Here is a 172,053-nt window from a genome sequence, read left to right as displayed (position 1 = left end):
AAACTTGGCACACTATTGAGTTCTCAAACAACAGACACTACCGGCACCACCCACACCCACAAGGGTCCAGGATCGCTCCGGAGCAACTTTTCAAACTTACCCGATAAACCAGATCCTGGCAAATCAACGTTTCCGCGATTCCCGATCCAATCTTCGGCCCCACCCTGCACCGGAACGCTCAAAAGCGAACCATTTTTCAGGCTGTTATCAAGGGGGTCGGCCACCGCGGCTCTCAGCTCCAAGCTGTCTCACTCGCGGCGACTTAGAAGACATTACACGCCCACCAGCCCCGGCACAAATCGCCCGCACACCACCCAAAAACCCCGCCCACACAGGCCAAAAGACCCCATCACGGCCCCAAACCAGCAAAATCCGCCACAAACAACCTCAGTGAAGCCCGTCACGCCACCAAGTCCCACCAAACAGCCGTCCCGACACAAGCCAGCAACCGCCGTCGAAAAACCCCCACCCCAAACCCGAGGGACCTGCGAGAGCGTCCACCCCAAACCCGAGGCAAGTGAGAGAGCGTCGGCCTGAAACCCGAGGGACCTGCGAGAGCGACGCCCCCAAACCCGAGGGACCTGCGAGAGCGTCCGCCCCAACCAACGCCCGCCCCCAGCCATGCAGTCTCTGCCACACGCCAGGAATCAGGCTTAAACGCAGAAAAGGCCAGCAACCATGACGGTTGCCGGCCTTTTCAGAGCTTCGTGATTACCAGGAAGACTTGGTGATGCCCGGGAGCTCACCGCGGTGAGCCATGTCGCGGAAGCGAACACGGGAGATACCGAACTTCTGGAGCGTGCCGCGGGGACGGCCGTCGATCTGGTCGCGGTTACGCAGACGGATCGGGGAGGCGTTGCGGGGCAGCTTCTGCAGGCCGAGGCGTGCAGCTTCGCGTGCTTCGTCAGTCGCGTTGGGGTCAACCAGGGTCTTTTTCAGTTCGAGACGCTTGGCAGCGTAACGCTCAACAATGACCTTGCGCTGCTCGTTGCGAGCAATCTTTGACTTCTTTGCCATGTGTTTAGCGCTCCTCTCGGAATTCGACGTGCTGGCGGATCTTGGGGTCGTACTTCTTCAGAACCAGACGGTCCGGGTCGTTACGACGGTTCTTGCGGGTTACGTAGGTGTAACCGGTGCCCGCGGTGGACTTCAGCTTGATGATGGGACGTACGTCCTTGTCCTTTGCCATTAGAGCTTTACTCCTCGTGCCAGGATGTCGGCGACGACTGAGTCGATGCCGCGGACGTCGATTGTCTTGATGCCACGGGCTGACAGGGTCAGCGTGACATTACGGCGCAGGGACGGAACCCAGTAGCGCTTCTTCTGAATGTTCGGGTCGAACCGACGCTTGTTGCGACGGTGCGAGTGCGAAATGCTGTGTCCAAAGCCCGGCTCGGCTCCGGTCACTTGGCAGTGTGCTGCCATGACTCTCCTCCAAAGATTGAATGTAACGGCGTGCAGATGTTCCTGCGTTACCGTGCGACAGGCAGCGTCCGCATCCGATTCCAAACCATTTCGGTAGTTTCCGCAGCAAGTGCGGCGAAGAAGGTTGGCCTCAGGACCGGGCAGTGATGAACACTGGAACAAGTCCTGGGATACCGGGCGAATACAGGAATGTACGCAACTTGAGCCCCTAACTACCGGCCACCGGGATGTCGGAAAAACCGACAGTCACCACCAACCGGAGCAATTGCACACGAACCGCACTACCTAGCGCCTAACTATTCTACGGGCCAGGCCAAATTAAGACCAATCCGGCATCATAAGCCCTCCGCGCCCACCGCCCGGACCACCGCGCCAACACTGGCGGGTCGCCCGCAAGACCGGGCTAGAGCGGCCTGATCAATTCGGGATACTTAGGGCTCAAACCGTCGCCGGAGGAGATACCTCGGACGCGGCGGGCCACCCACGGCGCCGCGGATTCCCGGAACCAGCGTGCATTGGCCTTGAGTGCTTCAACCCGGTTCATCAAACGCGCCGGCGCCAGTTCGGGGACCTCGATGACGTGCTCGTGCTCAAGGACATCAAGCACCCGCTTCGCCATGTTGATGTGGCCGGCGGTGGACATGTGCATCCGGTCCTCGCCCCAAAGCCGCCAATCGTCGTATTCGTCAAAGCGCCAATAGTCCACCAGCAAGGCGCCGTGGTTCTCGGCGATTTCGCGCACCAGTTCGTTGTAGATCGCGGTTCGGCCGCGCATGGCGCTGAAGACTTTAGAGCCCTTTGCGTCAAAGCCGGTGAAGAGGACAACGGTGGCGCCCGCCGCACTTAACTTGGCGATACCGGCGTCGTACTCCTCAAGAAGCGAGTCAATATCGATCTTGGGCCGCAGGATGTCGTTCGCCCCTGCGTACAGCGTCACCAACGTTGGATTCATGGATATGGCGGCGTCCACCTGCTCTGCCATGATCTGGCGGAGCTTCCGGCCTCGGATCGCGAGATTCGCGTAGCCGAAGTCAGCGTTGCTGCTTGCCAACTGCCCGGCTACGATGTCGGCCCACCCTCGAACGCCATTGGGACGGTGGGGATCGTCGTCGCCGACGCCTTCAGTGAAGGAGTCGCCCAGGGCAACGTAGCGGGCAGAAAAATCCATGCCGTCAGTCTGCCACCTCAACGCCCGAGGCCACAAAGCACCCTCACGAGTCCCGAAGGATCCAGTGGTTGTTGTCCAGGCGGGCCACGATTTTCTCACCAATCCGGGCGAGGTCTGCGACGTCGTCCGGGGTCAGCGAATCAAGCATCAGCGTACGCACGGATTCCACGTGTCCCGGGGCGAGGGAAACAATGGTGGACATGCCGGCCTCGGTGAGGTGCGCAACAGTCACGCGGGCATCGCCGGGGTGCGCCTGCCGCTCTACCCAGCCACGCTTCTGCAGCTTGGTCACCACATGCGACAGGCGCGACAAGGAGGCACTCGTTCGCGCAGCAAGCTCGCTCATGGGAAGGTACCGGCCTTCGGTTTCGGAGAGCATCGCCAACACGTTGTAGTCGAAAAGAGACAGTTTGCCGGCCGACTGGAGTTGGGTGTCCAACGCCGAGGGAAGCAGGGTGTTGATGCTCAGAAGGGCCAGCCAGGCACGGCGTTCGTCGGCGTTCAGCCAGCGGGGTTGAGTCATGAACCCATCTTAGGAGAATTCACAGCCTCCTTAGGTCCGGGCAGCGGCCCAACCGATAGGCTGGCGGCATGTTCGTAGTCTCGTTGACCTACAAAGTTCCCGACGAAATCGTCGACTTCCACCGTCCCGGCCACATGGCCTGGCTAAAGGACGCGTTCGACGGCGGCATCTTCCTTGCGTCCGGACGTCGCGTCCCAGCCACGGGCGGCGTGCTGCTGTCCAAAGTGGACCGAGCAACCTTGGACGCCTCCCTGGCAGAGGACCCGTTCTACAGCAATGGTGTGGCGGAGTTCGAGATCATCGAATTCACGGCAACCAGCGTTGCTGAGGGCTACGAAAACCTGCTGGATAACTGAGGCGTCTGCGCCTTCGCAGTGCCCAGCCGCTCGGGCAGCACCACCGGCATGAGTTCCGGCCAGCGCGCTTCCACGTGGTCGCCGCTGGATACACCGCGCAGCCGCCGCGAAAACCAAGGTCCGACGTCGCGCCTCAGCCAAGCGACGTCGTCGGCGATGCTCCCGGTGCGGGTCCGCGGACGGGGAGCTGCGAGCCTGGGCGACTGGAGTGAGTGGCGCGCCCCGAGCACTTCGAGGACCTTTTTGGCCATGTAGCTGTGGCCGGGAGTGGACATATGCAGGCGATCAGGTGCCCACATCCGCGGATCCTGGAATTTCTCGAAGCACCAGTAGTCCACCAGGAGGGCCCGGTATTTCGCGGCGATGCGCCGAATATTGCGGTTGTAGATTGCAGTGCGGACTTTGAGCGGCTCCAGCAGGGGCGACAAAGGGACGTTGTAACCCGTGAACAGCAGCACCGTGGCTCCACTGGCTGTGATCCGTCGAACGGCATCTTCATAGTCCCTGATCAGTTTGGCCATGTTGGGCCGGGCCATCAGGAGGTCATTGCCGCCGGCGTAGAAACTGACCAACGTTGGTTTCATTGCGAGGGCGGGCTGGATCTGTTCGTCGGCGATCCGTTGGAGGCGCCTGCCGCGGACGGCCAGGTTGGCGTATCGCACTGTTTCGTCGTGCCGTGCCAGTTCTTCTGCCACCCTGTCTGCCCAGCCCCGGCAATGGTTGGGAAGCCTGAGGTCGTTGTCGCCAACACCCTCAGTAAATGAATCGCCGAGCGCCACGAACCTGGTTTGTTCTGTCACTGCGTTGCCTTTTCCATGAGCTTCTTCAAACCACCCTTGCGCGGGACCTTCACGGGTTGGGGCCAGCGTGGGCTGAGCGCATCGCCCAGCGTGATGCCACGCAGTTTCCGTCCGAAGAGCGGGACCACCCAGTCATTGACCCAGCGACGTTGCCGGCGTTCCCATTCACGCACGGACAAACGCGTGGGCGGGTCCCAATCCTTGGGCGAGAATTTGTGGGGGACGTTGAGGTGGTCCAAGACCTGCGCGGCGAGGTACTTGTGGCCCGCCTTGGACATGTGGAGCCGGTCCGGGGCCCACATCCGCTGGTCCTTGTAGGCGTCAAAGCACCAGTAGTCCACGAGTACTGCGCCGTATTTGGCGGCGATATCACGGACCCTTTGGTTGTAGAGGGTGTTGCGTTTTTTGAAAGGCTCCAAGACCGCGGAGACTTTCACGTCGAACCCAGTGAACAGCACCAGCGTTGCCCCGGTTTCACTCAGGCGGGCGACCAGCAGCTCATAGTCCTTGAGGAGCGCATCCATGTCAGTACCAAAGTCCAGGATGTCGTTGCCGCCCGCGTAGAGCGTGATGAGCGTCGGCTCCATGGCCACCGCGGGCTCGAGTTGTTCGTCAATGATGTGTCGGAGCCTTTTGCTGCGCACTGCCAGATTGGCGTACTCCCAGCCCGGCTCCGCTTTCGCCAACTTCTCGGCCACCCGGTCCGCCCATCCGCGGACCCCGTTGGGCAAGACCTTGCTCGGGTCCCCCACGCCTTCGGTGAAGGAATCCCCGATGGCGACAAACCGCCGTCGAGCCTTAACTCCGTCCCCGAATTCCTCCCGCACCCCACCGAAGCTACCCGCCCCCGGTTACACCAGAACCAACCCCAAGTGAACAAGCCAACGGGAAGTGAGAGAGCGCCGCCCCCCAAGCACGAGGGAAGTGAGAGAGGATCACCCCCAAACCCGAGGGAAGTGAGAGAGCAACGCCCCCAAACCCGAGGGAAGTGAGAGAGCGCCGGAAGGTGACTCGCGCGCAAGGCTGGTTGGCGGGTATCCGGCAGCGTGCGTCAAAGCGACGAAGGAGCAGCACGCCGAGGATGGCCGTCAACCGGCCGCCCAGCGGCGGACTAAGCGGACCAGCAGGCTTAGCCCTCTGCCTTGCCCCGACGCCAGTAACCCATGAAAGCAACTTGCTTACGGTCAATACCAACGTCCCGCACCAGGTAGCGCCGCATTTCCTTGATGACGAACGCCTCGCCGGCGATCCAGGCGTAGAACGGCAGGGCACCGGCGGGAAGGGTGGGGTTCTTGGTTGCTTCGATGGCTGCAGCGTCCATGCGCTGCGGCGTTTCCCAGAGGATGTCCTGGTCCACGTTGACGTCTTCGGGCTCGGGTCCGGCTGCGGTCCCGGCACCCTTGATGCCTACCCAGCCCGGCACGGGAACGGCCTTGGCGACGGCTTCCTTGAGGAGTTCTCCGTGGGGACGTGCACGTCCGATGGCCGCACCGCGTGCAAGCCACGTGATTTCGATGTCGGCTGCCGTGGTGATGTCCTGGAAGTCACCGGCTTCGGGTACTTCGAGGAAGGCGTGGCCGGTCATGTCCGCGGGGAGGCTCTCGAGGATGGCGCTGATGGCCGGGACCGCGGTTTCGTCGCCGGCCAGGAGCACGCGCTGGGCCATGCCCGGACGCCATTCGATGCCACCATATGCGCCGGCTGTGGTGCACTGCGCTGCGCGGTTGTTGGGGCCGATGATGGTGAGGGCGTCTCCTGGTTTCGCTCCGAGTGCCCAGTTCGCTGCGGGGCCACCGTGGCCGGCGTCGTCGAAGTGCATGACGAAGTCGATGTCGATCTCCGGATACACGGCGTCCAGGCGCTCGGAGCGCACGGTGTAGGTGCGCATGTCGCCGCGGACGGAGGAGTCCATGGCGAGCCATTCCTGGTACCAGCCGGCTTCTTCCATTTTGAAGGGAGGCAGCGGTATGACCTTTCCGGACGCGTCAAAGGACGGGATCATCAGTTTAACGCGGAGATCCAGTGTGTCTCCGGCAACGCCGAAGTCGCGCAGTGAGTAACCGCCGAAGGTGATGCGGCGGAAGTTCGGGCTCAATTCCTGCACTGCCGTCACGGTGACGTCGAAGGCGAGGGTCATGGGCTCCACGGCGGCGCTTGCTTTTGCCTGGGTCGGTTGTGCACTCATGAGGCGATCTCCAGTTCGTTGGTTGAAGCGGGGCGTGCGTGGTGGCGTCCGATGGGGACGATCAGCGGTGTGCCTGAAATGGGGTCAGGAACCACCCGGGATTCCAGGCCGAAGACGTTGTAGACCAGCTCTTCGGTGACAACGACGGGCGCCGGCCCTTCGGCCACGATGCACCCGCCCTTCATGGCGATGACGTGGTCCGCGTACCGTGCTGCGAGGTTGAGGTCATGGAGGACGATTGCCACGGTGGTTCCCCGGCTGCGGTTGAGGTCCGTGATCAAGTCCAGGACTTCCACTTGGTGCGCGAGGTCCAGGTAGGTGGTGGGCTCGTCCAGCAGCAGAACTTCCGTTTCCTGCGCCAGGGCCATGGCGATCCACACGCGTTGACGTTGTCCGCCGGACAGTTCATCGATGCTGCGGTCAGCGAGTTCCAGCGTGGAGGTGGCGTCGAGCGCGCGCTGGACCGCGGCGTCGTCGGCTGCGCTCCAGCTGCGGAAAAAGCCTTGGTGCGGGTAGCGGCCGCGGCCAACGAGGTCCCGGACGGTGATGCCGTCGGGAGCTGTGGGGTGCTGCGGGAGCAGGCCGAGCGTCCGCGCCAGTTCGCGGGCGGGACGGGTGTGGATGTCCTTGCCGTCGAGGGTCACGCTGCCACCGGCTGGCTTGAGGAGTCGTGACAGGCCGCGCAAGAGCGTGGACTTGCCGCAGGCGTTGGCTCCCACGATCATGGTCACTTTGCCCTCGGGGATCTCGGTGCAGAGCCCCTCCACCACTTTGCGTGCCTCGTATTGGAGCGTCAGGTCCTGGGCATTAAGGATGGCCATGTCAGGCCTCCTTTCGGTTCGACGTGACCAGCAGCCACAGCAGGAAGGGAGCACCGAGGGCGCCGGTGATGACGCCGACCGGGAGGACGGTTCCGTCGAGGATGACGGGAGCGATGTTGGAGGCGAAGAAGTCGGCCAGGAGCACGATCAGCGCACCGGTAAGGGCCGACGCCGGGAGGCTCGGTTTGCGGACGATCCGGCGGGCGATCGGACCTGCAAGGAACGCGACGAACGCAACCGGACCGGCGGCGGCAGTTGCGACGGCGGCAAGTCCGACGGCGGTCAACACCAGTCCCAGCCGGGCGGCATTGACCTTGATCCCAAGGCCCGCGGCGGCGTCGTCGCCAAGCTCGAGGATACGCAATGGGCCTGCCAAGGCAATGACCGCGGGGATCAGGACCAGCAAGGAGACCGCCAGGACAGCTGCCCGGTCCCAGGTTGCGGAGTTCAAGGATCCGTTCAGCCAGATGAGGGCATCGGCTGCAGTACGGATGTCAGCCCGGGTCATCAGGAAGTTGACCACTGCGTGCAGGGCTGCGGCGATGCCGACGCCTGCCAGGATGAGACGGTTGCCGGCGGCATTGCCCCGGCTGCCTCCACCTGCGCCCGAACCACCGCGCGAGATTGCGTAGATGATGGCTGCGACCCCCAGCGCTCCGCCGAGCGCAGCCCCTGAAACGACGGCCCCCGAAGCACCGAAAACGACGATGGCCGTCACGGCTGCCGCGCTGGCACCGTAGCTGATGCCGATGATGTCCGGGCTGGCGAGCGGGTTGCGCAGCATCGTTTGGAACAGGGCGCCTGCCAAGCCGAAGGCGACGCCGATCATGGTTCCCACTACTGCTCGCGGCAGTTTGTGTTCCATGACAATGAAACTGGCCCCGGGGATCTTCTCCCCACCGGTCAGGTGGTTGATGACGATCTTAAAGAAGTCCGGAATGGTCACGGTGTAGCTGCCCAGGAGCACATAGACCGCGAACATGACGATAACTGCCAGCCCGAGGAAGAACGTGGGGCTCAGTACGCGCCGAAGTGACAGATGATGCCCATGTTTGTGGGAATTATTGGTGTTAAGTGCCAACTCGGTGGGGAGTTTGTGGACGGTTGTCACAGTCCGGCCCCCTTGCCGCGGCGGATGAGCCAGACGAAGACGGGGGCGCCGATGATGGCGGTCATGATTCCTGCCGGGACTTCACCAGGGAGAAGGATCACGCGGCCGACGATGTCGGCGCTGATCAGCAGGACAGGGGCAGCAATTGCGGAAAATGGCAGGATCCACCGGTAGTCCGGACCTGTGAGCGAACGGACGGCGTGCGGAATGACGAGGCCCAGGAAGGCGATCGGTCCGGCCACAGCAGTAGCGGATCCACAGAGGAGCACGATACCCAGCCCAGTGATGCTGCGGGCCAAGGTGACGTTTTGGCCGAGGCCGCGGGCAATGTCGTCGCCCAGGGCCAGGCTGTTCAGGATGCGACCGCCAGCCAGGACGATCAACGCCCCGGTTGCAAGGAACGGCAGCGCCGGAAGGAGGACGGACCAGTCACGTCCACCGATGGTGCCCACCTGCCAGAAGCGGAAACGGTCGAACGTGTCCTGGCTCGAAACCAGGATGACGTTCATCAGGGAGAACAGGCCTGCGCTCAGGGCAGCACCCGCGAGGGCGAGTTTGACCGGCGTCGCGCCATCACGTCCCAGGGAAGCAACGGCATAAACCACGACGGCGGCCACTGCGGCGCCGATGAAGGCGAACCAGATGTAGCCGGACAGCGAGCCAATGCCGAAAACGTAGATCCCCACGACCACGGCCAAGGCAGCGCCGGCATTGAGTCCCAGGATCCCGGGATCGGCAAGCGGGTTGCGGGCCACACCCTGCATGGCTGCGCCGGCAAGGCCAAGTGCGGCTCCGGCAAGCAGGCCCAGGACAGTGCGGGGAATCCGGGCGATGACTACTGCGTGGTTACCGTCTGCCGGATTGAAGTTAGTGAGGGCTTCCCAGACGGTGGTAAGTGGAAGCCCCCGAGCGCCGATCGCCAAGGATGCGGCGCAGACAGCGACGAGTACGACGACGGCCGCCAACAGCCAAGCGGTGCGCTTGCCTGCGGTGCTGCGGGAACCGGTTCCCCCTCCGGTTCCAGCAGTTTCAGGGGCGATGCCTCCCGGGCCCGCCACCGAAGTGCCGTTGCCCCGCCCCTGGACTGCCGTCGTCGTACTCAGTTTCATTGCAGTTACTTGCCCGCTGCGTCTGCTGCTTTACCCAGCTGCGGCAGGAACGTATCCAGTGCCCACGGCAAGCTCAGCGGCGATGAGGCGGAGATGGAGAGCGTCAGAGTGTTGTCCGAATCGGCAACCAGGGCGCCCTTCTTGATGGCCGGGATCTGTCCGAGCAGTGGATCAGCCTTGATGGCATCTGCCGTGGTGGCGTCCGGAACCCAGGTGACGAAGATGTCGGACTCGAGCTCGTTGGCCTTCTCAGCGGACCACGGGATGAAGAACTCAGTAGTTGACTTGGTGTTCTGCTCAACCACGGGAGCCAGCTTCATGCCGATTTCGGAGAGGAAGCGGGGCCTGTTGTCGATGGCGGTGTAAACGTTGGCGCCGTCGCCCTTGGCGGGCTCGAGGTTGCCGTAGATGAAGGTCTTATCCTTGATCTGCGGGAACTTGGAGACCTTGTCCTTGATGGTGGCCTCGGTGTCTTCGATCAGCTTCTTGGCTTCGGCTTCCTTGCCCAGTGCCTTGCCGATCAAGGTGGTGCTTTCCTGCCATGGGGTGCCGTAGGCAAGCTCCGGCTGCGCCACGACGGGGGCGATTTCGCTGAGCTTCTTGTAGTCGGCTTCTTCCAGGCCCGAGTATGCAGCCAGGATGACGTCCGGGCTGAGCTTGGCGATCTCGGTGAAGTTGATACCGTCTGCCTCGGAGAACTGGACCGGAGCCTTGTCGGTGCCAAAGCCGGCGCCGAGCTTCTCGAGTGCTGCGTCCTTCCAGGGGGTGGAGCCTTGCTCGTTGTTGCCCCATTCGTTCTTCGGCACACCTACGGGAACAACGCCCAGGGCGATGGCGACATCGTCATTGACCCACGAGACGGTGACTACACGCTTGGGCTGCTCTTTGATGGTGGTCTCACCAAAGACGTTCTTGATGGTCACGGGGAAAGCCGTGGACGCTGCCTGCTCAGAAGCCGGAGCGGAAGTTGACGGGCCAGTGGAGCAGCCGGTGAGGGTAAGAGCGACGGCGGCCAAAGCGGCCGTCGCGGTTCCTGCTGTTTTCAGCAGGGCGCGGCGTGGAAGAAGGGAAGCCACGATACTCCTTAAGTAAGTGATGCGAACCTAAGTAAGGCTAGCCTAGCCTGCCGATAATTAAGAAACGTTTGCGTCACCTAATCCGGCGCACTTTCGAAATGAGATGCAGATCACACCCTCTCGCACATCCCGCGCTCTTCAACTGAACGCTCTCGCACATCCCGCGCTCTTCAACCGGACGCTCTCGCACTTCCCGAGCCCTTCAACCGGACGCTCTCGCACATCCCGCGCTCTTAAACTGAACGCTCTCGCACATCCCGCGCTATTCAACTGAACGCTCTCGCAGTGGACAGTTGCCCTGCAGATTTGAAAGTATGGGCGACAGCGGACTACCGCTTCTTACGGATATGAACGAGGGGATGAGCGTGCGCACTGTTTCAGTTGCTGCAGCCACGGTTGGCGAGGTGGCCGCTTTGGCCTGCTTGGCACTCCCCCTCACGTCGGCATCCCTTTAGGCACTCCGCCCAGCACCCATTTTGGGGTCTCTTTGCAGTGCCCTCTTTCTCCGATGACCGACGCCTTCTGCTCATTCCCGCGCGCCCACCAGAAGCGCGCGGACGTCGACCATTTCCGAAAGAAGCATCGCCATGCAGAAAATCTCTGCCCAACAGATCCGTTCATCCTTCATCAACGCCAGCCGATCCGAGGCTGCCAAGGTCAACCTCCCCCGCGACTTCGAGACCATCAACTGGGACAACCTGGAATTCCTCGGCTGGAGGGACGAGAAAATGCCCCAGCGCGGATACCTCGTGGTTCCGCACCGGGGCAAGCTCACCGGCATTTTGCTCCGCGCGCCTGAAGGCGGCTCGGGGAAGAGGCGGGTAGTCCTCTGCGAATTGTGCCGAGACGTGTTTTCCAAAGACGACGTCTACCTGTGGGTTGCCAAGAAGGCCGGACAATCCGGCAAGGACGGGAACACCGTGGGGACACTGATCTGCGCCGAATTCGGCTGTAGCGCCAACGTGCGGAAGGAACCGCCCGTCAACGAGATCAACCCGGACCCGGCCGCCGTCGTTGTTCGACAGATTGCCGGACTGGAACAGCGGACCGAACAGTTCCTGGACCGGGTCCGCGCGAAGTAACTGACTCGTCCCAAGTAGGTAGCAGCAGGTGCCGTTTAGAACCCTCAAAAGGGCATCATCTGCTACTTACTTGGGCCCGCCGGGTGAGAGGTGATGTCAGCGCAGGACGATGTCCACCGGGTTGGCTTCGGACCGCCATGCACCAGGCTCGCCCGGTCCGGAGATCACCGGAGCCGTGAGCACGCCGGAACGGTTGGTGCGCTTGTCGCGGAGGATTTCCGTGACGGATCCAAGGTGCCGGGACAGGTCAATGACATTTTCCGGGGCAGCAAGCAACAACTGGAACCCGAATTCGTGAAGTGCCTTGATGCCTGCACCCGCGAATTCCTCGGAAGCCAACACGAACGCTTCGTCCATCATCACCGTGCCGTAGGTCGTGAAGCCCTGCTCTGCAATGCCCAGCTGGTAACTCAGGGCCGCAGCCATGATGAACGCCGTGAAACGCTGGCGCTCACCGCCGGACATGGAGCCGGTGTCGGCATGCATGAAGACTTCGGTCTTTCGCTTGGCTGCTTTGCCGGTGCCGGCTTTGCCCGATTTCGAAGCAACTTCACGGTGCTCCTTGCACTGGATAAACAGGTGCCCACGAACGTCCAACACCTCGGACCGCCAACGGCGATCCTCCGGGGTTTGTGATCCAAGACGTTTGACCAAGGTTTCCAGTGACTTGTAACGCGCGGTGAGTTCGGCGTCGTCGTCCACTTCTGTGACTGAAGCGGCGCCGCGCGACGGCCGCGTGTGCTTCGCCTTCAGGGCGTTTTGGATGGCGTCCTTGAACTGCTTTGCCGTGGCCGGAAGCGTCTGTTTGATGTCCAGTTCCAGGAAGCTGCCCTCGTGGAAATTGACCTGCGAGAGAATGCCATTAAGGGGCAGGATACGACTGGTGATGCTGCGGCGTTCCTCGTCCAACAGGTGCAGGAGCGTGCTGAACGACTCGTGAGTGCGCTGGTTGAAGAACAGCCGGAACTCGGCCTCCTGCGCGGGCAAGCCATCGCTCACAATCGCGTGATACCGGGATTCGAAGTCCCCTGCAGCACCGATCGACGTACCGTGGTCGGCGCTGATGGCACTTCCCCAGTCGCGCACGAAGGCCTCAAACAGGCGGGTCAACCGCTCGGCCGTCGCTTGGCCGCGCGATTCCGCGGTATGCAGTTCGTCGAGCAGTTTGTTGCGGACACTGTTGGCCAGGTTGTCGAGCTCGTACAGTTCAGAGACCTCACCGACGCCGTCAAAGTACGGTTCCAGCGCGGTGACGGTAGAGGCCGACGGCGGTGCTTGCTCGAGCTTCAGCCTCGCCGCGTCGAGCAGGCCGTCAGCCGTGGTCATCTTGTGGTCCAGCGCTTTGTATTCGCTCTGCAGCACGGCTGCGGCACCTGTGGAGGACTGATGCTTGTCGCGTACGGACTCAATAGTGGCCCGCAACGGTTCAAGGTCCGCCTGCGCGGCCAGTGCATCCGTCAGGCGCTGCTCAATTCTGGCAAGCTCATCCGCTGCGACGGCTGCGGAAACTTGCTCCCACGGCCGCTCATCCTCAGCCACACGGCGGAGCGCCTCGAGCTGCCGGGCCATGCCCTGGTGCGAATCCTCACGGCTCTGCGCAAGTTCTGCGGCTTTCGCGAGCTCGTTCTCCAATTCGCCCACGCGGGCTGCCACAAGCTCCAATTTGGAAGCATTGTCGAAGCCCAGGACGTAATCCTGCCGGCTCGTGAACCTGTCGTCCTTTTCCACCGTGTGCCTGTTGCGCTTGACTACCCCGCCCAGGCTCAAGCCTTTGTCCAGGCGGGCGAGCTCGTCCGGGTCTTCCACGCACGGGTACGCGAAGTCCACGGCGATCCGCTCGCGGATCCACTCTCCGGCGTCCGCGTTGGCGCCCGAGGTGAGGATGCTCAACTTCGTCAAGAGGTCGCCGTCGGACACGTCCTCCACAGCCAGCGCGCCACCGGCAAGCGGCTTGGACACGTCAACGGCGCGCAGGGCTCCGCGGACAGTGTTGTCATTGAGGTACCGTGTCACGGCCGCGAAGTGCTCCCCCGGCACCAACAGCGTGGTGGCCAGGTTACGCAGCGCGCGCTCGGCGGCCGGACGCCATTGGTCCTGACCCTCCGCGAGGTCGATCAACTCGCCGCCAAACGGCATCCGCTCTTCCGGGACACCTGTTGCGGCTGCGATGGCGGCGCGGTTTTCAATGCTCGACGGCGGCAACAAGGACTTGCGCGACCGCAACGACAGGAGTTCCTGCTGGGCCGCTGCGAGTTCTCGCTTTTTGGTGGCGTGCCCGTCGAACGCCTCAAAACGAAGCTCCTTCAGGGCATCCGAATCGTCCTTCAACTCTGCCGATCGAGCTGCTGCCTGCTCGTGCGCCTGGTCCCACCCCTCGGCGGACCACTCGAGGCTCAACCCGGCGTCGGCCAGCGCCTTCCGGGCCGAATCCTCCACCTGCTGACGGAGCTTCAGGCCAACCTTGGCGTTCTCCAACGACTGCTCAATGGCCGAGATCGCGTTGCCGCCACGGTTGTTGTAATCCAGTTCGAGGTTGCGGAGCTCTTTGGCCAAAGCGTCCCGCACGGTGCGCTCGGCGGCGAGTTCCTGGGCCTTGGACTGGGCCAGCTCCTTGAACCGCGCCAGCGTCTTGGCGTGCACGGTGACCGCGAGCTGCTGCTTGTACGCTTCAAACTCCTCGCCGGCCAACTCCCGGAGACGGTTCGCGTCCAGCAACGCCTGCGCGTACTCCTTGTTCAGCCCCGGTACGGGTGCCAGCTGGTCGCGCTGCTGCCGCACATCCTCCAACCGCTGCCGGATGGACATCAGGTTGCTGAATTCTTCCACCACATCATCAGCGGCGGCCAACGTGGCCGGAGCATCGAGCACCTGATCGCGGAAGAACGTATTCACGCTGCCGCCCAAACCCTTACCGGCTTGGATCACGCGCAGCAGGGGAAGCGCCTGGTCCGAGTTGATGCCCAGGAGCCTTCGGAAACGCTCGGCGAACGCCTTGTGGACGTCGAAAACCTGGCCATCCGGGAAGATCGACTCCAGCGCGCCCTTGGTAAACCGCTTCTGCGCGATCCCCTCAATGGCTTCAAGGTCCAACGGCTTGCTGTCGATCACATAGAAACGCCCGACGCTCGACTCCGTGCCGTTCTTTGGAAGATCGAACAGCGCCGAAACCGTCACCTTCGTGCCGGCCGCGTTATCAAACGTCAGCGCGACGGCGGACCAGGTGGCGCCCGGGCGCTGGAAGGCACTGGCCGAGCTGTCGCCCACCGCCTTATCACCCACTTTGCCGCGCATGTAGGTGAACGTGGTCCTCTTGTCCTCCACAGCGCCGCCGGACCGCTGGGCAGCAGCTTCATTCGAGCGCGGACGGGCATCGAAGACCCGGAGCATCGCATCAAAAAGCGTCGACTTACCTACGCCTGAGTTACCCGTCAGGAGGGTACCTTTGCGGTCCACATGCATGGTGTGCGCCCCGTGGAATGTGCCCCAGTTGACCACCTGCACGAGTGCCAAACGCATCTGGCCCGGGTTTGTGAGCTCGCCGAGCGGGAGCATGCTTGCGATGGTCACTTCTGTGTCCCGTCAGTCGTGGTTGCGTCCGCCTGCGCGATGGATACCGGCCCCGCCCCTTCGCCGCGCGGCTGATCTTCGATCAGCTCCACGCGCGGCTTCGACAGGCCCGATGCCACTCCCGGGCCGGCATCCATCGCTCCGGCTCCGGCTTGCACTTCACCCTCGGCGGTGACAGGTGGCGCAGGACGCTCGACGTCGGCGCCCGCCTCAGCGGACCCGTCACCTTCTGGGTCCTCGTCCAGGTCGTCACCTGAGGGCGTGGGTTGGTTGGAGTCGGAGTCCAGGTCCAGGAGGGGCTCTGTTCCGGATTCGTCGGCGGCTACTGCTATCAAGGCCTCGATTTGGGCTGGGATGTCGCCGATGTTTTCGAAGGGCAAAGCCAAGGGCAGGGCGTTGCTGATGGTGTAGCTGTCGTCCAGCGGGGTGGGGAGGATGAGTTGGCGGGCCAGGAGTTTGGTGATGGTGCGGGTGACTACGTCGGAGTCGCGCAGGGCGTCTTGCTGGCCTGCGGGTGTGTAGTTGGCGACGAGGTCCGAAATTTCTTCGCGGGTGATCGTCGGGTCCGTCTGGGCGGTAACGTGGCGGTCCAGCAGGAGGCGCAGGCGGAGCAGAACGATGGTCTCCACGCGGCTCAGGGCACGCTGCTGCCGAAGGATGCTGGACCGGGAGCTCGCGCCGATGATTTCAGGGTCGACTGGTCGGAGGACCGCGATTTTGCGGTCGTGATCGAGCTGGAGGGTAAGGAACAGTTCGGACAGGCGGCTGCGGAGGATCAGCTGATTGTCCAAGAGGGTGGTCCACAATTTCTCGTCGCGACCGCCGTCAATGTACGGGCCTTTGAGGAGCTTCACCAGTGCATGCCGCACCTTCATGGGGAGCACGCCGGTGTCACCCGGGAACAGTGCGGCGCCGTCCACGAAGGAGTCACGCGGAGTCACCCGGAACGGATCCGCATGGCTGATCTCGGCCGCCGGTTCAACCGACTCGGCCACCTCCTCGGTGACCTCGTCCGCTTGGGCGCCATCCGCCGTCGTGATTTCCTCTGTTGCTATTTCCTCAGTCATCAGAATCCTCATTCAGCGTGACGACGGGCAGGTACGCCGTGCGGATGCTGCCGTCGATTTGTTCGAAGTCGATGTGTTCCCAGACGGCCCGGTCGAAGGCAGCGCCGCCCTGTAATGCCATGGACAGCAGGGTGCGCACGGTGTTGATGTGCCGTTCCTCGGCGGGCAGGTTTTCCCAGGCGTCGCCCAAGGTGGCCGCGCCGGCCATGGCTGCCCGGATAACGGCTGGCTTGGCCTTGCCGGTACGCGCAGACCGCACCCGGTCGGAGTCGCTGAACGCGATGGGGTCGGCCAGGCGCGGGGGTGTGGCGAATTCGTCGGGGTCGAAAAGTTTGACCATCGCCAGCGACTCGAACCCGGCGTTGAACAGGACTGGCCCTGGGATCAAGCCGGGTCGGTCCCGTTCGTACGGCATGGAGCGGATGGCTTGCTCGGCTTCGGCCAGCACCTTGCGGAGGCTGACGGATTGCCGGACATCGTCGCTCTGGATATACGTATTCAGGCTCTCGGAAAGCTTGCCGTAGATACGTTGGATCTGGCTGTGCTGTTGCCGCAGTTCAGCCACCAGGTTTTTGAGCGTCTCGCGGTCTTCGTGGGAGAGGTCGTCGGCGAATTGCCTGCTCAACACTTCGCCGATCGCCGAGCGGAAGCGCAATTGCTGCTGCGGGTCCTCCAGGAAAGCCGTGAACGACCGGAAGGTGCGGCCCTCGGGGCTTTGGCGCAGCCGCTTGTCGGCCTCCAAAACCTGGGCCATGGTGGCGCCCTTGCTCAGGGACTCCTCGATGATCTGGTTGCGGAGTTCGCCCACCAATTCCTCGATGCGGTCACGCATCTTCTTGTAATCCGCGGGCAGGCTGGCGGCGAGGTCCAGGATGTTGCCGGCTGCTTCCACAGCGTCTTCGTCGTCCAGAAGGCCGTCGAATTCGCCCGAGCTGATGTCCTCCACCAACTGCTGCCGCTCCTGGATTTCCTCCTCCAGGGCTTCCAACCGCGCGCTCTGGTCCGGATTGGTCTCGTTGGCCAGCTTCTCCACATCTCCCAGAAGCGTGCCGAGCCGCGATCCATTCAGCGTGGAACGCTCGCTGGACAGGCTGTCCAGGAACGCCAGCACGCGGGCGGCGGGTTCTGTGACTTCGTAGACGATCTGGCCGGACTGGTTGCGTCGGGTCAGGAACTGCTTGCGCGTCCATTCGTCGCCGAACAGCTTGCCGTTCTGCTGACCGCCCAAGGTAGGGTCCTGGCGCCGGAGCTGCTCAAGGAAAGCGTCGACGTCGGCATGGAACTCTTCGAGCGGAAGCTGCGGCCGGGTGCGGGTAAAGGATGCTTGCAGCACGGCGATCACCCACGGTGCCGATCGGGTCAAAGTCCACGCAGGGCCTTTGGTCAGCTGTTCGAGGTCACGGAGCCTCGCGCTGATGGCGTCGGCGGAGGACATGGCTGAACGGGACAATTACTCTCCTTCAGCTGCTGCGAAACCTGGCTGGCAGCGGAAACTGCCCCGTACAAGGTTAACGCAGAGCGTCAGAGCCTCCCCACCGCAACCATTTCGTAACCTACCGTGCGGTATGGTTTCGATCCCGTATCAACGGCGTTGCGAGGCGTTTCGGCTCTGGCCGGAAAGCGCGCCCACCCCTAGTGTCAGAACATCGACGCAGCCACGCCGCGCCGACCCACGCACCGTCGCTCCGGGGGGAACCATGGATTTCGATTTCACTGCGCTGGAAACAGGCACCTACGTAGTTATTGGAACGCTGGTATTCGCTGCACTCTTAGTGGCATTCATCGCAGCAGCAGCAATGGCAACAATCATTCTCATTGGCACCATGGGCATGGTCTGGTACGCCGTCAAAGGCATTCTGGGTGGTCTTGTCCATGGCATTAATTTCGCGTGGGACCGACTGGTTCACCACGCAGGACAAGTGGAAATTCCGGCCGAATTCCAGCCACAAATTTCCTCTGGCACGGGTAGCTACCCGCGGGTAGCATTGAGGGACAGCTGAAGGGTTCCCACCCACGGCGGACCCTGGCTCCATCCGGTACAACCGGCTAGAGGAGTTACTCCATGACGTCCGCCACTGACAACAGTCTCGCCGCCGCAAGCGTCAACGCCACAGCAGAAGAAGCCCGCGCCGTCGCCGAGGCTGCCCGGGAAACCGAATGGAACCGGCCCAGCTTCGCCAAGGGCCTCTACCTGGGCAGCTTCGACCTCAGCCTGATCCACCCCTGGCCTCAAGCACGGGCAGACGACGTGGAGCGGGGCGAGGAATTCATGGGCCGCCTCCTCACGTTCGCCAAAACCATGTCCGGACGCGTGATTGAACGCGATGCCAAAATTCCCGACGAATACCTCAGGGGGCTCGCCGACCTGGGCGTTTTTGGCATGAAAATTCCGCGGGAATACGGTGGCTTGGGTTTGTCACTGGTCTATTACGGCCGCGCCCTCGCCCTGCTGGGATCGGTACATCCAAGCCTCGGCGCCCTGATTTCTGCGCACCAGTCCATCGGCGTCCCGGAGCCCGTGAAGGAATTCGGCACACCGGAACAGAAACAGGAATACCTGCCGCGCTGCGCCGCCGGCGCCATTACCGCTTTCCTCCTGACAGAGCCCGACGTCGGCAGCGACCCCGCCCGCATGGGCGCCACAGCAGTGTTGTCCGACGACGGCGGTTCTTACCTTTTGGACGGCGTGAAGCTGTGGACCACCAACGGTGTGATCGCCGAACTGGTGGTGGTCATGGCCCGGGTCCCTTCACACACCGATTCTGACGGGACCGAGCACAAGGGCGGGATCTCTGCGTTCGTTGTGGAAATGGATTCCCCTGGCATCACGGTGGAGAACCGCAACGCCTTCATGGGGCTGCGTGGAATCGAAAACGGCGTGACCCGTTTCCACCAGGTCCGGGTCCCCGCGGCCAACCGGCTCGGCCGCGAAGGCCAAGGACTCAAAATTGCTCTCACCACCCTCAACACAGGACGTCTCTCCATCCCTGGCCTGTGCGTTGCAGCCGGAAAGTGGAGCCTGAAGATTTCCCGCGAATGGTCCAACGCCCGGACCCAATGGGGACGTCCCGTCGGCAAGCACGAAGCTGTGGGCAAAAAGATCGCGTTCATCGCCGCCACCACTTTTGCGCTGGAAGCGGTGTTCGAGTTGTCCGCCGAGATGGCCGACGCCGGCCAGAAGGATGTGCGCATCGAAGCTGCGCTGGCCAAGCTGTGGTCCACTGAATTGAGCTGCAGGATCGCCGATGAACTTGTCCAGATCCGTGGCGGCCGGGGCTTCGAAACCGCCGACTCCCTTGAGGCCCGGGGCGAGCGTGCTGTCGCCGCCGAGCAACAGCTCCGGGACCTCCGCATCAACCGGATTTTCGAAGGCTCCAGCGAGATCATGAAACTCTTGATCGCCCGCGAAGCGGTGGACGCACACCTTGCCGCCGCGGGCGACCTCGCTTCAGCGGATGCAAGCCTGCAGGACAAGGCGAGGGCCGCCGTCGGGGCCTCAGGCTTCTACGCGAAATGGCTGCCGAAACTCGTGGCGGGCGCCGGCATGGATCCCCGGTCCTACGCGGAATTCGGGCGCTTGGCCAAACAGCTGCGGTTCGTTGAGAGATCCTCGCGGCGGCTTGCACGGCAAACCTTCTACGGCATGGGCAGGTGGCAGGCGAAGCTCGAGCACAAGCAGGCGTTCCTGGGCAGGATCGTGGACATCGGCGCTGAGTTGTTCGCCATGGCCGCGTGCTGCTCCCGGGCCGAAATGCTGCTCCGCAAACACCCGGAACAAGGCGCCACCGCTTTTGAACTGGCCGAGGCATTTTGTGAGCAGGCCCGCGTCCGGGTGGACGAATACTTCGACCAGCTGTGGAGGAACACTGACGACGGCGATCACGGACTCTCCCGCAAAGTCCTCGCCGGTGACTACGCCTGGCTGGAGGCCGGAGTCCTGGACCAGTCCGAAGGTACCGGCCCGTGGATCGGCGATGCCTCGCCCGGGGCCTCAACCAAGGAAAACCTGCACCGCAACTATCGGTGACGCGCTAGCGAACGTCACCGTCCACGTAGAACCATCGCTTGCCCTCCCGAACAAAGCGGCTGACTTCCCGCTGGACGCCGCGTTCGCCGTCGAGCCTGTAGTGTGCAGCGAACTCCACGGTGCCCGTAGTGTCCAAGGGGCCTCCACCGGACGTCGAGACAATGTCCAGCCTGCGCCACTGCATATCCGCATCGAGGTCCATGGATTCCGGCCGGGTGGAGGCGTGCCAAGTGCGCAGGAGGTAGCTGGGGTCCAGGACGACGAAGGCCGAATATCGAGAGCGCATGAGTTGGCTGGCAGTGGGCGCGTCGGCGTCACCGCGGTGGAACCGGGCGCAGCAATCGTCGTATTGATCCCCGGAGAGGCAGGGGCAGGTGCCGTTGCGGAGTCTGGCAAGGTCAGGGGTCACGAGGTCCCAATCTGAGGCTGTAAATGAGAGCTGGGCAACATATTTTCCCACGCCGTATAACAGCTTTGAAACAACCCCGCGAGAGTAGGGGGCGGCGCGTGATTCCGTCGGTGTTGGACCTTAGGCTAGATACGCAAGCTGGGTGGGCAATGCGCGCATCACAAAACGACAGCCAGGGGAGGCTACGTGGAGGATCCGACAACACTCGCCATCAACCTGACGTATTTGGGAACACTGGGACTTGCTGTCCTCATGTTCCTGGGTCTCGGGTTGGTCATCATCATCACGTTGGTGGTAGCGGGAGTCGGGCGACTGCTGTCGATTATTCTCCTGGCGATGGTGGGGATTTTCCCGAAGAAGGAGACCACTCCCATCGTCCATTTGCCGCCGCGCCCCGCACGCGTCCCTGATCCTGTGACCGGCGTCGAGTCTCCAGCAGCTGTTGAATCGCCTCTGGATGACCTCGCCTATCTTGAAACTGGATCCACCGCGGCGCAGGCTCCTATGGCGGTTGCTACGGCAAAGGCCTCTGCCCCTGCGCCGGCTTCGAAGGCTGCCGCCGCGCCGGCAGCTCCGCCAGCGGCGAAGCCCGCCGAGCCTTCCGCTCCTGCCCATCCCGCCGCGCCCAAGCGCGACCTCATGGGAGACGTTCGACGGCGGCTCTCGGGTGCGTCGGCCGCTGTCAAGGACGGCGCGTGGAAGGCCAAGGTAGACCCTCGCAACCTTCCCAAGCCAGCGGAGGTCAAGTCGGTGGTGGAAAACCAAGCCGCCCACCATCCGATTCTCGTGGCAGCCACCAAGGAACCGCCGGTCTTGGCGAAGGACTGGGCTGATGCCGTGGCCGAGGCCGATCGTCGTGCAGCCGCCCGCGCTCAGGCTGAGCAGCCGCCCGCCATCAAGGTGACTGTCCGCGACGTCGGCGAGCCCACGCCGTCGTCGTCCAATGGGAAGACGCCAGGCCCCAACACGCCGGATGCTCCGGAAAAACCGGCCGGCAGTGGCAGCGGCAAAAACGGCTCCGGTAACGACGGTGGCGGCTCCACCGGCAGCGGCAATGGCAATGGCGCAAAGAAATCGGGCCCGAACACTTCCAAGAATGGGAAGTCTCCGAGCCCGATCCGAAAAGGTTCGCTCAGCAGCGCCAGCCGCAACTCCTAGCGGCGTCTAGGCAGCCAACTGCCGGAACGATGCGCCATGGTAGATCAGCGGCCTTGACTCCAGGTTGATGGTGGTCGCTTTGACCTCCAGCACCACGATCGCGTGATCACCGGCGGGCGTCTCGGAGACAACTTCGCATTCGAAGCCCAGCACGGCACCGTCGATCAGCACTGCACCTGAGTCGCTCACGCTGGTGTCCAGCCCGGCGAAACGGTCGCGAGTCTTGGAGGCCAATTGGAGGGCCGCCGCTTCTTGTCCCTCGGCGAGCACCGACACGCCCAAACGTTGGGCCTGGCGGAGCTTCGGCCACGTGGTGGAGGAGTTCTGCACGGCAAACATCACCAGCGGCGGTTCCAGTGAAACACCCACGGTGAAGGACGATGCCACCAGGGCTTCCGGCGTGAAGTCCACCATGGCGCTGAACGCCGCAACTCCGGACGGGAACTGCGCAAAGGCAGCCTTGATGGCCGCCGTTTCTTCCACTGTGGTCTGTGTCATTCCGCTGTCCCCTATTCGTGCGTTGCTTGAGTTCCTTTCCCATAATTCACCTGCTTCCGGGAACAGCAATATTTGTTGATTCGAAAGACATTTGTGTTGCCGCGTGTCAAGAAATGTCGCGAAGTAAGGCCTCTTCCATTACTTCGCAAGACGAAAAACGAAGAAGTTCTACCGCTTGCGTTTATGCCTCCGACGGCCGTGTGTAGCCTCGATTGAACATCCCGTCCGTGGCCACCGACTTGCGCCTGGACACCCGCACCGACCATCAGCACCGTCCCACCACAGGAAGCCGACATGAGCCTCAACGAGCTACGAACGCTTGGACGCACTGGCGCCCTGATCAGCCCCCTCACGCTGGGCACCCTGAATTTCGGCACCGGCGCTGCACCCACGGGTCCCGCCGAGAGCATCCGTATCATCAAAGCCGCACTGGACGCCGGCATCACCAGCGTCGACACCGCGGACATCTATTCCCAGGGCGAGGCCGAAACAGTGGTTGGCCAGGCCATCCACAGCAGGCGCGACGACGTTTTCCTCGCCACCAAGTTCCACGGCCAGATGGGTTCCAACCCGGCGCACGCGGGCAATTCGCGCCGTTGGATCGTCCGGGCTGTTGAGGACAGCTTGCGGCGGCTGAACACGGACAGGATTGACCTCTACCAAGCGCACCGCCCGGACTACAACACCGATCTCCTGGAAACCATCACTGCGCTGAACGACCTCATTCGGCAGGGCAAAATCCTCTATTACGGCACGTCCGTGTTCAGCCCCGCCCAGCTTGTTGAGGCCCAGTGGATCGCGAACACCAACCACCTCACGCCGCCCGTGGTTGACCAGGTGCCCTATTCGCTTCTGGTGCGCGCCAACGAACGTGACGTTTTCCCCATCACCCAGCAGTACGGCGTCGGGGTTTTGAGTTACGGACCGCTCGACGGCGGGTGGCTGGCTGGCGGTTACCGGGTGGGTGCGGGCCAGCCAGAAAGTTCGCGCTTCTCCGCCCTTCCCGGCAGATTCGACGTGAACGCACCGTTCAACCAGGGCAAGCTACACGCCGCCGACGCTTTGGCGCAGCTCGCGGCCCGCCATGGTTTAACCCTCATCCAGCTTGCCGTAGCGTTCGCCATGAACCACCCTGCCGTGACCAGCGTGATTATCGGCCCCCGCACCGAAGAACACCTCACCGACTATTTGAAGGCAGCCGACGTGGTGCTGAGCGAGGCCGTTTTGGATGAAATCGACGACATCGTGGCTCCCGCCGTGAACTTCCTTGAACGCGACGCTGGCACCGTTGCACCGCACCTTGAGTACCCGGAACTACGACGCCGGTAGCCGCTTTCAGTTGTGAGGCCCGCTCTGCATGCTTTGGGCTTCCTTTTGTGCGCAGAGCGGGCCTCACAACAGACTCTTGACGGGGTTCGGCCGCGGCGTGATCCTTGTCCTAAGTGCTGCGGCAATCCGCAGCGTTTAGCCTCCAGTAGAACGCCGCCGTCCCATGTCCAAGCACCCCGTCAAGCAAAGAGCAGCGAAAGCCGCCGCCCCAGGGCAGCCGACCGAAGGTCCCCTGACCCACGAAGAACTGCAACTCTCTGGCCGGAACCATTCCATGCCGTTGGAGGCCCTGCACGACGACATCACGCCGGCAGGTCTCCACTACCTGCTCATCCATTTCGACATCCCGCACGTTCCCGCCGACACCTGGCGGTTGCGGCTGGGCGGGGCTGTGGATCACAGCCTCGAACTGAGCCTTGAGGACATCAAGGCCAGACCCGCAGTCACCATGCCAGTGACCATGGAATGTGCAGGGAACGGCCGGTCCCTCTTGGAACCGCGGCCGTTGAGTCAGCCGTGGGTCCTCGGAGCAGTGGGCACCGCCGAGTGGACCGGAACTCCCTTGGCACCCCTGCTGGAGGAGGCAGGTTTGGCGAGTGACGCCGTCGAGCTGGTCTTTACCGGTGCTGACTCCGGCGTCCAGGGCGGCGTCGAAGAGCCGTATGCGCGCAGTCTTTCGATCGCCGAGGCAATGCATCCCGAGGTCATGCTGGTCTACGCCATGAACGGCAGCGCCCTGCCAATCCAACACGGGTTCCCTCTCAGGCTGCTGGTGCCAGGGTGGTATGGCATGGCGAGTGTGAAGTGGTTGACGTCGATCGAGGCTGTGACGTCGCGGTTCATGGGTTTCCAGCAGGCGGTCGCCTACCACTATCTGCAAGGGCCTGATGGGCCTGGGCTGCCCGTCACACACATCCGGGTTCGATCGCTGATGGTGCCTCCCGGGATTCCTGATTTCTTCACGCGGCGCCGCATTGTCGACTCCGGTCCGGTCATGCTGCACGGCCGCGCCTGGTCAGGCCACGGCGAGGTGGAACGGGTGGAGGTAGGGATCGACGGCGAGTGGATGCCCGCTCATGTGGACCCGCCCGTGGGTGATTTCGCGTGGAGGTCGTGGTCCATGGTGTGGGTCGCGAGTCCGGGCGAGCACGTGCTGCGCTGCCGGGCTATGGATACGTCCGGCGCGCTGCAGCCCACCGACCAAGTGTGGAATTACCAGGGCATCGGAAACAACATGGCGCAAGTGGTTGAGGTGACGGTTCGGTAGTTTGTTCCTCTGGGCCCCGCCGAGCGGACCCCGGTTAGACTCGTTCCAATCATGAGTATCCCGTCTTCCTCTCCAGCGAACGTCCGCGTCGACGCCTGGTTGTGGGCGATCCGCGCCTACAAGACCCGCTCGGCCGCCACCGCTGCCTGCCGTGCCGGGCACATCCGCATCAACGGAAACCCGGTCAAAGCGTCGCAAAGCGTGATCATCGGCGACACCATCCGGGTCCGCGAATCCGGCTGGGAACGGATCCTCGAAGTCCGACGACTCATCGCCAAACGCGTCGGAGCCGAAGCTGCCTCACACTGCTTCACCGACCACACTCCCCCGCGCCCAGTCGCTCCCAAACTCGGCCTTCCCCAGCGAGACCGAGGCGCCGGCCGTCCCACCAAGAAGGACCGTAGGGATATGGAGAAGCTGCGGGGGTAGGTGACTCTCGCGGGCCCAGCTGGCACTTATCCACAGGTCGCTCTTTCTGACATGAAACTTTCCCAGCCCGCTGCTTAGACTGACCGGCACACCGCCAAAACAGCTGCTGGGGAGCCTGTCATGCCACGCCTTTCGTCTGCCACTTTTCCGTTAGTCCTGGCCCGGACGGGAGCTATAGCAGTTGGACTGGCGCTGCTCCTCACGGGTTGCCAGGGCGGCACCACACCCAGCGCGCCACCCTCCGAACCGAGTTCGACGACGGCGTCGCCCACCACCAGCGCTTCGGTTCCGGCGGCTTCGGCTACTCCGGAAAGTCCGCCGACATCCGCCGTGTACAAACCCGCGGACGCCAAGGGGAAGGCCGAGAATGTGCCTGTTCCCGTGATGCCGGAGTTGGCGAAGGAGAACTCGAAGGCTGGGTTGGAGGCGTTTATCGGGTACTGGTACGCGGTCAAGAATTACGCAAACCAAACTGGTGAGCTATCGGTTCTCTCTACGCTCAGCTCAACAGGATGCCAACTATGTGGCCACATGCAGAAAGCAGCAGTCGATAGTTACCGAGACGGTCGTTGGATAGCTGGCGGAACCTTACATCTAGCAACCGTTGAAATGGATTGGGATGCTGACACTAGCCCCCACCTGTCAAGGGCCCAAGTGATACAGGATGCGATTAGTTACTACAACGCGGACGGTACAGAAGGGCGGCCCTCAGACGCAGCCACCAACGACACTTTCGTGATCCTTGCTGAATTTGAAACCGCGTGGAAGGTTGTGGACACCGGTGTCATTCGCTGACCGAACGCTCCTGTACGCGTTCTCTTTCGCGCTTACAGCCCTACTCGTTTTGACCATTTCCAGCACGAGTGTTGCCGCGACCAGCGATGAGTGGATTAGCTTGAACGACTCAAATGGCAGCGTCGACTTGGAGGCGAACTGGTCATTTGATCCGGTAACCGGGAAGTCGACTCCAGCTCTCGGGGGTACTTCCGCGGCCGAGGATCCCTACCAGTACAAGCCTGACCTTCGTTGCACCCTTGGCGGTCCGGGTGCTCGGGAGATGGGGTGTCTGGCGCTTGAGTGTCCGCCTACAACACCTGATGGCGAGAAGGGTTCACCAGTCATCTGGATGCAAGCACCGAAGGGCATTACCAACCCGACGTTCACCGATTGGCAGCCTGTCGACGGCAAGCCAGCGTGTCTGTATGACGCCGAGCCCGGGAACGTGCTCGAAGACATCGCCGCCCGCATCCTGACCGACTTCCAACAACTCCCCGTCACCCCAGGGACCCTCGAAGCCCAACCGTTCCCGCACACCCTCAAAGGCGGACCCACCAACTTCTACGCCACCACCGCAGAGCAAGGCTTCGACGTCACCATCCTCGGTCAAGCAGTCCACCTGACCGCAACACCGGCCAACTACACCTACACCTTCGGCGACGGCACCGCGCTCGGACCCACCCCGGTGGCCGGCTACTCCATCCCCGAAACCGACTGGCTCAGCAACGAGACCCGCACCAGCCACACCTACACCGAAACCGGCAACTACCAGGCCAGCCTCACCACCAGCTTCACCGGCACCTACTCCGTCAACAACGGCCCACCCCTACCCATCAACGGAACACTCGACATCACCACACCGGCCAAAACCATCCACGTCTGGAAAACAGAAAGAGCACTCGTCGCCGACACCTGCCAGGAAAACCCCAACTCCTGGGGCTGCCCCGGAGCAACGCGCTAGTCACAGCCAGGCACCGTCCCCAAACGGGACGACGTGTCATGACGCTGTGCCCGAATTCGGGGCATTTCAAAGGTTTGCACGCCGCACTCTCACCCGTCGCCGAGAGTCGCTCAGAACGATATCCACAGGTGCCGGAGCATCGCTTCGACCAGTTCGAACAACCAACCTAGGCTGTTCGAAACACCACCCAATTCACAGGGAGAGCCCAAATGACACGAGTCCTTTTTGCCCGCAAATCAGCCCCCGCCGGTCTACGCGCGGCCATCCTGGCTGTGTCTGGAGTGCTTCTTTTGACAGCTTGCCAAGGTGGAGAGGCGGCGTCCGTCGCAGCCTCAGCGGATGCCTCGTCGGCACTTCCGACCTCTACCATTCCGGAGTTGACGCAGGGATCCATCGTTTCGGCCGACGGGTTGTACGTGCTTATGCCGGACTTCCACTGCCGGGATGATGGCCCCGACTCCGAGGACACAAGATGCCTGACGCTCGAGTGCCCACCCACCGCTGACAGCGCAGCAGAAGGGCGGCCGGTTATCTGGAAGCGAGCCTTGAGAACAATCTCCAATCCTGGATGGCACGACTGGGTTCCCGTGAGCGCCCCGACCTGCTTCTATGATCCCCATGCCTGAGGCCCGCCCCTGCGCAACGACCAAGTAAACCGCCGGGCCATACAGCGGGTTAGGAGAACCAGGTTCCCGGAGGGCCCATGAACAAGAGGAAGCTGAACACTGCGCCCACGGCCACCAGCGTGACAACAACGGCAAGGATCGGGTTCCGCAGAACCCAGGCTTGGGCCTTCTCGAAGCCACCACGCGGCGCTTCACCACCAGCAGCCAGGCGCCATCCACCGGCGAGAAGACCCCGGCGATCGAGGGATTTCTCCATGGGGATGGTGGCGTAGGGGATGACCGCACAAACGATGGCAAGGAGGCCAGTGCGTGTTGACCACTTCTGGTTGATCCAAGTGAAGGCGGCCGTCGCGGCGTAGCAAAGGAAGACGAAGCCGTGAATGCCACCCGCGATGCTCACCCCAACGTCGGTGGTGCGTGTGACGTACTTAAGGAACAACCCGATCAGCAACAGCGTCCAGGTCACTGCCTCGGCAAAAGCGACGGTGCGGAACAAAGTGCGGGGTTGCATGGAAGTCCTCAGGTAGAAAACGGTAGACACGTCCAATTTTACCGGTCGTAGAACTTCCCTCGCGTCACGGCAACGGAAGTGCCTCCCGGTTCCGGATGCGGGAATCGCCAAACTCGATGGCAACGGGAGCGATTTCGACAACCGGTTCGTGCCGCGTGCGGGCCTTCCCGACAGCAATATGCGGAACCCAGCGGGGCGATCTGTAACCGAGAGCAGGTGAGCTCAAGATGAAGTCGTCAATATTGTCGAGCCCCAGGTCATCCAGAAGAAGGTGCAAACCCTGCAGCAGGAGCGCCTGGTAGTCGTGAACTTCTTGTGGAACATCCACTTCCAAGCCGATAACCCGTCCGCCACCCAAGGGAATCAGTCGGTCCGATTTGCCAAGGAATCCGGCCAAACCAGGCAACTCCGTCAACCAACTGGCGATTCCAGGGAGCACATACTCCGGCCTCGCCGTTCCCTTGGTCCACGCCACGATGTCCTGGGCCAAGTCGTCGAGGATCCCGACGTGCAGCAGTGTCAGATGCAACCCCGAAGGTTTACGGAGGGCATCAACGAATCGGGCCAGGCCCTCATAGTCAGAGGCTCCGTCTCCGATGCGGAGAACGGGCACCTCAACTGTGATGCGTGGCCCCTCGGATTTGCTTCCAACTGGCTTGCTGGCCGTCATGGTTGCCATTATGCGCCGAACGCCCAGCGGGCGGGAGGCCGACGGCGGAACTCACCTGCCGCCGTCGAGCCCTGCTCCCTACTTCTTGGAGCGGGCTTGGACGAGGTTGGCGAACGGGAGCCGCCCGAAAGTCGAAACAAAGTCAGAGTGGTAGTCAGCTTCGGCGGCATTGACCTCGGAGGCGGGGAGCTCCTTCCAGGCAACAATGAGGTCCAAGGCATCCCGTAGTTGCCAGATGAGCCGTGCATCCCAGACAACGGTGGGCCGTCCGCGGCCGTAGTCCATGAATTCCTGAATCTGCTTGCGAAGCCCTCGGTTACCTTGGCTGCCGGCACTCGCTTTGCCTATGTACAGTACGGAAGCATCCGCAATCCACTCGGCTTCCAAGGCTTCCCGCTTGATCGCAGGGTCCTTCTTCTTGAACGTGCCGGCAGTGCTCTTGCTGAGGAATACGGGGTCGAAGTCTGCGGGGCACAGGATGGCGAAGATGCCGGGACCTTGGGGGATTCGCATGGGGTCGAGTTCGTCGAGTGGCCGGAATCCGGTGAAACCGTCCTGCGTGAGGGACTTTTTGGTGAATAGCATGGTCCATTGTGTCAAGGGGAAGTCACAAAATCCCCGTGCCGCGGGGTAGGCACATGAAGTCTGACTTGTAGCTTAAAGTGTTCTCGGCTGCCCAACAGCCACCTCATCACTCCATTCGCATCATAGGGGGACTATTTGCGCACCCACATCAAGCTGCCCCACAGCTTTTGTCCACTCAACTTCTCCGTCCCGGGAGGTTCACTCACGTGCGGAAGCTAGCAATTGCTGCGGCCACGTCCGTGGTGCTGGCCGCGACCACTTGGGCAGTCGCCACGGCTGCCAACGCTGACTCTGGAACAGTCGTCAGGGTCATCGACGGCGACACCGTGGTTGTATCGATCAACAACAACGACCAGACGATCCGCCTGTTGAACATCAACACTCCTGAAACCAAAGACCCAAACAAACCCACCGAATGTCTTGGCCCGGAGGCCGCGGACCATCTGAAGGACGTGCTTCCCGTGGGGAGCAAGGTTCGTTTGGAGTTCGACATTGAACGCCACGACAAATACGGCAGAACACTGGCTGGAGTCTTCAACGCCAGCAATCAATTGGTGAATGCAGAGATCGCACGACGAGGTCTAGGGGTTCCCATGGTGGTGGAGCCGAACCGCAAGTTCCTTCCGCCTATCGAGGAGGCTCACCAGGAAGCTCGGGCCGCGAAGGCCGGTCTCTTCTCCGAAACAGTTGAGTGCACGCTGCCAGCACAGGTGGCAGCCGCATCGGCGGCGCTGACCGCGGCAGAGAATGCAGCACCGGCCACGACCTCTTCGGGTGCCGGCGCCAACGCCACGGGTCTGGCCGCTGCTTTGGTTACGGCCAAGGCCGCCCGGGATCTACTGTCGGCCTCCCGGGACACGGAGCACTCCATCGTCTGGGCCGCGTACGAGTCGGCCGAGGCAGCGGGAAAACTGACCGCCCTCACGGCAAGGATCACGCGTGGGGAGAGCGCCTTGTCCAAGGTTAAGGATCAGGAAAAGTCGCTCGCCGCAGCCGAGAAGAAGGCCGAAGAGGAGCGGGTGGCTGCCGCCGCCCGAGCGGAAGCCGAACGAAAAGCTGCCGAGGAAGCTGCAGCCGTAGCTAAGAAGGCCGCCGATGAGGCTGCAGCAGCTGAGCAGGCGCGGGCGGCCGCGGCAGCAGCCGAAGCTGAGCGGATCCGCAACATCCCGGCTGCGCCGCCGGTCCAGCAGTATGTTCCGCCAGCACAGCAGTACGTTCCACCGGCACCCGCAGCCCCGGCGAACCCAGCGCCTGGCTATACGGGTCCCCGGTGCTACGCGCCGGGCGGAAAGTCCTGGCGTCCCTGCTGACCCTTGGAAGCATGCCTGGGACCGCATAAGTGCGGTCCCGGGCTTGCTTCGCCTCAGAATCCATGAGCGCTTGCCCCTGCCACTAAACTCGCATGAGTGATCACAGGTGAAATCAAGTCCCAAGTAGACAAAGTCTGGAATACGTTCTGGAGCGGCGGTATCTCCAATCCTCTGGAAGTCATCGAACAGATCACCTACCTCCTGTTCCTCAAGCGCCTCGACGAGAACCACACACGGGCAGAGGCACAGGCCAACCTCTTGGGCGAGCCGATTGAGAACGCGGTGTTCCCCGAAGGCGTCGATCCTCAGGGCCGCCCCTATTCGGACCTCCGCTGGTCGAACTTCAAGGACTTTGGTCAGATTGAGATGTTCACGGTCTTCCAGCAGAACATCTTCCCGTTCCTCCGCACTGAGCTGACCAAGCAGTCCAACGGCGAAGACTCCACTTATAGCCACCACATGAAGGATGCGCAGTTCAAGATCCCGAACGCGGGTGTCTTGAAGCAGGTGGTGGATGTCATTGACTCCATCAACATGGAGGGTCGCGACACCAAGGGCGATCTCTACGAGTACATGTTGTCGAAGCTGGCGTCGGCGGGTACCAACGGACAGTTCCGAACCCCTCGGCACATCATCGACCTCATGGTCGCGATGACAGCACCCCAGCCGCTCGAAGCCATCTGTGATCCGGCCGCCGGCACCTGCGGCTTCCTGGTTCAGGCCGGCGAATACCTCCGCACGAACAACGCCAACCTCCTCACCAATGACGAGACGAGCAAGTTCTTCCACCACGAGCAGTTCCATGGCTTCGACTTCGACTCCACCATGCTTCGCATCGGTTCCATGAACATGCTCCTCCACGGGGTCGAGAACCCGGACGTCTCCTACCGCGATTCACTTGCCGACCTGCACTCCATCGAGGAAGAGAAGTACAACGTCATCCTCGCCAATCCGCCGTTCGCTGGCAGCTTGGACTACGAGAATGTCTCGAAAGAGTTGCTGAACGTCGTCAAGACGAAGAAGACCGAACTCCTCTTCCTGGCACTTTTCATCAAGCTGCTTAAGCCAGGCGGCCGGGCTGCAGTTATCGTTCCTGACGGCGTTCTCTTCGGCTCAACCGGCGGTCACAAGTCCCTCCGAAAGACACTGGTCGAAGGGCACAAGCTCGACGCCGTCGTCAAACTCCCGTCCGGCGTCTTCAAGCCCTACGCCGGAGTCTCCACTGCCATCCTCTTCTTCACAAAGACGAACTCCGGCGGCACCGACAACGTCTGGTTCTACGATGTAAAGTCCGACGGCTTCAGCCTTGACGACAAGCGCACCCCGCTTGCGTCGTCCGACCTTGAGGACGTTCTCTCGCGTTGGAATGAACGCACGACGGCGGAACTCGAGCGGGCGCGCACGGAACAGTCCTTCTGTGTTCCGCTTTCCGAGATCGTGGCGAACGGCTACGACCTGTCGCTCAACCGGTACAAGGAGATTGAGTACGAAGAGGTCGAGCATGCTGCCCCTGAGGAAATCCTGAAAGCGCTCGATGAGCTCGAAGCCGAGATCGCGGAGGGCATGAACGAGCTGCGGGAGTTGCTGAAGTGAGAAGCCTGTCCTTTCTCGAGGTCTTTAGTGACAAAACCGGTGGAAATACCAAACTTCAGACATCCGAGTACCAGAACCAGGGCCTGCTTCCAATCATCGATCAAGGACGTGATGCCATAGCTGGCTACACGGATAGAGGAGACGCCGTTGCGTCGGTCGACCTACCAGTCATAATTTTTGGTGACCATACACGGGCAATAAAGTACGTCGATCATCCGTTCGTCCTAGGGGCAGATGGCACAAAAGTTTTGTCCCCTCGACGAGACGGAGACGCACGATTCTTCTTTCACTATCTACGATCCATTGAGCTGCCCTCAGCTGGATACAGCCGGCACTATAAGTATCTAAAGGAAGTCACCGTTCCGTTCCCAAGCCTCGAAGAGCAGCAACGGATTGCGGCAATTTTGGACAAGGCCGACGAGCTCCGCGCCAAGCGCCGTCAAGCCATCGCCCACTTGGACGCGCTCACCCAGTCGATCTTCCACTCCATGTTCGGCGACCCTGTTTCGAATTCACAGAATTGGCCACTCGAGCCTTTCGGCCGTGTAACGGTCAGCCGATTAGGCAAGATGTTGGATAAGAAGGCTCAAACCGGCGAGCGTTCGTTCAAGTATCTACGCAACGCCAATGTGCAATGGTTCGAAATTGACACCAGTGATTTGCTCGAGATGGACTTCAGCCCATCAGACCAAGCCGAGTTTGCACTCCGTAGAGGTGACGTTCTGGTCTGCGAAGGTGGGGAACCTGGCCGGGCAGCCATTTGGCGAGATCAGGAGAAGGACTGCTACTTTCAGAAGGCGCTTCATCGAGTGCGCCCAGACCTTGAGGTCATCGATCCACAGTATCTCGTTCATCTTCTATGGTCGTTAGCTAAAGGCGGTGGTCTCAAGGACCACGTAACTGTTTCGACGATTGCGCATCTGACCGGTGAGAAGCTCAAACGGATGCGCATACCGGTCCCCCCGCTCGAACTGCAGCAGACCTTCGCAACCCGGGTTGCCGCCGTCGAGCGCTTGAAGGAAACGCACCGCAAGCACTTAGGGGAATTGGACGCGCTCTTCACGTCGCTCCAAAGCCGTGCATTCAAGGGCGAACTCTGAGTAGTAGCCCGGCGCTGACTCAGATCTGTCGCCGTACGGCAACAAATGCTAAAGTCGGCGTACGGCGACATTTACAGAAGTTGCCGCACGGCGACAGGAGCTTCCATTGCGCACAGTCCGCGAGGCTGGACCCCTTGTACGTGAGCTGCGTGAAGAGCGAGCGTGGTCCCAAGCAGAGTTGGCCCGGCGAGCCAGCGTCTCACGGACCTTTGTCATCGATCTTGAATCCGGTAAAGCGTCGGTGGAGACATCGAAGTTCATGGACGTTTTCCAAGCCCTGGGTTTTGAAATCGCCATACGCGACAACGAAACGGGCGCGGTACGGTGGTAAGTTCGCGGGCTCTTGATGTCTTCATGGACGGGACGTATTGCGGTCGCGTTGAACAGTCGCCGTCGGGAAATCTGACATTCCGATACGACCCCGGTTATCAAGCCGTCGCGAATGCAACCCCGCTTTCACTGTCAATGCCGCTAGCGGCAACGCTCCATAAGAAACGCAGCGTGCTCCCGTTTCTGCAAGGGCTCCTGCCCGACAGTGAAGGTGCCCTCCAGACGATCGCCCGACGGTTCCGAGTGTCCCCCTCGAACCCCTTCGCAATCCTCGAACATATCGGGGCCGACGTCGCGGGCGCGCTGCAATTCATGTCACCCGGCACCGGTTCCTCAGATAGCACCCTCTCCAGAACAGCTGTGCAGCCGGTCTCGGACTCCGACGTGGCGGAAATGCTGGATCATGTGGTGACGGAATACAAGGACGGCACGCCCTACGATGACTCTGCAGGACGTTTTAGCCTTGCCGGGGCACAGCCGAAAATTGCCCTGCATCAACTTCCGAACGGCAAGTGGGCCGTACCCGAAGACGCCACTCCCACGACGCACATCCTCAAACCGGCAGCAGGCAGCTTCAGACGCCTGGATGCGGTGGAACAGCTGACCATGAGGGCAGCAGCTTTTCTGGGGCTCGAAGTGGCCAAATCCGAGCTCACCCGCATTGGTGACTGGGACGTTTTTGTGACGCGGCGCTACGACCGCCAAGAAGTGGACGGAACCTGGCACCGCATCCATCAAGAAGACTTTTGCCAGGCGTTGAGCGTTTCTCCAGCCAAGAAATACCAGCACCGTGACGGCGGGCCGGGCGCGAGCGATATGGCCGCCCTTGTCCGATCGTTTCCTTTTGAAGCGGACCGCCGGCCAGCAGGCGAAGGGCTGTACCGGGCCCTCGTTTTCAACACCGTGGCCGGTTGCACCGACGCGCACGCCAAAAACTACTCCGTGCTCCTCAACGGCAGCAGGGCCCAGCTGTCACCGCTTTATGATCTTGCCACCTATGCCCCCTACTGGGATGAGGAATCAAATATCGACTTGGCCATGAGTGTGAAAGGCGAGTACAGGCTTCAGAAGATCAGCAAGCAGATGCTGGTCTCGACAAGCACCCAGTTTGGCGTTGATGCTGAAGCCGCCCGGGAGATGGTCGAACACTATTGTGGCGGCATTGTGGAAGCATTCGAAGCTGCCAGGGAAGAGCTGAAATCCCAGCTGGGATCCCTGCCGAAAATCGTCGATGACACTCTTACGAAGGTACAACTGCTGCCACTGGTCGAGGCCGCGGGTCTGAAATGAAACCTAAACAGTCGCAGTCTCATGATTGACTAATTTTTAGGACAACGGAGCAACGGATCGGAGACGGCTGCATGGGGGCAGTTACCAGCAACTTTGGGTTCATGCTGGGCGAGTGGCCCGAGTTGGCCCAACAAGCACGCAGGGCAGAGCAATTCGCCCGGGTCGATCCCCGCGCTTCCGTGTTCTATGCCCGCTACACCATTGAACGCATTGTTGAGTGGCTTTATCAGGTAGAGCCGGGGTTGGTGACCCCCTACAAGGATGACCTCAACGCCCTACTGAACGAGCCCACCTTCAAGAACCTTGTGGGCGGCCCCATTGCCAACAAGCTCACCATCATTCGCAAAGCCGGCAACAATGCGGTTCACAACTCCGTCGGCCCCACCGCTCAAGACGCCGAACTGGTGCTTCGCGAACTGCACCACGTTTGCTATTGGCTGGCGAGGAACTACGCCAAAACGGGTAGCCAGCTGCCGCCGTCGTTGGTTTTCGATGCCGCGGTCCTGGCTCCGAAGCCGAAGACGCCGGTCCAGCAGCAATCGCCCGAAGGACTCCAAGCACTCGAGAACCAGCTCAAAGCGAAAAATGAGGCCCTTGCACAGGCAGCTGCCGACTCGGCGGACCTCAAGGCCCAGCTGGAGATTCTGCAAGCCGAAGTCGCCGAGGCCAAAAAACAGAATCAGACCGTCCCCGACCACCACGACTATGACGAGGCCCTGACCCGCAGGCACCTCATCGATCTTGAGCTGAACGAGGCCGGCTGGCCGCTCAGCAACACAGAAGACCGTGAGTTCAAGGTCGACACCATGCCCACGGCAAGCGGCACGCTCAGCGGCGTCGGCTACGTGGACTACGTGTTGTGGGGCGCTGACGGGCTGCCTCTCGCTGTGGTCGAAGCGAAGCGGACCACCAAGGATCCCCATGTAGGGAAGCAACAAGCCAAGCTGTACGCCGACTGCCTGGAACGTCGATACGGCCGGCGCCCCATCATCTACTACACCTCCGGTTACGAGACGTGGATTTGGGACGACGCCATGTACCCCGAGCGGGCGGTGCAGGGTTTCCACACGCGGGATCAACTGCAACTGCTCGTCAACCGCAGGCAAAGCCGAAAGCCGTTGGCTGAACAGGCAATCGACAACTCAATCGTCGAACGTCCCTACCAGCACAATGCCATTCGGGCCGTCACGGAAGCCTTCGAGAAGGACTTCGAACGCAAGGCGCTTGTAGTCATGGCGACCGGCACGGGCAAGACGCGCACCGTCGTCGCACTCGCCAAGCTCCTGCAGGAGGCCAACTGGGCCAAGCGGGTTTTGTTCCTGGCGGACCGCGTTGCGTTGGTCAAGCAGGCGGCCAATGCGTTCAAGGCCCACCTGCCAGGTTCCAGCCCCGTCGTTTTGGGATCTGGCGAAGAATCGGATAGCCGCATCCACGTGGCTACCTACCCGACCATGATGAACCTCATCAACATAACCGAAGGAAAGCTGGGCCAACGGACCTTTGGCATTGGCCACTACGACCTCATCATCGTCGACGAAGCCCACCGCTCGATCTACCAAAAGTACAGGGCCATCTTCCAGTACTTTGATTCACTACTCATCGGGCTGACAGCCACGCCACAGTCAGAAGTGGACCGCAACACCTACAGCCTGTTCGGCATCGAAGACAACGTTCCCACGTTCGCCTATGAGCTCGGCGAGGCCATCGAGGCCGGATACTTAGTGCCGCCCCGAGTTGTGCCGGTTCCGCTGAAGTTTCCCGACCAAGGCATCTCGTACGAGGACCTTTCTGAAGCTGCCAAAGAAGAGTGGGACGAGCTCGAGTGGGATGAAGACGGCGAAATCCCGGATTCGGTGGATGCCACCGCGATCAACACCTGGCTCTTCAACGCAGACACAGTGGATAAGGCGCTGGAAGTCCTCATGACGCGTGGCCACAAGGTTGCCGGCGGGGACCGACTGGGTAAAACCATCATCTTCGCGAAGAACAACCGGCATGCCGAGTACATTGCCGAGCGTTTTGACAAGAACTACCCCGCCTACAAAGGCCAGTTCGCCCGTGTTATCACCTATCAGGTGAACTACGCCCAGAACCTCATCGACCAATTCTCGTCCACCGGGAGCGACCCCCACATCGCCATCTCGGTAGACATGCTGGACACCGGCATCGATGTGCCGGACGTCGTCAACCTTGTCTTCTTCAAGATGGTCAGGTCCAAGACCAAATTCTGGCAGATGGTAGGCCGCGGCACCCGCCTGCGCCCCGAACTGTATGGCCCTGGTGAGGATAAGAAGGACTTCTTCATCTTCGACCTCTGCCGCAATGCCGAATTTTTCAATGCGGGCATGCCCAGCAATGAAGGGTCCTTGGGAAGGTCACTCGCGGAGACCACTTTTGCGGCGCGCGTGCAGCTCCTGCAGACGTTCACCGACCTCCAATGGGATCCTCAAGCGCCTGTGGTTGTCGACCTTCGGCAAACACTGAAGCACACAGTTGACCGGCTTCCGCTCGACAACTTCCTCGTCAAGCCGGCCCGCAAATGGGTGGACCGGTTCGCCGAGGAAGCAACATGGACATCTTTGGCCGCGGAAGACTACCAAGCTTTGCAAACCGAGATCGCCAGGCTCGCGTCCATCGGTGCGCCCACTGACACGGAAGAGGCCAAGCGCTTCGACTACCTCATGCTCCAAACAGAGTTGGCGTTGCTGCAAGGATCGGCGGTCGGGCCGTTCCGGATAAAGATCCAAACAATCGCCTCCGCCCTGCAGGACCAGCAGAGCATCCCAGCCATCGCCGCGCAATTGTCGTTGCTGGAAATCATCCTCCACGACGACGAATGGGAATCCGTTTCGCTGGAATGGCTGGAAGAAATCCGACGCCGGCTCCGTGGATTGGTCCATCTCATCGAGAAGCGGAAACGCAAGGTGGTCTACACAAACTTCCAAGACGAGCTCGGCGTGCTTGAAGAAGTCGAACTGGCGGGGGCAACAAATGGCTTCGTGGACCTCCCTCGTTACAAAGAGAAAATGCGTTCGTACTTGGCGCAGTATGAGGAGCACGCAACCATCCAACGGCTCCGGCGTAACAAGCAACTCACGGCCTTGGACCTCGCCGAGCTTGAACGTATCCTCCTCGAAAGCGGGCTGGGTTCGCTGGAAGATTTGAATCGTGCCGCCAATGATGGGCTCGGTCTCTTTGTCCGTTCCTTGATTGGTTTGGACCGCGAAGCCGTCGAGGAAGCGTTGTCAGAGTTTGTGGCTGGTACTACGCTCACTGCCCAGCAGCTCAACTTCCTCAAAGTTCTGACCAATCACCTGATGGAAAATGGAAAGGTCAGCCCAAAAGCGTTGTTCAAGTCCCCATACAACGAGCTGGCGCCGTCCGGCCCGGATGCGCTGTTCGGTGATGACAAGATCGGGCAGTTGATCAGCATCCTCCGTTCCATAGAGAACCACGCGAAGGTGGGCTGAGCATGGAGCTGGCACTGGATTTCACAAGCTCAGGAGGTGCACCGGCCGTTTCTGCATTCCAACCGAACACGATCCTCTCACTCACACTTGCCCACGTCTTGGCCGGTGTCGGTGCTGAGCAGGAACAGCCGGTTTCTCTCAGAGATGTCCACGTAATACGTCATTCTTTCAGGCCCAATGACGAGACGGCGCTTTGTGGGCCGGAGGACCTGACGCTGGACAAAGTGCTCAGGTACACCCGCGAACAGGACATCTCTCCCCGTCGTTTTCCGGCCGACCCTCCCCGTTTCTGGGTCATCTTCATAGCGGACGGGAAAAACCGCTCAAGGCTTTGGGGAACTTTCAAAAACCACGGGGAGGTCATTGGGGAGCGCACGGCGTCATGCCGATACTTCGAGCTCACGGTGAGTGACTTCCTGTCTCCGCTCCGAGACCGCCTCGTCATCGACTGGGACAATCCACGCAGTTGGCACCGCGGCGGCAGTTCGGCCAGCACTGCCCGAATGCAGGTGGTGGAGATAGCAGACCGTGACAAAGTTCCTTTCCCAGGCTTTGACGGCGTCCTGCTGAGTTACCACCTCCTGCAGGAAATGGTGGAGGACCGGCGCTATGCGGACTGGCAGGCCGCGCTTTCTGAAGTTCAGGGCATCTACCTGATCACTGATTCGAGCAACGGCAAACAGTACGTCGGCAAGGCTGATGGTTCAGAGAGAATTTTAGGTCGTTGGCAGACATATGCCCGTGACGGCCACGGTGGCAATGTGGCACTCAGGGAACTCGCCTTCGATAGTGTCGGCGCTGGGAATCAGAGTGTGCGAACGGACCATGCACGTCATTTTGTTTTCAGTCTTCTCCGGGTCTTCGGACCGAGCACTCCCTCATTCGAGGTAAATGCTGCGGAATCCCACTACAAAGCTGCCCTTATGACCCGGAAATTCGGCCTCAACAGGAACTAGCACCGCTGCACGTGACCGCCAAACCGTGAAGCGGTTCTTTCAGCGTTGACAGCCCCTTGTGACCCGTGCCATATTCAAAGCGTGAACCTGTCAGACAGCCGGACAGCCGGACAGCAAGAGCCCCAGGGCGGGCATATGCCCATTTCCCGCATCTCCGCAGCTGAAGCGGTCTTCGCGGCGCTGAGGCGTGCGATCGAGGGCGGCCAGTTCGATATCGGCACCAAGCTGAGCTCGGAAGCGACCCTGGCGGGCCAGTACGGCGTCAGCCGCTCCGTTATCCGGGAAGCGCTGCGATCCTGCAACACCCTGGGCCTCACCGTGACCAAAACGGGCAAGGGCACGTTCATTGTGGCCAACAAGGTCGCTAATGACCTTACCTTGGGTCAGTACAGTGCGCGTGATCTCAACGAAGCACGCCCGCACATCGAGATCCCGGCGGCCGGGCTCGCCGCACAAAGAAGGACGGACGAGGAACTTGAGCACCTCAAGGAGATCGTCCAGGAAATGCTCAGCGAGAACGACCCCGAAGCCTGGGTAAACCTGGACGCGAGCTTCCACTCTGCAGTGGCCCGCGCCAGCGGAAACAGGGTCTTCGCCAGCGTTGTCTCTGATATCCGCGAGGCTTTGGCCCACCAGTCGGAAACCCTCAACCTCGTCGCCGACCGGCAACACCGCTCGGACGAGGAACACGTCGCCGTCCTTAATGCGATCGAAGCCGGAGACTCCGAAGCCGCGAGCAAAGCGATGGCCGCCCACCTGCAAGCCGTCAGCGTGGCACTGGACACGATCCTCAGCAAATGAATATCCCTAAGGACACCATGCCCGCCCCCGCAGCACCGGCCCACCAAACCGCGGCACAAAACCTCAAAGCGCCGCACCACGTTCCCCTCGTCGAGGTAACCCGCGACGGCCTGGTGGAGAGCATCCACTACGGCTCGCTGGTCGCGCTCCACAAAAACGGCACCACCTCCGTAGAAGCCGGCGAACCGGACGCGCCGATGTACCCCCGTTCAAGCCTGAAGCCACTGCAGGCCGTAGCGCTGCTCAAGGCCGGTTTGGACATCCCCCAAAACCTCCTGGCGCTCACCGCTGCAAGCCACTCCGGTGCACAGATGCACCGCGATGGCGCCGCTGAAATCCTGAAGCTGCACGGTCTGACCGAGGCGGCACTGGCCAACAGCACGGACCTGCCGTACGGCGTCCAGGAGCGTGACGAATGGCTCCGCGCCGGCAACGGTCCCACCCAGATCGCACAGAACTGTTCCGGCAAGCACGCTTCCATGGCCGCCGTCTGCGTCATCAACGGCTGGCCTGTGGAGGGGTACTTGCACCCCGGGCACCCCTTGCAGGTCCTGGTCCGCGACACCATCACGGACCTCACCGGCGAGGAAGCAGCAGCTGTCAGCACCGACGGCTGCGGGACCCCGCTCTTTGCACATTCCTTGCACGGCATGGCCCGCGCGTATGGCCGCCTCGCCGCCGCCGACGAAAGCACTGGCGAAGGCAAAGTCGCCCACGCCATGCGCCGCTTCCCTGAAATGGTGGCCGGCGAAGGCCGCGACGTCACCGCCCTTATGCGGGCCGTACCTGGGCTTCTGGCGAAGGACGGCTTTGAGGGCCTCCAGTTGGTGGGCCTCCCGGACGGCACTGGTGTGGCCGTCAAGATTTCCGACGGCGGCGATCGCGCCCGCATGCCAGTCACCGTTGAGGTTCTTCGCCGGTTGGGCGTCGACGGCGGCAGCTTGGACACGCTTCAGAGCCCACCCGTGCTGGGCGGCGGCCTTCCGGTCGGCGAGCTCCGCGCGGCCCACATTTTCAGTAACTAAACCAAGGACAGCTATGACCACCGTCGATCAGGCGATCCCCCTCCGTTCCGAACACGACCTTTTGGGCGACCGTGATGTACCCGCGGACGCCTACTGGGGCGTCCACACCCTCCGTGCCATGGAGAACTTCCCCATCACAGGGCAGCCCCTCTCCACCAACAAGCACCTGGTCCGCGGCCTGGCCGCAGTGAAGCAGGCTGCGGCCCGCACCAACCAGGAGCTTGGCCTCCTGGACGCCGAGAAGGCGGATGCCATTGTGCAGGCCTGCCAGGACATCATGGACGGCATGCTCCACGAGCAGTTCATGGTGGACGTGATCCAGGGCGGCGCCGGCACCAGCTCCAACATGAACGCCAACGAGGTCATCGCCAACCGTGCACTGGAAATCCTGGGCCACCCCAAGGGCGACTACTCCAAGCTGCACCCGAACGACCACGTGAACCTGAGCCAGTCCACCAACGACGTCTACCCGACGGCGGTCAACCTGGCCACGATCTTCTCAGTCAAGGAACTCCTGGAAGCCCTCGAAGAACTCGAGCTGGCCTTCGCTGAGAAGGGCCGCGAGTTCCGGACTGTCGTCAAGATGGGACGCACCCAGCTGCAGGACGCTGTTCCCATGACCCTCGGACAGGAGTTCGGCGGCTACGCCGTAACCATCGGCGAGGACCGGGCCCGGCTGGACGAGTCCCACATGCTGATCCACGAGATCAACCTTGGCGCCACAGCCATCGGCACGGGGTTGAATGCCCCGGCGGGCTATGCCGAGGCTGCCTGCCGCCACCTGGGCGAAATCACCGGCCTCCCCCTCCTCACAGCTGCAGACCTCATTGAGGCCACGCAGGATGTGGGCGCGTTTGTTCACCTGTCCGGTGTGCTGAAGCGCGTGGCAGTAAAACTTTCCAAGATTTGTAACGACCTCCGCCTGCTGTCTTCCGGACCGCGTGCGGGATTGGGCGAGATCAACCTTCCGGCCGTGCAGTCCGGTTCGTCGATCATGCCCGGCAAGATCAATCCGGTGATCCCGGAAGTGGTCAGCCAAGTGGCATACGAAGTCATCGGCAACGATGTCACCGTCACCATGGCCGCGGAGGCCGGCCAGCTTCAGCTGAACGCCTTCGAACCGATCATTGTGCACAGCCTGCACAAGAGCATCTCCCACCTGGAAGCAGCGTGCCGCACCCTTACGGCGCGCTGTGTCCGGGGCATCACTGCAAACACCGAACGGCTACGGCTTACCGTGGAGCAGTCGATCGGTCTCGTCACGGCATTGAACCCCCATATCGGTTACGCCTCCGCCACCGCTATCGCCCAGGAAGCGCTGGCAACGGGCAAGGGCGTTGCGGAACTCGTGCTGGAGCACGGTCTTCTGACCGCCACCCAGCTGGAGGAACTGCTGAGCCCCGAGCGTCTGGCAAATCTCAGCAAATAGGCCGAAACTGGCCTGTAATCCCTCCAACCAGCCGTCCCGCCCCATGAGGCATACCCCCACGAGGCTTTGTTCTGCGTGCCCGGATCCCCAACCGGACGCGCCCAGGACACCCCCAACAGGACACCCCTAAGGATTCCAATGACCAATCCCATCACGGACCACACGGTCCCGGCCCAAGCGCACGCCAGCGAGAAAGCCCTCCACAAGGAGGACTCCGGCTACCACAAGGACCTCAAGCCCCGCCAGATCCAGATGATCGCGATCGGTGGCGCAATCGGCACCGGACTGTTCCTGGGCGCCGGCGGCCGACTCAACGCAGCTGGTCCCTCCCTCGTCATCGCGTACGCAATCTGCGGCTTCTTCGCTTTCCTGATCCTCCGCGCACTCGGTGAACTGGTTCTGCACCGCCCGTCGTCGGGTTCCTTCGTTTCCTACGCCCGTGAGTTCTACGGCGAGAAGGCAGCCTTCGTTTCGGGCTGGTTCTACTGGATCAACTGGGCCACCACCACCATCGTGGACATCACCGCAGCGGCCCTCTACATGGAGTTCTTCGGCAAGTACGTCGCCTGGATAGGCGCCGTTCCACAGTGGGCGTGGGCGCTTATTGCACTGGTGGTAGTGCTTGGCCTGAACCTGGTCTCCGTGAAGGTCTTCGGTGAGATGGAGTTCTGGTTCGCACTGATCAAGGTGGCAGCGCTGGTGGCGTTCCTCCTGGTGGGCACCTACTTCGTCATCTTCGGCACCCCGGTGGAGGGCCAGGAAGTCGGCTTCAGCCTCATCGCAGACAACGGCGGAGTCTTCCCCAACGGCGTGCTCCCCATGATCATCCTGATGCAGGGTGTGCTGTTCGCTTACGCATCGATTGAACTCATTGGCACTGCAGCCGGCGAAACTGCCAACCCGGAAAAGATCATGCCCAAGGCCATCAACTCCGTGGTCATCCGCATCGCCCTCTTCTACGTTGGCTCCGTGATCCTGCTGGCACTGCTGCTCCCGTACACCTCCTACGAGAAGGGCGTAAGCCCGTTCGTGACGTTCTTCGGTTCCATCGGCGTGGAGGGCGTGGACGTCATCATGAACCTTGTGGTTCTCACCGCAGCACTGTCTTCGTTGAACGCCGGGCTCTACTCCACAGGCCGCATTCTCCGCTCCATGTCGGTGGCCGGCTCTGCCCCGAAGTTCGCCCAGCGCATGAACAAGGCCGGCGTCCCCTACGGTGGCATCGCCATCACGGCCGGCGTTTCCCTCCTCGGTGTTCCCCTGAACTACCTGGTTCCGGCCGACGCTTTCGAGATCGTCCTGAACGTCGCATCCGTGGGCATCATCGTCACCTGGGCCACCATCGTCCTGTGCCAGATGCAGCTCAAGCGCTGGGCCGACAAGGGATGGCTCAAGCGCCCGTCCTTCCGGATGTTTGGCGCCCCTTACACCGGCTGGTTGTCCCTGATCTTCCTGGCGGCCGTGCTGATCATGGTGTTCATCGAGTCCCCGTTGACCATGCTGGTCACCGCGATTGCCTGCGGACTCATGGTCTGGGGCTGGTTCCTGTGCCGCAAGCAAATTCATGAGCTTGCTGCCACCCGCGACGGCTACACCGGCAGCGCGCCGGTCATCGCCAACCGCCCCCTGCCCGGCGGCGACAAGTAACTGCGATAAGAACCAACCGCTAAATCACGACGGCGGCACCACCGGTTCCGTAACGATCGGAACCCGGGTGCCGCCGTCGTGCGTTAACGCCCCCAGCTGGGTAACAGCAACTGTTCCAATTACCGCGCAGTAGAACATGTGCTGTTGCCTAGGTGAGTGGGGACGCGGCGGAGGCAGACATCGGATCATTCGTAGCTACTATTGGTCCATGGCTGTCACAGACGAGGCGATCAGCAAGATCAAAGACATGCTGATCCGCGGGGAACTCAAGGCCGGCGATCGACTTCCGCCGGAAAAGGAACTGAGCGAGCGGCTTGGCCTCTCCAGAAGTTCCCTTCGCGAGGCGGTAAAAGCCCTCGAACTGATCCGCGTGCTGGACGTCCGCCGTGGTGACGGAACGTATGTGACCAGCCTCGACGCCAAACTCCTCAACGAAGCCGTGGCGTTCGTGGTGGACCTGCATCAGGACAGGTCAATCCTGGAACTCTTCGAGGTCAGACGAATCCTGGAACCGGCCACCGCGCACTTGGCAGCGGGCAAAATGACGCCCGACCAATTGCTGGCCCTCCGGAGCACCATGAACGGCATCGACGAGAACACCGACGTCGAGGAACTGGTGGCCCATGACCTCGAATTCCACAGCATCATCACCGAAGCCGCGGGAAACGACTACCTCGGCAGTCTCTTGGAGGCCCTGTCCAGCAGCACAGTCCGGGCACGGATCTGGCGCGGCCTGACACAGGAGAAAGCTGTAGCCCACACCTTGGCCGAGCACTGGGCGATCGCGGACGCGCTGGAACGCGGGGACGCTGAACTGGTGCGGGCCCTGGTTACTGTGCACATCAGCGGCGTGGAGAACTGGCTGCGGCAGGCGCTCTAACCTTCGGCGATAGGGGTCACTGCCAAGCCGTAGGTCCGGATCGCGGTCTCTTCGAGCACGGCGTCCTGTTCGGACGGGCTCAGTGATGACACCAGTTCCAACAACACATCCAGCGTCCTGCCATAGGGTGCCCCGAGGGTACTGACCGGCCAGTCGCCGCCGATCATCATGCGCTCTGGCCCGAAGGCCTCCACAGCTGATTCGAACAGCGGCCGCAGTATCTCCGGCGCATACTCAACGCCGGGCAGGTGGAGTCCGGAGAGTTTGGCCACGGCATTGGGCTCCCGGCCCAGGGCACGGAAATCGGCGCGCCACAGCTTCATAAGATCAGGATCGGCCAACGGCGGCTTGCCCAGATGATCCAGCACAACGGTAAGTTCCGGCATTTCGCGGGCTAACCGCACCGCAGAACCCAGATGCCGCGGAAACGCGTCCGGAACATCAAAGGTGAGACCATGCTGAGCCACCAACGCGAGGGAATCCCGAACAGCCGGAAGGTCCAGGAAGTCACGTCTCGGATCATCGTGGATCAGGTGCCGTACACCCCTGAAAACCGGATGAGCCGTGAAGCGGTGCAACTGCTCAGCCGCTTCCGCCGGCGCGTCCAGCCGAATCCACCCCACCACTCCAAACACCCAAGGATTCCGGTCGGCAACGGCCAGCATGTTCTCCGTATCGGCAACGGAATCGTCGGCCTGCACCAGCACGGCTCCCCTGACTCCGGCAGCGTCCAACGTCTCGCGGGCCTCATCTTCGCCAAAACTGCGGAAGAGAGCACCATGCTGCGGACCAAGCCACGAATAGTGCTGCACACCACCGGTAACGAAGGTGTCCAGGGTCCACACATGCAGGTGCGAATCAATCACCGCCCCACACCCTCCAAAGCCTCCCACAGCTCTTCGGGCACTGGCGTCTGCATCCGTGCCGCATTCGTGGCCACCTGTTCAGGAGACGTTGCCCCGGCTGTCACATTCACCACGGCCGGATGCCGCAGCGGGAACTGGAGGGCCGCCGTCGGAAGTTCCACGCCATACCCGCGGCAAACGGCCGCGAGCGCCCGCGCACGTTCCAGGACGTCAGGCGGCGCCTGATCGTAGTTGTAGTGCGCATTGTCCGGAACTTCGGCTTGGGCCAGGAGCCCGGAGTTGTAAGCGCCAACACTGACGACGCCGGTGCGGCGCTCCACACAGCGGTCAAGCAGCGGAACGCCGGGCTGCTCAAGCAAGGTGTATCGGCCGGCGAGCATTACGAGATCGAGATCGGCCGCTTCGACACATTCCAAGGCTGCCTCGGCTGAATTGATACCCACACCGATTGCCCGGACCACCCCCTCGGAGCGCAGCTTCTCGAGAGCCGGGAGGCCTTGGGAGATTCCGGCCGCAAGATCGTGGACATCGGGATCGTGGAGATAGGCAATGTCCACATGGTCCAGGCCAAGCCGTTCCAGCGAGTCCTCGATGCTGCGCCGGATTCCCTTCTCGGAGAAGTCCCACACACGACGTGTAGTAGCGGGAACATCGAACCCTTCAGGGTCCTGCCCGCCGTCGGAGCTCGGTTCCAGCAGCCGGCCCACCTTGGTAGAGATGACAAATTCGTCACGTGGTTTGTCCCGAAGGACCGCGCCCAGCCGCTGTTCGGAGAGGCCAAGCCCGTAGTGCGGGGCGGTATCGAAGTAGCGGATACCGGCGTCCCAAGCGGCCAGAACGGTGGCGAGCGCTTCCCCGTCCGGAATGGCGCGGTACAGGTTCCCGATGCCCGCACCGCCGAAGCCAAGCTTGCCCGCTTTTCCGAGGTCAAGAGAGTTCATGGCAGTTCCCATACCTTCTGGATACCCTCATCCTCCCCCGAATAATCATCCTGTACCGCTAAAAGTTCAGCCATCCGTGCCTGCCACGGAACGTTGTCGGGGTGATCGGCGAGCGCGTGCCGCATGGCTTGGTAGTTTTCGACGTCCACCACGTGAAAGAGATCGAGGCCGCTGCGCCAGATCCGCCAGTTCTTAACCCCGGCCTCCTTGAGAGCCGCCACCAGTTCGGGCGGGATGTGCGCGTGGGCGTCGGCGTATCTATCCTCGGTTCCCGGCTTGAGCCGGGTGTGGAGGGCGATGGTCTCAGCCATGGACGGACTCTTTCGGGAGGGCTGACGGTTTCAGGAAAAGTTCCAGCACCGGCACCGCCACATCGGGTTTTTGAACGGGCAGCTTGATGGTGAGCGTTCCGGGTGGCTGGCCGCCCGGAGTCATGTTCATGGCTTGCTGGGCGGGGTCCAGTTCCCGCAGGAACACCTCCGAGGCGTCGTTCAGCAACTGGGCGTATTCCACTTTGCCGGCGAGGTCCGGCAGGTGGATGTACTCGAAGGGCCACGCGAAGAGATGGACGTACAGCCTGTCTTCACGCTGCGTGTAGCGGGCATCCGTCGGCGCGGGAAAGGACGAAGCTCCGGCCCCGTAGATGGCGCGCGAGTGCAGCTTCATCCATTCGCCAATGCCCTCCAGCGAATCCAGCGCCCGCGGATCCAGGCTGCCCCTTCCTGTGGGGCCCACGTTGAGCAACAGGTTGCCGCCCTTGGACACGCCATCCACCAGCATGCGGATGAGCAGGTCAACGGGCTTGTAATTCAGGTTGTCCCTGTCATAGCCCCAGCTGCCATTCAACGTCTGGCAGGCCTCCCAGGTGACCGGTTCGCCGTCGACCATCATGGGGCCAGCTGGCTGGTACTGCTCCGGTGTGACCAGGTCTCCCGGGATTTCCAGCCGGTCGTTGACCACAATGGCTGGCTGCAGCTCCCGAACCATGGCGAGCAAGGCATCTGAGTCCCAGTCTTTCCGGCCTTTGCCGCCCCAGTATTCCTCTTGGTGTCCGCCTGTGTAGGAGAAGTCGAAGAAGAGGTAGTCGATGGTGCCGTAGTTGGTGAGGAGCTCACGCACCTGGCCGTGCAGGTACTGGCGGTATCGGTCCATGTCGCGCCCGGCGTTCAAGCTTTCGACGTCGGCCGCGTTGCGTTGGGGATGTACCCCGTCCACAGTGAAATCGGGGTGGTGCCAGTCGATGAGTGAGTGGTAGAAACCGACCTTCAATCCCTCGGCCCGGAGCGCTTCCACATAAGGACCGATCAAGTCGCGGCCAGCGGGGGTGTTGGTGGCTTTGTAGTCCGTCAGTGCGGAGTCCCACAGGCAGAAGCCGTCGTGGTGCTTGGTGGTGAGGACCACGTACTTCATCCCGGCGTTGCGGGCAGCCCGGGCCCACTCGCTGGGATCGTAGAGGTCCGGGTCGAAGCGGCGGAAGTACTTGGAGTACTCCTCCACCGTTGTTTCCTCTTGGTTCATCACCCACTCGTGGCGTGCTGGAAGGGCATAGAGGCCCCAATGCACGAACATGCCAAAGCGTGCTTCCTCGAACCAAGGTGCGTGCTGGATCAACGGGATTCCTTCCATACGGGGCCGTTCGGAAAGCTGTACGCGGCCAGTGTTTCACGGAGCATTTCGTTTCCCGCGCCAGGGTTCGACGGCGGCCAGTAGGCGCCGCTGTGGACGTCCACGGGAGTGGTGAAGTGTTCATGGAGATGATCCACGAACTCAATGGTCCTGCCTTCCTTGGTGCCGGACACGGCAACGAAGTCCACCATGGACAGGTGCTGCACAGCCTCACACAAACCAACGCCACCGGCATGCGGACACACCCTCACGCCGAACTTGGCAGCGAGCAGGAGGATGGCGATGTTCTCGTTGACCCCTGCCACCCGGGCGGCATCGATCTGCAGGACCTGCAGTGAGCCGGCCTGCAGCATCTGCTTGAACACCACCCGGTTCTGCACATGTTCGCCTGTTGCCACGGGAATCGGGGCTACCCCGAGGGCGATGGCGGCGTGGCCCAGGATGTCGTCCGGGCTGGTGGGCTCCTCAATCCAGGCAATGTCATAAGGGGCAAGGTGGCCCATCCAGTCGATGGCTTCCTGCACATCCCATCGCTGGTTGGCATCCACGGCGATCTTGATGTGGGGACCCACGGCCTCTCGGGCAGTCCGTACACGGCGGATGTCTTCCTCCAGGGAGGCCCCCACCTTCAACTTGATCTGGGTGAAACCATTGGCAACGGCTTCCTTGGCCAGCCGCGCCAGTTTCTCGTCGCTGTACCCCAGCCAGCCCGGCGTCGTGGTGTACGCGGGGTAGCCTTCAGCACGAAGTGCCGCCTTCCGCGCTTCCCTGCCGGGTTCGGCGGCCCGAAGAATGCCCAGTGCTTCCTCCGGGGTGAGGGCGTCCGTGAGGTAGCGGAAGTCCACCAGTGCCACGAGCTCTTCCGGCGTCATTCCCGAAAGCAATTCCCAGAGCGGCAGCCCGGCACGTTTGGCTTTCAAATCCCACAGCGCATTGACCACCGCGCCTATGGCCATGTGCATGACACCCTTTTCAGGACCCAGCCAACGGAGCTGCGAATCATGGGCCAGCAACTTCCATGTGGCCCCCATGTCAGCCAGCAGATCCTCAACGCTGCGGCCAAGAACGTGTTCACGGAGCGCGTTAATCGCCGCCGTTTCCACCTCATTCCCCCGGCCGATGGTAAACACAAAGCCGTGGCCCTCGTGTCCATCCCCGGCGTCAGTGCGGATGATCAGGTATGCCGCGGAGTAGTCCGGGTCCGGATTCATGGCGTCAGAGCCATCCAGCTCAAGGGATGTTGGAAAGCGGATATCGAACGTATCCATTGCGGTGATGATGCTCATGCGGCTCCTGTAGTGATTCTTCACCGAGCCTAAACATCAGATGTCTCGCTTGTCAATGGGTCACATTTCCGTATTATGAGGGAGAACACCACACTAGAGCTCGGATGTTAGTCCCGAACACGGAGGAAGCCATGACCTTGAAATTCGCCAGGCTGGGTACGGCCGGAAACGAACAACCGGCCGTCATCGCCCAGGACGCCGACGGCACCGAGAAATACTTCAGCCTGACGCCCTTGACCCAGGATATCGACGGCGGATTTCTCGCCTCGGATGGCATCGAGCGCACCCGGGAAGCCCTGAACGGCGGGGAACTTCCCGAAATCTCCCCCGAGGGCCAGCGCATCGGTGCGCCGGTTGCCCGCCCGGGCGCAGTAGTGGCCATTGGTCTCAACTACACCGCCCATGCCGCCGAATCCGGTGCCACACCGCCCGAGGTTCCCGTAGTCTTCCTCAAGCCCACCAACACCATCGCCGGCCCGTTCGACGCCGCTCCTATCCCGCCGTCGTCGGACAAGTACGACTGGGAAGTGGAACTGGCCATCGTGATCGGCCGGGAAGCGTCATACCTTTCCTCAGTCTCGGAAGCGGAAGCATGCATCGCCGGTTTTGCCGTGGCGAACGACCTCTCCGAGCGGGCCTACCAAATTCCCGGCGCTGCGGGACAGTGGACCAAGGGCAAGTCCCTCCCCGGCTCCACGCCGCTGGGCCCGTGGCTGGTCCCGGCCTCCGAGATCGACGCAAGCAACCTGCGCCTCCAAACCTTGGTCAATGGTGAGGCCCGCCAGGATTCCAGCACGTCGGACATGATCTTTGACCCGGCCACCATCGTGCACCACCTGAGCCAATATATGGTTCTGGAGCCGGGAGATGTGATCATCACCGGGACCCCCGAGGGCGTTGCAATGTCCGGTCGCTTCCCCTTTATCCAGCCCGGCGACATCGTGGAGTTGGACATCGAAGGACTGGGACGCCAGCGCCAGGAGTACTTCAGGGCACAGACCGGTTCCGCGACTGGCGATCAGTCCAGCACAGCCGCTCCCGCCCACGTCAACGCCTGATGGCAGCCGCAGCGCCCTCGGTGAGCAACGACTTTGAGGGCCTCACGGCCCTGGTTACCGGCGGTGCGTCCGGCATCGGGGCGGCCATCGCGGACCGCCTCGCTGCCGGAGGCGCGCAGGTCGCCGTCCTGGACCTCACCCCGGAAACCAGCCCGCACTTTGGTGTCCAGTGCGATGTGGCGGATGACGCCTCGGTGCGTGCCGCCGTCGACGCCGTCGTGGAGCAATTTGGCCGGCTGGACATCGTGATCAACAACGCCGGAATCGGCGCCCAGGGCGACATTGCCGCAAACGGCGACGACGAGTGGCTGCGCGTCCTCAACGTCAACGTGGTGGGCATCGCCCGTGTCAGTCGCGCAGCCTTGCCGTACCTGCGCCAGTCACAAGCCGCGGCGATCGTCAATACCTGCTCCATCGCAGCAACCGCGGGATTGCCGCAGCGTGCGCTGTACTCGGCGTCGAAAGGTGCAGTGCTGTCCCTGACGCTCGCCATGGCAGCAGACCACGTCCGTGAGGGGATCCGCGTCAACTGCGTCAATCCCGGCACCGCTGACACTCCCTGGGTGGAACGCCTGTTGAATTCGGCTGCCGACCCCGCCGGCGAGCGCGCCGCCCTCAATGCCCGGCAGCCCCACGGCCGGCTGGTTGACGCCGCAGAGGTGGCCGGCGCCGTCGCGTACCTTGCGAGTCCGCTGTCAGGCTCGACGTCGGGAACCTCGCTGGCGGTCGACGGCGGCATGCAGGGTTTGCGGTTGCGTCCGGTTCAATAGGAGTTTCGTAACGCTACGGGCCTGCAACGTCCGGCACCGGTGGTTCGCCTATGCTCAACCTCAAGGAATCAACGGCGACTCACTTAGCAAACTCAGGAGCATTACCCATGAGCAACTGGCGTATCAGGGACTTCCACTCATCCGACCTCGATGGCATCCTCCACCTCTGGGAGTCGCTCAAGGCCGACGGCGTGGAGCCGGTGTACGCATTGTCCGAGGTCCTGGCGTCGTGCGAAAAGGACCACGCGGTGGTGGCGGTGCAGGGCGACCAAGTGGTGGGCGCCGCCGTCGGACGCGCCGCACACGACCAAGGCTGGATCGTCTTCCTGGCCACGCTCACGGAGTTCCGCGGCCGCGGCATCGGCACCTCGCTGCTGTCCGCTGTCGAGAACCGCATGGCCCCGCACGGCCTCAACAAGCTGTCTGCACTCATGCCGGAAACCGAAACCCGCGTGGAAGCCTTCCTCGGGCGAGGCTTCGTGGTCAAGAAGAACCTGCGCTATTTCGAGCGAACCATTCCTGTGCAGCGGCAGGAATTGGAGCCATTGAGCCTACTCGGTGGCCGCATCCTTGCGCGGGATCTGTGGGAGAACGTGGCCGGAATGCGCCGCGAGAAGGAACTGCTGGAACGCCGTCTGGTGCTTCCCCTGGCTGAGGCAGACCTCGCCGACGAATACGGCGTGGTGCCGCCCCGGGCTGTTGTGCTGTTCGGTCCGCCGGGTACGGGAAAGACCACTTTCGCCAAGGCCATTGCGTCGCGGCTTGAGTGGCCGTTTGTGGAGGTCTTCCCGTCGCGCCTGGCCGCTGATCCCAAGGGCCTGGCGGGCGCCCTGCGCGAGACCTTCCTGGAGATCGCAGAGCTGGAGCACGCTGTGGTCTTCATCGACGAGGTGGAGGAGATCGCATCCCAGCGTGCCGGCGATCCGCCGTCGCCATTGCAGGGCGTCACCAACGAGCTCCTCAAAATCATCCCGGCTTTCCGCGAACAACCCGGCCGCCTCTTGGTGTGCGCCACCAACTTCATCCGCGCCCTGGACACCGCCTTCCTCCGCCACGGCCGGTTCGACTACGTCATCCCCATCGGCCTCCCGGATGTCCACGCCCGCGAAGCCATGTGGCAGCGCTTCATCCCCGCCACGGTGGTGGACTCCGTGGACATCGCCCAGCTGGTGGAACGGACGGAAGGCTTCTCGCCCGCCGACATCGAGTTCGCGGCCCGCAGCGCCTCCCAGCGTGCCCTGGAAAAGGCAGTGTACGACGACGGCGCTTCTCCAGGCGGTTCAGCCGGCGCTGCGTCCGGGGCCGGGTCCAACGGGCGCAAGGGACCCGTGACGCAGGACTACCTCGACGCAATTGGTGACACCCGCACCACCGTGAGCCCCGAGGTGCATCAGGACTTCCTCGAGGACATCGACGTGCTGGGGCGGGTGTAACCCCTTCCCGCGAGACCGCCGGAACGCTGCGGGTTCGCTGGAACATTCCGGACGATCCCGACGCATTCCGGCGATCTCGGCGTGAGGGCAGGGGCAGCGGTAATCTTTGAGCCATGTCCTCGAATCCCCTTCGCCATGCGCTGTCCCGCATGGGCGGCCGTGATCCCCATGAAAAGCACCGCACAGCAACCCCGCTGGAGCTGTTCTTCGACCTGACTTTTGTTATCGCTTTCGGTGTTGCCGGGAACCAGTTTGCCCATGCTGTGGCGGAGGCGCATTTCTGGCCGGGGCTCCTGGCGTTTTCGTTTGCCATGTTCGCCGTGATCTGGGCCTGGATCAATTTCACGTGGTTCGCCAGCGCCTACGACACCGACGATTGGGTGTTCCGTGTGGTCACCATGGTCCAGATGGTGGGCGTGCTCATCCTGGCCATGGGCATCGAGCCGGTGTTCCACTCCATCATCGACGGCAAGCACGTGGACAACTTCACCATGGTGCTCGGCTACATCGTCATGCGGGTGGCCCTGATCTTCCAATGGTTGCGCGCAGCCCGCCAGGATCCGGCTCGCAGGGAAACCTGTTTGCGCTACGCGAAGTACGTGGCAATCGTCCAGATCGGCTGGGTTGTTGTGCTGTTGGTGGACGCGAGCGTCCTTACCACTTTCCTCATGGCGGCTCCCCTGTTCGTCATGGAGATGGCGGCACCGTACTTCGCGGAACGGAAGATCCGTACCCCGTGGCACGCCCATCACATCGCGGAAAGGTATGGGCTTCTGGCCATCATTGCCCTGGGCGAATGCTTGATTGGCGCCATTGAAACCCTGCGAGCCATTGTGGCCACGCACCAGTGGTCCATGGATGCAGCACTGGTTGGGCTGAGTGGCACCGGACTGGCCTTCGCCATGTGGTGGATCTACTTCATCCTGCCCTCAGGCCCGGCATTGCACGTCCAGCGGCATCGTTCGTGGGTGTTTGGCTATGGGCACATGCCGGTCTTTGCAGCAATTGCCGCTACCGGCGCGGGCTTGCACGTTGCCGCATACTTCATTGATCATGAAGCACACATTCCCGCGGCCGCTGCCGTAGCTTCCATCGCCATCCCCATCATTGTGTTCAAGGTTTCGCTCAGTACCCTGTACGGGATCATGCTTGGCATGGATCGGGAACACTTCTGGAGCACCACGCTGGTGGTTCTGGGTTTGGCTGGAAGCATAGCCTTGGCTGCCGCCGGAGCATCAGTCCCGGTGTGCATGCTGGAGATGATGCTGGTTCTGGGCTTGTCGATCGCCTACGACGAACGACGCGGCCACAAGGGCCGGGCTGCGGCACTCCGTCGCCTGGAAGCCGCAGCGGGCTAAGGAGTACCCCAGCGTTACCAAACCCCTGCGTTGCGGGGCCCGCTATGCGTCCCAAATCCCCCGCCAGGCACGCAGAGCAGGCCCCACAACGGGAGCGCAGGGGTTACTCGGGAGCGATCTCGTCCAGTTCCTGGAGCAGGTATGGGTTGATCCGCTCCAGGATCATCCGGACCTCTTCCCGGGGAACGGCCGTGTAGAGCACCGGGCGGGCATCGGCGTAGCGGGTGACCGGCGGCTTGTCCGGCCACTTCTCGGCAAGGGCCTGAACCCGTTCCGGGAGTGAGTTGTGGGCGTTGTCCGCGATCTTCACCAACGTGGCGTCGTGGTCCTCCGCAACAAAACGGATGCCGGCGTCGTAATCATCAGGGTCGTCGTGGAAGCGCCTGGTGACGCGCTCAATGATGCCTACCGCACGCTCGGAAACGCCCATTTCCAGCAGTGCCTGCCGGGTGATGGGAGTGTCCTCGGCGATGTCATGAAGGTAGCCGGCGATCTGGATGTCCTCGTCAAAGTCGGCCAGAGCATCGCCCACTGCCAGGACGTGCTCACGGTAGGGTCGCTTGAGCTTGTCCTTCTGCCGGTTGTGGGCCACCTCCGCCAGGACCTGGGCTGTCTCTACAGTGAAGTGTGGTTCGGTCATGCTGGCCTCCGGGTTGAACATGGGACCAACGGCGATCGATCCCATGTTCAGGCTATCGGTTGTTCCGGTGCGGCAAGCGCCGTGGGCGGGATCTACCAGTCCTGGACTGCGCGCGCTGCAATGGCTACGGTCACAGCCCTTGGCAAACGCTGGGCAACTCCGGCAGTGACCCGGTTGAGCCAACCGGAAACAACGCTACCGGGAGTGTCCTTGCGGTCCAGGGCCTTAATCGCTGTTCCAACAACCTGTTCGGAGGTCTGCATTTTGCCCACTGCTGCGGCCTCACCGCCGAGGACGTCGAAGAACTCAGTGCGCGTCGCACCGGGACAAAGGGCCAGGACGTTCAGTCCTGAGTTCTTGGTTTCGTGGGCCACGGCTTCAGTGAAGCTCAGGACGAAGGCCTTGGTGGCGCCGTAAACGGCCATTCCGGGAATCGGTTGGAAAGCGGCGGTACTGGCCACATTCACCAGGGCACCTTTCCCTGAGGCGAGCAGTTCCGGCAGGAAAGCCCGGGTGATGTCCACCAAGGCGGCCACGTTCAAGGAAATCTCAGACGCAATGGTCTCCGGATCTTCCTCAACCAAAGGCCCATGGGTGCCGAAGCCCGCGTTGTTGATCAACGTGTCCACGGTCATCCCGCGGCCAGCCAGTGAGTCGAAGAGCTCGCGCCCCACTCCTGCGCGGCCCAGGTCCATGGGGAGCACGGTTACGGTGACCCCGTGGCGGGAGCGCAGGGCCTGGGCCAACTCCTCCAGACGGTCTGCGCGCCTGGCCACCAGGACGAGGTTGGAGCCCCGGGCAGCAAATTGTCCGGCGAACTCGGCGCCGAGGCCGGAGCTGGCACCGGTGATGAGGGCAGTGGTCCCTGCATAGGTCATGGTCATGGCGGAATCCCATCGGTTGAGTCGGAGACTAATGTAGTCGCTGTCTACATGGTAGGCAGTGTCTACTTTGTTGTCAATGACTACATTGGCTTAGACTTGAGTCATGACTGACCAGCCCTACCACCACGGCAAACTCCGGGAGGCGCTCCTGGAGCGCGCCATGGAGACCATTGAAGAAGCCGGCGTGGAAGGACTTTCCCTGCGGCAGCTGGCCCGGGATGTCAACGTCAGCCACGGTGCCCCGGCCAAGCACTTCCGTGACAAGCAGGCCCTGATCGACGCCGTAGCGCTGGCAGGCTTTGAGTCGATGAACCGCCTCATACGGGATGCCACCCAGTCCAGCGATGACCTCCGCGCCCGCTTCGTCCGCGTCGGGAAGGCATACGTCGACTTTGCTGTTAAGCACCCCGCCCTGCTGACGGTGATGTACTCCACCAAACACCACCCCGATTCCAGCGAGGAACTGCGGAACACTGGCGCGCAAGGAATACACGTTGCCCAAGCCATGATCGCCGAGGCTCAGGAAGCCGGCGTCCTGGCCGACGGCGACCCGGGGACACTGGCCACGGTCTGTTTCGTCAGCCTTCACGGGACTGCCCTTCTCGCGGCCGGGGGACACTTGGACGGTACTTCAGTGGAGGACGTAGTCACCGCTACCACCGACACACTGTGGGCAGGCATGGCGGCTGGAGTCCCGGCTGCCCAGCCCAGCGAAACAGCCCAGCGCCGCTAAACAACTCAGCAGCAGTGCGGCTAAGCCGTGAGCCCAGCGATCACTTGACGCACCGCCGAGCTCAGTTGGAAGTTGCGGCAGCCCACTCCCCCGGGCTCCGCCTGCTGCGGCACGTACCCAAAGCCGAGTTCATACACAGGGTCCGCGAACCCCAAAGATGCGCTGGCGCCGTCGTGCCCGAATGCGCGGTAGCTGCCGAACGGCATCCGTGTGTGGGACTTCATGAAAACGGTGCCGAAGCAACCTGTCTCGCCAAAGACGCGGTCGATCCCGAAGACCTGCTCGCGGGTAACCCCACTGATGGTCTCCTCCGTCAGTAGAGGAGGAATAGCGGGTTCGCCGTCCAGCCCGGTCAGTGCCGCCGCGTAGATCCTTGCCACCCCTTCCGCACTGGCAACACCCGCCACAGAGCTCATACCGGCCGCCCGGACCTCGCGGATGTTGGGCAGATCCAGGATGTCGCCCACAGCTGCGTTTGCGGCCAGGCCGAAGTGGCTGGCCGGATCCACCCAAGGCCACGAGGGATCGGCCGCCCAGCGGAAGGGAGCGAAGCGGGCCTCTTCGGCGTCGGGCAGGCCAAGGTAGAAGTGTGCTCCAGTCACGGCCCTGATCCGCTGCTCAAAGACGTCCTGGAGGGTGGCACCGGTGATCCGGCGGCACAGCTCCTCCATGAAGATACCGATGGTCAGTGCGTGGTAGCCGAAAGCAGCGCCGGGTTTCCATACCGGCGGCAGTTTGGCCAGCTTGGCGGCTGCGAGCCCGGAGTTGTTGACCTCGTGGAGGGTCAGGCCGCCTTCAATTCCAAGGAGCCCGGCCTGATGCGAGAGAAGCTGGGCAACGGTGATCGAGGCTTTCCCTTCGACACCAAACTCCGGCCAATACTTGGTCACCTCGGCATCAAGGTCCAAGGTGCCGTCCTGAACCAGCAACGCCATCACCAGGCCCGCCATGCCTTTGGAGCAGGAGAAGACGCCCGTGACCGAATCCGGGCGGATATGCGGTCCGCCGCTGAGGTCCAGCACTTTGACGCCGCGGTGGTAGGCCGCGACTTGCGCCGAGTAATCCGGATCCTGATCAAGGAAACTGCCGAAGAGCTCGGCGACGGGTTCGAAACCTGGGGCGATCACCTGTGCATGCATCCAGACAGCCTACGTGGTTGGCGTTTCAGGGCCGGGGAGTTTTCCACACCCACGGCTCCCTGGGGAGGCTTTTGGGGTAGAAATGCGGCAGCGCCTCCTCCAGGGTTCCGGCGGGCAGGCCCAGAGATTCAAGGATCAGGTCACGGACCCGCTCAACAGGAATTCCGACGGCGGCGAGGTCGCCCAGCGTGACCGCACCGTCGCGCTTAGCCAGCCTGGCGCCGTCGTGGTTTACCACCAGCGGCACGTGGGCATATTCAGGAACGGGCAGGCCCAGCAGCGTCGCCAGGTAGGCCTGCCGTGGGGTGGAAGGGAGGAGGTCGTCGCCGCGCACCACCTGGTCGATTCCTTGGGCGGCGTCGTCCACCACCACTGCCAGATTGTAGGCGGTGACTCCGTCATTCCGGCGCAGCACAAAGTCGTCCACCAGGCCCGCATGGATGCCGGACAGCTGGTCCTCAACAGCCCACTCGACAACGTCCGCTTGGAGGCGGATCGACGCCGGACGTGACGCGCGCCGGATCTCCCGTTCAGCGTGGGACAACCGCCGGCAGGTTCCCGGATACGCGCCCTGCGGCGCGTGCGGCGCCGACGCTGCTTCCTGGATTTCCCGGCGGGTACAGAAGCATTCATAGGTGCGACCATCAGCGGTGAGGCGCGCAATCGCTTCGTCGTAGAGCGCCGCGCGCTCAGTCTGGCGTACGACGGCGGCGTCCCACCTGACGCCGATGGCCTGCAGGTCGCGGAGCTGCTCCGCCTCGGCGCCGGACCGGGCACGGTCCAGGTCCTCGACGCGCAGCAGGAAGTCCCTGCCGCTGGACTTCGCGAAGAGCCAGGCCAGGATGGCCGTGCGGAGGTTGCCGACGTGTAGTTCGCCGGAAGGGCTCGGGGCGAAACGGCCAGCTGAAGTCATGGTCCAAGCCTATGTGGCTGCGCTGCGCGGCGTCCGCCGGGAACCGGGCAACGCAAGAGCCCCTCAGCTACCGCAACGATCCGGTGGCTCAGGGGCTCTTACTGTGCTGCCCGCACGATACGGGCGAGTGCAGAATGACAATGCTGTGAACAAGAGTCAATCAGCGGCTGCTTCCTTGCGGGAAACCTGTGCAGGGATCCGGGTGGTGTTCCGGATGCCTGGTGCCTGCGGGGTCCGGCGGTAGCCTTGCCCTGCTTCGTTGTCACCATTTGAGCAGGAGACGTACAGTTGGTGCAACGGACTCCTCTATGATTGGTCGATTTGACCAGTCTGCTCGGAAAACTTGGACAGGAAGTGGTCACTTTGCAGGAACTCGACGCAACGGACCGGCGAATCCTGGCCGCCCTCGATGACGATCCCAGGGTGCCCATCATGGTGCTGGCGCAGAAGCTGCACCTTGCTCGCGGAACAGTTCAGTCGCGCCTGGAACGAATGACGGCATCCGGAGCACTGCGTCCCAACAGCAGCCGGGTCCTGCCCTCCGCTTTGGGACGAGGTGTAGCCGCCGCCGTCAGTGCCGAACTGGACCAAAGCCACCTGAACGAAGCCATCGCCGCACTCCGGGATATCCCCGAAGTCCTCGAGTGCCACGCACCCGCCGGCGATACCGACCTCATCATCAGGGTGGTGGCCAAGAGCCCGGACGATCTGTACCGGGTGTCCGAAGAAATCCGCCTGTGCCCCGGAATTGTGCGCACATCCACCAGCATGTTCCTCAGGGAAGTGATTCCGTACCGGACAACCGGGCTGTTGGCGGAGTAGGGCCTTACACGGGTGGCCCGATGTTGGTCTTCAGGTTCTTCATCACCAGGGTTGACGTGAGACGTTCGACGGCGGGAAGCGCCGCCAGTTCCTCGTCATAGAAGCGCTGATACGCGGGCAGGTCCGCCGCGATGACCTTGAGCAGGTAGTCCGGAGATCCGAAAAGCCGCTGGGCTTCGACGATGTTGGGGCTGGCGGTGACGCGCTCTTCGAACTCCGCCATGATGGTGCGCTCCACCTGCTTGAGGGTGACAAACACTATCGCTTCGAATCCCAGCCCCAGTGCGGCAGGATCGATGTCCGCGCGGTAACCACGAATCACCCCTGAGGTTTCCAAATCGCGGAGCCGCCGGTGGCATGGAGCAACGGTCAAACCTACCTTCGAAGCGAGGGCCGTGGCGGTCATTCGGCCGTCTTCTTTGAGATGGCGCAAAATACTTCTGTCTATACCGTCAATCACGCAATAATATTACCAATTCAGCAGCTTCAAGAGCTAAATAAGGGAACACTTATGGGCCATTTTTCCCTAGAGTTTTCCTACCAACTAGCCTTGGAGAGAAAACGTGAACCCCCAGCTGTTCCTGGCCTTCATGATCGTCGCCGTGAGTTTGGCGTGCACGCCCGGCGTCGACTGGGCCTATTCAATTTCGGCCGGGCTGAAGCAACGCAGCTTCGTGCCTGCTGTCGCCGGCCTATGCAGCGGTTACGTCCTTCACACGCTGCTGATGGTGGCAGGACTGGCGGCCCTCTTGGCAGGAGTTCCCGGGCTTCTGGGGTGGCTGACTATCGCCGGGGCGGCCTATCTGCTGTGGCTGGGCGTGGCAACCATCCGCTCGTGGCGAGGTGCGAGCTTCAGTGCGGAAGGCGGCGTCGTACAGTCCGGCAACCAGCTCCGCACGTTCCTCCAAGGCATGGGCACCAGCGGCATCAACCCCAAGGGCCTGCTCTTTTTCATCGCGCTGGTGCCACAGTTCGTCAGCCCCGAGGCAGCACTGCCTGTTCCCATCCAATCGGGCTTGCTGGGCCTGACCTTCGTGGCCCTTGCCGGGGTGGTGTACACGGCGGTGGCGTTGACCTCCAGGAAGCTCCTTGCTTCCCGGCCCGGCGCCGCCCGTACGGTGACCCTGGTCAGCGGGATCATCATGATCGGACTGGGGACAGTGCTGTTGTCGGAGCAACTCCTACCGCTTCTGCCGCAGATTCACGCGGTAAGCAGCTAGCCGGCCAGCAGTTCATCCAGCCGCTCATATCCTTCGATCACGCCATAGTCCATACCCGTAGCCAAGGCCATGTCGCGCGCTTCAACGGACGGGTAGACCTCGTGGGCCGACATCCGCGTCCGGCCATCAATTTCCTCGAAGGTGGTGGTGCTGATGACCACCTGGTTGGGCGCACCCTCGAATTCGACGGTCTGGATAATCAAGGCGTCGGATTCAACGGTGTGAAAAACGCCGCGGAACCCGTACATGCCGTTCTCATCCCCGCTTTCGTAGCGCCAGCTGCCTCCAGTGGTGGCGTTGTACTCGGTAATTTTGGTCACCGTGCTGCGCGGGCCAAGCCATTTAGCCAGAAGGTCCGGATCAACGTGGGCTTTGAAGACCGCACTGACCGGGGCTTCAAATTCGCGGACCGTGTCCACGAACGGGACGCCGTTATCAGCGGTGATGGTTGTTGGATTGCTCATTTCAGTTCCTCTTTCCTTTTTGTTCCTGATGTGGGGCGCCGGCGGCCGGGGAGCCGCCTGCCAGCAGCTGATCCAGCTGCCGGAAGCGGGACTCGGCAATCAGCCGATATTGGTCGATCCAGGCGGTCAGTTGCTCCAAGGCTGCCGCATCCAAATGGACCGGCCTGCGCTGGGCGTCGCGGGAACGGGTTACCAGGCCTGCGTGTTCCAAAACCTGAATGTGCTTTGAGACCGCCTGCTTGGTGATGGCGAATGGTTCCGCGAGCTCGTTAACAGTGGCGTCTCCCCTGGACAGCCGGGCCACCATGGCCCGCCGCACCGGATCCGCCAAGGCCATGAAGGCCCTGTCCAGAGCTTCTTCTTCCATTGCCGCATCAACCTCTCGTATCGACCATTATCAACCAAATCATTGATCAACTCTTTGGTTGATTAAGAGACTACGCCTCTGCACCCAGGGTCGCAAGAGCTTTTTTACTCGCCGCCCAGCTGCCTGAAGTCGTTCTCCCACAGGCGCCGCATTTCGGCATCCTTCCGGATGACCTCCAATGTCTCCAGCTCGGCAGGCGGGGCCGGGCGCTTGGAGCGTGGAGTCAATGTACGCCGGCCTTGGTCAAGTGCCAGCAAAGCCCGGTCAGTCAGGGCATCGTTCTTCAGCGCCAGGTTGGTCTTCCGACGTCGAAGGACTTCCTTCAACGCCACCTGGGCGGATTCAAAGTCGCCCCTGGCCCGCTGCGATCGTGCCCGAATCAACAGCAGCGCCGCCGAGAGGTCGTCAGTATTCAGCAAACCTTCGGTCCACAGCACCACATCGCGGTGCCGCTCCAGCGAATACGCCGCCGTGCAGCGCGCCAGGGCCGAAGGTAACGACGGCGGCAATCCCACCACTGCTTCCAACGCCGACTCGGTCATCCCCATCTCCCGGAGGCAATGGGCCAGCGCCAGGAACACGGATTCCTCGCTGAACAGAACCGGAACCTCAATGCGTTCCGCTACCTCGACTTTGGTGACCACCTGCCCCAGGTACATAGCCGAGAACTGGCTGGCGTCGTCGTCGATCCTTGTTGTTAAACCACGCTGCAGCAACTCCGAAGCCCTCAGGAACCCGCCGTGCTTGTACGCGAGCAAGCCCGCCATCACATGGCATAAGCCGGCCCACCCGGGGTTCATGCGACCGAAAGCGAGAAGCCCATCAGGCTCCGTGGAGCTGAACACCGCGTCGTGCATCGCCTTGGCAGTCTTGGAGGAGAGCATCTTCAGCCTGGGGACATTACCCACCACGGACAACCTCGCGTGGTCACGGCCGCTCAGGACCCCGGAAAGCACGTCATTGACGCCGTCGGCCAGGCCACGGACCGAGGTGCGGACGTAGCCCTCGCGGAAAGGCGTGAGATCTCGGGTGTCGTGGAAGATCGTGTGCACACGTCCGTTCGGAGCTTGGCTCATGAATCCATGCTAACCGCCGCTGAACTGGGCACATCCCCTGCTATCGGAGGCATTTCAGGAGTATTATGGCGGCGTCGGCAAGGTTTTGCGACACCCCTTGCCGCAGGTCGGCTCTCCATGAGAAGAGCCGCTTCACCGCGTGAAAGGGAGGACTGATGACCACCGCTTCGCACCCCGCCGAACACCACCACATGATGGGGTTGACGCTTCGCAACACCGCCATGGGCGTTGGCATAGTATTTCTGCTGGTAGGTGTCCTGGGCTTCATCCCGGGAATCACCACCAATTTCGGCGCCATGACCTTTGCGGGACATGAATCCGGCGCCATGCTGCTTGGAGTCTTCCAAGTGTCCATACTCCACAACATCGTTCACCTGCTGTTTGGCGTGGCCGGCTTGGCCATGGCAAGGAACCCACGCATGGCCCGCCTGTTCCTCCTGGGCGGCGGCGCCGTGTACATCGTTCTTTGGATCTACGGCCTGGTCATCAACCAGGAAACCGGCGCCAACTTTGTCCCGTTCAACACCGCTGACAACTGGCTGCACCTGATCCTTGGCGTTGCCATGATCGGTTTGGGTGCCTGGCTGGGCAGGGATGCCATGGACGAAACAACAACAGCCCGACGGAAGATGTAAACCTTCCCGCACGCGTTGTGAACAAACGACGGCGACCGCTCCCCTTGAGGGGACGGCCGCCGTTTTCTTTCACATCCAGGCCATTTTCGTCCCTCTATCACATCCCTAGCCCATCACCCCCACGCTCTCTCACTTGGCTGAAGATGGCCGCCCACCGTTAGGCAACCCAACAAGTGCCAATGCCGCAGCCAGGGGCGGCTGGCGTCGCACCCAAGCACGCGGGATGTGAGAGAGGGACCCGCCCAAGCACGCGGGATGTGAGAGAGGGACCCGCCCAAGCACGCGGGATGTGAGAGAGGGACCCGCCCAAGCACGCGGGATGTGAGAGAGGGTCAGAGGACCTTGCGGATGGTCTCTTCGAAGCTGACTACGTGGTGCAGGGCGAGCTCGGCAGCGCGTTCTTCGTCGCCGTCGGCGATGGCCGTGAGGAGGTCGGCGTGTTCGGAGATATGACCGGACACGGAGGGCATCTTCTCAAGCATGTGGCACCAGATGCGGGTGGCGAGGTTGTCGTACCGGATCAGGACGTCTTCGAGGTGCGCGTTGGCGGAGGCTTTGTAGATGAGCCGGTGCACCTGGATGTCGTAGCGCATGAGTTCCTGGGAAGAATTGTCCTGGCCTTCAAGATCACGGATGGCGGCAGCGACACCGCGGAGCTCTGAACGCATGGCGGGGCTGGCCATGCGGGCAGCCTTCCTGGAGGCGAGCGGTTCCAGCAGCTCGCGGATCTCGGAGACTTCGGCGAGCTGGGTGATGTCCACGCCGGTCGCGAAGGTGCCGCGCCGCGGGTACGACACCACGAGGTGGTCGCTCTCAAGGCGTTTGATGGCTTCACGGACGGGGGTGCGCCCGATTCCCAGTTCGGCAGCAATCTGGCCGTCGTTAATGGGGTCGCCGGGCTTGATGTCCAGCATGATGAGCCGGTCGCGCAGCAGCAAATAGGCGTTCTCCGCCAAGGACGTACCCTGCGGAACTGATTCCAGTGCTTCCAGTGCTGCGCTCATTAGTCTCTCCCGTTAGTCGCATTCCCAGTCTGCTGGATGAGTTACCGCTGACCTGTTGACGACTATGTGATCTCCAACATACTATGGCAATAGTTCTAATATATCAGTTGCCTAACAGTCGGCCGCTAGAACAAGCCTTTGAAGGAGAACACCATGGTTGAACCGCTGATCCGCCCGCTTGCACAAGCGGACCCGGAGGTCGATCAGGCGATCGCCCAGGAACTCATCCGCCAGCAGTCCACGCTGGAAATGATCGCCTCTGAGAACTTCGCTCCCACGGCCGTCATGGAGGCCCAAGGATCGGTACTGACCAACAAGTACGCCGAGGGCTACCCGGGCAAGCGCTACTACGGCGGCTGCGAGCACGTCGATGTGATCGAACAGCTGGCCATCGACCGCCTGAAGTCCTTGTTTGGTGCAGAGTTCGCCAATGTACAGCCCCACTCCGGAGCCCAGGCCAACGCCTCAGCCATGCACGCGCTGATCACCCCGGGCGACACCATCATGGGACTGAACCTGGCACACGGCGGCCACCTGACCCACGGCATGCGCATCAACTTCTCCGGCAAGCTGTACAACGTGGTCCCCTACGGCGTACGCGAGGACACCCACACCGTGGACATGGCTGAAGTTGAGCGCCTGGCGCTGGAGAACAAGCCGCAGCTCATTGTCGCCGGCTGGTCCGCGTACTCCCGCCAGTTGGACTTCGCAGAATTCCGCCGCATTGCAGACCTGGTGGGCGCCTACCTCATGGTGGACATGGCCCACTTCGCAGGTCTTGTGGCCGCAGGGCTGCACCCCAGCCCGGTGCCCCACGCCCACATCGTCACCAGCACCACGCACAAGACCCTCGGCGGTCCCCGCGGTGGCGTGATCCTGACCAACGACGCCGACATCGCCAAGAAGGTCAACTCGGCTGTGTTCCCGGGCCAGCAGGGCGGTCCGCTGGAGCACGTCATCGCCGCCAAGGCTGTTGCCTTCAAGATGGCCGCCGAGCCGGAGTTCCAGGAACGGCAGGTCCGCGTCCTTGAAGGTTCCAAGATCCTGGCCCAGCGCCTCCTCCAGGACGACGTAGCTGCAGCCGGCATCTCCGTTGTCAGCGGCGGCACCGACGTGCACCTGGTCCTCGCCGACCTCCGCCACTCGGTCCTGAACGGCCAGCAGGCCGAAGACACGCTGCACCGCATCGGCATCACCGTCAACCGCAACGCCGTCCCGTTCGACCCCCGCCCTCCTATGGTTTCGTCGGGCCTGCGCATCGGTACGCCGGCCCTCGCCGCCCGCGGCTTCAAGGCCGAGGACTTCACCGAAGTCTCGGACATCATTGCGACGGCGTTGATCGCCGCTGCGAACAGCGGCGCCGCGACAGCCGATACAGAATCAGGCACCGAAGGTGACGTGACCCTGGACGAGGCCACCGCCGTCGAACTCCGCCGCCGCGTGACCGCACTGGCAGAGAAGTTCCCGCTTTACCCGCACCTGAACAACAACGGCAATGGCGCCGCAACCGAAGCAGAACTGATTGGAGCAGCCCAGTGAGTGCAGACCACCTCCCCGAGCACCCGGACTTCCTCTGGCGCAACCCGGAGCCGAAGAAGAGCTACGACGCTGTGATTGTTGGTGGCGGCGGGCACGGCCTGGCCACAGCGTACTTCCTGGCGAAGAACCACGGGATGACCAACATCGCCATCCTGGAAAAGGGCTGGCTGGCCGGTGGAAACATGGCCCGCAACACCACCATCATCCGTTCCAACTACCTCTGGGACGAGAGCGCTGCCATCTACGAGCACGCCCTCAAGCTCTGGGAAATCCTCCCGGAAGAGCTCGAGTACGACTTCCTGTTCAGCCAGCGCGGCGTCATGAACCTGGCCCACACCTTGGGCGATGTCCGCGAAAGCGTACGCCGTGTTGGTGCCAACCGGCTCAACGGCGTGGACGCTGAATGGCTGGACCCGGAGCAGGTCAAAGAACTCTGCCCCATCCTGAACATCAGCGACAACATCCGCTACCCCGTGATGGGTGCTACGTACCAGCCGCGTGCAGGCATCGCCAAGCATGACCACGTGGCATGGGCCTTCGCCCGCAAGTGCGACGAACTGGGCGTGGACATCATCCAGAACTGTGAAGTCACCGGCTTCATCAAGGATGGCAACCGCGTCACCGGCGTCAAGACCACCCGCGGCACCATCAACACCGGGAAGGTTGGCCTTTGCGCCGCCGGGCACAGCTCAGTCCTGGCAGAAATGGCCGGCTTCCGGCTGCCGATCCAGTCCCACCCGCTCCAGGCCCTGGTCTCCGAACTGCACGAACCCGTCCACCCCACGGTGGTCATGTCCAACCACGTACACGTATACGTCTCCCAAGCCCACAAGGGCGAACTGGTGATGGGCGCCGGCGTTGACTCCTACAACGGCTACGGCCAGCGCGGCTCGTTCCACGTGATTGAAGAGCAGATGGCAGCAGCCGTGGAGCTCTTCCCAATCTTCGCCCGGGCCCACGTCCTCCGTACCTGGGGCGGCATTGTGGACACCACCTTGGACGCCTCGCCGATCGTGGGCCTGTCCCCGGTGGAGAACATGTTCGTCAACTGTGGTTGGGGAACCGGTGGCTTCAAGGGCACTCCTGCGGCAGGCCTGACCTTCGCACACACCATTGCCACGGGAGCACCGCACAAGCTGAACAAGCCGTTCGCGTTGGAACGCTTCGAGACCGGCGCCTTGATCGACGAACACGGCGCCGCAGCCGTAGCCCACTAGCCAGGACAGGACTGGAAAGACATGCTCCTCATTTCATGCCCCAACTGCGGGCCACGCGACGAAACCGAATTCCACTACGGCGGCCAGGCACACATCGCCTACCCGGAGAGCCCCAACGACCTCACGGACCGCGAGTGGGCTGAATACCTGTTCTACCGCGAGAACACCAAGGGCACCTTCGCTGAGCGCTGGGTCCACAGCACAGGCTGCCGCCAGTGGTTCAACATGCTCCGCGACACCGTGAGCTACGAAATCCACTCCATCTACGGGATGGGCCAGCCCCGCCCGGACCTACCGGCGAACTCCGGGAGAACGAAGAGCGACCCCACGCAGCCAGGCGAGTTCAGCCAGGCCGGGGACTTCGGCCAGGCAGGCGAACCCGGGCTCGCCCCCGGCGCCACAGCCCCCACGGCCACCACCCCCATCTCCTCGGAAGGAGTCTAGAAGTGACCAACAAGAACGCACGCCTCGCCACCGGCGGACGCATCGATCGCAGCATCTCCTGGCGCTTCACCGTGGACGGCCAGGAATTCACCGGCCACCCCGGCGACACCATCGCTTCGGCGCTGCTGGCCAACGGCCACATCAACGCCGGCAACTCCCTCTACGAGGACCGCCCCCGCGGCATCATGGCCGCCGGCGTGGAAGAGTCCAACGCCCTGGTCAAGATCGCTCCCCGCTTCCGCGGACACGTTGCCGAGTCCATGCTTCCCGCCACCGCAGTGTCCTTGGTGGACGGCATGAACATTGAGCTCCTCTCCGGCCTTGGCAAGCTGGATCCCAACGAGGACAAAGCTGAGTACGACAAGAAGTACGTCCACACAGATGTCCTGGTGGTTGGCGGAGGTATTGCCGGACTGGCAGCAGCCCGCGAAGCTGTCCGCACCGGTGCCCGCGTCATCCTCATTGACGACCAGCCCGAGCTCGGAGGCTCGCTGCTCTCCGGTTCCACCACCCCGGAACTGGCCGATCAGATCGAAGGCAAGCCAGCCCTGGAATGGGTTGCTGATGTTGAAGCCGAACTGGTTTCCGCCGGCGAATGCACAGTGCTGAACCGCACCACGGCTTTTGGCTCCTACGATTCCAACTACTTCATCGCAGCCCAGAACCGCACGGACCATTTGAGCGTTCCGGCAGCATCGGGTGTCTCCCGCCAGCGTATTTGGCACATCCGTGCCAAGCAGGTTGTCCTGGCCCCCGGCGCACATGAGCGTCCGCTGGTGTTCGAGAACAACGATCGCCCCGGCATCATGCTCGCCTCCGCTGCCCGCACCTACCTGAACCGATACGCCGTGGCAGCCGGTTCACGCGTGGTCATCACCACCACCAACGATTCGGCTTACGCACTTGCCGCGGACCTGAAGGCGGCAGGCGTTGCGGTTGCCGCCGTCGTCGATGCCCGTCCGCAGATCAGCGCGAAGGCCGCTGCCGCCGTCGAGTCCGGTGTCCGGGTCCTGATCGGCAGCGCCGTGGCTGACACGTCGGCGGACGAGAATGGCCGCCTGAATGGCGTCACCGTCCGCAGCATTAACGACGACGGCGAACTCACCTCGGGCGTCGAACAGCTCGGTGCCGATTTGCTCGCCGTTTCAGGTGGCTGGAGTCCCGTGGTCCACCTCCACAGCCAGCGCCAGGGCAAGCTGCGTTGGGATGACGAGCTCGCAGCATTCATTCCCACCGCTCCCGTAAGGGACCAGCACGTGGTGGGCGCAGGCCGTGGCAGCTTCGAACTCCAGGATTGCCTGGCAGAGGGCATCTCGGCAGGAGCAGCAGCGTCCATTGCCGCTGGCTTCGAATCAGCCACCACCCCAGTGGAACTGCAGGCACCTGTGGCCAGCGCTCCGAGCCGCCAGCTCTGGCTGGTCCCCGGCCAAACCGGTGAGCCCGGCGAATGGCACCACCACTTCGTCGACTTCCAGCGCGACCAGTCCGTGGCCGACGTCCTCCGCTCCACCGGGGCGGGCATGCGCTCCGTGGAACACGTCAAGCGATACACCTCCATCAGCACGGCCAACGATCAGGGCAAGACGTCCGGCGTCAACGCAATCGGCGTCATCGCCGCGGCGCTGAAGTTCGGCGGAGCTGAGAACATTCCGGGCGTCGGCGAGATTGGCACCACCGCTTACCGTGCGCCGTTCACGCCCGTGGCCTTCGCCGCCCTGGCAGGCCGCCAGCGTGGCGAACTGTTCGACCCCGCCCGCGTCACCTCCATCCACCCGTGGCACGTTGCCCAAGGCGCACTGTTCGAAGATGTTGGACAGTGGAAGCGCCCCTGGTACTACCCGCAGGCCGGGGAAGACATGGACACGGCAGTCCTGCGTGAATGCGCAGCGGTCCGCGACTCCGTGGGCTTCATGGATGCCACCACTTTGGGCAAAATCGAGATTCGTGGCAAGGACGCGGGCGAATTCCTGAACCGCGTGTACACCAACGCGTTCAAGAAGCTCGCCCCGGGATCCGCCCGCTACGGTGTCATGTGCACCCTGGACGGCATGATCTTCGACGATGGCGTGACTCTCCGTTTGGACGATGACCGCTACTTCATGACCACCACCACCGGCGGCGCAGCCAAGGTGCTGGACTGGCTGGAAGAGTGGCACCAGACCGAGTGGCCGGAACTCGACGTGGTCTGCACGTCCGTGACGGAGCAGTGGAGCACCATCGCCGTGGTTGGCCCGAAGTCCCGCGCAGTGATCGCCAAGGTCGCTCCCCAGCTCGCCGAGAATGGTGGCCTGGATGCTGAAGCCTTCCCGTTCATGACGTTCCGCGAGACCACGCTGGCCTCCGGAGTGCAGGCCCGCGTTTGCCGCATTTCCTTCTCCGGTGAACTGGCCTACGAAATCAACATCCCCTCCTGGTACGGGCTCAACACCTGGGAAGCTGTTGCTGCCGCGGGTGCCGAGTTCAACATCACCCCGTACGGCACCGAAACCATGCACGTACTTCGTGCCGAGAAGGGCTACCCGATCGTGGGGCAGGACACCGATGGCACGGTCACCCCGCAGGATGCCGGAATGGACTGGATTGTTTCCAAGGCCAAGGACTTCATCGGCAAACGCTCCTACCTTCGGCAGGACGCAAGCCGCGAGGACCGCAAGCACCTGGTGAGCGTCCTCCCCGTGGACCACTCGCTCCGTTTGCCCGAAGGCACGCAGCTGGTGGAAAAGGGCATCCCGGTCAACCCGGCCAACGGACCCGTCCCCATGGAGGGTTTTGTGACCTCCAGCTACCACAGCGCCGCGCTGGGCCGTTCCTTCGCCCTGGCACTGATTCAAAACGGCCGCAACCGCATAGGCGAGACCCTGGTGGCCTCACTGGGAGACCAATTGGTGGACGTGGTTGTTGGCGAAACCGTACTTTTCGATGCTGAAGGGACCCGCAAAGATGGCTGAAACAGCAACACCAGCAGAAACCGCACACGTCGACCGCGTCCGGAGCGCCCGCCGCAGCCCGGCCGAGCACCTGGCTGACGCCTTCGCCTCCGGCTCCGTGCCGGGCACGGTGACGCTCACCGAAATCCCGTACCAGGCCATGGTTGGTCTTCGGGTTCACGCGGCGTCCGACGCCGGTGCCCGCGTTGCGTCCGTGACCGGCGGCTTGCCTGCCGCTTGCGGTGAAGTGACGGGGACCGGTTCCGTGAACACCCTCTGGCTTGGCCCCACGGAGTTCATGGTGGTCGCACCGGAGGAAGCCCACGATTCCCTGGGCGGCACCTTGGTCAGCGATCTGACCAACGCCTTGGGCAACGACGCGGGCCAGGTGGTGGACCTGTCCGCCAACCGCACCACGTTTGAGCTCTCCGGCAGCCACGCCCGCGCAGTGCTGGAGAAGACCTGCGCCTTGGACCTGCATCCGCGGGTCTTCAAGGCCGGCACAGCTGTCTCCACTGAGCTCGCGCACATTCCGGTGATGCTCTGGAAGACTTCGGAGGAGTCCTACCGGATCTTTCCCCGGGCCTCGTTTGCCGACTTCCTGGGACGCTGGCTCCTCGACGCCATGCGGGAGTACGCCTCCCCAGAGGTCCCCTAATGGCACTGAGTGTGCTTGATCTGTTTTCTGTTGGCATCGGACCGTCGTCATCACACACGGTAGGCCCGATGCGCGCGGCAAAGCAGTTCACGGACGGTCTTGAATCGTCCGGCCAGCTTCCGGCCACGGTGCGCGTCCAGGCAGAGCTTTTCGGCTCCCTGGGCGCCACCGGCCGGGGCCACGGCTCAGACAAGGCCGTGGTGCTGGGGCTGCAAGGCCACTCCCCTGAAACCGTTAATACCCACACAGCCGATGACCAAGTTGCGGCCGCGGCACTCGACGCGGAATTGCGCCTGGCCGGCAACCACCGGGTGGACTTCAACTGGGACGAGGACGTAGTCCTGCACCGCCGCAAGTCGTTGCCCGCCCACCCCAACGGGATGACCTTCCGGGCGCTGGACCACACGGGCACCGTACTCCGGGAACGCAGCTACTACTCCATCGGGGGCGGCTTCGTTGTGGACGGCGACGTCTCCGGAGCCGACAAAGTGGTAGCCGATGACACTGTCCTGCCCTACCCTTTCACCACTGCAGACGAGTTGCTGGCCATCTGCCTTCGCGAAGGCAAGTCAATCTCGGACATCATGCTGGCCAACGAACTCGTGTGGCGCTCCGAGCAGGAACTCCGTGAGAAGTTGCTGGGCATCTGGGCTGTCATGCAGGAGTGCGTGGACAACGGTTGCTCTGCCGAGGGTATCCTGCCGGGCGGCTTGAAAGTCAGGCGACGGGCGCCGTCGTTGTTTAAGAGGCTTTCCGAAACTGACGCTGGCCTCAACGGAGCAAAATCTGCGGACCCGCTCCTCGCCATGGAATGGGTCAACCTGTTCGCCTTGGCCGTGAACGAGGAAAACGCTGCGGGCGGCAGGATTGTCACCGCGCCCACCAATGGTGCCGCCGGAATTGTCCCGGCCGTGCTGCACTATTACACCAAGTTTGTTCCGGGAGCCAACGACGACGGTGTCGTGCGGTTCCTGCTGGCGGCGGCCGCCGTCGGAATCCTGTTCAAAATCAACGCGTCCATCTCCGGTGCCGAAGTGGGCTGCCAAGGTGAGGTGGGCTCTGCCTGCTCCATGGCAGCTGCCGGGCTTTGCGAAGTCCTGGGAGGAACTCCTGAGCAAGTGGAAAATGCCGCCGAAGTGGGCATCGAACATAACCTGGGCCTCACCTGCGATCCCGTGGGCGGGCTGGTGCAGATCCCCTGCATCGAACGCAACGCGATCGCCAGCGTCAAAGCCATCAACGCCGCCCGCCTTGCCCTGCACGGCGACGGCAGCCACAAAGTGTCCTTGGACAAAGCCATCAAGACCATGCGCGAGACAGGCGCAGACATGAAATCCAAATACAAGGAGACCTCCCGTGGAGGCCTCGCCGTCAACGTAGTGGAGTGCTAGCAATGACTGCCATCCAAACTGAAACTACTGCTGCCGCCTCCCCGGAGACGACCGTGGAACACGTCCTCACCCTCGACTGCCCCGAAGGTCCCGGCATCGTGCACGCTGTATCCGGCTTCCTCTTGGAACACGGCTGCGACATCATCGACAACAAGCAGTTCGGTGACCGCGCCGAGGGCCACTTCTTCATGCGCGTGCATTTCGCGTCCGACGGCGATGCCTCCACGGTTGATGCCTTGCGGGAGGCCTTCGCACCGGTGGGTGATAAGTACAGCATGAACTGGCAACTGCAGCCCCAAGGGTACAAGCGACGCGTGCTGATCATGGTGTCCAAGTTTGGGCACTGCCTGAACGACCTCCTGTTCCGGGCACGGATCGGTGAACTGCCCATCGACGTGGTGGGCGTTGTGTCCAACCACACCGACCACCAGGGTTTGGCGGAGTGGCACGGGATCCCGTTCTTCCACATCCCTGTCACTGCAGCCACCAAGCCCGCAGCGGAGGGGCGCTTGCTGGAGATCATTGACGAGCTGGACGTGGAACTCATTGTGTTGGCCCGTTACATGCAGGTTCTTAGCGACGATCTTGCCCGCAAGCTGGATGGCCGTGCGATCAACATCCACCACTCGTTCCTGCCTAGCTTCAAGGGCGCAAAGCCCTACCATCAGGCCTACGCGCGTGGTGTGAAAACTGTGGGCGCCACCGCCCACTACGTCAACGGCGAATTGGATGAAGGTCCCATCATCGCCCAGCAGGTAGTGGAAGTGGACCACACGTTCGGGCCGGACGATCTCGTAGCCGCCGGCCGGGACACCGAATGCAAAGCCCTCAGCAACGCCGTTCGCTGGCACTGCGAGGGGCGGATCATCCTGAATGGGAACAGGACGATCGTGTTGAAGTAGGGCTCTGCAAGCAACCATTTCGATGGTTCCCTGCGCATACGCTGTTGCGAACGGCACTGTGTGCAGGGAACCATCGAATTGGCGGTTAAGGGCCTAACCGTTCACCGCGTTGATCCACACGCCGATGATCCACGTGCTCGCCGCGGCACACGCCAACCCGAACTCCACCAGGATTCCGATGCCCGTCGCCTTGAGCGCGGCACCACTGGAACGGACGGCTGTACGGAAGTCCCGCGTCCGTTGGACTTCGCTGAGCAGCAGCCCGACGGCGAACCCCACAAAGAGCCCCACCACGGGAATGACGAACATGCCCACCACGCCCAGCACCACGCCGATGAGCACCGACCGGTTGGGAATGCCGTGCTGCTTGAGCTTTCGTCCGGTGAGCACGGCGCTGGCTGCCATACCGGCCACCACGAACACCATGCCGACGGCGAAGATCACCCAGCCGAGCGGACCGGCGCCTCCCCAAATAGCCCAGGCCAGCAGGCTTGCACCGATGAGGATACTGCCCGGGAGTACGGGAATGATGGTGCCGGCGACACCTACCGCAATGGCCAGGCCGCACAGGATGGTCACGATCAGTTCGGCGTTCATGGCCCCAAGTCTATGCACAGCAACGCTGGCTCACTTATGGCCCCTTCAGCGCGCCATGGTACTTAGGGGACCCCACGGTGCCCCTGAACCAAGAACGACGGCGACGCTCCCCAGCACGGGAGGCGTCGCCGTCGTCGGTCTTGCGTAAGTAACCGCTATTCAGCCACGGCGGCAGCAACTGCCGCGGTGACGGCCGGCGCCACGCGGGCATCCAGCGGGCTCGGCACGATGTAGTCCGCGGAGAGGTCTTCAGCGGCCAGCTCAGCGATGGCGTTGGCTGCGGCGATCTTCATGGCGGGCGTGATGCGGCGGGCCTTGGCGTCCAACGCGCCGCGGAAAATACCGGGGAAGGCCAGCACGTTGTTGATCTGGTTCGGGAAGTCGCTGCGACCGGTGGCAACAACGGCCGCGTACTTCTGGGCAACCTCGGGGAGAACCTCCGGGTCCGGGTTGGACAGCGCGAACACGATCGACTGGTCGTTCATGAGCTTCAAGTGCTCTTCGTCCAACTTGGACGAGGAGACGCCCACAAAGACGTCTGCACCCGTCAGTCCTTCTCCCGGGCCGCCGGTGATGCCGCGGGGGTTGGTGCGCTGGGCCATGCGGGCCTTGACGCTGCCGGGGTCTGCCACAAGATCGGCACGGTCAGCGTTGACCACGCCCTTGGAATCGAGCAGGATGACGTCCTTGATGCCAACAGCAAGAAGAATTTCGGCAATCGCAATGCCAGCGGCGCCTGCGCCGGAGACAACAACCTTGAGCCCGGCCAGTTCGCGCTGGGTCACCTTGGCAGCGTTGGTCAGGGCTGCAAGAACCACCACGGCGGTGCCGTGCTGGTCGTCATGCATGACCGGGCAGTCCAGGGCTTCAATGAGTCGCTCTTCGAGTTCGAAGCAGCGGGGAGCGGAGATGTCTTCGAGGTTCACGGCGCCGAAGCTGGGGCGCAAGCGGACCAGGGTCTCGATGATCTCGTCCACGTTGGTGGTGTTGAGGACCAGCGGGATGGAATCGAGGTCCCCGAAGGACTTGAACAGGGCGGACTTGCCTTCCATCACCGGGAGGGAAGCGCTGGGGCCGATGTTGCCGAGGCCAAGGACCGCGGTGCCGTCGCTGACCACAACAACCAGGCGTTCGGCCCAGGTGTGGGTGCGGGCGAGCTCGGGGTTTGCGTGGATTGCGCGGCTGACCTGCGCAACTCCGGGGGTGTAGGCGATGGAAAGGTCGCGCTTGTTGTTCAGCGGCACGGTGCTGGAAATGGTCAGCTTGCCGCCTTCGTGGGCTGCGAAGATCTCTTCTTCGGTCAGTACCAGGGCGTCATTATCTGTAGCGATTGTCTCGATGGACACGTCTTTGTCTCCTCAGGCTAGCCGTGGACCCACGGCATGGTTCGGGCAGGAACAGAACTGCTGTAGCGGACCAAGGATGGCTGGTCCGGCGTTGCTTCTGCAGATAGGGGGGCTGCTAGCCGCTTCGGTATTTCCAGCCTAAGGAGCCTGCGGAGGTACAAGATTCAATACCAAGAGAGACGATTCGAGAGTAAAACGTTCAACCAGCTCTAATTGTGATCCACGTCATGCAAAAAACCGCATTCAGAAGCCTTGCTGGTCTAGACCAGAGTGCACAATCCGTCATTCTCCGGTTAGCAGTGAGCAGGCTTTCTTCAGATCTTTCTCCGCCTCAAACAGGGACAACCGTCGGCATCGAACGGCTTGGACAAGCCCACTGACGAGGTGAAGCAGGATCCTGGCACGCACGGAATCCTTGCCGGTGTCCTTGCTGAGCGAACCCACCACTTCCTCGGACAACGCATCGATCTCGCGCAGCAACTGTGCGGTGTCGTCGTCCTTGCCTGCTGGACGGATCAAGCAGTGCTCCACCCCCGGCTGCATGACCCTCAGATGGAAGATTTCCATCATCAAACCCGCGAGCGCGTGCCCTTTACCTTCGCGGCGACGGACGCCATCCCGGAGCTCCCGCAGCTGCTGCCTGTACACGGCCAGCATCAGGTGGGCTGTTGAGGGAAAGTAGCGGTACAGCGTGCCGAGCGGGATGTCAGCCCTGGCCGCGACGTCGGAAAGGCTCAACGTATCGAACTGCCTCTGGGCAAAACCCGCAGCCGTCTTCAGGATGCGGGCATAGCGCAACTGCTGCCGCGGGGTGGTTGGCGCGGCAGCCATACGGGGCAACCCCGTAGTCAGGTCAAGGGAATACGGTTCCAGTGAGTTTGAGGCGGGCATTTCCGGCGATCTCTTGGCAGGCTGACAAGGAAGCGGCCGGCTGGGGTCAAGGACCCGCGGCTGGCCGATCGCATCAATGATACGGGAGCTATATGACCGTTTCCTGAGAGCTCACCAGACAAGAAAGCGCGCATGCCGCTCCCTGCCATTGGCGTTCCGCGCACATACACTGCAGGCAGGTCTGGATCACGGGAGGAACGCGCATGGGGACATTTCGACGACGGATGGCAGCGGCGCTGCTGACCGCCGCTGTGGCGGCCATGGCACTGAGTCCGCTCCCGGCGTCGGCCGCGCAAAGCAGCGGACCCGATCCCGTCCTCAGTGGAGAGGCGTTCGTCGGCGGCAAGCTCACCGTAGACATCGGCCCGTACACGTTCTATGGCTGCGGCGGCGGCAAGGGACCGGACTTCACCATCTACTGGACCAGGGACGGATTCCTGGTGGCCGGCGAGACCGCCCGGACTTACGCGCTGCAGCCCGACGACACCGGGGCCCGGATGGCCGCCCATGTCACCGCCAGCAAGACGGCCTGCAGCGGCGAATCCCTGCACAGCGACGAAACCAAACCCGTGGGCGCCGCCAACCGGGAGGCCGGGTTCACGGGCAGGAGCTACGAGTTGCTGGCCCGCGGCACCGACGGCGCGTTGCAACTCTACGGCCGAAAGGGAAGCGCGTGGGAAGCAGCACGGACGGTGGGTTGGGGTTGGAACATCTTCAACCTGACCTTCTCGCCGGGCGACTTCAACGGCGACGGCAAGGGCGATGTGATCGCCAAGGACTCTTCAGGAACCCTGTATCTCTATGCCGGCGACGGAACCGGTGGCTGGAAACCGGCACAGACCATTGGCAAGGGCTGGAACGTCTTCGACACGATCGTGAGCCCCGGAGACTTCAACGGCGATGGCCACAACGACGTCCTCGCCCGCGAACCCGGCGGCGCTCTTTACCTGTACCCGGGCAATGGTTCCGGGGGTTGGTTGGCGAGGACCGCCGTCGGGCAGGGCTGGCAGATGATGGATGCGCTGCTGACGCCGGGGGACTTCAACGGCGACGGCAACGTGGACGTACTGGCCCGGGACCGCAGCGGCTATCTCTATTTCTACGGTGGCAACGGTGCCGGCGGATGGACGAGGTCATGGTTGATCGGGGTCGGCTGGAACGCTCTGAAAGCAGCGGGCGCCGCCGGGGACTTCGACAATGACGGTTTCAACGATGTCTATGGCGTCGACCAGCAGGGTCGATTGGTGATCTACTACGGCAACGGGCGCACCGGATGGCGCGGGTCTGAGATCGCCGGTCATGGTTGGAATGGATTCACAGCGATCTTCTAGGGAAAACCCCCGCGCGGTAGAATTAGCCCCATAAAGTCTGGGGAGGACATCATGAACGCACCAACGCGCCCTACGTCAGGTGTGCGCCGGGTGGTGGCTGGCATTGCAGCGGCGGTCGTCGCCGCACTGGCCTTCGCGCCGGCACCCGCCATGGCAACCATGGATCCCTCGAATCCCGTGATTCACGGTGCGCCGTTTGTTGGCTCAACACTCACGCTTGAGATCGATCCTGCTTCCTACCGTGGCTGCGGCGCCGCTGCCGGCCCTGACTACGGCATTTATTGGACCCGCGACGGCGTTCGGGCCGAGGACCACTGGGCGTGGTGGACCTACACGCTCGACGAGTCAGATCGTGGCAAGACCATCGCAGCCCATGTCGTGGCCAGCCAGAACGGGTGCGAGCCGCTGGAAGTCTCCAGCGAAGAGACCGCCCCGATCTCCGCCTCCAACAGGGCGAACGGCTTCACCGGGCGCGGAGCTTTTGAGATGCTCGCCCGCCGCGCAGACGGCACCCTCATGATGTATCCGCGCATCAACAACGCCTGGGAATCCGCCAGGACAGTTGGGCCGGGTTGGAATGGCTTCGGATCTGTGGTGTCCCCCGGCGATTTCAACGGCGATGGCGCCAACGACATCCTGGCCAAGGATTCGGCCGGCAACCTCTTCCTTTACGCGGGAACGGGCAACGGCGGTTTCCTCGCCGGGCGCCAGGTCGGCAGCGGATGGAACGCGTTCAACTCGATCGTTTCCCCCGGCGACTTCAACGGCGACGGCACCAACGACATCCTGGCCCGCGATGCCGGCGGCCTCCTCTACCTCTACCCGGGCAACGGAAACGGCGGCTGGCTCACCCGCTCCGTGGTGGGCAGCGGATGGAACGTGGTCAACAAGATCATCACCCCCGGCGATTTCAACGGCGATCACAGTGTGGACATCCTGGCACGAGACGCCGCTGGAGCCTTGCGCCTGTATAAGGGCAACGGCGCCGGCGGCTGGGCCGGCATGACGGTGGTCGGCCAAGGGTGGGGCGGCATGGCTACCATTGGAGCGGCCGGCGACATTGACGGCAACGGCAACGTGGACGTCTACGCGGTGGACGGCTCCGGCCAACTGCTCGCCTACTACGGCGACGGCGACGGCGGCTGGAACGGCGCCGGTGCCATCGGTTGGGGCTGGGGCGGTTTCAACGCAGTCTTCTAAGACTTGGGGGATTCCATGACATTTCAATCTTCCGCTCTGACTTCCCGACGTCCGCTGCGGTTGGGTTTCCATCTCCTTCTGGCCATTCTCCTGTGCACCGCCCTCGCCATCGCGGTTCCGCCGCCGGGCGCCAACGCAGCAGGACCGGCGCCGCTGCCTACCGTGGTGACGCGGACTTCACCCGCCACCGTGGTCCCCGGCAATACCATCGCCCTCTCCTTCACCCTGAGCGGGCCGGCCCGGGAAGTGGGATTCGCCTACGTCAACGAGGACACACTGGAGCAGGCCATTCTCTACGGCCCCACCAGCGCGGCTCCGGGACCCTACAGTGCGCAGGCCAAGGTGCCGGTCAACGGAAGCGCGTTCAAACGCACGGGCCGGTACAAACTCCTCAGCGTCAACATTGTGCTTCCTGCCGGGCAGGGATCCGTTCGCTACGGCCGTGACGGCAACATCCTCTTCCTGAGCCAAGGCCTGGAAGCGCCAACGCAACGGCCCGGCGCCCTGGACGGCGTCGACTTCGCCGTCAACAACCCCAATTTCCCGCTGATCGACAACCCCAATACCAAAACACCAGTCGTGTCCGGAGTGGCCCGCTACGACCAAGTACTGACCACTGACAACGGCACCTGGACCTACCCGCCCACCGGCTTCGCCTACCAGTGGCTGCGGAACGGCCAACCCATCGCCGGCGCTACCGTGAACAGCTACCGGGTAGCCGAAGCCGACCTGGACCAGACCCTGTCCGTCCGCGTCACGGCCACCCGGGCAGGGTACCGGGCTGTGTCGGCATCCTCCCTGCCGCTCACCCCCACCTCCCCCATTACCGCAACTGCCCCTACGCTCCAAGGCAAGCTGACCGTTGGAGAAAAACTCACGGGTGTCTTCAACGAAGGAAGCGTCTCCACCGGGACTCCCGGCGGCGCCGTCAGCGTGCGGTACGAATGGGTGCGGAACGGTACCCCGATCAACGGGGCCACCGCCAAAACCTACACCCTGACCGCTGCCGACCGTGGCGCCGTCGTCGGCTTCCGCGCAATAGTCCAGGCCGGCAATCCGGCCACAGCCACGCGCCCGTTCACGGTCTACAGCCGTACCGTGGTGCGGAACAAGGCCCACACAGCAGGGTTCGACGCCGGAACCTCCTTGGACCTGTTCGCCCGGAACACCGCGGCGAACCTTCTCCTCTACCCAACGGATGGCGCCGGACGATGGCAAGCGGCGAAGACCATCGGGTATGGCTGGGATGTTTTCGACCTCGTGTTAAACGCCGGCGACTTCAACGGCGACGGGTTCAACGACGTCCTAGCACGCGACGACGCCGGCACCCTGTTCCTCTACCCAGGCAACGGGACAGGAGGCTGGATGCCGCGTAAGGAAGTCGGCTGGGGTTGGGACGTCTTTGACTCCGTCATCGCAGCTGGCGACTTCTCAGGGGACGGCGCCAACGACCTCCTGGCCCGCACCCCTGCAGGAGCGCTGGTCCTCTACCCCGGGAACGGCGTGGGCGGTTTCCGCTCCCCGGGCGCAGTCGGCCAGGGCTGGGATGCCCTCAGCCAGATCTTCTCCCCCGGCGATTTCGACGGTGACGGCAACCCCGACGTCATGGGCCGCGACAATGCCGGGAACCTCCGCCTCTACGGCGGCAACGGCACCGGCGGCTGGACCACTGCACGGCCCATCGGCACCGGCTGGAACGTCATGTCGCGTATCGGCGGCGCAGGAGACTTCAACGGCGATGGCTTCAACGATGTCTGGGCCATCGACTCCGCCGGGCAGCTGAACATGTACTACGGCAGTGGCAGCGTCGGCTGGAAGGGCGCTGGCGTTGTCGGTTGGGGCTGGGGCGGGTTCAGTGCGGTGTTCTAAGCCGATTTTGGTTGAGTTTTGGGTTTGACGCGCGACACATTTAGACGAATATCGATAATCCAATCCCAATAGCTGTCCCCGGTGGGGCCGGGCTGTATTCTCATCTCAATTGGCCTCGACAGGCCGCTCTGGTCTGCACCATTTTGGGGGAATCTTGGGGTCTCATTCTGCTCTGCGCTTTCGCGCCGCGTCCGCTGTGGTTCGCGCGCTTCTGATGGCCTTGGCCTTTACGTTGGCATTTGTGGTCTTGGCCCCCATTTCACCCGCTGTGGCGGCCGCGCCTGTCCTCTCGACTTTTGCGCGGACCTCCCCTGCAACAGTCGACGCCGGCGCTCCAGTCAGCTTTTCCTTCACCACCTCCGTTGCAGTCAAGCGTGTTGAGGTTGGGCTGCGGAGTGCTGCGGGAACGCATATTCTGGCCTGGACCTCCGCCGGAGCCAAGGCCGGGACTGTGGCCGGCGTTGCCTCCCCGTCCTCGTGGCCGAACGGCTCGATCGAGGTCAGCTACGTCCAGGTGATTAGCACGGTGGGCGCCTCGCAGGTTTACTACCGTGGCGGCGGTGTGTACCCGCCGGGCACGGGCACCTCGCCTTTTGGCGATCCCGCGGCGCAAGACTTCAAGATCAAGAACCCGTTGCTGCCCTACGCTGCGCCTGTCCCTACGTCGCTTGTGCCGGCCAAAGCCACCTTCGCTCCCGGGCAGACCGCCGGAGTCCAAATCAAGCTCTCCCAGCTTGCCCAGTCAGTCCGGCTGATCTACCGCGACGCTTCCGAGGTCACCACTTTCGAGCTGGCATGGACAGGCACTCCCGCGCCGGGACCCCAAACCGTCACGGCAACGGGGGCGGTCACTGCAGCACAAGCTTCCGGTGCGTACACCTTGGAGCGCATCGAAGTCACGTACTTCGACGGTCTGGCCAAGGACTCTTACCTTCGCGATGGCACGTTGGAGCGGACCTCACCTGTTCCTTTGGGTACCGCCGTGCGGGTCGGTCTTGCTAGCGGCGATTTCGCGGTCAGCAACCCTGCGAAGGTGCTGCAGAAGCTCGTCCCAACGGTAGCGCCGAGTATCACCGGTGCCATGGTCTACAACACCGTCCTCGAAATCCAGCGCGGGACGTGGCCCGTCGAGCCAGAATTTGCCGGTTTCCAGTGGTATCGGAACGGCTCCCCCATCGACTACGCGGTCAAGGACGAGTACCAGTCCAATATGTCCTCCGACCCGGGAAACATGATCTGGGTGAAGATGACTGCCCGGGCAGCCGGGTATCTGCCCGCCAGCGTTTCCACGCTCGCTGTGGGCCCAATGCCACGCCGCGTCTGGGTGGGCAACCTGAACATCACCGGTGACGCATCCGTGGGAGGCCAGCTTCGGCTGGAACACGGTCCGGCCGGCGTCGATCCGGTGGGCGGGCAGCCCAGCTACACCTATGTATGGAAGCGCAACGGCACTCCTATTCCAGGGGCAACATCCCGGGACTACCGGCCAACAATTGCCGACAAGGGTGTCGTTATCACAGCGGGAGTAACGGCCCGCTTCGACGCAGGCTCGGCTGTCACCGAAGTAGTGGATCTCAGGGGTCCCATCTCAGACAAATCCCGGGGCAAGGGCTTCAACGCGGACGGCACAGGGGACATCTTCGCCCGGGACACCGGCGGCAACCTGTGGCTGTACCCCAGCAACGGCAGCGGCGGCTGGTTGCCCGCCCAGAAGATCGGCCAAGGCTGGAACGGCTTCAACTCCCTCTTCTCACCCGGCGACTTCGACGGCGACGGAAACGTGGACGTCATGGCCCGCGACGGCGCGGGCAGGCTCTTCCTCTACCAAGGCAACGGCCAGGGTGGGTGGCTTCGGTCGTTCCAGATCGGGCAGGGCTGGGGGTCCGTCAAGGACATCGTGGCACCGGGCGACTTCAACGGTGACGGCACCGCAGACCTGATTGCCCGGGATGCTTCGAACACGATGGTGATGTATCCCGGGAATGGCCGTGGCGGCTTCCTGACCCCTTACACCCTCAGTGGTGGTTGGGGCGATTTCAATGCTTTCATCTCTCCATCGTCGCGTTCCATCTTCGCCCGTGACAGCTCAGGTAATCTACGGTCCTACTCCGGCTCCGGCAATGGATATTTCCACGAAAACGCATGGACCCCCAACGCCTTCGGCGCTTATGCAGGCTACGGTTGGGCAGGTTTCAGCAGGATCGGTGCACCTGGAGATTTTGATAGTGACGGGGTTCCAGAGGTATACGGGATCCACCCCGATGGACGGCTGACCATGTTCTACGGATTGGGTCACATCGCCCTGAAACGCCAAGCCACCATCGGTTGGGGCTGGAACGCCTTCAACACTGTCTTCTAGGCCATGCTCACACCCACTTCACACCATTCGGGGGAAGACTTCATGACGACTCGGACCGCTGCAGGGCTTGGCCCCACCACGCTTCGGCTCTTTGCTGCCCTACTGGGACTCGTCCTGGGCGCAGCGTTGCTGGTAGGGTCCGCGATCCCGCCTGCGGCGGCGGCTGAAGACCTTGTGCCGCGGCTGACTTCCGTCCAACGTGTATCCGCCTCGACGGTTGCCGCCGGAGCCACAGTGAAGATCTCCTTCACTCTGGCGCAGCGCGCCCAGCGCGTCGAGTTCCGCTACACCGACGAATCACTGGTCACCCAGCTGCCTGTCGTTTGGTCGGGAACACCAGCGGCCGGGGCGCTCACCGCGACGGCTTCAGCTACGGTGGCGCCTAACGTTTTCTACAATGGCCTCCACAAGTTGCAAAGCGTGATCATCACCTACGGTCAACAAACACTGACCTACCACCGTGGCTCGACCTCCGGAGAAGCACTCCCTGTTGCGTGGGAAGCACTGGACTTCACGGTGAACAATCCCACGAAAGCCCTTGTTCCCAACGAAAACCTGACCATGCCGGCGCTCGGGATCCGGAAGGAAGCGGGCTACTCCAATCTTTCCTTCAGCGTCAGCCACGGAACGTGGGCCGCGACGCCGTCGGGATACAGCTACGAGTGGTTCCGGGACGGAACCCGACAGTCTGCGGACGCCAGTTGGTTCCATGTTCCAGACAACCTCGCTGGCACGGGGTCCGGTCTGACCTTGAAACTCACCGCATTGGCGCCGGGTCGCCTCCCGGAAACGGTAGAAACCGCTCCCTTCTACCTGGTGGACGCGGTTGATCCGCATCTGCCACCCAACGTCTCAGTGCGCAGCCCTGTCAATGCCGGGTTCGACCCCTCAACCATCAAAGGGCTCCCGGCAGGAGCCAAGCCGACTGTCAGCTACCAATGGCTGGTGGACGTCGCAGTGGCTATTCCCGGAGCAACCGGCGCCACCTACAGCCCCAAGCCAGGTGAGGCAGGAAAGCAGATCGGTGTGGCTGCAGTTGTCAGCTACGCCGGAAGTGTGGTGGGTATCTTCCGCAGCTCCAGCGACCCAAGGGTCAAGATGCACTCGCTCCTGCGTGACTTCGACGGCGACAGCAGGCCGGACGTGATCACCAGCAAGCCGAACGGCACACTGACCCTGTTCTCCGGAGGCGACAGCGGAGAGTTCAAGAGCGGGAGTAAAGACATCGGCTGGGGCTGGGCTAACTTCACGTCCTTGTCATCTCCGGGCGACTTCGATGGCGACGGGGGCATGGACGTTCTGGCCCGTGATGCATCGGGACGGCTGTGGCTTTACCGGGGCGACGGACGCGGCAGCTGGCTGGGTTCTTCGGTCATTGGTACCGGGTGGGGTGGTTTCAGCGAGATCATTCCCGCCAGCGACTTCAACGGCGACGGAACAAGCGACGTCCTGGCCCGCGATGCTCAGGGCCGGCTGTTCCTCTACCCCGGCAACGGCCGCGGCGGATGGCTCGCAGCATCGCAGGTCGGGCAGGGATGGAACGTCTTCAACAAAGTGTTCACACCAGGCGACTTCAGCGGAGATGGCGTCTCCGACATTCTGGCCAGGGGAACGGACGGAAGACTGCATGCCTATTATCCCGATGGCAAGGGTGGCTGGTCTTCCTCACGGGTATTGCTGGGAAATTACGCGTCAAGCCGCTATATGGGTGCCCTCGGTGGTTTCAATTTGTGGGAGGAGTACAACTACTTCTTCAATGTGACGGACCAAGGTGCTTTCCGCGGCGAGGAGATGAGTCCTGACGGCTACTACTACCGACAATCGCATGAGATCGGCACCGGCTGGGCTTACCTCACCGCCGTTTTCTAAGCCTATTTTGGTTGAGTTTGGGGTTTGACTTGTCTTTTCCCTGAACTTTTGCGAGTAAATTCCCAGACTGTCGTTCCGCCGTTGTACTCTCAATTCACTTATACCCGCCGGCCATCTGGGACCGGCTTGATTTGGGGGAACAATGGGGATCACTCCTTTGCGCCGCATGCGCAGTTGGTTGGCCGCGATGACGGGCGGAATCATTTTGGTTGGCGGGCTGGGCTTGGCACCTGCAGCACAGGCCGACGACGCCTTCGCACCGGTCCCGGTGGCTGTCTCTACGACGCCGGACTCGATCGCTTCCGGAGGACAAGCAACATCCAGGGTTACCCTCCAAGCTTCGGGTCCCATCACTGACGTTTACGTGCTCTTCCGCAACACAGCCACTGGCAAGCTCCATACGCAGATGACCCAGGGCTCCTACAGCGCTGCCGACTCAACCTACTCGTTCGACGTGTTCTTCGCTCAAGGGACTCCGCCGGGAACGTATGTTGCGCAGTATCTGCAGATCCTCACCGCTGCCGGTCATGAGTTGGGCTACTGGCGCGACGGTTCACTGATTCATAACCCAGGCAATCTTCCGGGCTCCGGCACTGCTGCTGTGGCTCTGGATGCTTTGGACTTCAATTACGTAACACCCGTGGACATAGACCGCCCCCACACCTCAGGCTCGTACCGCACAGAGTACTGGGATCCGTACACCATGAGCCTTTTCATCCGTGACTCCGGGGGCCGTCTTGGCCTCTTTCCCACCGGCGGCAACGGTACGTGGAAGCAGGCCTATGAAGTTGGCTCCGGGTGGAACATCTTCAACCTGATGTTCTCCGCCGGAGACTTCAACAATGACGGAGAGAACGACGTCATTGCCCGCGACGGTGCAGGTTCCCTCTTCCTCTACCCCGCGGACGGTCAGGGCGGCTGGTATCCCCGCCAGCAGATCGGCTGGGGCTGGGGTATCTTCACGTCTGTTTTCCCAGCCGGCGATTTCAGCGGAGATGGCAACAACGACCTCTTGGCCCGCAAGTCTTCCGGGGAGCTCGTCCTGTACCCGGGTAACGGATACGGCGGCTTCCTCGGTGCGTCAACAGTTGGCTGGGGTTGGAGCGGCATGACGTCCGTCTTCTCACCCGGGGACTTCAACGGTGATCACAAGCCTGATGTCCTGGCCCGCGACGCGGTAGGTAATCTTCGCTTCTATGGCGGCAATGGCTATGGAGGATGGACAACCAGCGCCGTGATCGGCCAAGGCTGGAACGCGATCACAAAGCTGGGCGGCGCAGGAGACTTCGACGGCGACGGCGCCAACGACGTCTGGGGCATCGACACCTCCGGCCAGATGCGCATGTACTACGGCAACGGCTCCGGTGGTTGGAAGACCTCGGGGGTTGTGGGATGGGGCTGGGGCGGCTTCAACGCTGTCTTCTAGACCATCCTCAGGGCTGTTGGTTGAAGGCCTCTTCCGGATTCGTCCGGGTGCGGCCTCCTTCACAAAATAGTCGTTTTCCCGGAACCATTTACCGGGTGTACGCGAATATGTAGTGTCGTCTCAATTGATCTCTGCTGGTCCCTCGGGCCAGTCATTTCTTGGGGGAATCCTTGGACCTTGTTTCTGCCGCGCGGTCGGCCGCGCCCAACCGTCCCCGCCGCCTCCTCGCGATGCTGACGACTTCCGTGTTGATGGGGACCCTGGCTGCTCCCTTGATCGCGACTCCTGCCACCGCAGCGCCGCACTGGGAGGCCCCCGTCCGAGCAGATACGTTGCTGCCGGCCGCGGCCCGTCCGGTGTACATGGGCCAACCCCAGCTCAACGGGGACCCCACTGTAGGGGGCATCCTCAAGGCAGAACTGGGCGGATACGCTCCGTTCGTCATTCCCGAGGGTGGCACGCCCTCCTTCACCTATAAGTGGACCCGGGACGGCCAGGCCATACCGGGTGCCACAGGCTCGACGTATCGGGCCACGTCTGCAGACCGCGGCAGGGTAGTCGCCGTCTTTGTCACCGTTTCCTACGACGCCGAATCACGGCTCACCCTGCAGGCGGACTATCCGCTGAGGATCGCTGCCAAACCCCGCGCCCGGGGGTTCAACGGCGATGACACCCTGGACATCTTTGCCCGCGATGCCGCCGGCCGCCTGCTGCTCTACCCCACTGACGGCCGGGGCAACTGGCGTGCAGCCCAGGTACTGGGGACCGGATGGAATGTGTTCAATACTCTGTTCTCTCCGGGAGACTTTGACGGTGACGGGACAGTGGACGTAATTGGCCGTGACGCGCAAGGGCGGTTGTTCCTCTACCAGGGCAACGGCACTGGGGGCTGGAAGAACGCGTTCCAGATTGGCCAGGGCTGGCAGGATTTTCGGACCGTCTCTTCGGCTGGTGACTTCAACGGCGATGGAAGCAACGATCTGATTGTTGTGGACCGTTGGTACCAAGCCATCCTCTATCCCGGCAACGGCCGGGGCGGATTCCTCCCGCCCTATGGCGTTGATACCTATTGGGTCAACAACGATCCCATTTTCACCGTGGGCCACTTCGGCGGCAAGAACAGTCTTGGAATCGTGTCCCGCATTTATGGACGCCTCACGCTGCGTGAGGCCAGCCGGAGCGGCCGGCTGGACGGCGGCAGTTCGGATATCGGCTGGGGGTTCGATGGCTTCCCGTTCGTGGGTTCGGCGGGCGATTTCAATGGCGATGGCACCGTGGACATCTTCAGCGTTGATACGGCCGGACGGCTCACCATGTACTACAACAAGGGGAGCGACTTTATGACCAGTGGCCAACCTGGCATCCGCTGGTCCGGCCAATCGGTCGTCGGCTGGGGCTGGGGTGGCTTCACCGCCGTTTTCTAGGCCTAATCGACGCTCTTGATCTTTACCACGAACACAGCTCCCAGCAGGCCGATGACGGCGGCGGCCACGTATAGGGAGACGTAGCCGCCCCAGTACAGGACAAACGGAGAGGCGATCAACGGGGCGATCACCTGCGGTAGTGAGTTGGCAATGTTGATCACACCCAAGTCCCGGCCGCGGTTTATTCCCGTAGGAAGGACCTGCGTGATGAGGGCGAAGTCGACGGCGAGGTAGGCTCCAAACCCGATCCCCAACACCACCGCACCGGCAAGCCCGCCGATCCACGTTGGTGCGAAGGCGAGTATCAGCGAGGCCAGGGCAATGATGGCCGACGACGCGATTACCAATGGCTTCCGCTTGCCCATCTTGTCGCTCAGCCGGCCCCCAAGCACGCTGGTGATAATGACCGAGACCGCATACAGCCCGGTAAGAATGAGGACACCAAACGAGGGATCGATTCCCTCTGTTTCCTTGAGACGCACAGCATCACTAAGGAAAAACAACAAATACAACGTGACCATGTGGTTGCCTGTACTTACCAGCAGACGGGTCAGCCAAGCCCACGCGAAATCCGGATAGCGTTTGGGCGAGACCCAGAAGCCCTTGAGGAAGTCTGCCAGGTTGAAGGGCGGGCGCTCAGTTGGCGGAAGCTGCTGATCGTCATTCTTGAAAAGGTAAAGCACGACGCCGGCCAGCAACGCCGCAGCGCAGAGCCAGTATCCGGCGGCAAAGTTTCCAACGACGACCGCAGCAATCACCGCGCCGATCAAGATGCCTACTGTCTGTCCCATGGCGGCGAGCCCGCCTACAGTTCCGCGCTGTGGAACCGGGACGCGGTCAGGTACGGCTGCCGTAATAGCGGCGTACATGGCGTTGGCTCCGGCCTGCACAAGGCACCAAAGCAAAGTCATGGCTGCAACGTTGGGAGCACCGGCCAAAGCAACGAGCGCAACAGCTCCCAGGATGGCGCCCATCAGGACCCAAGGAACACGGCGACCAAACCGGGACGTCGTGCGGTCGCTGAACGCCCCGAAGAGTGGGTTTGCCACCATGGAAACGGCCGCTCCACAGCCAGTGACCAAGGCAAGGATCGCTTCTTTCTGGCCTTCATCAAAGTGGGCTGCCTGCAGGCCCAGGAGCACTTGGAGGGGGCCGAAGAACGCTGCGTTGATGCCCAGGTTGACCAGCACAACGCCGGTAACCCAGATCGGCCTTACCCTGGCAACGGGTTCGGCAAGCGCCGTGGTGTTTCCACCGCGGACGATCGCAGGATCCGGCACAGGACCCGGCAGGTCGGACAAGCTCATGGCAGGTTCCCCCTCATTGAATGTGTGGATTCAGCCTAGCGCGGCGAAGCGACGCTGAACCGCCGTTGAGCCCTTTATCCACATAGGCCGCTGCCAGCGCTGCTTTAGCCCCTCGCGAGCGTTAGTGTGGCCTCAAAGCAATCGAGGAGAAGCACTGTGAGCGAGCAAATAAATACGGCCGATCTCTACGACGAGCGTGGCGAGGAACTGGAGTCCATAGCCGTTCAGTTCCTCAACCTGGGAGGCCACACCCACTTCAGTGGGCCGGTCCGCACTATCCGGTGCTTTGAGGACAATGCGCTGGTGAAAACGGTCCTCAACACGCCCGGTGAAGGTGCCGTGCTGGTCATTGATGGCCAGGCATCTCTGCGGACGGCACTCATGGGAGACCTCATTGCCGCGAGCGCTGTGGCCAACGGCTGGTCCGGTGTGGTGATCAATGGAGCCATCAGGGACCGGGAGGCCATCGCCGGTCTGCCCCTTGGAGTCAAGGCCCTTGGGAGCAACCCGAAGAAGAGCGCCAAGACGGGAATTGGCGAAGTGGACGTAGAGCTGGTGATCGATCGAGTCCGCATCCAACCTGGCGTGATGATCTACTGCGACCCGGACGGCATTCTTATCGAGCGCTGACTCTTCCGTGGGCCCGACTTAGAGGGAAAGTGGAAGAAATATTCTCCCGGCGGGAATCAACCTGGCCGTAAGATAGTTACTGAAAGCAACTATCCTGCTTAATCCACTTTTCTGCCACCTCTGGAGAAGATATGTCCAAAACCACGCCCGTCCGGGCCGCCGGCGAGGTTCTGACCCACCGTCAGACACTCACCGTCATGGTGGGACTCATGCTCGGCATGTTCCTGTCGTCGTTGGACCAGACCATTGTGTCCACGTCCATCTACACCATCGCGAACGATCTCGATGGCCTCTCACTTCAGGCCTGGGCCACCACTGCGTACCTCATCACTTCAACCGTGAGCACCCCGCTTTATGGCAAGCTGAGCGATATCTTCGGTCGCCGCCCGCTCTACCTCGTGGCCATCGTGATCTTCCTGGTGGGGTCTCTTTACGCGGGATCCGTCCACTCCATGACGGAGCTCGCCATCGCCCGCGGCATCCAAGGCCTTGGAGCCGGTGGCCTGCTGGCCTTGGCGCTGACCATCATCGGCGACATCGTGGCTCTGAAGGACAGGGCCAAATACCAGGGCTATTTCATGTCCGTCTTCGGCATTTCTTCCGTGCTCGGTCCGGTGATTGGCGGGGCCTTCGCGGGCTCGGCCAACATCCTGGGTTTCGAAGGCTGGCGCTGGGTCTTCTTCATCAATCTCCCCATCGGGCTGGCCGCTCTTGTAGTGGTCTTCATGTACCTGCATCTGCCGGCGAGGCACGTAAAGCAGAAGATCGATTACTGGGGCGCCGCAGCCATCACCCTGGCCATTGTGCCCCTGCTGCTCGTAGCAGAACAGGGCCGAGTGTGGGGTTGGGCGTCAGGTGCGTCCTGGCTCTGCTACGGCCTTGGCGTCCTCGGCATCGTGGCGTTCCTGCTCGCCGAGAAGCGGGCCGGTGACTACGCGTTGATTCCTCTGCGTCTCTTCAAGAACATGACGTTCGGTCTGTCATCGCTGCTGAACTTCATCATTGGTATCGGCATGTTCGGTGCCATCGCCATGCTGCCGATGTACTTGCAGTTGGTAAAGGGTCTCACCCCCACCGAGGCTGGCCTGATGATGATCACCTTCACGGTCGGCATCCTGTTCGGTTCCATTTCTGCTGGCCGCACCATCTCATCGTCCGGCGTCTACAGGATCTTCCCGATCACGGGGACGGCCATCCTGGCCGGCGCTGCCACCGTGATGGGTTTGGTACTCGGCGTCGATACCGGGTTGTGGGTACCCGGCCTGATCGCCGTGTTCTTCGGTGTGGGACTGGGCTTCTGCATGCAGCCGCTCACCCTCGCCATGCAGGTGTCCGTTCCGCCCAAGGACATGGGCGTGGGCACGTCTACGGCCGCCTTCTTCCGTTCGATGGGTGGCGCAGTAGGCACTGCCGTGTTCATCTCCATGTTGTTCAGCGTCGCGGCCGACAAGATCGCCGACGGCATGAAGACCGCTGCTTCCAGCCCGGACTACCAAGCAGTCATGAAGGACCCTGCCGTGGCGTCCGACCCCGCCAACGCCAAGCTGTTCGACTTCTTCAAGAACGGCGCCAACAACGAGTCCTTGAACGACACCAGTTGGCTCCACTCTGCCAACAGCACGCTGACCAGGCCCATCACCGAGGGCTTTGCCCAGGCAATCGATATCGTCATGCTCACGGCAGCCGGACTCATGCTCATCGCGTTCCTGATCAGCTTCGCGTTGCCGAACAAGAAACTCACCGACCCGAAGGCTGCAGCCAAGGAATCGGTGCCCGCACACTAATCGCCGGGTCATCACGCGTTGGTTCCTCACGCGCTGGTCGGTCGCGCGTTGGTACGTCAAAAAACGGCAGGCAGTCCTCGGACTGCCTGCCGTTTTCCTCAAGCTGCCGGATTCGTGTATTTCGGTCGACTCCTTCTAGTGCGAAGCTCTCACGAGCTCGATGGCCTGCTCCAGATCCCCGCGGAGGTCGCGGTCCCCCACGTCGGACGGCAGGGTGAAACCTGCCCGCATCATGGCGCGCAGCCGGTCGCTGGCAAACTCTTCGGGCTGCCGCCTCTGCAGGCGAAGCGCCCGTGAAGCACACACAAGCTCGACGGCGGCGACAGTGGCGAGTGCGTCCGCCGTCGACTCCAACTGGGCGGTTGCCACGCTTGCGAAGCTGGCATCCTCCTCAGCCCCAAGCGACAGCACCACTGTCTGCAGACTTGCCGGCTGGGCGTTGGCCCGAATTCGACCGACGGCGGCGGCAGCCACATATTCAAGCATCATGACCCCTGACTGGCCCGAACCGTCTTCAGCCAGGAAGGGATGCAGACCCGTGTATTTCGGGTCGCAAAGGAGGTCGATCCTCCGCAGATGGGTGGCGCATGCCGCGCCGATTGCCAGCTGCAACGTATCCAGTCGGCGGGCCAGGTTTGTCAGCTGGAAGAGCCCGTGGTGGGAGACATCGTTGCTGCCGTCGGACTGCGAGCCGTGAACAAGCGGATTCTCATTCCCTGCTGTGACAAGACGACTCAGCAGAGCGTGCAAGCACGCAAGTTCCTCTGCTTGGGAACCAAAAATCTGGGGCAAGGTCCGCAAGCAGTAGGGATCCTGGATTCGGGCGGGATCGCCGATTCCGTGAACCATGCCATGGAACATCGTTGCGGCCGAGGCCACCGCGGAAGTGTCCGCAACTGCCGCTACTGCTGGGCTCAGCGCCTCGGAGTTGCCCGACATCGCAACGAAGGACAGAGCCGCCACTGATGCTGCATTGTCCAGAAGCCTCGACAGCTCTTGATGCGCCAAGACGGCTTGACCAATAGTCAACGCACTTGAGCTGATGAAGGGCAGGGCATCAGCCGTGGCCCAACCCTTAAGGCGAAGCGGAAGCTCGCCGCCGTCCATTGGCGGACGTTCGCCCAGCATCGTGAGCGCCGTACCGGCAAGTGCCTGCAGGTCCGCAGTTCCGATTCCACCGAACTCCCTTACCTCAGGAACTACGTCGGCATTGATGAGTTCCACCAACGCTTCGGCAATCGCGGGGTTGATTCCAGATCCCCCAGCAGCGAGTTGGCTGAGCCTGACAACCAACATCGCACGGACGGTCCTGCGATCAAGCGGCTTGCCCGCATCCACAGCGTGGCTGCGCAGGAGCTTCAGCCCGTGAGTGTCCCCGCCGTTGGCCTCCGTCAAGGAAACTGTGCGGTTGGCGCCGACCCCGGTCGATCGGCCATAGACCGGACGTCGTAATGCCGTAGCCTCCGCAGCCTTTCGCGATTCGTCCATTCGAACCAGGGCTTCCGGAGCCAACAACACATGTTCGCCGTCGGCTACTGCGGTGACACCGGACAAGTCCAGCGACAAGCCATCAATAACCACCATAAACCGGTCCTTTCTAGTCAGTTTCCGGTGCAGTGCAGTAGAAGCAGTCCTCCGGACAAGACAACTGGTTCTGTTCTACGGCTGCAGTTACTCGATATGAATATTCATCCGGGTCCAGAGCATGGGTCCGGGTATCAGCCTGGCGGGCCATTGGTATGAGTTGTGCTGTCATCGTTCACCAGGGGTCAGCTGAAACCCGTCCTCAGTGTGAAAGAGCTTTCGAATCCCTGTCCTTGAGAGGATCCAGAGAATTGCTCCATCCGCGGTTCTATCATCCACAGTCCCTCGAAACGGGTTGTGGCCGTCTTTTGTCATAGTCACCCGCGTTCCGATAGCGACTGATGCCCACGTTCCCGGGCTCTCCCTGTCCATTGTGCGTTTCCTCGATCTCAGAAGGGTGGGAGTTCTCATACGAATCCGATCCTTGGGTTGTCCCAGGACGGCTACACAAAATCGCATCTGCATAGCCGTCCCGGGATTCCCGTCGCGATGCCGCTACCGCGTGCTGTCAGCCTCGTTCATGGGGATGCGGACGCCGCGTTCGTTGGCGACTTCGATGGCGCGGTCGTAGCCGGCGTCGACGTGGCGGATGACGCCCATGCCGGGGTCGTTGGTCAGGAGCCGTTCGAGCTTCTGGGCTGCCAGTTCAGTGCCGTCAGCCACGGAAACCTGGCCGGTGTGGATGGACCGGCCAATACCAACACCACCACCGTGGTGGATCGATACCCAGGTAGCGCCCGAGGACGCAGCAGTCAGCGCGTTCAGCAGCGGCCAGTCAGCGACCGCGTCCGAGCCATCCTTCATCGACTCCGTCTCCCGGTACGGGGACGCAACCGAACCCGAATCCAGATGATCGCGGCCGATCACGATCGGAGCCTTGACCTTGCCCTCGGCAACGAGCTGATTGAACAACAGACCAGCCTTATGGCGTTCGCCGTACCCAAGCCAGCAAATACGCGCCGGCAACCCCTCGAACTCCACCCGCTCGGCCGCGGCATCAATCCACTTGTGCAGGTGCTTGTTCTCCGGGAACAACTCCTTGATCGCTTCATCAGTGACCCGGATGTCCTCTGGATCCCCGGACAGGGCAACCCAACGGAACGGTCCCAAGCCCTCACAGAACAACGGACGAATATACGCAGGGACGAAGCCCGGGAACTCGAACGCCCGGTCATACCCACCGTTGCGGGCCTCATCACGGATGGAGTTACCGTAATCGAAGACCTCAGCACCGGCGTCCTGGAACTCCACCATCGCCTGGACCTGCCGGGCCATCGAGGCCTGGGCCTTCTTCGTGAACCCTTCCGGATCCGCCTCAGCCTCAGCATGCCACTCAGCCACCGTGATGCCCTCGGGCAGGTACGACAACGGGTCATGGGCACTGGTCTGGTCGGTGACTACATCAAACGTCACCTCGCCGGCCTTGTGGCGGCGCAGCAGCTCGGGGAAGACCTCCGCGGCGTTGCCCACGTAACCGACGGACCAGCCGCGGCGCTCATCCTTCGCGGCCTGGACCTTCGCGATCGCGGTGTCCAGATCGGTTTCGACCTCGTCCAAGTACCGTTTCCCCACACGCCGACGCAGGCGGGACTCGTCCACATCAACAATCAAGCACGCCCCATCATTCAGGGTCACTGCCAACGGCTGCGCCCCGCCCATGCCACCACAACCACCAGTCAGCGTCAGGGTCCCAGCCAACGGACCCTCGGTGGAACCGGCTGCCCCCGGTGCCGGGTGACGGCCCGTGTTCTGCCTGGCGGCAGCGAGCTTATTTCCGACGGCGGCGAACGTTTCGTACGTGCCCTGCAGGATGCCCTGGGTACCAATGTAGATCCAGGAACCGGCCGTCATCTGGCCGTACATCATCAGGCCCTCGGCCTCGAGGCGGCGGAACTCGGGCCACGTTGCCCAGTCGCCCACAAGGTTGGAGTTGGCCAGAAGTACGCGCGGCGCCCACTCATTCGTGCGGAACACACCCACCGGCTTCCCCGACTGCACCAGAAGGGTTTCGTCCTTCTCCATGGTTTCCAGGGTTCGGGTAATCGCATCGAACGCGGCCCAAGACCGCGCTGCGCGGCCGGTGCCGCCGTAGACGACCAGGTCGTCCGGACGCTCGGCAACCTCAGGATCGAGGTTGTTCATCAGCATGCGCAGGGGTGCTTCCGTCTGCCACGACTTGGCAGTAAGTTCAGTACCCCGGGCAGCCATGACCGGGCGGGCACCAGTAGTGAAATCGGCAGTCATTTTTTACTCCTCTAAAGCAACCAGCAACACGAACCAGGAGGGCTTAGCCCAGGTTCTTGGTCTGGAGCCATTCCTTGGCGATTTCGCCAATGTCCTCGAACTTGGCCACGCGGCCGTTCATCTTGATGAGATCTTCGGTGGTCAAGGCAGCGGAGACCTTGTCCAGGGTTTCCTTGACAGTGTCCGTGGCCTTCTTCTCGTTGATGACCGGCACGATGTTCTCGGAGAGGAAGAGGTTCTTGTTGTCCTCAAGTGCCACAAGGTTGTTTTCCGCAAGTGCCGGATCGGTGCTGAAGAGGTCAGCTACCTGTACCTGGCCGGAAAGGAGGGCGTTCAGCGTGAGCGGCCCACCGGCGTCGAGCGCTGAAAATTCCTTGAACTCCAGGTTGTAGACCGACTTAAGGCCGGCTACGCCGTTGAGGCGCGTCTTCCACTCCGGCGGGCCGCCCAGGACGAGATCCTTGGCAACCGGCTGGAGGTCCTCGATGGTCTTCAGCTTGTACTGATCGGCAATTTCTTTCTTGACCGTGAGGACGTCCTTGTCCTCCGCTTCAGAAGCGGTCAGGACGGTGAGGCCAGAGGGGATCTTCGTGGTCAGTTCCTTGGCGACGTCCTCAGAAGACACCGCTTTGGTAGAGGAGTCGAGGTACTGCAGGAGCGCTCCGCCGTACTCTGGCATGAGGTCGATGGAGCCGTCCTTGAGGGCGGGGATGGTGACCTCGCGGCTGCCAATGCTTGGCTTCTCGGTGACCTCGACGCCCTTGGCCTTCAGGGCTTCGGCGTAGATCTTGGCGATCAGCTGGCTTTCCGGGAAGTCCGCGGAACCGACGATGATGCTGTCGCCCGAGGCACCTGCTGCGGCGGTGTTGGACGAGCTCATGGGGTCCCCGCCGCCACAGGCGCTCAGGGTGATGGCAGCAACGGCTGCCAGGGTGAATCCGGTGAGGTACTTTTTCATGTCAACTCTCCTGGGATGGGTGCTGCAGGGCATGCAGCGGCCAGATGGGGGTGGGGTGGAGGTGAATCTTGCGCGCGAAACCACAGGCGCGGGTGTTGATTAGACCGTGACGGGGGTCTTCACGGGCTCGGCCACAGCGGCCGACTTGATGGTGCGCCGGGTCAATCCGGGTGAGACAACGCGGCGGGTGATGAAAGCGAGAAGTTGGTCGAAGAACAGTGCCAGCAAGGCGACCAGGACGGCGCCGGCGACCATTTGGCCGTAATCGTTCTGGGCCTTGCCGTCGATCAGGAGGCGCCCCAGGCCGCCAAGCGAAATGTACGCGGCGATGGTTGCCGTTGAGATGATTTGCAACAGCGCGCTGCGGACACCGGACAAAACCAGCGGAAGGGAACACGGCAACTGGACATCCGTGAGGATCTTCATGGTGCGGAAGCCCATGCCTTTTGCGGCGTCGACGGCGGCAGCATCCACTGCGCGCACGCCGGCATAGGTGTTGGTCAGGATGGGTGGAACCGCCAGAAGTACCAGCACGATGAGGCTGGGGAGGACGTAGCCCATGCGGGAGGGGAAAGCGGGCGAAATGAGCAGGACCAACAGGATCAGCAGGCCCACACTTGGAAGTGCCCGGAGGGCGTTGGCAAGGCCGGCGATCATGAACACGCCCTTGCCTGTCACTCCAATGTAGATACCCAGGGGCACCGCGATGATGGCCGCAATGGCCAAGGCAATAAGCGAGTACAGGAGGTGCTCAGCGATCAACGTTGGGATGCCGTCTGCGCCGCTCCAATGCGCGGGGTCGAACAAATAGTTCACGATGCCACCACCTTGGGGGTCCACGGTGTCAGCCACCGGTTGATAAGGATGATCAGCCCGTCCAGGATCATGGCCAGGACCACGCAAAGCACAATGCCGGCGATGATCGGGGTGTAGAAACGGAGCTGGAAGCCCTGAGTAAAGAGCGAACCGAGCTGCGGAATGCCCAACAGCGCAGCCACGGAGACGAGACTGACATTGGAGACGGCGGCGACGCGCAATCCTGCGCAGATCACCGGGACACCCACAGGAAGTTCAACCTTCAGGAGGCTCTGATAGCCCCGGTAGCCCATGGCTTTGGCCGCCTGGACGGTGTCTTCGGGAACGGAGTCGAGGGCATCGGCAACTACGCGAACCAGCAGTGCCACAGTGTAGATGGTCAGTGCCGCCACAATGTTGAGCGGGTCCAGGATCTTGGTACCCAGTACCAGCGGAAGAAGTACGAAGAGCGCAAGGGACGGGACGGTGTAGAGCAGTCCCGCAACACCTACCAGCAATGGGTAGATGCGGCGGCTCCGGTGAGCCCACCAGCCCAAGGGAAGTGCGATGAGCAGCCCCAGGATCAGCGGGGTGACGGCCAGCAGGACATGCCAGCCGAGCAGGAAGACGATGTTGTCGAACTGGCGGCCCAGCCATTCGAAGTTCATCGGGCCGTCTCCAGGTGTGGTTCTGCCTCGATGGCTTTGACCACGTCCGTTGCAGTCACGGTGCCGATCAGTTCGCCGTGCTCGTTGACCACAACGCCGCGGCGGCTGGGCGAGGAGAGGGCGGCATCCAGCAGTTGGCGCATGGTGCCCGATGCTGCTGCCGGGATCCCGCTGAGATTCAGGTTCTCGCGCTTCACCTCACCGTTGAGAAGCTGCGACTGAGCCCAACCGAGGGGCTTCCGGCCGCCGTCGACTACCAACACCCAAGCGCCGGACGCCTTGGCGCGGGCCTCGTCAGCGGAGGCGCCCAGCTGAACCACAGCTTCTTCGCCGATAGCTACGGCTCCGGCGGTCTTGGTGAAGCCAAGTGATCGGTAACCGCGGTCACGGCCCACGAAGTCGGCCACAAACTCGTCGGAGGGGGCAGTCAGCAGCTCGGAAGGTGAAGCCATCTGCGCAAGCTTGCCACCCACGCGCATCACAGCGACCTGGTCCCCGAGTTTGAGGGCTTCGTCGATGTCGTGGGTCACCATGATGATGGTCTTGCCGATCTCGCGCTGCAGCCGGAGGAACTCCTCCTGGAGCTGGGTGCGCACTACAGGGTCAACTGCACTGAAGGGCTCGTCCATCAGCATGAACGCAGGGTCAGAGGCGAGCGCCCGGGCAACACCGACGCGCTGCTGCTGTCCACCGGAGAGCTGCCAGGGATATCGTTTGGCGAAGCTCGCAGGCAGTCCAACGCGCTCCATCAATTCGAGCGCCTTGGTCCGGGCCTTTTGGCGGCTTTCCCCTAGCAGGAGCGGCATGGTGGACACATTGTCAACGATGGTCTTGTGCGGGAAGAGTCCTGCGTGCTGGATGACGTAACCGATCCTGCGGCGGAGCAACGCTGCGTCCATGCCGGAGGTAGGCTCATCATCCAGGTAGATGGTGCCGCTGGTGGGTTCGATGAGGCGGTTGATCATCCTCAGGGAAGTGGTCTTGCCGCATCCGGAAGGACCAACAAGAATGGTCAACTTTCCGGTAGGAGCCTCCAGGTTGAGGCCGTCGACTGCCACCGTACCGTCAGGGTACGCCTTGGTGACATTTTCAAATTTGATCATTTCTTTTCCATGCTTTCCTGGGGCACTTCATGGTTTCCGTCGGGTTCCACGAGGAGGTTGTCGGCAACCTTCACCAGTTCCTCGCCGAATGTCTGGGCCTTCGCCTCGTCCAAGCGGTAGCTGGGCACCACAATGCTGAGGGCTGCCACTGTTCGGCCGCCGATCACAATGGGTGCGGCGACGGCCGTGATGTCGTCTTCAACGCCGCTCCGCACAATGGCGTAGCCGCGGCCGTTCTGCCCGCCGGTCAGCACCTTGCCGGCCGCGGAGCCCTCCAGCGGGATGCTCCTGCCGACCCAACTGGTATGCCGAACAGAGCGGGTACCTTCGACGATGGCGATGTAGATTCCGGTGTCCCCAGCACCGGGAATGCTCAAGTAGCAGGACTCTCCGGTATCAGCCACAAGCCGCTTCATGTGCGGCGTGCAGAGCGACACCAGGGACTCCTGCCCCAAAGCCAGCGCTCCCAACTGAATGACGCTGGCTCCCGGGCGGAAATTGCCCCCGGGATCCCGCGTCACGAATCCGCTGCCTTCGAGGGTTCGGAGGAGGCGGAGTGCGGTACTGGCTGACAGATCAACCACACGCGCTGCGTCACTCAGGCTGATGGAGCCGTCAGTGCAGACCGCACTGAGGAGGGCCAATGCCCTCTCGACTGTTCGGGTGGAAGAGTCCGCTGCCACTGCCTGACCTGCTTTCAAGTGGTCTACATCACCATGTCTTGCCACTTAGTAAAAATCAATTTTCATCAAATGGCAAGAGTTTTTTGAAAAATGCAGGATAGGCCCCGCTACGTGACGCCGCATGCCCCGCTGAAGAGCAGGCATGTTTCCGCAGTGTAAATACTCCGCGGGAACCCTTGCCATTGGTTGGCATCTGGTTTTTACTTGGTGGCAGTCTTCAATCGGAGGAAAACGTGGAAACCGTCAATCAACTCCTGTCCTCAATTCAGGATGTGGGCCGCGACGCGGTCCGCGGAGGATACTCAAGGGCTGTCTACACGACGCCCGAGCTCGACCTCAGGCAGTGGTTTGTCGAGCAAGCCCAACACCGCGGCCTCGACGTCGAGACGGACCGCAACGGGATAATGTGGGCTTGGTGGGGCAAACCCCAAGAGGGCGCACTCGTCACTGGGAGCCATCTCGATTCCGTGCCTGGTGGCGGCGCATTCGACGGACCTCTCGGTGTCGCCTCTGCATTGGCCGCCGTCGACATCCTCAAAGCCCGGGGATTCCAGCCCCCAAGGTCGCTGGCGGTCACCGTTTTTCCTGAGGAAGAAGGGTCGCGCTTTGGCGTCGCCTGCCTGGGGTCCCGGCTCCTCACGGGTGCAATAGACACCGAAAAGGCGATGAACCTGCGGGACGTCAACGGTGACACCTTTGCCGACGTCGCCAGTGCCAACGGCTTGGATCCCCGTCACATAGGCCCGGATCCGGAAGCCATGGCGCGTATCGGCGACTTCGTCGAGCTCCACGTTGAACAAGGAAAGGGGCTGGGGGCGGATGGCCCCGCCATCGCTGTAGGGAGTTCGATCCTGGGGCACGGTCGCTGGAAAATCAGTGTCAGCGGCCAGGGAAACCATGCCGGCACCACGCTTATGATGGACCGCGCCGACCCGATGGTCGCGGCCGCGAAGATCGTCCTCGCCGTTCGTGAAACGGCAGCCAGGCAGCCGGACGCCCGAGCCACCGTAGGCCGCTTGACGCCGGTTCCGGGCGGAACCAACGTCATCGCTTCCCGCGTTGATCTTTGGCTGGACGCACGTCATCCCGACGACGCCGTGACAGCTCAACTCATCGAGGGGATCTACCGTGCAGCCCAGGATGCCGCGGCCGGAGAAGGTTGCGCCGTAGCGCTCACGGAAGAGTCGTACAGCGACACTGTCCACTTTGATGCCGGGCTAAGCCGTCGCATCACCGAGCTACTGCCAGGCGCTCCCGTCCTGGCAACCGGCGCGGGGCATGACGCTGGTGTACTGGCCGGCTACGTTCCCTCCGCCATGGTTTTTGTCCGCAATCCCAGCGGCATTTCGCACTCACCGGAGGAATACGTGGCCGATGAGGACGCCTCAGCCGGAGCCGTTGCGCTCGCTGATGTTTTGGAGGGACTTCTGTGAACGCCTTCTGGTGCGAGACGGCCATCATCGCAAGCGACGACGGCGACGGCGGCCGTAGACTTCCAGAGGTTGCCACCGGCGTACGCGTGGAAACCAGCAACGGCCGCATCTCCGCCATCCACACCGGCATTCAGCCCCTGCCCGGTGACACAACACTGGCGGGCGTCGCCTTCCCCGCAGCTGCGAACGCACACTCCCACGCCTTCCACAGGATCCTTCGTGGAAGAACCCATGACGGACATGGAGATTTCTGGGTGTGGCGGGAGCAAATGTACCGGAGTGCGTCCGAGCTGACTCCGGAGAAGTACCAGAAGCTCGCCACTGCCGTCTTCGCCGAAATGGTAGTCAGCGGATTCAGCAGCGTGGCCGAATTCCATTATGTCCATCACCAACCCGAAGGCGCACCCTATGCGGAGCCACATGCCATGGAGCTGGCCCTTGCCCGGGCAGCCGTGTCTGCCGGGATCCGCCTCACACTTCTGGACACGCTGTATCTGACGGGCGGAATTGGCACCCCCCTGAGCCCCGGCCAAGCCAGGTTCGGGGACGCGGATGCACTGGCCTGGCTGGACCGGCTGGCCTCCCTTCGGGCTGCGATAGCAGAGGAGTTTGCACCCGAGGTGGTGGGCGTCGGAGCTGCCCTGCATTCCGTCCGCGCCGTGCCGGAAGAGGCCCTGAAGATCGTTGCCAAGCAGCTGCCCAAGGACATTCCGCTTCACATCCACCTGAGCGAACAACCCGCTGAAAATAGCGCATGCATGGAGGCTTACGGCACCACTCCAACCGGACTCTTGGAACGCCACGGCCTCTTGTCCTCCAGGCTTTCAGCCGTCCATTCCACGCACTTGACCCCGGAAGACATCGCTTTGCTCGGCGGAGCATCCACCACCGTGGTGATGTGTCCGAGCACGGAAGCCGATCTAGCAGACGGGATCGGCCCTGCCCGGGAACTCTGCGACGCCGGAGCCACCATCGCACTGGGCACTGACCAGCACGCGGTGATCGACCCTTGGATTGAAATGCGCACCTTGGAACATGGAGAACGGCTGGGCAGCGGACAACGCGGAAGATTCTCGCCCGGGGAACTGCTGGGCGCGGCCACTGAAGGAGCCACGCGTTCCATGGCCACCCCCATAGCCCCACAAGCCCTCCAGGTGGGCGGGGTTTGCGACATCATGGTCATCAATCCCGCCTCCACCCGGACCGCGGGATCCCGGCCCATGCAGCTGGCTTTCAGTGCGACGGCGAGTGATATCACCCAGGTGGTCATCGGTGGCGAACTGATTTCCTCGAACGGGGAGCACGCTCGTCTTGGTGTTCCAGGGGTCCTACTGACCGAAGCGCTCAAGGAGTTCTCCTAACGCCGCCGCTAGGTCCGGAAGGTAAGGATGGCGGGGCGTCATTTGGCTCCAAAAGGGACGGCCCGTCGTCGCGCCTTGCGTTCAAGTAGTTCCGCCAGTAGCCACTTTTTGCGCTACAGGGCACGCGAAGACGCCACTCAGCGAACACACAGCCGCTAAACAGACAGCCATACGTTAACAACCTGAATGCATGTCACGTCGGTCACTTGACTGGAACTGGAGCGATATGACGTGCCACACTGTGTAGCGCGAGTGCACCGGCGTCCCCGTCGGATCAGCCGACGACGTCCCGCACCTCGCTCCCACAACACCATTCCCCAAGGGAGACCCATGTCCAGTTCCAGCACCGAAGGCGCGCCCCCCGTTTCGCGGAAGGTGATCGGCCTGGCCGTCGCCGGCGCGGTGGGCGGTTTCCTCTTCGGCTTCGATTCTTCCGTGGTCAACGGCGCCGTGGACGCGATGGCGGACGAGTTCGTCATGAGCGAGGCATTGACCGGCTTCGCCGTTGCTGTTGCGTTGCTGGGGTGCGCCGCCGGCGCCTATTTTGCCGGCAAGATTGCCGACCGCTACGGACGCATCCCGGCCATGAAGATCGGCGCCCTGCTGTTCCTGGTGAGCGCCGTCGGCACAGGCCTTGCCTTTAGCGCATGGGACCTGATTTTCTGGCGGCTCGTTGGCGGTTTGGGCATCGGTCTTGCCTCGGTCATTGCTCCCGCCTACATCTCCGAGATTTCGCCCCGCCACGTGCGTGGGCGCCTGGCTTCGCTCCAGCAGCTCGCGATCACCACAGGCATCTTCGCCGCGCTGCTCTCTGACGCAGTTCTTGCCAACTCAGCAGGCGGCGCCGGCGGCACGTTGTGGCTTGGTATCGAGGCGTGGCGTTGGATGTTTATCGCCTGCGCCGTTCCGGCAGCCGTGTACGGCTGGATCGCTTACCGTTTGCCCGAAAGCCCGCACTTCCTGGTACTCAACGGCAAGGAAGACCAGGCCCGCACCATCTTCAACAAGCTCATCCCCGGCGACGACATCGAGCGGCACATCCGTGAGATCCGCGAATCCATCCAGCAGGAAAAGCTGTCCACCAAGAAGGGCTCCCTGCGCGGCAACAGGTTCGGCCTGCTGCCAGTAGTGTGGATCGGCATCATCCTGTCCGTGCTGCAGCAGTTCGTCGGCATCAACGTCATCTTCTACTACTCCACCACGCTGTGGAAGGCCGTCGGGTTCCAGGAAAAGGACTCCCTCACGATCTCCGTCGCCACGTCCGTAACCAACATCCTGGTAACCCTCGTGGCTATCGCTTTGGTGGACCGCATTGGACGGCGACCCATTCTGCTCACCGGTTCCATCGGCATGGCCGTATCCCTGGGCGTCATGGCGCTGGCCTTCTCTTCGGCAACCGGGTCCGGCTCAGAGATCACTCTCCCTGGCGCTTGGGGCCCTGTTGCCCTGGTTGCCGCCAACGTGTTCGTGATCAGCTTCGGCGCATCGTGGGGTCCACTCGTGTGGGTGCTGTTGGGTGAGATCTTCCCGTCCCGCATCCGTGCCCGCGCCCTCGGCCTGGCTGCCGCCGCGCAGTGGATCGCGAACTTCGCCATTACGCTCAGCTTCCCCATCATGGCTGCAGGTTCGCTCCCGCTGACGTACGCCATGTACGCGGCGTTCGCTGCAGCGTCGTTCTTCTTTGTGATGGTCAAGGTCCCTGAGACGAACGGCATGTCCCTGGAGCAGGCCGAAACGTTGTTCGTTCCCAAGGGAGCGCCGGTGGCGCCGTTGCCGGTCGCTTCAGACGAACCCAAGTAGCCGCGAAAGAGGCCCGGCGGATTGATTCCGCCGGGCCTTTTATGTGTCTAAGAGTTCGCTTAGGCGCAGGCCACTACACGAGGTGCGGCTCGTGTGACTTCAGGTAGCTACGCCCCCCGAAAGCAATGAGGATCGCTATCACCATGGCAACCGCGCCGGCAAAGAACGGAACCTGCGGGCCGAAATGCTCGCCGAGCTGGGCCGCTGCGAAGGGAGCCAAGGCACCGCCCATCCAGCGCACGAAGTTGTAACCAGCGGAAGCGACAGGACGCGGCGAATCAGAAACGCCCATGGCCAGTTCGGTATAGACCGTGTTGTTGATGCCCAGCAGGGCACCTGCCACGATGACAAGCACGACGACGGCAGTCACCGAGTGCCCCGCAGCCAGGCCGAGCCCCACCAAGTCAAGCATGAGGACAGCCAGCGTCCCCGTCAGGACCTTCACTGCGCCAAAGCGCTTCTGCAGGACGGGAGCAACGAATACCGAGAAGACGGCGACTGCGACACCCCATCCGAAGAACACTCCCCCAATTCCGTAGGCGTCCATGCCCAAGATGAAGGGCGTGAAGGCAAGGATGGTGAAGAAGCCGTAGTTGTAGAACAGCGCACTGGCTGCAGTGGTGCGGAGTCCCTTGTGGCCAAGGGCCAGCAACGGATCCCTCAAACGGGACTTCTTAGCCGGAGCGGGTGTTTTGGGCAACAAGGCCAGCAGTGCGATGAAGGCCGCAGCCATGAGGACGGCGGTGCCGAAGAACGGAGCCCGCCACTGCCAGCCGCCCAAGAGGGCACCCAGCAGTGGGCCGAGCGAGATACCCAAACCAAGGGCTGCTTCGTAAAGAATGATGGCCGTGCCGGTTCCACCACTGGCCACGCCTACGATCACTGCCAGAGCGGTGGCCACAAACAACGCGTTGCCGAGGCCCCAGCCTGCCCTGAACCCCACGAGCTGCTCAACGCTGCCCGAAACACCAGACAACGATGCGAACACCACGATGATAGCCAGGCCGATCAGCAGCGTCTTCTTGCCACCGATCCTTGACGACACGAAGCCACTGATCAACATTGCGATGGCCGTCACCAGGAAGTAGCTGGTGAACAGCAGCGACACTTCGCTGGTGGACGCCTCAAGGTTTTTGGCAATTGCCGGCAGGATGGGGTCGACCAGGCCGATCCCCATGAAGGCAAAAACGGCGGCGAGGGCGGTGGCCCACACGGCCTTTGGCTGCTTGAGGAAGGAAGCTTTTTCAGCCTCCAGCGTGGTTTCGAGGGTTGTTTCGGCGCTTGCTGAAGCGTCAGCCAACTGGCGTGACATTCAATGGCTCCTTGTCGGTGCTGATTTTCTGGTTGTGCTGGGATTTCTTAGTTCTGGAACGAGCTGTTGAGCTTGGCGATCACGGGCAGTGCCGCGGCGAGATGCTCGATTTCATCGCCGCTGAGGTCCTGAAGCAGTTCGGCCACCATGGCGTTGCGCCGCTGATTGGCAGACTCGACGGCGGACGCACCGGCTTCGGTGATGACCACCTGGACTGCTCGGGAATCGTCCGGGTCCTGCTGGCGGGTTACCAAGCCGGTGCGCTCAAGCTTGATGATTTGCTCGGTGGCGCTGGGGACTTTGATACCCAGGTTCTTGGCGATGTCGCCCACGCGAAGGCCCCCGTCGGAGATCATGGACAGCAAGCTGAGCTGCGCGGCGGTAAGGTCGCCTTCAGGATCGAGGCGGCGGAACATGTACACACCGAGTCGTAGTGACTCGCGAAATTCCTGCGCAAGATCAAGTAACCGGGGATCAAATGGACTCATATTTAGGTATCCTAATAGTTAGGGAGCCTAAGAGTCAATAAGTAGGTCTGCCTGGGCCGAACTCTCCTGCCCAGCCCCGGATTCAAAGTCCGGCAATTTCACTGCTCGACCATGCCCGGGAAGGGGCGGCGCGGACGATCGGTAGCTATGCCCTGTTGGGGTGCTGATTTCCAGCGTGTGAACGTCGTCGGACAACTGCCGTGCCGCCCAGCCAGGATTTTCCTTAGTGTGGTTGCACGCTTCGCAGAGTCCTGCACTGTTGGTCACGGTAGTGGCGCCACCTGCATGCCACGGGACGACGTGATCGATGTGCTTAATGGGCGCGTCGCAGTAGGGCGTGCGGCAGGTGTCGTCCCGGACTTCGATGAAACGCCTCAACCTCGGCGGGAAGAATCGCGCCTTGGAGTCCATGGTGATGAGCTCGCCCGTGGTCGGCGCTGTATAGAGGCGGCGAAGCCACACAGTGAACTCTGGATCCGGCGTTGGCGCCGGACTTCCGCCCGTCGCGGCCGGCCTCGTCTCACGGGGCTCGCCCAAGGCAACCCTTCCTGCACCAACCAGCGCTCTCGCCCATTCCGCTGGGACTATCCCGTAGCCCTTCAGCCGCGCCGGCTCACTGTCCCCTTGCAACAGGGTGCGATCCGTCATGATGACCTCGAGGTCGACTCCACTGATTCCGCCGCGCCTGCCGGTGATACGTTCGACGAGGGTGTCCGCCATGACTTGGCCCCTGTTCCGCGATTCACCAGAGGAACGCACAGAGTCTGCCTTCCGGTTGAGTGCGGCATAGACGGCAACCCCATGGGCGACAGGAAGCAGGGCGGTCAAATACGTCATGGCGTCCGGCGCAGGACGCAGGCTGACCGTCCGTTCGGTGGCGGCGTCACGGGCGCGCTGGGCAACAGTGCGGGGATCGCGACGATAGGCGGCGGCTTTCGCTGCAGCGACGATGGCTTTGTCACCGACGCCATCGAAGGTGCCTGCGTCAGGCGCGAGTTCTTCGTCCACGGCGCGCCGATCTTCCAAGGAGAGGCATGCCGTCTCCTTCACGAGCAAGGTGGCGCGCCATTCATTGAGCTGGCCGGATTCCAGTGCAGCCATGGTGCGCGGCATCTCCGTCACCAACGCCTTCCCCAGCCCAAGGAAACGCGAGCCGCGACTCGGTGATTCGCGACGCGCCAATGCCACCTGCGCCCCCACGCCCTGCCCTTGCTCGGAGACGGGAATGCCGGCCGCCGCTTGCTCGCGGCGCTGCGCGAGGTCGAAGGCCACGGTCGCCCTCGCCTGGACGCTTGCGATAGCGGACTTCACATCCTCCAAACCACGCAGTTGATCAATCAGCTCACCACTGGTCGACCCAAGGCGAAGAGCCCTCAAGGTCCCCATGAGAGCGGAGATACTGGGCACGGAGCCGTCCGATTGAGGCCCCATCAGGAGGGCATGTGAGTCCATGTCAATCGCTTGCCGCTCCCGAATCTTCTCCATGGCCCAACTCTTCCAGTGGCCTACGGGCGCCATAAGGCAGGAATCTCCCTATGTGGAAAACAACCGGATCCCGGGCCCAGGGAACGTCCGCAGGCCCGCGTCCCCTGCTCAGAGCGTCAGTTTCATGCCTTCATGGCTTGCTACAAAGCCGAGCCGCTCGTAGAAACGGTGCGCTGCCGTACGGGATTTGTCGGTGGTGAGCTGCACCAGGGAGCAACCCCGCTCCCGGGCCTGCTCAAGTGCCCACTCGATCATCAGCGCCCCAACACCCTGGCCACGCAGCACGTCGGACACCCGAACCGCCTCGATCTGGGCACGCCAGGAACCTTTACGGGACAAGCCGGGCAGGTAGCTGAGCTGGAACGTTGCCACCACATCGCCCGCGAGTTCGCCCACCACCAGAAGGTGGGTCGGGTCGGCGTCGATCGCGTCAAAAGCCTGCTGGTACGGCGCTATATCGCCGGCATCTTCGCGGGTGGCACCCAGCTGGTCATCTGCGAGCAGCGCGAGGATTCGCGGCAGGTCGGCTTTGGTGGCGCGTCGAAGGCTGAAGGTTCCAAGCCCGACGTCGGCGGTCATCAAAGTGGGCGCGGTACCAAATTCTGCAGTCACCACCCCAGCATGCCATTCAGGCCAGAACTAAGTATTGCTAAGTACCGGTACTTAGCTCTACTATGTAGTGGTAGCTAGTAATACTGAGTACTGAAGGAGGTGTCCAATGGGCAAGCAGATGACGGAGATGCTCAAAGGCACACTGGAGGGCATTGTGCTGGCCCTCCTGACCGGAAAGGCAGCGTATGGATACGAGATCACTACGTTGCTACGGGAACAGGGCTTCACCGAGATTGCTGAGGGCACCGTGTATGCGCTGCTCGTCAGGATCGAACAAAAGGGGCTGGTGGACGTTGAAAAGCGGCCTTCTGAAAAAGGACCACCCCGCAAGGTGTACACACTCAACCCCCAGGGCCAAAAAGAACTGAACGAATTCTGGAACACCTGGAGCTTCTTGTCCGAACGGCTTGAGCAGCTCCGCAAGGAAGGAAATTAACATGGCAGCAAAATGGATCGAACTGGTCACCGGATCACTCGAGCAGAAGAAGCAGTACAAGCAAGCCAAGGCGCGGCTGGATTCATTGCCCGAGCCATACCTGGCCGTGGCCGCCGCCTTCAACCGGTACTTGATGTACTACGGCGGCGTCACTGAGGGCGACACCATGGTTCAGATGTTCACGGACCTCGCAGACCTTTGGGAACGCGCCGCAATCGACGGCACGCCAGTGAGCGAGATCGTGGGCGAAGACCCCATCGAATTCGCTGAAAGCTTCGCGCAGGCCTATGGCGGTAAGCGCTGGATCGACAAGGAACGCGAGCGCCTCACCAAGGCAATCGACAAAGCGAAGGAGGCGGGATTATGACCGCCGCAGCAATCCGGGTGGAGGGCATTGAGAAGTCTTACAAGGATCTCCACGTCCTGCGCGGCGTGGACTTCGAGGTAGCCTCGGGCAGCATTTTTGCCCTCCTCGGCTCCAACGGCGCCGGCAAGACCACCATGGTGAAAATCCTCTCCACGCTGCTCAAAGCGGATGGCGGGCAGGCCGCTGTCGAGGGCTTTGATGTTGCCACCGCGTCGCTCCAGGTGAGGCAGTCCATCAGTCTGACCGGACAGTTCGCCGCAGTGGATGAGGTCCTGTCCGGCAAGGAGAACCTGATCCTGGTGGCGAAGCTGCGCCACCTGAAGGACCCGGGACAGATCGCGGATGGGCTGCTGGCCCGGTTCAGCCTCACCGACGCCGGCGCACGCAAGGTAGCGAGCTACTCAGGCGGCATGCGTCGCCGGCTGGACATCGCCATGAGCCTGATCGGCAGCCCCAAGGTGATCTTCCTGGATGAGCCGACCACTGGCCTCGATCCGGAGGCGCGGCTTGAGGTGTGGCAGATCGTCAAGAACCTCGCCCAACAGGGAACCACGGTCCTGCTGACGACGCAATACCTCGATGAGGCCGAGCAACTGGCAGACCGGATCGCCATCCTTCATGAGGGCCGCATCATCGCCAACGGCACGCTGGCAGAGCTCAAGCAACTCCTGCCGCCGGCCAAGATCGAATATGTCGAGAAGCAGCAGCCGAGCCTGGAGGACATTTTCCTGGCACTGGTTGGCACCGGCACCGGCTCCCACGAGGCTGGTAACGAGGCTGGAAACGAGTCAGTAAAGGACAAGTCATGAATACCCATTTCTTCGCAGACACGTCCGTGCTGCTGGGCCGTTCAATGCGGCATATCTTCCGCAGCGTGGACACCATCATCACCACGGCCATCACACCGATCGCCCTCATGCTGCTGTTCGTCTACGTTTTCGGCGGCGCCATCAAGACAGGCACTGAAAACTACGTTAACTACCTGCTGCCCGGCATCATGCTGATCGCCATCGCTTCCGGCATCGCCTACACGGCAGTCCGGTTGTTCACGGATATGCAGAGTGGCATCTTCGAGCGGTTCCAGTCCATGCCGATTGCGCGCTCCTCGGTTCTCTGGGCACATGTACTGACGTCCTTGGCGGCCAACGGACTGTCATTGGTGATCATTGTGCTGGTGGCGCTCCTCATGGGGTTCCGGACGTCGGCCAATCTGCTTGATTGGCTGGCCGTCGCGGGAATCCTGGCGCTGTTCACGCTGGCACTGACGTGGATCGCCATCATTGCGGGCCTCTCGGCAAAGTCCGTGGATGGTGCCGGCGGGTTCTCCTACCCGCTGATCTTCCTGCCGTTCATCAGCTCTGCCTTTGTTCCGACGGAGACCATGCCGGGTCCTGTCCGTTGGTTCGCAGAGAACCAGCCGGTCACCTCCATTGTGAACACCATCCAGGACCTGTTCGCGCAGCGTCCGGTAGGCAGCGATATCTGGGTAGCCCTCGCATGGTGCTTGGGGATCCTGGTTGTCTCCTACGCCTTTGCCACTGCCGCCTACAAGCGCCAGATCGCCTAGTTCACCGCGGCATAAGAAACAGCGCCAAACAAAGGCTTAAGCTCCCCCTTCATCAGAGAGGGAGCTTTCGCCATTCAGACCGATTCGCCATTCGTCAGACATTAGCTATAGCTTTATCGAACAGATTTGTAACGGCCGTCACTATTATGGCGGATCCTTCGAAGGGTTCTTGATCTCATGTCCGACCAGACAACACAGGGGCAGCTCCGCGCCTCCAGCAGGGACAGCGAGCCCCACCTGTCACGCTCGCTCAGCAACCGCCACATCCAACTCCTGGCCATCGGCGGCGCCATCGGAACCGGCCTCTTCATGGGCTCTGGAAAAACCATTTCCGTCGCCGGCCCCTCCGTGATCTTCGTGTACATGATCATCGGCTTCATGCTCTTCTTCGTCATGCGGGCCATGGGCCAATTGCTGCTTTCCAACCTGAACTACAAGTCCTTCAGCGACTTCGCAGGCGACCTCCTCGGCCCCTGGGCCGGCTTCTTCACCGGCTGGACCTACTGGTTCTGCTGGGTAGTCACCGGCGTGGCGGATGTGATCGCGATTGCGGGCTACGCCAACGAACTCTGGCCGGGAATCCAACTCTGGATCCCGGGCATCGCCACCATCATCATCCTGCTCCTCCTGAACCTGCCCACCGTTAAGGCGTTCGGTGAGACCGAATTCTGGTTCGCCCTCATCAAGATCGTCGCCATCGTGGCGCTGATCGTGGTTGGCCTGGTAATGATCTTCACCGGCTTCCAGTCCAACGCAGGAACGGCGAGCTTCACCAATCTCTGGAGCCATGGCGGATTCTTCCCCAAGGAATTCATGGGCTTCGTGGCCGGTTTCCAGATCGCAGTCTTCGCCTTCGTCGGCATCGAGCTTGTTGGCACCGCAGCAGCCGAGACCAAGAACCCGGAGCATAACCTCCCCCGCGCCATCAACGCCATCCCCCTGCGCGTCATGCTGTTCTACGTAGGTGCCCTCATCATCCTCATGTCCGTCACCCCGTGGACCGAGTTCAAGGCAGGCCAGAGCCCGTTCATTGCCATGTTCTCCTTGGCCGGTTTGGGCATGGCGGCCACCGTGGTCAACCTCGTCGTGCTCACCTCGGCCATGTCATCGGCCAACTCGGGCATCTACTCGACGTCCCGCATGGTCTACGGCCTGGCCAACGACGGCGATGCACCCAAGCTCTTTGGCCGGCTCTCCAGCCGCAAAGTACCCCAGAACGCACTGTTCCTCTCCTGCGTCCTGCTGCTGGCCGGCGTCGCACTTCTCTACGCGGGCAAGGATGTGGGCGTGGCGTTCGACATGGTGACCACCGTGTCCGCCGTCTGCTTCATGTTCGTCTGGTCCATCATCCTGGCCAGCTACCTCGTGTACCGGAAACGCCGCCCAGAGCAGCACGCGGCCTCGCCGTTCAAAATGCCCGGCGGCATTCCCATGGTGTGGGTGGTGTTCGCGTTCTTTGCTTTCCTCGTCTGGGCGCTCACCACGCAGCCGGACACGCTCACCGCCCTGTTGGTGACGCCCATCTGGTTCGCCATCCTCGGCGTCGCCTACGCGGTGGTCCGCAGGACGCCCCTCCACCAGGCCCGCGTGGCCGAATGGAAAGCCATGTCCGAGGCCGAAACCGCAGCAGCGCGCTAACTCTGAACAAACAGAGCCCGACGTCGGCACCCAGCTTGGGTGCCGACGTCGGGCTCTTCTTGGTGCAGGGACAGCAAAGCGTCAGGCGAAGTACACGCCGATCCGGTTGCCGTCGATTTCCTCGATGCGGATGTCGATGTCGTAAACGTCCTGCAGCATCCCGGCGCGCATGATCTCCGAGGGCGTGCCCTGATGGATGAGCCGGCCGTCCTTCATGGCCAGGATGGTGTCCGAGTAGCAGGACGCGAAGTTGATGTCGTGCACCACCAGGACGATGGTCTTTCCGAGCTCGTCGGCCAGTCGTCGCAGCAGGCGCATCATTTCCACGGAGTGCTTCATGTCCAGGTTGTTCAGCGGTTCATCCAGCAATAGGTATTCCGTGTCCTGCGCCAGGACCATCGCGATATAGGCCCGCTGGCGCTGGCCGCCGGAGAGCTCATCCACGAACTTGTCCGCCATGGACGTGAGGTCCAACTGCCGGATGGCCTCGTCCACATGCTCCAGGTCCTCAACGGTCGGCCGCCCACCGCTGTGCGGGAAGCGGCCAAAAGCCACGAGGTCGCGGACCGTGAGCCGCATGGTCAGGTGGTTTTCCTGCCGCAGGATGGCCATGGTCTTGGCCAGTTCCTTGCTGGGCGTCGCTGTGACATCCAAGCCAGCCACCGACACTCCCCCGCCGTCCATGGGCTGGAGGCGGCTGATCAGGGAGAGCAAAGTGGACTTGCCCGCGCCGTTGGGGCCGATGATGGACGTGATGCCGCCACGCGGGATCTCGCAGGTGACGTCGTCCAGCACGGTGGTGCTGCCGTATCGCTTGGTCACGTTCCGGACGGTAATCATGGGCAGATCCCAATCATTTCAATGAGCCTTTCAGCAACAGGTAAAGGAAGAGGATGCCGCCGGTGAACTCGATGATCACGCTGAGGGCAGTGGCGAAACCAAACACGCGTTCCAACAGCAACTGGCCACCCACCAAGGCGATGGCACCAATCAGGACCACTATCGGGAGCAGCCAAGCGTGCCGGAAACCGCGGCAGAGCTGGTAGCCGAGGCTGACCACCAGCAGCCCGAAGAACGTCACCGGACCCACCAGTGCGGTGGAAACCGCCACCAGCAGCGAGCACGCGAGCAGCACCCGCATCACCACCCGTTTGTGGTCGACGCCCACGTTGATGGCCACTTCCCGGCCCAGCGCCAGCACGTCCAACGTGTGCCGCATCCGCCACACACCAATGCACACCAGGGCGATCAGCGCCGCAGAAACACCCAGCAGGCCGGGATCCACATTGTTGAAACTCGCGAAGAACAGGTCCTGGAGGATGATGAATTCGCTGGGTTCCATCAGCCGCTGCAACAGCGAGGAAAAGCCACGGAACAACGTACCCAGCACGATTCCCACCAACAACAGCAAATGGAGCGATCGCGTGGCTCCGGTGAACATCCACCGATACAGGAACGCGCTGAACCCCACCATCAGGAGGATCTCCAGCCCAAACTTAAGTGTGGAAGGCGCAGTGGCCAGCGTCGCAGCCCCGGCCACGAACGCCAGCGCGGTTTGCACCAGGATGTACAGCGAATCGAAGCCCATGATGGAGGGCGTCAGGATCCGGTTGGCCGTGACGGTCTGGAACAGCAGCGTGGAAACGCCCACCGCCACAGCCACCAGGAGCATCGCCGATACCTTGATGGCCCGCCGCGGCAGGACGTAGGCGATGTTGCCCTTGAGGTCGACGGTCAGGAAAACGGCAACAAGTACGACGGCGGCAATCGCCAAGACGGCGATCACCAGTCCCGGCGGGGTGCTTCGGATGGCGTCGCGCCAATGCGGGCGGGCAGGAACGGAAGAGACACCGGGTGCCATCGTCACAGAAGTTTCAGGCATTGCGTTTCCTCAAGAGCAGGAAGAGGAACATGATGGCGCCCAGCACTGACATGACCATGCCGACGGGCACTTCGTAGGGGAACCGGATGGTACGGCCGATGATGTCGCAGACCAGCACGAACGCTGCTCCGAACAACGCCGTCCACGGAACAGCCCGGCGAAGATTATCGCCGAAGAGCAGGGACACAATGTTGGGTACTACCAAGCCGAGGAACGGCACGGCGCCCACGGTGGTGACCACCACGGCGGAGATCAACGAGACGATCATCAGCCCCAGCCGCATGGTGCGCGCGTAGTTCAGGCCCAGGTTGGTGGTGAAGTCCTGCCCCATGCCGGCCACGGTGAAGCGATCGGCAGCAAAGAGGCCCACCAAGACCAGGACAGCCACGATCCACAGCAGTTCATACCGCCCACGGAGCACGCCGGAGAAGTCGCCGATCATCCAGTTGCTCAGGGTCTGGAGGAGATCGAAGCGGTAGGCGAAGAACGTGGTAACGGCAGCGATGATGCCACCCAGCATGATGCCTACCAGCGGAATCAGCAGGGTGTTGCGGGCGGGAAGCCTGCGGAGGATGGCCAAGAACAGGGCTGTGCCCAGCACGGCGAAAACCGACGCCACTAGCATTTTGGTGAGAATCGGAGAGTCCGGAGCCAGCACCGTGACCACCAGGATTCCGAGGGTGGCTGACTCCACGGTGCCCACGGTGGACGGCTCGACAAAACGGTTCCGGGCCATGAGCTGCATGATCAACCCGGCCACGGCGACCGCCATTCCGGCCAGGACCACAGCCACGGTGCGTGGCACCCGGGAGACCCAGAAGATTTCCCAGGCACCGGCGTCGTTCGCCACCAAGGCGGGCAGCGAAACGTCGCTGACACCCACGAAGATGCTGCCCACGGCGATCACCAGAACCACGGCGGAAGCCGCAACCAGGCGGGCAGTTTCGCCAGTCCGGTTGCGGCTTGCTGGCACCGTGGGGCGCACGGCTGTAGTTGTCACGTCAGGATTTCAGGTGGAGCGGGTTGTCAGGCAACCGAGTCGGCCACTGCCGTGACCATGGCCTGGACGTTGTTCAGTCCGTAACCCACGATGTACCAGCCGGCGGGATCGAGGTTGACGATCTTGTTGTTCTTGGCGGCGTTGGTGGACTTCACGAGCTCATTGTCCAGAATGGGGTTGGCGGTGGATCCTGCGGTGCCGATCGCGGTGTCGCGGTTGATGACGTAAAGGATGTCCGGGTTGGTTTCCTTGATGTATTCAAAGGAAACAGCCTCGCCGTGGGACCCCTCGGCTTTGACGTCGGCGGCGGTGGGAACGCCCAGGACGTCATGGATGATGCCGAAGCGGGAGCCCGCACCGTACGCGGTAACTTCACCGCCTGAGGTGAGGACTATCAGGCCCTTGCCAGCCGAGGCGGCCTTGGTCTTGGTGTCCGCGACGGTCTTGTCCACCTCTGCAAGCTTGGAAGAAACTTCGTCTTCCTTCTTGAAGATCTTGCCGAGTTTCTCGGCCTGGGCCTTGAAGCTCTCCATGGGTTTGGCCGCATCAACGGAGAGGTCGATGGTGGGGGCGATCTTGCTCAGTTCCTCGTAGGCGCCGGCGGTGCGTCCGGAGACGATGATGAGGTCCGGAGCTGCGGAGCTGACGGCTTCGAAGTCGGGTTCCTTGAGCGAACCCACCTTGGCGTACCTGGCCTCGGAGAACTTCTTGAGGGCCTCCGGGTAGCTGGCCTCGGGAACACCGGTGGGCTCCACGCCGAGCGCGTTCATGGTGTCGAGGACGCCGAGATCGAAGGTGACGACCTTCTCCGGGTTCACGGGAACGTTGGATGTTGAACCCTGGGCGTGCTCAATGGTGATGGTGCTGGATTCCTCAGGCTGCGAAGAGGCAGTTGCCCCGCCCCCACACGCCGTAACGGTCAGCAAGGCTGCGCCTGCAGCCAGTGCCCCAAGGTAGCTCGACAGCCTCTTTTTCACGCCAGTACTCCACTCACTAATAAGTCATAGATGTGTTGCCTAATTGCTTTTTGACTCTATTAGTAAGGTGAGGCTAACTTCAAAAACGAAAGGCCCTCCAGCGGGTATTTGTGACTGAAGTCACGCTTTTTTCTCCCGCTGGAGAGCCTTTGTTACTTTTGGGTGGCGCTTACACCTCGGCCTGCCGATCCTCCACCAGCTTCTGGAGCGCCGGGAAGAGCGGGTGCGACGGCGTCAGTTCCGTGATGCGCTCGACGGCGGCAGCCGCGTCCAGCTCGGACAGCAGGTTTGCGAGCTCCACGGCTTCGTCGTCATTGCCGTCATCGAAACGCAATGCTGCCGACATTGCCTCAAGCAACGCCACCGGAGTAACTCCACGCTCGGCCAACTCGGCGGCAGGACCAACAAAACGTTCGTGCCGGCCGAGCTTCCGCAAGGGTGCACGGCCCACACGATTCACGGTGTCCGGCAGGTGCGGGTTGGTGAAGCGGGACAGGATCTTCTGCACGTACGCTTCCTGCTCGGCCTCCACAAACCCATGCTTGGCCACCAACAGTTCCTTGGTTTCTTCCAGCACTGCGCGGACCTTTGCTGCAACAGAGGGATCGGCCATGGATTCGGAGATCTTCTCAATCCCGGCCTGGTATCCGAAATACGCAGCCGACGCATGGCCGGTATTGACCGTGAACAGCTTGCGCTCAATATACGGGCCCAGCTCGTCCACGAACGTGGCTCCGGGGATGGTGGGCACCTTGTCACCGAACGGCGTGCGGTCAATGACCCACTCGTAGAAGGTCTCCACCGTGACATCCAGGCCCTGGCCCGGAGCCTGGTTGGGGACAATGCGGTCCACAGCCGTGTTGGCAAAAACCGCGATGGCGTCCAAATCACCTGCGGAATTGTCCCAAGCCGACTGGATCGCCGTGTGCAGGAGGTCCGTGGCGTTGATGGCGTTCTCGCAGGCCATCACGTGGAGAGGCGGCAGGTCTGTGGGACGGGCCGCCAGCCCTCGGGCGATCACCGGTGCCACGAACTTCAGGATGTGCGGCCCCACAGCAGTGGTGACCACATCCGCCGTCGAGATTTCCTCCACAACAGCGGCTTCCTGCGACGCGGAGTTGAAAGCGCGGAAACCAGTGACGGTCTTGACCGCTGGATTCTCGCCAACCTCGTGGACGTCGTAGCTGCCGGCCGCTGCGAGCTGGCTGATCAGCGCGTCCGCGACATCCGCGAACACCACCTCATAGCCGGCTTCGTGAAGCAGCAGCCCCACGAAGCCGCGCCCGATGTTTCCTGCCCCAAAATGGACTGCCTTCACTATGCATTGACCTTTCTGAACAGCTCCAGGACCTCGTCAACCGTGGTGGCCTCCTCCAGCTGGGCAACTTGTGCCTTGTTGGTGAAGATCTTGGCTATGGAAGACAGGATGTGGAGGTGCTCATTGTTGAGGCCGGCGACACCGACCACGAACTTCACTTGCTTGCCGCCCCAGTCGATGCCCTCGGGGTAGCGGATGATGGACACGGCCGAGTGGTTGATGTGCTCCTTGGCATCGTTGGTACCGTGCGGGATGGCCAGGAAGCTGCCCATGTAGGTGGACACGGATTCCTCGCGCTCGTGCATCGCGTGGACGTAGCTGACATCCACGGCACCGCGGTCCAGCAGGAGCTTTCCGGCCTCGTCGATCGCCGCGTCACGGTCACGGGATGTGCCGTTCAGGATCACGCTTTCGCGGAGCAGGACGCCTTTGCCTTCGGCAGCCTGACCTTCGACGGCGGCAGTCTGCTGAGCGACATGCGCGCCGTGGCCGGCGGCTGCTGAAGTGGCGGCGGCGGTGGGCTGGGCGTCTCCGCCAGGGGCCGCCGTCGTGCCTGTTTCAGCTGCAGCGCCTTCACTGTTGCTGCTCCGCACCAGTTCAACGATCTCTTCGTACTTGGGACTGTTCATGAAGTTGTCCACCGAGTAGTGCACTGCGCTGGACGTCCGCGGCTGGGCGCGTTCAGTCAGGTCCTGGTGCGTGACCACCACATCGTAGGTGTCGTTGAGGTTGGCGATGGCCGAGTTGGTGACCTTGACGTCCGGGAAGCCGGCCGCCTTGATCTTGTTGCGCAGGACCGAGGCGCCCATGGCACTGGAACCCATGCCGGCGTCGCAAGCGAACACGATGTTCTGGACCGGGCGGGTGAGCAAGGTACCGGGCTGGGAGCCTGCCGGTTCGCCGGCGCGGTCACCAACAAGCGCGGAGGAGACGGAGCTCTTCTTGCCCTTCATGGCTTCCATGCGGGATGTCGCTGCCGAGAGATCATCCTCGCCCTTGTTCTTGGACGTGCGCAGGATGACCGCGGCAATCAGGAAGGAAACGGCAGTGGCCAAGACAACCGCCAGGATGACGCCAAGGTAGCTGTCGCGGGCAGTCTGTGCCAGCACGGCGATGATGGAACCCGGTGCGGCCGGAGCCACCAGGCCGGAGTTGGTGATGGCCAGGGTAGCGATGCCGGTCATGCCGCCACCGATGGCAGCCAGGATGAGGATGGGCTTCATCAGGACGTACGGGAAGTAAATCTCGTGGATGCCACCGAGGAAGTGGATGATCGCTGCACCGGGGGCCGAAGCCCTGGCCGCACCGCGTCCGAAGAACATGTACGCCAGCAGGATGCCCATACCCGGGCCCGGGTTGGCTTCCAGCAGGAACAGGATGGACTTGCCCTGTTCCAGGGACTGCTGAATACCCAGCGGAGTCAGCACGCCGTGGTTGATGGCGTTGTTGAGGAAGAGGACCTTGGCCGGCTCAATGAAGATGCTGGTCAGAGGCAGCAGGCCGTTGTTGACCAGGAACCCGACCACGGCCCCGGCGCCGTCAGTGAAGCGCTGAACCACCCAGGAAAGGCCGTAGAAGCCACCCAAAGCCAACAGCGCACCCCAGATACCCGCGGAGAAGTTGTTGACCAGCATTTCGAAACCGGGGCGGATCTTGCCGTCCCACAGGGCGTCGATCTTCTTCATGGTCCAGGCACCCAGCGGGCCCATGATCATGGCGCCGATGAACATTGGCGCATCCGTACCTGCGATGACGCCCATGGTTGCGATGGCACCGACCACGCCGCCGCGGACGTCATAGACCATGCGGCCGCCCGTGTAGGCAATCAGGATTGGAAGGAGGTACGTGACCATGGGGCCAACGATGCCGACGTTGGGATCACCCTCGGCGTTGGTGCCGAACCCGCCCAGTTCAGCGACTGGAATCCAGCCCTTCTCGATGAAGAGGGCCGTGATGAGGCCCCAGGCGATGAAGGCGCCGATGTTGGGCATAATCATGCCGGACAGGAAGGTGCCGAACTTCTGAACACCAACGCGCACGCTGGTGCGGGGCTTCGCAACTGTCTCTGTTGCCATGTGAATTCCTAACGTGTGTCCCGCGGCGGCGCGGGGTCAGTCGATAAAGATCGAGAGAACGCAGCCTTAGGAGCTGCTGGAAATGCGGTGAAGCCATTCAAGGAAGAGCTTCAGTTCAGAGCTGGAAAGTTGGTCCGAATGTGAGGCCTGCAGTGCCGCATTCAGGGCGATTGCCGCAACAACCACGGACGACTTACCGGAGTCGTCCGCTGCGGCGCCACGGGCGGTGTCCGTGGAGACGGCAAAAATCATGGAATCCCGGGTCATCGTTGAGAGCTCGAGGTTCCTTTCTTCCACCGGTTCTGCGATCAGCATGAGCGTGACACCCACGTTGGCCGCCAGGATGCTACGGGCCGCTTCGCGGGGCGGCACGTTGATCTGACCGGAAATTGCGGCCTTGTTCAGCATTTCCTCCAGAAGCGCTTCAGCATCGGCCACGATTGCAGGACGGCTTTCCGGCCTGATGTTGCCGAACATCACCAGGTACAGATGCGGCTGGCTCAGCCCGAACTGGACATGGTTATCCCACATCCGCCGGACGTCTTCCAAAGGCTCCCCGGACGGCGCAAAATCCCGCTCCCCCGCCACATACTCTTCAAATCCGGCTGAAACGACGGCATCGAACAAGCCTTCTTTGTCGCCAAAGTGGTGGTAAAGCGTTGGTGCGGTGACCCCGGCCAGCTTGGTGATCTGGCGCGTTGAGACCGCTGACCCCTCCGAATTCGCCAGCAACTCGGCAGCTGCGCGAAGCAACCGAATTTTAGGCGGAAGCTGGTCATCGAAACTCATAACCGCTACCCTAGCACCTATAGCGTTGCTATATGAAGTGGCTCACAAAGGAATTTTGTAGGCTAGTTTTCGAGGCTCCCGGTGCCGTCGCCGGCGGGTCTGAACCAACAAGCAGGAACAGAGGATTCAGTGCAGAATTTCCAAGGAGTAGGGGTAAGCCCTGGCCGCATCATTGGTTCCGTCCGCCAGATGCCCAAGCCGGTGAGCGAACCGCCATCGGGAGAACGGTTGGCTGCGGACGTTGCCCCGGAAGACGCCGTCGCGGGCTTGAAGGCTGCCGCGCAGTCCGTCCATGACGAACTCAAGGGACGTGCGGAGAGCGCTTCGGGCGACGGCAAGGCCGTCCTCGAAGCCACCGCCCTCATGGCCAAGGACACCATGCTCCTGAAGTCGGCGGCCAAGCTGATCAACGCAGGCTCCTCCGCAGAACGTGCCATCTGGGAAGCCGGCGCCTCCGTCTCCGAAATGCTGCACAATCTGGGCGGCTACATGGCCGAACGCGCAACTGACGTCCTGGATGTGCGCGCCCGCATCGTGGCTGAACTTCGCGGGGTGCCCGCACCCGGCATTCCCGCTTCGGACACGCCCTTCATCCTGGTGGCCGAGGACCTCGCGCCGGCAGACACCGCAACACTGAATCCCGCGGTGGTGCAGGCGCTGGTGACCTCAGGTGGAGGACCGCAGTCCCACACGGCCATCATCGCGCGCTCGCTCGGCCTGCCTGCAGTGGTCGCGGCTCACGGCGTAGACGACATTGCCGACGGAACCGAGATCTACGTCGATGGTGCGGCCGGATTCGTGGCGGCTTCGCCCTCTGACGAGCACCGCGCTTCTGCCATCGCGTGGGCTGAAACGTCAGCCACCCTGGCCGAATTCGACGGAAACGGCACGACGGCGGACGGGCACTTGGTGCCGCTCCTCGCCAACGTCGGTGGAGCCAAGGACGCCGTGGCGGCCGCCGCTTTGGGCGCCCAGGGTGTTGGCCTGTTCCGCACCGAGTTCTGCTTCCTGGAACGTGACACCGAACCCTCCGTGGACGAGCAAGCCGCAGCGTACAAGGCCGTGTTTGACGCGTTCCCAGGCAAGAAAGTTGTCCTGCGCACCCTGGACGCCGGCGCCGACAAGCCCCTGCCGTTCCTCACGGACGCCACCGAACCCAACCCTGCGCTGGGTGTCCGCGGCTACCGCACCGATTTCACCACACCGGGGGTCCTGGAGCGCCAGCTTGAAGCCATCGCCCGGGCAGCCTCCGAGTCCGAGGCCGATGTGTGGGTCATGGCACCCATGATCTCCACCGCCGCCGAAGCCGGACGCTTCGCTTCATTGTGTGCAGCTGCCGGAATCCAGACGCCCGGCGTCATGGTGGAGGTTCCCTCTGCCGCCCTGACCGCTGCCACCGTGCTGCGCGAGGTGGGGTTTGCTTCCCTGGGCACCAACGACCTCACCCAGTACGCCATGGCCGCCGACCGCCAGCTCGGCCCCCTCGCCGAACTTAATACCCCTTGGCAGCCCGCCGTGCTTCGGCTCGTGCAGCTCACCGTGGAAGGCGCGGCGCAGGAAAGCTCGGGCCGTGAAGGTGACGCCAAACCCGTGGGTGTTTGTGGTGAGGCAGCCGCCGACCCGGCCCTCGCCGTCGTCCTCACCGGTCTGGGTGTCACCACACTGTCCATGACCGCCCGGTCGCTGGCCGCCGTCGGGACTGTCCTGAAGACTGTGACCCTGGAGCAAGCCCAGGAACTCGCGCGCCTGGCCCTTTCAGCGCCCAGCGCCACCGAGGCCCGCGACTGGGTCCGCGCCAAGCTCCCCGTGCTCGAAGAACTCGGCCTCTAGCCTCTGCCTGTTTCTGTCAAAGGAGAAACCATGCCCGAACGCACAGCCACCATCGCCAGCCGCTCCGGCCTGCACGCCCGCCCCGCCGCACTTTTCGCCGAGGCCGCGGGTGAACAGCCGGTGGAAGTCACTATTGCCATGCAGGGCGAACCTGCCGATGACGCGCTCGACGCCGCCAGCATCCTTTCGCTCATGACCCTCGGTGCCGCCAAGGGCGACGTCGTGGTGCTGCGGGCCGAGGGGGACGGTGCCGACGCTGCGCTGGACGCACTGGTGAAGCTGCTGGAGACGGACCTGGACGCGGAGTAGCTTTTCGCTGGGCTGTCCCGAGGCCTGCAAACGCATGGCTCACGCTAGGCTTCTGCCATGGCACTGATAGCTCCCCGCGTCACAGCAGGACTCCCCGCCGACGACGCCCGGAATCTGGCGCGCTCCCTCAAGGAAAGCGACGACATCACCGTATTCGTGGACGGCACAGTCCACCGCCTGCCGGATGAGGCGAGGGACGCCGTCGTCGACCTCCTCGCGAGGCTGGGCCGCGGCGAAACCGTGACGGTCAGCAGCGTGGAGGAAATGCTCACCACCTCGCAGGCCGCGGAGCTTGCGGGCATTTCCCACACCTATCTGCGCAACATGACCGACCGCGGCGAAATCCCCGTGGAATACCGCGGAACGCATCGTCGGATCCGGCAAGCTGCCATCATCGCGTGGCTGGAATCCCAGAAGAAGAAACGGGCTGAAAGCGCCGCGGACCAACCCGACGGAAATGACGACAACGCCGGCCAATAGTGTCGACAGTGATAAGGATCAAGCAACGATCCCAGCCAACAGGCGGGCACCCCTTAAAGCCGGGGTTACGCTTGATCGGTGGGCAATTTCAAAGGGTGGCATATCGTGGCCGGGTTGGCCGCAATGGCCCTTGCCGCACCCTTGGGCTCTGCCATGGGATTGAACTTTGTGGCAACCTTCATGTTCGCGTGCACGGTGTTCGTGGCCGTGGCAATGTGGACGGAATCAAAAATCGCACGACGCCGGGACGCGGCTGCGGCGTCCGCCGCTGAATCGTCACACCCGGCAGGCGACCCCAACGAATCCGATGACGCCACAAGGTCCGACGACGCCACCAGGGAGTAGGCATGGGGTTCAATAGCGGTATGGCTTCGACTTCCCCCTCCGTTGTGTGGCCCGTGGTGCATGAGGAACGTCGCGCCCTGATCCGGGACCTTGAACCACTTCACCCGTTCCAATGGAGGACGCCGTCACTGTGCCCGGGCTGGGACGTCCATGATGTCCTGGCGCACGTGATCGATTCTGCCAAGACCACACGCCTCGGCTTCATTCGACGCATGATTGCCTCCCGAATGGATTTTGACCGCGACAATGCCGTGGGTGTTGAGCGCGAAAGGACCACTGATCCGGGGAAGACCCTGGTCCAGTTGCAGGCCGTGCTTTCCCGGACATCCGGGCCGCCTGCAGGCCTGGGGACGCGGTTGGTTGAAGCCTTTGTGCACGGCGAGGACATCCGCCGCCCGCTGGGGATGCGCCGCGATTACCCCGCAGCGCACGTAGCCACCGCCCTGCACTATCAGGTGCGGACCAGCACCAAGTTGGGCGGGGGCCGGGAAATCGCGGAGGGCTGGCGTTTGGTGGCCACTGACACATCCTTCGATCACGGGGATGGGCCAGCCGTTGAAGGGCCAGCCATTGCGCTGCTGCTGGCGGTGTCCGGCCGACCAATAGCGGAGGACGAGCTGAGTGGCCCCGGAGCTCCGGTGTTCTTGCGGCGGGAACCATAATGAGGGCGCGGGGCATGCCGGCACCATTGCTGTCTGCGGACGTAGAAGTTCTTGGGTTGAAGGGGCGGATCCTGTGGGCTGAGGGCAGCCCTGAGCCTGCCGCTGTGCCCTTTACCGGGTCTGAGGCCGATCCCGCCGGGCCTGTCTATGTCCTGATCCACGGCATCGGGGTCTCGCATCGTTATTTGGCCCGGTTGCACACAGTCCTCGCAGCGAGCGCACCCACCTACTCCCTGGACCTCCCGGGGTTTGGAGGGACTCCAAAGCCTGATCGCCAGCTCTCGGTGGAGGACTACGGCGCCTTCATTGCGGAGGCCCTCGCTTCCCGCGGCATCGGTTCCTACGTTTTGGTGGGCCATTCCATGGGGGCGCAGTTTGTTATCGAGGCGGCTTTGCATGCGCCGGATCGGGTCCGGCAGGTGGTGCTGATGGGGCCAGTTGTTGATTCACGGCACAAGAATGTGAGGCGCCAGTCCGTGGCTCTTCTCCTTGACGGGATGCTCCGCGAAAGCCCCTCCTCCAATTGGATCGTCACGTCGGACTATTTCCGCTGCGGTCCGCGCTGGTACCTCACTGAACTGCCGGTGATGATGACGTACCCCACTGAAAAACGCTTGGCCGGCATCAGGGTCCCCGTGCTGGTCCTGAGGGGAAGCCGCGACAACGTGGCTGGCCCGGACTGGGCCCTCCGGCTGTCGAGGGCGGTTGACCAGGGGCGCTTGGTGGAGATCCCCGGCGTCGGGCATGTAGCGCAACACATGCGGCCCCAGGCCGTGGCGGACGCCATCCGGAGTTTCGTTGCCGCGACAGCGCTTCGCGGCCAGGCACCTTGAGGAGTCCGCGCGTCCCGGCTAGGCTGGCGGAGCCATCGCATTAGTAAGTTTGCTTACGAAAGGGCTGACCGTGACCACTGGAGATAGCAAGGACGAGCAAGGCTTCGGCGCAACAGGCGCCACCGGCCCATACGGCGCCGCAACGCCCCCGGCCACCGAGAAGGACGACGTCAACGCCGACCCCGAATTGCGCCAGGACGAAGACGAAGACCCTGCGGCATCCGCCAATCCCGATCCCCTCGACGGAAACGTCACGGGCTTGGAACCCGGGGGCGGAGTGCCCCCGGGAGAAACCCCTCCGGCCGAGGGCAGCATGAGCAGCGACCAAGGACACGAAGAGTAAGGAACTGCGGGCGCCACGTTACGGCAGCCTCAGGATCTCCCCAAGATCGTAATCCGCCGGCTCCTCCAACTGGGAGTAAGTGCAGCTCTCCGGTGTGCGGTCCGGCCGCCAGCGCCTGAACTGCGTGGTGTGCCGGAACCGCTCGCCCTCCATGTAGTCGTAGGCCACCTCGATCACCAACTCGGGACGCAGGGGCACAAACGAAAAATCCTTGCCCGCGCTCCACCGGCTTTGGGCGCCGGGCATCCTGGAACCCCCGGCCCCTTCTCCTTGGCTGGCCCACTCGCCCCAGGGGTGCTCGCCGAGTTCCACCTGGTACGGCTCAAGCTCGGCTACCAGGCTTTCCCTGCGGGCCATGGGGAATGAGGCCACCACCCCCACATGCTGGAGCCGACCGGCGTCGTTGTAAAGACCCAACAGCATGGACCCCACAACTTTCGCGGTCTTGTGCCAGCGGAAGCCGGCCACCACGCAGTCCGCGGTGCGTTCGTGCTTGGTCTTGAACATCACGCGCTTGTTGGGTAGATACGTCCCGTCCAAGGGCTTGGACAGCACCCCATCCAGGCCTGCGCCTTCCAACTGCACGAACCATTCCTGCGCACGCTCCAGGTCAGTGACCGCGGGAGTGACGTAAACGGGAGGCTCAGCCTCGGCGAGCGCACGTTCCAGGATGGCGCGGCGTTCCGCGAATGGCCTGCCCATGAGGTCGTCGTCGCCGAGCGCAAGGATGTCGAACGCGATCATGGATGCCGGGGTCTTCTCGGCGAGCATCCGAACCCGGCTGTCCGCGGGGTGGATCCGCTGCTGCAGCACCTCGAACTCCAGCCGGTTGTCCGCGATCAGGACAATCTCGCCGTCGATCACGCACTTGTCCGGAAGGTTCTTCCGCAGCGCCTCCACCAGTTCGGGAAAGTAGCGGGTCATGGGCTTCTCGTTGCGGCTGCCCAGGATGACCTCGTCTCCGTCCTTGAAGACAATGGTCCGGAATCCGTCCCACTTGGGCTCGTAGTGCCCAACATCGGGGATGGCGGGGACGGACTTGGCGAGCATGGGCGAGACGGGTGGCATCACAGGCAGGTCCATAGACAATGTCTACCTGCCGGTGCAGCGCGAAGCTAGTGTTGGGCATGGATATCTTGTCCGTGTTGGCTGCCGTACCACGAACTCCCGGCGCCGGCCCCGAAGCCTAAGCGCTAGGGCTCTCTCATCCGGGGAGGCCTACCGCCCGTTACATTAATGTGACTTTACTTTCCGGCTCATGTACCGTCGTAGGGCGACCCGTATCTCCGCTGGGCCGCTTCCGGAATGACGCCGAGCTCTGCCGCATTCCGGAATCCGCCAGACCCGCGGCAGAGGCGGGGGACCCAAAAGTTCCCGGACTTTCCCAAGTCCTTGGGGTGAAGCCGCTACGGCGGCCGGACGGCCTCGTCCGAACCCGACAGCTAACCTCGAAGGCGTTGAGAGGCAACCACCATGTCCCCAACCATGGATCAGCCGCGCCGCGCCGAGACTGAACGCGAGCGCACCAAGCCAACCGGACGCCGTCGGGCCCAACCCAGCGGATCCCTCTTCAGCGTGCAGGCAGACACTGTTGCCGCACCCGAAACTACAAGCACGACGCCGGAGCCCGCCACTGCGGCCCTTCCCACCGTCGCGACACCCACCACGCGAGCGGCCGCCCGCGCGGCCGAGCGGGAGCGGGCAGCCCAGGCTGTGATCGCGCCTGCCGGGCCGGCGTCGTCCGAGGCCGAGCCGGCAACCGCGGCCATTCCCGTTGTGGAGGCCGCACGGGCTGCAGCTCCGGCCTCCACCACGCCAGGGCCTCCCACCTCGGCCATTCCGATCGTTCAGGCGTCACGTCCTGAGCAGGAGGAAAGCCCCGAGCAGCCGGGAACTCCTCAGCCTGCCGCGTCCGGACCCGCCACCGCTGCCTCCAGATCAGGCAGGGGCGGATCGTCGCTTGGCCGGGAACCCCAGGCGGTCCTGCGGAAAGCTGCATCGGTCAAACACATGAGCCAGCGCATGGCCGTGGTGGCTGGTGCCCTCGGCCTGGTCCTGACAGCCGGTACCTTGGGGCAGGCCCTCGAGCTGCCATTCTTCGGCCAGGAGACCCCTTCCCAGGAAGCCAGCGGCGCCGACCGGAATTCGGGCTCCGCGGCTCCCGCACCCAGCGCCTCCTACTCGAGGGCCTCATCGCCCTCAGCTTCAGCTGCTGCGACGTCGGCAGCCGGCCAACCGGCCACGGTTCCGGAGGCACCAACACCAGTGTCGCCGTCGTCGGTTCCCACCCCGAAAGTTTCCTTGGCGGACCCCGTGTGGGTCCCGTCCGCAGTGCCGTCGACCATCGCCGCGGACCCGGCCACCACCGCCCCCGTCCCCACCCAGCCGGCGCCGGCACCCAGCGAGGTGCCGTCGGACACGATCACCACGCCACCCACAACGCCGACGCCCACAACCACACCGACGGTCACGCCCACGCCGACTCCTACCCCAACGCCGACAGGGACTCCCACGCAGACCACCAAACCCAAGCCCACGGGCAAGCCCAGCGCGGCCACCGCGCCGCAGCCCACCGAGACGGCACTTGAAGAGATCCTGAACGCGGCAAAGGATGCCCTCAAATGAGCACCCGTTTGCCGCGCACCACCACACATGCGGGTTGGCACAGCCGGTACTGCAGCAGCAGTCGAACTGCCACGTTCCGCCGCCGGTTGGGCCGGTGGAGCTGCCAGCGCTTGAAGCGGTCCTAGGGCACCACAGCACAGGAGGCAGGCACCCAATGGGTGCCTGCCTCCTGTGCACTCAAGCTCAGATCCGTGGCCGACCGGCCCAGCGACGGGCTTTCAAGGCAGCATGCAGTTCGACGCGGATCGCTCCACTCAACGGGTCGGCGCCGATGAGCTGGCGGATCCGGCCGAGGCGGTTGTAGATGCTGCTCCTGTGGAGATGAAGTTTGGCGGCGACGTCCTGCACTGAACCATCACTGTCATAGAGGAGCTCCAGGATGGGCAGGAGTTCGCCGTTCTTGTCCTGGTCCTCCAGGGTACGGAAGTGGACGGAACCGGTGTCGTCCCAGCCGCCGGGTGCCAGCAAGCGGTCGAAGAGCTGGTAGACCCCCACGGACCGGCTGTCCACGAGTTCTCCGAGGGGCCGGTCGACGGCCGCAGCCTGCGCCGCAACCTTGGATTGCCGGTACGCCCCCGCGAGCTGCCGGATCACCTGGAACGGCTCACTGATGCCCAGGATCACCCGGTCCACCGCTCTGCCGGAGCGCTTGGCGAGTTCCAGTTGATAGTGGACCAGCACCTGGGCGTGGTCCGCACGGCCACCGGACTCACGGAACAGCACCACCGAATGTGTCTCCGTTCCGGCGCTGAACAACGCAGCGTTGACGCCGATAGTGGACTGCAACGCGGCTGAACGGTGCGTCAGGGTTGCGGCAAGGGGATCGACGTCGGACCTCGCGCCGTCCGCGTCCAGGATGGTCACCAGCTGCCATGGACCCCGGCCTTGGATTTCCTTCCACCCGGCCACGGCCGCCACGGCATTGGATTCGCCGCTGCAGGCCGAGAGGAACTCCTGCTCACGCCTGCGCCGGAACTCCGATTCTGCGGTGTTGGAATCCAGGAGCAACCCCGCCAACAGGTCCAACTCGTCGCGCACGCCGGGCAACTCGGCGAGTATCGCCGTCGCACTTTGCTCTTCAACGTCCAGCTGGACCCACAAGTAGCCCACGCGGAAACCGCGCACCAGGAGCGGCACGCAGACGCGGCCCAACATTCCGAGTTCCTCGTTGGCAGGAACGACGACGGGGCGCACCGCCGTGGCGATGCCGTGGGACAGTTGCCACACGCTGACATCGCTGGGGACACGCTTGCTGAGGAGGAAGTTCACGCGGACGCGGTCGGCGTGCGACTGGTTGGAACTGTAGGCCAGGAGGACGCCGTCGAGGTCTTCCAGGGACAGGCCGCGGCCCAGCTTCAACGCCACGCGTTCAACGATCTGTTCCACGTCCTGCTGCATCAGGAAAGCGTACCAACAGAAGGCGACACCTGACGCTCCATGGCTCGACAAATGTCGAGCTACGGTGGAGAAGATCCTTGATTTTCCGGGGCGGCCCCGTCTGCACGCAGCAAAAACCATGTCGCCTGCCTCACAGCCGGATTTATTCTGGAATCACAGCCCGCAACACATTTTTCGGCCGAAGAGGCCGCTAACGATGGAGCCCACAGATGATCATCGGCGTCCCCAAAGAAATCAAGAACAACGAGTTCCGCGTAGCCATCACGGCCGCCGGTGTCCACGAGTTCCGTACCCACGGACACACCGTTCTGGTTGAGCGTGGCGCAGGCCTCGGCTCGGGCATCACCGACGAGGAATACTCGATCGCCGGCGCCGAAATCGTCAACGAAGCTGACGATGTCTGGGGCCGTGCGGACATGGTCATGAAGGTCAAGGAACCCATCGCGGCTGAGTACCACCGCTTCCGCAAGGGCCTCATCCTCTTCACCTACCTGCACCTCGCCGCGGAGCCCGAGCTCACCGCCGAGCTCATCAACTCCGGCGTCACGGCCATCGCTTACGAAACCGTGCAGGAAGGCCGCACGCTTCCGCTGCTCGCCCCGATGTCCGAGGTCGCGGGCCGCCTGTCCGTCGTGGTCGGCGCTTCCTCGCTCATGGCCCCGGCCGGCGGCAAGGGCGTCCTCCTGGGCGGCGTACCGGGCGTCCGCCCGGCCAAGGTCGTTGTCCTCGGCGCCGGCGTTGCCGGAACCAATGCCGCTGCCATGGCGCTGGGCCTCGGTGCAGATGTCACCATCATGGACATCAACATCAACCGGCTGCGTGAACTGGACGCCCTCTACCAGGGCCGCCTGAAGACCGTTGCCTCCAACGCCTACGAGATCGAGAAGTCAGTCATCGATGCAGATCTCGTGATCGGCTCCGTCCTGATCCCGGGCGCCAAGGCTCCCAAGCTGGTCACCAACGAGCTCGTTGCCCGCATGAAGCCGGGCTCGGTTCTGGTGGACATCGCTGTTGACCAGGGCGGCTGCTTCGAGGACACGCACCCCACCACCCACCAGGAACCGACGTACAAGGTCCACAACTCGATCTTCTACTGCGTTGCCAACATGCCTGGCGCTGTTCCGAACACCTCCACGTACGCACTGACGAACGTCACCCTGCGTTACGCCGTGGCACTGGCCAACCTGGGCGTCAAGGCCGCCTTCGACCGCGACCCCGCTCTCGCTGCCGGCCTCAACATCGCCGCAGGCCACGTGGCACACCACTCCGTTTCCGAGGCGCACAACCTGCCCCTCGTCAACGACTGGCACAGCCTGGTTTCCGCTTAGGACCCCAAACACGACGGCGGGGTGCAGCTTCCACACGAAGCCGCACCCCGCCGTCGCGGTTTAACCCGCGCCGGGGTTGGCTGGCGGTGAGGGAACCACGTGGGTGGGAACAGGCACGGGGATGTCCGACGGGCGAAGCTTGGCCGGATCAATCCCCGAGGGGTCGATCGCTGGCTGCGTCGCAGGAACCACCGGCGTGGGGATGCCGCCGTTCACAGGTTCGTGGGGCAAGGGGCTCTTTGGATTTCGAGGCGACGCTCCTCCGCCGGGCTGCGGAGGGGACCCTGGGGCGGGATTGCCGGTTGGATGTGGGGCAGCAGGTGCCGGGGCGGGCTGGCTCCGATCGGGAACTGCGGGCGTCTCCTCAACAGTCGGCGCCGGGGTAGAACCGGCGGGGCCGCCCTGCTGCGGAGCGTTGCCGGAACCAGGAGTGAGCTGCGAGACCACTGAGCCGATGGCTGCTCCAAGATGCTGGAATACACCAGGGATTCCGCCGTCGGACGCGACCGCAGCAGTAGCACCGCCGGCCAACGACCCCACGACGGCGAGGCCGGCAATGGCCATGCGACGCTTTGTCCGCCGCCGCGCAGCAAGTTCGTCGGCAGGGAGGGCACCCTCCCGGGGCGGGTCAACAGTCGACACCGGGTCAATCGCACGTGCCGGGTCTCCGACCGATGCGAGTACCGCTGTCGGCGCGCCCGACGACGCGGCGGGAGCATCCGTCGTCGTGATCTGCTGGGTTGCTGCAGCCTGGCCGCTGACCATGAGCGCGCGAACGGCCTCGGACGGCACGGGGGCAGCGTCGGCCAGCGAACGAAGCTCCAGCAGTTCTGTGCGGAGTTGGGCCTCGCCCTCCAGACCGGAGTCAGCCAGGAAACGGTCGACTGCCTGCTGGTGGCTGCGTCCGCGGGACGGGATGTGGTTGCTCATGTTGTGCCGTTCGTTCGTTGTGCACGCTTCTTCAGTGCGCCCAAGGCCCGGCGCTGCAACTGCTTCACGGCGCCTTGGGATTTGCCCATGATGCCGGCTGTTTCTTCCACGGAGAGGTCGGCAACGACGCGTAGTGCCAGGACCTCCCGGTAGTCGTCTGCGAGGTCGTTCAAGAGTTCAGTGACGCCCAAACCGGAGGCCCGGCCGAACGCTTGGTCTTCCGCCGACGGGGCACGTCGCGAATCCAGTTCTGACTCGTAAGGAGTGGAGTCAGGCGCGCGTCCGCGTTTGCGGTAGTGGTCCACCATCCGCGCGTGGGCGATGGAGAAGAGTAGTGTTTTGGCGCCCTGGAGGCCGCCGTGGAGGGTTCCAAGCTTTGGATACAGGGCCAGGAACACGTCCTGGGTGACGGCTTCGGGGTCGTCCACACCGCGGGCACGTAGGTAGCCAAAGACCGGCCCGGAGAAGCTGGTGTAGGCAGCCGTGAAGAGCAGCGCGGGGTCATCCTGGTCCGCCTGCACGTATTCGTCAGCTAAAGGGTCAAGCACCCGTGGACGCCTCCATTCCACGTTACGAGGGCGGGGTTCCTTGCCCTAAGCCAAGGAACCCCGCCGTTAAACCGTAGCCGCTGCGTGGTTAGCGGACAGAATCGAGGGCTGCGCCAGGTCCCGCCGGGACGTCCACCGGAACGTCGCTCGGAACCTGCGACGGGAGGGCCGGAGCGGCAGGCGTCGCCGGGACTGCGGGGGTGGCAGGCACGGCAGGCTTGGCGGGGACGGCCGGGACCGCCGGCTTCGCCGGAAGTTCAGACGTCACGGAAGTATCGGCGTCGGCGTCTACCTGGGCCGAACCGTTCGCCTTCGCCTCGGCGGCCTTGCCCGCGTCAACCACTGCCTCGCAGTGCGCTTCCACCTTCGCTTCGCCACCGGCGGCAATGATCAGGGACTCAAAGCCCGGGACCTTGGCATCAGCGCCCAGGCCGCCGTTGAGGAACGCAGTGCACAGGCCGAAAGCCTCCGGGGACGTGGCGTCGTTGGCTGTGGCCTTCGCATCAGAAACAGCGTCGGCAGCCTTGGCCTGACCGGTTTCGGCGGCTTCGGCCGCCTTTGCCGGCGCGGTCCCGACGGCGCCGGCCGCCTTGGTGGTGGCAGTCCGGGCGGCGTCGGCTGCTTCGGCGGCCGTACCGTCAACCGGAGCAGGTGCTCCAACGAGGTCATGCGCGGCCTGCTGGATCCCGGTGGGAAGCGCACCGTTGAAGGCAGCTACACCGGTTCCACCGGCAGCTACAGCTCCGGCGGCCAGGACGCCCGCGGCGACTTTGCTGGTGGCGAGGACAGTGAACAAGGACATAAAACCCTCCGACAAAATTCTTGGGATTGCCCCGGCAGCGGTTGGGTCGCTGCCGGATGATCAGCGCGCGGACGTGGCCCGCACTCCCCTTACATCGTTTGCGGCGGCGGTGAGGTTACGCCTTGTCCAAAAATGATTGTCAGCGCGCCGCATGCCGCTCAGTTGTCCACACTGGCTAGATGTCCCCATGGCCGGGTCGGCTGCAGCCAACTATGCTCAGGAAAACGCCTGCGCCGTTGGTTGCCTGGCTTTGTATGTCACTACGTTCAGGGGATACGTGATGGGACTGGGTACCTAATGGGACAAGGATTAGTCGGCGCGGACGTCGGAGATCTCCGGCGCTTATCGGCTGTGATGGATACTGAAGCCGAGAAGATCACGGGTCTTCAGCGGGAACTGACCGCGATGATTCAGAACGGAACGTATTGGCGCGGAAATGACGCCGACCAGTTCCGTAGCAGGTGGCAAAGCGATCTCCACGGACGGCTGAGCGCGGCCGCGACTTGCCTTCGGAACAATGCCCGCGCATTGAAGCTCAACGCGGAGCAGCAGGAGCAGGCATCCGTGGGTGGCGCGGGAGGATCCAAGGGAGGACCCTCTGCCGGGTCCTTCAGGGGTATCCCAGGGGAACTTGGGTTCACTTTTGATCCCACCACCTACGGGCCCTTCACCATTGAAGGTGAAGGCTCCTTTGATAGTGAGGCAACGGGTGAAACCCACGGTTCAGTTGGTCCTGGAGGCATCGACGTCGGAGGTTCAGGAGAGGCTTCCTCTGGAGGGGGCATGACCTGGAAGGCGGAATCCGATGTGGGGCCCGTCAAGACGACTGTCACCAACGAAACCTTTGTCGGCGCCCGCGCCGAAGGCGAGTACGGGGCCAGCGTGCCGTTCGGGCTGGGACTTCCCAGCGCCCACGCCACCGGCGAAGCATTCGCAGGCGCAGAGAACGTGACCACCACACGATCCGACTTCTTCGACGGCTGGGTCACCAATACCTCCACGACGCGCTTGATGACCGGAGTGGAGGCCAGCGCACACACAGAAGCGACCAGCCCGTTCCTGTTTTCCGCGGGCGGTGAAGGCTTTGCCGGCCAGAAGCTCACCATGGATAACAAGACCGAGTTCGCCGGCGGTCTGTTCTCCTTGGGGCAGGGCGGAGAACTGCGCGCCGGGGCTTGGGCAAGTGCCGGGGAAGGCGAGCTGAGCGTCAAGGGCCGCGAGACAACCGGTACAGCGTTCAGCGCAGGTGCCGGAGCGGAACTGACCGGAAGCCGGTACGTCGAAGTTTTGGGCCAGACGTTGACCCTCAACGCAACAGTTGCCGCTGGAGCCGGTGAGGGTCACTTCTTTACGGCTTCCATGGACGAAGACGGACTGACCCTCGGCGCGGGTGCCAAGATCACTGCGGAGCTGGGACTGGGAGCAGGTGGCCAGATCACCATCAGCCCGTCCGGGTTGGTTGATTCCGTGACCGGGTTCGTCGACTTCCTCAGCAAATAGTTTCCTGTACTGACTGCGCTCCGAAAGGGCTCCCATGACATCGCACCAGGTTTTCCCGTCCACCGGGTTTCCCGCCTACCCCACCATCAAACTCAACGCACCCGAGGGATGGTCCCAGCAAGTGGTCCCCGACGCGGTTGGCGCCCTGATGGCCCCCACTGCGGAAGGACGCTACACAGCGAATGTGGTGATTTCCGTGTCGCGCCGCTTGCCTGGCTACCAGCTCCAGGACATCGCGGCGTCCGTGGACTCGTTCCTGGATGCCTTGCCGGATGCAGTTCTGCTGGGCACGGAGCCGGTGGTGATTAATGGCCGGGATTGGCACGTACGCGAAGCACGCTACACGCATCCGCAGGCCGGTTCCCTGGCCCAGTTCACGGCCGTCACGGTGGTTCACCACGAGACCGCTGCGGATATCGTCCAGCTGACGGGCAGTTGCCAGCCCACTGAAGGCAGCGACGACCTCAAGGCCATCTACTCGTTGGTTGCCAGCGCGGACGTTACGCCAGCGACCTAGCCTGCTCAATCAGTTTGAGCACCGCAACGGAGCCGGCCGGATCCACAGGTAAGGGAAGCGCGGAGGCTGTGCCGCCGTCGTCGAGCTTGTCCGCCAGAATCCGGTAGAACTCGGGGTAGGCGCCGCGCTCCGTAGGGACCTCGATGCGCTGCCCGTTCAGTTCCAGCGTGCCATGGTTTTCGGCGGGTTCGACGCCGTACCGCGCATCCGTAGGCAGCCCGCCTCCCAGCACATAGGGCTCCTGGGGGTCGGCGCCGAACTTCACGAAGCCGCCCTCCGTGCCGAGGATGCGGAAACGCGGGCCGTGCAGGTGGCTGGTCAGGTTGATGGTGACATGGCTGACCACGCCGGATTGGTGCCGGAGTGCCAGGAAGACATCGTCATCGACGCTTTCCTGGGGACGGCGCGCCTGGATTTCCGCGTAAGTGACGGTGGCTGGGCCAAAGAACTGCAGACAAAGGTCCAGAACGTGGGTGCCGAGGTCGAACAAGACACCGCCGCCGTCTTCCGCCGTAGCACTGGCCTTCCAGGCTTTGGCGATCTCCGGCGCCCAACGCTCCATGCCCACCTCAAACCTGGTCACTGTCCCCAGCGTTCCGGCGTCGAGCAGTTTCCTGACGGTGAGCGAGTCGCCGTCCCAGCGCCTGTTTTGGTACACGGTGAGGACGCGGCCCAGCTGTGCCGCCAGACCGATCAGCTCTTCGCCCTCAGCGCTGCGGACGGTGAACGGTTTGTCCACGACGACGTCGAGCCCGGCTTCCAGCGCGGCTTTCGCGAGCGGGAAATGGGTTGCGGGCGGTGTCCCCAGGACGATGAGGTCCAGCTGGTCAGCCAGTGCCAGGATGTCCTCCGGCGTGCTGACAATGGCGGCCTGCGGATAGCGGTCCTTGGCCTTGGCTTGGCGTGACTCGTCCGAGGTGGAGATGACGGCAAGCTCATAGGCAGGGTTGCTGGCGATGAAGGGCGCGTGAAAGACGCTACCCGAGAGGCCAAAACCTGCGACGGCGGTACGGATCGGCTGGGAAGTCATGACCCTAGGCTAGATCAGTAAACCTCACGACGGTGGGCGGCACGGAAGATGATGATTACAAGTTCACCATCGTGGATTTCGTATAGAACCCGATAGTCACCGAGACGAATTCTCCACGAATTCGACTGGGCGGACAGCTTCCGGACTCCGTCAGGACGTGGGTTCTGTTCCAACTCGGCAATAGCGAGAAGAATCTTGCGTCGGACCGGGGCATCAAGCTTTCGAATCTCTTTGGCCGCCGCCGAACTGAACATCACCCTGTACCGGCTCACCGGATGATGCCATTTTCCTCCAGAAGATCATTCAGACTGACCCTGGCACCATCATCCTCCGCTTTCGCGGCATGAAGCGCTTTAAGGTCTGCCTCATCTTCGAGACGTTCAAGCCGTTCGAGGTCCTCCGCGCTGATGAGCACGGCCGCGACTTTACCGCGCCGCGTGATGCTGATCCGCTCGTGGCCGTAGGCTGCGCGGTTGATGGTGTCTGAAAGGTGTACGCGGAGGTCAGCCACACTCATCACGTAGTCTGCGGTTCCCATGTGGCTACTTTAGTCGTTTATGTACTTGATGTACATTCCGTACATAAAGTACATTCCGCGGTGGTTGTGCAGTCTTGCGGCGCGGGATAGGAGACCGCACCCGGCTCAAGAACGCGGGACGTGAGAGAGCGTGGGGACGGCGAAGGCCGGGAACCTCCCGAACCCAGCAAGCGGTTCAAGGACGTTCCCGGCCTTCAGGAAATTACTGCGAGGGGGCTACTTCTTGGCGCCCTTTTCCCAGCCGAGGGTGGTCCAGTCCGGAACGTTGGAGAGGCTCTGGAACAGGGACGGGCCGTAGTTGGCCAGACCCTTGCGCACGAACTGGATCTCCGGGCCGTTCATCACGACGCCCATGGAGAAGTACTTCTCCATGTGCTTCTTCTCGACGTCCATGGCGGCCTTGTTGCGCTCGGCATCATCCGAGATCGTGGAAAGGCGCTTGATCTCGGCGTCGAGTTCAGCATCGCCCAGGCCGTTTTCGTTAGTCGTGGAATCGTAGTACTGCTTCACAGCGTCGGTAGCATCCGGGCCCACGGTGTAACCCGAGATGGTCATATCGAACTCACGGGAGCCAACAACCTTGCCGAAGTCAGCGTCGCCGCGCTGGTCGATGGACACGTCCATGCCGGCAGCCTGAAGCTGCTTCTGCAGGGTCTGCGAGGTGGCAGCGGTGGTGGGGTCGTCACCGAAGTTGGTGATCTTGAAGGCAACAGGGACACCGTCCTTCGCCATGATGCCCTTGTCATTGGCCGTGTAACCAGCATCCGTCAGGACCTTCTTGGCAGCATCCGCACCAGTGTCCTTGACGGGGTAGTTGTCCTGGTAGTACTCGGAGAACGGCATGAGCATCATGGAGCCAGAGCTCTCTTCGGACCAGTTCAGGCCATTGAAGCGCACGTCGCGGATAGCCTTGCGGTCGACGGCGGTGAAGATCGCCTTACGCACGGCGACGTCGGTGAGGGCAGGGCGCTTGGCGTTCAGGTTCAGGCCACCGGCGAACAGGCGCTGGCCACGACGGATCTCGGAGTTGGTGGTCCCTTCGAGCTGCTTGTAGCGGCCAAGGGTACGGCCGTTGGCTGCGTCGATTTCGCCGTTCTTGAAAGCGGCGATGGTTGCACTGGGCTCCATCTGGCGCCAGATAACTTTCTCAAGGACCGGCTTCTGGCCCCACCACTTCTCGTTCGGAACCATGGTGACGGTCTTGGCGGTGGTGTCGTAGTTTTCCACCTTGAACGGGCCGGCCATCCACTCGGGGTGCATGTTGCCCGCGAAACCGGTGTTGAAGGTCTCCGCCGTGTTGTTGGCGGGGTGGATCAATCCGAAGAACAGCGAGTCCAGCGGGTAGACCGGCTGGGTGGTGGTGACAATGACTTCCTTGTCATTGGCGCCGGCCTCGACCGAGTCAACGAAGGCGTAGTTGCCTGCCGTGACGATGTCGATGGCCTTGTCTTCGCCCTTCAACATGTTCCAGGTGTTTTGGAACGTCTTGACATCGATGGGCGTGCCATCGTTCCAGGTGGCCTTCTCGTTGACCTTGATGGTGATGGTCTGCTTGCCATCCTTGACTTCGCTCTTGACCTCTTCGCAGAAGTCCTTGTTGGGCTCGGCCTTGCCGCTGAAGTCCAACTTCCAGCAGCCACCGATGCCACCGCTGCTGATGGCAGCCGTGTTGACCGGTGTCAGCAGTGCCGAAGTATCCGCACTGTTACCGACGTTCGAGAAGCCGTTGAAGTCCGGCCCAATGCTGCCCACGCCCAGGGTGACAGTGCCGCCCTGCTCAAGATCTTTTGCTTCCTTGGCGTTGACGCTGATCAGCTTGCTGATGTCGCCGCCACTTTCTTCTGCCTTCTGTGAGGCCGGACCCGACGGCGTTCCCCCGCCGCAAGCGGTCAGCATGAGCGTTGCTACGAGCGCTACGCCGCCAATCGTCGTGTACTTCTTCATGGTTTGCCCTTCGTGTTTACGACTGAAATATCTTTGCGAGTTGAGACCAGGGATGTATTCAATGCTTCATATGTCGTCAGGCATGCACCACCAGCATGTCGGCATCCAGCTCTCCGTCCGGGAAGAAGCATGCGAAGTCCTGCGCGCCTTCCTTCTCAGAAGCCAGTGGCGGCTCCAGAGTAAGGCACTTCTCTTGCTTTGCGGCAGGTAGTGCGGCGAACACGGGACAACGGGTGGCGAAATTGCATCCCTTCGGCGCATCCAACGGGCTGGGAAGGTCACCCTGCAGGATGATGCGTTCACGGGTGCGTTCCAGTTGGGGGTCCGGCACGGGGATCGCCGACAGCAACGCCCTGGTGTAAGGGTGGCGCGGGTTGTCGAAGACATCGTCTACGTCACCGGTTTCCACGATTTTGCCGAGGTACATGACTGCCACGCGGTCCGAGATGTGTCGGACCACCGAGAGGTCGTGGGCCACCATGAGGTAACTGAGGCCCAGTTCGGCGCGGAGTTGGTCCAGCAGGTTGATGACGCCGGCTTGGACGGACACGTCCAAGGCAGACACCGGCTCATCCAGGACCACCAGCTTCGGATTGACCGCCAGTGCCCGGGCGATGCCGATGCGCTGGCGCTGGCCGCCGGAGAACTGGTTGGGGAAGCGGTTCACGTGGTCAGGCTGCAGGCCCACCAGCTTCATGAGCTCCATGATGCGTTTCTTGATGGCGGCCTTGGGCATCCCCAGGTTTTCCAGCGGTTCGGCCAGGACTTCGTACACGGTGAAACGCGGATCCAGGGCGCCCGTGGGGTCCTGGAAGACCATCTGCATTTCCTTGCGCATGGCCATCTTGGTCTTGTGGTCGGTGGCCACCTTGTTGCTGACGCCGCCGATGACCACTTCGCCCACCTGATCCGGGTGGAACTCCATGATTTCCAGGAGCGTGGTGGTCTTGCCGCAGCCTGACTCACCCACAATGGAGACGCACTCGCCTTCGCGGATATCGAAGCTCAGTCCGTCAACGGCTTTCACCGTGCCGATCCGTCGCTTGATCAAAGCACCCTTGAGCAGCGGGAAGTGCTTTTTCACGTCTTTGAGTTCCAGGACCTTTTGGCGCTCGCGGCGAGCAACGCCGTCGAACTTTGAAACAGGCTTGGGCGGCGCATGGAAAATCTTGTGGGCGTCGGCGTCGTTGGACAGCTCGTTCGCCTTGATGCAGGCCGCCTTGTGACCCAACGTCTGACCCTCAACACCGGGCACCGGGAACAGCTCCGGCTCACCGTGCAGGCAGGCGTCACTGACCAGTGGGCAGCGAGCGGCGAAGGAGCATCCAGTGACGGGCAACGCCAGGTTGGGCGGGGTCCCTTCGATGGGCACCAGCGACTGCTTGGTGGCGGTGTCAATGCGGGGAACCGCACCAAGGAGGCCCAGCGTGTACGGCATCCGCGGGTTGTAGTAGATGTCCTCCACAGTGCCGGTCTCCACGGGCTTGCCCGCGTACATGACCATGATGTCGTCGGCCATGCCCGCGACGACGCCGAGGTCGTGAGTGATCATGACGACGGCGGCGCCGGTCTCCTCCTGCGCGGTGTGCAGGACTTCCAGCACCTGCGCCTGGATGGTGACGTCCAACGCCGTCGTGGGTTCATCAGCGATGAGTACCCGCGGATCGTTGGCAATCGCGATGGCGATCATGACGCGCTGGCGCATGCCGCCGGAGAATTCATGCGGGAAGGCCTTCAGCCGATCCTTGGGGCTCGGGATGCCCACCATGCGCAAAAGGTCGACGGCGCGGGCTTCTTTGGCCTGCTTGCTCATGGTGGGGTTGTGGACCGTCAGTGCCTCGATGATCTGGGTGCCCACCGTGTAGACGGGGGTGAGCGAGGACAGCGGGTCCTGGAACACCATGGCGATGTCACTGCCGCGGTGCTTGCACATGGCTTTATCGCTGAGGCCCAGGAGTTCCTTGCCCTTGAAGCGCACGGAGCCGGTGATGTCCGCAGTTTCGGGGAGGAGCCCCATGACGGCCATGGACGTGACGGACTTGCCGGAGCCGGACTCGCCCACGATGCCCAGGGTTTTGCCGGGCATGAGGTCGAAATCCACTCCGCGGACTGCGTGGACCACACCGTTTTCGGAGTTGAAGCGGACGTTGAGGTCCCGGACGCTCAGGACGGCGTCCCCGGGTGCGTAGAGTCCGGCGTCGCGGAGGCGCTCGGCGGGTGTGTGGGAGATGTTGGTGCTCATTTGTTGACCTTCTTTGCGGTCTTGGTCTTCGCCCGGCCAATGGAACTGGAGCTGGGGTCGAAGGCGTCGCGGAGGCCGTCGTTCATCATGGCCAACGAACCGGTCAGCAGGAACATGACAGTCAGCGGTACCCAGAACATCCACGGGAAGGACGACACCTGGCCCGTGGCCTGCCCAATGAGGACACCGAGGCTGACGTCCGGGAGCTTGATGCCGATGCCGATGAAGGAGAACGCCACTTCGGCCAGGATGGCGCCGGTGATGCCGCGGGTGAAGTCCAGTACCAGCAACGAGCCGATATTCGGAACGAGGTGGCGCCATACGATCCGGCGGGACGGAACGCCCATGTACTTGGCGGCTTTGACGTAGTCACGCTGCATGAGGGACATGGACAGCGAGCGCACCAGGCGGGCAGTGCCCATCCAGCTGAAGAACAGCAAGACGACGACGAGCAGGAGCCAGCTGGGAAGGTCCTTCAGGCCACCGCTGCCGCTGGTTGCCACGGCCACCACCAGGATGGCGGGCATCATGATGAGTGCTTCGAGGATGAACAGCATGGTGGCGTCCACCTTGCCGCCGAAGAATGCCATGGTGCAGCCGTACACGGCGGAGATCAGCACGGACACGCCGCCCACAATGAGGCCGATGAGAATGGAGGTTCGCGTGCCGTCCACAATCAGCGCCATGAGGTCGATGCCGGCCTGCGTGGTTCCCAGCAAGTGGTCAGGTGACGGCGGCATGCCAATGTTCAACGGATCCAGGGTGTCCTTGTCCCACGACGTCAGGAACCCGCCGAAAATCGAGAAGAGGAACAACGCGAGGAAGATGAACAAACCGGCGACGGCGGTACGGTTCCGCATGAAGCGACGGAAGATGATGCGGGACTTGCCGATGACGACGTCCTGGTCGCCGACCCGGGATTCGTCGATTTCCGCAATGGGATCGATGATGTTGGTCATTACTGGACCCTCACTCGTGGATCGACCAGCGTGGTGGCGAAGTCGGCAAGGATGGCCCCGATCGCGAAGATCACGGAGCCGTAGGCCAGCGTGGCGGTGGCGACGTTGACATCCTGCAGGCTGATGGCCTGGATGCTCCAGAGGCCGATGCCCGGCCACGCGAAGATGGCCTCGGCGAAGAAGCCGCCGGTGAAGATCGCCGGGATGGTGAAAGCGATGCTCTGGGCGACCGGGATGAAGGAGACGCGCAGGGCGTGCTTTCGGATGGCCTGGTTGCGGGTGAGCCCCTTGGCCCGTGCTGTGCGGACAAAGTCGGCATTGACGTTGTCCAGGAGGTACTGCCGCTGGGCGATCTGGTAACCGGCCCAACCAAAGATGGTCATCGCGAAGGTGGGCACGGCGTAGTGGGCAACCAAGTCCACGAAAGCCGGCCAGCCAGGGTCGATTCCCGGCGTCGAAATTCCCGTCACGAAGAAGATGCGCTCCCCAACGGCCTCGTTGATGCTGATGGCGCCGAGCTGCACCAGGAAGTAGGCGATGGGCGCTGGGAGGATGTGGACCAAGTAGCTGTAGGACGTGATGACCCGGTCTTGGAACTTGTACTGGCGTGCGGCGGAATAGACACCGAGTGCGACGCCGATGACCAGGGTCAGGATGATGGAGGCGATGAACAGCCGGGTGGAGACCATCACGCGGTCCGCGAACTCGGCGTTGACGAACGCGCCGTTCGGGCTGCGTCCCCAGTCCCAGCGGGTGAGAATGCCACCGAGCCAGTCGACATACCGTTCCCAGGCATTCTTTTCCGGGTCCAGGCCGAGTCCCCGGAAGGAAGCGTTGACCTGTTCAGGGGTTGGCCGCGGGATTTTCTCTTGCTCAAGAACTGCGGGCTTGAGTGATGAGACCGCCAGGAAGTAGCCGGCGCTTGTGGTCAGGAAGATCATGATCAGGTAGATGCCCGACCGCTTCATCAGATATTTCAGCATGTCGGGCGGCTGCCCCGAATCGTGGCAAAACTCAATGCTCGTCCTTCCGCGGTTCCCGGCTGTGGCCGGCGTCAGCTACGAATTGGCGCAGCGGGCCTTGGGTCCCCCGCACCCCTTCAGTGATCACCAGCCTTGTATGGCATGCGTCACATTCAAGAGGAAACTACCACAATAACTGCTTCACGTTTTGCTTCATCGAGTCCAGTTTCGCGCCTGCAGCCAGATTGTTATGTGCAGGCTGCGTCATGTTTACGACGCCAATGGCACTTGTGCGCCTGCAGTGGCGGCATTGGGGGCGCTAACAGGGGCGGGAGACTTGCGCCGGCGCGCAATTAGGCGGGCCGCAGTCAGGAGGCAGGCAGCAGCCGCGTGATCAGTTCGCGCCAGGAGTCCGCGAGGCGCGTGGGTGAAATGCCTCGCACGCGGACGTCGTCCACAATGCGCTCAGGGTCCAAGGCGTAGGTCAGGGACATCGCCATGACCCAGGGATCCGCAATCCCCGCCTCTCGGAGCAAGATCTCCATGTGGCGGTGGGAGAGCTTGGTTGCGGGGACGTCGAACCTGTTTCGGGTGGCGGCACCCGCCGCCTTCAGGAGTTCGCCGTTTTCCAGGACGAAGTAGATCCGCCCTTCGCCGAACGCAATCAGCCGTTCTTTAGCGGCGGCGCCTGGACCCAGCGGTGGCGGCCCGAACATGAAGCCGTGCTGGAACTCGGATTCAGAATCGCTCAAGAGGGTCATCATGAGCCCCGCCCTGCTGCCGAACCGGCGGAAGACGGTGCCCTTGCCCACATGGGCCTTGCAGGCGAGCGCGTCCATGGTCAGCGCTTCGGCGCCAAACTCTGCCACCAGGTCCCGGGCAGCGTTGAGAAGGCGCTCGCGATTCCTCGCTGCGTCACTGCGCTCGTGGGGCGCACCTAGGGGCACGTCCGGCCTCATGGGGATCGAGCTCACAGAAATATTCTAGACCCCGGGAATAGAAACCGGACCATAGTCCGTTTAGTATCGGTGAAGGCCCCAAAGCCAAGACAACGCAGGTCGGATCCGTGAGGTACCCGGCCAGACACAAGGAGACACCATGTCCAAGAGCACAGTTCTTACCCTCGTCGGCAGCCTGCGCGCCGATTCCCACAACAAGAAGCTCGCCGAAGCCATCCAGCTGAACGCACCCGAGAACGTTGACGTGCAGATCCACGGCTCGCTGGGCACCATCCCCTTCTACAACGAGGACATCGACGTCGAAGGCCAGGTTCCCGCCGAAGCCGCAGCCCTCCGCGCTGCCGCAGCCAACGCCGACACCATTCTGCTGGTCACCCCCGAGCACAACGGCACCATGCCCGCATCGCTGAAGAACGCCATCGACTGGCTGTCCCGCCCGTTCGGCGCCGGCGCTCTCTCCGGCAAGCCGACCGCCGTCGTCGGAACCGCTTTTGGCCAGTTCGGTGGCGTGTGGGCCCAGGACGAAGCCCGCAAGGCCGCTGGCATCGCCGGCGCCAAGGTCCTGGAAGACGTCAAGCTGGCCGTCCCGGGTTCCATGATCCGCTTCGCTGAACTGCACCCGAAGGACGACGCGGAAGTTGTAGAGCAGATCAAGGGCATCTTCGAGCCGCTGACCGCAGTCCAGGACGAAGAAGCAGCAGCTTAGTCTTTCGCCTTATGTGCCCCCGTTCCGCTTTGTGCGGGGCGGGGGCATTCGCGTTCCTGCTGTTTGCTGGGGCCTGCGTGACCAACTCTTATCCGAACCGTCACCGTAGCGGCATGTTGTGTTCCGTCCACCCGGCCTAACGTTGGAGATACAGGTGGACAGGAGCGCGGGGCTGTCATGCATGCCGGACGGGGACTAAAAAGTACGACGGCGATCACGGCTGCCTGCCTCTTCTTCAGCCTGGGAGTGGCTGGCTGCACCACCGCACCTGGCGGTCCTGCAGGAGCCGCACCTGGAAGCGCGGCACCTTTACCCACGGTTTCCGTCAGTTCACCTGCCGCTTCGCCCAGTGCCGCGCCGGTGGCGTCGAGCCCTTCCGCGCCAAACACACCGTCGGTTACTGGGTCCGCGTCGCTGATCCCAACCCCGGCCTCGTCCTTCCCGGATTCCTCTTCTCCGGGGCCTGCGGTGCCCACTCCAAGCGCGGCCGCCTCCACCATCCCCGCTCCGTCCGCAGCCGCACCCACCCAACCGCGTACCGCCGTCGAGCCCTCACCTGAAGCGGGCACCAGCGCTCCTGAGCCTGCAGAAACCGGCACGGTAATGACCGTGGATGCCTCCGGCCCGGCGGTCTACTACGTAGCAATCGACGACGGCGGCTCCCGCGGCGTGCGGTTCGGCTGCAACGACAGCCTTGTTCCCGTCCGCGGCATGGCCATTCCCGGGGATCCGCTGACTGTGGCCCTCGGCCGGCTGCTGGAGGCAGGAATGCCGGTGGACAGCGATGCCGCCCTCTACGACGCACTGGCTGGTTCATCGCTGCGCTATCTATCCGGCTACATGAGCGGGGCCACCGTGGTGGTGAACCTCAGCGGATCACTGCGGCCCGGGGGTGTGTGCGACATTCCACGCATCCAGGCGCAACTGACTCAGACCATCGTGGCAGCCAGCGGTGCGTCGCGGGCGGAGATCTATGTGAACGGCAGGACCTTGACGGAGGCCCTCAGCGTACGGTGAGCAGCGGTACGGTGAATTGAGGCTTGTCGTTGTTGCTTGGCGACGAGATTCGCGGCACCAAAGTACCGCGATTTGGGGAGCAACTCTTTGGGGGAACGCTTTGATGACATGTCCTGACGAGCAGGACTGGCCCAGTGCTGCGACGGGCTACCGCCGCTCGGAGATCACTTCGTTCATTGTGCATCGTAGTGGGGACAAAGTAAGCCTGACGATCCGTTCGCTGACAGGGCCAGCGCCGCAGCAACCATGGCGACTGCTGTACCCGGCCCTCCTCCTGCTGCAGAAGGGCGTGCGGCGACGATACCTCCGGGCGCTGCGCTAGGACATCGCTTCAGCCACCTTCATCACGCAGTAGCGATCGCCAACACCCTCCGGAGGGCCCAGGCCACGCGCAACAAAGCCAAGGCAGAAGCGAACGCCAGCACGAACACCACGGCTTCGGGAATCCACAAACCAGTGGGCGCGCCTCCTTCCAGCACCATGGTGAGCAGCGCAGCGACCAGCAGCAGGCCGAGCCCGGGGATGGCGAACAGGAACACCTCACCGATCTGGCGACGATGGGTTGCCGATAATCTCTCCAAGGGAAGTTCCCGCTGGCCCGGCGCGGCTTTTTTGCCCAGCACGTTGATGAGCATGGAAACACTGGTCAGTGTCAGCCCGGCCGTGGCGCCGGCCAAGGTGGCGAGCGTCTGGAAGAGGGTTCGCCGGGTTCCGGCATCAACCCCTTCCAGCATCAACGGCTGACGCGCCAACAATGCGATGCCCCACCAGATCAGGACAGCCAGAACCGCCCACAGGTAGTCGGCAGTGGGATGCAGCAGGAACCACCGCCACAGGGTCCGTCGCTGTCCGGAGCGTTCGATCTCAACCTCGAACAAGCTCATGGTCCGCACCGCCTGCCGCGGCTTCATCAGCGAGTGCCGCGGCGGCGATAGCCGCGCGCACAGCAGTCATTCCGCCCGCAACGACGTCCGGCACAAGGCTCGAGTCAGCAGAGCCCTTGACGTCCGGCAGGGTCCTGGCAAAGAAGGCCTCGTTGTCCCTGGCTTGTTTGTTGAGGATTGCAATGGCTTCGGCCACTGACTTCTGGGGATCGTTGAACACGTCCGGGTCAACCTCGATGTGCGAGACGAACCGCTCCTTCAGGAGATCCACCACTTCACGGTCGCCCGTCAGGGAGTCCTTGCCCTCCGCCACAACGTAGTCAAAGTGCTCCACGGACCCGGCCCTGCGGAAGAGGTCGATGAGTTGTTGAATACGATCCCGGATCCGCTGCTTCTCCTCCGCTTTCCCGGACCGGCCCACGCTCAGGGAAATGCGGAACGTTCCTTCGTTCATGAGGCGCGAGGCGCTCTCCAGGACGTCGGCCCATTCACCTTCCATCAGCTTCCCTGAGAGGCGCTCTGCGGGAAGCGCGAATTCGAAACGGCTCACTTCAAGCCGGGTGAGGATCTCCTCGATGTCCTCCCTCACCACAGGAACCAGGGTGGGTTCCAGTCCCAGCATCCCTCCGAGGTACTCCCCCATCCGGGATGCCCGAGGGCCGTTGCCGCTGGTGAGCACAGCTATGACGTTTCTTTTCAGGAACGCGAAATAGGTGGTCTCCAGGAGGTGGTCGCCGGGAGCCAGCGGGAGTGGTTTGCGCCGGCCAAGGGCGTCTCCGACACTCGGTAGGTTGGTGTCCCGGACACGGTCCAGCAAAAGCACAGGATGAGGCGAGGATGCCACCGCCTGCGCGAGCAACACAGTCCCGTCCACGCTGGTGAAATGCCGGTCCGTCGCGGAATCCTGGGCTTTCTTTAGGACCTCCGCCACCCGGCGCGCCGGAAAGGGACGGCTGAGCCCCTCACCGTTCAGCTGTTCGATCCGCCAAAACTGCACACTGCGTCGTGCCATCCGTACTCCCCTGCCGTGGTGGCCTTTGCTACAGATCCCAAGCTATCGGTGCGGTCCGACATTTAAAGGCGGGCTCCGCCGTCGTGCGTTGCATCAGTTCACAAGCTGTACTTGGGCCCCTCCGCAAAGAGTGCATCCATCTCGTCGTGGCTGCGCGTGCCGGCGAGGCCGGCCCAGTTGCCGTCTCCCAGGATCTCCTTCGCAACCCGGGCCACCTTGGCATAGGCAGCTTTGGCCGTGTTGCCGCCGATGCTGACACGACGGACGCCGGCGTCGTGCAGTTCCAGCGGTGACGGGGCACCCACCCCCGCCAAGGCGTTCAGCGGTGCCGGAATACGGCTGGACAATTCGTGGAGGACATGGAGATTCACGACGCCGGGCACGAAGACGCCGTCGGCACCGGCAGTGAGGTAGGCCTCGGCACGCCGCAGCGTCTCGTCGAAAGCCGTATCCGGGAACTGTCCGGACAGATAAGTGTCCGTGCGGGCATTGATGAACAGTGGGATCCCGCGGTCGTCGGCCGCGGCGCGGATGAGGGCTATGCGACGCGATTGCTCGGCGATATCGGTGAGCGGTTCCGTGGCGGAGTCCTCGATGTTGATCCCCACTGCGCCCTCGTCCAGGACGGCGTGGACGGTCGCCCTCAGTTCATCATCGGTGCGTCCGTAGCCCGTCTCGATGTCCGCGGTCACCGGCAGCGTGGTGGCGCCAACCACCCGTCCCAACGCGGCCATGGCCAGCCCCCACGGCACATGGTCACCGTCCCGGAACCCCAAGCTCCAGGACACGGCCGAGCTCGAGGTGGCAATCGCCGTCGCCCCTGCTTCCTGGACAACGCGGGCGGAGGCGGCGTCCCACACGTTCACCAGCACCAGCGGCGCAGGTCCTGCATCATGAAGTTTGTGGAACTGTTCGGCCTTGGTCACGGATCCCCGGTGCGCTGTCATAGCTACATTCCAGCCCTTCCCGATCGAGACGTAAAGCGCGGACTGCCGAACTGGGAGGCGTATGAAAACAACTGTTGCCTCATCAGCAACATCGAGGAGTATCCTGTCACTGTGACCCACGAAACATTGGATGCCGGCGCAACGCTGCCCGCTGAAGCCATCGACGCCATTGAGCGGGCCGCCACGGCCGCCCACCCGCACGAGGAACTGTTCTCCGCGCGGGCCGCAAACATCAAGCAATCTGCTGTCCGGGACGTCTTCGACATCTCCATGCGGCCGGGCCTTGTCTCGCTCGCCGGAGGAAATCCGTACCTGCAGTCGCTGCCATTGGAGAAGCTCGGCCACACTGCAGCCCGCATCATCGCCGAAGAGGGGATGACAGCCCTCCAGTACGGCGGCGGCCAAGGCACTGAAGAGCTCCGCCGACAGATCTGCGACATCATGGCGGCAGAGGGCATTACCGACGCTGATCCCAGTAATGTCGTGATCACTGCGGGCTCCCAGTCGGCACAGGACGTGGCCACCAAAGTTTTCTGCAACCCCGGCGATGTTGTCCTGGTGGAAAACCCCACCTACGTGGGCGCCTTGAACACGTTCGAGGCGTACCAAGTGGAGGTGGCACCGATCGACATGGACGACGACGGCCTGGTGCCTGAGCTTCTTGAGGCCAGGATCGCGGCGCTTCAGTCGGAGGGCAAGAACATCAAGTTCCTCTACACGATCCCCAACTTCAACAATCCCTCCGGAATCACCTTGGCCGAGAACCGCAGGCAGCGGATTGTCGATATATGCCGCGACGCGAATATTATCGTCCTTGAAGACAATCCCTACGGACTGCTGCGATTTGACGGCCACCCCATCGCTCCGATGCGAGCGGCCAACCCGGACGATGTCATCTATCTCGGCTCCTTCTCCAAGATCTTCGCTCCCGGCCTTCGGATTGGCTGGGCACTGGTGCCTGCGCACCTGCAGCGTCGCTTCTACCTTGCGTCGGAAGCCGTGACGCTCTGCCCGCCGCCCCTGAATCAGATGCTTGTCTCGGCATATCTCCGCGAGTATGACTGGGAGGGCCAGATCGACACATACCGCAAGCTCTACGCAGAGCGGTGCGAGGCATTGCTCTCCGCCCTCGACGAGTACATGCCGGAAGGCCTCACGTGGACACAACCGGCCGGCGGATTCTTCGTGTGGGTCACCCTGCCCGAAGGGGTGGACACGTATCCGCTGCTCGCCAAGGCCATCGACGCCGGCGTGGTGTTCATTCCCGGCGCAGCCTTCTCCCCCGCCGACGGACCCTCCAACAAGCTCCGCCTGGCGTTCAGCGCGGTGCCGCCCGATACGATTGCCGAAGGCGTCCGCCGCCTGGCCCCAGTTTTGGCAGAAGCCATCACAGCCACCAATGAAGGAGCAGCACAATGACCGGAGTTGTGATTGTCGGAGTAGACGGCAGCGAGACGGCAATGAGGGCAGCACGGGCCGCCCAGCAGCTGGCCATCGGCCTCGGAGCCAGCCTGCGGGTCGTCAGTGCTTTCGACAGCAACCGAACTGAGGTGGTCGAAATCGGCACCGACAAATGGATCGTGTCCGACGCCGCCGAAGCGGAAACCGTAGCCCGCACCGTGGCGGAGCAACTGGCCCACGAGGGTCTCGAGGTCACCTACTCCGCTGCCCGCGGCAAGCCCGGCGAAGCCCTGGTGAAGGAAGCCGAAATGCAGGAAGCCCGCCTGATCGTGGTGGGCAACCGGCGCATGCAGGGCTTGGGCCGGGTGCTGGGCAGCGTGGCCAACACCGTGGCCCACACTGCACCGTGCGACGTCTACATCGCCAAGACCGACCAACCGTAAAGCGAGCTGAATCACGCCGCCGGGTGGGGAGCCTCACCCGGCGTTTGGCCTCTTTCAAGCCATTCCCCTGAAGTCATCGTTATAAAATCGAGATGCCCCCAATGGCGCGTGCCACCTCCACTATCCGACTTCAGGGGATCATTTTCTTGCTTACTTTGCAGCCGCGCCAGCGCGTGGGACACGACATCCTGCTTGCCCGCCACGGCAACAACATCAGCACCATGCGCTACGACCGCAGCAACGATCGCATCATCGCGATGCTCGACGACGGCTCCTGGGACAGCGCCCCCAACATGATCGCCCCGGGGCTTGATATGCCCGAGACTGTCGGCAGCGTGTTCCGCAAGGACTGGCGCTTCCTGTCCGTGGCATGCATTGCCATGGTCACCGTCGCCGCCGTCGCCATGGGCATCAGCGTGGAGATGGCCAACCACATGTCCACCACCGAACTCCAGGCACTGCTGGTCAGCTACCCTGCGTTTTAGCTGAAACGGAATGCGGCTCCTCGAGGGGGGCCGCGTCGCCGAAATTCAGGGCGACATTGCCTCCTTCCCTCCTCCGGCGCGCCACATAGATGGTTGCGCCCACCGCAAGCCACGCCGCTCCCAGCAGATACGTGAACCAGGCGAGGGACGTCCACAACCACGCGATGAAGGCGAACCCCACCAGCGGCATGACCAGGTTCCGCAGCACGCTTTGGGGGCCGCGCTTGCGCAAGTCAAAGAACAGCACCTTGATGGTGGCCAGGTTGACCGCGGCGAAGGCGATCAAAGCCCCGAAGTTGATCATGTAGACGGCTTGTTCCAAGGTGATGAACAAAGCTGTCAGTGAGACTGCCGATACCAGCAGCGCCGCCACATGCGGCGTGCGAAAGCGCGGGTTCAGGGTGGCGAGGGCGCCGGGCAGGATCCTGTCCCGCCCCATGGCATAGATGACCCGGCTGACACTCATCTGGGCCGCCGTGCCGCAGAGAACAAGTCCACCCAGGTTCACCACCACGAAGACCACCATCAGGACATCTCCGCCGGCACGTTGCATGAGCTCCGTTCCTGCTGCGTCAAGGTTCTCGATGGCCCTCCACTCAGGAGCGATGAGGCTGCCGGCTACGGAAAACAGCGCGTAGCCAACGCCTGCGAACAGCGTGGACAAGATAATGCCGCGCGGCACGTCCCTCTTGGGGTTGCGCGCTTCCTCAGACAGCGTGGAGACGCCGTCGAACCCCAGGAACGCGAAGGACACAATTGCTGCGGCGGCCATGACAGGCGCCAGCCCACCCTCCCCAAAAGTGAGGGGCCGGGTGACGTTCTCCACAGTCAGGTCCGGGGCGTTGAGGACTGCCAGCACCAGGAAGACAAGAATGACCACGACGGACGCCGCCACCACTACGAAGTTCATCTTCTTGATCCAAGCAACACCGATCACACTGAAGACGCCCACCACCAGAAGGCATACCAGGACTGCGAGCTGTGACGGGATGGCAGGCAGCATGCTGTTGAGATAGAGGCCGAAGAGAAGGAAGTTAACCATGGGCAGGAACAGGTAATCCAGCATCATGGCCCAACCCACCATGAAGCCCACCGGCTTTCCAAAAGCCCTTGCTGCATAGGCATACGCGCCACCGGTGACAGGAACGTTGCGCGCCATTTGTCCATAGCTATGGGCTGTAAAGAGCATGGCCACCAAGGCAGCTAAGTAGGCTGCAGGAAGATGCCCATCGCTGATCTCCGTGCCGGGGCCATAGACCGCCACCACGGACAAGATACCCATGGACGTTAATCCGAAGGCGACCAGTGACGGCAAGCCAAGGACCCTTTTGAGCGTTGGACCGGAGGGCGGGGACTTGGTAGCACTTGCTGGGGTGGTGTACATGGGCTTCTCCTCGATGGGATTCACATCACATAAATGAATGGTGATCATTAGAGTAGGCGCTTGATCGACTTCTGCATAGATTTGGTATCCCAAAATATCTGCCGGCTGTCCATGCGGCGGGGATTTTAGGCATATTCTGCTTGAGCACTATTACCATTAGACCCTTTGGTATACCGTTGATTCATCACTTGGGAGGCCTGATGACAACACATTCACCTACGCACGAGGTAGGCCAGGGCCGTTGTTTCGGCGGTCCGTCTCTCCTCACGACGCGGGGCTTCGTGGACGCACATATTCACCCGGATAAGACCACGTTGGGTTCTGCATGGTTGCCGCGGCGGTCCGCGCGCACCTTGGCCGACCTCATCGAAAACGACCTCCACGCACAGTTGTCGTTTCAAGACAGCGTGGAGGAACGCTCCTTCGCGCTGATGAGGCAAGCTGTCCTCCATGGGACCATGGCGATGCGGGCGCACGTTGACGTCGGTACCCAGATCGGCCTCAGGAACATTCACGGCGTCAAGGCGGCCGCGGAACGACTTGCGCCCTTCCTGGACGTCCAAATCGTCGCTTTCCCGCAGTTCGGCCTCCTCAGTAATCCGGGGACGCTCAACCTCATGGAAGCGTCATTGTCTGAGGGGGCAGACTTGGTAGGCGGCCTTGACCCTGCTTCGCTGGACGGCGATCTTGATGGCCATCTGAAGGCTGTCTTTGGACTGGCGAACAAGCATGGCAGGGATGTGGACATCCACCTCCACGACGCCGGACCGGAGGGGCTGGCGCAATTGCGGGACATCGCCCGGCGCACGCGGGCGGAAAGCATGCAGGGCCGCGTCACCATCGGACACGCTTTTGCTCTTTGCGACCCGTCGCAACCCGGGCTCGAAGCCACTCTTGATGCCATGGCCGAGGCCGGAATGTGGATGGCGACGTGTGCCCTTGGCGCCGATCCGGTCCCTGCTCTGGATGTCATGGAAAGGCACGGGGTCAAGGTTGCGCTCGGCTCCGACGGTGTTCGGGACGCGTGGTCACCCTTTGGCACTGGGAGCATGATGGACCGCGCGCATCTGCTCGGATACCGCACTGGCGCTTCCACCGATGCCGAGCTGGAACGTTGCTTCAGGATCGCTACGGCTGCAGGCGCAGAGCTTGTGGGATCGGCGGCCGTGCGCGATTTTGCCGGTGCGGAATCAGATGACCGTCTCGTTTTCGCAGCAAACTCAATCCCCGAACTGGTGGTCGACCGGCCGTCACCGCTGCGGGTTATCCGGGGTGGGCGACAGGTGGTGATTCAGGAGGCAAGCCAGCAGTGCTAGAGCATCATTTCCTGCAACAACCACCACAGGCCGGCAATCACCACACCACCAAACAGCGAGCCAACGATGACCTGGCCCAGGGTGTGGGCACGCAGGACCAGCCGCGACCAGCCCACTGCTGGCACCAGGAGCAGCACAGGCAGCCATGCCGGTCCAAACATCGCGACCACAATGACAGCCGCCGCGGCAAGGGCAGAAGCATGCCCGCTCATCTTCCAGAAGGCGCTGACCACCGCCAGGATCCCGATACCACCGATGAGCGCGATGATCATGACCAAGACACTGACCGGTCCATTCATCACTTGCAGCACCACCAGGCCAACCACTACCGACACCAAGGCCATCAGCAGCAGGGCCGGCCGTTGGCGTCGGTCGCTGACATGGTGGTCCGTGATCCTGCCCAGTTTGACCATCACCAGCACATAGGCCAGCGGCAGGACACAAACGAACAACGCGGCCAGAAGCCCGTACCAGATGGTTCCCGGAAATCCGGGCTCGATCGCGGGGCTGATCAATAACAGCCCAAACACCACGACCGGCGGCTGGAATACCTCCGTCAGGACACGGGCAACTGTGCGCCACGGCCCCGACACCAGTTGAGGGGGCACGTGGCCTGAGACGCTGGCGGACACCTCAGCGACGGGCACGGCGTCCGGGTAGGACGCTGTACCGTCCGGTTGGGACGCTGTACCCGGACGTGGCGAGGCGTCCCTGTCAGTCAAGCAGCAGCGCCGGTTCTTCGAGAATGGCTGCAACATCGGCCATGAACCGTGCCGACAGGTCGCCGTCCACCACGCGGTGGTCGAACGAACCGCCCAGCGTGGTGATCCAGCGGGGAATGACTTCGCCGTCCAGGACCCATGGCTTCTGCTTGATGGTTCCAAACGCGATGATGGCAACCTCGCCCGGGTTGATGATGGGCGTTCCGGTATCAATGCCCAGTGCACCGATGTTGGTGATGGTCAGGCTTCCGCCCTGCATCTCCGCAGGCTGGGTCTTGCCCGCACGTGCCTTGGTGGCCAACTCGTTGAGTGCCAGGGCCAATTCCTTGAGCGAGAGGTCCTGGGCGTCCTTGATGTTGGGGACCATGAGGCCTCGCGGGGTGGCTGCGGCAATGCCCAGGTTCATGTAATGCTTCACCTGGATCTCGGCATTTCCGTTCCCGTCAGCATTATCCACCCATGTGGCGTTGACGCTGGGGTTGCGGGCAGCGGCCCAGATGACCGCTTTAGCCAGGATGAGCAGCGGCGAGACCTTGATGCCTTCAAAGTCTCGCGAGACCTTGAGCCGCTTGACGAACTCCATGGTGCGGCTGGCATCCACGTCCACAAAAATGCTGACGTGGGGAGCTGAGAACGCTGACTCCACCATGGCCTTGGCGGTCGCCTTGCGCACACCCTTGACGGGCAGACGCTCAACGCGCTGGTCCTGCGGCTTCTTGGACGCACCCCAGAACGAGTCAGCCTGATCGTGTTCGGCATCGCGTTGCGCCTGGTAGCTCACCAAGTCCTCACGGGTCACCTCGCCACGTTGGCCCGTGGCAACGACGTCGGCGAGATCGATGCCCAGATCCCGGGCAAACTTGCGGACAGGAGGCTTGGCAAGGACCTTGTTGACCAGGCCACTGATGGTGCCGCCGATGGCCGCGCCCCGGAAAGCGGCCGTCGGCGTGCTCGCGGGCTGGGCTGCTTGGGTAACCGGCGCCTGGGCGCCAGGGGCTTCGGTGACAGGCGCGACGGCGGTGCGTGCCGGCGTCGCGCGGTGGGAAGCCGGCACTTCGGCCGCCTGGGCTACAAGAACTGCCTGGTGGTCCTGAACGGTACCTTCGGCGTTCTCGGCGACCGTGGCTGCCTCTACCGAACCTGCCGGACGCTTACGCGCGCGGCGCTTGACGGCGTCGGCCTTCGGTCCCGAACCTACCAGCGGACCACCGGCTGGACGGTTGTCATCGTGGTCGTCATCGGCGGGCAATTTGCCGTACAACGGCATCTCGACGGCGGGAGCTGTCGGCGCGGCATCGCCCCCCACGCCGTCCGTGCCTTCCGCGACAGCGATGATTGCTGTGCCGACCTCCACCGTTATGCCCTCTTCCACCAGCAACTCAGTAACTGTGCCGGCGAAGGGCGAGGGCAGCTCGACGAGGGACTTGGCGGTCTCGATCTCGCACAGGACATCGTTGATCGCCACGACGTCGCCCGGCTTGACTTTCCAAGCCACTACCTCGGCCTCGGTCAGGCCCTCGCCTACGTCCGGCAAGTTGAATTTCTTTACAGTCACAGTGGTCCTCGGTTTCCGGTTACCTGGCCGCGAAGCCGGGCAGGATCAGGGGGTTTGATATAGGCCAGGGGGCGCTCGTAGGCCTCTGGGCTTTAGTAGGCCAGTGAGCGGTCGAGCGCTTCGAGGATCTTGTCGATATCCGGCAAGTAGTCCTCTTCCACCTTGGCAACGGGATAGGGCATGTGGAATCCACCCACCCGGATCACGGGAGCTTCAAGGTGCAGGAACGCCCGCTCGCTGATACGTGCCGCGATCTCGCCTCCGATGCCGCCGAAGGTGGGGGCCTCATGGGCCACGATCAGCCGGCCGGTTTTCTTGACCGAGGCTTCCACGGTGTCGAAGTCCAGGGGCGAGATGGAGCGGAGGTCGATCACCTCGATGCTCCGTCCATCCTCGGTGGCAGCGTTGGCGGCCGCCAAGGCCACAGGCACCAGAGGTCCGTAGGCCACGATGGTGGCGTCGGTGCCCTCGCGCACAACGTGCGCCTTGAAAGGATCCTCCGAAAGGCCGGCATTCTCGACGTCCACTTCACCCTTGAGCCAGTAGCGGCGCTTGGGTTCGAAGAAGATGACAGGATCCTGGCACTCAATGGCTTTCTGGATCATCCAGTAAGCATCGTGGGCGTTGGACGGCGAGATGATGCGCAGGCCGGCGGTGTGTGCGAACAGCGCTTCCGGAGATTCGGAGTGGTGCTCGATCGAGCCGATGCCGCCGCCGTACGGAATGCGGATGACAACAGGAACGGTGAGTTTGCCAAGGCTGCGGGCATGGATCTTGGCCAGCTGCGTGGTGATCTGGTTGAAGGCAGGGTAGACAAAACCATCAAACTGGATCTCGCACACCGGCGAGTAGCCACGCAGGGCCAAGCCGATTGCCGTGCCCACGATGCCCGATTCGGCCAGCGGCGTGTCCAGGACGCGTTCGTCGCCGAATTCCTTGATGAGGCCATCTGTCACGCGGTAGACGCCGCCAAGGTGACCGATGTCCTCGCCCATGAGCAGGGACTTGGGATTACTCGTCAGCGATACGCGGAGACCTTCGTTGATGGCCTTCGCAATGGTCATGGTTACCATCAGTGAGCTGTCTCCTCATCGCTTTCGAAGCCGGCCGAGTATTCCTCGAACCAAGCCAGTTCCTCCGCAATCAGAGGGTGTTGTTCGGCGTAGACGCTGGCGAACGCATCCCGGATGTCCGGGACTTCAAGGCCATGCGTCGTGCTGCGGACATACTTGGCCAGTTCATCGCCGTCGGCTTTGACCTGATCAAAGAAAGCTTCGTCCGCAAGCCCTTCGGCACGCAGGTATTTCTCCAGGCGGTCCAGGGGATCCTTCTCGCGCCAGGCAGCTTCCTCGGCGGATTCGCGGTACTTGGTGGGGTCATCAGCGGTGGTGTGTGCGCCCACCCGGTAGGTGTACGCCTCGATCAGCACCGGGCCGCGGCCCTCACGGGCATGCTCCAAGGCCCACTCGGTGACGGCGTGGACCGCAATGACGTCATTGCCGTCCACACGGATTCCCGGGAAGCCGTAGCCCTTGGCTCGATTGGCCAGCGGAACCTTGGTCTGGACTTCGGTGGGCACCGAAATGGCCCAGTGGTTGTTCTGGCAGAAGAACACCACCGGTGCGTCGTAGGACGCAGCAAAGACCATGGACTCGTGGACGTCGCCTTCTGAGCTGGCTCCGTCACCGAAGTAAGCGATGACTGCGGCTTTGGGGTCTGTGGAGTCAGTTGCTGCGGCGAGCTTCTGGTCCCTCTGGATGCCCATGGCATAGCCAACTGCGTGCAGCGTCTGGGCTGCAAGAACCAGAGTGTACAGGTGGAAGTTGTTCTCACGGGGATCCCAGCCACCGTTGGACACACCGCGGAACTGCTTGAGCAGTTCGGCGAGGTCTACGTTGCGGACCAGCGCGACACCGTGCTCGCGGTAGGTGGGGAAGATGTAGTCCTGGGGCTGGCTGGCGTGGCCGGAACCGATCTGCGCGGCCTCCTGACCTGTCAGCGGCACCCACAGCGCCAACTCACCCTGGCGCTGCAAGGCGGTGGCTTCCTGGTCGAAACGACGGATCCTGGCCATATCCGTGTAGAACACACGCAACTTCTCGGGATCGATGCGCTTGGCGTAATCCGAGAACACTGGATCTGAACCCAGTTTTCCGTCAGGGCCTAGCAACTGAACCATTTCCACCGGTTCGCCTGGCGCGGCTGCTGCCGCGGAGGTTGCCGCGAGAGTGTCTTCCGTCCCGGGGGGCAGTTGTGTCGAGCCCATTCCGTCTCCTTGCTTGCCACGGCGGGTGCCGGGCAATGTCTGTCGCTGGGATATATGCCCGTTCCGGTATGTATTCCGGAACGGGCATATTATTGGCTTTCGTCCCTTACTTTATCGGCAGTAAGTTGGGTTGGCGCATTTGTTAACCGCTAGGAACCCAGCGGCGCCTTTGTATAACCTGCACAGAGTTCCAAGAATCGGGTGTTGGCCTCGACCTCACCGATGCTTACCCGTACGCCCTCATTGGCGAAGGCACGCACGGACAATGCTCGCTCTGCCGCCAAGGCCGCAAACTCGCCGCTGTGCTCCCCAAGATTCAGCCAAATGAAGTTGCCTTGGGCCTCAGGAACAAACCACCCAAGGTCCCGGAGGCCGGCTGTGACGCGGTCCCGCTCGTCCACCAGGCTTTGTACCCTTTCCACAACCTGATCGAAATTCTCGATGGAGGTAACAGCGGCGCGTTCTGCGATTTGGGAAACTGCAAAAGGAGTGGCGGTGACGCGGAGGTGTTGCGTGAGCAAGGGGCCCGAGACGCTGTATCCAACCCTTAGTCCGGCCAGTCCGTGCGCCTTGGAAAAGGTCCTCAGCACCACTACGTTGGGGTAGTTGCGGTACAACTTGATGCCGTCAACCGCCTCTGAATCCCGAACGAACTCCTGATACGCCTCATCGATGACCACCACCACATGTGGGGGTACAGACTGGATGAAGCGCTCAGTTTCTTCTGCCGTGAGGATGGGACCTGTGGGGTTGTTCGGGGTGCACAGGAGGATCACCTTGGTACGGACAGTGACAGCCGAGGCCATGGTCTCGAGGTCGTGCCGTCCGTCAGCCAGCAATGGGATCTGGACACTGGCGGCACCTGCGAGGCCGACACAGATGGGATATGCCTCGAAAGAACGCCAGGCATAGATGACCTCGTCCTGCTTGCCGTCGTCGTTCTGCCCGGCAAACGTTGCGAGAATCTGGTTCAGCGCTCCAAGGCTGCCCGCACCAGTGACGACATCGTCGGCGGGGACATCGAGGAAGCCGGCAAGTGCGGTTCGCAGCTTGGTGGCGAGTGGATCCGGGTAGCGGTTGATATCGGACTGGTCAGCAATTGCCTGCAACACTGCAGGAATCGGAGGCAGCGGGTTTTCGTTGGACGACAATTTGTAGCTGGTGAGGCCCTCAATCGCAGCGGGGGGTTTACCTGCCGCGTACTTCGGTAGCCTGTCCACGACCGGTCGAGGGAGTACGCCCTCCGGTGCGTTGTCAGTAGTAGTCATGGCTTCAAGCCTACTTGGCTGCTTATAGCTAATGCGGAGCTGATTAACAGCTCCGTGTGAAAGCATGGGCCCATGGGTTCATTCATCATTCGCGTCCTCATTAACGGGCTTGCCCTGTGGGTGGCCACCTGGCTCCTGCAAGGCATGGATATCACCACAAGCGCCACCGAGAAAGCCGCCACCAATGCAGGACTCACCCAAGGTGCAGACACCGCCGGCATCATCCTGGCGTATTTGTTCATAGGACTGATCTTTGGTGTAGTGAACGCGGTCGTCCGCCCTCTGGTCAGGCTGCTGTCCCTCCCGGTAACCATCATCACGCTTGGCCTGTTCACCATCGTTATCAACGCAGCGATGCTGTACCTCACTGCCTGGCTGAGCTCTTTCACGCCAGTACACCTCACCCTCGACTCGTTCTTCTGGACAGCCATTCTGGCCTCGCTCATCATCAGCATCATCTCGATGGTGGCGGGCCTGATACCTGGAGCCCGAAAGCGATAGGAGCAACACACCTACCGCGTTCCAACCCCCTTCTTCGTGTCCTGGACGGTCGGCGGCGAATCCGGCTTCACCGCCGACGGCGAAACTGCCAACCGCGAAACCGGCATCGGTGCCCTTTCCATCCTGAACCGCGTCACTCTTGCTACCCCACCGGCACCCACAACCCCCGCGAATACGGCGGTCGAAGCGACCAGGGACTCGTCGTGGCTCGCGGCAACCAACTCTGCTCCTGCTGCGTAATTCTCCTGATCGTGTCCCGGGCCAAGCCCAGCGTCCTGGCCTTCGGGCGCCCTGACCTCGTCCGTCAGCGACACCGTCACCCTGTCTTTCGTGTCGGCGTTTACTTGGCCGTCTATTCCCGGGACCCAGTCCTGCACATGTTCCAAGTGGAGTGAGGTGATGCCTGGCTCGGGCGTGATGCCGCCAACAGGGGCTCCGGCTGTCAACACATATTTGAGGTCGAACTCGCTGAGAAAGGCCTGGTTCCGGCTGAGGTTCATGGCGTGTATACCGCCCTGGCTGTGCCCCACCGCCACGACGTGGTCTCCGGCTTCTGCTCCGGCTTCGCGGAGGGCCTGGCCAACAGCCGGGATCACTTCCTCCGAATCGTAGGCAACGGCCTCGCCGATGCCTTGAATATCGAGCGGGTTCGTATTGGGTGAGTTGGGTTGAGTTCCAGGTATCAGCACCATCCAGGACGACGAGCCGTCCTGTTCGAACTGGATGACTTCGATCCCGCCGTCATTCCGGGCATGAAGCCTCTCGAGTCGGCGAAGGCTTTCTGCCATTGAAGGCTCAACATGTTCTACTGCTTGCTCAACTTTCTCGACCCTGACGTCTCTGGGTTGAAGGGCTTCAAGGAGCGGCGACTCCAGAATTCCGTGAAGGGTATCCCTCGTGCTGGTCCAAGGTGGAACCACAACTCCCCTGAGGACGTTGTGCGTCATGTCGCGGCCAGGGAACCAGCCTATTCCCGAGACCCTTAGCTCATCGAGACGCAGTTGCTGCCGGAAGCCGTTGCCGGCTTCTACTACCTCGTAATCCCGGTGGCTGGCCCGAACACTCGCGCCGACCTCAACCAACTCCTGACGCACTTGCGCCACGTCCCTCCTGCTCCCGGCAATAGCGTCGGCGGCACTGCGGCCGGTTTCCAGGGACTCGTACAGGTACGGTTCCAAATCGTCCTGGACCCGACGTGCCTCGTCTTCGATACCAAGGAGCTGTTGGACAACGTCATCGAGCTGGGTTGCGCCCCGCAGGAGTTCCTCCAACTGGAAAGACACCCCTCCTACCCCGCCCCTTATGGTGAGAATTCCGTCAGGCGCCGGCGGTAAGGGTCGTGGCGCTTCACCGGCTCCCACTGGAGCTGAATCGGCCACTACCGTCCCCTCTCACCGGAAACTGAAACGTTCTGGGAATGCCGCAACACCAAGGCAGCGGCGGTGTCCATGGCTTCACGGGCACGCATCAGCGCTGAAGCATGCAGGGCAATGGTTGTCCGGTAGGCGCGTCCGGCGGGAGACTGCCAATCCTCCATTTGAGTTCTTCGCAGGGACGTCAGAACAGCGTCCACTTGGTCTACGCACGTCTTGATGCGCCACGCGAGCCGTTGGACTTCGTGGCTTCGGGAGGAACACTCCAGGGGGTCGAAAGTGGGCGGGTTGGCTGCAGGCATCAAGCCGACGCTCATGTCCGTATACTCCATTGATTGTTCTGCTGATCGGTAGGTTCGACGCTACGGAGCGCAGGAACCCAACGGAAGCGACGACGTCGCGTATGTGGATAACCACGGAGCCATCCACATAGCGGCGTCACCGACTCGGGCGCCGTTGCGGAACATGAAAGAATAGGCACCATGGCTGAATCCCCTCGCGTGTCCCTCGCTTCCGAACCTCTCGCCCTTGGCGCCCTTGACGGCCGCTACCGTGCCGCCGTCGCGCCCCTCGTGGATTACTTGTCCGAGGCTGCGCTTAACCGCGATCGCGTTCACGTCGAAGTCGAGTGGCTCATCCACCTGACCAGCCAGTCCGTGCTGCCGGGCGCCGGTCCACTGTCCGACGAGCAAATCGCGCAGTTGCGTGCCATCGTCACCGATTTCGACGCCGCTTCGGTCAACGAACTCGCCGAGATCGAGGCTGTTACCGTCCACGACGTCAAGGCCGTGGAGTACTACATCGGCCGCCGCCTGCCCGCCATTGGCATCGAGAATCTCACCGCTATGGTGCACTTTGGCTGCACCTCGGAAGACATCAACAACCTCTCCTACGCCGTTGGCATCAAGGGCGCCGTGGAGAACGTGTGGCTCCCGAACGCCGCCGCCCTCGTCCAGCAGATCGAGGCCATGGCGGAAGAGAACCGCGCTGTGCCCATGCTGTCCCGCACCCATGGCCAGCCCGCCACCCCCACCACGCTTGGCAAGGAACTGGCGGTCATCGCCCACCGCCTGAACCGCCAGCTGGCGCGCATAGCCAAGACCGAGTTCTTGGGCAAGATCAACGGCGCCACCGGCACCTACGCCGCCCACGTCGCGTCGGTCCCGAGCGCTGACTGGGAAGCCGTCGCCAGGACGTTCGTTGAAAGCCTTGGCCTCACGTGGAACCCGCTCACCACGCAGATCGAGAGCCATGACTGGCAGGCCGAGCTCTACGCCGACATCGCGCGCTTCAACCGCATCCTGCACAACGTTTGCACTGACATTTGGAGCTACATCTCAATCGGCTACTTCCGTCAGATCCCGGTTGCCGGCGCCACGGGTTCCTCCACGATGCCGCACAAGGTCAACCCGATCCGTTTTGAAAACGCGGAAGCCAACCTTGAGATCTCCAACGGCCTCCTGGACACACTGGGCGCCACGCTGGTGACCTCCCGCTGGCAGCGCGACCTGACGGATTCCTCGTCGCAGCGCAACATCGGTGTCGCCTTCGGCCACTCGCTGCTGGCCATCTCCAACGTGGCCAAGGGCCTCAAAGCCCTCGACGTCGCCGAGGAAGTCCTCGCAGGCGACCTCGACACCAACTGGGAAGTCCTGGGTGAGGCCATCCAGATGGTCATGCGCGCCGAGGCCATCGCAGGCGTTGAAGGCATGGAGAACCCGTACGAACGGCTGAAGGACCTCACCCGCGGCCAGCGCGTGGACGGCGCCCGGATGCAGGAATTCGTGCAGGGACTTGGCCTCTCCGCCGACGCTGAGGCACGCCTGCTCGCCCTGACTCCGGGCAAGTACACGGGCATCGCCGACAAGTTGGTGGACCACCTGCAGTAAGACCAAACGCGCGCCGACGGCGGGCCGGGGCTGGGTGCCTCGGCCCGCCGTCGACGTTAATCGTGTTTTCTGCCTGCGTCTCTCCCGGCTTCCCTCCCGGGACCGAGCGTGAGTTCTGGGCCACGGCGTGTCGGGTCCTTCTGGTGCTTGAGTGGCTGATTGGCTGGGAATACATAAGGAAGATGGCGGTGCGGCCAGTGGAGTCCAGCACAGCCGGCGCGGCCATTGCGGCGGTGCATGTGACCGCGCGACCCTCTGTGAAAACGGATCAGTTACGACGTAAGGAGCGGAGCACCCATGAAGCTCCTGTTGATCAGGCACGGACAAACGCCCGGAAATGTTGCCGGCCAACTGGACACCGCCTTTCCCGGACCGGGACTGACAAAACTCGGTGAGCGCCAAGCAGCGGCCCTCCCGGATGCGCTGGCGGACGAAGCCATCGAAGCGCTCTACACCTCCACACTGCTGCGCACCCAGCGGACTGTCGCTCCCTTGGCGAAGGCCACAGGCATGGAGCCAGCCGTTCTGGAGGGGGTCCACGAGATTGAAGCGGGCGCCTTGGAGAAGAAGACAGACCATGAGTCGCACCTCCGCTACATGAGCACAGTCTTTGCCTGGACGGACGGCGACTTGGACGTCCGGATGCCGGGTGCTTTCGACGGGCACGACTTCTTCGCCCGGTTCGATGCGTCCGTGGAGGAAGTTGCGGCCGCTGGACACTCGACTGCCGCGATCGTCAGCCATGGTGCCGCGATCCGTTGCTGGGCGGGACGTCGGGCGACGGACATCGACACTGTTTTCGCTGAAACCCATCAACTCCCGAACACTGGAATCGTGGCTCTCGAAGGCGACCCCCGGAATGGATGGAAGGTGCTGCACTGGGACCAGGTACCTGTGGGCGGAATGGCCTTGGTCGACCGAACCGCGGAGGACCCCACGGGCGAGGCCCGTCAGCCCTGATCGACGCGGTCCTGATGCGAGCAGTCCTGATTCTTGGCGTTGCGAGGCCTGCTCTGCGCCCCACAACGCCTCCGGAGGGCGCAGAGCGGGCCTCACAACGCAGGAAAGGCCAGCAATTCTCCCGACGCTTACGCGCAGGAAACACCGCGGTAACCACAGCTCCCTAGGCTTAAGACGCATAGACACCTCCCCGAAACCCGGCGAAAAGAGGCAAGATGCAGACCAATCCACGGCTCAACATCCGGCAGGTCACATGGGCCAACCCCGTGGGTGCTGACCTCCGGGCCGCACAGCAGGCTGAACTCGATGCGCGGTTCGGCAGCACGGACCATGAGCCCGGACCTCCGCCGTCGGAAGCAGATACCGCCGTATTCGTAGTGGCGTACGAGAAATGCTCAGGTCAACCGCTGGGGTGCGGCGGGCTCAGGATGCTCGACGAGAAGACTGCGGAGATCAAGAGGCTGTACGTGGTTCCCTATGCCCGTGGTTCGGGAGTTGCGAGCTCCATCCTTGCCGCGCTTGAAGCCCAGGCGCATTCCCATGGGTTCAGCGTCATCGCAGCCGAGGCGGGGTCGGCCCAATCCGACGGTCGAAGCTTCTACGAGAGCGCCGGTTTTGCTGCGGTACCGAATTTTGGTCCGTATGTTGGCATCACCGAATCGTATTGCTACTCCAAGAGGATCGACTCCCACAGCGCATCGCACACAGCCATGGCGTAGCTGGGCGGGCGTGACTGGAACGGGTGTATGGGATTGCGGGTGCCCCACCGGGATGCCTCCAATGGGCATTGTGGACACGGCAATGTCGGGGCCGGGCTGCTGTTCGGCGGCGCAACATCAAGCGGCCGCCGCCGCAGTTCGATAATCTCGGATTATGGAAAAAGCAGACATCACCTTTCGCACCCGCAAATGGGTGCGGCCCGAGGACCTCAACGCCAACGGCACGCTTTTTGGTGGCAGCCTGCTGAAGTGGATAGATGAAGAGGCCGCGATTTACGCCATCCTTCAACTGGGCAATGGCCGGGCGGTCACCAAGTACATCTCCGAGATCAACTTCGTGAGCTCGGCCGTGCAGGGCGACCTGATCGAGATGGGGCTGACGGCCAAGCGTTTCGGCCGAACCTCCCTGACCATGCGCGCCGAAGTCCGCAACATGATCACCCGCCAGCCCATCCTGACCATCGAGGAAATCGTCTTCGTCAACCTGGGCACCGACGGACGTCCGCAGCCACACGGCTACACGGAAATCACGTACGACCGGGATCGTATCCCCACGCACCACCTGACTGAAACGCTGGACGAAGACTGACGCGATCGGAGTCCACCGGGAGCAGATCACTGACCGGCCTCACCCCGGACCACATCTCCGCCGCGCAGCGGGTGGCATTCTCCGGAGGGAGCAGGATTGCTGGCTGCCCACCCCGTTGAACCCGGCCCAGCAGCAGGGTAGAACGGAGGGATGAGCGATGTGAACTCTTGGATGGACCAGTACGAACGCGCGTGGACCTCGAATGACCCTGAAGAGATCAGGGCACTTTTCACCGAGGACGCCGTCTACAACGACCGCCCCAACACGGCGAAACCGTGGAACGGCCACGAGGAAATCGTCAAGGCGTGGGCCGACGCCGGTGACAAGCCGGAGGACTGGACCTTCGAATGGACGCTCCTGGGCAAGGACGGTGACACAGCGTTCGTCCAAGGCCTGACCACGTACCTGAACGGTGACCCCACCTACGACAACCTGTGGGTCATCCGGTTTGCTGAGGACGGCCGTGCCCGCGAATTCACGGAGTGGTACATGGCCCGCGCATAGCTAGCGGGGGTTGTACAGGACGTTGGGATGGATCTGCGTCCAGCCGTCGTATTTCGGCTGGCCGGCGTCCACGCCATCGTTGATCAGCGTCGCTTGAGAATCGTCAAAACCAGTCAGAGTGACGATTTCCTCGTCTGTCGCTACCGCTGCGCAACCAGCTCTCCACCGCTCCGGGAGTCCTACAGGAACCGAAATCAAACAGGCGGACCCGCCGGTGGAACTCTTGGCCGCGAAGTACTCCACATCGTCGTAAGTTGTCAGCAACCGGGCTGACCCCGCTTTGATGTCCGTATCCGCACTGATAAGGCTCACGGTCTCCGGAAGCACGTCCTCCCTCAGGCTCTCGTTCCGTCGAGCCTAGCCCACGGCGATACGTCAGTAGCTTTCGCGGTCAGCCGTTTCGGACACGGGAATGAACGTTGACGCGAACCCTTCCGACGCGCGGGCCAGTACAGCAACATCGGCGCCGACCAGCACAAAGGAGGCACCGGCGTCGAGATACGCCCGCGCGGTTGACTCGTTGAAGGCGTTCACACCAGCCGGTTTACCGGCCGCCTTCGCGGCTTCGAGGCAATGCTCGACGACGGCCCTCACCAAGGGATTTTCCTGCTGTCCCAGCAGGCCCATGGAGGCGGCGAGGTCCGAGGGGCCAAGGAAGATGCCGTCCACACCGTCGACGGCCAGGATCTCCTCCACAGCCGACGCCGCAGCCTCGGATTCGATTTGCACCGTGAGGCTGATGGATTCCGAGGCCGACGCCAAATAGTCGGGGACGCGGTTCCAGCGGGAGGCCCGGGCCAACGCCGAGCCGACCCCCCGGACCCCATGTGGCGGATACCGGACAGCAGCCACCGCGGAGGCGGCCTCAAACGCCGAGTTCACCATGGGAATGAGCAGGTTTTGCACACCCAGGTCAAGATATTGCTTGATGACCACGGTGTCGTTGACCGGTGGACGGACCATGGCCTGTACCGGGTAGCCGCTCACCGCATGAAGCTGGGCCAGGATGGACTCCAGGCCATTGGGGCTGTGCTCGGCGTCGATCAGGACCCAGTCCAGGCCGGAACCGGCGCAGATTTCCGCAACCAAGGGGCTACCGGAACACACCCACATGCCGGCGAGCGGCCGGCCCGCCTCAGTGAGTGCCGAGAAGAAAGTGGGGCCTAGCTGAAGCGGCATGTCACAACTCCCAACGGTCCGTAGTCAGCGTGCACGGTATCACCTTTGTACACCCACAGGGGGCGGGTAAACGAGCCCGCCAGGATGATATCTCCGGCCTTCATCGAGTCCCCGTGGGCAGCGATCTTGTTGGCCAGCCAGTGCACCCCGTTGGCCGGATGATCCAGCACTCCGGCGGCCACTCCGGTCTCTTCCACGGTCTGGTTCTTGTACAGGATTGCGGACACCCACCGGAGGTCGACGGCGTCCGGCCGCACCGGGCGACCACCCACCACCATGGCGCCCATCGCGGCATTGTCCGAGATGGTGTCCACGATGGTCCGGCCCTCCATTTCGATCCTGGAGTCCAGGATCTCGAGGGCCGGAACCACGTAGTCGGTGGCGTTGAGGACATCGAAGATGGTGCAGCCGGGCCCCTTGAGGCCGGACTTCAACACGAAGGCCAGTTCCACCTCCACCCGGGGATGGGTGTACTTGTCCCACTCCACGGAGCAACCGGTTTCCAGGACCATGTCATCGAAAATGGCACCGTAATCCGGCTCCGTGATGCCCGTGGCGGCCTGCATGGCCTTGGACGTGAGGCCGATCTTGCGCCCCACCAACGTGCGTCCGGCTTCCTCGTTCCGCCGCCTCCACAACTGCTGCACGGCGTAGGAATCCTCCACCGTCATCTCGGGGTAGCGGGCGGTCAGGCGCGGGACCGGCTGGCGGTTCCGGCCGGCTTCGAGGAGCTCGTCGGCAATGGCTTCGATCGTCTTCGCGTCCAACATGGTTTAGACCTGCGCCCCCAGCTTGAAGCCCTCTGCAGCTTCGCCGGATGCGCCTTCGGGACGGGTGTAGGAGAAGCCGTCGGCGCCCACGGTGACAGCCATCTCTGAAGCATCGGTGCGTTCGATGATGGGCTGCGGATTGCCGTCAAGGTCCAGGACCAAGGAGGCCTCGGTGTACCAGGACGGGACCACGGGATTGCCCCACCAGTCGCGGCGCTGGTTGTCGTGGACATCCCAGGTGACCGTGGGGTTGTCCGGATCGCCGGTGTAGTAGTCCTGGGTGTAGATCTCCACGCGGTGGCCGTCCGGGTCCAGGATGTAAAGGTAGAAGGCGTTGGACACACCGTGGCGTCCGGGGCCGCGTTCAATCCTATCTGAGATGCGCAGGGCGCCCATCTTGTCGCAGATCTGGATGATGTTGTGCTTCTCGTGCGTGGAGAAGGCGATGTGGTGCAGGCGGGGTCCGTTGCCACCGGTCAGGGCGGTATCGTGCACGGTCTGCTTGCGGTGCATCCACGCCGCGTACGTGACGCCGTCGGAATCCTTGATGTCCTCGGAGACGCGGAAGCCGAGGTCCTCCAGGTACTTGCGGCCGCGCGGGACGTCAGGGGTGACCTGGTTGAAGTGGTCCAGGCGAACCAGTTCACCCGCGGAGTAGAGGTCGTAGCGCTGGGTGAGGCGTTCGACGTGCTCTACGTCGTAGAAGAACTCATACGGGAAGCCCAGCGGGTCTTCGACGCGGACGGAGTCGCCCACCCCCTTGGTAAAGCCTTCCTTGCGGCGCTCCACACGGCAGCCCAGTTCGCGGTAGTAGGCCTCGGCGGCGTCCACCTCTGCCGGGGACTTCACCCGGTACGCGAAGGCGGCTGCGGCAGCGACCGGGCCTTTGCGGAGGACCAGGTTGTGGTGGATGAACTCCTCGAAGGAGCGCAGGTAGATGGTGTTCTCGTCCTCTTCGGTGACGTGCAGGCCGAGGAGGTCCACGTAGAACGCGCGGGACTTGGCCAGGTCCGTGACCACCAGTTCCAGGTAGGCGCAGCGGACGATGTCCGGTGCCGGGACTGTGGGGGTGGGGATGGGGCCGGTGAAGTTGCTCATGGGATTCTCTCTTCGTTGAAAGGGGTCATTTGGATGGAGTTTTTGTACAGATACGGCCCTTTAGAACGGGTTTTAGGGGCGTTATCTGTACAAAAACTCCAGGTTTAGGCGCCGAATTTGGGTGTGTGAACGGAGCCGAGCGTGATGTGCACGGCCTGCTGGTCGGTGTAGAAGTCGATGGAACGGTAGCCGCCCTCGTGGCCCAGGCCGGAGGCCTTGACGCCGCCGAACGGGGTGCGGAGATCGCGGACGTTGTGGCTGTTGAGCCACACCATGCCGGCCTCCACGTTCTGGGAGAAGTTGTGCGCCCGGGTGAGGTTTTGGGTCCAGATGTAGGCCGCCAGGCCGTACTTGGTGTTGTTCGCCAAGGCGAGGGCTTCGTCGTCGTTCTCGAAAGGCGTGATGGCCACGACGGGACCGAAGATTTCCTCCTGGAAGATCCGCGCGTCAGGCGCGACGTCGGCAAACACCGTGGGTGCGATGTAGTTGCCTTCGGGCAGGTGGTCGGGCCTGCCGCCGCCGGCCAGGAGCCGACCCTCCGACTTGCCGATCTCCACGTAGGACGCCACCTTGTCGTAGTGCTCAGGGTGAACCAAGGCACCCACCTGGGTCTTGGGATCGTGGGGATCACCCACCACGATGTTCTTGGCCCGGGCGGCGTATTTTTCGCAGAATTCGTCGTAAACGGCCCGCTCCACCAGGATGCGGGAACCGGCGGTGCAGCGTTCGCCGTTGAGGGAGAACACCCCGAACAGAGCCGAATCGATCGCGGCGTCCAGGTCCGCATCGGCGAACACGACGCACGGGGACTTGCCGCCGAGCTCCATGGACAGGCCCTTGAGGTTGGCTGCGGCGTTACGGAAGATGGTCTGGCCCGTGGTGGTCTCGCCCGTGAAGGAGATCAGCGGTACGTCCGGGTGCTTGACCAGGGCATCGCCGGCTTCTTCGCCCAGTCCGTTGACCAGGTTGAACACGCCATCAGGCAAGCCTGCGTCCTTGAAGATCTGAGCCCAGAGGGACGCGGACAAAGGCGTGAACTCGGCTGGCTTCAGCACCACAGTGTTGCCGGTGGCCAGCGCCGGGGCGAGCTTCCAGGACTCGAGCATGAACGGGGTGTTCCACGGGGTGATGAGGCCGGCGACACCAATCGGCTTCCGGTTCACGTAGTTGATCTGTGAGCCTGGGACCTTCATGGCGTCGTCGAACTGCGCCACGATCAGGTCGGCAAAAAACCGGAAGTTCTCGGCCGCGCGCAGCGCCTGGCCCTTGGCCTGGGTGATCGGCAGGCCGGTATCGAAGGTCTCGAGCTCGGCGAGGCGGGCTTCCTGGGCCTCGACGGCATCGGCGATCTTGTTCAGGACCCGGGCGCGTTCGCGCGGCTTCATCTTCGGCCACGGGCCATTAACGAATGCTTCACGGGCCGCGGCAACGGCGAGGTCGATATCTTCTTTCTGGCCCGCAGCAGCCGTGGCGTAGTTGCCGTTGGATACCGGGTCCAGGACGTCGAAGGTCTTACCTGAAATGGAGTCAACGAACTCGCCGTTAATGAAGTGCTGGATATGGGACGGCAGGTTCTCGGGGATGTAGTGCTTGGCGGTCTCTACTGAGGTCGTCATCGTTGAAGTCCTAACTAGCGATCAGTGGTTGGTAGTTATTGCTTGGCTTGGGCCAGGTACGCGTCCAGGGTGGAAGCACGGTGTTGGCGGGCGGCCTTTTCGATGGTGTCGGCGTCTGCACCGCTCTCTATGAGCTGCAGCAAAGCTTCGTGTTCGCGTACCGATTCCCGCGCGCGGCCGGGGACGAAACGGAAGGTCGAGGACCGGATGGAGGCCAGCCGGTTCCAGCCCCGGTGGACCAGGTCAAGAATGTGCGGGTTGGGGCAGTGCTCAAACAGGACACTGTGGAAGTCCTGGTTCAGGGCGGTGAATCGGACGGGATCAAAGTGCTCCAGGCACTCCCGCATCTCCTCGTTCACCGCACGCGCCCGGGCAATGGAGACCGAGTCGATCAGCGGTGCGGACAACGCCGTGGCCGCACCTTCCACGATGCTCAGGGTCTGCATCGTGTAGAGGTACTCGGTGGGGTCGATCCCGGACACCGTTGCGCCGACGTTCCGCTCGAACTTCACCAGCCCTTCGGCCTCCAGACGGCGGATCGCTTCGCGGACCGGGACCACGCTGAAACCCAAATCCTCGGCAATCTTGGCAAGTACCAAACGGTAACCCGGCGTATATGCGCCCTCAACGATTCTCGCCTTCACGGCGGCATACGCCTGCTGCGACTTGCTTTGGGCTCCGGCGTTTTCGACGGCGGTACTTCCGACGGCGGTTTCAGTCACTCTGGGCTCCTTGCCGGCTCTGCCATTCCTGGAAGCGCGCCTGCCAGTCCTTGTTCATCGGGTACAGCCCGTCCACGCTGTTGCCTTCCTGGACCATCTGGAAAATGAAGGTCTCTTCCTTTTCCTGCTGGATGCAGTCGTCCACCAGTTCCTCGGCGATGGCCGGGGGAATCACCAGGATGCCGTCGGAGTCGGCCACGATGATGTCGCCGGGCTGGACAGTTGCACCGCCGCAGGCGATGGTGATGTCCGTGTCCCACGGGATGTGCCGGCGTCCGAGGACTGCCGGGTGCGGATTGGCGAAGTAGGTAGGCATCTCCAGGTCAGCCACCGCCGAGTAGTCGCGGACGCCGCCGTCGGTAATAATCGCGGCCGCTCCGCGGACTTGGGCTCGCAGCGCCAGGATGTCCCCTACGGTGCCGGTGCCCTTCTCGCCGCGGGCCTCCATGACCAGGATTTCGCCCTCGTTCACGGAGTCAATGGCCCGCTTCTGGGCATTGAACCCGCCGCCGTAGGCCTTGAACAGGTCTTCGCGGTTGGGCACATAGCGCAGGGTCCGGGCGAGGCCCACCACTTTGCGGTCCGGGCGGGTGGCCTGCAGGCCGTCGATGCTCACATTGTTCAGCCCCCGCTTGCGGAGCTGGGAGGACAGGGTGGCGGTGGCGACGGACTCGAGCTTCGCCTTCAGCTCCGGAGTCAGCACACTCCCGGCAGCCGCCGGCTCCGAAGCCTCCAGCCCTGCGGCTTCCCGCGATCCGTACGCCTCCTCGCGCTGGGTGTCATCAGTCTTGGGCCGGGCACCAAAGTCCGCGAACGGCGTCGTGCCTTCCGTAACTTTGGTGACCAGGCGGCGGCTGCTGAAGTCACCGCCGGTGACCTCAATTTCGACGACGTCTCCGGGCTTGGCCACCGAGGCGCCGGCGGGGGTGCCGGTGAGGATGATGTCGCCCTCTTCGAGCGTGAGCAACTGCGAAAGGTCCGCAACGAGCTGCGCGAAAGGGAAGAGCAGGTCCTCAGTGGTGTCGTCCTGGACGAGGTCGCCGTTGTGCCAGGTGCGGATCCTTAGAGCAGCGGGATCAACGGCGTCGGCCGGGATCAACGCCGGGCCAATGGGGGTGAAGCCGTCTCCGCCCTTGGACCGGACATTGGAGCCCTTGTCTGCATAGCGGAGGTCGTAGACGCCGAGGTCGTTGGACGCGGTGACCCACTCGACGTGGCTCCACGCGTCGTCCAGCCCCACGCGACGGGCGGCCTTCCCAATGACCAGCGCGATCTCGCCCTCATAGCCCAGCAGTTCACAGCCGGCGGGGCGTTCAACCGTTCCGGGAGCCTCACTGGAGCCGAGCGCCAGGGA

General features: G+C 62.7%; 165 protein-coding genes, 1 pseudogene and 1 riboswitch (1 of these 167 only partly in view). Of the genes and pseudogenes, 77 read left to right on the top strand and 89 right to left on the bottom strand.

Features of this window, described 5'->3' with window-relative positions; all coding sequences use genetic code 11:
• Nucleotides 1-711: 711 nt before the first annotated feature.
• The 5 genes from rpsN to ABIE35_RS16505 all read right to left on the bottom strand — a co-directional run bounded on the left by rpsN (nt 712) and on the right by ABIE35_RS16505 (nt 3,116).
• Entirely contained in the window at nt 712-1,017 is a 306-nt protein-coding gene (gene rpsN, locus ABIE35_RS16525) for a 30S ribosomal protein S14 (RefSeq protein ID WP_011776360.1), read from the bottom strand.
• A gap of 4 nt (nt 1,018-1,021) precedes the next feature.
• Complete coding sequence (gene rpmG / locus ABIE35_RS16520; RefSeq protein ID WP_003798558.1) at nt 1,022-1,189, bottom strand: 50S ribosomal protein L33; 168 nt, start codon at nt 1,187-1,189, stop codon at nt 1,022-1,024.
• Entirely contained in the window at nt 1,189-1,425 is a 237-nt protein-coding gene (rpmB, locus tag ABIE35_RS16515) for a 50S ribosomal protein L28 (RefSeq protein ID WP_011776361.1), read from the bottom strand. The genes rpmG and rpmB overlap by 1 nt, the downstream gene beginning before the upstream one ends.
• A gap of 403 nt (nt 1,426-1,828) precedes the next feature.
• A complete protein-coding gene (locus tag ABIE35_RS16510; RefSeq protein ID WP_354516566.1) occupies nt 1,829-2,593 on the bottom strand; it encodes an SGNH/GDSL hydrolase family protein in 765 nt (254 codons plus the stop codon).
• 43 nt (nt 2,594-2,636) lie between these two features.
• Nucleotides 2,637-3,116: a MarR family winged helix-turn-helix transcriptional regulator gene (locus tag ABIE35_RS16505; protein ID WP_354516565.1), complete on the bottom strand. Its 480-nt coding sequence runs from the start codon at nt 3,114-3,116 to the stop codon at nt 2,637-2,639.
• Nucleotides 3,117-3,184: 68 nt separating this feature from the next.
• Here ABIE35_RS16505 and ABIE35_RS16500 point away from each other — a divergent pair, with 68 nt between their 5' ends.
• Nucleotides 3,185-3,472 carry a YciI family protein gene (locus ABIE35_RS16500; RefSeq protein ID WP_311212088.1) on the top strand — a complete coding sequence of 96 codons (288 nt, stop codon included), beginning with the start codon at nt 3,185-3,187 and terminating at the stop codon, nt 3,470-3,472.
• Here the strand turns inward: ABIE35_RS16500 and ABIE35_RS16495 are convergent.
• The 7 genes from ABIE35_RS16495 to ABIE35_RS16465 form a co-directional block, all read right to left on the bottom strand.
• Nucleotides 3,448-4,272, bottom strand: a complete 825-nt coding sequence (locus ABIE35_RS16495) for an SGNH/GDSL hydrolase family protein (protein WP_354516563.1) — start codon at nt 4,270-4,272, stop codon at nt 3,448-3,450. The genes ABIE35_RS16500 and ABIE35_RS16495 overlap by 25 nt on opposite strands.
• Nucleotides 4,269-5,099 (bottom strand): SGNH/GDSL hydrolase family protein, encoded by an 831-nt coding sequence (locus tag ABIE35_RS16490; protein WP_354516561.1) that lies wholly within the window; start codon nt 5,097-5,099, stop codon nt 4,269-4,271. Before ABIE35_RS16490 ends, ABIE35_RS16495 begins: the two co-directional genes overlap by 4 nt.
• A gap of 302 nt (nt 5,100-5,401) precedes the next feature.
• On the bottom strand, nt 5,402-6,457 hold the full coding sequence (locus ABIE35_RS16485) for a siderophore-interacting protein (protein ID WP_354516559.1): 1,056 nt from the start codon (nt 6,455-6,457) through the stop codon (nt 5,402-5,404).
• Entirely contained in the window at nt 6,454-7,278 is an 825-nt protein-coding gene (locus ABIE35_RS16480) for an ABC transporter ATP-binding protein (RefSeq protein ID WP_354516557.1), read from the bottom strand. Before ABIE35_RS16480 ends, ABIE35_RS16485 begins: the two co-directional genes overlap by 4 nt.
• A gap of 1 nt (nt 7,279) precedes the next feature.
• Nucleotides 7,280-8,389, bottom strand: a complete 1,110-nt coding sequence (locus ABIE35_RS16475) for a FecCD family ABC transporter permease (RefSeq protein WP_354516555.1) — start codon at nt 8,387-8,389, stop codon at nt 7,280-7,282.
• Nucleotides 8,386-9,498 (bottom strand): FecCD family ABC transporter permease, encoded by a 1,113-nt coding sequence (locus tag ABIE35_RS16470; RefSeq protein ID WP_354516553.1) that lies wholly within the window; start codon nt 9,496-9,498, stop codon nt 8,386-8,388. Before ABIE35_RS16470 ends, ABIE35_RS16475 begins: the two co-directional genes overlap by 4 nt.
• Before the next feature lie 5 nt (nt 9,499-9,503).
• Nucleotides 9,504-10,574 (bottom strand): iron-siderophore ABC transporter substrate-binding protein, encoded by a 1,071-nt coding sequence (locus tag ABIE35_RS16465; protein WP_354516551.1) that lies wholly within the window; start codon nt 10,572-10,574, stop codon nt 9,504-9,506.
• Nucleotides 10,575-11,161: 587 nt separating this feature from the next.
• Between ABIE35_RS16465 and ABIE35_RS16460 the strand changes: the two genes are divergently transcribed.
• A complete protein-coding gene (locus ABIE35_RS16460; RefSeq protein WP_354516549.1) occupies nt 11,162-11,656 on the top strand; it encodes an FBP domain-containing protein in 495 nt (164 codons plus the stop codon).
• A 96-nt stretch (nt 11,657-11,752) separates the two neighbouring features.
• On the opposite strand, the gene ABIE35_RS16455 is transcribed toward ABIE35_RS16460, so the two are convergent.
• The 3 genes and pseudogenes from ABIE35_RS16455 to ABIE35_RS16445 form a co-directional block, all read right to left on the bottom strand.
• Nucleotides 11,753-15,223, bottom strand: a complete 3,471-nt coding sequence (locus ABIE35_RS16455; RefSeq protein WP_354516548.1) for an ATP-binding protein — start codon at nt 15,221-15,223, stop codon at nt 11,753-11,755.
• Between the two features lie 212 nt (nt 15,224-15,435).
• Nucleotides 15,436-16,290, bottom strand: a pseudogene (locus ABIE35_RS16450) (DUF4194 domain-containing protein); the annotation flags it as partial.
• Nucleotides 16,283-17,740, bottom strand: a complete 1,458-nt coding sequence (locus ABIE35_RS16445) for a DUF3375 family protein (RefSeq protein ID WP_354516546.1) — start codon at nt 17,738-17,740, stop codon at nt 16,283-16,285. The gene ABIE35_RS16445 and the pseudogene ABIE35_RS16450, both read right to left, overlap by 8 nt.
• A gap of 247 nt (nt 17,741-17,987) precedes the next feature.
• Between ABIE35_RS16445 and ABIE35_RS16440 the strand changes: the two genes are divergently transcribed.
• Together ABIE35_RS16440 and ABIE35_RS16435 are read left to right on the top strand one after the other, a co-directional pair.
• Nucleotides 17,988-18,290 (top strand): hypothetical protein, encoded by a 303-nt coding sequence (locus ABIE35_RS16440; protein WP_354232830.1) that lies wholly within the window; start codon nt 17,988-17,990, stop codon nt 18,288-18,290.
• A 62-nt stretch (nt 18,291-18,352) separates the two neighbouring features.
• Nucleotides 18,353-20,317 carry an acyl-CoA dehydrogenase family protein gene (locus tag ABIE35_RS16435; RefSeq protein ID WP_354516543.1) on the top strand — a complete coding sequence of 655 codons (1,965 nt, stop codon included), beginning with the start codon at nt 18,353-18,355 and terminating at the stop codon, nt 20,315-20,317.
• 4 nt (nt 20,318-20,321) lie between these two features.
• On the opposite strand, the gene ABIE35_RS16430 is transcribed toward ABIE35_RS16435, so the two are convergent.
• Nucleotides 20,322-20,777 carry a YchJ family protein gene (locus ABIE35_RS16430; protein ID WP_354516541.1) on the bottom strand — a complete coding sequence of 152 codons (456 nt, stop codon included), beginning with the start codon at nt 20,775-20,777 and terminating at the stop codon, nt 20,322-20,324.
• 135 nt (nt 20,778-20,912) lie between these two features.
• On the opposite strand from ABIE35_RS16430, the gene ABIE35_RS16425 reads away from it, so the two are divergent.
• Nucleotides 20,913-21,884: a hypothetical protein gene (locus ABIE35_RS16425; protein ID WP_354516539.1), complete on the top strand. Its 972-nt coding sequence runs from the start codon at nt 20,913-20,915 to the stop codon at nt 21,882-21,884.
• 6 nt (nt 21,885-21,890) lie between these two features.
• Here the strand turns inward: ABIE35_RS16425 and ABIE35_RS16420 are convergent, their stop codons facing one another.
• Complete coding sequence (locus ABIE35_RS16420; protein ID WP_354516537.1) at nt 21,891-22,382, bottom strand: flavin reductase family protein; 492 nt, start codon at nt 22,380-22,382, stop codon at nt 21,891-21,893.
• A 294-nt stretch (nt 22,383-22,676) separates the two neighbouring features.
• On the opposite strand from ABIE35_RS16420, the gene ABIE35_RS16415 reads away from it, so the two are divergent.
• From ABIE35_RS16415 to ABIE35_RS16405, 3 genes are all read left to right on the top strand, one after another.
• Complete coding sequence (locus tag ABIE35_RS16415) at nt 22,677-23,711, top strand: aldo/keto reductase (protein ID WP_354516536.1); 1,035 nt, start codon at nt 22,677-22,679, stop codon at nt 23,709-23,711.
• A gap of 163 nt (nt 23,712-23,874) precedes the next feature.
• A complete protein-coding gene (locus tag ABIE35_RS16410) occupies nt 23,875-24,978 on the top strand; it encodes a sulfite oxidase (RefSeq protein ID WP_354516534.1) in 1,104 nt (367 codons plus the stop codon).
• A gap of 51 nt (nt 24,979-25,029) precedes the next feature.
• Nucleotides 25,030-25,407: an RNA-binding S4 domain-containing protein gene (locus ABIE35_RS16405; protein ID WP_018779945.1), complete on the top strand. Its 378-nt coding sequence runs from the start codon at nt 25,030-25,032 to the stop codon at nt 25,405-25,407.
• A 74-nt stretch (nt 25,408-25,481) separates the two neighbouring features.
• Here ABIE35_RS16405 and ABIE35_RS16400 read toward each other — a convergent pair whose 3' ends face one another.
• Nucleotides 25,482-25,862: a hypothetical protein gene (locus ABIE35_RS16400; RefSeq protein ID WP_354516585.1), complete on the bottom strand. Its 381-nt coding sequence runs from the start codon at nt 25,860-25,862 to the stop codon at nt 25,482-25,484.
• Here ABIE35_RS16400 and ABIE35_RS16395 point away from each other — a divergent pair.
• Together ABIE35_RS16395 and ABIE35_RS16390 are read left to right on the top strand one after the other, a co-directional pair.
• Nucleotides 25,792-26,202, top strand: coding sequence for a DUF6318 family protein (locus ABIE35_RS16395; RefSeq protein ID WP_141286371.1), 411 nt, complete (start codon nt 25,792-25,794; stop codon nt 26,200-26,202). The genes ABIE35_RS16400 and ABIE35_RS16395 overlap by 71 nt on opposite strands.
• A 331-nt stretch (nt 26,203-26,533) precedes the next feature.
• Nucleotides 26,534-27,145: a PKD domain-containing protein gene (locus ABIE35_RS16390; protein ID WP_354516532.1), complete on the top strand. Its 612-nt coding sequence runs from the start codon at nt 26,534-26,536 to the stop codon at nt 27,143-27,145.
• Nucleotides 27,146-27,820: 675 nt separating this feature from the next.
• Here the strand turns inward: ABIE35_RS16390 and ABIE35_RS16385 are convergent.
• From ABIE35_RS16385 to ABIE35_RS16375, 3 genes are all read right to left on the bottom strand, one after another.
• Nucleotides 27,821-28,312 carry a DUF3817 domain-containing protein gene (locus ABIE35_RS16385; RefSeq protein ID WP_354516530.1) on the bottom strand — a complete coding sequence of 164 codons (492 nt, stop codon included), beginning with the start codon at nt 28,310-28,312 and terminating at the stop codon, nt 27,821-27,823.
• A 34-nt stretch (nt 28,313-28,346) separates the two neighbouring features.
• Nucleotides 28,347-28,952 (bottom strand): hypothetical protein, encoded by a 606-nt coding sequence (locus tag ABIE35_RS16380; RefSeq protein WP_354516529.1) that lies wholly within the window; start codon nt 28,950-28,952, stop codon nt 28,347-28,349.
• 78 nt (nt 28,953-29,030) lie between these two features.
• Nucleotides 29,031-29,537, bottom strand: a complete 507-nt coding sequence (locus ABIE35_RS16375) for a hypothetical protein (RefSeq protein WP_354516527.1) — start codon at nt 29,535-29,537, stop codon at nt 29,031-29,033.
• Nucleotides 29,538-29,743: 206 nt separating this feature from the next.
• Here ABIE35_RS16375 and ABIE35_RS16370 point away from each other — a divergent pair, with 206 nt between their 5' ends.
• From ABIE35_RS16370 to ABIE35_RS16315, 12 genes are all read left to right on the top strand, one after another.
• Nucleotides 29,744-30,847, top strand: coding sequence for a thermonuclease family protein (locus ABIE35_RS16370; protein ID WP_354516526.1), 1,104 nt, complete (start codon nt 29,744-29,746; stop codon nt 30,845-30,847).
• 96 nt (nt 30,848-30,943) lie between these two features.
• The gene (locus ABIE35_RS16365) at nt 30,944-32,440 is read left to right on the top strand and encodes a type I restriction-modification system subunit M (protein ID WP_354516524.1); all 1,497 of its coding nucleotides are present in this window, start codon (nt 30,944-30,946) and stop codon (nt 32,438-32,440) included.
• The gene (locus tag ABIE35_RS16360) at nt 32,437-33,540 is read left to right on the top strand and encodes a restriction endonuclease subunit S (protein ID WP_354516522.1); all 1,104 of its coding nucleotides are present in this window, start codon (nt 32,437-32,439) and stop codon (nt 33,538-33,540) included. Before ABIE35_RS16365 ends, ABIE35_RS16360 begins: the two co-directional genes overlap by 4 nt.
• Before the next feature lie 106 nt (nt 33,541-33,646).
• Complete coding sequence (locus ABIE35_RS16355) at nt 33,647-33,871, top strand: helix-turn-helix domain-containing protein (protein ID WP_354516521.1); 225 nt, start codon at nt 33,647-33,649, stop codon at nt 33,869-33,871.
• 23 nt (nt 33,872-33,894) lie between these two features.
• Nucleotides 33,895-35,160, top strand: a complete 1,266-nt coding sequence (locus ABIE35_RS16350) for a type II toxin-antitoxin system HipA family toxin (RefSeq protein WP_354516519.1) — start codon at nt 33,895-33,897, stop codon at nt 35,158-35,160.
• A 71-nt stretch (nt 35,161-35,231) separates the two neighbouring features.
• Nucleotides 35,232-38,630, top strand: coding sequence for a DEAD/DEAH box helicase family protein (locus tag ABIE35_RS16345; RefSeq protein WP_354516517.1), 3,399 nt, complete (start codon nt 35,232-35,234; stop codon nt 38,628-38,630).
• A gap of 2 nt (nt 38,631-38,632) precedes the next feature.
• Complete coding sequence (locus tag ABIE35_RS16340; RefSeq protein WP_354516516.1) at nt 38,633-39,586, top strand: GIY-YIG nuclease family protein; 954 nt, start codon at nt 38,633-38,635, stop codon at nt 39,584-39,586.
• An 81-nt stretch (nt 39,587-39,667) separates the two neighbouring features.
• Nucleotides 39,668-40,387 carry a FadR/GntR family transcriptional regulator gene (locus ABIE35_RS16335; RefSeq protein WP_280624253.1) on the top strand — a complete coding sequence of 240 codons (720 nt, stop codon included), beginning with the start codon at nt 39,668-39,670 and terminating at the stop codon, nt 40,385-40,387.
• Between the two features lie 17 nt (nt 40,388-40,404).
• Entirely contained in the window at nt 40,405-41,412 is a 1,008-nt protein-coding gene (locus ABIE35_RS16330; RefSeq protein ID WP_354516583.1) for an asparaginase, read from the top strand.
• 13 nt (nt 41,413-41,425) lie between these two features.
• Nucleotides 41,426-42,841 (top strand): aspartate ammonia-lyase, encoded by a 1,416-nt coding sequence (gene aspA, locus ABIE35_RS16325; protein WP_354516514.1) that lies wholly within the window; start codon nt 41,426-41,428, stop codon nt 42,839-42,841.
• Nucleotides 42,842-42,979: 138 nt separating this feature from the next.
• Nucleotides 42,980-44,488 carry an amino acid permease gene (locus tag ABIE35_RS16320; RefSeq protein ID WP_207595261.1) on the top strand — a complete coding sequence of 503 codons (1,509 nt, stop codon included), beginning with the start codon at nt 42,980-42,982 and terminating at the stop codon, nt 44,486-44,488.
• A 208-nt stretch (nt 44,489-44,696) separates the two neighbouring features.
• Nucleotides 44,697-45,368: a FadR/GntR family transcriptional regulator gene (locus ABIE35_RS16315; protein ID WP_354516512.1), complete on the top strand. Its 672-nt coding sequence runs from the start codon at nt 44,697-44,699 to the stop codon at nt 45,366-45,368.
• Here the strand turns inward: ABIE35_RS16315 and ABIE35_RS16310 are convergent.
• From ABIE35_RS16310 to ABIE35_RS16290, 5 genes are read right to left on the bottom strand one after another with little or no spacing between them, the layout of a single operon-like run.
• Nucleotides 45,365-46,234 (bottom strand): amidohydrolase family protein, encoded by an 870-nt coding sequence (locus ABIE35_RS16310; RefSeq protein ID WP_354516509.1) that lies wholly within the window; start codon nt 46,232-46,234, stop codon nt 45,365-45,367. The genes ABIE35_RS16315 and ABIE35_RS16310 overlap by 4 nt on opposite strands.
• Nucleotides 46,231-47,175 (bottom strand): aldo/keto reductase, encoded by a 945-nt coding sequence (locus ABIE35_RS16305; protein ID WP_354516507.1) that lies wholly within the window; start codon nt 47,173-47,175, stop codon nt 46,231-46,233. Before ABIE35_RS16305 ends, ABIE35_RS16310 begins: the two co-directional genes overlap by 4 nt.
• Complete coding sequence (locus ABIE35_RS16300) at nt 47,172-47,486, bottom strand: L-rhamnose mutarotase (protein ID WP_354516505.1); 315 nt, start codon at nt 47,484-47,486, stop codon at nt 47,172-47,174. The genes ABIE35_RS16305 and ABIE35_RS16300 overlap by 4 nt, the downstream gene beginning before the upstream one ends.
• A complete protein-coding gene (locus ABIE35_RS16295) occupies nt 47,479-48,786 on the bottom strand; it encodes an alpha-L-fucosidase (protein ID WP_354516503.1) in 1,308 nt (435 codons plus the stop codon). Before ABIE35_RS16295 ends, ABIE35_RS16300 begins: the two co-directional genes overlap by 8 nt.
• A complete protein-coding gene (locus ABIE35_RS16290; RefSeq protein ID WP_354516501.1) occupies nt 48,783-50,087 on the bottom strand; it encodes an L-fuconate dehydratase in 1,305 nt (434 codons plus the stop codon). Before ABIE35_RS16290 ends, ABIE35_RS16295 begins: the two co-directional genes overlap by 4 nt.
• A gap of 131 nt (nt 50,088-50,218) precedes the next feature.
• On the opposite strand from ABIE35_RS16290, the gene ABIE35_RS16285 reads away from it, so the two are divergent.
• The 4 genes from ABIE35_RS16285 (at nt 50,219) to ABIE35_RS16270 (ending at nt 54,706) form a co-directional block, all read left to right on the top strand.
• Entirely contained in the window at nt 50,219-51,145 is a 927-nt protein-coding gene (locus ABIE35_RS16285) for a fumarylacetoacetate hydrolase family protein (RefSeq protein WP_354516499.1), read from the top strand.
• Entirely contained in the window at nt 51,145-51,915 is a 771-nt protein-coding gene (locus ABIE35_RS16280) for an SDR family NAD(P)-dependent oxidoreductase (protein WP_354516497.1), read from the top strand. Before ABIE35_RS16285 ends, ABIE35_RS16280 begins: the two co-directional genes overlap by 1 nt.
• A gap of 107 nt (nt 51,916-52,022) precedes the next feature.
• Nucleotides 52,023-53,348 (top strand): ATP-binding protein, encoded by a 1,326-nt coding sequence (locus ABIE35_RS16275; RefSeq protein WP_354516495.1) that lies wholly within the window; start codon nt 52,023-52,025, stop codon nt 53,346-53,348.
• A gap of 113 nt (nt 53,349-53,461) precedes the next feature.
• The gene (locus tag ABIE35_RS16270; RefSeq protein ID WP_354516493.1) at nt 53,462-54,706 is read left to right on the top strand and encodes a low temperature requirement protein A; all 1,245 of its coding nucleotides are present in this window, start codon (nt 53,462-53,464) and stop codon (nt 54,704-54,706) included.
• Nucleotides 54,707-54,809: 103 nt separating this feature from the next.
• Here ABIE35_RS16270 and ABIE35_RS16265 read toward each other — a convergent pair whose 3' ends face one another.
• Both ABIE35_RS16265 and ABIE35_RS16260 read right to left on the bottom strand, forming a co-directional pair.
• Nucleotides 54,810-55,391 carry a phosphohydrolase gene (locus tag ABIE35_RS16265; RefSeq protein ID WP_354516492.1) on the bottom strand — a complete coding sequence of 194 codons (582 nt, stop codon included), beginning with the start codon at nt 55,389-55,391 and terminating at the stop codon, nt 54,810-54,812.
• A gap of 47 nt (nt 55,392-55,438) precedes the next feature.
• The gene (locus tag ABIE35_RS16260; RefSeq protein WP_354516490.1) at nt 55,439-56,230 is read right to left on the bottom strand and encodes an SDR family NAD(P)-dependent oxidoreductase; all 792 of its coding nucleotides are present in this window, start codon (nt 56,228-56,230) and stop codon (nt 55,439-55,441) included.
• A 103-nt stretch (nt 56,231-56,333) separates the two neighbouring features.
• Here ABIE35_RS16260 and ABIE35_RS16255 point away from each other — a divergent pair, with 103 nt between their 5' ends.
• Nucleotides 56,334-56,963, top strand: a complete 630-nt coding sequence (locus tag ABIE35_RS16255; RefSeq protein ID WP_354516489.1) for a TetR/AcrR family transcriptional regulator — start codon at nt 56,334-56,336, stop codon at nt 56,961-56,963.
• Nucleotides 56,964-56,983: 20 nt separating this feature from the next.
• Here the strand turns inward: ABIE35_RS16255 and ABIE35_RS16250 are convergent, their stop codons facing one another.
• Together ABIE35_RS16250 and gluQRS are read right to left on the bottom strand one after the other, a co-directional pair.
• On the bottom strand, nt 56,984-58,102 hold the full coding sequence (locus tag ABIE35_RS16250) for a serine hydrolase domain-containing protein (RefSeq protein WP_354516487.1): 1,119 nt from the start codon (nt 58,100-58,102) through the stop codon (nt 56,984-56,986).
• Between the two features lie 25 nt (nt 58,103-58,127).
• On the bottom strand, nt 58,128-59,015 hold the full coding sequence (gene gluQRS, locus ABIE35_RS16245; RefSeq protein WP_354516485.1) for a tRNA glutamyl-Q(34) synthetase GluQRS: 888 nt from the start codon (nt 59,013-59,015) through the stop codon (nt 58,128-58,130).
• Between the two features lie 363 nt (nt 59,016-59,378).
• On the opposite strand from gluQRS, the gene ABIE35_RS16240 reads away from it, so the two are divergent.
• Entirely contained in the window at nt 59,379-59,837 is a 459-nt protein-coding gene (locus ABIE35_RS16240) for an Lrp/AsnC family transcriptional regulator (protein ID WP_354516581.1), read from the top strand.
• A gap of 4 nt (nt 59,838-59,841) precedes the next feature.
• On the opposite strand, the gene ABIE35_RS16235 is transcribed toward ABIE35_RS16240, so the two are convergent.
• The gene (locus ABIE35_RS16235; protein ID WP_354516484.1) at nt 59,842-60,297 is read right to left on the bottom strand and encodes an Lrp/AsnC family transcriptional regulator; all 456 of its coding nucleotides are present in this window, start codon (nt 60,295-60,297) and stop codon (nt 59,842-59,844) included.
• A 103-nt stretch (nt 60,298-60,400) separates the two neighbouring features.
• On the opposite strand from ABIE35_RS16235, the gene ABIE35_RS16230 reads away from it, so the two are divergent.
• Nucleotides 60,401-61,057, top strand: coding sequence for a LysE family translocator (locus tag ABIE35_RS16230; protein ID WP_354516482.1), 657 nt, complete (start codon nt 60,401-60,403; stop codon nt 61,055-61,057).
• Here ABIE35_RS16230 and ABIE35_RS16225 read toward each other — a convergent pair.
• The 3 genes from ABIE35_RS16225 to ABIE35_RS16215 form a co-directional block, all read right to left on the bottom strand.
• Entirely contained in the window at nt 61,054-61,521 is a 468-nt protein-coding gene (locus tag ABIE35_RS16225; protein WP_354516480.1) for an SRPBCC family protein, read from the bottom strand. The genes ABIE35_RS16230 and ABIE35_RS16225 overlap by 4 nt on opposite strands.
• Nucleotide 61,522: 1 nt before the next feature.
• Nucleotides 61,523-61,888, bottom strand: coding sequence for an ArsR/SmtB family transcription factor (locus ABIE35_RS16220; RefSeq protein ID WP_354516478.1), 366 nt, complete (start codon nt 61,886-61,888; stop codon nt 61,523-61,525).
• Between the two features lie 104 nt (nt 61,889-61,992).
• Nucleotides 61,993-62,964: a hypothetical protein gene (locus tag ABIE35_RS16215; protein WP_354516476.1), complete on the bottom strand. Its 972-nt coding sequence runs from the start codon at nt 62,962-62,964 to the stop codon at nt 61,993-61,995.
• A gap of 155 nt (nt 62,965-63,119) precedes the next feature.
• Between ABIE35_RS16215 and ABIE35_RS16210 the strand changes: the two genes are divergently transcribed.
• Nucleotides 63,120-63,599, top strand: coding sequence for a DUF4383 domain-containing protein (locus ABIE35_RS16210; RefSeq protein WP_354516475.1), 480 nt, complete (start codon nt 63,120-63,122; stop codon nt 63,597-63,599).
• Nucleotides 63,600-63,931: 332 nt separating this feature from the next.
• Here the strand turns inward: ABIE35_RS16210 and ABIE35_RS16205 are convergent, their stop codons facing one another.
• On the bottom strand, nt 63,932-64,603 hold the full coding sequence (locus ABIE35_RS16205; protein WP_354516473.1) for a GntR family transcriptional regulator: 672 nt from the start codon (nt 64,601-64,603) through the stop codon (nt 63,932-63,934).
• A gap of 153 nt (nt 64,604-64,756) precedes the next feature.
• Here ABIE35_RS16205 and glyA point away from each other — a divergent pair, with 153 nt between their 5' ends.
• From glyA to purU, 7 genes are read left to right on the top strand one after another with little or no spacing between them, the layout of a single operon-like run.
• On the top strand, nt 64,757-66,142 hold the full coding sequence (gene glyA / locus ABIE35_RS16200; RefSeq protein WP_354516471.1) for a serine hydroxymethyltransferase: 1,386 nt from the start codon (nt 64,757-64,759) through the stop codon (nt 66,140-66,142).
• On the top strand, nt 66,139-67,359 hold the full coding sequence (locus tag ABIE35_RS16195; protein WP_354516470.1) for a sarcosine oxidase subunit beta family protein: 1,221 nt from the start codon (nt 66,139-66,141) through the stop codon (nt 67,357-67,359). Before glyA ends, ABIE35_RS16195 begins: the two co-directional genes overlap by 4 nt.
• A gap of 21 nt (nt 67,360-67,380) precedes the next feature.
• The gene (locus ABIE35_RS16190) at nt 67,381-67,803 is read left to right on the top strand and encodes a sarcosine oxidase subunit delta (protein ID WP_354516469.1); all 423 of its coding nucleotides are present in this window, start codon (nt 67,381-67,383) and stop codon (nt 67,801-67,803) included.
• A gap of 2 nt (nt 67,804-67,805) precedes the next feature.
• A complete protein-coding gene (locus ABIE35_RS16185) occupies nt 67,806-70,751 on the top strand; it encodes a sarcosine oxidase subunit alpha family protein (RefSeq protein WP_354516467.1) in 2,946 nt (981 codons plus the stop codon).
• Nucleotides 70,744-71,388, top strand: a complete 645-nt coding sequence (locus ABIE35_RS16180) for a sarcosine oxidase subunit gamma (protein ID WP_354516465.1) — start codon at nt 70,744-70,746, stop codon at nt 71,386-71,388. Before ABIE35_RS16185 ends, ABIE35_RS16180 begins: the two co-directional genes overlap by 8 nt.
• On the top strand, nt 71,388-72,779 hold the full coding sequence (locus ABIE35_RS16175; protein ID WP_354516463.1) for an L-serine ammonia-lyase: 1,392 nt from the start codon (nt 71,388-71,390) through the stop codon (nt 72,777-72,779). The genes ABIE35_RS16180 and ABIE35_RS16175 overlap by 1 nt, the downstream gene beginning before the upstream one ends.
• Nucleotides 72,780-72,781: 2 nt before the next feature.
• Complete coding sequence (gene purU / locus ABIE35_RS16170; RefSeq protein ID WP_354516461.1) at nt 72,782-73,681, top strand: formyltetrahydrofolate deformylase; 900 nt, start codon at nt 72,782-72,784, stop codon at nt 73,679-73,681.
• Between the two features lie 93 nt (nt 73,682-73,774).
• Here the strand turns inward: purU and ABIE35_RS16165 are convergent, their stop codons facing one another.
• The 3 genes from ABIE35_RS16165 to ABIE35_RS16155 form a co-directional block, all read right to left on the bottom strand.
• Complete coding sequence (locus tag ABIE35_RS16165) at nt 73,775-74,278, bottom strand: DUF456 domain-containing protein (RefSeq protein WP_014923055.1); 504 nt, start codon at nt 74,276-74,278, stop codon at nt 73,775-73,777.
• Between the two features lie 155 nt (nt 74,279-74,433).
• Nucleotides 74,434-75,624, bottom strand: coding sequence for an NAD(P)-dependent malic enzyme (locus ABIE35_RS16160; RefSeq protein ID WP_354516459.1), 1,191 nt, complete (start codon nt 75,622-75,624; stop codon nt 74,434-74,436).
• Nucleotides 75,625-75,906: 282 nt separating this feature from the next.
• Nucleotides 75,907-76,515 carry a TetR/AcrR family transcriptional regulator gene (locus ABIE35_RS16155; protein WP_354516457.1) on the bottom strand — a complete coding sequence of 203 codons (609 nt, stop codon included), beginning with the start codon at nt 76,513-76,515 and terminating at the stop codon, nt 75,907-75,909.
• Between the two features lie 203 nt (nt 76,516-76,718).
• Between ABIE35_RS16155 and ABIE35_RS16150 the strand changes: the two genes are divergently transcribed.
• From ABIE35_RS16150 to ABIE35_RS16120, 7 genes are all read left to right on the top strand, one after another.
• Nucleotides 76,719-77,846 carry an FG-GAP repeat domain-containing protein gene (locus tag ABIE35_RS16150; RefSeq protein WP_354516456.1) on the top strand — a complete coding sequence of 376 codons (1,128 nt, stop codon included), beginning with the start codon at nt 76,719-76,721 and terminating at the stop codon, nt 77,844-77,846.
• Between the two features lie 51 nt (nt 77,847-77,897).
• The gene (locus ABIE35_RS16145) at nt 77,898-79,046 is read left to right on the top strand and encodes an FG-GAP repeat domain-containing protein (RefSeq protein ID WP_354516455.1); all 1,149 of its coding nucleotides are present in this window, start codon (nt 77,898-77,900) and stop codon (nt 79,044-79,046) included.
• A 15-nt stretch (nt 79,047-79,061) separates the two neighbouring features.
• On the top strand, nt 79,062-80,915 hold the full coding sequence (locus tag ABIE35_RS16140; protein ID WP_354516454.1) for an FG-GAP-like repeat-containing protein: 1,854 nt from the start codon (nt 79,062-79,064) through the stop codon (nt 80,913-80,915).
• A 241-nt stretch (nt 80,916-81,156) separates the two neighbouring features.
• Nucleotides 81,157-83,274, top strand: a complete 2,118-nt coding sequence (locus ABIE35_RS16135) for an FG-GAP-like repeat-containing protein (protein ID WP_354516452.1) — start codon at nt 81,157-81,159, stop codon at nt 83,272-83,274.
• A 42-nt stretch (nt 83,275-83,316) separates the two neighbouring features.
• On the top strand, nt 83,317-85,143 hold the full coding sequence (locus ABIE35_RS16130; protein ID WP_354516450.1) for an FG-GAP repeat domain-containing protein: 1,827 nt from the start codon (nt 83,317-83,319) through the stop codon (nt 85,141-85,143).
• Nucleotides 85,144-85,285: 142 nt separating this feature from the next.
• Complete coding sequence (locus ABIE35_RS16125) at nt 85,286-86,569, top strand: FG-GAP repeat domain-containing protein (protein WP_354516448.1); 1,284 nt, start codon at nt 85,286-85,288, stop codon at nt 86,567-86,569.
• A 170-nt stretch (nt 86,570-86,739) separates the two neighbouring features.
• Entirely contained in the window at nt 86,740-87,993 is a 1,254-nt protein-coding gene (locus tag ABIE35_RS16120) for an FG-GAP-like repeat-containing protein (RefSeq protein WP_354516447.1), read from the top strand.
• Between the two features lie 2 nt (nt 87,994-87,995).
• On the opposite strand, the gene ABIE35_RS16115 is transcribed toward ABIE35_RS16120, so the two are convergent.
• Nucleotides 87,996-89,300 (bottom strand): MFS transporter, encoded by a 1,305-nt coding sequence (locus ABIE35_RS16115; RefSeq protein WP_354516445.1) that lies wholly within the window; start codon nt 89,298-89,300, stop codon nt 87,996-87,998.
• A 156-nt stretch (nt 89,301-89,456) separates the two neighbouring features.
• Between ABIE35_RS16115 and rraA the strand changes: the two genes are divergently transcribed.
• Both rraA and ABIE35_RS16105 read left to right on the top strand, forming a co-directional pair.
• Entirely contained in the window at nt 89,457-89,930 is a 474-nt protein-coding gene (gene rraA, locus ABIE35_RS16110; RefSeq protein ID WP_354516443.1) for a ribonuclease E activity regulator RraA, read from the top strand.
• A 131-nt stretch (nt 89,931-90,061) separates the two neighbouring features.
• Nucleotides 90,062-91,714: an MDR family MFS transporter gene (locus tag ABIE35_RS16105; protein WP_354516441.1), complete on the top strand. Its 1,653-nt coding sequence runs from the start codon at nt 90,062-90,064 to the stop codon at nt 91,712-91,714.
• Nucleotides 91,715-91,849: 135 nt separating this feature from the next.
• On the opposite strand, the gene ABIE35_RS16100 is transcribed toward ABIE35_RS16105, so the two are convergent.
• The 7 genes from ABIE35_RS16100 to ABIE35_RS16070 form a co-directional block, all read right to left on the bottom strand.
• Nucleotides 91,850-93,298 carry an aromatic amino acid lyase gene (locus ABIE35_RS16100; RefSeq protein ID WP_354516439.1) on the bottom strand — a complete coding sequence of 483 codons (1,449 nt, stop codon included), beginning with the start codon at nt 93,296-93,298 and terminating at the stop codon, nt 91,850-91,852.
• 495 nt (nt 93,299-93,793) lie between these two features.
• The gene (gene hutU / locus ABIE35_RS16095) at nt 93,794-95,542 is read right to left on the bottom strand and encodes a urocanate hydratase (RefSeq protein WP_354516437.1); all 1,749 of its coding nucleotides are present in this window, start codon (nt 95,540-95,542) and stop codon (nt 93,794-93,796) included.
• A gap of 43 nt (nt 95,543-95,585) precedes the next feature.
• Entirely contained in the window at nt 95,586-96,500 is a 915-nt protein-coding gene (locus ABIE35_RS16090) for an ABC transporter substrate-binding protein (protein WP_354516435.1), read from the bottom strand.
• Between the two features lie 99 nt (nt 96,501-96,599).
• Nucleotides 96,600-97,352: an ABC transporter permease gene (locus ABIE35_RS16085; RefSeq protein ID WP_017198652.1), complete on the bottom strand. Its 753-nt coding sequence runs from the start codon at nt 97,350-97,352 to the stop codon at nt 96,600-96,602.
• Nucleotides 97,313-97,963: an ABC transporter permease gene (locus ABIE35_RS16080; RefSeq protein WP_014923069.1), complete on the bottom strand. Its 651-nt coding sequence runs from the start codon at nt 97,961-97,963 to the stop codon at nt 97,313-97,315. The genes ABIE35_RS16085 and ABIE35_RS16080 overlap by 40 nt, the downstream gene beginning before the upstream one ends.
• Nucleotides 97,960-99,066 (bottom strand): ATP-binding cassette domain-containing protein, encoded by a 1,107-nt coding sequence (locus ABIE35_RS16075; RefSeq protein ID WP_354516432.1) that lies wholly within the window; start codon nt 99,064-99,066, stop codon nt 97,960-97,962. The genes ABIE35_RS16080 and ABIE35_RS16075 overlap by 4 nt, the downstream gene beginning before the upstream one ends.
• Nucleotides 99,063-99,794 carry an IclR family transcriptional regulator gene (locus tag ABIE35_RS16070; RefSeq protein WP_089596547.1) on the bottom strand — a complete coding sequence of 244 codons (732 nt, stop codon included), beginning with the start codon at nt 99,792-99,794 and terminating at the stop codon, nt 99,063-99,065. Before ABIE35_RS16070 ends, ABIE35_RS16075 begins: the two co-directional genes overlap by 4 nt.
• A 188-nt stretch (nt 99,795-99,982) precedes the next feature.
• Here ABIE35_RS16070 and ABIE35_RS16065 point away from each other — a divergent pair, with 188 nt between their 5' ends.
• The 3 genes from ABIE35_RS16065 (at nt 99,983) to ABIE35_RS16055 (ending at nt 104,343) form a co-directional block, all read left to right on the top strand.
• Nucleotides 99,983-101,182, top strand: a complete 1,200-nt coding sequence (locus ABIE35_RS16065) for an allantoate amidohydrolase (protein ID WP_354516428.1) — start codon at nt 99,983-99,985, stop codon at nt 101,180-101,182.
• Nucleotides 101,179-102,543 (top strand): formimidoylglutamate deiminase, encoded by a 1,365-nt coding sequence (locus tag ABIE35_RS16060; RefSeq protein WP_354516426.1) that lies wholly within the window; start codon nt 101,179-101,181, stop codon nt 102,541-102,543. Before ABIE35_RS16065 ends, ABIE35_RS16060 begins: the two co-directional genes overlap by 4 nt.
• 330 nt (nt 102,544-102,873) lie before the next feature.
• Entirely contained in the window at nt 102,874-104,343 is a 1,470-nt protein-coding gene (locus ABIE35_RS16055; protein ID WP_354516424.1) for a sugar porter family MFS transporter, read from the top strand.
• 73 nt (nt 104,344-104,416) lie between these two features.
• Here the strand turns inward: ABIE35_RS16055 and ABIE35_RS16050 are convergent, their stop codons facing one another.
• The 4 genes from ABIE35_RS16050 to ABIE35_RS16035 all read right to left on the bottom strand — a co-directional run bounded on the left by ABIE35_RS16050 (nt 104,417) and on the right by ABIE35_RS16035 (nt 108,207).
• Nucleotides 104,417-105,655, bottom strand: coding sequence for an MFS transporter (locus tag ABIE35_RS16050; RefSeq protein ID WP_354516422.1), 1,239 nt, complete (start codon nt 105,653-105,655; stop codon nt 104,417-104,419).
• A 47-nt stretch (nt 105,656-105,702) separates the two neighbouring features.
• Nucleotides 105,703-106,143 carry a MarR family winged helix-turn-helix transcriptional regulator gene (locus ABIE35_RS16045; protein ID WP_354516420.1) on the bottom strand — a complete coding sequence of 147 codons (441 nt, stop codon included), beginning with the start codon at nt 106,141-106,143 and terminating at the stop codon, nt 105,703-105,705.
• A gap of 27 nt (nt 106,144-106,170) precedes the next feature.
• Complete coding sequence (locus tag ABIE35_RS16040; protein WP_354516418.1) at nt 106,171-107,628, bottom strand: HNH endonuclease; 1,458 nt, start codon at nt 107,626-107,628, stop codon at nt 106,171-106,173.
• A gap of 108 nt (nt 107,629-107,736) precedes the next feature.
• Nucleotides 107,737-108,207: a GNAT family N-acetyltransferase gene (locus ABIE35_RS16035; protein ID WP_354516579.1), complete on the bottom strand. Its 471-nt coding sequence runs from the start codon at nt 108,205-108,207 to the stop codon at nt 107,737-107,739.
• A 139-nt stretch (nt 108,208-108,346) separates the two neighbouring features.
• Here ABIE35_RS16035 and ABIE35_RS16030 point away from each other — a divergent pair, with 139 nt between their 5' ends.
• The 5 genes from ABIE35_RS16030 (at nt 108,347) to cycA (ending at nt 112,248) form a co-directional block, all read left to right on the top strand.
• Entirely contained in the window at nt 108,347-108,676 is a 330-nt protein-coding gene (locus tag ABIE35_RS16030; protein WP_089596554.1) for a PadR family transcriptional regulator, read from the top strand.
• A 1-nt stretch (nt 108,677) separates the two neighbouring features.
• Nucleotides 108,678-109,043: a DUF1048 domain-containing protein gene (locus tag ABIE35_RS16025; RefSeq protein WP_354516416.1), complete on the top strand. Its 366-nt coding sequence runs from the start codon at nt 108,678-108,680 to the stop codon at nt 109,041-109,043.
• Entirely contained in the window at nt 109,040-109,852 is an 813-nt protein-coding gene (locus ABIE35_RS16020; protein WP_354516414.1) for an ABC transporter ATP-binding protein, read from the top strand. The genes ABIE35_RS16025 and ABIE35_RS16020 overlap by 4 nt, the downstream gene beginning before the upstream one ends.
• On the top strand, nt 109,849-110,610 hold the full coding sequence (locus ABIE35_RS16015) for an ABC transporter permease (protein ID WP_354516412.1): 762 nt from the start codon (nt 109,849-109,851) through the stop codon (nt 110,608-110,610). The genes ABIE35_RS16020 and ABIE35_RS16015 overlap by 4 nt, the downstream gene beginning before the upstream one ends.
• 177 nt (nt 110,611-110,787) lie before the next feature.
• Nucleotides 110,788-112,248: a D-serine/D-alanine/glycine transporter gene (cycA, locus tag ABIE35_RS16010; protein ID WP_089596558.1), complete on the top strand. Its 1,461-nt coding sequence runs from the start codon at nt 110,788-110,790 to the stop codon at nt 112,246-112,248.
• An 81-nt stretch (nt 112,249-112,329) separates the two neighbouring features.
• On the opposite strand, the gene ABIE35_RS16005 is transcribed toward cycA, so the two are convergent.
• The 7 genes from ABIE35_RS16005 to ABIE35_RS15975 form a co-directional block, all read right to left on the bottom strand.
• Nucleotides 112,330-113,088 carry an iron ABC transporter ATP-binding protein gene (locus ABIE35_RS16005; RefSeq protein WP_354516410.1) on the bottom strand — a complete coding sequence of 253 codons (759 nt, stop codon included), beginning with the start codon at nt 113,086-113,088 and terminating at the stop codon, nt 112,330-112,332.
• Nucleotides 113,089-113,101: 13 nt separating this feature from the next.
• Complete coding sequence (locus tag ABIE35_RS16000) at nt 113,102-114,130, bottom strand: iron chelate uptake ABC transporter family permease subunit (RefSeq protein WP_354516408.1); 1,029 nt, start codon at nt 114,128-114,130, stop codon at nt 113,102-113,104.
• On the bottom strand, nt 114,123-115,130 hold the full coding sequence (locus ABIE35_RS15995; RefSeq protein ID WP_354516406.1) for an ABC transporter permease: 1,008 nt from the start codon (nt 115,128-115,130) through the stop codon (nt 114,123-114,125). The genes ABIE35_RS16000 and ABIE35_RS15995 overlap by 8 nt, the downstream gene beginning before the upstream one ends.
• A gap of 26 nt (nt 115,131-115,156) precedes the next feature.
• Nucleotides 115,157-116,107, bottom strand: a complete 951-nt coding sequence (locus ABIE35_RS15990) for a siderophore ABC transporter substrate-binding protein (RefSeq protein ID WP_354516404.1) — start codon at nt 116,105-116,107, stop codon at nt 115,157-115,159.
• A gap of 169 nt (nt 116,108-116,276) precedes the next feature.
• Complete coding sequence (locus tag ABIE35_RS15985; protein WP_354516402.1) at nt 116,277-117,425, bottom strand: mannitol-1-phosphate 5-dehydrogenase; 1,149 nt, start codon at nt 117,423-117,425, stop codon at nt 116,277-116,279.
• Nucleotides 117,425-119,500: a PTS mannitol transporter subunit IICBA gene (locus ABIE35_RS15980; RefSeq protein WP_354516400.1), complete on the bottom strand. Its 2,076-nt coding sequence runs from the start codon at nt 119,498-119,500 to the stop codon at nt 117,425-117,427. The genes ABIE35_RS15985 and ABIE35_RS15980 overlap by 1 nt, the downstream gene beginning before the upstream one ends.
• Nucleotides 119,501-119,566: 66 nt before the next feature.
• Nucleotides 119,567-120,289 carry a TetR/AcrR family transcriptional regulator gene (locus ABIE35_RS15975; protein ID WP_014923084.1) on the bottom strand — a complete coding sequence of 241 codons (723 nt, stop codon included), beginning with the start codon at nt 120,287-120,289 and terminating at the stop codon, nt 119,567-119,569.
• 129 nt (nt 120,290-120,418) lie between these two features.
• Here ABIE35_RS15975 and ptsP point away from each other — a divergent pair, with 129 nt between their 5' ends.
• From ptsP to ABIE35_RS15940, 7 genes are all read left to right on the top strand, one after another.
• Entirely contained in the window at nt 120,419-122,119 is a 1,701-nt protein-coding gene (gene ptsP, locus ABIE35_RS15970; protein WP_354516398.1) for a phosphoenolpyruvate--protein phosphotransferase, read from the top strand.
• A gap of 30 nt (nt 122,120-122,149) precedes the next feature.
• On the top strand, nt 122,150-122,428 hold the full coding sequence (locus tag ABIE35_RS15965) for an HPr family phosphocarrier protein (RefSeq protein WP_089596564.1): 279 nt from the start codon (nt 122,150-122,152) through the stop codon (nt 122,426-122,428).
• A 57-nt stretch (nt 122,429-122,485) separates the two neighbouring features.
• Nucleotides 122,486-122,908 carry a helix-turn-helix domain-containing protein gene (locus tag ABIE35_RS15960; RefSeq protein WP_354516396.1) on the top strand — a complete coding sequence of 141 codons (423 nt, stop codon included), beginning with the start codon at nt 122,486-122,488 and terminating at the stop codon, nt 122,906-122,908.
• 78 nt (nt 122,909-122,986) lie between these two features.
• Nucleotides 122,987-123,253: a hypothetical protein gene (locus ABIE35_RS15955; protein ID WP_354516394.1), complete on the top strand. Its 267-nt coding sequence runs from the start codon at nt 122,987-122,989 to the stop codon at nt 123,251-123,253.
• Between the two features lie 2 nt (nt 123,254-123,255).
• Entirely contained in the window at nt 123,256-123,915 is a 660-nt protein-coding gene (locus tag ABIE35_RS15950) for a maleylpyruvate isomerase family mycothiol-dependent enzyme (protein WP_354516392.1), read from the top strand.
• Nucleotides 123,916-123,929: 14 nt separating this feature from the next.
• On the top strand, nt 123,930-124,748 hold the full coding sequence (locus ABIE35_RS15945) for an alpha/beta fold hydrolase (RefSeq protein WP_354516391.1): 819 nt from the start codon (nt 123,930-123,932) through the stop codon (nt 124,746-124,748).
• A gap of 70 nt (nt 124,749-124,818) precedes the next feature.
• Entirely contained in the window at nt 124,819-125,091 is a 273-nt protein-coding gene (locus ABIE35_RS15940; RefSeq protein ID WP_354516389.1) for a DUF6480 family protein, read from the top strand.
• 18 nt (nt 125,092-125,109) lie between these two features.
• On the opposite strand, the gene ABIE35_RS15935 is transcribed toward ABIE35_RS15940, so the two are convergent.
• Entirely contained in the window at nt 125,110-126,174 is a 1,065-nt protein-coding gene (locus ABIE35_RS15935) for an ATP-dependent DNA ligase (RefSeq protein WP_354516387.1), read from the bottom strand.
• Nucleotides 126,175-126,417: 243 nt separating this feature from the next.
• Nucleotides 126,418-126,562, top strand: a riboswitch (cyclic di-AMP (ydaO/yuaA leader).
• 2 nt (nt 126,563-126,564) lie between these two features.
• Here ABIE35_RS15935 and ABIE35_RS15930 point away from each other — a divergent pair.
• Nucleotides 126,565-127,716 carry a hypothetical protein gene (locus ABIE35_RS15930; RefSeq protein WP_354516385.1) on the top strand — a complete coding sequence of 384 codons (1,152 nt, stop codon included), beginning with the start codon at nt 126,565-126,567 and terminating at the stop codon, nt 127,714-127,716.
• Nucleotides 127,717-127,899: 183 nt separating this feature from the next.
• Here the strand turns inward: ABIE35_RS15930 and ABIE35_RS15925 are convergent, their stop codons facing one another.
• The gene (locus tag ABIE35_RS15925) at nt 127,900-129,117 is read right to left on the bottom strand and encodes a PucR family transcriptional regulator (RefSeq protein WP_354516577.1); all 1,218 of its coding nucleotides are present in this window, start codon (nt 129,115-129,117) and stop codon (nt 127,900-127,902) included.
• A gap of 206 nt (nt 129,118-129,323) precedes the next feature.
• Between ABIE35_RS15925 and ald the strand changes: the two genes are divergently transcribed.
• Nucleotides 129,324-130,442 carry an alanine dehydrogenase gene (gene ald / locus ABIE35_RS15920; protein ID WP_354516383.1) on the top strand — a complete coding sequence of 373 codons (1,119 nt, stop codon included), beginning with the start codon at nt 129,324-129,326 and terminating at the stop codon, nt 130,440-130,442.
• 60 nt (nt 130,443-130,502) lie between these two features.
• Here ald and ABIE35_RS15915 read toward each other — a convergent pair whose 3' ends face one another.
• The 3 genes from ABIE35_RS15915 to ABIE35_RS15905 form a co-directional block, all read right to left on the bottom strand.
• Complete coding sequence (locus ABIE35_RS15915; protein WP_354516381.1) at nt 130,503-131,372, bottom strand: hypothetical protein; 870 nt, start codon at nt 131,370-131,372, stop codon at nt 130,503-130,505.
• On the bottom strand, nt 131,369-131,920 hold the full coding sequence (locus tag ABIE35_RS15910) for an RNA polymerase sigma factor (RefSeq protein WP_354516379.1): 552 nt from the start codon (nt 131,918-131,920) through the stop codon (nt 131,369-131,371). The genes ABIE35_RS15915 and ABIE35_RS15910 overlap by 4 nt, the downstream gene beginning before the upstream one ends.
• An 88-nt stretch (nt 131,921-132,008) precedes the next feature.
• A complete protein-coding gene (locus ABIE35_RS15905) occupies nt 132,009-132,722 on the bottom strand; it encodes a hypothetical protein (protein WP_354516377.1) in 714 nt (237 codons plus the stop codon).
• 297 nt (nt 132,723-133,019) lie between these two features.
• Between ABIE35_RS15905 and ABIE35_RS15900 the strand changes: the two genes are divergently transcribed.
• Both ABIE35_RS15900 and ABIE35_RS15895 read left to right on the top strand, forming a co-directional pair.
• The gene (locus tag ABIE35_RS15900) at nt 133,020-134,222 is read left to right on the top strand and encodes a WXG100 family type VII secretion target (RefSeq protein WP_354516376.1); all 1,203 of its coding nucleotides are present in this window, start codon (nt 133,020-133,022) and stop codon (nt 134,220-134,222) included.
• A gap of 34 nt (nt 134,223-134,256) precedes the next feature.
• A complete protein-coding gene (locus tag ABIE35_RS15895) occupies nt 134,257-134,739 on the top strand; it encodes a hypothetical protein (protein ID WP_354516374.1) in 483 nt (160 codons plus the stop codon).
• On the opposite strand, the gene ABIE35_RS15890 is transcribed toward ABIE35_RS15895, so the two are convergent.
• From ABIE35_RS15890 to ABIE35_RS15855, 8 genes are all read right to left on the bottom strand, one after another.
• Nucleotides 134,723-135,769 (bottom strand): Gfo/Idh/MocA family protein, encoded by a 1,047-nt coding sequence (locus ABIE35_RS15890; RefSeq protein ID WP_354516372.1) that lies wholly within the window; start codon nt 135,767-135,769, stop codon nt 134,723-134,725. The two genes, ABIE35_RS15895 and ABIE35_RS15890, sit on opposite strands and share 17 nt — an antisense overlap.
• A 14-nt stretch (nt 135,770-135,783) precedes the next feature.
• Nucleotides 135,784-136,023: a type II toxin-antitoxin system RelE family toxin gene (locus ABIE35_RS15885; RefSeq protein ID WP_354516575.1), complete on the bottom strand. Its 240-nt coding sequence runs from the start codon at nt 136,021-136,023 to the stop codon at nt 135,784-135,786.
• A 14-nt stretch (nt 136,024-136,037) separates the two neighbouring features.
• Nucleotides 136,038-136,307 (bottom strand): type II toxin-antitoxin system Phd/YefM family antitoxin, encoded by a 270-nt coding sequence (locus tag ABIE35_RS15880; protein WP_354516371.1) that lies wholly within the window; start codon nt 136,305-136,307, stop codon nt 136,038-136,040.
• A 216-nt stretch (nt 136,308-136,523) separates the two neighbouring features.
• Nucleotides 136,524-138,251, bottom strand: coding sequence for an ABC transporter family substrate-binding protein (locus tag ABIE35_RS15875; protein WP_354516369.1), 1,728 nt, complete (start codon nt 138,249-138,251; stop codon nt 136,524-136,526).
• A 76-nt stretch (nt 138,252-138,327) separates the two neighbouring features.
• Entirely contained in the window at nt 138,328-140,493 is a 2,166-nt protein-coding gene (locus ABIE35_RS15870) for a dipeptide ABC transporter ATP-binding protein (protein ID WP_354516368.1), read from the bottom strand.
• Nucleotides 140,490-141,452 carry an ABC transporter permease gene (locus ABIE35_RS15865; RefSeq protein WP_354516366.1) on the bottom strand — a complete coding sequence of 321 codons (963 nt, stop codon included), beginning with the start codon at nt 141,450-141,452 and terminating at the stop codon, nt 140,490-140,492. Before ABIE35_RS15865 ends, ABIE35_RS15870 begins: the two co-directional genes overlap by 4 nt.
• Nucleotides 141,452-142,435, bottom strand: coding sequence for an ABC transporter permease (locus ABIE35_RS15860; protein WP_354516365.1), 984 nt, complete (start codon nt 142,433-142,435; stop codon nt 141,452-141,454). Before ABIE35_RS15860 ends, ABIE35_RS15865 begins: the two co-directional genes overlap by 1 nt.
• 347 nt (nt 142,436-142,782) lie before the next feature.
• The gene (locus tag ABIE35_RS15855) at nt 142,783-143,388 is read right to left on the bottom strand and encodes a TetR/AcrR family transcriptional regulator (protein ID WP_354516363.1); all 606 of its coding nucleotides are present in this window, start codon (nt 143,386-143,388) and stop codon (nt 142,783-142,785) included.
• 124 nt (nt 143,389-143,512) lie between these two features.
• Here ABIE35_RS15855 and ABIE35_RS15850 point away from each other — a divergent pair, with 124 nt between their 5' ends.
• Nucleotides 143,513-144,079 carry an NAD(P)H-dependent oxidoreductase gene (locus ABIE35_RS15850; protein ID WP_354516361.1) on the top strand — a complete coding sequence of 189 codons (567 nt, stop codon included), beginning with the start codon at nt 143,513-143,515 and terminating at the stop codon, nt 144,077-144,079.
• Here the strand turns inward: ABIE35_RS15850 and ABIE35_RS15845 are convergent.
• Nucleotides 144,076-144,678 carry a hypothetical protein gene (locus ABIE35_RS15845; RefSeq protein ID WP_354516360.1) on the bottom strand — a complete coding sequence of 201 codons (603 nt, stop codon included), beginning with the start codon at nt 144,676-144,678 and terminating at the stop codon, nt 144,076-144,078. The genes ABIE35_RS15850 and ABIE35_RS15845 overlap by 4 nt on opposite strands.
• Nucleotides 144,679-144,682: 4 nt before the next feature.
• Between ABIE35_RS15845 and ABIE35_RS15840 the strand changes: the two genes are divergently transcribed.
• Nucleotides 144,683-145,096, top strand: coding sequence for a GerMN domain-containing protein (locus ABIE35_RS15840; RefSeq protein ID WP_354516359.1), 414 nt, complete (start codon nt 144,683-144,685; stop codon nt 145,094-145,096).
• Nucleotides 145,097-145,440: 344 nt separating this feature from the next.
• Here ABIE35_RS15840 and ABIE35_RS15835 read toward each other — a convergent pair whose 3' ends face one another.
• The 3 genes from ABIE35_RS15835 to ABIE35_RS15825 all read right to left on the bottom strand — a co-directional run bounded on the left by ABIE35_RS15835 (nt 145,441) and on the right by ABIE35_RS15825 (nt 147,939).
• Nucleotides 145,441-145,980 carry a hypothetical protein gene (locus ABIE35_RS15835; RefSeq protein ID WP_354516358.1) on the bottom strand — a complete coding sequence of 180 codons (540 nt, stop codon included), beginning with the start codon at nt 145,978-145,980 and terminating at the stop codon, nt 145,441-145,443.
• Nucleotides 145,961-146,992, bottom strand: a complete 1,032-nt coding sequence (locus ABIE35_RS15830; protein ID WP_354516356.1) for a hypothetical protein — start codon at nt 146,990-146,992, stop codon at nt 145,961-145,963. Before ABIE35_RS15830 ends, ABIE35_RS15835 begins: the two co-directional genes overlap by 20 nt.
• Before the next feature lie 98 nt (nt 146,993-147,090).
• The gene (locus ABIE35_RS15825) at nt 147,091-147,939 is read right to left on the bottom strand and encodes an isocitrate lyase/PEP mutase family protein (RefSeq protein WP_354516355.1); all 849 of its coding nucleotides are present in this window, start codon (nt 147,937-147,939) and stop codon (nt 147,091-147,093) included.
• Between the two features lie 111 nt (nt 147,940-148,050).
• Between ABIE35_RS15825 and ABIE35_RS15820 the strand changes: the two genes are divergently transcribed.
• The 3 genes from ABIE35_RS15820 to ABIE35_RS15810 all read left to right on the top strand — a co-directional run bounded on the left by ABIE35_RS15820 (nt 148,051) and on the right by ABIE35_RS15810 (nt 150,268).
• Nucleotides 148,051-149,358: an aminotransferase-like domain-containing protein gene (locus ABIE35_RS15820; RefSeq protein ID WP_354516354.1), complete on the top strand. Its 1,308-nt coding sequence runs from the start codon at nt 148,051-148,053 to the stop codon at nt 149,356-149,358.
• On the top strand, nt 149,355-149,783 hold the full coding sequence (locus tag ABIE35_RS15815) for a universal stress protein (RefSeq protein WP_354516352.1): 429 nt from the start codon (nt 149,355-149,357) through the stop codon (nt 149,781-149,783). Before ABIE35_RS15820 ends, ABIE35_RS15815 begins: the two co-directional genes overlap by 4 nt.
• Nucleotides 149,784-149,956: 173 nt before the next feature.
• On the top strand, nt 149,957-150,268 hold the full coding sequence (locus tag ABIE35_RS15810; protein WP_354516573.1) for a hypothetical protein: 312 nt from the start codon (nt 149,957-149,959) through the stop codon (nt 150,266-150,268).
• On the opposite strand, the gene ABIE35_RS15805 is transcribed toward ABIE35_RS15810, so the two are convergent.
• On the bottom strand, nt 150,249-151,652 hold the full coding sequence (locus ABIE35_RS15805; protein ID WP_354516350.1) for an APC family permease: 1,404 nt from the start codon (nt 151,650-151,652) through the stop codon (nt 150,249-150,251). The two genes, ABIE35_RS15810 and ABIE35_RS15805, sit on opposite strands and share 20 nt — an antisense overlap.
• Before the next feature lie 200 nt (nt 151,653-151,852).
• On the opposite strand from ABIE35_RS15805, the gene ABIE35_RS15800 reads away from it, so the two are divergent.
• Complete coding sequence (locus ABIE35_RS15800) at nt 151,853-152,968, top strand: amidohydrolase family protein (RefSeq protein ID WP_354516349.1); 1,116 nt, start codon at nt 151,853-151,855, stop codon at nt 152,966-152,968.
• On the opposite strand, the gene ABIE35_RS15795 is transcribed toward ABIE35_RS15800, so the two are convergent.
• The 5 genes from ABIE35_RS15795 to ABIE35_RS15775 form a co-directional block, all read right to left on the bottom strand.
• Nucleotides 152,965-153,561, bottom strand: coding sequence for a phosphatase PAP2 family protein (locus ABIE35_RS15795; protein ID WP_354516571.1), 597 nt, complete (start codon nt 153,559-153,561; stop codon nt 152,965-152,967). The two genes, ABIE35_RS15800 and ABIE35_RS15795, sit on opposite strands and share 4 nt — an antisense overlap.
• Before the next feature lie 121 nt (nt 153,562-153,682).
• On the bottom strand, nt 153,683-155,245 hold the full coding sequence (locus tag ABIE35_RS15790; RefSeq protein ID WP_354516347.1) for a 2-oxo acid dehydrogenase subunit E2: 1,563 nt from the start codon (nt 155,243-155,245) through the stop codon (nt 153,683-153,685).
• Between the two features lie 92 nt (nt 155,246-155,337).
• The gene (locus ABIE35_RS15785; RefSeq protein WP_354516346.1) at nt 155,338-156,318 is read right to left on the bottom strand and encodes an alpha-ketoacid dehydrogenase subunit beta; all 981 of its coding nucleotides are present in this window, start codon (nt 156,316-156,318) and stop codon (nt 155,338-155,340) included.
• Complete coding sequence (gene pdhA, locus ABIE35_RS15780) at nt 156,318-157,511, bottom strand: pyruvate dehydrogenase (acetyl-transferring) E1 component subunit alpha (RefSeq protein ID WP_354516345.1); 1,194 nt, start codon at nt 157,509-157,511, stop codon at nt 156,318-156,320. Before pdhA ends, ABIE35_RS15785 begins: the two co-directional genes overlap by 1 nt.
• A gap of 149 nt (nt 157,512-157,660) precedes the next feature.
• A complete protein-coding gene (locus ABIE35_RS15775; protein WP_354516343.1) occupies nt 157,661-158,779 on the bottom strand; it encodes a histidinol-phosphate transaminase in 1,119 nt (372 codons plus the stop codon).
• Nucleotides 158,780-158,851: 72 nt separating this feature from the next.
• Between ABIE35_RS15775 and ABIE35_RS15770 the strand changes: the two genes are divergently transcribed.
• Nucleotides 158,852-159,280, top strand: a complete 429-nt coding sequence (locus ABIE35_RS15770) for a phage holin family protein (RefSeq protein ID WP_354516342.1) — start codon at nt 158,852-158,854, stop codon at nt 159,278-159,280.
• 11 nt (nt 159,281-159,291) lie between these two features.
• Here the strand turns inward: ABIE35_RS15770 and ABIE35_RS15765 are convergent, their stop codons facing one another.
• Nucleotides 159,292-160,563, bottom strand: a complete 1,272-nt coding sequence (locus ABIE35_RS15765; RefSeq protein ID WP_354516341.1) for a hypothetical protein — start codon at nt 160,561-160,563, stop codon at nt 159,292-159,294.
• A gap of 95 nt (nt 160,564-160,658) precedes the next feature.
• Nucleotides 160,659-160,970: a hypothetical protein gene (locus ABIE35_RS15760; RefSeq protein WP_354516339.1), complete on the bottom strand. Its 312-nt coding sequence runs from the start codon at nt 160,968-160,970 to the stop codon at nt 160,659-160,661.
• Nucleotides 160,971-161,135: 165 nt separating this feature from the next.
• Between ABIE35_RS15760 and purB the strand changes: the two genes are divergently transcribed.
• The 5 genes from purB to ABIE35_RS15735 all read left to right on the top strand — a co-directional run bounded on the left by purB (nt 161,136) and on the right by ABIE35_RS15735 (nt 165,314).
• Nucleotides 161,136-162,542 (top strand): adenylosuccinate lyase, encoded by a 1,407-nt coding sequence (purB, locus tag ABIE35_RS15755; RefSeq protein ID WP_354516337.1) that lies wholly within the window; start codon nt 161,136-161,138, stop codon nt 162,540-162,542.
• A gap of 297 nt (nt 162,543-162,839) precedes the next feature.
• The gene (locus tag ABIE35_RS15750; RefSeq protein ID WP_354516335.1) at nt 162,840-163,502 is read left to right on the top strand and encodes a histidine phosphatase family protein; all 663 of its coding nucleotides are present in this window, start codon (nt 162,840-162,842) and stop codon (nt 163,500-163,502) included.
• 215 nt (nt 163,503-163,717) lie between these two features.
• Nucleotides 163,718-164,221, top strand: coding sequence for a GNAT family N-acetyltransferase (locus tag ABIE35_RS15745; RefSeq protein WP_354516333.1), 504 nt, complete (start codon nt 163,718-163,720; stop codon nt 164,219-164,221).
• Nucleotides 164,222-164,375: 154 nt separating this feature from the next.
• Nucleotides 164,376-164,810 (top strand): acyl-CoA thioesterase, encoded by a 435-nt coding sequence (locus tag ABIE35_RS15740; protein ID WP_089596607.1) that lies wholly within the window; start codon nt 164,376-164,378, stop codon nt 164,808-164,810.
• 150 nt (nt 164,811-164,960) lie between these two features.
• Nucleotides 164,961-165,314 carry a nuclear transport factor 2 family protein gene (locus ABIE35_RS15735; RefSeq protein WP_354516331.1) on the top strand — a complete coding sequence of 118 codons (354 nt, stop codon included), beginning with the start codon at nt 164,961-164,963 and terminating at the stop codon, nt 165,312-165,314.
• Here the strand turns inward: ABIE35_RS15735 and ABIE35_RS15730 are convergent, their stop codons facing one another.
• From ABIE35_RS15730 to ABIE35_RS15700, 7 genes are all read right to left on the bottom strand, one after another.
• Complete coding sequence (locus ABIE35_RS15730) at nt 165,315-165,641, bottom strand: hypothetical protein (RefSeq protein ID WP_354516329.1); 327 nt, start codon at nt 165,639-165,641, stop codon at nt 165,315-165,317. It abuts the gene before it with no gap.
• Nucleotides 165,642-165,689: 48 nt separating this feature from the next.
• Nucleotides 165,690-166,493, bottom strand: coding sequence for an aldolase/citrate lyase family protein (locus ABIE35_RS15725; RefSeq protein WP_354232560.1), 804 nt, complete (start codon nt 166,491-166,493; stop codon nt 165,690-165,692).
• Nucleotides 166,478-167,263, bottom strand: a complete 786-nt coding sequence (hpaH, locus tag ABIE35_RS15720; RefSeq protein WP_354516327.1) for a 2-oxo-hept-4-ene-1,7-dioate hydratase — start codon at nt 167,261-167,263, stop codon at nt 166,478-166,480. The genes ABIE35_RS15725 and hpaH overlap by 16 nt, the downstream gene beginning before the upstream one ends.
• 3 nt (nt 167,264-167,266) lie before the next feature.
• Nucleotides 167,267-168,361, bottom strand: a complete 1,095-nt coding sequence (hpaD, locus tag ABIE35_RS15715) for a 3,4-dihydroxyphenylacetate 2,3-dioxygenase (RefSeq protein WP_354516326.1) — start codon at nt 168,359-168,361, stop codon at nt 167,267-167,269.
• 104 nt (nt 168,362-168,465) lie between these two features.
• On the bottom strand, nt 168,466-169,977 hold the full coding sequence (gene hpaE / locus ABIE35_RS15710) for a 5-carboxymethyl-2-hydroxymuconate semialdehyde dehydrogenase (RefSeq protein WP_354516324.1): 1,512 nt from the start codon (nt 169,975-169,977) through the stop codon (nt 168,466-168,468).
• Nucleotides 169,978-170,012: 35 nt separating this feature from the next.
• Complete coding sequence (locus tag ABIE35_RS15705) at nt 170,013-170,699, bottom strand: GntR family transcriptional regulator (RefSeq protein ID WP_354516322.1); 687 nt, start codon at nt 170,697-170,699, stop codon at nt 170,013-170,015.
• A protein-coding gene (locus tag ABIE35_RS15700) for a fumarylacetoacetate hydrolase family protein (protein WP_354516320.1) crosses the window boundary here: on the bottom strand, nt 170,692-172,053 show its 3' portion. Its footprint extends 150 nt past the window's final position; the window shows 1,362 of its 1,512 coding nt (coding positions 151-1,512); its start codon lies off the right edge, out of view; its stop codon occupies nt 170,692-170,694. Before ABIE35_RS15700 ends, ABIE35_RS15705 begins: the two co-directional genes overlap by 8 nt.

The organism is Paenarthrobacter sp. 4246 (assembly GCF_040546855.1).
In the GTDB taxonomy this organism is placed as follows: Bacteria; Actinomycetota; Actinomycetes; order Actinomycetales; family Micrococcaceae; genus Arthrobacter.
Note: the sequence above shows the minus strand (reverse complement) of the source record. Positions and strands in the feature narration are given on the sequence as shown.

What these genes read in the sequence shown, in the direction of transcription:
- rpmG (WP_003798558.1), bottom strand. Translation starts at nt 1,189, where the DNA reads ATGGCAAAGGACAAGGACGTACGTCCCATCATCAAGCTGAAGTCCACC.
- ABIE35_RS16075 (WP_354516432.1), bottom strand. Translation starts at nt 99,066, where the DNA reads ATGATCAAATTTGAAAATGTCACCAAGGCGTACCCTGACGGTACGGTG.
- ABIE35_RS15770 (WP_354516342.1), top strand. Translation starts at nt 158,852, where the DNA reads ATGGGTTCATTCATCATTCGCGTCCTCATTAACGGGCTTGCCCTGTGG.
- ABIE35_RS16210 (WP_354516475.1), top strand. Translation starts at nt 63,120, where the DNA reads ATGACCACCGCTTCGCACCCCGCCGAACACCACCACATGATGGGGTTG.
- ABIE35_RS16215 (WP_354516476.1), bottom strand. Translation starts at nt 62,964, where the DNA reads ATGAGCCAAGCTCCGAACGGACGTGTGCACACGATCTTCCACGACACC.
- ABIE35_RS16150 (WP_354516456.1), top strand. Translation starts at nt 76,719, where the DNA reads ATGGGGACATTTCGACGACGGATGGCAGCGGCGCTGCTGACCGCCGCT.
- ABIE35_RS16180 (WP_354516465.1), top strand. Translation starts at nt 70,744, where the DNA reads ATGGCTGAAACAGCAACACCAGCAGAAACCGCACACGTCGACCGCGTC.
- ABIE35_RS16500 (WP_311212088.1), top strand. Translation starts at nt 3,185, where the DNA reads ATGTTCGTAGTCTCGTTGACCTACAAAGTTCCCGACGAAATCGTCGAC.
- rpsN (WP_011776360.1), bottom strand. Translation starts at nt 1,017, where the DNA reads ATGGCAAAGAAGTCAAAGATTGCTCGCAACGAGCAGCGCAAGGTCATT.
- ABIE35_RS15885 (WP_354516575.1), bottom strand. Translation starts at nt 136,023, where the DNA reads ATGTTCAGTTCGGCGGCGGCCAAAGAGATTCGAAAGCTTGATGCCCCG.
- cycA (WP_089596558.1), top strand. Translation starts at nt 110,788, where the DNA reads ATGTCCGACCAGACAACACAGGGGCAGCTCCGCGCCTCCAGCAGGGAC.
- ABIE35_RS15835 (WP_354516358.1), bottom strand. Translation starts at nt 145,980, where the DNA reads ATGAGCTTGTTCGAGGTTGAGATCGAACGCTCCGGACAGCGACGGACC.
- ABIE35_RS15900 (WP_354516376.1), top strand. Translation starts at nt 133,020, where the DNA reads ATGGGACAAGGATTAGTCGGCGCGGACGTCGGAGATCTCCGGCGCTTA.
- ABIE35_RS16350 (WP_354516519.1), top strand. Translation starts at nt 33,895, where the DNA reads ATGGACGGGACGTATTGCGGTCGCGTTGAACAGTCGCCGTCGGGAAAT.
- ABIE35_RS15775 (WP_354516343.1), bottom strand. Translation starts at nt 158,779, where the DNA reads ATGACTACTACTGACAACGCACCGGAGGGCGTACTCCCTCGACCGGTC.
- ABIE35_RS16250 (WP_354516487.1), bottom strand. Translation starts at nt 58,102, where the DNA reads ATGCATGCACAGGTGATCGCCCCAGGTTTCGAACCCGTCGCCGAGCTC.
- ABIE35_RS15760 (WP_354516339.1), bottom strand. Translation starts at nt 160,970, where the DNA reads ATGAGCGTCGGCTTGATGCCTGCAGCCAACCCGCCCACTTTCGACCCC.
- ABIE35_RS16025 (WP_354516416.1), top strand. Translation starts at nt 108,678, where the DNA reads ATGGCAGCAAAATGGATCGAACTGGTCACCGGATCACTCGAGCAGAAG.
- ABIE35_RS16220 (WP_354516478.1), bottom strand. Translation starts at nt 61,888, where the DNA reads ATGGAAGAAGAAGCTCTGGACAGGGCCTTCATGGCCTTGGCGGATCCG.
- ABIE35_RS16320 (WP_207595261.1), top strand. Translation starts at nt 42,980, where the DNA reads ATGACCAATCCCATCACGGACCACACGGTCCCGGCCCAAGCGCACGCC.
- ABIE35_RS15850 (WP_354516361.1), top strand. Translation starts at nt 143,513, where the DNA reads ATGTCCAAGAGCACAGTTCTTACCCTCGTCGGCAGCCTGCGCGCCGAT.
- ABIE35_RS16510 (WP_354516566.1), bottom strand. Translation starts at nt 2,593, where the DNA reads ATGGATTTTTCTGCCCGCTACGTTGCCCTGGGCGACTCCTTCACTGAA.
- ABIE35_RS16440 (WP_354232830.1), top strand. Translation starts at nt 17,988, where the DNA reads ATGGATTTCGATTTCACTGCGCTGGAAACAGGCACCTACGTAGTTATT.
- ABIE35_RS15800 (WP_354516349.1), top strand. Translation starts at nt 151,853, where the DNA reads ATGACAACACATTCACCTACGCACGAGGTAGGCCAGGGCCGTTGTTTC.
- ABIE35_RS16055 (WP_354516424.1), top strand. Translation starts at nt 102,874, where the DNA reads ATGTCCAGTTCCAGCACCGAAGGCGCGCCCCCCGTTTCGCGGAAGGTG.
- aspA (WP_354516514.1), top strand. Translation starts at nt 41,426, where the DNA reads ATGACCACCGTCGATCAGGCGATCCCCCTCCGTTCCGAACACGACCTT.
- hpaE (WP_354516324.1), bottom strand. Translation starts at nt 169,977, where the DNA reads ATGACGACCTCAGTAGAGACCGCCAAGCACTACATCCCCGAGAACCTG.
- ABIE35_RS15980 (WP_354516400.1), bottom strand. Translation starts at nt 119,500, where the DNA reads ATGGCAACAGAGACAGTTGCGAAGCCCCGCACCAGCGTGCGCGTTGGT.
- ABIE35_RS16015 (WP_354516412.1), top strand. Translation starts at nt 109,849, where the DNA reads ATGAATACCCATTTCTTCGCAGACACGTCCGTGCTGCTGGGCCGTTCA.
- ABIE35_RS15960 (WP_354516396.1), top strand. Translation starts at nt 122,486, where the DNA reads ATGGCACTGATAGCTCCCCGCGTCACAGCAGGACTCCCCGCCGACGAC.
- ABIE35_RS15870 (WP_354516368.1), bottom strand. Translation starts at nt 140,493, where the DNA reads ATGAGCACCAACATCTCCCACACACCCGCCGAGCGCCTCCGCGACGCC.
- ald (WP_354516383.1), top strand. Translation starts at nt 129,324, where the DNA reads ATGATCATCGGCGTCCCCAAAGAAATCAAGAACAACGAGTTCCGCGTA.
- glyA (WP_354516471.1), top strand. Translation starts at nt 64,757, where the DNA reads ATGGTTGAACCGCTGATCCGCCCGCTTGCACAAGCGGACCCGGAGGTC.
- ABIE35_RS16105 (WP_354516441.1), top strand. Translation starts at nt 90,062, where the DNA reads ATGTCCAAAACCACGCCCGTCCGGGCCGCCGGCGAGGTTCTGACCCAC.
- ABIE35_RS16115 (WP_354516445.1), bottom strand. Translation starts at nt 89,300, where the DNA reads ATGAGCTTGTCCGACCTGCCGGGTCCTGTGCCGGATCCTGCGATCGTC.
- ABIE35_RS15740 (WP_089596607.1), top strand. Translation starts at nt 164,376, where the DNA reads ATGGAAAAAGCAGACATCACCTTTCGCACCCGCAAATGGGTGCGGCCC.
- ABIE35_RS15930 (WP_354516385.1), top strand. Translation starts at nt 126,565, where the DNA reads ATGTCCCCAACCATGGATCAGCCGCGCCGCGCCGAGACTGAACGCGAG.
- ABIE35_RS15805 (WP_354516350.1), bottom strand. Translation starts at nt 151,652, where the DNA reads ATGTACACCACCCCAGCAAGTGCTACCAAGTCCCCGCCCTCCGGTCCA.
- ABIE35_RS16035 (WP_354516579.1), bottom strand. Translation starts at nt 108,207, where the DNA reads ATGACCGCCGACGTCGGGCTTGGAACCTTCAGCCTTCGACGCGCCACC.
- ABIE35_RS16255 (WP_354516489.1), top strand. Translation starts at nt 56,334, where the DNA reads ATGACTGACCAGCCCTACCACCACGGCAAACTCCGGGAGGCGCTCCTG.
- ABIE35_RS16030 (WP_089596554.1), top strand. Translation starts at nt 108,347, where the DNA reads ATGGGCAAGCAGATGACGGAGATGCTCAAAGGCACACTGGAGGGCATT.
- ABIE35_RS16435 (WP_354516543.1), top strand. Translation starts at nt 18,353, where the DNA reads ATGACGTCCGCCACTGACAACAGTCTCGCCGCCGCAAGCGTCAACGCC.
- ABIE35_RS16175 (WP_354516463.1), top strand. Translation starts at nt 71,388, where the DNA reads ATGGCACTGAGTGTGCTTGATCTGTTTTCTGTTGGCATCGGACCGTCG.
- ABIE35_RS16420 (WP_354516537.1), bottom strand. Translation starts at nt 22,382, where the DNA reads ATGACACAGACCACAGTGGAAGAAACGGCGGCCATCAAGGCTGCCTTT.
- ABIE35_RS16190 (WP_354516469.1), top strand. Translation starts at nt 67,381, where the DNA reads ATGCTCCTCATTTCATGCCCCAACTGCGGGCCACGCGACGAAACCGAA.
- ABIE35_RS15825 (WP_354516355.1), bottom strand. Translation starts at nt 147,939, where the DNA reads ATGACAGCGCACCGGGGATCCGTGACCAAGGCCGAACAGTTCCACAAA.
- hutU (WP_354516437.1), bottom strand. Translation starts at nt 95,542, where the DNA reads ATGACTGCCGATTTCACTACTGGTGCCCGCCCGGTCATGGCTGCCCGG.
- ABIE35_RS15865 (WP_354516366.1), bottom strand. Translation starts at nt 141,452, where the DNA reads ATGACCAACATCATCGATCCCATTGCGGAAATCGACGAATCCCGGGTC.
- ABIE35_RS16300 (WP_354516505.1), bottom strand. Translation starts at nt 47,486, where the DNA reads ATGGCTGAGACCATCGCCCTCCACACCCGGCTCAAGCCGGGAACCGAG.
- ABIE35_RS15875 (WP_354516369.1), bottom strand. Translation starts at nt 138,251, where the DNA reads ATGAAGAAGTACACGACGATTGGCGGCGTAGCGCTCGTAGCAACGCTC.
- ABIE35_RS15935 (WP_354516387.1), bottom strand. Translation starts at nt 126,174, where the DNA reads ATGGACCTGCCTGTGATGCCACCCGTCTCGCCCATGCTCGCCAAGTCC.
- ABIE35_RS15785 (WP_354516346.1), bottom strand. Translation starts at nt 156,318, where the DNA reads ATGGTAACCATGACCATTGCGAAGGCCATCAACGAAGGTCTCCGCGTA.
- ABIE35_RS16285 (WP_354516499.1), top strand. Translation starts at nt 50,219, where the DNA reads ATGACCTTGAAATTCGCCAGGCTGGGTACGGCCGGAAACGAACAACCG.
- ABIE35_RS15905 (WP_354516377.1), bottom strand. Translation starts at nt 132,722, where the DNA reads ATGTCCTTGTTCACTGTCCTCGCCACCAGCAAAGTCGCCGCGGGCGTC.
- ABIE35_RS16050 (WP_354516422.1), bottom strand. Translation starts at nt 105,655, where the DNA reads ATGTCACGCCAGTTGGCTGACGCTTCAGCAAGCGCCGAAACAACCCTC.
- ABIE35_RS16020 (WP_354516414.1), top strand. Translation starts at nt 109,040, where the DNA reads ATGACCGCCGCAGCAATCCGGGTGGAGGGCATTGAGAAGTCTTACAAG.
- ABIE35_RS16130 (WP_354516450.1), top strand. Translation starts at nt 83,317, where the DNA reads ATGACGACTCGGACCGCTGCAGGGCTTGGCCCCACCACGCTTCGGCTC.
- ABIE35_RS16140 (WP_354516454.1), top strand. Translation starts at nt 79,062, where the DNA reads ATGACATTTCAATCTTCCGCTCTGACTTCCCGACGTCCGCTGCGGTTG.
- gluQRS (WP_354516485.1), bottom strand. Translation starts at nt 59,015, where the DNA reads ATGACTTCAGCTGGCCGTTTCGCCCCGAGCCCTTCCGGCGAACTACAC.
- ABIE35_RS16315 (WP_354516512.1), top strand. Translation starts at nt 44,697, where the DNA reads ATGGCTGTCACAGACGAGGCGATCAGCAAGATCAAAGACATGCTGATC.
- ABIE35_RS16505 (WP_354516565.1), bottom strand. Translation starts at nt 3,116, where the DNA reads ATGACTCAACCCCGCTGGCTGAACGCCGACGAACGCCGTGCCTGGCTG.
- ABIE35_RS15745 (WP_354516333.1), top strand. Translation starts at nt 163,718, where the DNA reads ATGCAGACCAATCCACGGCTCAACATCCGGCAGGTCACATGGGCCAAC.
- ABIE35_RS16205 (WP_354516473.1), bottom strand. Translation starts at nt 64,603, where the DNA reads ATGAGCGCAGCACTGGAAGCACTGGAATCAGTTCCGCAGGGTACGTCC.
- ABIE35_RS16330 (WP_354516583.1), top strand. Translation starts at nt 40,405, where the DNA reads ATGCCCGCCCCCGCAGCACCGGCCCACCAAACCGCGGCACAAAACCTC.
- ABIE35_RS16125 (WP_354516448.1), top strand. Translation starts at nt 85,286, where the DNA reads ATGGGGATCACTCCTTTGCGCCGCATGCGCAGTTGGTTGGCCGCGATG.
- ABIE35_RS16375 (WP_354516527.1), bottom strand. Translation starts at nt 29,537, where the DNA reads ATGCTATTCACCAAAAAGTCCCTCACGCAGGACGGTTTCACCGGATTC.
- purU (WP_354516461.1), top strand. Translation starts at nt 72,782, where the DNA reads ATGACTGCCATCCAAACTGAAACTACTGCTGCCGCCTCCCCGGAGACG.
- hpaH (WP_354516327.1), bottom strand. Translation starts at nt 167,263, where the DNA reads ATGTTGGACGCGAAGACGATCGAAGCCATTGCCGACGAGCTCCTCGAA.
- ABIE35_RS15840 (WP_354516359.1), top strand. Translation starts at nt 144,683, where the DNA reads ATGACCGTGGATGCCTCCGGCCCGGCGGTCTACTACGTAGCAATCGAC.
- ABIE35_RS15965 (WP_089596564.1), top strand. Translation starts at nt 122,150, where the DNA reads ATGCCCGAACGCACAGCCACCATCGCCAGCCGCTCCGGCCTGCACGCC.
- ABIE35_RS16100 (WP_354516439.1), bottom strand. Translation starts at nt 93,298, where the DNA reads ATGGTGGTTATTGATGGCTTGTCGCTGGACTTGTCCGGTGTCACCGCA.
- ABIE35_RS15750 (WP_354516335.1), top strand. Translation starts at nt 162,840, where the DNA reads ATGAAGCTCCTGTTGATCAGGCACGGACAAACGCCCGGAAATGTTGCC.
- ABIE35_RS15915 (WP_354516381.1), bottom strand. Translation starts at nt 131,372, where the DNA reads ATGAGCAACCACATCCCGTCCCGCGGACGCAGCCACCAGCAGGCAGTC.
- ABIE35_RS16265 (WP_354516492.1), bottom strand. Translation starts at nt 55,391, where the DNA reads ATGGGATCGATCGCCGTTGGTCCCATGTTCAACCCGGAGGCCAGCATG.
- ABIE35_RS16040 (WP_354516418.1), bottom strand. Translation starts at nt 107,628, where the DNA reads ATGGAGAAGATTCGGGAGCGGCAAGCGATTGACATGGACTCACATGCC.
- rpmB (WP_011776361.1), bottom strand. Translation starts at nt 1,425, where the DNA reads ATGGCAGCACACTGCCAAGTGACCGGAGCCGAGCCGGGCTTTGGACAC.
- ABIE35_RS16080 (WP_014923069.1), bottom strand. Translation starts at nt 97,963, where the DNA reads ATGAACTTCGAATGGCTGGGCCGCCAGTTCGACAACATCGTCTTCCTG.
- ABIE35_RS16380 (WP_354516529.1), bottom strand. Translation starts at nt 28,952, where the DNA reads ATGACGGCCAGCAAGCCAGTTGGAAGCAAATCCGAGGGGCCACGCATC.
- ABIE35_RS16390 (WP_354516532.1), top strand. Translation starts at nt 26,534, where the DNA reads ATGCAAGCACCGAAGGGCATTACCAACCCGACGTTCACCGATTGGCAG.
- ABIE35_RS16485 (WP_354516559.1), bottom strand. Translation starts at nt 6,457, where the DNA reads ATGAGTGCACAACCGACCCAGGCAAAAGCAAGCGCCGCCGTGGAGCCC.
- ABIE35_RS16470 (WP_354516553.1), bottom strand. Translation starts at nt 9,498, where the DNA reads ATGAAACTGAGTACGACGACGGCAGTCCAGGGGCGGGGCAACGGCACT.
- ABIE35_RS16155 (WP_354516457.1), bottom strand. Translation starts at nt 76,515, where the DNA reads ATGCCCGCCTCAAACTCACTGGAACCGTATTCCCTTGACCTGACTACG.
- ABIE35_RS15895 (WP_354516374.1), top strand. Translation starts at nt 134,257, where the DNA reads ATGACATCGCACCAGGTTTTCCCGTCCACCGGGTTTCCCGCCTACCCC.
- ABIE35_RS16145 (WP_354516455.1), top strand. Translation starts at nt 77,898, where the DNA reads ATGAACGCACCAACGCGCCCTACGTCAGGTGTGCGCCGGGTGGTGGCT.
- ABIE35_RS15830 (WP_354516356.1), bottom strand. Translation starts at nt 146,992, where the DNA reads ATGGCACGACGCAGTGTGCAGTTTTGGCGGATCGAACAGCTGAACGGT.
- ABIE35_RS16460 (WP_354516549.1), top strand. Translation starts at nt 11,162, where the DNA reads ATGCAGAAAATCTCTGCCCAACAGATCCGTTCATCCTTCATCAACGCC.
- ABIE35_RS16290 (WP_354516501.1), bottom strand. Translation starts at nt 50,087, where the DNA reads ATGAGCATCATCACCGCAATGGATACGTTCGATATCCGCTTTCCAACA.
- hpaD (WP_354516326.1), bottom strand. Translation starts at nt 168,361, where the DNA reads ATGAGCAACTTCACCGGCCCCATCCCCACCCCCACAGTCCCGGCACCG.
- ABIE35_RS15975 (WP_014923084.1), bottom strand. Translation starts at nt 120,289, where the DNA reads ATGAGTTTCGATGACCAGCTTCCGCCTAAAATTCGGTTGCTTCGCGCA.
- ABIE35_RS16225 (WP_354516480.1), bottom strand. Translation starts at nt 61,521, where the DNA reads ATGAGCAATCCAACAACCATCACCGCTGATAACGGCGTCCCGTTCGTG.
- ABIE35_RS16270 (WP_354516493.1), top strand. Translation starts at nt 53,462, where the DNA reads ATGTCCTCGAATCCCCTTCGCCATGCGCTGTCCCGCATGGGCGGCCGT.
- purB (WP_354516337.1), top strand. Translation starts at nt 161,136, where the DNA reads ATGGCTGAATCCCCTCGCGTGTCCCTCGCTTCCGAACCTCTCGCCCTT.
- ABIE35_RS15880 (WP_354516371.1), bottom strand. Translation starts at nt 136,307, where the DNA reads ATGGGAACCGCAGACTACGTGATGAGTGTGGCTGACCTCCGCGTACAC.
- ABIE35_RS16415 (WP_354516536.1), top strand. Translation starts at nt 22,677, where the DNA reads ATGAGCCTCAACGAGCTACGAACGCTTGGACGCACTGGCGCCCTGATC.
- ABIE35_RS15890 (WP_354516372.1), bottom strand. Translation starts at nt 135,769, where the DNA reads ATGACTTCCCAGCCGATCCGTACCGCCGTCGCAGGTTTTGGCCTCTCG.
- ABIE35_RS15860 (WP_354516365.1), bottom strand. Translation starts at nt 142,435, where the DNA reads ATGCTGAAATATCTGATGAAGCGGTCGGGCATCTACCTGATCATGATC.
- ABIE35_RS16345 (WP_354516517.1), top strand. Translation starts at nt 35,232, where the DNA reads ATGGGGGCAGTTACCAGCAACTTTGGGTTCATGCTGGGCGAGTGGCCC.
- ABIE35_RS16005 (WP_354516410.1), bottom strand. Translation starts at nt 113,088, where the DNA reads ATGATTACCGTCCGGAACGTGACCAAGCGATACGGCAGCACCACCGTG.
- ABIE35_RS15945 (WP_354516391.1), top strand. Translation starts at nt 123,930, where the DNA reads ATGCCGGCACCATTGCTGTCTGCGGACGTAGAAGTTCTTGGGTTGAAG.
- ABIE35_RS16480 (WP_354516557.1), bottom strand. Translation starts at nt 7,278, where the DNA reads ATGGCCATCCTTAATGCCCAGGACCTGACGCTCCAATACGAGGCACGC.
- ABIE35_RS16410 (WP_354516534.1), top strand. Translation starts at nt 23,875, where the DNA reads ATGTCCAAGCACCCCGTCAAGCAAAGAGCAGCGAAAGCCGCCGCCCCA.
- ABIE35_RS15815 (WP_354516352.1), top strand. Translation starts at nt 149,355, where the DNA reads ATGACCGGAGTTGTGATTGTCGGAGTAGACGGCAGCGAGACGGCAATG.
- ABIE35_RS16165 (WP_014923055.1), bottom strand. Translation starts at nt 74,278, where the DNA reads ATGAACGCCGAACTGATCGTGACCATCCTGTGCGGCCTGGCCATTGCG.
- ABIE35_RS16090 (WP_354516435.1), bottom strand. Translation starts at nt 96,500, where the DNA reads ATGAAAAAGTACCTCACCGGATTCACCCTGGCAGCCGTTGCTGCCATC.
- ABIE35_RS16305 (WP_354516507.1), bottom strand. Translation starts at nt 47,175, where the DNA reads ATGAACTCTCTTGACCTCGGAAAAGCGGGCAAGCTTGGCTTCGGCGGT.
- ABIE35_RS16280 (WP_354516497.1), top strand. Translation starts at nt 51,145, where the DNA reads ATGGCAGCCGCAGCGCCCTCGGTGAGCAACGACTTTGAGGGCCTCACG.
- ABIE35_RS16045 (WP_354516420.1), bottom strand. Translation starts at nt 106,143, where the DNA reads ATGAGTCCATTTGATCCCCGGTTACTTGATCTTGCGCAGGAATTTCGC.
- ABIE35_RS16340 (WP_354516516.1), top strand. Translation starts at nt 38,633, where the DNA reads ATGGAGCTGGCACTGGATTTCACAAGCTCAGGAGGTGCACCGGCCGTT.
- ABIE35_RS16395 (WP_141286371.1), top strand. Translation starts at nt 25,792, where the DNA reads ATGCCGGAGTTGGCGAAGGAGAACTCGAAGGCTGGGTTGGAGGCGTTT.
- pdhA (WP_354516345.1), bottom strand. Translation starts at nt 157,511, where the DNA reads ATGGGCTCGACACAACTGCCCCCCGGGACGGAAGACACTCTCGCGGCA.
- ABIE35_RS15950 (WP_354516392.1), top strand. Translation starts at nt 123,256, where the DNA reads ATGGGGTTCAATAGCGGTATGGCTTCGACTTCCCCCTCCGTTGTGTGG.
- ABIE35_RS16260 (WP_354516490.1), bottom strand. Translation starts at nt 56,230, where the DNA reads ATGACCATGACCTATGCAGGGACCACTGCCCTCATCACCGGTGCCAGC.
- ABIE35_RS16000 (WP_354516408.1), bottom strand. Translation starts at nt 114,130, where the DNA reads ATGCCTGAAACTTCTGTGACGATGGCACCCGGTGTCTCTTCCGTTCCT.
- ABIE35_RS15735 (WP_354516331.1), top strand. Translation starts at nt 164,961, where the DNA reads ATGAGCGATGTGAACTCTTGGATGGACCAGTACGAACGCGCGTGGACC.
- ABIE35_RS16275 (WP_354516495.1), top strand. Translation starts at nt 52,023, where the DNA reads ATGAGCAACTGGCGTATCAGGGACTTCCACTCATCCGACCTCGATGGC.
- ABIE35_RS16405 (WP_018779945.1), top strand. Translation starts at nt 25,030, where the DNA reads ATGAGTATCCCGTCTTCCTCTCCAGCGAACGTCCGCGTCGACGCCTGG.
- ABIE35_RS15725 (WP_354232560.1), bottom strand. Translation starts at nt 166,493, where the DNA reads ATGCCGCTTCAGCTAGGCCCCACTTTCTTCTCGGCACTCACTGAGGCG.